The sequence below is a fragment of the Acinetobacter sp. YH16056_T genome (genome assembly GCF_024605895.1).
Taxonomy (GTDB): domain Bacteria; phylum Pseudomonadota; class Gammaproteobacteria; order Pseudomonadales; family Moraxellaceae; genus Acinetobacter; species Acinetobacter amyesii.
Genome location: NZ_CP094545.1, coordinates 3111992 through 3314638 on the forward strand (window position 1 = coordinate 3111992; position 202647 = coordinate 3314638).

At 42.3% G+C, this 202647-nt stretch carries 187 protein-coding genes, 2 tRNA genes, 3 rRNA genes, 3 pseudogenes and 1 riboswitch (1 of these 196 running past the window's edge); of the genes and pseudogenes, 85 read left to right on the forward strand and 110 right to left on the reverse strand.

Translation table 11 applies throughout. From position 1 onward, the window contains the following. Positions 1–768, reverse strand: partial view of a GGDEF domain-containing protein gene (locus MST17_RS15155; protein ID WP_180025904.1) — the beginning only. Its footprint begins 939 nt before the window's first position; only the first 768 of its 1707 coding nucleotides appear in the window; its start codon is at positions 766–768; its stop codon lies off the left edge, out of view. A 1100-nt stretch (positions 769–1868) separates the two neighbouring features. Between MST17_RS15155 and omp33-36 the strand changes: the two genes are divergently transcribed. Then, positions 1869–2744 (forward strand): porin Omp33-36, encoded by an 876-nt coding sequence (gene omp33-36, locus MST17_RS15160; protein ID WP_180025903.1) that lies wholly within the window; start codon positions 1869–1871, stop codon positions 2742–2744. A gap of 58 nt (positions 2745–2802) precedes the next feature. Here the strand turns inward: omp33-36 and MST17_RS15165 are convergent, their stop codons facing one another. Further along, positions 2803–3498: an ion channel gene (locus tag MST17_RS15165; protein WP_180025902.1), complete on the reverse strand. Its 696-nt coding sequence runs from the start codon at positions 3496–3498 to the stop codon at positions 2803–2805. Positions 3499–3752: 254 nt separating this feature from the next. Between MST17_RS15165 and MST17_RS15170 the strand changes: the two genes are divergently transcribed. Beyond that, complete coding sequence (locus tag MST17_RS15170) at positions 3753–4127, forward strand: hypothetical protein (protein ID WP_180008801.1); 375 nt, start codon at positions 3753–3755, stop codon at positions 4125–4127. A gap of 88 nt (positions 4128–4215) precedes the next feature. Here the strand turns inward: MST17_RS15170 and MST17_RS15175 are convergent, their stop codons facing one another. Both MST17_RS15175 and MST17_RS15180 read right to left on the reverse strand, forming a co-directional pair. Then, the gene (locus MST17_RS15175; protein WP_180025901.1) at positions 4216–5931 is read right to left on the reverse strand and encodes a cation acetate symporter; all 1716 of its coding nucleotides are present in this window, start codon (positions 5929–5931) and stop codon (positions 4216–4218) included. A gap of 1 nt (position 5932) precedes the next feature. Then, entirely contained in the window at positions 5933–6265 is a 333-nt protein-coding gene (locus MST17_RS15180; RefSeq protein ID WP_078190540.1) for a DUF485 domain-containing protein, read from the reverse strand. A gap of 181 nt (positions 6266–6446) precedes the next feature. Here MST17_RS15180 and MST17_RS15185 point away from each other — a divergent pair, with 181 nt between their 5' ends. Together MST17_RS15185 and MST17_RS15190 are read left to right on the forward strand one after the other, a co-directional pair. Next, complete coding sequence (locus tag MST17_RS15185) at positions 6447–9935, forward strand: PAS domain-containing hybrid sensor histidine kinase/response regulator (RefSeq protein WP_180022766.1); 3489 nt, start codon at positions 6447–6449, stop codon at positions 9933–9935. 447 nt (positions 9936–10382) lie between these two features. Continuing rightward, a complete protein-coding gene (locus MST17_RS15190; protein ID WP_171525947.1) occupies positions 10383–11132 on the forward strand; it encodes a hypothetical protein in 750 nt (249 codons plus the stop codon). Positions 11133–11557: 425 nt separating this feature from the next. Here MST17_RS15190 and MST17_RS15195 read toward each other — a convergent pair whose 3' ends face one another. Then, positions 11558–12208 (reverse strand): response regulator transcription factor, encoded by a 651-nt coding sequence (locus MST17_RS15195; protein ID WP_078190543.1) that lies wholly within the window; start codon positions 12206–12208, stop codon positions 11558–11560. A gap of 374 nt (positions 12209–12582) precedes the next feature. Here MST17_RS15195 and msuE point away from each other — a divergent pair, with 374 nt between their 5' ends. From msuE to MST17_RS15215, 4 genes are all read left to right on the forward strand, one after another. Continuing rightward, a complete protein-coding gene (gene msuE / locus MST17_RS15200) occupies positions 12583–13314 on the forward strand; it encodes an FMN reductase (RefSeq protein ID WP_078190544.1) in 732 nt (243 codons plus the stop codon). 39 nt (positions 13315–13353) lie between these two features. Continuing rightward, on the forward strand, positions 13354–14460 hold the full coding sequence (gene sfnG, locus MST17_RS15205; protein ID WP_180002713.1) for a dimethylsulfone monooxygenase SfnG: 1107 nt from the start codon (positions 13354–13356) through the stop codon (positions 14458–14460). A 495-nt stretch (positions 14461–14955) separates the two neighbouring features. Beyond that, entirely contained in the window at positions 14956–16374 is a 1419-nt protein-coding gene (locus tag MST17_RS15210; RefSeq protein WP_180025900.1) for a deoxyribodipyrimidine photo-lyase, read from the forward strand. A gap of 125 nt (positions 16375–16499) precedes the next feature. Further along, the gene (locus tag MST17_RS15215) at positions 16500–17114 is read left to right on the forward strand and encodes a riboflavin synthase subunit alpha (protein WP_180022763.1); all 615 of its coding nucleotides are present in this window, start codon (positions 16500–16502) and stop codon (positions 17112–17114) included. Between the two features lie 72 nt (positions 17115–17186). On the opposite strand, the gene MST17_RS15220 is transcribed toward MST17_RS15215, so the two are convergent. Both MST17_RS15220 and acs read right to left on the reverse strand, forming a co-directional pair. After that, positions 17187–18365 (reverse strand): acyl-CoA dehydrogenase family protein, encoded by a 1179-nt coding sequence (locus tag MST17_RS15220; protein ID WP_180025899.1) that lies wholly within the window; start codon positions 18363–18365, stop codon positions 17187–17189. A 305-nt stretch (positions 18366–18670) separates the two neighbouring features. Beyond that, complete coding sequence (gene acs / locus MST17_RS15225; RefSeq protein WP_180022761.1) at positions 18671–20614, reverse strand: acetate--CoA ligase; 1944 nt, start codon at positions 20612–20614, stop codon at positions 18671–18673. Between the two features lie 284 nt (positions 20615–20898). On the opposite strand from acs, the gene MST17_RS15230 reads away from it, so the two are divergent. Both MST17_RS15230 and MST17_RS15235 read left to right on the forward strand, forming a co-directional pair. After that, positions 20899–21477: a DUF805 domain-containing protein gene (locus MST17_RS15230; protein ID WP_180022760.1), complete on the forward strand. Its 579-nt coding sequence runs from the start codon at positions 20899–20901 to the stop codon at positions 21475–21477. 123 nt (positions 21478–21600) lie between these two features. Further along, on the forward strand, positions 21601–22572 hold the full coding sequence (locus tag MST17_RS15235; protein WP_078193200.1) for a mechanosensitive ion channel family protein: 972 nt from the start codon (positions 21601–21603) through the stop codon (positions 22570–22572). Here MST17_RS15235 and MST17_RS15240 read toward each other — a convergent pair. From MST17_RS15240 to prfB, 5 genes are all read right to left on the reverse strand, one after another. Continuing rightward, complete coding sequence (locus tag MST17_RS15240) at positions 22558–23268, reverse strand: 16S rRNA (uracil(1498)-N(3))-methyltransferase (protein WP_180022759.1); 711 nt, start codon at positions 23266–23268, stop codon at positions 22558–22560. The two genes, MST17_RS15235 and MST17_RS15240, sit on opposite strands and share 15 nt — an antisense overlap. Positions 23269–23495: 227 nt before the next feature. Next, positions 23496–24776 carry a 3-deoxy-D-manno-octulosonic acid transferase gene (locus MST17_RS15245; protein WP_180025898.1) on the reverse strand — a complete coding sequence of 427 codons (1281 nt, stop codon included), beginning with the start codon at positions 24774–24776 and terminating at the stop codon, positions 23496–23498. 87 nt (positions 24777–24863) lie between these two features. After that, positions 24864–25952 carry an alkene reductase gene (locus MST17_RS15250; RefSeq protein WP_111884475.1) on the reverse strand — a complete coding sequence of 363 codons (1089 nt, stop codon included), beginning with the start codon at positions 25950–25952 and terminating at the stop codon, positions 24864–24866. A 35-nt stretch (positions 25953–25987) separates the two neighbouring features. Further along, positions 25988–26287: a helix-turn-helix transcriptional regulator gene (locus MST17_RS15255; RefSeq protein ID WP_078190555.1), complete on the reverse strand. Its 300-nt coding sequence runs from the start codon at positions 26285–26287 to the stop codon at positions 25988–25990. Positions 26288–26441: 154 nt separating this feature from the next. After that, a protein-coding gene (gene prfB / locus MST17_RS15260) for a peptide chain release factor 2 (protein ID WP_111884474.1) occupies positions 26442–27537 on the reverse strand; the annotation gives its coding sequence in 2 pieces (ribosomal slippage) (positions 26442–27464 and positions 27466–27537; 1095 coding nt in all). 181 nt (positions 27538–27718) lie between these two features. Between prfB and MST17_RS15265 the strand changes: the two genes are divergently transcribed. Then, positions 27719–28570 carry a porin gene (locus MST17_RS15265; RefSeq protein ID WP_180002695.1) on the forward strand — a complete coding sequence of 284 codons (852 nt, stop codon included), beginning with the start codon at positions 27719–27721 and terminating at the stop codon, positions 28568–28570. Positions 28571–28896: 326 nt separating this feature from the next. Beyond that, the gene (locus MST17_RS15270) at positions 28897–29682 is read left to right on the forward strand and encodes a putative porin (protein WP_180025897.1); all 786 of its coding nucleotides are present in this window, start codon (positions 28897–28899) and stop codon (positions 29680–29682) included. A 70-nt stretch (positions 29683–29752) separates the two neighbouring features. Here the strand turns inward: MST17_RS15270 and recJ are convergent, their stop codons facing one another. The 7 genes from recJ to MST17_RS15305 form a co-directional block, all read right to left on the reverse strand. After that, the gene (gene recJ, locus MST17_RS15275; RefSeq protein WP_180008780.1) at positions 29753–31456 is read right to left on the reverse strand and encodes a single-stranded-DNA-specific exonuclease RecJ; all 1704 of its coding nucleotides are present in this window, start codon (positions 31454–31456) and stop codon (positions 29753–29755) included. After that, complete coding sequence (gene pdxH, locus MST17_RS15280; protein ID WP_180025896.1) at positions 31457–32113, reverse strand: pyridoxamine 5'-phosphate oxidase; 657 nt, start codon at positions 32111–32113, stop codon at positions 31457–31459. It abuts the gene before it with no gap. An 18-nt stretch (positions 32114–32131) separates the two neighbouring features. Continuing rightward, positions 32132–33463: a phosphoglucosamine mutase gene (gene glmM, locus MST17_RS15285; protein WP_111884469.1), complete on the reverse strand. Its 1332-nt coding sequence runs from the start codon at positions 33461–33463 to the stop codon at positions 32132–32134. A gap of 118 nt (positions 33464–33581) precedes the next feature. Then, complete coding sequence (gene guaB, locus MST17_RS15290; protein WP_078190562.1) at positions 33582–35048, reverse strand: IMP dehydrogenase; 1467 nt, start codon at positions 35046–35048, stop codon at positions 33582–33584. 219 nt (positions 35049–35267) lie between these two features. Continuing rightward, positions 35268–35633: a YkgJ family cysteine cluster protein gene (locus MST17_RS15295; protein WP_168379406.1), complete on the reverse strand. Its 366-nt coding sequence runs from the start codon at positions 35631–35633 to the stop codon at positions 35268–35270. 99 nt (positions 35634–35732) lie between these two features. After that, the gene (locus MST17_RS15300) at positions 35733–36530 is read right to left on the reverse strand and encodes an MBL fold metallo-hydrolase (RefSeq protein ID WP_078190564.1); all 798 of its coding nucleotides are present in this window, start codon (positions 36528–36530) and stop codon (positions 35733–35735) included. 316 nt (positions 36531–36846) lie between these two features. Then, on the reverse strand, positions 36847–38064 hold the full coding sequence (locus MST17_RS15305; RefSeq protein WP_152873594.1) for an RNA-guided endonuclease TnpB family protein: 1218 nt from the start codon (positions 38062–38064) through the stop codon (positions 36847–36849). 39 nt (positions 38065–38103) lie between these two features. Here MST17_RS15305 and tnpA point away from each other — a divergent pair, with 39 nt between their 5' ends. Beyond that, a complete protein-coding gene (gene tnpA, locus MST17_RS17250; RefSeq protein WP_180025895.1) occupies positions 38104–38502 on the forward strand; it encodes an IS200/IS605 family transposase in 399 nt (132 codons plus the stop codon). A 63-nt stretch (positions 38503–38565) separates the two neighbouring features. Here the strand turns inward: tnpA and MST17_RS15310 are convergent, their stop codons facing one another. After that, positions 38566–39144: a TMEM165/GDT1 family protein gene (locus MST17_RS15310; protein ID WP_078190565.1), complete on the reverse strand. Its 579-nt coding sequence runs from the start codon at positions 39142–39144 to the stop codon at positions 38566–38568. Between the two features lie 74 nt (positions 39145–39218). After that, a riboswitch (yybP-ykoY riboswitch) is annotated at positions 39219–39361 on the reverse strand. Positions 39362–39419: 58 nt separating this feature from the next. On the opposite strand from MST17_RS15310, the gene MST17_RS15315 reads away from it, so the two are divergent. Continuing rightward, the gene (locus MST17_RS15315) at positions 39420–40127 is read left to right on the forward strand and encodes a methyltransferase type 11 (protein WP_180025894.1); all 708 of its coding nucleotides are present in this window, start codon (positions 39420–39422) and stop codon (positions 40125–40127) included. A 48-nt stretch (positions 40128–40175) separates the two neighbouring features. On the opposite strand, the gene MST17_RS15320 is transcribed toward MST17_RS15315, so the two are convergent. From MST17_RS15320 to MST17_RS15330, 3 genes are all read right to left on the reverse strand, one after another. Beyond that, positions 40176–42158 (reverse strand): 2-oxo acid dehydrogenase subunit E2, encoded by a 1983-nt coding sequence (locus tag MST17_RS15320; protein WP_180025893.1) that lies wholly within the window; start codon positions 42156–42158, stop codon positions 40176–40178. 2 nt (positions 42159–42160) lie between these two features. After that, positions 42161–44863: a pyruvate dehydrogenase (acetyl-transferring), homodimeric type gene (aceE, locus tag MST17_RS15325; protein ID WP_078193212.1), complete on the reverse strand. Its 2703-nt coding sequence runs from the start codon at positions 44861–44863 to the stop codon at positions 42161–42163. 281 nt (positions 44864–45144) lie between these two features. Beyond that, on the reverse strand, positions 45145–45840 hold the full coding sequence (locus MST17_RS15330; RefSeq protein ID WP_180022341.1) for a M23 family metallopeptidase: 696 nt from the start codon (positions 45838–45840) through the stop codon (positions 45145–45147). Between the two features lie 106 nt (positions 45841–45946). On the opposite strand from MST17_RS15330, the gene MST17_RS15335 reads away from it, so the two are divergent. Beyond that, positions 45947–46387, forward strand: a complete 441-nt coding sequence (locus MST17_RS15335; protein ID WP_168379402.1) for a DciA family protein — start codon at positions 45947–45949, stop codon at positions 46385–46387. Positions 46388–46484: 97 nt separating this feature from the next. On the opposite strand, the gene lpxC is transcribed toward MST17_RS15335, so the two are convergent. The 8 genes from lpxC to gshB form a co-directional block, all read right to left on the reverse strand. Next, on the reverse strand, positions 46485–47387 hold the full coding sequence (gene lpxC, locus MST17_RS15340; protein ID WP_168379401.1) for a UDP-3-O-acyl-N-acetylglucosamine deacetylase: 903 nt from the start codon (positions 47385–47387) through the stop codon (positions 46485–46487). 125 nt (positions 47388–47512) lie between these two features. Further along, positions 47513–48703, reverse strand: coding sequence for a cell division protein FtsZ (gene ftsZ, locus MST17_RS15345; RefSeq protein ID WP_168379400.1), 1191 nt, complete (start codon positions 48701–48703; stop codon positions 47513–47515). A 159-nt stretch (positions 48704–48862) separates the two neighbouring features. Continuing rightward, positions 48863–50125, reverse strand: a complete 1263-nt coding sequence (ftsA, locus tag MST17_RS15350; protein WP_078190573.1) for a cell division protein FtsA — start codon at positions 50123–50125, stop codon at positions 48863–48865. A gap of 68 nt (positions 50126–50193) precedes the next feature. Continuing rightward, positions 50194–51048 carry a cell division protein FtsQ/DivIB gene (locus MST17_RS15355; RefSeq protein ID WP_078190574.1) on the reverse strand — a complete coding sequence of 285 codons (855 nt, stop codon included), beginning with the start codon at positions 51046–51048 and terminating at the stop codon, positions 50194–50196. A 3-nt stretch (positions 51049–51051) separates the two neighbouring features. After that, complete coding sequence (locus MST17_RS15360; protein ID WP_078193219.1) at positions 51052–51981, reverse strand: D-alanine--D-alanine ligase; 930 nt, start codon at positions 51979–51981, stop codon at positions 51052–51054. 59 nt (positions 51982–52040) lie between these two features. Next, positions 52041–53489 carry a UDP-N-acetylmuramate--L-alanine ligase gene (gene murC, locus MST17_RS15365; RefSeq protein ID WP_078190576.1) on the reverse strand — a complete coding sequence of 483 codons (1449 nt, stop codon included), beginning with the start codon at positions 53487–53489 and terminating at the stop codon, positions 52041–52043. 14 nt (positions 53490–53503) lie between these two features. Beyond that, positions 53504–54565, reverse strand: coding sequence for an undecaprenyldiphospho-muramoylpentapeptide beta-N-acetylglucosaminyltransferase (gene murG / locus MST17_RS15370; RefSeq protein WP_218949167.1), 1062 nt, complete (start codon positions 54563–54565; stop codon positions 53504–53506). A 338-nt stretch (positions 54566–54903) separates the two neighbouring features. After that, positions 54904–55848 (reverse strand): glutathione synthase, encoded by a 945-nt coding sequence (gene gshB, locus MST17_RS15375; protein ID WP_078190578.1) that lies wholly within the window; start codon positions 55846–55848, stop codon positions 54904–54906. Between the two features lie 327 nt (positions 55849–56175). Between gshB and MST17_RS15380 the strand changes: the two genes are divergently transcribed. The 5 genes from MST17_RS15380 (at position 56176) to MST17_RS15400 (ending at position 58671) form a co-directional block, all read left to right on the forward strand. After that, on the forward strand, positions 56176–57078 hold the full coding sequence (locus MST17_RS15380) for a sensor domain-containing diguanylate cyclase (protein ID WP_180025891.1): 903 nt from the start codon (positions 56176–56178) through the stop codon (positions 57076–57078). A gap of 125 nt (positions 57079–57203) precedes the next feature. Further along, a complete protein-coding gene (locus MST17_RS15385) occupies positions 57204–57401 on the forward strand; it encodes a DUF3565 domain-containing protein (RefSeq protein ID WP_180025890.1) in 198 nt (65 codons plus the stop codon). Between the two features lie 56 nt (positions 57402–57457). Further along, positions 57458–57985 (forward strand): plasmid pRiA4b ORF-3 family protein, encoded by a 528-nt coding sequence (locus tag MST17_RS15390; protein ID WP_000537572.1) that lies wholly within the window; start codon positions 57458–57460, stop codon positions 57983–57985. A gap of 105 nt (positions 57986–58090) precedes the next feature. Then, positions 58091–58339, forward strand: coding sequence for a type II toxin-antitoxin system HicA family toxin (locus MST17_RS15395; RefSeq protein ID WP_044425274.1), 249 nt, complete (start codon positions 58091–58093; stop codon positions 58337–58339). Further along, positions 58336–58671, forward strand: coding sequence for a type II toxin-antitoxin system HicB family antitoxin (locus MST17_RS15400; RefSeq protein ID WP_035270373.1), 336 nt, complete (start codon positions 58336–58338; stop codon positions 58669–58671). The genes MST17_RS15395 and MST17_RS15400 overlap by 4 nt, the downstream gene beginning before the upstream one ends. 504 nt (positions 58672–59175) lie before the next feature. Here the strand turns inward: MST17_RS15400 and nadS are convergent. Then, a complete protein-coding gene (gene nadS, locus MST17_RS15405; protein ID WP_004641921.1) occupies positions 59176–59448 on the reverse strand; it encodes a NadS family protein in 273 nt (90 codons plus the stop codon). Beyond that, a complete protein-coding gene (locus MST17_RS15410) occupies positions 59441–59761 on the reverse strand; it encodes a type II toxin-antitoxin system RelE/ParE family toxin (RefSeq protein ID WP_067765721.1) in 321 nt (106 codons plus the stop codon). Before MST17_RS15410 ends, nadS begins: the two co-directional genes overlap by 8 nt. A 250-nt stretch (positions 59762–60011) precedes the next feature. On the opposite strand from MST17_RS15410, the gene MST17_RS15415 reads away from it, so the two are divergent. Continuing rightward, positions 60012–60236 carry a hypothetical protein gene (locus MST17_RS15415; RefSeq protein WP_100329926.1) on the forward strand — a complete coding sequence of 75 codons (225 nt, stop codon included), beginning with the start codon at positions 60012–60014 and terminating at the stop codon, positions 60234–60236. Between the two features lie 290 nt (positions 60237–60526). On the opposite strand, the gene pyrE is transcribed toward MST17_RS15415, so the two are convergent. Beyond that, complete coding sequence (gene pyrE, locus MST17_RS15420) at positions 60527–61177, reverse strand: orotate phosphoribosyltransferase (protein ID WP_078190583.1); 651 nt, start codon at positions 61175–61177, stop codon at positions 60527–60529. A 40-nt stretch (positions 61178–61217) separates the two neighbouring features. Between pyrE and MST17_RS15425 the strand changes: the two genes are divergently transcribed. Both MST17_RS15425 and MST17_RS15430 read left to right on the forward strand, forming a co-directional pair. Further along, positions 61218–62036, forward strand: a complete 819-nt coding sequence (locus MST17_RS15425; protein ID WP_180025889.1) for an exodeoxyribonuclease III — start codon at positions 61218–61220, stop codon at positions 62034–62036. Between the two features lie 625 nt (positions 62037–62661). After that, positions 62662–63009, forward strand: coding sequence for a Spx/MgsR family RNA polymerase-binding regulatory protein (locus MST17_RS15430; protein WP_180025888.1), 348 nt, complete (start codon positions 62662–62664; stop codon positions 63007–63009). 104 nt (positions 63010–63113) lie between these two features. Here the strand turns inward: MST17_RS15430 and MST17_RS15435 are convergent, their stop codons facing one another. Beyond that, entirely contained in the window at positions 63114–63551 is a 438-nt protein-coding gene (locus MST17_RS15435; RefSeq protein WP_078190586.1) for a DUF2147 domain-containing protein, read from the reverse strand. 155 nt (positions 63552–63706) lie between these two features. Here MST17_RS15435 and MST17_RS15440 point away from each other — a divergent pair, with 155 nt between their 5' ends. Further along, positions 63707–64618, forward strand: coding sequence for an alpha/beta hydrolase (locus MST17_RS15440; RefSeq protein ID WP_180025887.1), 912 nt, complete (start codon positions 63707–63709; stop codon positions 64616–64618). Between the two features lie 87 nt (positions 64619–64705). Here the strand turns inward: MST17_RS15440 and MST17_RS15445 are convergent, their stop codons facing one another. Next, positions 64706–65275, reverse strand: a complete 570-nt coding sequence (locus tag MST17_RS15445; protein WP_078190588.1) for an FMN-dependent NADH-azoreductase — start codon at positions 65273–65275, stop codon at positions 64706–64708. Positions 65276–65556: 281 nt separating this feature from the next. Here MST17_RS15445 and MST17_RS15450 point away from each other — a divergent pair, with 281 nt between their 5' ends. Further along, positions 65557–66723 carry a GGDEF domain-containing protein gene (locus tag MST17_RS15450; RefSeq protein WP_257223968.1) on the forward strand — a complete coding sequence of 389 codons (1167 nt, stop codon included), beginning with the start codon at positions 65557–65559 and terminating at the stop codon, positions 66721–66723. A gap of 34 nt (positions 66724–66757) precedes the next feature. On the opposite strand, the gene MST17_RS15455 is transcribed toward MST17_RS15450, so the two are convergent. The 5 genes from MST17_RS15455 to MST17_RS15475 form a co-directional block, all read right to left on the reverse strand. Beyond that, positions 66758–67426, reverse strand: a complete 669-nt coding sequence (locus tag MST17_RS15455) for a glutathione S-transferase family protein (RefSeq protein ID WP_180025885.1) — start codon at positions 67424–67426, stop codon at positions 66758–66760. A gap of 2 nt (positions 67427–67428) precedes the next feature. Further along, positions 67429–69225, reverse strand: a complete 1797-nt coding sequence (gene dsbD, locus MST17_RS15460; RefSeq protein ID WP_180025884.1) for a protein-disulfide reductase DsbD — start codon at positions 69223–69225, stop codon at positions 67429–67431. Between the two features lie 53 nt (positions 69226–69278). Then, positions 69279–70049 carry a transporter gene (locus MST17_RS15465; protein WP_168379690.1) on the reverse strand — a complete coding sequence of 257 codons (771 nt, stop codon included), beginning with the start codon at positions 70047–70049 and terminating at the stop codon, positions 69279–69281. Between the two features lie 14 nt (positions 70050–70063). Further along, entirely contained in the window at positions 70064–70606 is a 543-nt protein-coding gene (locus MST17_RS15470; protein ID WP_180025883.1) for an ankyrin repeat domain-containing protein, read from the reverse strand. A gap of 128 nt (positions 70607–70734) precedes the next feature. Continuing rightward, the gene (locus MST17_RS15475; protein WP_111885127.1) at positions 70735–71100 is read right to left on the reverse strand and encodes an HPF/RaiA family ribosome-associated protein; all 366 of its coding nucleotides are present in this window, start codon (positions 71098–71100) and stop codon (positions 70735–70737) included. A 495-nt stretch (positions 71101–71595) separates the two neighbouring features. Between MST17_RS15475 and MST17_RS15480 the strand changes: the two genes are divergently transcribed. Both MST17_RS15480 and MST17_RS15485 read left to right on the forward strand, forming a co-directional pair. Next, entirely contained in the window at positions 71596–72357 is a 762-nt protein-coding gene (locus MST17_RS15480) for an outer membrane protein OmpK (protein ID WP_168379688.1), read from the forward strand. Between the two features lie 100 nt (positions 72358–72457). Continuing rightward, positions 72458–72958 (forward strand): GNAT family N-acetyltransferase, encoded by a 501-nt coding sequence (locus MST17_RS15485; protein WP_111885126.1) that lies wholly within the window; start codon positions 72458–72460, stop codon positions 72956–72958. Positions 72959–72975: 17 nt separating this feature from the next. Here the strand turns inward: MST17_RS15485 and MST17_RS15490 are convergent, their stop codons facing one another. The 8 genes from MST17_RS15490 to MST17_RS15525 form a co-directional block, all read right to left on the reverse strand. Next, complete coding sequence (locus MST17_RS15490; protein ID WP_180025882.1) at positions 72976–73458, reverse strand: DUF1877 family protein; 483 nt, start codon at positions 73456–73458, stop codon at positions 72976–72978. A 353-nt stretch (positions 73459–73811) separates the two neighbouring features. Next, positions 73812–74510, reverse strand: coding sequence for an urea ABC transporter ATP-binding subunit UrtE (gene urtE, locus MST17_RS15495; RefSeq protein WP_068532840.1), 699 nt, complete (start codon positions 74508–74510; stop codon positions 73812–73814). A gap of 10 nt (positions 74511–74520) precedes the next feature. Beyond that, positions 74521–75342: an urea ABC transporter ATP-binding protein UrtD gene (gene urtD / locus MST17_RS15500; protein ID WP_068532837.1), complete on the reverse strand. Its 822-nt coding sequence runs from the start codon at positions 75340–75342 to the stop codon at positions 74521–74523. After that, on the reverse strand, positions 75339–76412 hold the full coding sequence (urtC, locus tag MST17_RS15505; RefSeq protein WP_180025881.1) for an urea ABC transporter permease subunit UrtC: 1074 nt from the start codon (positions 76410–76412) through the stop codon (positions 75339–75341). The genes urtD and urtC overlap by 4 nt, the downstream gene beginning before the upstream one ends. Positions 76413–76416: 4 nt before the next feature. Next, complete coding sequence (urtB, locus tag MST17_RS15510) at positions 76417–78051, reverse strand: urea ABC transporter permease subunit UrtB (RefSeq protein WP_180025880.1); 1635 nt, start codon at positions 78049–78051, stop codon at positions 76417–76419. Positions 78052–78146: 95 nt separating this feature from the next. Beyond that, a complete protein-coding gene (gene urtA / locus MST17_RS15515) occupies positions 78147–79433 on the reverse strand; it encodes an urea ABC transporter substrate-binding protein (protein WP_180004371.1) in 1287 nt (428 codons plus the stop codon). A 374-nt stretch (positions 79434–79807) separates the two neighbouring features. Then, positions 79808–81688 carry a DNA topoisomerase IV subunit B gene (gene parE, locus MST17_RS15520; RefSeq protein ID WP_078190600.1) on the reverse strand — a complete coding sequence of 627 codons (1881 nt, stop codon included), beginning with the start codon at positions 81686–81688 and terminating at the stop codon, positions 79808–79810. Between the two features lie 188 nt (positions 81689–81876). Next, the gene (locus MST17_RS15525) at positions 81877–82476 is read right to left on the reverse strand and encodes a YqiA/YcfP family alpha/beta fold hydrolase (RefSeq protein ID WP_180025949.1); all 600 of its coding nucleotides are present in this window, start codon (positions 82474–82476) and stop codon (positions 81877–81879) included. Positions 82477–82719: 243 nt separating this feature from the next. On the opposite strand from MST17_RS15525, the gene MST17_RS15530 reads away from it, so the two are divergent. Further along, positions 82720–84051, forward strand: a complete 1332-nt coding sequence (locus MST17_RS15530; RefSeq protein ID WP_180025879.1) for an alpha/beta hydrolase — start codon at positions 82720–82722, stop codon at positions 84049–84051. Between the two features lie 69 nt (positions 84052–84120). Here MST17_RS15530 and MST17_RS15535 read toward each other — a convergent pair whose 3' ends face one another. Both MST17_RS15535 and gshA read right to left on the reverse strand, forming a co-directional pair. After that, positions 84121–84648: a disulfide bond formation protein B gene (locus MST17_RS15535; RefSeq protein WP_078190602.1), complete on the reverse strand. Its 528-nt coding sequence runs from the start codon at positions 84646–84648 to the stop codon at positions 84121–84123. Positions 84649–84669: 21 nt separating this feature from the next. After that, positions 84670–86247, reverse strand: a complete 1578-nt coding sequence (gshA, locus tag MST17_RS15540; protein ID WP_168379700.1) for a glutamate--cysteine ligase — start codon at positions 86245–86247, stop codon at positions 84670–84672. A gap of 210 nt (positions 86248–86457) precedes the next feature. Here gshA and MST17_RS15545 point away from each other — a divergent pair, with 210 nt between their 5' ends. From MST17_RS15545 to MST17_RS15560, 4 genes are all read left to right on the forward strand, one after another. Then, positions 86458–86997: a DUF924 family protein gene (locus tag MST17_RS15545; RefSeq protein WP_180025878.1), complete on the forward strand. Its 540-nt coding sequence runs from the start codon at positions 86458–86460 to the stop codon at positions 86995–86997. Positions 86998–87056: 59 nt separating this feature from the next. After that, positions 87057–87614, forward strand: coding sequence for a hypothetical protein (locus tag MST17_RS15550; protein WP_180025877.1), 558 nt, complete (start codon positions 87057–87059; stop codon positions 87612–87614). Positions 87615–87640: 26 nt separating this feature from the next. Beyond that, the gene (locus MST17_RS15555; RefSeq protein ID WP_180025876.1) at positions 87641–88951 is read left to right on the forward strand and encodes a DUF445 domain-containing protein; all 1311 of its coding nucleotides are present in this window, start codon (positions 87641–87643) and stop codon (positions 88949–88951) included. Between the two features lie 106 nt (positions 88952–89057). Further along, complete coding sequence (locus tag MST17_RS15560) at positions 89058–89651, forward strand: hypothetical protein (protein WP_180025875.1); 594 nt, start codon at positions 89058–89060, stop codon at positions 89649–89651. 59 nt (positions 89652–89710) lie between these two features. On the opposite strand, the gene MST17_RS15565 is transcribed toward MST17_RS15560, so the two are convergent. After that, positions 89711–89998 carry a DUF2798 domain-containing protein gene (locus tag MST17_RS15565; RefSeq protein ID WP_372491143.1) on the reverse strand — a complete coding sequence of 96 codons (288 nt, stop codon included), beginning with the start codon at positions 89996–89998 and terminating at the stop codon, positions 89711–89713. Between the two features lie 177 nt (positions 89999–90175). Here MST17_RS15565 and argS point away from each other — a divergent pair, with 177 nt between their 5' ends. Both argS and MST17_RS15575 read left to right on the forward strand, forming a co-directional pair. Next, entirely contained in the window at positions 90176–91966 is a 1791-nt protein-coding gene (gene argS / locus MST17_RS15570; protein ID WP_180025874.1) for an arginine--tRNA ligase, read from the forward strand. Positions 91967–92268: 302 nt separating this feature from the next. Beyond that, positions 92269–92868, forward strand: a complete 600-nt coding sequence (locus MST17_RS15575) for an SPOR domain-containing protein (RefSeq protein ID WP_180004357.1) — start codon at positions 92269–92271, stop codon at positions 92866–92868. Between the two features lie 146 nt (positions 92869–93014). On the opposite strand, the gene asd is transcribed toward MST17_RS15575, so the two are convergent. The 5 genes from asd to MST17_RS15600 all read right to left on the reverse strand — a co-directional run bounded on the left by asd (position 93015) and on the right by MST17_RS15600 (position 98422). Further along, on the reverse strand, positions 93015–93866 hold the full coding sequence (asd, locus tag MST17_RS15580; protein ID WP_078193251.1) for an archaetidylserine decarboxylase: 852 nt from the start codon (positions 93864–93866) through the stop codon (positions 93015–93017). Beyond that, a complete protein-coding gene (locus MST17_RS15585; protein WP_180008663.1) occupies positions 93863–94711 on the reverse strand; it encodes a sulfurtransferase in 849 nt (282 codons plus the stop codon). Before MST17_RS15585 ends, asd begins: the two co-directional genes overlap by 4 nt. Before the next feature lie 153 nt (positions 94712–94864). After that, positions 94865–96073 (reverse strand): nicotinate phosphoribosyltransferase, encoded by a 1209-nt coding sequence (gene pncB, locus MST17_RS15590; RefSeq protein WP_111885113.1) that lies wholly within the window; start codon positions 96071–96073, stop codon positions 94865–94867. A gap of 146 nt (positions 96074–96219) precedes the next feature. Beyond that, positions 96220–96720, reverse strand: a complete 501-nt coding sequence (locus MST17_RS15595; protein WP_180025873.1) for an ankyrin repeat domain-containing protein — start codon at positions 96718–96720, stop codon at positions 96220–96222. A 184-nt stretch (positions 96721–96904) separates the two neighbouring features. Next, a complete protein-coding gene (locus tag MST17_RS15600; protein WP_180025872.1) occupies positions 96905–98422 on the reverse strand; it encodes a catalase in 1518 nt (505 codons plus the stop codon). Between the two features lie 229 nt (positions 98423–98651). Here MST17_RS15600 and dtd point away from each other — a divergent pair, with 229 nt between their 5' ends. Next, positions 98652–99092, forward strand: a complete 441-nt coding sequence (gene dtd / locus MST17_RS15605; protein WP_168379709.1) for a D-aminoacyl-tRNA deacylase — start codon at positions 98652–98654, stop codon at positions 99090–99092. A gap of 80 nt (positions 99093–99172) precedes the next feature. Here dtd and MST17_RS15610 read toward each other — a convergent pair whose 3' ends face one another. The 3 genes from MST17_RS15610 to serB all read right to left on the reverse strand — a co-directional run bounded on the left by MST17_RS15610 (position 99173) and on the right by serB (position 101777). Beyond that, the gene (locus MST17_RS15610; protein ID WP_078190615.1) at positions 99173–99652 is read right to left on the reverse strand and encodes an SCP2 sterol-binding domain-containing protein; all 480 of its coding nucleotides are present in this window, start codon (positions 99650–99652) and stop codon (positions 99173–99175) included. A gap of 157 nt (positions 99653–99809) precedes the next feature. After that, entirely contained in the window at positions 99810–100142 is a 333-nt protein-coding gene (aciT, locus tag MST17_RS15615; protein WP_078190616.1) for an AciT family ciprofloxacin tolerance protein, read from the reverse strand. 414 nt (positions 100143–100556) lie between these two features. Then, entirely contained in the window at positions 100557–101777 is a 1221-nt protein-coding gene (gene serB, locus MST17_RS15620) for a phosphoserine phosphatase SerB (RefSeq protein WP_078193257.1), read from the reverse strand. A 77-nt stretch (positions 101778–101854) separates the two neighbouring features. On the opposite strand from serB, the gene MST17_RS15625 reads away from it, so the two are divergent. Beyond that, positions 101855–103111, forward strand: a complete 1257-nt coding sequence (locus tag MST17_RS15625; RefSeq protein ID WP_168379711.1) for a hypothetical protein — start codon at positions 101855–101857, stop codon at positions 103109–103111. Positions 103112–103160: 49 nt separating this feature from the next. Here the strand turns inward: MST17_RS15625 and ppk1 are convergent, their stop codons facing one another. The 5 genes from ppk1 to mhpT all read right to left on the reverse strand — a co-directional run bounded on the left by ppk1 (position 103161) and on the right by mhpT (position 108947). After that, positions 103161–105224, reverse strand: coding sequence for a polyphosphate kinase 1 (gene ppk1 / locus MST17_RS15630; protein ID WP_180025871.1), 2064 nt, complete (start codon positions 105222–105224; stop codon positions 103161–103163). Between the two features lie 206 nt (positions 105225–105430). Then, positions 105431–106399, reverse strand: a complete 969-nt coding sequence (locus tag MST17_RS15635) for a bile acid:sodium symporter family protein (protein WP_078190620.1) — start codon at positions 106397–106399, stop codon at positions 105431–105433. Between the two features lie 73 nt (positions 106400–106472). Further along, a complete protein-coding gene (pncA, locus tag MST17_RS15640; protein ID WP_180025948.1) occupies positions 106473–107123 on the reverse strand; it encodes a bifunctional nicotinamidase/pyrazinamidase in 651 nt (216 codons plus the stop codon). Positions 107124–107193: 70 nt separating this feature from the next. Then, on the reverse strand, positions 107194–107583 hold the full coding sequence (locus MST17_RS15645; protein WP_180025870.1) for a hypothetical protein: 390 nt from the start codon (positions 107581–107583) through the stop codon (positions 107194–107196). A gap of 152 nt (positions 107584–107735) precedes the next feature. Further along, on the reverse strand, positions 107736–108947 hold the full coding sequence (gene mhpT, locus MST17_RS15650) for a 3-(3-hydroxy-phenyl)propionate transporter MhpT (protein WP_180025869.1): 1212 nt from the start codon (positions 108945–108947) through the stop codon (positions 107736–107738). Between the two features lie 723 nt (positions 108948–109670). On the opposite strand from mhpT, the gene dapA reads away from it, so the two are divergent. Genes dapA through purC form a run of 3 tightly spaced genes read left to right on the forward strand, consistent with a single transcriptional unit; the run spans position 109671 to position 111947 of the window. Beyond that, positions 109671–110570, forward strand: a complete 900-nt coding sequence (gene dapA / locus MST17_RS15655) for a 4-hydroxy-tetrahydrodipicolinate synthase (protein ID WP_078193262.1) — start codon at positions 109671–109673, stop codon at positions 110568–110570. A 15-nt stretch (positions 110571–110585) separates the two neighbouring features. Next, positions 110586–111191, forward strand: coding sequence for a lipoprotein-34 precursor (NlpB) (locus tag MST17_RS15660; protein ID WP_078193263.1), 606 nt, complete (start codon positions 110586–110588; stop codon positions 111189–111191). A gap of 36 nt (positions 111192–111227) precedes the next feature. After that, complete coding sequence (purC, locus tag MST17_RS15665) at positions 111228–111947, forward strand: phosphoribosylaminoimidazolesuccinocarboxamide synthase (protein WP_078190626.1); 720 nt, start codon at positions 111228–111230, stop codon at positions 111945–111947. Positions 111948–112284: 337 nt separating this feature from the next. On the opposite strand, the gene MST17_RS15670 is transcribed toward purC, so the two are convergent. Next, the gene (locus MST17_RS15670) at positions 112285–113556 is read right to left on the reverse strand and encodes a replication-associated recombination protein A (RefSeq protein ID WP_111885104.1); all 1272 of its coding nucleotides are present in this window, start codon (positions 113554–113556) and stop codon (positions 112285–112287) included. Between the two features lie 252 nt (positions 113557–113808). Here MST17_RS15670 and MST17_RS15675 point away from each other — a divergent pair, with 252 nt between their 5' ends. Together MST17_RS15675 and MST17_RS15680 are read left to right on the forward strand one after the other, a co-directional pair. Then, positions 113809–115605, forward strand: coding sequence for an EAL domain-containing protein (locus MST17_RS15675; RefSeq protein WP_180025868.1), 1797 nt, complete (start codon positions 113809–113811; stop codon positions 115603–115605). Between the two features lie 20 nt (positions 115606–115625). Further along, positions 115626–116102, forward strand: coding sequence for a DUF523 domain-containing protein (locus MST17_RS15680; protein ID WP_168379720.1), 477 nt, complete (start codon positions 115626–115628; stop codon positions 116100–116102). Between the two features lie 27 nt (positions 116103–116129). Here the strand turns inward: MST17_RS15680 and MST17_RS15685 are convergent, their stop codons facing one another. Next, positions 116130–116582: a YcgN family cysteine cluster protein gene (locus MST17_RS15685; protein ID WP_180025947.1), complete on the reverse strand. Its 453-nt coding sequence runs from the start codon at positions 116580–116582 to the stop codon at positions 116130–116132. Between the two features lie 167 nt (positions 116583–116749). On the opposite strand from MST17_RS15685, the gene MST17_RS15690 reads away from it, so the two are divergent. Further along, positions 116750–116908, forward strand: a complete 159-nt coding sequence (locus MST17_RS15690) for a DUF1328 domain-containing protein (RefSeq protein ID WP_005006601.1) — start codon at positions 116750–116752, stop codon at positions 116906–116908. Between the two features lie 163 nt (positions 116909–117071). On the opposite strand, the gene murJ is transcribed toward MST17_RS15690, so the two are convergent. Together murJ and ampD are read right to left on the reverse strand one after the other, a co-directional pair. Beyond that, positions 117072–118613, reverse strand: coding sequence for a murein biosynthesis integral membrane protein MurJ (gene murJ, locus MST17_RS15695; protein WP_078193266.1), 1542 nt, complete (start codon positions 118611–118613; stop codon positions 117072–117074). A gap of 86 nt (positions 118614–118699) precedes the next feature. Further along, positions 118700–119272: a 1,6-anhydro-N-acetylmuramyl-L-alanine amidase AmpD gene (gene ampD / locus MST17_RS15700; RefSeq protein ID WP_180025867.1), complete on the reverse strand. Its 573-nt coding sequence runs from the start codon at positions 119270–119272 to the stop codon at positions 118700–118702. A gap of 199 nt (positions 119273–119471) precedes the next feature. Here ampD and nadC point away from each other — a divergent pair, with 199 nt between their 5' ends. Continuing rightward, positions 119472–120317 carry a carboxylating nicotinate-nucleotide diphosphorylase gene (nadC, locus tag MST17_RS15705; RefSeq protein ID WP_078190632.1) on the forward strand — a complete coding sequence of 282 codons (846 nt, stop codon included), beginning with the start codon at positions 119472–119474 and terminating at the stop codon, positions 120315–120317. Between the two features lie 95 nt (positions 120318–120412). On the opposite strand, the gene MST17_RS15710 is transcribed toward nadC, so the two are convergent. Continuing rightward, positions 120413–120559 (reverse strand): hypothetical protein, encoded by a 147-nt coding sequence (locus tag MST17_RS15710; protein ID WP_180025866.1) that lies wholly within the window; start codon positions 120557–120559, stop codon positions 120413–120415. A 214-nt stretch (positions 120560–120773) separates the two neighbouring features. Continuing rightward, positions 120774–121490 carry a ribonuclease PH gene (gene rph, locus MST17_RS15715; RefSeq protein ID WP_111885099.1) on the reverse strand — a complete coding sequence of 239 codons (717 nt, stop codon included), beginning with the start codon at positions 121488–121490 and terminating at the stop codon, positions 120774–120776. Positions 121491–121666: 176 nt separating this feature from the next. Between rph and MST17_RS15720 the strand changes: the two genes are divergently transcribed. Next, positions 121667–122344, forward strand: a complete 678-nt coding sequence (locus MST17_RS15720; RefSeq protein ID WP_180025865.1) for a TetR family transcriptional regulator — start codon at positions 121667–121669, stop codon at positions 122342–122344. A gap of 37 nt (positions 122345–122381) precedes the next feature. On the opposite strand, the gene MST17_RS15725 is transcribed toward MST17_RS15720, so the two are convergent. Continuing rightward, on the reverse strand, positions 122382–122999 hold the full coding sequence (locus tag MST17_RS15725; RefSeq protein WP_078193271.1) for a thiol:disulfide interchange protein DsbA/DsbL: 618 nt from the start codon (positions 122997–122999) through the stop codon (positions 122382–122384). Positions 123000–123181: 182 nt separating this feature from the next. On the opposite strand from MST17_RS15725, the gene ubiG reads away from it, so the two are divergent. The 15 genes from ubiG to MST17_RS15800 all read left to right on the forward strand — a co-directional run bounded on the left by ubiG (position 123182) and on the right by MST17_RS15800 (position 136517). Beyond that, positions 123182–123892: a bifunctional 2-polyprenyl-6-hydroxyphenol methylase/3-demethylubiquinol 3-O-methyltransferase UbiG gene (gene ubiG / locus MST17_RS15730; protein WP_078190637.1), complete on the forward strand. Its 711-nt coding sequence runs from the start codon at positions 123182–123184 to the stop codon at positions 123890–123892. Next, complete coding sequence (locus MST17_RS15735; protein WP_180025864.1) at positions 123892–124590, forward strand: HAD family hydrolase; 699 nt, start codon at positions 123892–123894, stop codon at positions 124588–124590. The genes ubiG and MST17_RS15735 overlap by 1 nt, the downstream gene beginning before the upstream one ends. A 36-nt stretch (positions 124591–124626) precedes the next feature. Then, the gene (locus tag MST17_RS15740; RefSeq protein WP_078190639.1) at positions 124627–125376 is read left to right on the forward strand and encodes a YciK family oxidoreductase; all 750 of its coding nucleotides are present in this window, start codon (positions 124627–124629) and stop codon (positions 125374–125376) included. Between the two features lie 169 nt (positions 125377–125545). Continuing rightward, positions 125546–125965, forward strand: a complete 420-nt coding sequence (locus tag MST17_RS15745; protein WP_078190640.1) for a hypothetical protein — start codon at positions 125546–125548, stop codon at positions 125963–125965. A 217-nt stretch (positions 125966–126182) separates the two neighbouring features. Next, the gene (locus tag MST17_RS15750) at positions 126183–126338 is read left to right on the forward strand and encodes a hypothetical protein (RefSeq protein WP_168379727.1); all 156 of its coding nucleotides are present in this window, start codon (positions 126183–126185) and stop codon (positions 126336–126338) included. 310 nt (positions 126339–126648) lie between these two features. Further along, the gene (locus MST17_RS15755; RefSeq protein ID WP_180022986.1) at positions 126649–127059 is read left to right on the forward strand and encodes an RcnB family protein; all 411 of its coding nucleotides are present in this window, start codon (positions 126649–126651) and stop codon (positions 127057–127059) included. Positions 127060–127301: 242 nt separating this feature from the next. Next, positions 127302–127712 carry an RcnB family protein gene (locus MST17_RS15760; RefSeq protein WP_180025863.1) on the forward strand — a complete coding sequence of 137 codons (411 nt, stop codon included), beginning with the start codon at positions 127302–127304 and terminating at the stop codon, positions 127710–127712. A gap of 178 nt (positions 127713–127890) precedes the next feature. Continuing rightward, positions 127891–128952, forward strand: a complete 1062-nt coding sequence (locus tag MST17_RS15765) for an RNA-guided endonuclease TnpB family protein (protein WP_180082742.1) — start codon at positions 127891–127893, stop codon at positions 128950–128952. Positions 128953–129038: 86 nt separating this feature from the next. Further along, on the forward strand, positions 129039–130391 hold the full coding sequence (gene argA / locus MST17_RS15770; protein ID WP_180027321.1) for an amino-acid N-acetyltransferase: 1353 nt from the start codon (positions 129039–129041) through the stop codon (positions 130389–130391). 338 nt (positions 130392–130729) lie between these two features. Beyond that, positions 130730–131692 carry a sulfonate ABC transporter substrate-binding protein gene (locus MST17_RS15775; RefSeq protein ID WP_180027320.1) on the forward strand — a complete coding sequence of 321 codons (963 nt, stop codon included), beginning with the start codon at positions 130730–130732 and terminating at the stop codon, positions 131690–131692. A gap of 26 nt (positions 131693–131718) precedes the next feature. Then, complete coding sequence (locus MST17_RS15780; protein WP_111886024.1) at positions 131719–132708, forward strand: aliphatic sulfonate ABC transporter substrate-binding protein; 990 nt, start codon at positions 131719–131721, stop codon at positions 132706–132708. Between the two features lie 33 nt (positions 132709–132741). Further along, a complete protein-coding gene (gene ssuD, locus MST17_RS15785; RefSeq protein ID WP_168379803.1) occupies positions 132742–133917 on the forward strand; it encodes an FMNH2-dependent alkanesulfonate monooxygenase in 1176 nt (391 codons plus the stop codon). After that, positions 133917–134732: an aliphatic sulfonate ABC transporter permease SsuC gene (gene ssuC, locus MST17_RS15790; protein WP_078190647.1), complete on the forward strand. Its 816-nt coding sequence runs from the start codon at positions 133917–133919 to the stop codon at positions 134730–134732. The genes ssuD and ssuC overlap by 1 nt, the downstream gene beginning before the upstream one ends. Positions 134733–134742: 10 nt before the next feature. Then, entirely contained in the window at positions 134743–135549 is an 807-nt protein-coding gene (locus tag MST17_RS15795) for an ABC transporter ATP-binding protein (RefSeq protein ID WP_180027319.1), read from the forward strand. 347 nt (positions 135550–135896) lie between these two features. Then, positions 135897–136517 (forward strand): TetR/AcrR family transcriptional regulator, encoded by a 621-nt coding sequence (locus MST17_RS15800; protein ID WP_078190649.1) that lies wholly within the window; start codon positions 135897–135899, stop codon positions 136515–136517. A gap of 69 nt (positions 136518–136586) precedes the next feature. Here the strand turns inward: MST17_RS15800 and MST17_RS15805 are convergent, their stop codons facing one another. The 3 genes from MST17_RS15805 to MST17_RS15815 all read right to left on the reverse strand — a co-directional run bounded on the left by MST17_RS15805 (position 136587) and on the right by MST17_RS15815 (position 139753). Further along, on the reverse strand, positions 136587–137153 hold the full coding sequence (locus MST17_RS15805; RefSeq protein ID WP_111886021.1) for a 5'-nucleosidase: 567 nt from the start codon (positions 137151–137153) through the stop codon (positions 136587–136589). Between the two features lie 118 nt (positions 137154–137271). Further along, on the reverse strand, positions 137272–138348 hold the full coding sequence (locus MST17_RS15810; RefSeq protein WP_180027318.1) for an aromatic ring-hydroxylating dioxygenase subunit alpha: 1077 nt from the start codon (positions 138346–138348) through the stop codon (positions 137272–137274). 256 nt (positions 138349–138604) lie between these two features. Then, entirely contained in the window at positions 138605–139753 is a 1149-nt protein-coding gene (locus MST17_RS15815; RefSeq protein ID WP_180027317.1) for a TDT family transporter, read from the reverse strand. Between the two features lie 208 nt (positions 139754–139961). Here MST17_RS15815 and ribF point away from each other — a divergent pair, with 208 nt between their 5' ends. The 5 genes and pseudogenes from ribF to MST17_RS15840 form a co-directional block, all read left to right on the forward strand. Continuing rightward, positions 139962–140963, forward strand: coding sequence for a riboflavin biosynthesis protein RibF (gene ribF / locus MST17_RS15820; RefSeq protein WP_168379800.1), 1002 nt, complete (start codon positions 139962–139964; stop codon positions 140961–140963). Between the two features lie 63 nt (positions 140964–141026). After that, complete coding sequence (ileS, locus tag MST17_RS15825) at positions 141027–143873, forward strand: isoleucine--tRNA ligase (RefSeq protein WP_180022897.1); 2847 nt, start codon at positions 141027–141029, stop codon at positions 143871–143873. Next, complete coding sequence (gene lspA / locus MST17_RS15830; protein ID WP_078190655.1) at positions 143866–144405, forward strand: signal peptidase II; 540 nt, start codon at positions 143866–143868, stop codon at positions 144403–144405. Before ileS ends, lspA begins: the two co-directional genes overlap by 8 nt. Further along, on the forward strand, positions 144398–144880 hold the full coding sequence (locus tag MST17_RS15835) for a peptidylprolyl isomerase (protein ID WP_078190656.1): 483 nt from the start codon (positions 144398–144400) through the stop codon (positions 144878–144880). Before lspA ends, MST17_RS15835 begins: the two co-directional genes overlap by 8 nt. A 146-nt stretch (positions 144881–145026) precedes the next feature. After that, positions 145027–145236 (forward strand): annotated as a pseudogene (locus tag MST17_RS15840) (NADPH-dependent FMN reductase); the annotation flags it as partial. A gap of 18 nt (positions 145237–145254) precedes the next feature. On the opposite strand, the gene MST17_RS15845 reads toward MST17_RS15840, so the two are convergent. Beyond that, positions 145255–146316: an RNA-guided endonuclease TnpB family protein gene (locus tag MST17_RS15845; protein ID WP_180082742.1), complete on the reverse strand. Its 1062-nt coding sequence runs from the start codon at positions 146314–146316 to the stop codon at positions 145255–145257. Positions 146317–146431: 115 nt separating this feature from the next. Here MST17_RS15845 and MST17_RS15850 point away from each other — a divergent pair. Beyond that, positions 146432–146764, forward strand: a pseudogene (locus MST17_RS15850) (NADPH-dependent FMN reductase); the annotation flags it as partial. Between the two features lie 325 nt (positions 146765–147089). Here MST17_RS15850 and MST17_RS15855 read toward each other — a convergent pair. Beyond that, the gene (locus tag MST17_RS15855) at positions 147090–148379 is read right to left on the reverse strand and encodes a glutamate carboxypeptidase (protein ID WP_180027330.1); all 1290 of its coding nucleotides are present in this window, start codon (positions 148377–148379) and stop codon (positions 147090–147092) included. A gap of 492 nt (positions 148380–148871) precedes the next feature. Next, the gene (locus MST17_RS15860; protein WP_180027329.1) at positions 148872–149267 is read right to left on the reverse strand and encodes a tautomerase family protein; all 396 of its coding nucleotides are present in this window, start codon (positions 149265–149267) and stop codon (positions 148872–148874) included. 471 nt (positions 149268–149738) lie between these two features. On the opposite strand from MST17_RS15860, the gene MST17_RS15865 reads away from it, so the two are divergent. After that, positions 149739–150779 (forward strand): TauD/TfdA family dioxygenase, encoded by a 1041-nt coding sequence (locus tag MST17_RS15865; protein WP_180027328.1) that lies wholly within the window; start codon positions 149739–149741, stop codon positions 150777–150779. Between the two features lie 92 nt (positions 150780–150871). On the opposite strand, the gene MST17_RS15870 is transcribed toward MST17_RS15865, so the two are convergent. The 3 genes from MST17_RS15870 to MST17_RS15880 form a co-directional block, all read right to left on the reverse strand. Beyond that, a complete protein-coding gene (locus tag MST17_RS15870; protein ID WP_373685454.1) occupies positions 150872–152047 on the reverse strand; it encodes a PQQ-dependent sugar dehydrogenase in 1176 nt (391 codons plus the stop codon). 381 nt (positions 152048–152428) lie between these two features. Further along, entirely contained in the window at positions 152429–152740 is a 312-nt protein-coding gene (locus tag MST17_RS15875) for an ankyrin repeat domain-containing protein (protein ID WP_180027327.1), read from the reverse strand. Between the two features lie 17 nt (positions 152741–152757). After that, positions 152758–153708 carry a hypothetical protein gene (locus tag MST17_RS15880; protein WP_180027326.1) on the reverse strand — a complete coding sequence of 317 codons (951 nt, stop codon included), beginning with the start codon at positions 153706–153708 and terminating at the stop codon, positions 152758–152760. A gap of 130 nt (positions 153709–153838) precedes the next feature. On the opposite strand from MST17_RS15880, the gene MST17_RS15885 reads away from it, so the two are divergent. Continuing rightward, entirely contained in the window at positions 153839–155143 is a 1305-nt protein-coding gene (locus tag MST17_RS15885) for an IS4 family transposase (protein WP_180027325.1), read from the forward strand. A 50-nt stretch (positions 155144–155193) separates the two neighbouring features. Here the strand turns inward: MST17_RS15885 and MST17_RS15890 are convergent, their stop codons facing one another. The 7 genes from MST17_RS15890 to MST17_RS15920 all read right to left on the reverse strand — a co-directional run bounded on the left by MST17_RS15890 (position 155194) and on the right by MST17_RS15920 (position 163180). Beyond that, positions 155194–156543, reverse strand: coding sequence for an MFS transporter (locus MST17_RS15890; RefSeq protein WP_180005638.1), 1350 nt, complete (start codon positions 156541–156543; stop codon positions 155194–155196). Positions 156544–156950: 407 nt separating this feature from the next. Continuing rightward, complete coding sequence (locus MST17_RS15895) at positions 156951–157502, reverse strand: DUF4256 domain-containing protein (RefSeq protein ID WP_180027324.1); 552 nt, start codon at positions 157500–157502, stop codon at positions 156951–156953. A 233-nt stretch (positions 157503–157735) separates the two neighbouring features. Beyond that, positions 157736–157850: ribosomal RNA gene (gene rrf, locus MST17_RS15900) — 5S ribosomal RNA — on the reverse strand. A 196-nt stretch (positions 157851–158046) separates the two neighbouring features. After that, a 23S ribosomal RNA gene (locus MST17_RS15905) occupies positions 158047–160940 on the reverse strand. A gap of 414 nt (positions 160941–161354) precedes the next feature. Beyond that, positions 161355–161430: transfer RNA gene (locus tag MST17_RS15910), tRNA-Ala, on the reverse strand. Between the two features lie 74 nt (positions 161431–161504). Beyond that, positions 161505–161581: transfer RNA gene (locus MST17_RS15915), tRNA-Ile, on the reverse strand. Positions 161582–161642: 61 nt separating this feature from the next. After that, a 16S ribosomal RNA gene (locus MST17_RS15920) occupies positions 161643–163180 on the reverse strand. The 16S, 23S and 5S rRNA genes sit together here with 2 tRNA genes alongside, the layout of an rRNA operon. A gap of 457 nt (positions 163181–163637) precedes the next feature. On the opposite strand from MST17_RS15920, the pseudogene MST17_RS15925 reads away from it, so the two are divergent. Next, a pseudogene (locus MST17_RS15925) lies at positions 163638–164728 on the forward strand (IS4-like element ISAba33 family transposase). Positions 164729–165148: 420 nt separating this feature from the next. On the opposite strand, the gene MST17_RS15930 reads toward MST17_RS15925, so the two are convergent. Beyond that, positions 165149–166768, reverse strand: a complete 1620-nt coding sequence (locus MST17_RS15930; RefSeq protein WP_180027353.1) for an oleate hydratase — start codon at positions 166766–166768, stop codon at positions 165149–165151. Positions 166769–167049: 281 nt separating this feature from the next. Here MST17_RS15930 and MST17_RS15935 point away from each other — a divergent pair, with 281 nt between their 5' ends. Beyond that, positions 167050–167808 carry an IS5 family transposase gene (locus MST17_RS15935; RefSeq protein ID WP_180027354.1) on the forward strand — a complete coding sequence of 253 codons (759 nt, stop codon included), beginning with the start codon at positions 167050–167052 and terminating at the stop codon, positions 167806–167808. 28 nt (positions 167809–167836) lie between these two features. Here MST17_RS15935 and MST17_RS15940 read toward each other — a convergent pair whose 3' ends face one another. Beyond that, positions 167837–168808, reverse strand: a complete 972-nt coding sequence (locus tag MST17_RS15940) for an IS30 family transposase (protein ID WP_180005633.1) — start codon at positions 168806–168808, stop codon at positions 167837–167839. 124 nt (positions 168809–168932) lie between these two features. Next, the gene (locus tag MST17_RS15945) at positions 168933–170921 is read right to left on the reverse strand and encodes an oleate hydratase (RefSeq protein WP_180005632.1); all 1989 of its coding nucleotides are present in this window, start codon (positions 170919–170921) and stop codon (positions 168933–168935) included. Positions 170922–171128: 207 nt separating this feature from the next. Here MST17_RS15945 and MST17_RS15950 point away from each other — a divergent pair. Both MST17_RS15950 and MST17_RS15955 read left to right on the forward strand, forming a co-directional pair. After that, positions 171129–171834 (forward strand): IS5 family transposase gene (locus tag MST17_RS15950; protein ID WP_180082630.1). Its coding sequence is split into 2 segments (ribosomal slippage): positions 171129–171338 and positions 171340–171834, totalling 705 coding nucleotides; the frame shifts between segments, so codons are not numbered across the junction. A 97-nt stretch (positions 171835–171931) separates the two neighbouring features. Then, a protein-coding gene (locus MST17_RS15955) for an IS4-like element ISAba33 family transposase (RefSeq protein ID WP_180082632.1) occupies positions 171932–173022 on the forward strand; the annotation gives its coding sequence in 2 pieces (ribosomal slippage) (positions 171932–172472 and positions 172472–173022; 1092 coding nt in all). Between the two features lie 244 nt (positions 173023–173266). Here the strand turns inward: MST17_RS15955 and MST17_RS15960 are convergent. Further along, complete coding sequence (locus MST17_RS15960; protein WP_111886092.1) at positions 173267–173539, reverse strand: hypothetical protein; 273 nt, start codon at positions 173537–173539, stop codon at positions 173267–173269. 225 nt (positions 173540–173764) lie between these two features. Between MST17_RS15960 and MST17_RS15965 the strand changes: the two genes are divergently transcribed. Beyond that, complete coding sequence (locus MST17_RS15965) at positions 173765–174406, forward strand: YitT family protein (protein ID WP_180027342.1); 642 nt, start codon at positions 173765–173767, stop codon at positions 174404–174406. A 497-nt stretch (positions 174407–174903) separates the two neighbouring features. On the opposite strand, the gene tyrS is transcribed toward MST17_RS15965, so the two are convergent. Continuing rightward, positions 174904–176136, reverse strand: a complete 1233-nt coding sequence (gene tyrS, locus MST17_RS15970; protein ID WP_171262600.1) for a tyrosine--tRNA ligase — start codon at positions 176134–176136, stop codon at positions 174904–174906. 63 nt (positions 176137–176199) lie between these two features. On the opposite strand from tyrS, the gene MST17_RS15975 reads away from it, so the two are divergent. Then, positions 176200–177327, forward strand: coding sequence for an anhydro-N-acetylmuramic acid kinase (locus tag MST17_RS15975; RefSeq protein WP_180027343.1), 1128 nt, complete (start codon positions 176200–176202; stop codon positions 177325–177327). A gap of 98 nt (positions 177328–177425) precedes the next feature. Here the strand turns inward: MST17_RS15975 and MST17_RS15980 are convergent, their stop codons facing one another. The 4 genes from MST17_RS15980 to MST17_RS15995 all read right to left on the reverse strand — a co-directional run bounded on the left by MST17_RS15980 (position 177426) and on the right by MST17_RS15995 (position 182269). Continuing rightward, positions 177426–178712: a lytic murein transglycosylase gene (locus MST17_RS15980; RefSeq protein WP_180027344.1), complete on the reverse strand. Its 1287-nt coding sequence runs from the start codon at positions 178710–178712 to the stop codon at positions 177426–177428. A 731-nt stretch (positions 178713–179443) separates the two neighbouring features. Next, the gene (locus MST17_RS15985; RefSeq protein ID WP_168379845.1) at positions 179444–180565 is read right to left on the reverse strand and encodes a 5-(carboxyamino)imidazole ribonucleotide synthase; all 1122 of its coding nucleotides are present in this window, start codon (positions 180563–180565) and stop codon (positions 179444–179446) included. A 16-nt stretch (positions 180566–180581) separates the two neighbouring features. Further along, on the reverse strand, positions 180582–181094 hold the full coding sequence (gene purE, locus MST17_RS15990; protein WP_180027345.1) for a 5-(carboxyamino)imidazole ribonucleotide mutase: 513 nt from the start codon (positions 181092–181094) through the stop codon (positions 180582–180584). Positions 181095–181207: 113 nt separating this feature from the next. Beyond that, positions 181208–182269: an RNA-guided endonuclease TnpB family protein gene (locus MST17_RS15995; RefSeq protein WP_194087874.1), complete on the reverse strand. Its 1062-nt coding sequence runs from the start codon at positions 182267–182269 to the stop codon at positions 181208–181210. 235 nt (positions 182270–182504) lie between these two features. Between MST17_RS15995 and MST17_RS16000 the strand changes: the two genes are divergently transcribed. After that, a complete protein-coding gene (locus MST17_RS16000) occupies positions 182505–182801 on the forward strand; it encodes a hypothetical protein (protein ID WP_227591842.1) in 297 nt (98 codons plus the stop codon). Beyond that, the gene (locus MST17_RS16005) at positions 182798–182938 is read left to right on the forward strand and encodes a hypothetical protein (RefSeq protein ID WP_227591843.1); all 141 of its coding nucleotides are present in this window, start codon (positions 182798–182800) and stop codon (positions 182936–182938) included. Before MST17_RS16000 ends, MST17_RS16005 begins: the two co-directional genes overlap by 4 nt. A 25-nt stretch (positions 182939–182963) precedes the next feature. Here the strand turns inward: MST17_RS16005 and MST17_RS16010 are convergent, their stop codons facing one another. Continuing rightward, positions 182964–183302, reverse strand: a complete 339-nt coding sequence (locus MST17_RS16010; protein WP_078189529.1) for a DMT family protein — start codon at positions 183300–183302, stop codon at positions 182964–182966. A gap of 274 nt (positions 183303–183576) precedes the next feature. Between MST17_RS16010 and mpl the strand changes: the two genes are divergently transcribed. Next, positions 183577–184941 carry a UDP-N-acetylmuramate:L-alanyl-gamma-D-glutamyl-meso-diaminopimelate ligase gene (mpl, locus tag MST17_RS16015; protein WP_180005549.1) on the forward strand — a complete coding sequence of 455 codons (1365 nt, stop codon included), beginning with the start codon at positions 183577–183579 and terminating at the stop codon, positions 184939–184941. A gap of 63 nt (positions 184942–185004) precedes the next feature. Here mpl and MST17_RS16020 read toward each other — a convergent pair whose 3' ends face one another. Next, a complete protein-coding gene (locus MST17_RS16020) occupies positions 185005–185475 on the reverse strand; it encodes a BLUF domain-containing protein (protein ID WP_180027153.1) in 471 nt (156 codons plus the stop codon). Positions 185476–185684: 209 nt separating this feature from the next. Here MST17_RS16020 and MST17_RS16025 point away from each other — a divergent pair, with 209 nt between their 5' ends. Then, positions 185685–186020: a hypothetical protein gene (locus tag MST17_RS16025; RefSeq protein WP_111885703.1), complete on the forward strand. Its 336-nt coding sequence runs from the start codon at positions 185685–185687 to the stop codon at positions 186018–186020. 56 nt (positions 186021–186076) lie between these two features. On the opposite strand, the gene MST17_RS16030 is transcribed toward MST17_RS16025, so the two are convergent. Together MST17_RS16030 and MST17_RS16035 are read right to left on the reverse strand one after the other, a co-directional pair. Beyond that, positions 186077–186361 (reverse strand): GNAT family N-acetyltransferase, encoded by a 285-nt coding sequence (locus tag MST17_RS16030; RefSeq protein ID WP_168379505.1) that lies wholly within the window; start codon positions 186359–186361, stop codon positions 186077–186079. A gap of 355 nt (positions 186362–186716) precedes the next feature. Next, complete coding sequence (locus MST17_RS16035; RefSeq protein ID WP_180027154.1) at positions 186717–186998, reverse strand: GNAT family N-acetyltransferase; 282 nt, start codon at positions 186996–186998, stop codon at positions 186717–186719. 156 nt (positions 186999–187154) lie between these two features. On the opposite strand from MST17_RS16035, the gene MST17_RS16040 reads away from it, so the two are divergent. Together MST17_RS16040 and MST17_RS16045 are read left to right on the forward strand one after the other, a co-directional pair. Further along, positions 187155–188348, forward strand: a complete 1194-nt coding sequence (locus tag MST17_RS16040; protein ID WP_180027155.1) for a sugar transporter — start codon at positions 187155–187157, stop codon at positions 188346–188348. 302 nt (positions 188349–188650) lie between these two features. Beyond that, positions 188651–189616, forward strand: coding sequence for a TerC family protein (locus MST17_RS16045; RefSeq protein ID WP_168379508.1), 966 nt, complete (start codon positions 188651–188653; stop codon positions 189614–189616). Positions 189617–189680: 64 nt separating this feature from the next. Here MST17_RS16045 and MST17_RS16050 read toward each other — a convergent pair whose 3' ends face one another. Further along, the gene (locus MST17_RS16050; protein ID WP_257222604.1) at positions 189681–189944 is read right to left on the reverse strand and encodes a nucleotidyltransferase family protein; all 264 of its coding nucleotides are present in this window, start codon (positions 189942–189944) and stop codon (positions 189681–189683) included. After that, on the reverse strand, positions 189910–190272 hold the full coding sequence (locus MST17_RS16055; RefSeq protein WP_257246875.1) for a nucleotidyltransferase family protein: 363 nt from the start codon (positions 190270–190272) through the stop codon (positions 189910–189912). Before MST17_RS16055 ends, MST17_RS16050 begins: the two co-directional genes overlap by 35 nt. A 255-nt stretch (positions 190273–190527) precedes the next feature. Between MST17_RS16055 and guaD the strand changes: the two genes are divergently transcribed. From guaD to MST17_RS16070, 3 genes are all read left to right on the forward strand, one after another. After that, on the forward strand, positions 190528–191844 hold the full coding sequence (guaD, locus tag MST17_RS16060; protein WP_180027156.1) for a guanine deaminase: 1317 nt from the start codon (positions 190528–190530) through the stop codon (positions 191842–191844). A 225-nt stretch (positions 191845–192069) separates the two neighbouring features. Next, positions 192070–192597 (forward strand): hypoxanthine phosphoribosyltransferase, encoded by a 528-nt coding sequence (hpt, locus tag MST17_RS16065; RefSeq protein ID WP_078194457.1) that lies wholly within the window; start codon positions 192070–192072, stop codon positions 192595–192597. A 180-nt stretch (positions 192598–192777) separates the two neighbouring features. Further along, on the forward strand, positions 192778–193035 hold the full coding sequence (locus MST17_RS16070) for a GlsB/YeaQ/YmgE family stress response membrane protein (RefSeq protein WP_180027157.1): 258 nt from the start codon (positions 192778–192780) through the stop codon (positions 193033–193035). 79 nt (positions 193036–193114) lie between these two features. On the opposite strand, the gene MST17_RS16075 is transcribed toward MST17_RS16070, so the two are convergent. Then, positions 193115–193813, reverse strand: a complete 699-nt coding sequence (locus MST17_RS16075) for a DsbC family protein (RefSeq protein ID WP_180027165.1) — start codon at positions 193811–193813, stop codon at positions 193115–193117. Positions 193814–193926: 113 nt separating this feature from the next. Beyond that, positions 193927–194871 (reverse strand): CDF family Co(II)/Ni(II) efflux transporter DmeF, encoded by a 945-nt coding sequence (gene dmeF / locus MST17_RS16080; RefSeq protein ID WP_180027158.1) that lies wholly within the window; start codon positions 194869–194871, stop codon positions 193927–193929. Positions 194872–194927: 56 nt separating this feature from the next. Between dmeF and MST17_RS16085 the strand changes: the two genes are divergently transcribed. The 3 genes from MST17_RS16085 (at position 194928) to MST17_RS16095 (ending at position 197792) form a co-directional block, all read left to right on the forward strand. Next, the gene (locus MST17_RS16085; protein ID WP_180009138.1) at positions 194928–195194 is read left to right on the forward strand and encodes a metal/formaldehyde-sensitive transcriptional repressor; all 267 of its coding nucleotides are present in this window, start codon (positions 194928–194930) and stop codon (positions 195192–195194) included. Positions 195195–195309: 115 nt separating this feature from the next. After that, positions 195310–196485, forward strand: a complete 1176-nt coding sequence (locus tag MST17_RS16090) for an MFS transporter (RefSeq protein ID WP_257224038.1) — start codon at positions 195310–195312, stop codon at positions 196483–196485. Between the two features lie 128 nt (positions 196486–196613). Further along, positions 196614–197792, forward strand: coding sequence for a hypothetical protein (locus MST17_RS16095; RefSeq protein WP_180027159.1), 1179 nt, complete (start codon positions 196614–196616; stop codon positions 197790–197792). A gap of 86 nt (positions 197793–197878) precedes the next feature. Here MST17_RS16095 and mnmE read toward each other — a convergent pair whose 3' ends face one another. The 5 genes from mnmE to rpmH form a co-directional block, all read right to left on the reverse strand. Continuing rightward, positions 197879–199234 (reverse strand): tRNA uridine-5-carboxymethylaminomethyl(34) synthesis GTPase MnmE, encoded by a 1356-nt coding sequence (mnmE, locus tag MST17_RS16100; RefSeq protein ID WP_078189512.1) that lies wholly within the window; start codon positions 199232–199234, stop codon positions 197879–197881. 92 nt (positions 199235–199326) lie between these two features. Beyond that, positions 199327–201093: a membrane protein insertase YidC gene (yidC, locus tag MST17_RS16105; protein WP_180027160.1), complete on the reverse strand. Its 1767-nt coding sequence runs from the start codon at positions 201091–201093 to the stop codon at positions 199327–199329. Between the two features lie 5 nt (positions 201094–201098). After that, positions 201099–201419, reverse strand: a complete 321-nt coding sequence (gene yidD / locus MST17_RS16110; RefSeq protein WP_111885710.1) for a membrane protein insertion efficiency factor YidD — start codon at positions 201417–201419, stop codon at positions 201099–201101. Positions 201420–201428: 9 nt separating this feature from the next. Next, the gene (rnpA, locus tag MST17_RS16115) at positions 201429–201821 is read right to left on the reverse strand and encodes a ribonuclease P protein component (RefSeq protein ID WP_078189509.1); all 393 of its coding nucleotides are present in this window, start codon (positions 201819–201821) and stop codon (positions 201429–201431) included. A gap of 31 nt (positions 201822–201852) precedes the next feature. Next, entirely contained in the window at positions 201853–201987 is a 135-nt protein-coding gene (gene rpmH / locus MST17_RS16120) for a 50S ribosomal protein L34 (protein ID WP_000831329.1), read from the reverse strand. Between the last annotated feature and the right edge of the window lie 660 nt (positions 201988–202647).

The window sequence follows — 202647 nt, forward strand, 5'->3', positions numbered from 1 at the left end:
TACCGCATGATGTAACTGTTTAAACTCGGGTGTTTTGTCATGTTCGGACTGCACGACATTGATCAATTCCCATAGATAGCGTGTTTGACGCTGGGTTTGTAAACTCCGCGCTAAATTTTGCTCTGGAATTTCCTGTTGAAATGATACCGCAGCCATAATATTTGATGCGACTCGTCCCGCCTGATCACGTAATTCTGCCAGTAATAAAATCAGCGTGTAATAATTCGATACACGGGTATCTTTACCATGTGAATGATTGACCAATTTCTGCATGGCAATATAGCTTTGATCCCAAGCTTGGAACATCGCCAAAATGGCATGATCCAATTTTTTAGCGTCACGCTGTTGTGTCGGCAGCGCAATATATTGATCGACCGTTTTGCGACCCTGCAACAAATATGGATATAAATTGGACTCTAACTGCTGGGCGATCGGTGCAAAGCCCGTTTCTTTTAAAACTTTCAGTGTATCTTGATATTGCCGATCAACGCCTTGACGATATTCAGCCAACTCAATAATTTTTTGCTCGCGCTGTTCACCTTGACTCGACATTGCACTGTTAGCTGGCGCACGTTCACGAGAAATTTGGTTGGTTAAATCTGCCACCATTTTTAGCATCTGAATTTCTTTCAGCGCTTGAGCATTTTTGAGGTAGTTTTGATAACTGCTCACAATCAGTGGAACACTAATAAATACGATAGACAAGACGATTACTAGCATCGCAAGTTGCAAGCGCTTACTAATATGCTCTGTTCGTAATGTTTCCATCTATTTTATGCCCCACACTTGTTGCATACCCCAACCCACTTATCAACTAAACGCGGGAATATTTAAATTAATGATCAATAATTTATTAATTTATAAAATGAACATTTATACAGCTAAATTCTATACAAATGTGTTGAATCTGTCACATTTTTATCATTTTAAAACGAGATAATTTGCTAAAAAACAGCAACATATTTGAAAGGAATAAATTTTTTTATGAACTTGCTTAAATAAATATTTACAATTGCAATAAATTGGTGCAGAATGCACCGTATTAGGGCACACTAAATTTCTTCCTCAGCAGAATATTTTAGTTTCCCGAAAATTTTGGCTAAAAAATCCTGATTTTCCATGAAAATCAGGATTTTTTTTGTCTGGACCTACTGAACTCGATGATAAATTCAATAATATATGCACCATAAAAGGGCATTTATTTTTATTCCATCTCCGTTTTATCTATAATCTTTGCGGTAAAGTTCCATTTTTAGACAAAAAAAAAAGCCCAACCTTGGGGAAAGCTGGGCGAATAAAAAACAAATGATGGAGAATCAGGGTCAAAGTCACACTTTTAAACTGTGTGACGACTCGATTGGCAAATTATGAATCAAATAAAACCTGATGTAAAGCCAAGTATTTCACAAGGATATTAAATTTATCACTAAGATATTCATTTAAGTGAAGTATACCTCAGATTTAAAACAAAAACGTCCATTTACTATGCAAATAAACAGTTTTTGCCCAACAATTCGGCAGTCAAAGCCGCAATTTATCGCTTCAAATGCGTGAAAAGCGTTAGAATTTACCCACTACAATAAATGTTATTTTGAATTAAAATAACAATAATAATTGTTATTTCAGATTGAAAAGTTGTGTATTTTTTCAAGTGTATTTTTTTAATTAAGAATTTAATCAAACTTACTTAATTGTTCTCAATGATTTTTTTTCAGTGACTTATTAGTTAGAGTAAAAACTGAATTTCTTATTATGAAATAAAGATCTGAGTCAGAGACTGAATAATAACCTTTAGGATCATTGACTTAATATATTGTTACAATACAATGCTCAATGTTTAATCCATTTGTAACAACTGGTAGAAAATCATGAAAAAACTCGGTTTAGCCACTGCTTTATTATTAGCCATGACCGGTGCTCAAGCTTACCAATTTGAAGTTCAAGGCCAAGCAGAATACATCGACACAACTACAAATGACAAAGATTTCATTGGTGGTGTTCAAGGTACTTACTACTTCAAAAATGTTGACTCTACAAAAGGTCCTTTAGCAGAAGCTGCATTCTTAAACCAAGCTTCTAACGTAGCTGTTGCTTACAACTACGGCGAAGTTGGTTCACAAGGTGTTGACGTAGTTGCTCATAACTTTGGTGCTAAAGCTGAAGCTTATGTTCCAACTAAAGTTGTTCCTGTATACGCTAGTGCTTCTTACAGCCACACTATCCTTGACAGCAAAAATGCAAACAACACTGATGACAACGGCGACCGTTATGCATTAGAAGTTGGTGCGCTTCCAACTCAAAACTTCTTAGTTGCTGTTGGTTACACTAGCGTTGCTGACCAAGCTGCTGTTGACGCGTTCAACGTTATGGGTAACGGTGTTGCTAAAGCTGTTGCTGAAGCTACAACTATTGGCCAAGACCAAGACGCAATCACTGCACGTGCTAAATATGTTGGCGCAATCGACGACACTAACATGGCAATTGGTTTCGAATCAGGCATCATCTACGGTGATGACACTGCTTACCAATTCAAAACTGATCTTTTCGTAACTCCTAAATTAAGCGTTGGTGCTTCTTACGCTGAATCTAGCTTTGCTGGTACTCCAGACTCAGCTTGGGGCGCGAACGTAAACTACTTCATCACTCCTGCTGTTGCAGTTGGTGCTAGCTATGTAAATGCTAATGCTGAAGAAATTGCGCTTGACACTCAAACTGTTGGCGTAAACGCTAAATTCCGTTTCTAATTCATATTAGATACTGAATACCAAAAAGGACGCATTTGCGTCCTTTTTTTTCCTGCCATTATTTGTCTTTGGGCTCATGGCGTTCCGGTAAATGGGCAATATATTGCAATGCAATTAAGCGTGAAACGATGAGAGCCAAATACATCACCCCACAGAACATTTGAAGCATAGCCAAGACCCGTGCAGGCGCACTCACAGGCATGAGATCCGACAAGCCCGTGGCAGACTGCAAACTAAAACTTAAAAATAATAAATCTAACCACGACTGCATGCCCGGCTCTGCAGAGTTCACAAAACTATCCGGATAAATCAGCTGACAAATACTATAGAGAAAAGCAAAACCCCATGCGATGAGGGTAAATACTGCCCCTGCTGCAAAAAGTTCATCTTTGGTTAAATAGCGATCGGCAAACATATAGCGTAATAAGCCATAGGCTGCACTAAAATACGCACAGGCTTCAAAACCATGCGCAATAATTTGAATATTCGGATGATTTACACCGAGCATAATCAAAGTAGAAAACAATACGGCGCAGCCAACAAAACTCAGTCCTAGAATCGTAAACATTGGAGTTTGGCGAATCACTTTGGCAATGATCAATAGTACCGACACCCCAAGTACCCAAATTAGCGCACGAAAAGACAGACTTTCTCGGGTAATCGCGGTTAAAACCAAGATCAGAAACTGCACCAGTAACAGCCATGCTGAGGGTAAAAGTCTAAAGCTTTTCCAAAAATCCACGAATCCTTGCATTATGTTCAATCTCTATATTTTTTTATCATGCGCTGAAATGATCAATCTGAAGCATCATCAACTGATTGATTTTAAATTAGCATGAAGCAAGTTTCTTCTACTGCAAAGATTTGTTGAGCGTGTCCTGAAAAACATCACATATGCCTACTGTTCTGCCTCAGTTTTTTTATCACCTATGAGCCTCAAAAAGCCTATTGTAAGTTTCAGCATTCAGGCGCACATTTAAAGAAATCTCCTGCGTGGTAGATTTCATTATGAAAAAACATCTCGTATTTGCTCCCCTCTGTCTGCTCATGCTCTCTGCCTGTACACAAAACAGTCCGCTCCTCAAAGGCCATGAAAATTATGTGGGGACTTGGCAAAACAACCACAGTGAATTAGTGATCAAATCGTCGGGCGAAGTGACGTATTACCATCAAGAACATACTGAAAAAAGTATTGCCAACCAAACCTTCAGTGGTGCTGAACAGTCGCGAATAAAAGCCCATTTGAGCAGTTTTGGTGATCAGAGCTTTAGCATCGGTCAGGATAATTTCTCTCAACAATTCACCATTCAGCGCTCGCCTTATCAAGATGATCAAGGCCATTGGAAAATGTCGATCAATGGAGAAAATTATACACGCAAATAGGACAGAGATTTGTCTACAAACCTCTGCGTCATATCATTCACTAAATATAAAAAAAGCCCCTTATTAGGGGCTTTTTAGGCGATTCAGATTAGTGATCTGAAGCACCAGAGATACCAATACCAGTTTGTGAACGTACATACTGTGCATCGAATGCTTTACGCTCAGCTTGTGCTTGTGCTGAATTATCAGTCACAGAGAACAACCAGCAGCAGATGAATGCCAATGGCATTGCAAAGATAGCAGGACCATTGAATGGGTTAATTGGTGTTTCAGAGATTGCGAATGTATCTACCCAAACTGCTTTAGATAAGATAATTAGAATCACGGCAGTTGCTAGACCAACCACACCACCAATCACCGCACCACGCGTCGTTAAACCTTTCCAGAACATCGACAATACAAGCACTGGGAAGTTTGCACATGCTGCTACAGAGAACGCCAAGCCAACCATGAATGCAACGTTTTGTTTCTCGAACAAGATACCTAAAATCATCGCGAAGATCGCAAGACCTAAAGTCGCGATTTTAGACATACGAAGTTCAGATTCTGGCGTTGTTTGACCTTTCTTGAATACGTTTGCATACAAGTCATGTGAAATAGCTGAAGCACCAGACAATGTTAGACCTGCAACAACTGCAAGAATCGTTGCGAATGCCACCGCTGAAATGAAGCCCATGAACAAGTCACCGCCCAATGCATCAGACAAGTGAACCGCTGCCATGTTGTTACCACCAACAAGTTCTAACTTGCCAGTTACCGCCATTTTCGCTACATCAAGAAATTGTGGGTTGTTCGATACATAAAGGATCGCACCAAAACCGATGATGAAAGTCAGTAGGTAGAAGTAACCAATAAAGCCTGTAGCAACAACTACTGATTTACGCGCTTCTTTGGCATCTTTTACTGTGAAGAAACGCATTAAGATGTGTGGTAGACCTGCTGTACCGAACATCAATGCAAGACCTAGAGAGATCGCATCAATTGGGTTTGCAGCCAATTTACCTGGACCCATAATGTTTGCAGCTTCAGCTAAAGATACGTCATGTACTTTAGAGAAAACTTGGATCGATTGAGTGAACATTTCAGAGAAGCTGAAGCCCACGCCCTTCATGACCATGAATGCCATGAACGTTGCGCCAGAAAGTAGCATCACTGCTTTAATGATCTGTACCCAAGTCGTTGCCAACATACCGCCGAAGATTACATAAGCCATCATCAGTAGACCAACGATCACAACCGCAATGTTGTAATTCAAACCGAATAGTAGTTTAATCAACTGACCTGCACCCACCATCTGTGCAATCAGGTAGAACGCTACAACCACAAGCGAGCTTACTGCTGCAAGGGTACGGACAGGTTTCTCAGCCAGACGGAACGATACAACGTCAGATAAGTTGAATTTACCTAAGTTACGCAGACGCTCTGCTACTAAGAACAATACAATTGGCCAACCCACCATAAAGCCCAATGAATACAGCAAGCCATCAAAGCCTGAACTGAATACCATTGCGGAAATACCGAGGAACGATGCTGCTGACATATAGTCACCGGCAATCGCTAGACCATTTTGGAAACCTGAAATACCACCACCAGCAGTATAGAAATCTGCAGTGTTCGTGGTTTGTTTTGCAGCCCATTTAGTAATTAGCAGCGTAAAACCTACAAAGATGGCAAACATGATAATTGCGTGCCAGTTGGTCGCTTGCTGCTGTGCTTCACCTAAATCTGGTCCTGCCATTGCCATGCTTGACATGAGCAGAGCGGGAGCCGCCAGTGCTGTTGCTTTCAATGAATTCCATTTCATCTTAGTGAAGTCCTTTTTCTTGAGTAATTGCTTCTACTTCACGCATTGCTTCTTCGTTTAATGCATCTAATTTATTATTTGCAATGTACGAATACACACCACAGAGCAGGAATGACAATACAATAATGCTCAAACCTAATGGCATACCAATCGTGGTTACACCACCACTCACGGATTGCATCAAGAACTCTTTGTTATAGCCCACAAGTAGCATGAAGCCGACATAGACCACCAACATGATGATCGTCAAAGTCCAGCTCAACTTACTTTTACGGCTAACCATTTCCTTAAATTTTGGATTCTGTAGAATTTGTTCTACCTGTCTCTCATCCATAATGTTCTCCTTACGCCGAACCTTGGCGCGCAATTTTCTAATTCGAATTATTTCGAAGCTAAACTTACCAATGTTCCTTATCTCTTGTAATTTAGACTTTGGTCGTTAAATTTTGAGCAATAACCTCCCTAAGCCTATGGATGCGTTATCATTAAGCGAGAATTAATATGCTGCAGGCTCTATGAATAGTTGGCTTATCGTCGGGGTATTGGCCCTTTACATCGCATTACTCTTTGTATGTGCATTCTTTGGTGAAAAGCATGCCAGCAGGCTCAGTACTCGCGGCAGAATGCTTCTCTTTAGTCTAACTTTAGGGGTTTACTGTTCATCTTGGACGTTTTATGGCGCAACAGGTGCCGCGGTTCGTGAGGGCATTATTTTCCTGCCGATCTATCTAGGACCGCTGCTATTTGTTGCGCTCGGCTATGATATTTGGCGACGTTTAGGCCGTGTCCGTCAGCATCATGCCATTTCATCGATTGCCGACTTTGTAGCAGCACGATATGGTAAAAGTGGCCCCTTAGCGTCATTAGTCACGATCCTTGCCGTGATTGCCATTATTCCCTATTTAGCCTTGCAACTACGTGCAATTGCCCTAAGTGCAACGGTCATTTTAGAACCGACCGCTGGTCTGACCAGCACCACCAATAGTGTGCTGTTTTTGACTGGTGTATTGGCGATTTTGGCGATGATGTTTGGGACACGACAGATTGCCAATACTGAACAGCACGGCGGCTTAATGTTGGCTGTGGCATTTGAGTCTTTCGTCAAGCTGTTTGCACTACTTGCAGTCGCATTTTTCTTTGTTTTTGAATCACCTGAAAACATGGCTCAAATCAGCCATGACATCAACACCACCTTTAAAGATGTTCAGCTCAAAGGTGTGCCAGAAAGCTTTTGGATTCAAACTTTATTGGCTGCATTAGCGATTATTTGTCTACCACGTCAGTTCCATGTCGCGGTGGTTGAACTGCGAGATGAAAAGCATATCCGTGGTGCTCGTCGTTGGTTTGCCATTTATCTGATTTTAACTATTATCGCGATCATCCCGATTGCCAGTTGGGCGCTGCATGCAGCACCTGCCTACTTGGCAATCCCCGATGTTGCTGTGCTCTCACTGCCTTTGAGTTATAACCAAGACTGGTTGACCTTACTTGCATTTCTCGGTGGTTTTTCAGCTTCGACAGGTATGCTGTTGGTGTCGTCAGTGGCCTTGTCGATTATGCTCAGTAATGACTTGATCATGCCTGCACTGTGGCGTACACGCTTATTGTCACGTCATGACAAACGCCTACCACTCGTACTGAAATTCACACGTCGTGTATGTATTTTAGCGGTCATGTTATTGGGCTTCTTGTTCTTCCATTTCTTCAATGACATTGACCAATTATCGGTATTTGGCCTATTGGCCTTCAGTGCTGTGGCACAGTTTGCACCGGCGTTAATTGGTGGTTTATATTGGCGCGGCGGAAGTAAGCAAGGCGTATATGCAGGTCTGTTGGTCGGCTTTGGCATGTGGGCTTATACCCTGTTATTACCAACCGTATTGCGTAGCCTGCCTGAACAATTTAAAACATTTACCGAAAATCTTTTAAGTCAGGGTCCGCTAGGCTTGAGTTGGTTACGTCCTGAAGCACTGTTAGGGTTTGAATCTTTCGATCCACTTACCCATGGCGTAGTTTGGGCACTGGGTTTAAATATCACCCTCTATATTTGGATTTCCCGCGTCTTCCGTCCAAGTGTTGCCGAGCAAATTCAGGCCGAAAGTTTCTTTTATTATGAAACCAAGCCCCTCCCGGCTCAAAGTACATCAAACGACATCAGCTATATTCACCATGATGTGGCACGCTTAAAAGTAGGTGATCTGATTACTTTGGCAAAACGCATTACCGGTGAAGGTCCAACTATGCGCGCCTTCAACCAGTTCTGCGCACAAAACAATGTCGTTTTGAATGAAAATAGCAGCGCCAACGGCATGTGGTGGCGTTTTACCGAACAGTATCTTGCCGGCACCATCGGTGCGGCATCTGCCCGTACCCTACTCACCACAGCCATGGTCAATAATGGTTTAGCACTCGGTCAGGTCGCCAATATTCTTGACCAAGCCTCACAGTGGCAGCGCTTTAACCAAAACCTGATCATGACCATGATCGACCATATGACTCAAGGTGTGTCCGTGGTTGATGAAAATATGTGTTTGGTGGCATGGAATAATCAATATCTCAAACTGTTTGATTATCCAAAAGACATTGTCTATGTCGGTTGTCCAATTTCAGACTTAATTCGTTATAACGCTGAACGCGGCGAATGTGGTCCCGGTTCAGTCGAAGAACATGTGCGTAAACGTATGCATTGGATGCAAGTCGGCAGCGCACACGAATTTGAACGGATCCGTAAAGATGGCCGTGTAATTCAGATGCGCGGGAACCCAATCGAAGGCGGCGGTTTCGTGACGACCTTTGCCGATATTACTGCATTCCGTGAAAATGAAGCCTTGCTTGAAGGACGTGTACAAGACCGTACGCAACAGTTGGCAGATGCCCTGTCTGAACAACAATTGGCACGTGAGCAAGCCGATAAAGCCAATATGTCGAAAAGCCGCTTTATTGCTGCCGCAAGCCATGACTTATTGCAACCGATGCATGCTGCTCGCCTGTTCAGTACCGCCCTCGAGCAAAGCGTACAAAATGACGATGATCGTAAAACGCTTCAGCAACTAGATCGTGCGCTGCATGGTGCGGAAAGTATGCTCTCTGCCCTCTTGGATATTGCACGACTCGAAGGCGGAACCATTCAACCGAAACGTCAACCTTATCCGCTGCATGACTTACTCAGCGATCTTGAACTGCAATTTAAATCGATTGCAGCACAGCGTAATATCAAACTGACCGTACATGATGCTCAGTTCTGGATTGACACCGACCCACAGTGGATTCGTCGTATTATTCAAAACTTCGTCAGCAATGCCCTACGCTATACGGCGCGTGGTCGTGTTGTGGTGGGTGTGCTACGTTCAGCACGTCCAGGACATATTCGTATTGGCGTTTGGGATACAGGTCCAGGGATCGCGGAAGAACAGCGCATTAAGTTGTTCCAAGAGTTCGAACGCTGTGGACATACCTCTCCTTGGGGCGAACAGGGTCTAGGTTTAGGTTTAGCCATCGTGCAACGCATGACCAGCCTACTCGACTACCCAGTGCATGTGTTCTCAGAACTTGGTCATGGTTCGTGTTTTATGATTGAAGTGCCTGTGGTCGCTGCGCCAAAAGTGGTCGCTGCACCGACTCAAGCGGTTCCGCTGAAGACCAAAGCCTATAAGATTCTGTGCTTAGACAATGATGAAACCATTTTGGAAGGGATGTCGACCTTACTGACCAAATGGGGCTATCAAGTCTTTAAAGCCACTGAACCTGAACAGGCCATGGAGTTGATTCAACAAGAAAATATTCAAGTTTGGTTGGTTGACCAACACTTGAATAACAACAAGATCGGTCTCGACTTTATTTTAGATAACCGTCAGGAAAATGTCCCTGTGGCGCTGATTACCGCAGATTCTGATCCTGAACTACCGCAACGTCTAAAAGAGTTAAACATCGTCTTACTGAAAAAACCATTGAAACCGGCTTCACTGCGTTCATGGTTATCTGGTTTAAAAATTTCAAATCAGTAGCGTTGTTACAGGACATCGCTCTGTGAAAAGTAGCCCATTTCATTCACATGAAATGGGCTTTTGTTTACCTTGCTTTTACTTAAACTTACCTAACTGGCAAAAAAATTTGTCTCAACGGCAAGACCATTCAAAATAGCCCCGATATTTCGTCTATTTATTAGCCATAAATATCAAATTAAGATTGCCTATGGCAAAAGATATCGAATGCGTGAGTGAACACTTGCACACTTAGTTACAATTAAAAATCTATTTGATTTAAATCATATTTTTATAACCAAAAATAAAAACTAAAACTTTAGTCGTATATTTAGCTGCGGCCGTTCGTTTTAAAAATATTCATAAGAAGTTGATCAGTTTCAAGCCAATTCAAGAAGCGTCATAACTCAACACTTGAGAAGCTGATCTCCCCCGCATATTAGGAGTGATCTTGTGAATATTTCAGAAACAATGCCGCATGGTTTTGATCAAAATCTACAGTTTCATCGTCAGTATGGTGCCAATGCTATTTTGCCAGAGATCGATTGGCGTCAGCTATTTAAGTTCAGCAAATTAAGTGATGTGCAAGTCGAAGCGCTGGAAACGCTCTATCGCAGTGCCGTTCCTCTCGCGTTACAAGTGTTTGATGAACTGAATTTTGATGTCTTTGCGCCGAATGCCTACAAACCTCAAGGCCTTGGCTTATTCGATCGACTGGCAGAGCAAGAAGACCTACTGCTGCAAAATTTAGAAGCAGAATCCAATGGCTTGGGTTTGGACACCCGTCATCAGATTTGGAGCATGCTACTGCGTGGTGGTGCGGTTTTGGTGTTTAAAGCGTGGCTCGGTAAAGTCAAAACCGACAAAAACCAGCTGGATAAAACACAGTTTGATGAATTATCTGATTTACTATTTATTAAAACAGCGCCATTTGAATTGGCACAACGTTTGAATGTCGATGCCAACTCCAAGCAAGACCATATCTTCCTGATGTATGACAATGATGTTTATCTGGATCGTTTTAACAGCTTAGAAACTGCAGCCCTATTTGTGGATTTGGGTGTTTATGATGCGGCTTTCCTGAGTTTACGTGATGACCGTGTCGCGGATTATCTCAAAGCGCGCGGCTATGTGTCCGATGAACAAATTGATGAATTACAATGTGCGCTCAACCCTTTGTACTGTACCGATCTGACGCCTAAGCAAGACTATATTGCTTAAGTTATTGTTGAAGTTGTTTATATAAGGTATTAACTGATGTTACGCAGTAACATCAGAAGCACAATTTGATTCAAATAAAAGAACGATACGCGGTAACGTCATCCGCAAGTGTTTGAGACAGGACGACTTCTAATCACAAATGTTTTTGCGATACTTTGAATAATTTGGCGCAAGTGAACGAGTTTTGCGGATGACAATGGTTTTGGGTACTTTTGCCGAAACAAAAGTACCTCCAGCCGAAGGCTGATCCCTTTATTTAATCCCTAGATGTAAGACTCCGTCGAACTGACTTAAAAATCATTTTAAAAATGCGAAATTACTTTTAGGTGCGTAATATCAGTTATTGGTTTAATTCGCATTGTTCTATCGCTTAAACAGCATAAAAAAAGACCTCCACGATGGAGGTCTTTTTTTTGAAAAAATCCTTAGATTTTCTTTTCTTCAATATTCAATGCATTAATTGCCAATACGGCTTGAGTTCGGTTTTGTACGCCCAACTTACGGAAAATCGCCGTCACATGTGCTTTGATGGTTGCTTCAGACACATCCAACTCATAGGCAATTTGTTTATTCAACAAACCTTCCGCCACCATCATCAACACGCGGAATTGTTGCGGTGTTAAAGACTGAATACGTTCTGCCAATGCCGTTTCATCTGCAGCACGTGGATCAAAGTTCATATTGGCAGGTAAATTTGGTGGCAACCAAATCTCGCCTTCTAAGACTTGACGAATCGCTTCACCAATGTGACTTGGATGCGCAGATTTTGGAATATAACCCATCGCGCCATGTGCAATCGCACGTTGGATAATCGACGCTTCTTCATGCGCAGAGACCACAATGATTGGAATCGATGGATATTGTGCGCGAATATGCACCAAGGCAGAAAAGCCTGAAGCACCTGGCAAGTTTAAATCCAATAACACAAGATCAGGCTCAGGGCCATTTTCAAGACGTTCATAGCATTCATTGACTGCTGCAGTCTCATGAATTTGCGCCTGAGGCAAACTATAACGAACCGCCTGAATTAAAGCATGACGAAACAGCGGGTGATCATCAACGATTAAAATATTCATAAGCAACGTGAGAGATCTTGTGCACAATGACCCTATTCTAACCACACATGCTATGTGAAGGATATGCAAGAACTTATTTTTTTGCATTTAAAATGTAGATTTTCACCTAAAATGCGTCTTTTTTCGCATTTTCTATAAATCTTTAAATCTAATCATATTTTCATATAAATTTTATCAACACAGTAAAAATGCGTATATCTAAGCATTATATGTTGAAATATCAACAGTTTAAAATTTGAAATTTCACAAATCTTCTGGTTTTTCCAACATATCTAAAAATCAGATAACTTTTCTGATTTTCGTTATTTTACAGTGATCCACCCATCGGGATTAATAAAAGGCATTCCGAGAAACCACACTTTTAGGTTTAAAAAATGTCTCAAGTTAATCTACAAAAACCCCTGAATATTGTTGCTGTGTCAGGTGGTCTAAACAATCCATCTAAAACCGAAGCTTTGGTACAAGCTATTGTTGATGAACTCGGTGATGCAACTCCAATCAATGTGCATTTTATTAAGTTTAGTGAAATTGGCAATTTATTAGGTGGCGCGATTTACCGTAACCAATTGCCACAACGTGTACAAGATGACCTTGCTGCTGTTGAAGCTGCTGATGCACTGATTGTTGGAACACCCGTTTACCGTGCTTCATTTACAGGTCTGTTTAAACACTTCTTTGACTTTGTCGAACAAACTGCATTGGTGGATGTACCTGTCTTGCTTGCAGCTTCGGGTGGTTCTGAACGCCATGCTTTAGTGCTTGAACATCAACTGCGTCCATTGTTCAGTTTCTTCCAAGCGCAAACATTGCCGATTGGGGTCTATGCAACAGATCGTGATTTCACCCCTGAATACACCATTCATAGTGAATTACTCCGTGACCGCATTACTTTAGCCGTAGCACGTGCGCTGCCGATTTTGGAATGGGCTCCAGCCAAAGGTCAGCGTGCTGAAGTGGTGAAAGCCAAGTCTCAACAAGCCAACCAAAACTTGGGCATTAATAAGCAAATCGAGCAAGAAGAAGTCCTTCCTTCTGCAGCTGTTCCAAGTTTGGATGCCGCTGAAGCTCGACTGCATAGTAAAAAGCCAAAAACGCAAGTGGCCTAAACACCACAGCATAACAATTCGATCCCGAGGGTTTGCAAAATGTCAGTACAAGAAAAAAACATTACATTTGCGTATTGGGTACCAAACGTCAGTGGTGGTTTGGTGGTCAGTAATATTGAACAGCGTACCGATTGGAGCTATGACTATAACGTGCGTTTGGCACAAGCTGCAGAAAAAAGTGGCTTTGATTATGCGCTGACTCAAATTCGTTTTACCGCAGGCTATAACGCGGAAAATCAACATGAATCGGTTAGTTTCAGTCATGGTATTTTGGCCAAAACCGAAAAGCTCAAAGTCATTGCAGCGATTTTACCCGGCCCTTGGAAACCAGCTCTGGCTGCGAAACAATTGGCGACCATCGATCATCTTACCAATGGCCGTATCGCGATTAATGTCGTGAGTGGTTGGTTCCGTGGTGAGTTTGATGCGATTGGTGAAGAATGGCCCGAGCATGATCAACGCTATGCGCGCTCTGAAGAATTCATTCGTAGCTTAAAAGGCGTGTGGACGCAGGATAACTTTAGTTTTGATGGTAAATACTATCAATTTAAAGACTACACCCTATCTCCAAAACCGGTGCAAAAACCGCATATCGAGATCTTTCAAGGTGGCAGTTCACGTGCAGCACGTGACATGGCATCCCGTGTTTCCGATTGGTACTTCACCAACGGCAATAGCCCTGCTGAGTTGAAAAAGCAAATCGATGATATTCGTGAAAAAGCCAAAGCCAACAACCATCAGGTCAAAATCGGGGTGAATGCCTTCATTATTGCCCGAGATACGGGGGAAGAAGCCCAAGCGGTGCTTCAAGCGATTATCGACAATGCCAATACCGAAGCGGTCAATGCCTTTGGCGATGCAACTCGTGAAGCAGGTGCATCCACCAAAGAAGGCGAAGGAAACTGGGCAAAATCTACTTTTGAAGATTTGGTTCAATATAACGACGGCTTTAAAACCAATCTGATTGGCACGCCACAACAAATTGCAGAACGCATTGTGGAACTCAAAAGTGTAGGCGTCGATTTGGTTCTCTCAGGTTTTCTCCACTTCATTGAAGAAGTGGAATACTTTGGCGAAAAAGTGTTGCCACTGGTTCGTGAACTGGAAGCTCAACAGCAGCAAGTTGTGCAGGCTAAATCAGCATAATTGTTGATGCAGTCACAGCTCATGTAATCAGCATAATAATCACAACCGGCTCACTTCACTTTCCTCCCCTAAGGCTCGGCTTAGGGGATTTTTTATCTCGAGTCCCATTTAAAGATATGCTTTGATTCTAGAAAATGAGCTAACCTATAGACAAAGAAAAAGCCCGACATCCTGTCGGGCTTTTTCTATATGGATACTTAAGCATGACTCCTGTCTTGCTTCACAGTCCTGATGGTGAACACTTTGTTATTGTTTTATGTTCCGGAACGTCCTGTTCCTGTATGAGTTCATCTTAGGTAAAATTTAAAAGTACGCCTAGCGTCAAAAACTTCGTTACTTGTACGCTTAAGCTGACAAAATTGTGCGCAATCGGTTAACTTAAACCATAGATATTATATGGTTTTTTATAAAAATCGATATTTTTTAAATGGTTTTATCACCAATAGACACCCCGTAATTCCTATGATATTTCCAACAAAACACGAGGCAATAAGCATGCAACTGGTTTGGTTTCGACAAGATTTAAGACGACATGACCATAGCGCACTGTGGCAGGCGACACAGTCTGGTCCAACTGTTGCCTTTATTGCGCTTTCTCCTGAACAATGGGCAAGGCATGATGATGCCCCCATCAAAATCCATCGCTATCTTGCCCAGTTGGAACTTTTGCGACAGCAATTGGCTGAACTAAATATTCCACTGATTATTCAGCATATTCCGGATTGGTCAGACATCGCCACTGAGCTTTTAAGCCTATGCACTCAACTCAATGTACACACGGTTCATGCACATATTGAACACGGTGTGAATGAACTCAAACGAGATCGCCAAGTACAACAGTTATTAGAACAGCAGCAGATCTCTGTCGAGTTGTACCATGACCGCACCCTGTTTCCTGTTGGCAGTATTCGCAATCAATCTGGACATCCTTATCAGGTTTTCGGTGCATTTAAGAAAAATTGCTACGAAAAATTGAGCATCAGTCTGCCTACTTGTTATCCCGCTATTGAAGCCCAAGCGGCTCTCGCCTCGCATCCGCTGTGGCAAAATCAATTTGATTTAAGTCCTTTTTATCCCACATCGCTGTTAGCTGCTCAAATCGAGCTTTGGCCGATTGGGGAAAATCATGCACAGCAGTGCTTAGATGAATTTATAGAACAACATCTGCATCGTTATGCTGATGATCGGGACTATCCAGCGCTCAATGGAACCAGTCGAATTGGCATGTATCTCAACTTGGGCATCTTGTCTATTCGCCAATGTCTGCAAGCCCTGTTTCGTGAACAAGGCGGCTATTTCCAGATCAACCACAGAGGACAACAAACGTGGCTCGATGAGCTGCTTTGGCGTGAATTTTACCAGCACATTTTATTTGACTACCCGCAAGTTTCTCAGCACCAGCCGTTTCAAACCAAAACCTTAAAAATAAAATGGCGCCATGCACCACAAGACTTTGCTGCGTGGCAATACGGCCAGACGGGCATTCCGATCGTCGATGCAGGGATGCGTCAACTATTGGCTACGGGTTGGATGCATAATCGGGTGCGGATGATTTGTGCCATGTTCCTCAGCAAAAATCTACTGATCGATTGGCGGTTGGGGGAGCAATGGTTTATGCAGCACCTTGTCGATGGTGACTTAGCAGCCAATAATGGCGGTTGGCAATGGTGCGCCTCGACGGGTACAGATGCTGTACCTTATTTTCGGATTTTTAACCCGATCAGCCAATCTCAGAAATTTGATCCGAACGGGGATTATTTACGTCAATGGCTACCTGAACTGGCAGATTTGGATGCAAAGCAAATTCACCAACCCTTTGCCAAAAATCCTCAACTAGAATTGAACTACCCTCAACCGATCGTCGATTTAAAGCAGTCTCGCTTAGCTGCAATTGAAACTTTCCGAGCATTGTAGGCCATTGCCAAGATCGAACTGCTAGGGATCAAAACGCTGTACTGAAATGGTCACTCTAAGGCATAGCCGATCGGTCGTTTTGTCCCTACAATACAGAAAACGCAAATCATTTTAGAGACGCTCACATGTATACAGGCATCGTGCAAGGTTTAGAAAAAGTCTTAGACATTCGTCAAGGCAATGGCTTCACAACCTTGGTGATTTCAAATCATCAGAATTTTTTTCATGATGTCTTTATCGGGGCAAGTGTGGCGATTAATGGCGTGTGTTTAACGGCCACACATATTGATTTGGCAGCCAACCAAGTGCATTTTGATGTCTCTGATTTGACCAATCAACTCACCACGTTAAAAGCACTCAAGGCCGGTGATGAGGTCAATGTCGAACGCTCAGCCAAAGTTGGAGCAGAAAATGGTGGTCACAATCTATATGGTCATATCGAAGGCACAGCCACGATCAAAAACTTAGAGCATCGCGGGGAAACCTTTCATCTCGATATTCACATTCCGGCAGGCAATATTAAATATTTCTTTCTCAAAGGTTTTATTGGACTCAATGGTTGCAGTTTGACTGTGAACCGTGTTGATCGTGCCAATAGTGAAATTTCAATCGATCTCATTCCTGAAACACTGCGTCTCACCACATGGAAAGATGTCCAAGTCGGTGATGCCGTGAATTATGAAATTGATCAAACAACGCGAACCTTAGTCGATACCTTAGAAAATATTCATCAGCGTTAAATCGACTGACAGCACATTGCAAAAAAGCGTCCAAAACGGAGGCTTTTTTATTGGCTCATGTGCAATATACGTTTAAGAATAAAAACTTGGATCTGGCACTTTGGCTGTGAGCACCCATTCACCGACCTCCTGATATTTATAATCAATCGGATCGTGTAAGGTCTGGGTACGTACATTGCGCCAGAAGCGATCTAAATTCAATTTGGCCGTCGTGGCACGTGCGCCCATCACTTGGAAAATATTTTGCGTAATGTACAGCGCACTATTGGTGGCCGCAATTTTGGCTGTTGCAATCGCAATAGAAACTTCTCCACGTTGTTCCGCCGTTAAAGCTTCACCAATCTCCCAAGCCCATTGCAAACGCTGAACCGCTTTATCTGCCAATAAACGTACACTTTCTAATTGCACATAAAACTCAGCAAAATGCTTTTGAATAAATGGGTCATTCACTGCATTTTCAGCTAAAGATTTTGACCATGCTTTTTGGCTTTGTACCGTTTCTTTTGCTGTTTCAAATGCCCCTTCGGCTACCCCCAAGAACATATGTACAAAGATCAACTGTGCAATCAAAGGGCGTAAACTCGAATAAGGTGTACTTAATGGGCCTGGGTTCAGTAGTAATTCATCTTTGGAAATTTTAACTTGTTCAAAATGGCTACTTCCACTGTCGGTTTGACGTTGTCCCATATTGTCCCAATCGCCGAGAAAACTGACGCCTTCACGTGCTGTAGGAATCACCCCGATCAATAATTTTCCGTCTTCATTGAAGCCAGAACACAGCAAAATGTCTGAATCCATGGAACCCGAACAAAAACTTTTATCGCCATGAAAGACGTATTCGTGTTCAGACAGTTGCGTCGCTGTAGTACGACGGTCTAAGGGGTTTAAGGTATTGCCCCAAAATAAATGCTCACGTGCAGTCTGTTCAAACCACGGGCCATATTGCTCGGGCTGCGCGAACAACTGTACGGTTGCAATCAATAAATGATGGAAACCATAAACATGCGCCAATGAGCTATCCACTTGAGCAATGGTTTGAATGGTTTTAAAAATCGTCTGCCAATCTGCACCCTGTCCACCGTATTGCTGTCCAATGGACAATGCAAGTAAACCACTTTGACGAATCAAATCACGTTCAGCTTTGGGATTTCCCCCCTGCTTATCACGCTGAGCAGCCGTCGTGGCAAATTCTGCCGCCAGTTTTTGGGCAATATCGATCGGATCTTGAGTCAATGGAGTTGAAGCATTCATATGTCTGTCTGATTATTCTGTTACAGTTTTAGCTTAACAAAGTAGAGGCATTCAGCTTATCTCAATGCCTGCAGTCTATATCTGTAAAATCTATATCTCATGAAATCTAAGTCACCAAGATTCAGGCGACTTATAATTTGATCATTTTATACGTCGTATTTAGGATGGATAAAATGCATCATGAACGTCCCTTCATCCTAATCAACTTTTATAGGAGAAAGGACGTTCATTATTGCTTTAATAATCCTTCATATAAGCCATAGTGAACTTTCATCAGAACGTGATCACTCACGCTCAAATTGTTCTTATGACTTCGGATAAACCGTAGCAATCAAATGTTCAACCACTTGAGGTTCTGCCAAGGTCGAGGTATCACCTAAAGAGTCCAACTCATTGGCCGCAATTTTTCTTAAAATACGGCGCATGATTTTACCAGAACGGGTTTTCGGTAAGGCCGGCGCCCAATGCAATGCATCTGGCGTTGCCACTGGTCCAAGGACTTTGCGTACCCAAGCCACCAGTTCCTGACGTAACTCATCCGTCTCTGCTGTCCCTGCTTGTAAGGTCACAAAGGCGCAAATCCCCTGTCCTTTAATATCATGCGGCATACCCACCACCGCAGACTCTGCCACAGCATCATGTGCAACCAGCGCACTTTCAATTTCAGCCGTTCCCAATCGGTGTCCTGAAACGTTCAAGACGTCATCCACACGACCAGTAATCCAATAGTAGCCAGACTCGTCACGACGTGCGCCATCACCTGTAAAATACGTCCCCGGATAAGTGGAGAAATAGGCTTCAATAAAGCGCTCAGGATCACCCCAAATGGTTCGCATTTGTCCCGGCCAAGAATCCTTAATCACCAAATTGCCTTCTACGGCGCCTTCAAGCTCATTGCCTTCAGCATCCACTATCGCAGGTTGTACACCAAAGAATGGACGCGTCGCTGAACCCGGTTTTAAATCAGTTGCTCCCGGCAATGGCGTAATCATGAAACCACCCGTTTCTGTTTGCCACCATGTATCCACCACTGGACAGCGGCTTTCACCTACCACGGTGTAGTACCAATTCCATGCCTCTGGGTTAATGGGTTCACCCACCGATCCCAATAAACGTAAACTACTGCGGTCACTTTCTCGGACAAAGGCATCGCCTTCTCGCATCATGGCGCGAATTGCAGTCGGTGCCGTATATAAAATGGTGACGTTATGTTTATCGACAATATGTCCCGTGCGTGCCCAACTTGGATATTGCGGCACCCCTTCAAACATCACGGTCGTAGTACCATTCGACAATGGGCCATACAATACATATGAATGCCCAGTGATCCATCCGACATCTGCGGTACACCAAAACACATCATCTTGTTTTAAGTCAAAAACTTCACGGAAAGTACAATTCACATAGGTTAAATAGCCTCCCGTGGTATGCAATACACCTTTCGGTTTTCCAGTTGAACCTGATGTATATAAAATAAACAGCGGGTCTTCGGCATTCATGGGTTCAGGTGGACAAATATCATTAACCGACATGATTTCCATGTGATACCACAAATCACGATCCGCTTTCATTTCGATCGGGTTACCTGTACGGTGCACCACAATGACATTTTGAACCGAAGATGTGCCTTCGATGTCGAGTGCAAGGTCGACATTTTCTTTGAGTGGGATGGGCTTACCACCACGCATCCCACAATCCGCAGTAATCACGACTTTCGCCTGACTATCATCAATACGACTTGCCAATGAGTCTGGTGAGAAACCGCCAAAAACTACGCAGTGTACAGCACCAATTCGGGTACAGGCCAACATCGCAATTGCCGCTTCTGGCACCATTGGCATATACAACACCACACGGTCGCCTTTGCCCACACCATGTTTTTTCAACACATTGGCAAAACGGCAAGTTTCATCATGCAGTTCTTCAAAAGAAATGATTTTATGCCGTGAAGGATGATCACCTTCCCAAATAATGGCCGGTTTATGTGGATGTTCTTTTAAATGTCGATCGAGGCAGTTGGCACTGACATTCAGTTCACCGTCAGCAAACCACTCGATCTTGAAATCATCTTGCTTAAAATTGGTATTTTTAACTTGGGTAAACGGTTTGATCCAATCGATCTTTTGCGCTTGCTCCGCCCAAAACTCATCTGGTTGTTCAATTGATTTTTGATAACGCTCAAAGTACTCCGACTCATTGATGCGCGCGGTTTTTTTAAAACTTTCAGGTACTGGATAGATCTCTTTCATATTGTATTTTCCTTGATCTGATTCATCTCATCACGAGATGCCATGCCACATTTCTACTTTTATAATTTCTGCATCACAGCAGTATGACGATTAATTTTTAATCGCAGCAATCATGCTTTGGTCGTATTATTCTTTCCCATTTAAAGCACATCTATAAGCAAAATTTCAACAAAAACATGTTTCAATTCAGTATCTGATCAGTTCATTTAAACCTATACTGCAAAGGTAATTTTACTCAGCATTCCGCTTTTTTATTCTTCCATACACGTTGAGTTGACCCAAGCATGAATACCAATGACTCTTCTTTCTTTTCCCGTCAGACGACCACTACATCGGATAATCCCCTGAAACCTGATGGACGTTTTGGTCGACTGAGCATGATTGGTTGGTACGGCTTTCTCAATATCATCAGCTTTTTTGCCTTGATCGCTTTAAGCCTTGCCGTTGGGATTTTCAATATCAATACTATGGCGTTAAATGAGCAATTTGTTGGCATATTTACTGGGGTATCTGGCCTCGCCTATTTGGCGATTATTATTCTCTACATTTATTTTTATTGTGTCTTTGTCGTGCGTCGGCTGCATGACCTCAATAAAGCCGGTTGGTTGCTACTATTATTATTTATCCCCGTGATCAATTTGTTCTTTATCCTGTATTTATTATTGGCCTCAGGCACACCGACCGTAAATCAATACGGCGCGCCACGCCCTGCTGCGGTTTGGGAAAAAATTCTGGCATGGTTGATGATTTTAATCAGTGTCTTGTCGCTCTTGGCTACAGGTAGCATCACGTCTTATATGATGGGTAGCGGAGAAATTGAATCGCCAACAGAAATCATTCAACAAGGTACTGAATATTTCTAAGCCACTAACCAAATTTGAGCCTGTCTGAATTTTGATACATCTGTTCGCAAGCCTGTAAATGAGGGTTATTTTCGCCACTAATTTCAGGCAAAATAGCGAAAAACCAGAACATTTGGAAAACTCGTGGCTGAAAAAGAAAATGCCTTGAGTGATGTCACTCAAGGCACGACTCAACTTTTGCAAGAGGCAACAGAAAAAACCGCACAAACCGTGCTGGAACATACCTCGAAATATAATGACGCATACTCAACGATCGATAAATTTGTCGATGGATTTTGGGAACGCCTGCCATATATTTGTATCGCATTAATTGTTTTTACGATCTTCTATCTACTGTCTAAACTCTTTAGATTCTTTGTTCGTAAAGCGCTCACTGACCGCTCTTACTCAAAACAAAATCTAGTTTTGGTCCTGAACCGTGTGGGTAGCTCAGCCATTATGTTCTTCGGTTTCCTAATTGCAATGGTCATTGCGATTCCTGGGTTCACACCGGGTCAGCTCATGAGTGCATTGGGGATTGGTTCGGTCGCAATCGGTTTCGCGTTTAAAGATATTTTCCAGAACTTACTGTCGGGTATTTTGATTCTCCTCGGTGAACCGTTTAAAATCGGTGACGACATTATTGTGTCAGGAATGGAAGGTACGGTTGAAGATATTCAGATCCGTGCAACCTTCCTACGTTCTCCCGATGGTCGTCGTATCGTGATTCCAAACGCGACGGTTTACACCAGTGCGGTAACGGTGAATACCGCTTATCAACGTCGTCGTTGTGAATTTGTGGTTGGTATTGGTTATGAAGATGATATTCAAAAAGCTAAAAATATTGTTTTGGCTATTTTGGACAAAGACCCAACCATTTTGAGCCAACCTGCGTTTACCGTAAACGTGAATGCTTTGGCTGATTTCTCGGTCAATCTGAATGTCCGTTGGTGGGTAGATACCACAGAGACCACCACTGCGAACTCGATCAGTGAAGTGCAAGAACACGTTATCCAAGCATTCAATCAAAATGGTATTTCAATTCCTTACCCTGTACAGGAAGTTAAAGTTTACCGTGGTGATCAAGCTGAGACAGAAGCGTCAACAGCTAAATAATCGCCCTAAAACGTACGGAATCACAGTTTCTGTCCGGATAATTCGGTTGCCTAAGCTGACTGCTTGGCAGCCGTTTTTTATGAGTAAATCGACCTCATAAGGGATATATCCACCTTCAGGTCCAATGATGATCGTACATCCATGTTGAATTCCTGTAGGCATCACATCTTCGACATAAGGATGCGCCACATAAGCGGGATAGTCTGACGAGATCATGCTCGGTAGAACATCCTCCACAAAGGGTTTAAAACGTTTATACAGTTCAATTTTGGGCGCAATGGTGTCACCTGCCTGCTCCAAACCTAAGGTCACATAGTGATCGAGCTGCTGTAAAAATGGGGTCTGCCAATAGCTTTTATCCACGCGATAACTGTGCAGCAAAATGATTTTTTCTACGCCTAAGGTGACGGCATCCATGATCAGACGGCGCAACACTTTCGGACGAGGCATTGCCACAATTAAAGTCACCGGATGCTTTGCAGGTACTTCTTCTTCTTGTAAGGGTTTAAGTTGAATGCGCTCATCACTGATACTGACGATTTGGGTTAAATAGCGTCTTCCTTCCCGAATACCGACTTTGAGTGTATCGCCCACCTGTATATTCACATGGTTTTTTAAATGCTCAATTTGACGTTTGGCGCTAATACTCCAAAGTTCAGATTCAGTTTGACGAGGATCAAGCAAGACGATGTTCATAAATAACCATATCAATTCACGCAAAGCATATGTCATTGAGGACAGGCGACATGGATGTCGCCTGTGCGCTGAGGTACAGGAAGTACCTTCAGCGTACAGAGGATTTTTGCTACTTTTAATCCTTTAAAAGTAGATTATGCCTACGAATAGGATGTTCAACGATCACCATAAAATAAGGCCGTGATAAAACTTGCCTAATAAAAATTAATGTATCGCAAAATTAAAACTTAAAGGTACTGATCAATCACTTGAATATGTTGAGCCAATGACCCTGTATTCTTTTGCATAATCTGCTGCGCTGCAGCATTCAAACACTGAGCTTGAAGCTTATCTTCGATTAACTCAAACAACACCTGAGCAGCCTGTTCTGCATCTTGCACTACTCTCACGCCTTGAGCAGCAACGAACTCATCCACAATGGTCTGAAAATTAAAATAATGCTGACCTAATACTGTCGGGACATGCAGCGCGATAGGCTCCAAAATATTATGTCCACCGCCCGGTTCATTTAAAGAACCACCGACAAAACACGCCTGACTCAGTGCCAGCCAAAGCCATAATTCGCCCATACTATCCGCCAAATATACTTGCGTTTCAGGCTGAATCGTTTGCTTTAAACTGCGGCGCTGTGTGCGTAAATTCAGTTTCTGCGCTTCTACAAAAACGTCATCAAAGCGTTCAGGATGCCGTGGTACGACGATACATAACAGCTCAGGCTGTTGTTGCAAAATCGGCTGCAGCGCTGCGAGTAGTTTTTGTTCCTCGGGCGCATGCGTACTGGCAATGGTGATGATTTTACGATCTTGCAAAGCCCAATCTTGACGCAACTGCGCTGCTTGTTGCACAAAGCTATCAGGCGCATGAATATCAAACTTGATACTACCGACGACCTGACTGGTATGCGGGTTTGCACCCAACCCAATAAATCGCGTTAAAGTTGCCTGATCTTGCGCTAATAATTGTTTTAAACTCTTTAGCATCGGCTGCGTCAAACTCGGGACTTTGCCATAACCCTTCGCCGATTTTTCAGATAATCTGGCATTAATTAATAAACTCGGAACGTTAGCCTGATCGGCTTCAATCATCAAATTTGGCCAGAGTTCAGTTTCGACTAGAGCCAACATTTTCGGTTGATATTTTTCGATAAAACGACGGACTAATTTTTTTTGATCTGCCGGCAAATACACGGCCTGAAACAGCGATTCATACGGTGCTTTTAAAAATAATTGTTTCGCACGCGCTTGTCCGGTTTTGGTGGTATTGGTAACTAAGACCGGATGACCTGCTTTGAGATAATGTTCAATCAGCGGCTGCGCAGCGTTAGTTTCTCCGACGGAAACCACATGAAACCAAATTGCATTACGGTTTTTAACTGGCTGAAATGGCCCAAAGCGCTCAATACACTCTTGCTGATATAGTTGGAAATCTTCAGCACGTTTTTTGATGCGCCATTGATATAGCGGCTTAATCAGCGCCAAAGCTGCGTTATACCAAAAAGGAGTAGTCAAATTATTACGCTCAAAAACGGTTTGAATCGGCAGAATATATCAGAGCATTATCCACATGTTAATGGATAATGCGTATTCAAGTGTCGATTAATAGGTTGAACGACCTGAACCAAATTTATTTTTCATGCTTGGATAATCAATATAGCCTTCGGCTACATCAGTTCCAATCATATTTTCCAACTGCAATTCATTCAGTGCAGCATTCGCCAGCAAACGTTCAAACAAATCTGGATTGGCAATATAGGCTTTACCAAAAGACACCGCATCGGCTTTACCTGAGGCCAATAAATCAACGGCATCTTCACGGCTTAAACGCATATTGGCAATGTACGGCACACCATTTGAGCGCTGTTTCAGATAGTCACTAATACTGTCATCCGCCAGATATTCACGGGTAAAGAAGAATGCAATCTTCCGTTGCCCCAACTGCTCTAAGGCATAGCCAAAGGTTTCACGTGGATCATGATCGCCCATGTCGTGTTCATCACCACGCGGCGCAAGATGCACACCTACACGACCTGCCCCCCACACTTCAATCAGCGCATCCACCACTTCAAGCAATAAACGTGCGCGGTTTTCGACAGAACCACCATACTCATCTTCACGTAGGTTGGTTTTGCTTTGTAGGAATTGATCGATCAAATAACCATTGGCCGCATGCAATTCCACACCATCAAACCCCGCTTCTTTGGCTTTGATCGCAGACTGTTTGTATTGTTCTACAATGCTTTTGATTTCTGCAATCTCTAATGGACGTGGCACGACATATTCGCGTTTTGGGCGAAGCAGACTGACATAACCCGCCTGTTGTACCGCACTGGCAGAAACTGGTGTATCACCATTCAAAAGATCGGGATGTGAGACACGTCCGACATGCCACAATTGTGCCACAATTAAACCTTGCTGTTCATGTACGGCTTGGGTCACCAATTTCCAGCCCTGAACTTGAGCATCGGTAAATAAACCCGGCGTCTGCAAATAGCCATTAGCTGCTTCTGAAATGACTGTTGCTTCTGAAATGATTAATCCAGCACTTGCGCGCTGTGCATAATATTCAGCCATCATCGGCGTTGGAACACGGTCAATGGTTGCACGACTACGGGTTAGTGGCGCCATTACAACGCGATTTTTGAGGTGTAAATCACCCAAAATGAGAGGAGTATTAAGTTCAGCCATATGTCTCGCCTGACACTTCAAATGCGAAAAATGATTTAAAGTGAGTTCTGCAGATAATCAATATATTGCTGAATGAGTTCTTCATTGCGTGAGAAATACGACCATTGACCATATTTCTCGGCTTGAATTAAGCCCGCCTGTTGTAACACAGACAAATGATTAGACATCGTAGACTGCGAAACATTACCGAGTTTTTCGATATTGCCAGCGCATACACCACGATTAAAGCCGCCACATTGTTCTTCTGACAAAAACTGTTCTGGTGTTTTCAACCATTCCAAGATTTGACGTCGAGTCGGATTGGCAAGTGCTTTAAAAATTAAATCAATATCCATAATTTAAACGGGTTTAATTAAATAAAAATTTGGACAACAAAGTTCTATTCAGCATCTTGAATACACTATATCGTATTTTTTCGATTTTTATATCGATTTTTTTAGATATATTGATCAAGAACAGATAGAACTTTGTTTTCTATATAAATTTAAATTACAAACCTTGTTTGAGGCTGGCTTCAATAAACTTATCTAAATCACCATCAAGTACTGCGCCGGTGTTTGAACTTTCCACACTGGTACGTAAGTCTTTAATACGCGAGTCATCTAAAACGTATGAGCGAATTTGGCTGCCCCAACCGATATCGGACTTGGTATCTTCCAACGCTTGTGCCGCATCATTACGTTTTTGCATTTCAAGTTCGTACAATTTTGCACGTAACTGTTTCCATGCATGGTCACGGTTGGCGTGCTGTGAACGTTGGTTCTGACATGCCACCACAATCCCTGTTGGAGCGTGAGTTAAACGTACCGCAGAGTCTGTTTTGTTAATGTGCTGACCACCCGCACCAGATGCACGATAGGTATCAGTACGTACATCAGCTGGATTGATTTCAATTTCAATATTGTCATCAATTTCAGGCGATACAAAAACCGCTGAGAATGAAGTATGGCGACGATTACCCGAGTCAAAAGGTGACTTACGGACTAAACGGTGTACGCCGGATTCTGTACGTAACCAACCATATGCATACTCACCTTCTACACGGATCGTTGCAGACTTAATCCCTGCCACATCACCATCAGACTCTTCCATCACTTCTGCTTTAAAGCCATGACGTTCAATCCAACGTAGATACATACGCAGTAACATGGATGCCCAATCCTGTGCTTCAGTACCACCAGAACCCGCTTGAATTTCGACATAGCATGGGTTCGGGTCCATCGGATTACTGAACATACGACGGAATTCTAATTTCGCAAGTTCTGCTTCCGCTGAAGTTAACTCTGCTTGCACATCCGCAAGTAAGCTTTCTTCCTCTGCTTCAACCGCAAGATCCAACATCGCTTGGGCATCTTCTAGTTGAGTTGAAAGCCCTTCGAGCACGTTAATGACGTTTTCGAGTTCACCTTTTTCTTTTGCCATTGCTTGCGCACGGCTTTGATCATTCCAAATTGCTGGGTCTTCCAGCTCACGTAGAACCTCTTCTAAACGCTCTTTTTTCAGATCGTAGTCAAAGATACCCCCGTAATGTTTGACCACGGTCGTTTAAGTCTTTTAGCTGTAATAGATACGGATTAATTTCCACGTGAATTACTCTCAATCAAAAAATTTGGCTTAAATAGCCGCCTATTATATCACAGAGCATTTGCACAGTTTCAGCCAGATTGATCATCCAAATCATTGACTTTAATGTACATAATATGAACAATACGCTCGCATTACTATTTATTACATTTTTTTTACAACAATAATGTTTCGAGGGTTTTATGAAAAAGACATTACTTGCACTAGGATTAGCTGTTATCACTTCATCAACTTTTGCTTATGACGGCCAAATTGACGCTGGCTATACTTATACGGATTGGGATGATGACTTTACAGATTCAGATCATGCATTTGATGTAAAAGGCACTTTGTACTTTGATTCAGTACAAACTGGTAAAGGCCCATTAAATGAAGCTGCTTTTCTTGGTCACAATAGCAATGTTTATGCTAGTTATGGCTACAATATTGTGAAAAGCAATGAATATGCAGCTTTACTTGATAATACAATATTAGGCACTGCAAAAGACGAAGACCAATACCATACGCTTAATGTGGGCGTAGAATATTTTGTTGAACAATTTTACTTAAATGGTTCGATCGGATATCAAAAATGGGAAGGCGAATCTGAATTTAAAGCCCCTGGAATTTCACTTCGTGCAGATGATGATGCTGACCGCACAACATATAAAGCTTTAGTAGGTTACCTACCTGTTTCTAACCTATTACTTGCTGCAGGTATTGATGGCTATACTGGCGATGGTGATGACGAAGACAACCGTTTTGCTGTAAAAGCAAAATATGTTGCACCTTTGAACAATGGCCAATACATCAACCTTGAAGCCGATGGCGCTTTTGGTGATGTAGATGCTGTTACGATTGGTGCAGACTACTATTTCGACCAAGCTTTTAGCGTAGGTGCAGCTTATAACATCGTTGATGATGGTGATGAAGACACGGATTACTTCGCTATTCGTTCAAAATACTTCCTAAACCCGAACCTAGCAATCGGTGGTCAAGTTGGTTTTGGTGATGACGTTCAAGCGTTCAACATCAATGCAACTTTACGTTTCTAATTTCGTTTGAATTAGGAATGTGCATTAAAAAAGCACCTCAAATTTGAGGTGCTTTTTTCTTTTCGATGTAATATTTACTTTAAAAAAAGTCCAATTGTTGACCAAATAATCTACAAATTCATAATATCTACACAGTTTTAATAAAACAAAACATTAATAATAATTATATATTTTTCAATATCTTAAATTAATAAAATTACATAAAATTACCGAATACACAGTTCTGCAACTTTGCAGCGATTGACCATCTTTAAAAATTCTCTAGACTAAAACTTGTAACAAAAAATGTATTAAATTTAGCCAAACAATTTAGAGGGGTAGTTTCCATGAAAAAACTCGCAATTGCTTCAGCACTTCTTTCTGCACTTGCTATTACAGGTACAGCTCATGCTTATCAAGCAGAAGTAGGCGCTTCAGCTGGTTACATCGACCCAGATAATGGAAGCTCTGGCAGTGAATTTGGTGTAAACGGTACTTATTACTTCAACCCTGTTCAAACTCGTAACGCTCCTCTTGCAGAAGCTGCATTCTTAAACCGTGCAAGTAACGTAAATGCACATGCAACTTTCGCTGACCGTGGCAATGTTGACGACAATACTTATGGCGTAGGTATCGAATATTTCGTACCAAACTCAGATTTCTATGTATCTGGTGATGTAAGCCGTAATAATGTCGAAGTTGACACTCCATTTGGCACAGTAGACAACGATACAACTTACTACGGTGCTGAAGTCGGTTATCTTCCTGCACCAGGCTTCTTAGTTGCAGTTGGTGTGAAAGGTTGGGATAACGATGATGATGATGGTGTAGATCCAACTTTACGTGCTAAATACGTAACAACTTTAAGCAATGGTAAAGACATTAACCTTGAAGCGGGTGCAGCATTCGGTGATCTAGATGAATTCAATCTAGCAGCGGATTACTTCATCGACAAAACATTCAGTGTTGGTGCTGACTACTACAACAACGATGTCACTGATCGTAACGAAGTAGGGATCAATGCACGTAAATTCTTCAACCAACAAGTAAGCCTTGAAGGTCGTGTTGGTTTCGGTGAAGTTAGCAACAATGACTACAATTCATTTGGTGTAGCAGCGAAATACCGCTTCTAATCCATTGAAGTCAAAACCATAAAAAAACCGCTCTTCTGAGCGGTTTTTTATTTGCCTGTAAAAATAGAATTTATTGAGCCAAGTGTAGAACTCTCAATTGAACACTGACATTTCCTCTAAATTCATTTTTATCGAGTTCGTAGACCAAGCGGATTTGATCTTGCATAGGATTAAATTCATATTTTTCTGCCGCATTAAATGCAATTGCGTCCACCATTAAGCCATTATCTAAAGCAAGTTTTAATTTCAGATGCACATCTTTCAACCAACGATAATCTAAAACTTTAAATAGGCCTTCATAGACCGGTGCAGGGAATTTTTGTCCCCATGGACTTAAATTTTGCAAAAGATCGACGGTTTCGACATTAATGGCCGAATCGGGCAATTCGCCATCTGTCCAAATAGTGGCCTGAAATAAACTTTCATCTTGCGCAGCGATGAGTGCTTCAAAAGCGGTTTTAAATTCAGAAAAATGCTGCTTTTGAATGGTTAGTCCTGCTGCGGCTGCATGCCCGCCAAAATGACTCACCAAATGCGGATGTAATTCAGCAATACGCTCAATACTGTCTCGAATATGAATACCTTCGATAGAACGCGCAGAGCCTTTAATATGTACGCCATCTTCATCTGCAGCAAAGACGATTGCAGGTCTATGGAATTGTTCTTTCAAACGCCCTGCAACAATCCCAATCACCCCTTGATGCCAATGCTGTTCAAACATGATCAAGGCTGCAGGTAAGTTATCCTGATCAAGCTGAATATGTTCTAACTCAGCCAGAGCTTCCTGTTTAATCTGCCCTTCGACTTGGCGTCTTTCAATATTGAGTTGATTCAACTGCTGCGCAATCGGATAAGCCGTACTTAAATCCGCCGCAATCAGACACTCAATCCCAATATCCATAGTCTCCATACGCCCAGCTGCATTGAGTCGTGGGCCGACCACAAAGCCCAAGTCTTGTGCTTTTAACTGTGCGGGATCACGACCAGCGATATCCAATAATGCACTGATCCCTGGACGACATAGTCCTTGCTGAATCCGCTTCAAACCAGCATCGATCAAGATCCGATTATTCAGATCTAGACTTGCAACATCGGCATAAGTGCCTAAAGCCACCAAATCCAAATATTGGCTGAGGTTGGCTGTGGATTTAGCATTTTTTTTACGCATACTGGCCAAATTGGCCAACACATAAAATGCAACACCTACGCCAGCCAAGGCTTTACTTGGAAATTCACATCCCAACTGATTCGGATTCACCACCGCTTCTGCTTGTGGTGTTTCCTTAGTGGTCAGGTGATGGTCGGTAATGATCACCTGCATACCATGCGCCTGTGCCTGTGCTACACCAGCATGGCTCGAAATACCATTATCGACTGTAATCAGCACATCTGGGGTAAAACTCACGAAGGCCAAATCGGCAATGGCGGGTGTCAGGCCATAACCATATTTGAACCGATCTGGAACCAGATATTCAACATCCGCGCCCATATCACGCAGTGCCAAGACCATCAATGCAGTACTGGTTGCACCATCGGCATCATAGTCGCCTACAATGACAATTTTTTTATGTGCATCAATGGCTTGGTCGATCAACTCTATAGCTTGCTGCATGCCTTTTAAGGTCGGGGCATGTAAATGCTTGAGCTTTAATTCCAGTTCTTGTGCGGAAGAAACCCCGCGACGTGCCAATAAGTCCGCAATAAACGGCGCAACGCCCTGAATATCTTCAGGGCGCGTCAAATAGGGTCTTTGTTGAATTAAAAGTTTAGACATTTATGGCATCAGTCGCTGTAGAACCCATTGACCATCCTGTTGTTCATAACTCAAGCGGTCATGTAAACGATTTGGACGGCCTTGCCAAAATTCATAATAATCCGGAACTAAACGATAGCCACCCCAAAACTCAGGTTTCGCCAATACGTCTTTGCTTTCCACTTGATCATGCAAATTTTGGAATCGCTGTTGTAATTCTTCACGACTGGCGATAACACCACTTTGTGGAGTGCTAATGTGTGCTGCGATTTGGCTGTCACGCGGTCGTTTATGGTAATAATCCGTCGATTCTTCGAGAGATATCTTTTCCACACGACCACTGACCCGAATTTGACGTTCCTGCTCTTGCCAATAAAACAATAATTCTGCATAAGGATTATCGAGCAGATCATTGCCTTTTTGACTGTCATAGTTGGTGTAGAAGTCATAACCTGCATGGGTCGCACCGCGCAACAAGACCGTCCGCACGTGCGGACGACCTTGGGCATTTGCCGTAGCCAAAGACATAGCATAGGGTTCATGCAATTGTGCTTCTAAGGCATGGTTAAACCATAATAAAAACTGCTCATGTGGATCACGGTTCACCTGATCTTCATGCAACTCACCTTTTTGATAAGTTAAACGCAGTTCACTTAAGTCCTTAATCACATCATTCATGCAATTTCCCCTCTTGATTTAAGCTGCATTGGCACGAACAGCATCGGCCAAATGATTTGCCAATGCGGTGACTTCTTCAAGGTCATTACCTTCAACCATGACACGAATGACCGGCTCTGTGCCTGATTTACGAATCAAGATGCGACCACGCCCTTTAAGCTGAGCTTCAGCTTTTTCAAATTCAGACACCAAAGCTGGTACAGCATACGGGTCAAACATCGCTGCAAGGCGTACATTCACTAATACGTTTGGCAATAATTCAAAACCTTCCACAAGTTCATGCAAGGCTTTGCCTTGTTCAACCATGACGGTCAACACTTGTAGTGAAGCAATGATCGCATCACCTGTGGTGCTCTTATCTAAAGTCAAGATATGACCTGATGGCTCACCACCCGTTACCCAACCCTTTTCTTCTAGGCCTTGTAAAACATAGCGGTCACCGACTTTGGCACGAAGCAACGGCACTTTGGCTTGATCTAAAGCAATTTCAAGTGCCATATTGCTCATCACGGTACCCACGATACCGGCAGGCTTTTGACTCGCTTGAGTGGCTAAAATATAGAGAATATGGTCACCAGTAATTTGCTGACCGTTTTTATCGACCATAATCACGCGGTCAGCATCACCATCAAAAGCGATCCCTAAATCTGCCTGATGTTCAACCACTGCTTTTTGTAAAAACTCAGGATGTGTCGAACCACAGTCTTTATTGATGTTTAAACCATCCGGTTCGTTAAACAGCGCAATCACTTTTGCACCGAGTTCACGATATACCGAAGGACCGACGCTATAGGCTGCACCATTGGCACAGTCCACCACAATTTTTAAGCCTGTCAGGTCAAAATGGTACGGGAAGGTTGATTTACAAAACTCGATATAACGACCATTGGCATCTTTTACACGCACACTTTTACCTAAGTTTGCAGGGTCTTCGATCACCAAGTCATTTTCAAGTTCTTTGTTAATGGCTTCTTGAATTTCATCCGGCAATTTTTTACCTTCGCTCGAGAAAAACTTAATGCCGTTGTCAAAATACGGATTATGCGACGCCGAGATCACGATGCCTAAGCTGGCATGTAATGCACGGGTTAAATGGGCAATTGCAGGTGTAGGTAATGGACCCAACAAATGAACATAAACACCTGCTGCGTTTAAACCGGCTTGTAATGCTGACTCTAAAATATAGCCCGATAATCGGGTATCTTTACCTAGTACAACGATGGGCTTTGCTTTTTTACTGTATTGTTTTAATACTTTACCTGCGGCAAATCCTAGTTTTAATGCAAATTCAGGGGTAATAGGCAATTCACCGAATTTGCCACGAATGCCATCTGTACCAAAATAACTCATGTTGTACTCACTTCTTAATGGTGATCTTAATCATCACTTTTTACTGCAAATACTTTACACCAAAAACAAAAAGGCCGTCATATTAATGACGGCCTTTTCGGCTAAAAGCTACTAAATATCAACCAACACGGTAGTTTGGTGCTTCTTTAGTAATAGTCACGTCATGTACGTGAGATTCAGACATACCTGCCGCAGTAATTTTGACAAACTGTGCATTTTTACGTAAGTCATCGATCACCGCAGAACCGGTATAACCCATAGATGAACGTAAACCACCCATCATTTGATGAACGATGTTACCCATTGGGCCTTTGTACGGTACGCGACCTTCAATACCTTCTGGTACAAGTTTTTCAGCACCGGCTTTTGAGTCTTGGAAATAACGGTCAGCAGAACCTGTTGCACCTGCCATCGCACCCAATGAACCCATACCACGATAAGCTTTGTAGTAACGACCTTGGAAGAATTCAACTTCGCCTGGTGCTTCTTCAGTACCCGCCATCAATGAACCTACCATGATGGTACTCGCACCTGCACCAATCGCTTTTGCCATATCACCAGAGAAACGGATACCACCGTCTGCGATCAATGGAATTTGGTCTTTCAGTGCATTGGCAACGCTGTCAATCGCAGAGATTTGCGGCATACCAATACCAGCAACGATACGTGTAGTACAGATTGAACCTGGGCCAATACCCACTTTCACTGCATCTGCGCCAGCATCTAATAATGCAAGAGCTGCATCACCAGTCGCGATGTTACCGCCAATCACTTGAACTTGTGGATAGTTGGCTTTAACCCAACGTACACGTTCAATTACACCTGCAGAGTGACCATGTGCTGTATCAACAACAATCGCATCAACACCCGCTTCTACCAATGCTTCTACACGGCTTGGTGTTTCTGCACCTGTACCAACTGCAGCACCAACGCGTAAACGACCTAAGTCATCTTTGCAGCTGTTTGGATAGTTTTCAGCTTTACGGAAATCAGTAACCGTGATTAAACCTTTCAGTTCGTTGTTGTCATTTACAACAAGGACTTTTTCAATACGGTGTTTTTGAAGTAATGCTTGGATATTTTCTTTTGATTCGTTTTCACGAACAGTCACCAAACGATCATGACCTGTCATGATGTTACTAACAGGTTGCTCAAGATTGGTTTCAAAACGAGTGTCACGACCAGTAACAATACCCACCACTTGACCGTCTTTCACCACTGGTACACCGCTGATATTATTTGCTTGAGTTAAAGCAATCAGCTCACGTACAGTCGTTTCTGGTGTAACGGTAATTGGGTCTTTCACCATACCTGCTTCAAATTTTTTCACGCGGCGAACTTCTGCAGCTTGTGCAGCAATATCCATGTTTTTATGCAGGATACCGATACCACCGTTTTGCGCCATTGCAATTGCCATACGTGATTCAGTCACAGTATCCATCGCAGCAGAAACAAGTGGAATATTCAAATTGATGCCACGTGTGAAACGTGTCTTAAGAGAGACATCTTTTGGGAGAACAGTAGAATAGGCAGGGAGTAATAAGACATCATCAAAGGTTAGGGCTTCTTGAACGATGGTCAACATAACAGTCTCGCTGGTAATTTCCGTGAGCCATTATATACAAATTTCCGTTCAATTTTCATTTTAATTGCGGCAATTCTTTACGGAGTTTTCAATATTAACCATCGAATATGCTGTTTTCAGCAAGAATACACTGAGGGTTAGTCAGCAACTTGTTCAATACAGGCAGAATCCGAAGACTCTACCGCTTAATTTCAATAAATTTATTCTGGAACTAAAGCCTTAACTGACTTGATCGAAATCTTCATCATTTTCAGCGTCATGCAGTGGAATACTGATCAATGGAATCATTTGATGCGCGATGCGTGCTTTATTACATTGCTCATCAGCTATCTGCACACTTTTACATGTGGAACTCCGAGCCTCGTACACCCTACAACTCACTGCTTGCCCAATTTTCCCACCCAAAGCGATACAACGAGACTGTGTTTGATTGGTGCCCGCCATACATGAATACACGGCATTAACCGGTTCAGTATAATGTTCGGGCATATTCAGCCCTTCTGCCCAATAAAAAGAAACGCGATAGTGGGCACAACATGCTCCACAGGTTAAACATGCATCCTGAGTCGGTATTTGAGACAACATTTTTATCTATTCTCGTCATCTAAAAGCTTATTTTATGGACGAAAAATACTAAAAAATGTTATCTGCAAACTCAATTATTTTTTCTGAATTTTCAAGTCATTATACTGGGCAAGTAAAGACTGTTTCATCCATTAAATCGACACCACACTGCAAGGTTTCGATCCAATCTAAGAATTGGTTGATCTGTTCTTTACCAATAAATGGCGTGCCGTGCTGCGGTACGATCATTTCCACATCCATCGTCCGTACCATGTTGACCCACAGACGGATCACTTTGTTCGAACACATGTAGCGCTGATGGAAGCCTTTCATTTTAGGAATATGAGCGGCAAAATTTTCTAAAGGTTTAGAGGCATCATCCACCATAGATGCGCCCATATCCCCTGAGAATAAAATTTTGGCAATCGGGTCATAAAATTGGAAGTTACCAACCGAATGTAGGAAATGTGCAGGAACAGCCACCAAATGACTATTGCCTAATGGAATCACCTGACCATGATCTGGCAGTTCGATCAGACGATCCAACCAGTTGCCTTTCATCCGGTCACTCATAAATGCAGAGTTTAAATGCGGTAAGAAACGCGCCCACAGCTTAGATGCCACCACTTTGGCGTCAGTATAAACCAACCAACGCGGCATCGAGGTAATAATGTCTGGGTCCTGATGCGAGGCCATCACATAGTCAAGATTGGTCAAACGGGTATATTTATTCAGTTCCATAGTCAGTGGGACATAGGTCAAGTCACCACCCGGATCGAGCACCGCTGCGCGCTCATTATCCAAAATCAGGAACTGGTTCGCCTGTACGCCCTCGCCTTTTACCAAGCTGGTAAAGCTAATACATTTATGCTTTCCATCATCATAAAGTACCTGTGATGTTGTGCGTTCGAAAGCCATTCCCATTCCCCAAATTTTTTATCAAAAAAAATATATTCTATAGGTTAATAACATATATTTATTTAGGGAAACTTACAATAAATATTCAGTCAATATTATCTGAAATATCAGTGAATTGGGTCTCATTTATTGGCAAAGAATCCTGAGTTTTTAACTCAGGATTTCATGTATTTTTAATATGGTGAGATCATTATTTGACATACTCCCACCACCAAGCTAAGAGCTATGGTGGGGGAATCTTTGCGACCCATGCAATCTTAGAGATTGCACCTTTCGATACCGCACTGCGCTGACAGTATGGCGGTACAGGAACTCTTTATACAGTACTATGTCCTAGTGCATCAGCTAAAGCGAAATTGCGTATATTCAAGCTTGCATTCAAATCACGATCATGCACTGTTTCACAGTCAGGACATTGCCATTCTCTTATGCTTAGTGGCAATTTTGTCATAGTATAACCACAACATGAACATGCTTTAGAACTTGGAACGAATCTTCCAATTTGTAGCACATTCTTACCGAACCATTTTGCCTTGTATTGCAATATCGTAAGAAATTGACCCCAAGCCACATCCGAAATGGACTTGGCTAATTTTCGATTTCTTACCATGTTTTTTATCCCTAAATCTTCTACAGCATACGTGGTCGCTTGGTTTTCACAGATCAAGTAATGCGTGAGTTTGTGATGTAGGTCTAAGCGTTGCAGGCGCACTTTTTCATGGATGAATGCAACACTTAATTTTTGACGTTGATAATTCTTTGATTCTTTCTTCTTTCGAGCAAATATCTTCTGCTGTATGGATAGTCGGTTTTGAGCCTGTCGCAAGTATTTTGGATTTTCAACCTTATTACCATCGGATTGAATGAGCATGTGATTCAAACCCATATCAATTCCGATGGTTTGATCAGCTTGAATTGTTGTTGATGCAACAAGTTCTAACTCTGACTCGACCAAAATCGAAGCATAATACTTACCTGTCGCTGTTTTGCTAATGGTGACAGTTTTGATTTTCCCATTAAATACCCGACTAAATACAGTTTTTATCCCTTTAATTTTAGGTAGATGAAGTAATCCGTTCTCAAAGCTCACTGTTGCGTGCTGAGGGCATTGATAAGACCGTTGCGGTATTTTCTTGGATTTGAACCGTGGGTAGCCGACAAGATGACTTAATGGGCGTTTTTCATCAGGATTTGGTTTATATCCTTTGATCTTTCTGAATTCAACCTTGCCTTTCTTTAATCGCTGAAAAAAGTTGTTGTAAGCAGTGTGTAGGTGAAGTAACCCACTAAGAAGTGATTGACTATTCACCTCGTTCAACCATTCGAATTCAGGTTGTTTTTTCATGGCAACTAATTGGTCTTGAATATCCTTTTTTGATAATAATTTTTGAGTTTCAGAATGAGCTTTAGTTTGAAGTGCTAAAGCCCAATTGAAAATAAAGCGAGTGCATCCGAAGTGCTTTTCAAATTGCACTTTCTGCTCAGAAGTAGGATAGATGCGATATTTATACGCTTTCAAAAAAGGTTGTTTCATGGTTATAATTTAGCAAATTAATTGCTTAGTGTAAATGTAATGAAGTCACATTATCACTGTGTTTATAAACTTACATATCATTTAGTGTTGGTAACAAAATATCGCAAGAAATGCCTTTCAAATGAGATGATCAATCGGCTTGAAGAAATTGTAAAAAAGAACTGTGCTGATTGGGAGATTGACTTGATTGAGTTCAATGGTGAAGCTGATCATATTCACTTATTGTTAGATATGCACCCGAACATCATGCCAAGTAAATTCATCAATAATCTAAAAACTGTATCAAGCAGACTGATACGCAAGGAGTTCGGTGAAGAACTAAAACCTTATTATTGGAAACCTGTGCTTTGGACGAGGGCATACTGTCTACTTACAATAGGTGGAGCGACAATTGATGTAATTCGAGAATACATCCAAAACCAAGAGAGACCCGACTGAAAAGGCGTGCTATCCATCTCCATCTAAATCACAGATTATAGATGGAGAATTCCGCACATTTAGTTAAAATAAATAGTGTTGTGCCAACGCAGCCAAACCAATCACCAAGAATACTAGGGCGCCAATTTTATGAATCAGTGAAATCGGTAGTTTTTCTGCTAGTTTGTTCCCAATAAATACCGCAGGCGCATTAACCAACATGATGCCTAGTGTCGTCCCCAAAGTCACCCAGCCAATACTGTCAAAGCGTGCAGCCAGTGCAACTGTGGCAATTTGGGTTTTATCTCCAATCTCAGCCAAGAAGAACAAAACGAAAGTGGCACCAAAAACCCCATATTTTTGCCATTTATTGATACTTTCAGATTCATCATCCAATTGATCGGGGATCAACATCCACACCGCCATGGCAATAAAGCCCAGAGAAACAATCCACAATAAAACGGTTGGGCTTAAAACGGTGGTAATCCATTGACCCAGCACAGCAGAAACCCCGTGGTTCACCACAGTCGCTAGGAAAATTGCAATTAAGATCGGAACGGGTTTACGAAAACGTGCAGCAAGCAGTAAGGCAAGTAATTGTGTTTTATCGCCCATTTCTGACAGGGCAACAACAGCAAGGGAAATGAAGAAAGCGGTTAACATGGTGCATTTCTCTGGCTAGCAATAACATATACCGATGACTTATCCCTCCTGCTAGCCAATGTGCAGAGTGATAAATCAAAGGTCTTGCCAACAAAAGAAAGCTACGAAGAGCTCATTTGGTTCTTTGCTATGATGACCATGCTCGTTTTAGAGCAAATATGTTGACCATCACCTTTTTACTTTGCGTAAAAAGCGGCTACTCCCCAATGAAGTAATGCTATTCTAGCGAGGAATGCATGTTTTCGCAATTTTAATTTTCGATGACTCAATATGATATGCAAAACAATAATCAAAAATTTCAAGAATTTATTCAACACTATATGCATGTGCAGGATGTATTAATCATTGCAGGTGGTCCATCTCAGCTCAATTTCGACTTAACCACCATTCAGCCCTCAAAAAAACTGCTGATCATTTGCTGTAATCAAAGTTTTCTTCAACTTCCTCAGGCTCAAATTGCTCATCATTCAGACTATGCATGGTGGTTACAGTATCAGCCCATGCTCAAAGCATCCTTTCGAGGTGACATCATTAGCGGATGTGGTTTAGGTCACAACCGTCCATATCCTGAACATGAAGTGATTAACTTTAAAACCGTGCGTATCGATACGCAAGCGGAGTTATTTCATTCACCGTACTTTGTTTATGGTAATAATTGCGGCCTTCAAGCCTATTCACTCGCACATCTCTTTCAACCGCAGCGTATTTGGCTGATGGGCTATGACTTTCAGCACCAACACGGTCAAACACATGCATATCAGCATCAACATGTGCAAGAACTTGAGCATTATGAAAAGTTTTGGGGCTTATTTTTAAAAGACTTTCAACGCTTTGAACATTTACGACATAAGCTTTGGTCGACGGCGCAGCCACATCGTACGCTTCCACTCACCTATAACCTCAACGCAAACTCGGCATTAAAGCTCTACCCTTCACCCATTGAACTTCCTGATTGGCTTTGTCAGTCCACCACCACGCCATAAAAAAACCCTGCCAAAGCAGGGTTCATTTTGAAACTTAAACAGGTCAGATTAGATCAATAAAGTTCGGATATCTTTGAGCAGCTTCGTCAGTTTATTGGCAAAACGTGCAGCGTCCGCTCCATTAATCACACGGTGATCGTATGACAATGACAGCGGCAGCATCAAACGTGGATCAAAGCTTTCACCATTCCATACTGGCTGCATGGTTGCAGGTGAAATACCCAAAATCGCCACCTGTGGCCAGTTGACCAACGGTGTAAATGCCGTGCCACCAATTGAACCCAAACTGGTAATGGTAAAATTCGCACCTTGTAGATCTTTTGGCGATAGTTTTTTGTCACGTGCTTTTTGACTCAGCTCACCCAGCTCAATTGCAATCTGCTTAATCGATTTTTGATCTGGATTACGCAGTACAGGCACGGTCAAACCATCAGGCGTGGCAACGGCAATCCCCATGTGGATTTCATTGCGTAGCAATACTGACTTGCCATCATCAGACAAATGACCTGCAAATTCACGCTCTTCTTTCAACAAATAAGCCACTGCTTTGATGATGAAAGCCATAATGGTTAAGCCAATACCTTCTTTCTTAAAGTTAGCTTTTAAATCATTACGCCAAGCTTCAAGATCGGTAATATCCGCAGCATCGAATTGCGTCACTTGCGGGATAAAATTGTTTAAAGACAATTGCGGAATCGACACTTGTTGTAAACGTGTCAAAACTTTCTCTTCCACACCACCAAAAGCATCAAAGCTTGGCAATTTCGGCAAGCCTGAAACCTGTGCCACAGCTTGAGCTGCAGGTGCAACTTGCGGAGTGGTCAAACGGGTTTTCACATAAGCGAATAAATCTTCTTTCATTAAACGCTCATGCGGGCCAGATGCTTTGACTTCTGCCAAAACCACACCCAATTCACGTGCAAGCTTACGAACGGCCGGTCCTGCATACACTTTGGCATTGGCAGCATTTTGCTCTTTGGTGAGTTTATCTGCGCCTTGTGATTGTGGAGCTGCTTCAACTTTGCTTTCAGCTTTAGGTGCAACTGTCGCAGGCTGTGCTACAGCTGGTGCAGGTTTCGCTGCTTGTGCGGGTGCTGCAACAGCTTGACCTTCGGCTTCTATCGTCACTAAAGCGACGCCTTCAGAGACACTTTGCCCTAACTGGACATGAATCGCGGTGATTTTACCAGCGGTAGAGCTTGGCACTTCTACCGTTGCTTTGTCTGATTCCACCACGATGATGCTTTGGTCTTTTTCAACCACATCACCCACAGCGACTAAAATTTCAGCCACTGCTGCTTTATCAACACCTAAGTCAGGCACTGCAATATCAACAGGTCCAGACGCCGCAGCCGTAGACGGCGCTGGTGTTGCTTCTGCAACAACAGGTGCAGCAACAGGCTGTGCAGTTTCTTGCACAGCAGCCGATTCAACCGCAGCAGATGAAGCCGCCGTTTTCACCGTTAAAATCACTACACCTTCTTTCACTACATCGCCAGCACTGATTGTGATCGATTCAACACGGCCTGATACAGTACTTGGGACTTCGACTGTCGCTTTGTCTGATTCCACCACGATAATACTTTGATCGACATCAATCTCATCACCAACAGAGACCAAAATCTCACTTACCGTAGCTTTTTCTACGCCAATATCAGGAACTTGCACATCGATGCTTTGCGACTGAGGAGCATTGGCTGCAACAGATGCTGCTGCAGTTTGTTCTGCTTCCACAACCGGAGTTGGTTCTGCTGCTTCGTCTTCACTTGCATTTTGTACTGGCTCAGCTGTAGCAGTACTTTGACCTTCTGCTTCCAACTCGATCAGCACAGCACCTTCAGCAACACTGTCACCCAGATTAACTGCAATGCTTTTCACCACGCCTGCCGAAGTGCTTGGTACTTCAACAGAGGCTTTATCAGACTCTAACAACACAATGCTGTCATCGACGCTAATGCTGTCGCCGACTTTCACTAAAATCTCAGCGACCGTTGCTTTATCTACACCAATATCAGGAGTCGTAATTTGCATGATTAGTTCTCCTCTTTGTAGTCAGCCACAGCATGCAGTTCCGGCGTTTCCTGCGGAGCCCATGCCACTGGACGGTCAGTATCTAGTTCAAAGCTTGAGATAGCATCTTTGACTAAACGCGCATCAACTTCGCCTTCATCCGCGAGTTTTTTCAATGTTGCTACCACAATATGTGCGGCATCGACACCAAAGTAGCTACGTAAGTTGCCACGTGTATCTGAACGACCATAACCATCTGTACCTAATGCAACGAACGGACGATTGTCTGGAAGATAAGCACGGATTTGTTCGCTATAAGCACGCATGTGATCGGTTGCCGATACCACAATACCGTCTTTTTCACGAAGTAATTGAGAGATCCAAGCTTCTTTCGTATCTTCAGCCAATGGATGTAGGCGGTTGTATTCTTCACACGCCATACCATCACGAGCTAATTCGTTAAAGCTAGTGACGCTCCACACGTTTGAATGAATTTGATATTCATCACGAAGGATTTTCGCCGCTTTAATCACTTCACGCAGAATCACACCTGAACCCATCAACTGAACCGTTGCTTTCTCATCTTCTTCGAAGAGATACATACCACGTTTAATGCCTTCTTCAGCACCTTCAGGAATAGCAGGGTGTTCGTAGTTTTCATTCATTACTGTTAAGTAATAGAACACGCGCTCTTGGTTCACGTACATGCGTTTTAAACCATCATGTACGATCACTGCCAACTCATAACCAAAACATGGGTCATAAGAAATACAGTTTGGAATCGTATTTGCCAAGATATGTGAATGACCATCTTGGTGCTGTAAACCTTCACCGTTCAGTGTTGTACGACCCGCAGTTGCACCGAGCAAGAAGCCTTGCGCCTGTGCATCACCTGCAGCCCATGCAATATCGCCAATACGCTGGAAACCGAACATCGAGTAGTACATATACATCGGAATCATTGGCAAGTTATTGGTTGAATAACTGGTTCCTAACGCAGCCCAAGCACTCATCGCACCCGCTTCGTTAATCCCTTCTTGTAGCATGTGACCATCTTTGGCTTCACGATAGTGCATCAACTGTTCTTGGTCTTCAGGGGTATATTTTTGACCATGCGCAGCATAGATCCCCAACTGACGGAACATACCTTCCAAACCGAAAGTACGCGCTTCATCTGGCACGATTGGTACGACACGATCTTTAATGGCTTTTTCTTTCAATAATGATGAAATCAAACGTACCATCAACATGGTCGTCGATTGCTCTTTACCGCCACTGCCTTTGAGTACCGCATCAAACACAGACAATTCAGGAATCGCCAGCTGTTCACTTTCTTTACGACGTGCAGGTAAATAACCACCCAATGCCTCACGACGCGCCTTCATGTATTTCAATTCAGGCGAGTTTTCACTCGGACGATAGAATGGCACTTCTTCAAGCTGTTCATCAGTAAATGGCAAGTTGAAACGGTTACGCACGTATTTCAACGACTCAAGCTGCATTTTCTTGATTTGATGCGTCTTATTGACTGCTTCAATCTCTTCCGACAAACCATAACCTTTGACTGTTTTTGCCAAGATAACTGTTGGCTGACCCGTTTCCTTCATCGCTTCGGCATAAGCCGCATACACTTTGAATGGGTCATGACCACCACGGTTCAGGTTATCAATATCTTCATCGCTTAAGTTGCGCACCAACTCTTCAGCTTCAGGATACTTACCAAAGAAATGTGCACGCGTATACGCACCACCTTTCACTTGATAACGCTGGAAGTCACCATCGACCGCTTCTTCCATCACCGCTTTTAAGGCACCTGAATCATCTTTTGCCAGTAACGGATCCCAATGACGACCCCAAACCACCTTAATTACGCGCCAGCCTGCACCACGGAACAATGATTCAAGTTCTTGAATAATTTTACCATTACCACGAACTGGGCCATCTAGACGCTGTAAGTTACAGTTCACGACCCAAATCAGGTTGTCGAGCTTTTCACGGCCTGCAAGTGAAATGGCACCTGTACTTTCAGGCTCATCCATCTCACCATCACCGAGGTAAGCCCAAACTTTACGGTTTTCTTCTTTGATCAGCCCACGGTTCATCAAGTACTTTTGGATGTGTGCTTGATAAATCGACATGATTGGGCCTAGACCCATCGATACGGTTGGGAACTGCCAATAATCTGGCATCAAGTACGGATGTGGGTATGAAGGCAAACCTTTACCGCCAACTTCACGACGGAAATTATTTAAGTGTTCTTCAGTCAAACGACCTTCTAAGAACGAACGTGCATAGATACCTGGCGCACAGTGACCTTGATAATAGATCATGTCACCGCCAAAGCTGTCGCTATTGGCACGGAAGAAGTGGTTAAAACCCACGTCATATAAAGTGGCAGATGATGCAAAACTTGCCAAGTGACCACCTAAGTCATCACCGGTTTTATTGGCACGCAGTACCATCGCTAAGGCATTCCAGCGGATCAGCGCACGAATACGGCGCTCCATATCCGAATCACCCGGCATAGGCGGTTGTTCTTCAACTGAAATGGTATTTAAGTAAGGAGTATTTAGTCGCTGAATGGGAACGTGCTTAGCAATCGCTTGTTGATAGAGTTTTTCAAGCAAAAATGCAGCGCGGTCAGTTCCCATGTGCTGTAAAACTGAATCAAATGCGTCCTGCCATTCTTGGGTTTCTTGCGCATCTGTATCGCCATAAAACGCCATACTTCACCTATCCTATGTGCTAAATATATGGCTCTATTAGTACCATATTTTGGCTAGGCTCAGTTATCGCCACAGATGAATACGAAATAGCTCTATTATTTATTTACTAAATACTTATTGATTAACAATTACACAAATTTACATTTTTGGGTCAATTTTCGCCATATTTCATACAGACAATATTTTTTAGAATGATAATTTTATAGTTATTAGCGATAAATAAAAAAGCCATTGTCTGTAGAGGTTCAGACAATGGCTTCGTATACAGATGTTGTATGCGCTTATGGCAACATCGCTAAATACGTCGATGGGTTTTTGCGTTGACCATCTTTCACTACTTCGTAATGTAAATGTGGGCCAGTACAACGACCAGTACAACCAACGTTAGCAATATGCTCACCCGCAGCAACACGGTCGCCTACACGTGCAATTAAGCGTGATGCATGTGCATAACGTGTCAGGTAACCATTACCATGGTTGATTTCAACATATTGGCCATAACCTGTGCCCCAGCCAGATTTGGTTACTATGCCAGGGCCTGTTGCATAAATAGGTGTGCCACTTGCCGCAGAAAGATCTAAACCTGAATGATTTTCTGCACGGCCACCCATGGTACGACCACCATAGTTTGAGCTCACGCGCTTCATGTCTGGAAGTGGGTGGGCAATTAACCATGAATATGGATTATTTGAACTTGCTGAATAGTTTTGAGAGGAATTGCTTGAACCGTATTTTTTTGCGATTGTCGCATTGTTGAGTTCAATTGATTTTTCACGAATTTGAACATTCAACTTGGTTTCCGCTGGAACATCAATATCATTGCTTTCAGAGTAAGCACCTTGAGACAAAGTGCGAGTTAACTGTTCAATACGATCTGATGATGAGTCTGCTTGATTTAATTCAACTAAATCTGCAAAAGCGACTGAAGCGGCCGAAGCTGCCAATGAAAACGCCAATAAAATACGTCGTAAATGCATAAAAAACCTCTATAAACTGTTCTCTTTTGTTCCTTGTGTGATTTCGTCCTTGATATCAGCCAAAAGGAGCGCATAAGATTAAGACATAAACATGTAGGAAATATGTATGTCAGAACCTGTCAACGTCTTTCAACCAACAAGAAAACACATAAAAACAGGAAACTTGTCGTTTCTCTCAACGCAAGTTGCTGTATGGCAGAAACTTACGAAAATTGTTCAACCGCTATTGCCCCAACCGGATCAATGGCAAGTTGTTTGTTATATAAATGGTGTACTTATATTAACTGGAGAAAATCAGGCACTGATTAGTCAGTTGGCCTATTTGCAAAAGCAATATATTGCACAATTATCACAAATATACGAATTCAAGGATTTGCACAAGATTCAAGTCCGTCTGAGAACTCCGTCTCCAACGCCCCATTCCCCTGAAAAAATTTCAAGAACCCTCAGTACAGAAACTCAGGATTTACTCCGTAATGCTGCTGACTTTGTGAGCGACCCTAAGCTTAGCCAAGCAATGCTGCGTTTGGCAAGCAATAAAAAGTAACCACCCAGTTGTAACAGACAAATTTGAATGCTCAGAATGTGACAGACTTAACACTTACAAATGATACAATATAACATCACTATTATAAGACAATGACTTATGTCACATTCACATAACTAATTGGGCAATCATTAATGTCATCAAATGTTACAATTTCATAGCTATCTGGATCACTTTTGACATTGCGTAATAACTGATTATTTAATGCATGACCTGACTTATAGGCATCATATTTCGCAATAATTTGATGACCAAGCAAATATAAATCACCCACAGCATCTAATATTTTGTGACGAACAAACTCATCCGAGAAGCGTAAACCCTCTTCATTGACCACACCATTTTCATCTACGCCAATGGCATTTTCGAGACTCGCCCCCAAAGCCAAATTATTGGCTTTGAGATAATCCAAATCTTTCATAAAGCCAAAAGTCCGCGCTTCACTGACTTCATAGACAAATGTTTCGGTTGAAAAGTCGATGGTTGCCGATTGAAATTCTTTCTTAAATGCAGGATGGTCAAAATCAATCGTAAAATTTAATTGGAAACCGTCATGCGGTTGAAAGGCAGCACGTTTATCATCAATCAGTGCTTCGACAGGTTTAAGTATTTTTATGAATTTTTTAGGTGCATTTTGTTCTTGTAGTTCACCTTGCATAAGCAAATAAATGAACGGGCCTGCACTCCCATCCATAATAGGCACTTCAGATGCCGACACTTCCACAATCAGGTTATCAATCCCTAAACCAGCAATCGCACTCATAATGTGCTCAATTGTGCCCACCTTGGCGTTTTCTTGCACCAAGTTAGAACACATGAATGCTTCTTGAATCAGCATAGCATCAGCTGGAATATCAATCGGTGGATTTAAGTCGATACGACGAAACACAATGCCCCCATCGGCATGATGTGGCACAAAGTTAATCATCACTTTTTGCCCACTATGCAGTCCGATGCCACTCGCTTTCACGATGCGTTTCAGGGTACGTTGTTTCAACATGTGTCTTCTATCATCAGTTCACAAAACCGCTATACGTTAGCATATTTAGCCATTGATAAAAAACAAAAAGGTAGCTGATCAGCTACCTTTTGTAATCAATAGACACTTAAGTCATTGAATTTGTTTTATTTACGTTGCTGGTTTTTCAAGTAGTCTTGAATACTCATTGGCGTAGGGCGTGAATTCGATGCTGACGCCGCCGCAGCCGCCGGAGCAGCTGCTTCATTGTGCTGACGTTGAATCGCTGGTACATCATCTTCATCTACAGGTGCTTGTGCAGAAGCGACTGTACGCGTTGCTTGTGCGACAGGGCGTTTCACTGGCTCAGCAGAATCGGCAGAATTACGAGTTAAACCCGTTGCGATCACAGTTACACTAATTTCATCACGTGCATCTGGATCAAATACCGTACCGTAGAACACTTGACCTTCATCAAGATCCACAATTTGGTTCACTACATCTGTGATTTCTTCAATTTCACCGAAGGTTACGTCATCGCCACCTGTTACGTTAATCAAAATGCCTTTTGCATTCATGATGGTCACGTTATCTAACAACGGGCTACGGATCGCTTGCTCAGCAGCTTGACGCGCACGGTTTTCACCACGACCAGAACCTGCACCCATCATGGCATAACCACGTGTACTCATCGCAGTTTTCAAATCGGCGAAGTCAAGGTTGATATGACCAGGACGCACCACAAGATCAAAGATACTACGTACAGCATTTAACAGTACGTCGTCTGCTTTTTTGTAAGCATCTTTCATCGAGATATCACGGAACACTTTTAGCAGGCGTTGGTTCGGAATAATAATTAGAGAATCAACATGTTGCTCAAGGGCTTCGATACCTTTCTCAGCAGATTGCTGACGACGTTTACCTTCAAAGTTAAACGGAGTCGTCACCACACCTACCGTTAAGATACCCATTTCTTTGGCAATTTCAGCAACAACTGGCGCAGCACCTGTACCAGTACCACCGCCCATACCTGCAGTCACGAACACCATGTCCGTACCTTCAAGGTGTTGGCGAATCAACTCACGGCTTTCTTCAGCAGCAGTTTGACCCACTTGTGGATTTGCACCTGCACCCAAACCACGCGTGCTTTGCTCGCCGAGTTGGATTTTAAATTGTGCATTCATGCGGTCGAGTGCTTGTTTGTCTGTATTGGCACAAACAAATTTTACACCCTCGATATCTGATTCCAACATGTGTTGCACAGCGTTACCGCCAGCACCACCCACACCGAATACTGTGAAACGGGCTTGACCGTTGCTGTCGCTTTGATCATCTTCTAAAAATTCAAATGAGGCCATGCCTAAAAAATTCCTAATCCATAATTGGCAGACACTTCAGCCCGTATACTGCCTTGATCTTAATAAAAATTGTTTTTTAGAATGCTGTCCAAGTTCCAGCTTGTCAAGTACAAGCAATAATCCGTACAACTTCCCAACAATATTCCCAAATATTTCAACTTAAAAGATCGACTTCAAGGTGTCATTGAAGCCCGACCATGCCCGTTTTACCCGATTCAATACTGAAAGTTTTTCCGTATCTTCTGGCTCAACGATCGTATCTTGTGTTTCGCTTTGACTGAAAATTAACAGACCTGCGGCAGTCGCGTATTGTGAACGACGTAAAGCAGCTTGCTGTTGATCATCGGCATATACTTGCATAGGTGGATTACCTAAATGTGCAGAGACACCTAAAATCCGACGTGCAAATGTCACCATCCCTTCAATTTGGCAGGCATCACCTGTGAGTACAACACCATGGTATAAACCATGAATCGCACCATGATCGACCAATTCATTACGCACTTGATTAAAGATTTCTTCATAGCGCGCAATAATAATTTCGGTCAGTTCAATTCGGCTAATGGTTTGTGGACCATCAATCCCTTGGAACTGAATCATACTTTCAGGTTTAACCACTTTCAGGTCAACACAACCATACAACAGTTTAATGCGTTCCGCTTCTTCTGTTGTGGTTTGCAATACAGCAGCAATATCACGTGTTACATGCTCGCCGCCACGTTGCAAGGTATGTGTCATCGCCAAGCGACCATCTAAATACACCGCGATATTGGTCGTACCTGCACCAATATCAACCAAGCACACACCATATTCTTTTTCATCTTTAAGCAAACTGGCTTCAGCTGTTGCTAATGATGAAATGACCATGCGTTCAACACCAATATTGGCGCCTTTTAATGCACGATCCAAATTCTGCATGGTGCTGATGGGCAACATCATCAAATGATAATGCCCTGTCATACTCCGTGCTGACATGCGAATCGGGTTTAATACCCACTCAGGTTCATCATCTAGTTCAAAACCTAAAGGTACAGCACTCACCAAATAGTGGTCAGACGTTAAATGACTGGCTTTGGCCAGTTCTAATGCACGCACCACTTCATTGGTGGTAATCGCATGGTCATTATTTTCAATTGGAGTGCGACCAGAGGCATAAAAACTTTTTAGTTCAGCACTTGGAATGGAAATCCACGCAGAATGTACACGACATTCCGCCATATCTTCCGCTTCCTGCACTGCATTTTTAATTGCGGTAACAACTTTATCGAGACTGACAATTTTCCCTTTATTCATGCCGCGGTTACGAGCGGTCGCCATCCCTACCACTTGGATATTGTCTGGCGCGTGTACCTTACCAATCAAAACTGAAACTTTGTGTGTCCCAATGTCAATCGCAACAACCGAGGGAACAGCTTCATTCATTATTTACTACTACCATTCACATGTTTGTTTAATTTATGGCTTAAAGCCTCTACTTATAAAGCCGATCATTATGGCTTTACCGGCGCTGCATTCGCAATGCCTATGTCATCACTGGTTACAACAAACTGACCATTTACCGACTTTGCTGGCACAGAGTTTTTCCATTGAATCGCTAAACCATTTCGGTAGCGCAAATCGATGGCAGAAATTCGTGGCCATACAGGTTTTAAGTCACTGTGTGCGAGATAACTTAAACGCTGCAACTTACTCATGGTCTGATCTTGATCGACAATCACGCGTAAGCCTGAATCAAACTGCATAAACCAAGTCATTCGTTCGGTTAAATATAATTCTTTTAAACGAATGCCAACAGGTATAAATAATTGATTAATTTCATTATAACGACGCATCATCATTTTGGACTGACTCGTCGGCCCATGCAATAACGGCAAATTCTGATGATTGGTCGGGGTTAATTCTGCAAATACATCACCACTGTCGCTCAACAGTCGCCCAGTTCCCCAACGTGCAATCGCCTGACGCGGCATCACCCGTACACGAATTGCATTTGGCCAAGCACGTGATACCACCACGCGATCAACCCAAGAGATCTCTAAAGTACGGTCACGAATGACACGTAAGTCAGAAGTAAAATAATTTTGAGTCATCATCGGTGAAACGTATGACATCACTTGTTGTTTTTCTTGGGCGCTCCGCACACCCACCACATCAAGTTCAGCCACACGTGCATCCGTCATGACTTTATATAGCCCCCAAATTCCGGCAATCAAGACCACACATGCAATAAACAACAACAGCCATCCACCCACATTGGTAAGCTTTTCCTTACGTGTCGGTGGTTTGTCATGTATCGATGTCGTTGCTGCACGTTTACGGCGCATAGACGCAGGAAGTTGAGCCATAATTTAGTGTGCCGCACCTGTTAGGGTTTGTTCCAAAATCGCGACACAAAGATCATCAAAACTATAACCTACGGCATTGGCCGCTTTTGGCACTAGAGAATGACTGGTCATACCCGGAACAGTATTTACCTCAAGTAACCAGAAGTTTCCTTCTGCATCCTGCATCGCGTCAATACGGCCCCAACCACTCGCACCTACCGCTTGGAAAGCGCGTAAAGATAAAGCTTGTAGACGCTTTTCTTCATCTTCAGTCAAGCCACATGGAATACCATATTGCACATCGTTACGGTTATATTTCGCTTCGTAATCGTAAAAAGCCACATCTGCAGGCGGTTCTAAACGAATCACCGGTAATGCCTGACCATTTAAAATCACAATGGTAAATTCACGTCCGGTAATCCATTTTTCAGCCATCACAACTGCATCATGCTGGGTCGCTTTGGCAATTGCGGTTGCAAAGTCTTCAATTTTTTCAACTTTGCTCATACCAATGCTTGAGCCTTCATGCACCGGCTTAATGATAAATGGCAAACCAATTGAATCTACAATTTCTTGTAAATCTGAATCTTTGCTGACAATACGATAAGGTGCTGTCGGTAGTTCTGAACCTTGCCAAACTTGTTTAGTTTTGACTTTATCCATACCAATCGCTGAGCCTTGAACGCCCGTTCCAGTGTACGGAATGTTTAACCATTCCAAAGTACCCTGAATTTGACCATCTTCACCACCACGGCCATGAAGGACGATAAATGCACGGTCATAAGCCACCAACTCAGTCACACTGCGTTGCTGCGGATCAAATGCTTCGGCATTTACACCCGAACGCACCAATGCTTCAAGTACAGCTTTACCACTATCGAGAGAAACCTCACGTTCGGCAGATTTCCCACCTAATAACACGGCAACTTTGCCGAATTTTGAAGCATTTGACACGTTTATATCCTTAAACTTTTATCTACGGTCTAAACAAACTTTGGATCACCAAGCGGTGATCATTTTACATAGAGATTGTTTTGAGCAAGTTCGATTGAGATTGCTCCAACATTACCTGCGCCCTGTGTTAATAACAAGTCATTTGCTTGTAACACTTTTTTCATTACTGCTTGTAAGTTGCCTTCTACTGGATCGATGAGAATCGGCTCAACTTCACCACGGAGACGAATACTTCGAGCCAACGCACGACTATCCGCACCCACAATTGGTTTTTCACCTGCAGGATAAACTTCTAATAACAACAGTTGATCGACTTGAGACAAGACATCGACGAAGTCATCAAAACAGTCACGCGTACGACTAAAACGGTGTGGCTGGAACATCATCACCAAACGACGATCTGGATGACTTGCACGTGCAGCTTTAATGGTCGCTTCCACTTCTTTTGGATGGTGACCATAGTCATCGACCAATTTCACCAAGCCATCTTCAACTTCAAATTCGCCTTGGACTTGGAAACGACGACCTACGCCACTGAAGCTTTCTAAGGCACGTGCAATCGCAGCATCAGAAACGCCTTCATCCGTTGCAATACCAATTGCTGCCAAGGCATTTAAGATATTATGCAGACCCGGCAAGTTAATGGTTAAACGTAACGGCTCACGGTCTTTACGCAAAACTGTAAAGTGTGATTGCATGCCTTCTTGAGCCACATCAACGGCACGAATGTCATTGTCTTCATTGAAACCATAAGTCACGACAGGACGACCAATACGCGGCATAATTTCACGGATGTTGGCATCATCACCACACATCACAGCTAAACCGTAAAATGGAAGGCGCTGTAAGAATTGTACGAAGGTATCTTTCAATACATCGAAACTACCGCCATAGGTATCCATATGGTCAGCATCGATATTGGTGACAATCGTTGCCATCGGCTGTAAATGCAGGAATGACGCATCTGATTCGTCTGCTTCAGCCACGATATAACGGCTTGCACCCAATGCAGCATTCACACCAGTACGATTTAATAAACCACCAATGACATAAGTTGGGTCCAGATTTTCTTCTGCCAACATGCAGGTCACCAGACTGGTTGTCGTGGTTTTACCATGCGTCCCCGCAACGGCAATACCATGACGGTAACGCATTAATTCACCCAACATTTCTGCACGACGCACGACAGGTGTACGGGTTTCAATCGCCGCTTTCACTTCTGGGTTTTCAGAATCAATAGCTGTTGATACCACGATTACATTGGCGCCTTGAATATTTTCAGCAGCATGACCGATGAAAACTTGAATGCCGTTTTCTTCAAGCTGAGCCGTGGTTTTCGACGCTTTAATATCTGAACCTGAAACTTTATAGCCTTGGTTTTTCAATACTTCGGCAATACCGCACATGCCCGCACCACCAATCCCAATAAAATGGATGTGTTTAATACGGCGCATTTCTGGCACTTTAATGAGCTTTTTCGCTTGATCGGCAGGCGTTGATGGAGACATAGATTACTCGAATTTTACAAATCTTGAATTAAACCAACCACGTGCTGTGTCGCATCGGGTTGTGCCTGTTGTCGAGCCTTAACCGCCATTTCCATAAGTCGTTGGCGATTCATCAGCGGCTTCAACAACGCTGTTAAACTTTCTGCGGTCATGTCCGCTTGTGGGCAAATTTTTGCAGCATTGATATTGGCCAAGAACCCTGCATTTGCAGTTTGATGGTCATCCACTGCACTTGGCAGAGGAACAAACACGGCTGCTACACCCGCTGTCGCAATTTCAGTGACGGTTAGTGCACCAGCACGACAGATAATCAAATCCGCTGCAGAATAGGCTGCTGCCATATCTTCAATAAACGGCTGAACTTCAACTTGTATATGTTCAGGTGCGTTTGCATAACGAGCCAATGTGCTTTCAGCATTATTTTGACCACACTGATGATATACACTGAGGGGCTGTTCTAATTGCTGCAAAGCAGCCGGCACACATTCATTTAAGGCACGTGCGCCCAGTGAGCCACCTACAATTAAAACCCGTAATGGCAACCCAGCTTTTTCACGCTCTTGGTAACGCCATGACGGATTTAAAATTTCTGTAATTTCCTTCCGTACAGGATTGCCTGTGGTCACGATTTTATCTTGAGCTGGAAAAGTATTTGGAAATGCCTGACACACCGTTTTCGCCACACGCGATAATTGCGTATTGGTAAACCCAGCCACAGCATTTTGTTCATGGATAATGACTGGTATGCCCAATGCACGAGCTGCCAAGCCACCTGGCCCAGCCACGTAACCCCCAAAGCCTGCAACTGCATTAACTTTGAGTTGTTTCATATAACGCATGGCACTCAAAGTAGCTTTGAGAATTTTAAACGGTGCCATCAGCTTACGCACGACTCCATTGCCGCGTACGCCTTGGATATCAATTTGATAAATTGGAATATTATGATTTTTAAGCAGGCGATTTTCCATGCCTGTTGGCGTTGCGAGCCAAGAAACTTTACAGCCTTGTTGTTGCAACTCTTTGGCAACAGCGAGCGCTGGAAAGACGTGACCACCGGTTCCGGCAGCCATCATCATGACATGTTTCGGCTTTACTTGCGTTACTTCGGTCACTGTCTAATTCTTCAATTCTAAAAAGAGGCTAATGATATTCGATTTTAAGCAAACAATTGTAATCACAAACGCATGACCGTGAAAGGTAATTTACTTTTTTTCAACAGGCGTATGATTGTTTTTTTCTACTATTTTAAAAGTTTAAACTAGTTTTATTATTAATCTATGAGAATTGAAAAAAATCAGACAATTTTTCACTTTAATTGCATTCACTTACAGTTTTTTTGCTTTTTAAGCTCCCCTCCCCTTAGCGCAGGCCAAAAAAAGAGCCCGTGAAGGACTCTTTTAAATCTAGTGCAAAATTAAGCTTTTAAACCTGCCTCAAGGACATCAAATAAATCATCGGCAATCGAGGTGCCAAATTGCGCATCAATTTCACGTACGCAGGTTGGACTGGTGACATTAATTTCAGTCACGTAATTACCAATCACATCCAGACCAACAAACACTAACCCTTTTTCACGAAGGAATGGCCCAACTTTGGCTGCAATGGCTTTATCATTTTCGGTCAATGGACGCGCCTCGCCCAAACCACCTGCCGCCAAGTTGCCACGCACTTCGCCATTTTGCGGAATACGCGCCAAACAATACGGTACGGGTTCGCCATTGATCATCAAGATGCGCTTGTCGCCATCCACAATTTCTGGGATGTAACGCTGCGCCATAATCGGCTGTGTGCCGTTATTGGTCAGGATTTCAATGGTTGAACCAATATTAACGCCATCTTGGTATAAACGGAAAATGCCCATACCGCCCATGCCGTCTAATGGCTTCACAATCACATCGCCGTGTTCTTGCAAAAATTCACGAATCAGGCTTTGCTGCGAGGTCACTAAGGTCGGTACTTGAAGTTCAGGGAATTGCGTCGCAAACAATTTTTCATTGCAGTCACGTAGGCTTTGTGGCTTGTTAATAATCCATGCGCCTTCGCGTTCAGCCTGTTCCAAAATATAGGTGGTGTAGACAAAGTTCATATCAAACGGCGGATCTTTACGCATCAAAACCACGTCATAAGCTGCAATTGATTCTTTTTGTTTTTCGCCGAGTTCGTAATAGTGGTTGTAGTCTTCAAAAACTTTTAGCGGTGAAATCAAACCAAAGGCTTTGCCTTGATCGATATATAAATCTTGCTGTAATGCATAGCCTAGCTCATGTCCACGGCGTGCTGCTGCCCATAGCATCGCCATTGAGGTATCTTTTTTTAGGTTTACATTTTCGATGGGATCCATCACAACAAGTACACGCATTATTCAGTGCTCTGTTCATTATTAATTTATGAATGAGTATAGCCGAGATTTTTCTTTTGTTTATTCTGATTTTGCATGTGTATGTATGGATTCGTGTGATGCAGGCGATAATTCAAAACATTTCTATCATCGGCTTTATCTTAATAATGGAAATAAGCCATGAAAGCATTATGGCGTTAGGCCTGTGTAAATCGACGCCAAGCAATTGAGACAGATATTCATCACATCTACATCTCGCCCATCATTATTTTTGGTGAAAAAACACGTGCTTTTTATTTTTTTTAGCTATTGTGTTAATTATTGTAAATAAAGAAATAGAATTAATTAATGATCAACATTGAGCAGATGGCTATCATTCTTGATGCTTTGCCAGACCCTGCTTTTGTCATATCGCGTAGTAGAAAATACGTTGCGGTTTTTGGTGGGCGCGATAATCGCTATTACCACGATGGTTCCGGTCTTGTTGGTACCTATATTTCAGATGTGATCAAGCCAGATAAAGCCAACTTGTTTATGCAACTGATCGACCAAGCTCTAGCGTCAGGAAATCTACTCATCGAAGAGTACGAATTGAGCAATAGGGATGTAAAAGGTCTGCCCGATTATGGTCCTGAAGAGCCCATTTGGTTTGAGGTGCGCATCCAAGCCCTCAGTTTTTCAGTAGATGAAGAAGACGTTGTGCTTTGGGTCGCAAGTAATATTTCAGCGCGTCACAACTTGGAAATTAAGCTGAAGGAACTCAGCCATACGGATCAGTTAACCGGTCTTTTCAATCGAAGAAAATTAGAGCATGACTTAGCATTACATTATGAGTCATACCTACGACATTCCATACAGACCTCGATTTTGATGTTCGATCTTGATAACCTCAAAAAAATCAACGACAGCAAAGGTCATCATGTCGGTGATGAGGCAATCCGAGCAGTCGCAGATATTCTTCGTTTAACGCTGCGCAAGACTGATTGCGCCTGCCGCTTAGGTGGAGATGAGTTTGTGGTCGCATTACCCAACACGGGCTGTGAACAAGCCATTCAATTTGCCAAACGGATTCATGAACATTCCAGAAAAGAATTAAGTCGGTTTTCAATAGATAACGCCCATGTCACCGTGAGCATAGGAGTAACAACCATCATGCCTGAAGATTGTACCTACGAAGATACAATTAAGCGTGCTGATCTAGCGCTGTATAAAGCCAAACATGGCGGGAAAAATAGAATTGTCGCGGCGTAAGCGTGCGGCAGAAATAAACCAAATTTCACAGTCTATTTAGCAATTTGATATTCAAGCCGTTGTGATTGCTCAGCATGAGCTCTCTCCCCTTTTCAACATAAGTTCAGTTTAGATAGGTGTCCGATATGCAGCAAGCCATTGTTGATTTTGCCTTGGATGATGAAAATCATTGGTATGCTATTTTAGCTTGTGGCCATACACAGCATGTCCGGCATGATCCGCCTTGGCAAAACCGTCCTTGGGTTATCACTGAGCAAGGACGGAACGAAAAGTTAGGGGTAATGTTGGAATGTAAGAAGTGTGATGAAAAGAATTTCGTATAACGTGTATTATGTTAATTTTAGATTTACTAAAACTATTTTTTGAGAACTAGGCTGTTATGGGAACTGTAAAGCTCAAATCTTCTGATGAAGTTTTTCAATTAAAAATTAGTCTGCTAGGTAGTGATCCTGAAATCTGGAGAACTATTCAAATTTCATCGGCAGCTACTTTATCTAGGCTCCATAAGGCAATTCAATCCGCTTTTGATTGGGAAGATAGCCATTTACATGAATTCACGACTATTAAGCATGAAAAGATCAATAAAAGACAAAAATTGAAAGAAGTTCTACGTGTAGGTAAAAAAATTATATATACATATGATTTTGGCGATTGTTGGGAACATTTGATTACTGTAGAAAGCAGACAATCTCCTGATTTAAATAAAAAATATCCATGTTGTATAGATGGTCAAAATCATGCTCCATTTGAAGATATTGGAGGAATTTTTGGATATCTTGATATTTTAGATGCATTACAAGACCCCAAACATCCAAGATATGACGATTACATGCAAATTATCGAGGATGAAATAGGAGAGATAGAGTTTGATCCGACCTACTTTAATTCACATGATATTAAGTTTTAAACCTGATTTAACATAAGGGCTGTTATACGAAATTGCAACTAAATATAGTTGCAATTATTATTTAAAAGTAACTATACTTAGTTGCAATAGCAGTAGGGCTGAAGTATGGGTAAAACGGAAAAGTTACTGGAAAAATTTGGAAATTCAAAAAATACATTTCCGTATAAAGATTTAGTCGTTTTACTGAATCAGCTCGGCTATGAAAAATTTGAAATGGCAGGCTCTCGTGTCCGTTTTTTTAATACGAAAACTGAACACATGATTTTACTGCACAGGCCACACCCTGAAAATGAAATCAAAGGTGGGGCTTTGAAATCTGTAAAACAGGCACTCAAGCAGGAGGGATTTTTATGAGCTATTTAAAATACAAAGGTTATCTAGGTACAATTGAACCTGATCTTGAAACAGGTGAGTTATTTGGAAAGCTTGCATTTATCCGTGATCTCATCACTTATGAAGCAGAAACATTAAAAACTCTTGAACAAGCTTTTCAGGAATCTGTCGATGGATATTTAGAGTCTTGTGCTGAATTAGGTAAAAAACCCGATCAGCCATTCAAAGGTACATTTAATGTCCGTATTAGTCCTGAGTTACACCGTAAAGCTGTTTTAGCATCAAGTGATAATTCTCTTAATGCTTTTGTAAGCGATGCGATTCAAGAGAAATTAATGCGTTTAGGTGCTTAATTTATTGAAGCCTAGATTGACATCTAAAAATTGAAAAAAATTAGTAAAAAAGGGAGCTTACAGCTCCCTTTTTTGTATATTAAGTTAAATATCAAGTACTTAAAAATTTAGCTCTAGCCAAAAAATGTACAAAAAGCCGATTTTGAAACAAGTCGGCTTTTTTATGAGCGGTTTTGATAGTTCTTGCCAATAAATTTGTTTAAAAAGTAATCAATTTTGGCATTTTCCCAATGTTCTCAGCTCTTCCAGGGCGAAAACTATCCCCAATTACTGTGGATGAAATTTAGGCTATTTTGTACGCTTTGGCTCACATAAAACTCGGCCCTTTGCGGCTATCCAGGATAGGTGAATTTTCCTATGATGAAGTCATAGAGAACAGGATGTTCCAAACAACAAGAATAAGAAAGATCGCACCAGGAGCGTGAGGTAAGACAGGAGTCATACCTAGCAACCCAATATGAGAAACCCCGGCAGGATGCTGGGGTTTTTTATTGTCTAAAATATTTAGATCAAAGTTGGATGGGCATCCAGAATGCGAATTAAAGTCGCTGCAGGACCAGTCGGATAGCGTCGGCCTTGTTCCCAGTTCTGTAGCGTTCTCGCGCTAATATGCAAACGTGCAGCAAACTCTGCTTGCGTTAATCCAGTTTTCTCACGTACTTCTTTAATATCTGGCAATTCAAGCTCTGTGACTCGACTGGCCTTTATCTCATTACGTTTGATGGCACCAGCTTCTTTGATTGAAGCAACCAGGTCATCAAATAAGTTGTTATCCATGAAATTGCTCCTTTACTAATTGACGCAGGATCGATGTTTCTTTGTCTGTCAGATTATCTTTCACAGACTTTGGATAAGCCACCAGGAAAAATATCTGATCATCTTCTGTGACCCAATAATAGATCACCCGGATGCCGCCGCTTTTACCTTTATTGCCTTGAGTACAGCGTACTTTACGAATTCCACCACCATTCTTGATTAAGTCACCTTTATCAGGTTGTACCAAAAGATCTTGCTGGAGCTGACGATACTCTTCATCACTTACAAGCTCTTTAATTTGCTTGGTAAAAACACTGGTTTCAATGAATAACATGAGCTCAAGTACGTCAATGGCGTATAAGAATTTTAGCAGTTTTAGAATAAAAAAACGAGAAAAGGTAGCTCTCATTTCTCATAACCGAAATTATCTTACGTGATTAGCTTCAATTTTGATTTTTAGGTAATAGAAATTACAACCAAAAGGTAAATAAATATTCAATTTTTTGATACAAAAAGTCATTTATAGTATATTTAATTAATTGATATAATTTACATTAAGTACATTATTAGAATAAATATATAGAATGCCTCGTTTAGTTCTAAAGGCTAAATCAATAAGATCTTTTGATCCTAAATTTTTGATGGCCTTAATTGATTGTCTACCTTTAAATCAGCGACCCTCTATTAAGGAATTATTAAATCTTTATCCAGAAGAAATTAAATTAGATCTAACCTCTGAAGTATTGGAGTCTACTATTGAAAAAATATCAGCTCGATTAGGTACGGTATTCGATATTCAACATTCATAATTTAAAATTAAATAATAGATGTTATATGAAAGGCACAATTCATGAGCCTTTTCATCACTCGTTTAACATAAAATCTCTTATACGAAACATCTTTAAATTTTCTATAAGCATCAATAGTTTAACTAAAGCCGTTTCAGTAAATAGCGCACTGAGACGGCTTTTTATTGATTCTTCACGTTTAACGCCTACTTTTTAAGCAATATTTCACGTTTTTTGTTAGTTAGATGCAACAATCATCATTTAAAGACGTAAAAAAGGCAGCTTCAGCTGCCTTTTGAAATCCCGAAAAATTAAATGCCGTATTTAACACGGTACGCTTCCATTTTCGCTAAAGCTTCAGTTTCACCTTTAGCCTCTAAGAAAGTCATCAAATCTTTCATGGTAATTAAGGCATGAACTGGGATTTCGAGTTCTTTTTGTACTTCTTGAATCGCAGACAAATCGCCCTGACCTTTTTCTTGACGGTCTAGCGCCACCAATACGCCCGCAATTTGTGCACCGGCATTTTTCAGAATAGTCACTACTTCACGAATCGCAGTACCTGCAGTGATCACATCATCAATGATCCAGACTTTTTTGCCTTCTACTGATGCACCCACAAGCACACCGCCTTCACCATGGTCTTTCGCTTCTTTACGGTTAAAGCCCCAAGGTACACTCACACCATGGTTTTGTGACAGTGCGACAGCCGTTGCTGCTACAAATGGAATACCTTTATAAGCTGGGCCAAAGACCACTTCCACATTATCGCATTCTGTTAATTTAGCTGCATAGCCAGAAGCCAATAACGACAATGCTTCACCGTCATTCAAAAGACCCGCATTAAAAAAATAAGGACTCACACGACCCGATTTTAAAGTAAACTCACCAAATTTAAGCACACCACGTGATAATGCCAGTTCGATAAAAGCTTGTGGATTAAATGCCGCTTGCGCTGTCATGAGGTGCTCCATTTTTTTAAGTTTGAGGTTAAACCTGAGCATGATACCAAAGAGTAGCTATCCAAGTGATCAAAAAATTTTACGTGTCGTTTCAATTAATGTGAATGGTCTGCGTTCCGCTGAAAAAAAAGGTATTTTTGACTGGATGGCAACTTCAGATGCCGATGTCATCTGCATGCAAGAAAGCCGCATTACCCATGAACAATGGACCGATAAATTTAAACCCGAAGGTTGGTTTACACACCTTTTCCCTGCAGAACGCCCAGGCTATGCCGGTACTGCGATTTATAGCCGCCTACCTTTTGTTTCAGTGACAGATGGTTTAGGTTTTGAATTGGCAGACACTCAAGGCCGCTTTATTTCTGCTGAGTTCGATTTAGGACTTGGACAAACTGCACATATTTGCTCGCTCTACCTGCCTTCAGGTTCATCGGGTGATGAAGCTCAGGCACGCAAAGATCTATTTTTGGGCGAATATCAACAAATTTTGAAGCAATGGCGTGCTGAAAATAAGTCAGTGATTGTTTGCGGTGACTACAACATCGTGCATAAACGTATCGATATTAAAAATTGGTCTGGGAACCAAAAGGCTTCGGGCTGCTTACCGCACGAGCGTGCATGGCTCGATCATATTTATGATGAACTTGGCTATGTTGACACTTTCCGTGAGGTACGCAAAGAAGCTGAGCTTTACTCTTGGTGGTCTAACCGCGGACAAGCCCGTGCCAAAAATGTGGGTTGGCGTATTGACTACCATGCATGTTCGCCAGACTGGAAAGAACGTACTGTGAATGCTTGGGTATTTAAAGATGAGTGGTTTAGCGACCATGCCCCAGTGATTATTGACTATAAAATTTAAGCTTTCAGCAATTAATTGAGTAAACAATTGTTTACTCAATTAGAGGTTATTTCTCACATTACATGACGAATTTGTGGATTTATCTCACAACTCGAACGTAGCATTATGGTCGCACGGCAAAGGGACATGTCAGGATGACACAAAAGGATTGGACGCCGAAGGAAGTATAAAAAACAAACTAAATGATTTAGCTTGTTTTCAAGGATGTGACAATGGACGTTGGACTGAGACCCGCATGATCAGGATGATTAAATGCGGGTTTTCTCTTATCTAGCTTTCGCATTTCTAGACTCACCCCCAAATAAAGCAGCTAAAAAATCGAACTGCACAGCTTTTTCTTATTCTCGCTTTATTTCTACTTTTGACTGTGCAAACTTAGGCTGAATTTTCTTGTTATCGCAGCGCTTTCTTTTCTGATTCGTTTTGTTCTGTAGGCTATTCTAAAACGCCAAAATGTCGTTTTGATGACAATACCTAATATTTACAGCATGCGACTTTTACAGCAAAACATTTATTTCTCAATCCACATCACGATCGGGCTTTGAGCATTGATGAATTAGCCTGTAGGATAATGCTGAATTGTATTTTTTATCTTATTGTTTTGAATAATTGAGGACACCTGTTCATGCTTAAAATTTATGGCATCAAAAACTGCAATACCATGAAAAAAGCTTTCGACTTGCTCAACGAATTAGGCCTGACCTACGAATTTCATGACTATAAAAAACAAGCGATTGATGCTGAAACCGTAAAAAAATGGCTCGATGCCAAAGGTGCTGATGTGATTCTCAACAAAAAAGGCGCCACATGGAAAAAACTCAGTGAAGAAGAGCAACAGGCAGCCTTAGCCAGTGAAGAAAATTTGATTCAGTGTTTAACAGCGCATAGCAGCATGATTAAACGCCCTGTACTGGATACGGGTAGCAACTTATTGGTTGGCTTTGATGAAAACGCTTACCGCGCATTGAAATAAATTTTTTCATCACACTCATGCACTGCCCTTGTTCAATTTTGACTGAGCAAGCAGTCATAAAAAAAGCCTGACATCGTCAGGCTTTTTGTTGGAATCACGTCAAATTAGTTGGCGCGGATCCATGTTTGGTTACGACCTAAAGCAGCAACACCAATAAAGCCGCGAAGCTCTAATTTTTTGCCGCCATCAGCCAATTGACCTTTTAACTTGTAAGTTTTACCTGATTGAGGATCCAAAATTGAACCGCTCTCATAGCTTGTACCACCAACATTTTTAAGACCGGTCACAATACGCAAGCCTTTTAATGATTTGTTGTGATATGGGCCTTCACATTTTTTACATGCATTCTCTTCACCTGGTGTCAAAACTGACTGAATGCTCGCTGAAAGCGTACCATTTTTTTGCTCAGTGAATTTTACAATCGCTTTTGGCTGCTTGGTTTTATCATCAATGGTTTTCCAAGTTGTACCATTTAGCGGGTCTGCAGCATTTGCAAATGCGGCTAAACTCATCAATCCTAATGCTAGTGCAATTTTTTTCATTTTTGTTTATTTCCCTGGTCTGATATAGACGACATTAGTATCCAAAAGTCACAACAATTTATCAATTTTTGTATGTGACCGTTTAGTGTAACCTTGTAATTTGTGTTGGTAAATATGCTCACACGATTCCTAAAATAGAAAAAGATGGAAAGACAATGAAGATATCGCCACTGACGAAACAACTGATTACAGAAAGCATTTTAAAAACCACAATTCGTGGGCCGAGCCAGTTCAATTTACCGCCCAATACTTTACGTTTTGCTTTGGAACAAATGTGTCGTGCATTTCCCCAAAACCCGGATGTACAAATTCGCCCGATTCGCTTAGCCGGCTTAAAAGCCGAAGAAATCAAACCGCAACAGGCATCGACCCAATTAATTTTTCATATTCATGGGGGCGCATTTTTCTTGGGTTCGATGAACACACATCGGGCGTTTCTGACTCAAGTTACCGCACGCACGCAAATGCAAGTGTTACATTTGGATTATCCTTTATCCCCAGAAGCACAGTTTCCTGAAGCACTCGATGCCCTTTTTGATGTGTATGCGGTGTTATTAGATCAAGGGATTCAAGCCAAAGATATTATTTTGTCAGGCGACTCTTGTGGTGCAAACTTAGCGCTTGCCTTAGCCCTTAAAATTCAACAGGAACAACTTCCACAAGTCAGTGGTTTGGTGTTGATGTCACCGTTTTTAGACCTGACGTTGAGCAGTGAGTCCCTACGCTATAACCGCAAGCATGATGCGCTGTTAAGCATAGAAGCCCTCGAAACCGGCATTGATTATTATGTACCACGCTCGGTCGATCGAGCTGATCCATTGGTCTCGCCTTTTTTTGCCGAGCTCAAAGGACTGCCTCCGATTCATATTCAAGTGGGTTCTAAAGAAATTTTATTGGATGATGCGCAGCGCTTTAAAGTCAAAGCAGAAGAAGCCGGCCTAGATGTCGAATTTAAGCTGTACACTGGCATGTGGCATAACTTCCAAATGTTTAGCCCATGGTTTGAAGAAGGACAGCGTGCGCTGAGTGATTTAGCTGATTTTGCACACCGACTGGATCAAGACTAATCCCTGGAAACTATTCCCTGAAAACTCTTCAAAGTCACCATAAAAAAAGGTCAGCAGATGCTGACCTAAGAGGGAAATGTCAATCTGTTAAATGGCTTGAATTTGAGCCTGAGCTGTCGCCATTGCCTGTGCTTTCATATCTGGTCCCATATTGACACCTTCGGCACGAATCACATCAATATCGCTGACACCCGTAAAATTAAACACGGCTTTTAATAAACCTTCTTGATAATCTACAGGGCTGTTATCGCCATACACGCCGCCACGACTGCTGGCAATATAGACTTTTTTATCACCTGCCAAGCCCACTGGACCTTGTTCTGTATATTTAAAGGTACGACCAGCAACACTGATACGGTCAATCCATGCTTTCAAAGTTGATGGCAAACCGAAGTTATACATAGCAGCACCAACCACAACCACATCGGCATCTAAATACTGTTGCAACAACTGCTCGCCTAAAGCCGATTGTTCTGCATTTTGACCCATCAAAATTTCACTGCTGAGATGTGGAATCTGCTGTACAGCTAAATCGAGATGTTGAACCTGTGCCGCATCACCATGTTTTTGCTGTAGCTGTTGTACAATTTCAGCGCTGAGTTGACGTGAAACTGAAGCGTCGCCCATGATGCTTGAATCAATATGCAGAATTTTCATGACTAAAACCTAAAGCTGTTGTTATTAACTTGAGCCTAGTGTAATCACTTTTCATAAATAGAATAATCCCGATCCTTATGACACTATGTTTTATTTTTAGAACAATCATTTTGAACTCGCAAAAAATTTAAAATTACTGAGCGGTTCTTGACCGTTATCAAGTGTAAATTTTCATGCTAATGTAAGCCTATAAAATGATATCTATATAAACTTTAAGAAAAAAACTGATAACTCGAACAGGGCAATGACACAGGATGACGGTGAAATCAAGCATACGTGACATGATCCTCCGCAATAGAATCGCCCAGTATTTACTGGAAGATGAAGTGGTGATGAATTGGAGTATCCTGAAAAAGTGTATGCTCATGCTGATGCTTGGCTCAGCCATTCATCTGCTTTGGATCATTTGGAAATTTTATGTTTATGTCACGCCAGAACTTTGGCAGTGGGTTAACCTTGAGCTCATCCACTCTCAATTGTGGACCAACATCGTCTTTTTTTGCTTAATGGTCCTGCTGATTTGGCCTTGCTATGCTGGAAAAGATAATCCCAAGATTCAGCTAATTTTACCTTATCTTTCGGTCGGCTTATTCGTCATTTCTTTATGTCGTGATGGTTATTTAATTGGCGTCATGAGTCCAGCCACTATGATCTCCTACGTGAGCCTTGTGACCGTTGGATTGGTACTATTTACACGAAAAATCGTCTATAGCATGCTGATTCCAGCCACGATTTTTTTATCCATTTGTATGTATTTAAGCATCCGCGGCATTATCCCCTATGCCCCGATTTTTCAACCTCATGCCTATGGCTATCAAAATAGTTTTTGGCTCTTCTCAATGATCTTTTTCATTGTTCCTATTTTATTAACCTGTTTGGCTTTATTTGAAATCTTACTCAGCCAATGGCGTCACCGAGAGCATCTGATTCAAAAACTTAGTCAAGTCGACCCACTGACCAATTTATTTAATCGACGCAGTATCAATCAGTGTTTGGAACAGCTCGATAGTGCTAAAACAGATACATATGCACTGGTCTTATTGGACTTAGACCATTTCAAACGCATCAATGATGAATATGGACACGATAAAGGCGATGAAACCTTGATTCTTGTCAGCCAAGTATTAAACCAACATTTACGCGGTAGTGATGTGGTTGGGCGGTTTGGAGGGGAAGAGTTTATTTTGGTGCTAAAAAATTCTAACTTAGAACAAGCGATATTCATTGCAGAGCGCTGTCGAAAAGCCATTGAGCAGCTTGAAATTTGGGGACATGATGGTCAGTCAATTCATGTGACAGCCAGTTTTGGTATTGCGATTTCTACGCCAGAATTGGTACCGCAACAATTGCTGCCCCATGCAGATCAAGCGCTATACGCAGCTAAAGCTGGCGGCCGCAACATGGTGATGGCCTACACCGAACAACAAAGCTTTAGCCATTTGGTTTAAAACTTTTATACAGATCAGACGTGGCGTTGAGCTTTTAACGTGGATACTGTTCCATACGACGGACTGGCTGTTCCAGTTGAGCAGCCGTGATCCATGCCACCACAGAAGGATGCTGCAAAATCTTTTGCATATAACGCTGTATGTTGTCACTCACAGGTAGCTGGAAGGTCTGTAAACGTGTCACCACGGGTGCAAAAAATGCATCGGCAATACTAAATTCACCGCATAGAAAGCCATCCACCGCAGGACGACTCGACCAAATCTGCTCGATTCGAGTCACTTCAGCACGCAATTCAGCATGTTCGGACCATAATATCTGACCATGACGACCATAATCCGCCTGCAGATTCATACTGCATAAGCTACGCAATTGCATAAAACTACTGTGCATTTCCGCGCAAATACTCCGTGCCCATGCACGTTGTGTAGCATCTTTTGGCCACAGTGGAAGCTCTTGAAACTGCTCTGCCAAATATTCACAAATCGCCAATGAGTCCCAAATCATCATACCGTCATGTTGCAGTAGGGGCACCTTGCCATTGGCATGTAGGGCTAACATTTGCTGCTTGAATGCTCCGCCATCTGCTTCTTCAGAAAAAGGAATCAAGATCTCTTGAAAGGGTAAATTAAACGCGTGTAACACCAACCACGGTCGCATAGACCACGTCGAATAGTTTTTATTGGCAATATATAATTGCATCATTTTTATTCTCCACGCGATTTAAATTTTTCCAATTGCGCTAGCAATTCTTTCTCGCTAAAAGCACCCGTCAAACGCAGTCCACGTATCTCTTGATGCGCTGTATCTAAAAATAAATAGGTCGGTGGCCCTAAAATATCCCATTGATTGAGCAGTACTTGATGGGTTGCATCATACTGACTCAAATCTAACTTAATTAAGTAATACGGTGCCAAAGCCTGTTGTACCGCAGCCGATTTTAAAACTTTATGTTCAATCGGCTGACAGGCCACACACCAATCGGCATAGACATCAATAATTGCGGATTGACCTTGGGGAATTTCACTTAATAACCGTTGAAACTCTTCCGCTGTATGTGCCACATGCCAAGCACTTTGTTGTTGATTTTCTTCGACTAAAAAACGTTGGCTGTGTTGATATTGACTGTACACAATATAAGGTACGGCTGCACAGAACACCAAGATATACAACCATTTGAGCTGAGTACTGCGCCATAAAATGCGCCAAAGCACATAAGCGCTAAACACCAGACCCAGAGCAAGGGATAACCACTGTAACCAAGCTTCACTGATCAAAGGTCGAATGAAATACAAAGCCAAGGCCAACATAATGAAAGCAAAGAGCACCTTGATTTGATTCATCCACAAACCCGCTTTAGGCAATACCCGTGAGCCAAGGACACTGGCCAACAATAGCGGTGTACCCATGCCAAAGCCGAGAGTGAATAACAATAATGCACCTTGCCACTGGCTTTGGGTTTGCGAAATAAATAATAATGCGCCTGCCAACGGTGCTGTCATGCAAGGACCGACCAGCAATGCAGAAATCATCCCCATGACCCCTGCGCCAACGAGACTACCACCTTTTTGCATCGACTGAGCTTGGTCTAAGCGATTGACCCAACTGCGTGGCAATTTCAGCTCAAATAAACCAAATAAATTCAGGGCAAAAACCACAAAGAGCACGCTAAAGGCAATTAAAGTCGAGGGTTGTTGCAACCAACGCTGGAAATTCAAACCTGCTGACGAGGCCACCAAGCCAAGAATGGCATACACCATCGCCATACTGGTGACAAAAGTCAGTGCAATCATCCACGCTTTTAAACCTCGGCTGTCGCGGACAATCAGTGAGGTTAAAATCGGCAGCATTGGCAATGAACAAGGGGTAAAGGCCAACAAAAAACCCAAGCCAAAAAACAGGAAAAGGCCATAAAATATTGAGCTTTGTGCTAATTTTTCAGACCACATTTGGTCACTTGCGGTATAGCGATCAGAAGCCAGTGCAGCATTATCTGCCCGCTGCTGATCTAAACGATTCGCCGTAGGCTGTTCGGCAGTATTTTCTGCTGCAAAATCGAGTAAGCGTTTATTTGGACTGGCAAGATTTTGCTGTGTGACCAAGCCAGAAGCATCCGTTTCAAAGCTGATGCTCTGTGGTGGATAACACACCCGATCCTTGGCACAGCCTTGCCAACTGACTTGATAGGTCTGCAGTTTTTGAGTCGGAATTTTAAAACTCAACTGTTGGTAATACACCTGCGTATGACCATAGTTATCGTCTTTTAAATCCTCAGCAGCAGGCAAATCCAAAGCTAAAACTTGATTGCCCTGCTTCACCTCTATTTTGTGCTGATACAGATAATAATGCGCTGGAATATCCCAACTCAGCTCCGCCTGATCTGCACGATCGGAGACGACCGAGAAAGGAAAAGCATCTTCAGCTGAAAGTAATGCATCCTGAGCAGAGACGCCCATACTGAACGACAGCACAGCCGCTGCCGCAACATAAGTCCATTGTTTCATTCAGCTGAATTCATCCTCAGTCTGTATTTTTACGTTTTAAAATTTAGGTTTTTTTAGAACAGGTAAGATACGCCCAAACCTGACTGATAATTTTTATGACCGCCAGTGAGTTCTAGACCGACGCTCGCATCCAACTGCATACGATCCGAAACGGCATACGTCAGACCTGAAGCCAAAGACACTTCCTGATCGGTACTCTCTGCTTTGCGATAAACCAGCTCAGAAAAGCCCGATAAATTACCCGCAATGTGATATTCCATTCCCGGAATTGCACTCACAGCCCAATCACCATCTTGAACCTCATAACGCATGGTCATTGAAGTCCCAATTGTATCGCTATAATCATAAGCCACGGCTGAAGTCAGACTATAAATGTCATCTTCAGCACTAAAGCCTTCATTACCTGTCGCAATAATAGCTTCAGCAAGAATAGCCATCGACAATTTCTCATCATTCAAATCAATAGCTTTTTTCAGGCCAATGCTGACATCACCCAAACCATCATCTTCAACTGAGCGACCCGCAACTTTGGTTTTAGACCATGCAGGACCTTGCCAACCCAATTGCAATTCCAAATCTTTTGCCAAACCAGTACGGAATAACATGTCTGCATTTAAAGTGGTGTTTTTTACTTTTTCACCATTTTCATCACGACTTTCACTATAGCTCGCTGCTGGCAAACTTTGTTCCCATGCCAAACGACCTACAGGGGTAATGCCTGTGCCCATACCCGCGCCCGGACGGTCAAATGAAAAATCCGCCGCAAATGCAGACAGGCTCAAACTGGATAATGTTGCAATGCTTAAAACTTTAAATACAGTCATGTTTTTACTCACAATTATGCTAATTCTTTGGTCATTTTTGCGCCATGGCTACGCAAAAGCTCCAAGGTTTGTTTTTCTTCTTCCAATGCTTCCGACCAATTTACCGCGTCAAAATCACAGTCAAAAAATAATTCACTAATCGACGACAAAATGGTTAAACCATCGCTATCAATCATATTTGGATTCACTTTTTCATCCAATAAACGCTGTACCGCAGGGACACATGCTGCACTCGCGGCATCCCATAATGGACCATAAATTTCTTCAGCATCCCATAAATGCACATTGGCTTTGGCTTGAATCAGCGCTTCCAAGATTTGCATATGTACGTCTAAATGTTGTGCTTTCTGTTCTGCTGTTAAGGGTTGACCTGCTTCATATGCTTCGCAAACCATTTCCCACCATTTAAACAAACCATCAGACCATACAGAAACCGTAGGTCCTTTTTCAAAGTCGATAAAATTTGGATTAAGACCATCTGCCAACAGGCGTTGCACCTGTGCAAGATCTTGTTCTTCTAACGCTTGCACAAAAAGCTGTTGTTGCGCTGTTAACATCGGGAAAGCTCACTTCAATTTATTTTGATCTATTATGCCGAATAAAGCTGCGTTTGTTTGAATTTCATGTAAAACAAAATACAAAACACACAAAAAAAGCCCCGCAGGGCTTTTTTAAATTTTGAGACTTATTCGTCATCTACGCTGTCATCTGCTTCAGCAAAAGCAGGTTGTGTACTGCGTGGGTTCTCTTTCTTTTCGAACACATGTTCAAGACTACGTTTAAGTCGATCAATTGCACCGTGAATAGCTGTATCTACATTATGACCACGATGGTTGACCACGACAGGCTTCAAACCAGCAGGACGCGCTTCAATCATACATTTAATGTCGTCGCTACCGCCCTTGTCCCCATTTTCATCACTTAAATGCACCGAAAAGTGAGTAATGCGTTCACTATGGCGCTGAAATTCTTCATTAAGTTCTGCACGAACGTATGTAATTAATCGATCACTATTAGGAATGTTTTTATCTGTACGGATTTCTATGTTCATAATATTATCCTCATATCTATCTGTATTAGCTATAAAAATTTGTGCAAAACTTATTATCTTGGCACGTTACATTTGCTGTAAATATTACAGCAATGACCATCTTCAACTTTGTATGGAACGTCGTCCTCCACATTGAATGATGAACACTTTAGAGTCTGCAGATCCGTGTCCTTATACTTCGAATATCGGTCTTAAGTTAGAATTTTGCAAGTGCTATTTTGATATTTTTTTAATATCCATAAAAAAAGTAAGACTTTATTGTAGATTTGCATTGTTTTAATTGATTTGGGTCATATTTTTGTGCATTTCCTCGACGTCCACCATCTATTTGCACAAGTCAATTCGAACTCAAAATCTCGCTTTTACCGTCATTGATCATTCACAGCGTATTTCCCCTTCAAATTACAAAACAATTTTGCCGTTGAGTAAAATTTGGCTTTATTTTTGCTTAATAATCTGTATGCTTTCAGTGCTTCTCGGGGGAGATATTTTTTAATGAAACTTACACAAATCGTTGCATCATGTGCATTAGCATCTGCTGCTGCTTTCACTCAAGCTTCACCTATCGTATGGCAAGATTTCAGCTTAACTGGCCTATATGGTGAAAATTATGTTGTGCCTTTTGATGGTGACAACAATGAACAGAAAACGATCACAGCTGAATATGCCGCTAAACTGAAATATTCAGATGTATTCTTCTTCGTTGACCAAGCTTGGGACAAAGATGATGAAGCATCGACTTACCTTGAGCTTGCACCACGCCTTAGCTTAGGTGAAGTTTCTGGTAAAGACCTTTCTATGGGTCCGATCAAAGACGTTCTTATTGCAACGACTTGGGAACATAATGCCGGCTACGACAAAAATTCTGAGTTTAATAACTTCTTGTATGGTATTGGCTTTGCTTTAGACATTCCATATACACAGTATGCAAACATCAACTTCTATAAAGCGGATAATGATTCTAAATCAGCCGGTACTAAAGATGATTATCAAATGACGATCACTTATGCTGTGCCATTTAAAATCGGCTCTGAAGATTTTCTAGTAGATGCCTTCCTTGATTGGTCAACAGCTGAAAAAGGGGCGCAAGCTAGTGAATTAAACTGGACAAGCCAATATAAATGGAATATCGGTAAGCATATCTCTCCTAAGACTAAGCTCTACGTAGGTGTTGAACACTCGGTTTGGAACAACAAATATGGTCTGAAAGGTCAGGACCAAAACGATGTCAGCGCGTTGGTGAAATACCATTTCTAAGTTCAACTCAGAACGCGATGAAGAAAAAGCAAGGTTCATCACCTTGCTTTTTTTATGCCTAAGTTTTTAAATTGACTTTATTTTTATCAGAAATTTGCGCATGTCTTTTCTCATTCGACCTGCAATTCCACAAGACTTAGCGGCCATTCTCGCAATCTATAATCATGAAGTTCTCAACGGCTTTGCGACATGGAATGATCAAGCCTACAGCCTCGACTCTTTTCAACAGAAATTGCTGGAATTCCAAAAGCAAAATTTTCCATTTGTGGTGATTGAAGATCAGGATCAACAGCAAATCGCCGGTTATGCTGACTATGGTTCTTTCCGTCATTTTGCTGGCTATCGACATACTGTTGAGCATTCTGTCTATATTGACCCAAACTATGCTCGACTGGGTCTTGGTCAGCAATTATTAGAGCACCTAATTCAGCATGCCAAAAGCCAAAATATGCATGTCATGATCGCTGGCATTGATCACGGCAATAGCGCCTCGATTGCCCTGCACAAAAAATTAGGCTTTAAGCAAACAGGTTATATGCCCGAAGTGGGACAAAAGTTTGGTGAATGGCGTGATCTGGTCCTGATGCAACTTCAGTTATAGCCCGTATTGAGCTGTGTTTATGGTAATTTATCCAAACGAATACCATCTTGTATCACACTCAGCACCGATAAATTATGACGCACCGCATCACGATAAAGATCTTGTAACTGTAAAAAAAGTAGTTTTAATTCGGCCAATTTAAGCTCTTGCTCAGGTGCGTTTTCTGCAATCGTGACCAAATAACGTTTTTTGATTTCATCCACGCTTAACTGTTGTAATGCCTGATGGATTTCTGCAACGCGAACTACAGTATTGTAATGCACTGCAAGGCTCAGTCCCGGTCGTCGCTCTGACAAAGGATGTTCTGCCTGAATGGCATAACTCAGTGCCGCAACTGAATCACTGTTCACGCTTAATAATGGATTCAACTCTTGCCATGCCTCCCCTAAAAAAAAGGAGTGTTGTACAAAAGGTGAATCCAAGACATCTTGAGGGGTTTCTGCTTCTAAAATCAGAGTTTCCAAATCATTCGGTGGGATCAAATATAATATCGCGTCCATATTCTTATCTTCTTGTTATGTCGTACATTTAGATTAATGTAATCCACACAAAAATAAAGCAGATATTTTGTATATTCGACTGCAGTTGATCGAATACTGATGGATGCCCATTCGCCCTTTACCAAAGTTTCAGTACTGCACTTAGCATCACTGAAGCACGACATGCTGAAGCTTCAAATGACGATACTGAGAACAACTTAAGCTTATGGTTTAAAACAAAAAAAATTTATGCCACTCGTTTTTTTGATGCCATTTCCATGACCAGCAACGATTTTTTGAGCGTAGTAAATTGAATGAAAAGAGTAACGAGCTTGATTGATACAAGCCCGCCACACATCGCAGTCAACTAAATATTAAATCGCCACCAATTCCCGAATGCCTTTTTCAGGCATTTCACTACCGACACCTTGTGCAATCACTTGCCCCCGCGCCATCACGGTATATTCATCTGCCAGTTCTTCTGCAAAATCATAAAACTGTTCAACCAAAACAATCGCCATTTCTCCGCCATCGGCTAACTGACGAATCACACGGCCAATGTCTTTAATAATCGACGGCTGAATGCCTTCGGTCGGTTCATCTAAAATCAATACCCGTGGTTCGGAAGCGAGCGCACGGGCAATCGCCAATTGTTGCTGCTGACCACCAGATAAATCTCCACCTCGACGATGTTTCATTTCATCCAATACGGGGAAAATCTCATAGAGATGTTCTGGCACTTTTCGGGTTTTAGCGCCTTTAAATTTTGCCATCCCAATCAAAATATTTTCTTCAACGGTCAAGGTTGAAAAAATGTCCCGTCCTTGCGGTACATAAGCCAAGCCTTCACGTACACGTTGCTCTGGACTCAGTTTAGAAATGTCTTTGCCATCCAGTAAGATCTGCCCAGACTTGATCGGTAAAATGCCCATTAAACATTTTAAGAGGGTGGTTTTACCCACACCATTTCGCCCGAGCACCACTGAACATGCCCCCACGGGAGCGGCAAATGTCACATCTCTTAAAATATGACTGCCACCATAAAACTGATTGACGTCTTTGACTTCTAACATGGTCTGCTCCTTAACGTCCGAGATATTTTTCAATGACATCTTCATTGGCTTGGACTTCGGCCAATGTACCCTCTGCCAAAATCGCACCTTGCGCCAACACGGTGACTTTTTCACTGATGGTGTCAATAAAGCTCATGTCATGTTCAACCACGATAAGGGTATGGTTCTTTTTCAACTCTAAACATAGCTCTGCGGTACGCTCTGTTTCAGCATCGGTCATTCCTGCTACAGGTTCATCCAGCAAAATCAATTTTGGACGCTGCATTAGTAGCATGCCTATTTCTAACCACTGCTTTTGACCATGTGACAACAGCCCTGCCGGTTTATGGATCAATTCTTCTAAGCGGATTTGTGCTAAAGATTCGTCCAAGGCGTTTTGCGCATCTGGATCGAGTTTGCTGAAAAAACTCTTTTTCACCCGTTTATCTTTAGGTGCAGCCAATAACAGATTTTCCATCACGGTAAAATTTTCAAATACGGTTGGCTTTTGAAACTTACGACCGATTCCGGCTTCTGCTATTTGCTCCGTGCTCATTTTTGCCAAATCATAGGTTTGCCCAAAAAAAGCCGAACCTTCTGTTGGGCGAGTTTTACCCGTAATCACATCCATCAGCGTGGTTTTGCCTGCACCATTGGGACCAATGATGCAGCGCAGCTCACCTTCTTTGATATATAACGACAAATCATTTAATGCGCGGAAAGAATCAAACCAAACGCTGACTTTTTCTAAATACAGGGCAATCCCGTGACTGAAGTCCGCACCCTGCTCTTTCGGTCGTCCATAACCTTCTGCGGCATGACCGCCATGCGGTTGAACCCATTGATCATTCATTCGCTGCGCTCCTTTTTAAACCGCTCTAATAGCCCAATCACGCCATTTGGCAGGAATATCGTTACCACAATAAACAGCGCACCTAAAATCAATAGCCATACCTCTGGATAAACCACCGTGAAATAGGTCTTCATCCCGTTGATCAAACCTGCACCCAGTATCGGGCCAATCAGCGTACCGCGACCACCTGCAGCCACCCACACCGCCATTTCAATCGAATTGACAGGGTTCATCTCACTCGGGTTAATAATACCGACTTGGGGTACATACAGAGCGCCTGCAATCCCTGCGATCACGGCAGACAAGACCCATGCAGAGAGCTTGTACCATAAGGTGCGGTAACCTAAATATTGCAAACGGTTTTCACTGTCACGAATTGCACCAAGTACGCGACCATAGGGTTTATTCATCAGGTGACGTAAACCGACAAAACAGATAAGCAAAGTCAGTGCCGTGAGGAAACACAAGGTTGCACGCATTGGTGCAGAGGTAATATCCATACCTAAGATGGTTTTAAAACCGGTAAAGCCGTTGTTACCGCCAAAGCCTGTTTCATTGCGGAAAAACAGTAGCGCCGCAGCAAAGGTCATGGCTTGGGTAATAATTGAAAAATACACGCCTTTAATTTTTGAGCGGAAGGCAAAGAACCCAAAAATGAAGGCAATCAGTCCTGGGACCAAAACCACCAAAGCCAATGCCCACACGATATGTTCAGTACCCATCCAGTACCACGGTAGCTCGGTCCAACTCAAAAAGCGCATAAAGTCGGGTAAGCCATCGCCTGCCGCTTCACGCATGAGATACATGCCGAAGGCATAGCCGCCCAAGGCAAAGTACAAACCATGCCCCAAGCTTAAAATGCCGGCATAGCCCCAAACCAAATCTAAGGCCAATGCCACCAATGCGAGACACATAATCTTGCCAATGAGCGTGACCCAATACGCTGATAAATGCAGTGCTGAATCGGCTGGCAATACATGTAGCCAAGGCAAAATCAGCAAAATGGCAAAGCACACGGCAATCGCCATACCGCTATAGGGTTTATCCGATAATAATGAAGTGATTTTCATGCGCTTACTCCACAAAACGGCCTTTGATGGCAAACAAACCTTGTGGACGTTTTTGAATAAACAAAATCACAAGAACCAGTAGAATAATTTTCGCTAAGACCGCACCCATGCCGATTTCCAGCACTGTGCCACTGACACCTAGACCTAAGGCCGCCAGTACTGCGCCCCATACTTGGCCAACACCGCCAACCACAACCACCAAGAACGCATCGATAATATAGTTTTGTCCTAGGTCAGGACCGACATTGCCGACTTGTGCTAAGGCACAGCCTGCAAGACCTGCAAGCCCTGAACCTAAACCAAAAGCCATCATGTCAATGCGGCTAGAACGTATACCAACGGCCTGTGCCATTTGACGGTTTTGCGTCACGGCACGAACAAATAAACCAAAGCGGGTTTTATTCAGCAAGTAAACCAGCAACAGGAGTACCGCAATGGTAAAGCCAATAATGGCAATACGGTTATAAGGCAGCATCAGGCTCGGTGTCACGGCAATGCCCCCAGACAGCCATGAAATATTCGACACCTCAACGTTCTGCGCTCCAAAAACCATACGCACCAATTGCATTAAAATTAAGCTCACACCAAAGGTGGCTAATAGCGTTTCCAATTGACGGCCATACAAGGGACGAATAACAGTACGTTCAATCAACATGCCGATCAAAGCACTTACAATAAATGCAGCAGGAATCGCGGCAATCAAGTACCAATCGACATAGCTACTGAGATAACTCTTAAACAGGCTTTGCACCACATAAGTGGTATAGGCCCCGATCATGATCAGTTCACCATGCGCCATGTTAATCACGCCTAGCAGACCATACGTAATGGCTAAGCCCAACGCCGCCAGTAGTAAAATACTGGCCGTGCTGAGACCTGAAAAGACATGTCCAGTCCATTCACTGGCCTGAATACGGGTTTTAATATTGCTCTTGGCTTCTGTCAGTGCGGCTTTTAACTCGGGATGCAAATTGGCTTGTTGTAATTCCTGCTCCACCATCGCCAACACATCGGGACGGTTAGAATCTTGCAGCACTTTGGCCGCCTGTATTTTTTGTAAAACATCAGGGTTTTGATAATCCAAGCGTGCTTTGAGCTGCGCTAAACGGGCTTTAACTTTGTTATTTTTTTCATTTAAATACAATTGATTAATATTTTTAACATCCAACTCAGCCAAGTTATTTTCTAAAATATCAATTGCATCCAAACGTTGGTTTAAATCATCCGATTGCAGCTTTTCTTTCGCTTGCGCAAACGTTAAGGCTTTACGAAGGGTATTCACCAAGGTGACTTGAGATAAATCGGCAGGCCAATCCGTCACGGTTTGCAAATCAGGATAGCTCAATAATTTTTCGTCAGTTTCTAAAATATAGGTTTGACCGCTTTGACCACTATATAACTGGTCTTTTTCGACCAATGCGGCCAACTGATCTAAGGATTCAATATCGCCCGGCCATTGATTCAGTAAACTGCGGCGCTCGGTAAAACTACCGCGAACAAATTGCTGAATGGCGTCACCTTGCTGCACAGATTGCACCGTAGGCACGACATTCGCTGCAGTTTCTGCATGCACGATTTGCAGACAGAATAATTGGCTCAGGAATAGAAAAAGGATCGGGAAATTGCGTAATTTTTTCATCTTATAAGCATCCCTATTGAGTAATAGAACAACCCCATCTAGGGATCACATCAAAACATGCCCACTACACAATGGCAGTAGGCATTTGGATTGAATTATTTCGGGATGTACGGGCTCCATGGCTCTGCAGCAATGGTTTTTGCGGTTTTGTGCACCACATCAAACTGACCATCGGCACGGATCTGACCAATCATGACTGGTTTATGCAAATGATGGTTCGACGCATCCATTTGCAAGGTATAGCCCGATGGCGCTTTAAATTCTTGGCCGGCCATAGCTTCACGCACTTTATCGACATCTGTGCTTCCTGCTTTTTCTACCGCTTGTTTCCACATATTGATGCCGACATAGGTAGCCTCCATCGGGTCATTGGTCACAAATTTATCGGCATTTGGCAGTTTGTATTCCACGGCATACTGCTTCATTTTATTGGTGAATTCAGTATTCACTGGATTTTTCACCGACATGAAGTAGTTCCACGACGCCAAGTGTCCTACCAGCGGCTTGGTATCGATACCGCGTAATTCCTCTTCACCCACAGAGAACGCCATCACTGGAATATCCGCAGCTTTGATGCCTTGGTTGCCCAATTCACGATAGAACGGCACATTTGAATCGCCGTTAATGGTCGAGATCACAGCAGTCTTTTTCCCTGCCGCAAACTTCTTCACATTGCCCACAATGGTTTGATAGTTGCTATGACCAAATGGGGTATATTCTTCCATGATGTCTGCATCGGCAATGCCTTTCGACTTCAAAAATGCACGTAAGATTTTGTTGGTGGTACGTGGGTAAACATAGTCTGTGCCCAATAGTACAAAGCGTTCTGCCTTACCACCCTCTTCACTCATCAGGTATTCAACAGCAGGAATCGCTTGCTGATTCGGTGCTGCACCTGTGTAGAAAATATTTTTAGACTGTTCCTGACCTTCATACTGAACAGGGTAGAACAATAAGCCATTTAATTCTTCAACCACGGGTAAAACCGACTTACGAGATACCGACGTCCAGCAACCAAAAATCACGGCTACTTTGTCTTGGGTAATCAACTGACGGGTTTTTTCCGCAAATAGTGGCCAGTCCGATGCCGGATCCACCACCACAGGTTCTAGTTTTTTGCCCAATACCCCGCCATTGGCATTAATTTCATTAATCGCCATCAAGGCCGTATCTTTTAGAGAAGTTTCTGAGATCGCCATCGTGCCTGACAGCGAATGTAAGATCCCGACTTTAATAGTATCGCCACTTGCTGCAGCGGCTTTTGGTTCTGATGTAGCGCTTTCTGTTTTTTCTTCTGCAGGTTTTGAACAGCCCGTTAAAGCAATCGCCCCAGTCATCGTTGCCGCTAAAATACTTTTAGCAAATACATTGCGTTGAAACATTATTCACACTCCCAACCTAAGCTTGTAATTCACATTTTTAAAATGCATTTGTTGTCTTTCATCACAACAGAGCAATTCAATAACTGTGCCAAGCCTTATTTTTTATTTTGATTGAGTGCCTTTATTTATTTTTAAATGTTATTTTTCAAATAGTTACAATCATAAAATTTGCTTTTAATTTTTTATGGGTCGATTCAAAAATCGTAAAATCACCGCAAAGATGCATACAAACTTGTATCCAACATTTGACCTATAATTGAACAATTTTGCGACGTTTTTCAAAAAACACGGTGTTTTGGCACACAAATCATGCAGCTTTTCCTAAATTTGAAGCAAAAAAAAACCACTTGCGTGGTTTTTTCCTTGTTGCAATTTTAAACCGCCAAATCGGCCAAATTACCCTTCTGTTCCAACCAATGCTTACGGTCTGAAGAGCGCTTCTTCGCTAATAATTTGTCGAGTAAACCTGAAGTAAACTGTACGTCATCCAAGTCTAGTTGCACTAAACGACGTGTATCGGGATCCATAGTCGTTTCACGCAGCTGACTCGCGTTCATCTCACCCAATCCTTTAAATCGGGTAATTTGAGGATTTTTGGTTTTACATTTCTTTAAGATGCTTTCTAGTTCATCTTCATCCAAGGCATAGTGCACATCTTTATTGTCATCTATACGGAACAGCGGTGGCATCGCCACAAACAGATGCCCTTCCTCAACCAAAGTATGGAAATGTTTGACGAACAGTGCGCAAAGTAAAGTTGCAATGTGCAAACCATCCGAGTCGGCATCGGCCAAGATGCAAATCTTGCCATAACGAAGTTCTGACAAGTCGTCACTACCCGGATCAACGCCAATCGCAATCGCAATATCATGTACTTCTTGCGATGCTAAGACTTCATCAGAAGACACTTCCCAAGTATTTAAGATCTTACCACGGATCGGCATGATCGCTTGGAAGTTCTTATCACGTGCTTGCTTGGCAGAACCACCTGCAGAATCCCCTTCCACAATAAACAGTTCTGATTCTTCGAGGGTATGACCCACACAGTCAGCCAATTTACCTGGTAAGGCTGGACCTGAAACGATCTTTTTACGTTCAACTTTTTTCGCAGCTTTTAAACGGCGACCAGCCTTAGCAATCACCATTTCAGCCAGTTGCATAGCAATATCGGAGTTTTGATTCAGCCACAGTGCAAAAGCATCTTTGGCAATATTTAACACCACACCAGAGGCTTCACGGCTTGAAAGTCGTTCTTTGGTTTGACCCGAAAATTGTGGCTCTTGGAATTTCAAAGAGAGAATAAAGTTGACGCCATCCCACACATCTTCGGCAGACAGCTTCATATTCCGTGGCAATAAATTCCGTAATTCACAGAATTCACGAATCGCATCCGTCACACCCGAACGTAAACCGTTGACATGGGTACCGCCCTGCGCAGTCGGGATGAGGTTGACATACGACTCTTGAATGGACTCACCGCCTTCCACATTCCAACAAATCGCAAACTCAGCGCTGGCACGCTCTGCTTCACCAGTCGCCACAAATGCAGGGGCAGGAACGATGTCACGGTCTTGAAGTTCATCCATCAAATAGTCAACCAGACCATTTTCAAACTGCCATTCAATTTTTTCGTTATTGATTTGATCGACATAAATGATTTGTAGACCGGCAGCCAATACTGCTTTAGCTTTTAAATTATGTTTAAGCGCTTTTAAGGCAAATTTAGGTGAGTCAAAATATTTCGCTTCAGGCCAAAAATGCACGGTCGTTCCTGTCGCACGTTTGGCACATTTACCTTCTAAAACTTCCAGTGGCGCAACTGGTTCACCGTGTTCAAAGGCCATTTTATACAGGTTGCCATGACGTTGAACTTCCACCTCAACACGGTTGGACAATGCGTTGACGACAGAAATCCCTACACCATGTAGACCACCTGAAAATTGATAATTGTCTGTGCTGAATTTACCGCCGGCATGTAGTTTGGTCAGAATAATTTCAATCCCGCTTTGACCATACTCAGGATGGATGTCAACTGGCATCCCACGACCATTATCTTCAACTGACAATGAGCCATCTTTATACACTGTCACGGTAATTTTATTGGCATGTCCTGCAAGCGCTTCATCGACGGCGTTATCTATCACTTCCTGCGCCAAATGGTTTGGTCGTGTAGTGTCTGTATACATCCCCGGACGACGACGTACCGGATCTAGGCCAGATAAAACTTCAAGTGATTGAGCCGTATATTGCGTCACGTTGCAAAATTCCCTGCTTTTTTGGTTAAAACATTTCTTCAAGCGCTACAGTATATGCTTTTTTATTAAAATGCATATCTCTTGCGATCAGCCGCCATTTTCTTAAACAATTTAAACGTCAAATGATGTCGTAACTGCCCATTTTTTGTATGTTGGATCTAGCTTTTCAGCATTTGGATTGGATCATTTTATTTAGGCATATTTTTGACAGCATCGGACAAAAACTGCAAGAGCATCGGTATTTTTTCTGCAAAATCATCCATGCCATGTGTTCCTCCAACCTCAGTGATCAACATAGCCATACCGGCTTGAGCCGCACTATAAAAATCAGCAGCATCTCGATAATCCAAGGTTTCATCGCCTTGTTGGAGCAAGACCAACAGTTGATCTGCGTTCTCAATCTTAGATACAGCCAAAGCCTGCATTTGATTGAGCTGTGCATCATCCAAGCACCACGTTTCAGTCACCTGATAAGGCAATGCCGTCTCGCCAAATAAATCACGAAATAATTGCCATGGATAGACCGCAGGATTGATGAGCACTGCAGGAATGTGATGGCATGCCATCAACTGCGTCGCATAAAAGCCACCTAAACTACTCCCCACCAAAACCACATCATCTAGACCGTCAATCAGCTCTGACATCTGCTGCATCACCTGTAGCGGTGGCATATTCAAATCTGGAAAATGCACGTGCAGACCATTTAAGTCTGCGCAATAGCGCCGCAATATCTGTCCTTTCACTGAATTTGAGTTACTTTGAAAACCATGCAAATACACAATATTCATCATTTTGATTCCAAATTGATCTTTAAATTGCTTTAAAAGTGGCATATAAGTGCTAACTGTGTCACATTTTCTAAATTTGAATTTTTAGTAAAATTGTCAGACAAAAGGCATTCACCGACAGGTCTGTTATCGGTATTGTAAAAGCTGTTCGTGAGAATTTTATAAAATAAACAATGAAACTTCAGGCTATTCCAGTAATAAATACAATTGAGGGATAGCATTGAATGTAAGGATAGGAACATTATGCCTAGCTTAACACCATTGCATGAAACCTATTGTAAATGGGACCGCACGCCACCCAGTCAAGCAGATGTGCTGGAAGGTTTGGCACAGCTCGTGACAATGCGTTTTAGTGATGTCGTGCATGACTTGATCAAAAACATTCAACGTGAAATTTTAATCAGTATTTTTGGAATGAGCGAACAAGGCTCGAAAGCCTTTCATAAGCAGCCGACCATTGCACGGATTTACGAATTTTCTTACAACACTTTTTTCAATTATGGCAATTATTTACTTGCACCAACGCTGCGTAGCATTATTGAAAAATTCCCACGCTTACACGACAAACCCCTCACCCCGTCTTTACATTTTTTAGTGGGCGCACTGAATGGGGTCTTGGGCGACTATTTACTGAAATATCACAACCCGATGGCCTTACCGATGGTGGTTTACGACCATTATGGTGCGGTACAAAAAGGCGAATTAACCGGTCGTATTACCCTGTTGATTCATGGGCTCTGCATGAATCATCTGTCATGGTCGACAGCCAAATATGGCGGCATCGGTGAAAAATTACTGTCACAACGTGACCACAACACCATGCTGTATTTAAATTACAACACAGGTCGTCGTATCTCGACCAATGGTCGCAGCCTTGCCAATACATTAGAAGATTTGGTCCGTCGCAACCCAGGTATTACCAGTATCGACTTAATTGGTCATAGTATGGGGGGCTTAGTGTCCCGTAGTGCCATTTTTTATGGCAAACAAAATATGTATCAATGGATTCATCAAGTTGAAAATCTAGTCTGCTTGGGCTCACCACATCATGGTGCGGTACTTGAACGTGTCGGATTTCATCTGCAAGATCAATTGGGGCGTTTCCCCTTGGTCAAAATCGTGGGCCACGTGGTGAATATCCGTAGTAACGGCATTTTAGATTTGCGCTATGGCAGCGTGCGTGATGATGATTGGGAACATAATGATGTCCGCATTGGACTCATGGACGACAACCGTAAACCTGCCCCGATTCCATCACATATCAATACCTACCTCGTGGCAGGAACCATCGAATATGAACATCGTCGCAATAAAACGCGACATGTGATTGGAGATTACTTGGTCAGTGTAAAAAGTGCACTGGGGGAACACCCAAATGCACGTTATCAACTGAAAGTGCCAGATTCACATAAAGCGATTTTTTATGGCCTGAACCATTTTGAAATTCAGCATCACCCGCAAGTGGCCGAGCAAATCGTGCATTGGTTCTATCCAAACAATGACGATAAAGCTTGTGATCATATCTATGAATTTATGATGGACTTGGAAAGTATGGAAGGTATTGCCCTAACCTAAGGTAAACTTCCCCCATGCAGACTCGTATAAAAAAACCCTCAGTTGAGGGCTTTTTTTTGCATCTTAGAATTAAAATTTATCACGTAAACGTGGCACTGGTTTGCTTGGGTATTTACGCAATAACTGCCAAAGACTGAGCAAGGTTAAAACTGCAAAAAACACCAATGACCAAACCGGTAATGATTGTCCCAAGAACGTCCAATCCACTTTGGCACATTCACCAGAGCCGGTTAGTACTTGTTCAAAGACTGATTTTAACGGCAGCGTTTCTACCCAATAATCCAGTCCTGGGCCACAGCTAGGCACTTTGTCTGGCGGTAAGTTTTGCAGCCAAATATGACGCGCAGCCACCCCAGCAGACCAAAGAATTGATAGTGTCCCCAACAATGCGTAAATGCGTTTACCCCAATTCGATGCTGGATTGTGAATCAACGCAATCAATGAAATGATGCCGAGTCCAATCAAACCAATACGTTGGAATACGCACAACGGACAAGGTTCTAAGCCTTGTACATGTTCTAAAAACAGCGCAAAAGACATACCGATCACGCTGGCTAAAAACAACAAACCACTCACGAAGCGGAAACTCCATTTCATGGTAAATCCTCTTAAAATTTTTTATCTAAAGTTTTTCAAATATTCTTCAAAACTCAAGGTGCAGTCTTGCTCAAGTTGAGCCTGTTTTTCTAAAGACTGCTCAGCAGCTTGTGCAAAATATGCAGCAGTTTCAGGGCTCAAGACATGCTGCTCATACACTTCAGCATGTTGTAAGGCCATAAAGCTACCAAAGCCCCAAGTTCCACCTTGTTCTAAAGTATCGCTAATCATACGTGCCGACAATGTTTCATCGACTTCATCGATGCGTGATTGCATCACAGCCATTGCCTGAGTGTAAATATCTGTATTGTAAGAATCATCTAGCAATTCAGCCAACGGTTGCATCGCAGCAACATGTGTACGACACCATGTTTCAATTGGAATCGCTTGGCCTTGCTGTAAAATCACTGCATTTGGCGCACGACCACGGTTCACTACTTCCGCCTGATTTTTCTCAATTTCATTTTGTTCGGCATCTAACAATGCTGGGCTGTCTTGCAATAAACAGTATAAAGCCACCACTTCGAGCAAGCCTGCCGTGTCTTCATTGATCCCAATCGGGCTATAAGGATTGACGTCTACTGCGCGTAATTCTACATAACCCACACCACGATTTTGCAGGGCTTCAGATGGTGTTTCACCATCCTGTGGCACTTGTTTCGGACGAACCAAACTGTAGTATTCATTTTCAATTTGCAACACATGGTCATTAATTTGAATCGGTTCACCCTGTTCATCATTTAAACCTAAATGACTAAATGCGGCATACGGGGTATGCACCGCTTTTTGCAAACCTTCCAAATACGCCTGAATGTCGTTGTAGTGAATCCCTAACTGTTTTTGTGCTGAATTTTGATAGCCAAAATTTCCCATACGCAGCGCCGTTGCATAGGGTAAAAATAGCGTGCCTTTTAAGAGCGGTAACAGCTGATGTTCACGTCCAGTCATAAAACATTTACACACCGACGGACTCGCCCCAACCAAAAACATCACCAATGGCGTTAAACGAATAAAATTACGGATTAGGCCAAAATAACGATGACTGCGATAATCCTGTAAGCTCAATGCCTTGAGGGCGTCGTCAGTTTCATGCTGTTGAAGTGCTTCAAAGAAATGATCTGGGAAGGATAAATTATAATGCACCCCTGAAATGGTCTGCATCCGGCGACCATAACGCACCCCTAAACCACGACGGTACAAGGTTTTAAAGCGCCCAATATTCGAGCTGCCATATTGCGCTAAACGAATACTGTCTTCGTCTTTATCCAACATGCATGGCATCGACAACGGCCAAAGTTTTTCACCATGTTCTAAATGCGTATGCGCAACAGCATGTATATCTTGCAGATAGTTCAACGCCTCTGTAATGGTTTCTTTTGGCGGCGTGATAAATTCCATTAAAGCTTCAGAATAGTCTGTCGTGATATGCGGATGAGTCAAAGCCGCACCCAAAGCTTGGGGATGGTCGGCCTGAGACAAGAAACCGTTGCTTTGCATACGCAAGCTTTCACGCTCAATACCGCGCAACATTCCTTTAATCAGCGAAGAATCTACCCAAGTCGGTAAAATGTCTTGAGAGGTCGATTCGGGTTGACTCATTGCTATCTCGCTTAAATGGAAGAAACTACTAAAATAAAATCATCAGTTTATATCAGTATAACGCGATTTGAAGTGGGCAAATGACCCACTGTATAGTTTTGAGACAAACCGTGATTTTATTTTGGCAATTTTTTATCACAAACTTACTCTATATGACATTTGAAATTTGTGATTTTATAAACAAATATATGCTAATAATGCTTAAAACTTATGAATTATCAAGATATTCTCGAATTTTGGTTTAACCCAGAAAATCAGCCCAATTGGTTCGCTAAAAGCAATAATTTTGATGTTTTAATCGAAAAAAAGTTTAAAGACATCCATCAAGCAGCCAGTCAAGCAGAACTATGGCAATGGCGTACTAATGCCGAAGGTCGCTTGGCTGAAATTATTGTTTTAGATCAATTTTCTCGAAATTTATTCCGTGATTCTGGCTTGGCTTTTGCCCAAGATGCGCTGGCTTTGGCACTTGCCCAAGAAGCCATCGCACAGGGTTTAGACCTACAATTAAGTCCTGAACAGCGCTCATTTTTATATATGCCCTTTATGCATAGCGAATCGACAAAAATCCATCAAAGCGCGTTAAAATTATTTGAGCAACTAGGCAATCCGATAAACTTAGAATTTGAAAAAAAGCATAAAGTGATTATCGATCGATTTGGACGTTACCCTCATCGCAATGTGGTATTGGGCAGAACATCCACAGCAGAGGAATTGGAATTTTTAACCCAGCCCAATTCTAGCTTTTAATTGACGGCTTTTGGCCAGTATCTCCCCTTGCCAAGAACCGACTGAACAGGAGTATGCGCATGAACAAACTCATTATCGCAGCAGCCATGACCGCAGCACTGGGCTTCACCGGCTGTGCAAGCACCCCATCGAAGCCTTTAACCTTCGAACAATTGGGTCGTTATACTGCAACGCCATTAAATGCTCAAAGCTATCGGATTAGCTTCCAAGCTAGATCCAATATGAGCTATGGCACTGCCGAAGAAATCACCTTGGTTAAAGCCGCTCAAACCACCCTACACAATGGCTTTCAATATTTTAAAGTCATGGATGACCCGAGTAACCGGAGTCAAAAACCGCCGCGCCAAGCAGTGATTTACCCAGACCCTATGCCTTATCCATATGGCTATTACCGTCGCCATCCCGGCTTTTGGCCAGGCCCGTTTTATGACGTTCCACAGGTGGTCACACTCGATCCAACTCAAGTTTCCTACAGTATTACTTGCTATAAAGATCGTGCCAAAGCCCCTCAGGATGCCTTTGATGCTCGCTTGATTTTGCAGTCACTCGGGGCTAAATATGGTCTAGACAGCGAAGGAAATCCTTTGCCTGTAGCCGCTGAGCCTGCCACCAAATAAGTCAACCCATAGAGACCCGATCATTGATGAACCCAACTGAACAGCCCGCTGTTTCACCCAGTCTGCAACGCAGTAAACGCTTTGCCACCATTGCTTTGGTGGTGGCTGTGCTGGCGTGGATTGCATTGATGATCGCAGCTAAATTGCTGCCCGAATATGTTTGGCTCATTCATATTTTGATGCTTTCAGCAGAAGCTGGCGTGGTTGGTGGTTTGGCAGACTGGTATGCGATAACCGTTTTATTTCGCAATCCCTTTGGTCGGATTCCGATTCCTAAATTTTTACGTGACCACACAGAAATTATTCCACGCAATAAAGCACGCATTGCCGAGTCAATGGGCCGCTTTGTTCAGGAGAATTTTCTTTCACCACAAGTGGTTGAAAAAAGCTTAGCGGAGACGGATCTCTCTCTTGCCGTCGGGAAATGGTTGGCCAATCCGCACAATAATGCGCAAGTGACCCAAGTCATTCAGCAAACGGTACCGAAAATTTTCGAATTTGTCGGTCAGGAACAAATTGGACAATTTATCCAAAATAACAGCGTGCAATGGGTACGCAATACGCAAGTCAACCATCTTGCCAGTGAAATGCTACGGGCAGTTTTAGAAAATGACTTCCATCAAGATGTGTTACAGCGCGGGCTCGATTTAGCCCATGATTGGGTCACACAGCATCCAGAACAAACCCGCGACCTTTCACGTCAATTGTTTAAAGAACTCGGGGTTTGGAAGCTCGCCAAAGGTGCGAGCTGGATTGGTATTGATGTACAGCAGCGCACCATTGATTCACTGGTCAGTCGTGTTGAGTCCATGCTTGCTGACCATGAACATCCGTGGCGCCGTAAAATCGAAGACATGGCACAGCAACTCATGCATGAGTTGGCAGACAATCAAAGTGTAGCCAGCCAACGTTTGAATAGCACCAAAGACGCTTTATTAGACAGCCCACAAATGCTTAACTTTTTAAGCGGCGCTGTTGTGATTTTATGTGATGCGATTAAATCTGATCTACAAAAGCCGGACTCAGGTATTGCACAAAATTTAAGAGTCGCCATTCAACAAGTGGGCGAAAATATTGTCTCTAACGTCGCTGTACGCCAATTGCTGAATGAAAAAATGAGTGATATTGCCATCAATCTCTCCGATCAATATAGCGAAAAAGTCATTCGGTTTATCAGTGAACGTATACATGAATGGGACTCACGTGAAATGATAGATAAGATCGAAAACGAAGTCGGTGGCGACTTGCATATGATTCGAGTCAATGGTGTCGTGGTCGGTGGTTTTATTGGCCTCGCACTAGGGATTATTCGTGCCTGTGTAGAATGGCTGCTTTAGCCGCCTGCAGCAGTCCTCCTCAAAGGAGATTGGCCGCAGGTTTGAGCTTTATGCGTAGAACCGTTAAACTTTGCCGATCCGAAAATTTAATAGAACAATAAAATCTATGCATTTACCTGCCATCTATACCCTACCTTTCATTCTGATTATCAGTAGCTTAAGCGCTTGCCAGACCATTTCCAAAACCAGCAGTACAGTCAGCAACAAAGTGATGGGCATGCTCGGTAAAGAAAAAGCCCCTGAAATCGATAAAAAAGGCACGGTCGATATCAGCAAAAGTACCCAACAACAGTTAGAAACTCTGCTGACCAATATGCCGAAAAATCAGTGGGTCTATATTGAAAATGATCAACAAGGCACATCTACCCTCAAAAATAAATCGGCAGACAATTTCACCTTGAGCCTCAAATTGAATTGCAAAATCAGCACTCAGCGCCCAACTTTCAGTATAAGCAACGCGGATGGCCAAGAGATCCTAAAAGCACATGATACAAATGTGGGGCAAATTCAAATTCTGCTCGACAATAAAAACTTTGGAAATCCGTTTGAGACAGCCCATCAGCAAAAGTTCCAAAGCTTTAAAACCGCTGTCGCTCAGGCCAAAGTCATTAAAGTGTTTAATTCCTCAAAACTCTATACCTTCCAAAACAACAAAGCCGAATTACTCTCTAAAGCAGTAAGTTGTCGCGATAGCCTATAAATATTTAAAGCGAAATGCAGTAAGTCACCGTTTTACTCAACTGTGACTTACATGCAGGCTTATTTTGCAGGTGGCTGTGGTCCTGACATATCAACCAGCAGGCCTGTAAATTTTCGAACAAACGGCAATAAAATCAGCACAATGGGAAAAGCAATTGCCCAAGAAATCATCCAATTATGCAGCCATAGGGTAAGAAAACCCTCAAACCAACCTAAATTTCTGAGCATATTAATAAACGAAATAATGCCGCTCATGAGACAAGACAAAATAAACGGCACGATAATCAGCGCCCAGCGTGCAGCTAACTTCGGCACATTGCCAAAAATTTTAGGGGTGGGTTGTGACATATCCATATACTCAAGCAGTGATCCTGAATCGCTAAACCACTTATATCGTTTTACTTCGATATAAGCAATGCTTCACTTTTATCGAATATTTTTTATTCGCAACAAATGGGTTCACCTAAAGAGCCTGAAATTTGCTATATTTACCGTTTTTCTGCGACATTTATTTTTCGACTGATTATGAATACGGCAATACAAGCAGCGCTCGATCATGCAGTGCAATCCCTTCAAGCTGAAGGTGTACTCCCAAATGACTGGAACAATACTAGCAATTTGACCCGAACCAAAGACCGAAGCCACGGTGACTTTGCGTCAAACATTGCCATGATTGCCTCTAAAGCTGCAGGTATGAAGCCGCGTGATTTAGCCGAAAAAATTCTGGCAAATCTTCCAGAAGTCGCAGATATCAGCAAAGCAGAAATTGCAGGTCCTGGCTTTATTAACTTCTTTTTAAACGCTGACCAACGATTTGCTGTCTTAGACCAAATTCAAGCTCAGAAAGATCAGTTCGGTCGTACACAGGCCAATGCTGAAAAACGTGTTCAAGTGGAATTCGTTTCAGCTAACCCAACGTCTAGCCTACACGTTGGTCATGGTCGTGGCGCAGCTTACGGTATGACCGTTGCCAATCTTCTTGAAGCAACAGGTGCCAAAGTTGACCGTGAATACTATGTCAACGATGCTGGCCGTCAAATGGATATCTTGGCGACATCGACTTACTTGCGTTATTTAGAATTGACCGGTCAACAACTGGTCTTCCCTAAAAATGCATATCAAGGCGACTACGTTAAAGAAATCGCACAAAGCATTATCGACAAAGATGGCGATGCTTATGTACGCCCTGTGGCCGACATCTACAAAGATGTTCCAGAAGATGTGCAATATGCCGCTGAACTCGATAGCGAAGGCAATAAAGTCGTTGTTTCAGGCGATAAAGAAAAACACATTGATGGCCTAATTCATAATTCACAAAACCATTTGGCTGCGGGTTACCGTGTGTTCCATCAAGCTGCGCTGAAAGCCATTCTCGATGACATTAAAGATGACCTCGGTGAATTTGGCGTGACTTTCAATCAATGGTTCAGCGAAGCAACCTTGACTGAAAAAATTGATGAAGCATTACAAATGCTCGATCAACGTGGTTTCTTATACGAAAAAGATGGCAACATCTGGTTCAAATCAACTGATTTTGGTGATGAAAAAGACCGTGTTGTGAAACGTCGTAATGGTCAAACTACATACTTCGCATCCGACATTGCTTATCACTTAAATAAACTACAACGCGGCTATACCGATATCATTGATATTTGGGGTTCAGACCACCACGGTTATATTGCACGTGTGAAAGCAGCGATTGATGCGCTTGGCTATGATTCTAAAAAATTGACCGTACTTTTGGTTCAATTTGTGAGCCTATGGCGTGGCGGCGAGATGGTTCAAATGTCATCTCGTTCAGGTCAATTCGTGACTTTACGTGACTTACGTAAAGAAGTGGGCAACGATGCTGCTCGTTTCTACTACGTCATGCGTAAATCAGAACAACACATTGACTTCGACTTAGACCTTGCTGTGTCTCAAAGCAAAGACAATGCGGTGTACTACATCCAATACGCACACGCACGTATCTGCCGTATGCTCGAAAAAGCTGCTGCGACAGACGTTCAATTCTCTGCTGAAGCTGCACGTCAATTTGCAGCTAAACTTGAGTTAGAAGCTGAAACTGAAGTTCTTGCTAAACTTGCGGCTTACCCTGAAATTGTGGTTCGTGCAGCAAACAGCTATGAACCACACCAAGTGGGTAACTACTTGAAAGAGTTGGCGGCGTTGTTCCATGGTTGGTACAACGAAAATAAAGTCTTGGGTGATGATGCAGAACTGACTCAAGCGCGCTTATTACTGTCTGTAAACGTACAGCAAGTTTTACGCAATGGTCTTGAATTATTGGGTGTGAGTGCGCCTGAAAGCATGTAAGCAACCCTTTATGTTGCGAGCACAATAGAAATTCATCGGCATCGCCCATGCACAAACACAGCGCATGGGTTTAAGCGTCATCAATTGCATTGTGCTAAAAAGAATCCTTTTCAATACAGGCTCGAAATGAGCCTGTATTTCGTTTATATTCAGCAATATGTCCGTGTCATCTTGGCTGTGCTGAAATTGTGAAAATTAAACAAATTCCTGATGACACTCATGTAATATATAACAATCAAGACTTGCTACTTTGGGCTGCCCCAAAGTGGTTCGTGACAATTAAAATTAAATGAGGTTTCCACGTGTTTGGAAAAACGCAGCGCGGTGTATCTGATCGGCCAAATAAGCCTAAAAAACCATTGATTCCAGCATGGCTAGGTACACTTGTCATCATTTTAATCGTGTTGAGTTTCTTAGTTGCGCTCATGCTTTGGAAACCTTGGGAGCCTGTGAAGCCAAAAGGTCAAATTACCTCTGAACACTACCAAGAAGAAACCAATAAAGACTATCGTTTCTACGACCTATTGCCTCAGCAACAAGTGACGCCAATTCCTGAACAAGCTGTTCCAGAAACCGAAAATAAAGAAACGGTGGTGATTGTTGATGCACCAGAACAAAAGCCAGTTGAAACCACAGAGCTTGGACTAGAAACCACAGAAACTGCGCCTGTTGCTGCAAGTTATATTCTGCAAGTGCGCAGTTATGATGATCCTGATCAAGCCGATGCACGACGTGCTGAAATTATTTTGAACGGTTTATCTGCCGATGTGATTCAAAGTAATGAAAACGGCAAAGTTTGGTATCGCGTTGTGTCTGGCCCCTATGATTCACAAGAAGCTGCTGTGATTGCACAGCAAACTTTACGTCATAGCAGTATCGACTCGATTGTCGTAAAACGCTAAATTTTGAAATTAAAAAAAAGCGCCTGATGGCGCTTTTTTTTATTCATTCCTTTAATAAAGGGAGGTTAGAAGGGATTCTTTTTTGAATACATCAGCTTAGCTCAAAAACCTCTCCCTAACCCTCTCCTAAAGGGACAGGGAATTCATTAAATGGTATGCCCTAAAGCTTCGCCCATCACCACAGTCGAGTTGGCTTTAAAGGTCGCATCCCATTGCATTTTGTTTTCTTCAAACAACACAACCGCTGTTGAACCTAAATAGAAACGGCCCAATTCTGCACCTTTTTCTAAGAATAAATCGTGTTGATTCAGTTCCAAACGCCCTGTCGGTTTAACTTTACCTGTAGCCACGGTTTCAATACCTGCCACGATCATTGCACCTACCAGTACGACCGCCATACGACCAACTTCTGTATCAAATAAGCAGACCATGCGTTCATTACGAGCGAATAAACCCGGAATATTTTCAGCAGTGGTTTGGTTTACAGAGAATAATTCACCCGGTACATACAAAGTTTCTGTCAATGTCCCTGCAAATGGCATATGTACACGGTGGTAGTCTTTTGGAGACAAATAGACCGTAGCAAACTGACCATTTTTAAACGGCTCAGCCAATTGTGGATCGGCAATCAGGTTTTCAACAGTGAACTTCTGCCCTTTGGCCTGAAATACATCACCATTTTCAATTTTACCCAGTTGTGAAATCGCACCATCTGCGGGTGAAACAACACTGTTGGCATTTGCATCAACTACACGTACGCCTTCTTTTAAAGAACGAGTGAAAAATTCATTGAATGATTTAAATTTCAGGGCATTACTTTGCTCAGCAATCGACATGTCGATGCCATACTGTGCTTTAAATGCGGTAATCACAGCATTTTTCACCACAGGGTTTTCACTCGCAGCCAATTTACCCACGATACGTGATAATTTGTGCTGCGGAACAACACGCTGAGCTTGAATAAAAATTTGTTTTTTTAACTGAGATGTAAGGCTCAAGACGGCAACTCTCCGGTGATCACAGGACTATCGAGTCGGTTGCCCCACTCGCTCCACGCACCATCATAAGCTCGAATATTCCAACCGAGTAAACGTCCCAGTATATAAGCTAGGCCCGACCGATGATGGGACTGACAATATACCACCACAGGTTCGTTTAAATTGAATCCCAATTGTTCTAAGCGTTGTTGTGTGCGTTCTAAAGGATGCAATTTTAAATGATTTTCCCGGTTAAGGGCAGTACTCCATTCGAAATGTCGTGCCCCCGGAATGTGACCGCCGCGTCGCGCAGCCAAACGTAGGCCTGTATATTCATCTTCGGTACGGCAGTCCCATACTTGGATTTGCTCCTGCTGCACACGAGCCAATAGCTCATCATAATCTGTTTGATACTGAGCACGCGCCTCTGCACTTACTTCAACCAATGGGCTCACGGGTTCAAATTGCTCAATTTCAGACGAGGTCGGTAAGCCTGCCCCAAGCCAAGCATGGATGCCACCATTGAGGAGACTGGTATTTTCAAAACCGAGGCAATGTAAGTTCCAAATCAGTCGACCAGCCCATGCCCCACCTTCATCGTCATACACTACTACATGATGTTCTGGACTGATATTCAGATAGCTGATGAGCTGTTCTAAACCGGCTTGGTCAGGTAAAAGCCCCATCGCTTGTTCTTCTTGGCGCACTAACAGTTTCGGCTGCACATGCAGTGCATGTGGAATATGCAATTGGTCATAAACCGAACGACGACTCAAATCGACGATCCGTAGTTTTTCATTACCAAGATGTGGAACCAATTCTTCCGCTTCAATCAGCAGACCAAAATTCAGTGTAGATGCTGTCATCGTTGTTCGTGTTGTATTTTGTGCGATTAAATTCGATCTTAGCATAAGTCATTTTCACTATTATTCTGAATTTTTGCATTCCTTTAGCAATATTTTAGATATAAAAAAACCGAATCATTGATTCGGCTTTTTTAGTTTTATCTAATGCTGTGTTTAAGCGCTAACTTCAGAGATGTCAAACACCTGACGTAGATACGCTAAGAAAGTATCATTATCTGTCATGGTTTTACCCGGACTATCTGAAATTTTTGCCACAGATTGACCATTACATTCAACCAGTTTCAGTACGATATTCAGCGCAGTTTGTCCCATATCATTGGTCAAGTTGGTGCCAATACCAAAACTCACTTGGAAACGGTCTTTGAAGTAATTATGCAAATCCCACGCTTTTTCGATATTTAGACCATCACTAAAGGTCAGCATTTTACTTTTGCTATCGACTTTAAGCTTTTTGTAATGTGCATAGGCTTTATCGCCCCATTCATACGGGTCGCCACTGTCATGACGTAAACCGTCGAATAGTTTGGCAAAGTACAAATCGAAGTCACGTAGGAACGCATCCATACCGACAACGTCTGTTAAGGCTATTCCTAAGTCACCGCGGTATTCCTGCACCCATGTTTCTAGCGCAGACTTCTGGAAGTTACGTAGACGAACATCAAGCGCTTGGAATGCTTGTAGGAACTCATGCGCCATCGTACCAATTGGAGTAATGTTCAAGTCTTTGGCAATCAGAACATTACTTGTACCGCGGAAAATATACGGTGAAGCCTGATTTAATTCTTCAATTACATGCTTTTGCCATGCATAACTATAACGACGACGCGTGCCAAAATCAGAGACCAAGAATGGTGGATCATTTGGATTTTGCCGTGCTTCATACTGCTTCAGCAAGGCAATCTTATGTTGCAAACGGCGCTCACCTTCGGCTAAAACTTCTGGTGTACGAATACGTTGGAAATATAATTCATTGACGATGGCTAAAACAAAGATTTCAAACATCATCGCTTGAACCATTGGGCCTTCTACCCAAATGTCCAGTCGACCTTCATCATCAATACCCGCTTTAATAAAACGGCGTTTAAGCTGAAATAATTCAAGATAATCAACAAAATCGCTTTTAATAAAACGTAAACTGCGTAAATACTGCAATTCATCTTCTTTAAACTTCAACTGACAAAGCATGTCGAGCTGCATGTTTAAATCATCCAAAATTTCAACCAGTGGATAGGCTGTATCATCCAAGTTACGGCAACGAAAGTGATACACACTATGGGTTTGCGGAAATTTGTGTAACACCACCTGAAGCATGGTGAATTTATACAGATCTGTGTCTAATAAGGATTGGATGATTGGAGACATAAAGACTTTCAGTTTTTATCAACTCTTTGCATTAAAGCATACTTTATTGATAAAAAGCCGATTGATTTAGTGGAATAACTTATAAATCACCGCGATTCATCGACTTTTTTCAATTTTTTTGCTGAAGCTGAGCGCGATCAAGCTCACTATTTTTTGAGTAACTGTCGATATTTTTCTTCTTGACCAAATTCACGCGCAAACTGTTCTGCAGTCTTTTGCCCCATTTTTTTGGCATTTGCATGGCAATCCACTTGGCGTAATTGCTTTGCAATCGCCCATTCTAATTTAAACATGGCACCCATCAATGCGGTGTTGCCTTTATTGTCACGTGCGCAGCGGTCTGCACCTTGTTCTAGCAAACGAGTCACAATATTTTGATGACCATAATAGGTCGCCATCATCAGTGGTGTAAAACCCGAAGCATTGCGCACATCGACCGGAAAACCGTGCTTAAGAAATTCATTGATGACTTCTTCATTGCCAGTTTTGGCTGCAGCAAAGAAAATTGCGATCAATTCCTGTTGTGAGGTCATCTGATCGCTTGCAGTTGCTTTAGCGGGGGAGATATCTTCCGCGATTGCCACGTTTGCGAATGCGGAACCAAACGCAAGAAGACTGGCTAAAGTCAAATGCTGCATAACTTTCATGATGAACTCCAACAGAAATCGAATGTAGAATTGAATTAGAAACAATTCATTTCATTAAAAAAATGAATATTTAAGGAGTGCCTATGAAACTCCCCCTAGGGTGCAGGAAAGGTATGGAGCTTCATAGGACTTTTTTGAGGTAACGTTCTAGACCCTAGTTACCAATCCTTCAGACTGATCGAAATTAGTCTTTCAGTTGTGCTGCTTTAGCTTTTACTGTTGCAAGGTTGCCGTTTACTGCTTTAGTCATACGCATACCGTAGTCTGCATCTGCTTTGTAGAAGTAAGACAACATGATGTGCTTGGTTTCAGAATCTTTTACGTTGCCAAGATCCGCAGCCAAGTTCATGATTAAATCGTCTTTTTCTTTAGCAGAGTATGAACGGTAAAGCTCACCCGCTTGCTTGAAGTTTTGCTCTTTGGTACCGATCTGTTGAACTGTGCCTGTCAGCGGAGTTTGAACAGCGCGTGCTTTCTCAGTGGCAGCTTTAGGCACTTTACGACTTGGCTCGTAGTTCACGTCAGAATCACGCTCGCTAACATTCATGTAGCCATCTTGGTTGTTGTTGTTAACAGCAACAAGCGGACGGTTGACTGGAATTTGCTGGTGGTTCGCGCCTAAACGGTACATTTGAGTATCTGAGTAAGAGAAGATACGACCTTGTAATAGACGGTCTTCTGAAGGCTCGATACCTGGAACTAAGTTACCTGGAGCCAATGCCACTTGTTCAGTTTCATTGAAGAAGTTTTTCGGCATACGGTTCAGCGTTAACGTACCGACTTTAGTTTCTGGAACTAGGTTCGTCGGCCAGATTTTTGTTGGATCAAGCGGGTCAAAATCAAAGCTGTTTAAATCTTTAGGATCTAACACTTGGATATAAAGATCCCATTTCGGGAATTTACCAGCGTTGATGTTGTTATAAAGATTGTTAGTCAAGTGATTGAAATCTTTACCTTGCTGCTCCATCGCTTCTTTAACGTTCAGACCTTTCACGCCTTGTTTAGAGCGGAAGTTGAATTTAACGTATTTGTATTCGCCTTTGTCGTTATAAAGCTTGTACGCATGTACACCAAAGCCGTCTTGTTCGCGGTAGCTGGTAGGCACACCTTGGTTACCATACACATAAGTCAACATGTTGGTTGCCCATGGCTGGCTAGACAAGAAGTCAAATACGCGGTTTGCGTCTTGAACATTGTTGATTGGGCTAGGCTTCATGGCATGGATGAAGTCTGGGAATTTGATCGCATCACGGATGAAGAATACTGGAGTTTGGTTACCCACTAAGTCCCAGTTGCCTTCTTGTGTATAGAACTTGATCGCAAAACCGTGCGGGTCACGTAAAGTTTCTGGAGAACCTTTACCATGAATTACAGTCGAGAAACGTAAGAAAACTGGAGTCTTAGTACCTGCTTTGAACAATGAAGCAATGGTGAGATCAGATAAATCTTTAGTTGCAACGAATTCACCATACGCACCTGTGCCACGGGCATGTACCACACGCTCAGGAATACGCTCACGACCAAAACGTTGTAATTTTTGAACCAATTGTACGTCTTGAAGTAGAACTGAACCATTTGGACCCGCAGTAATCGAGTTTTGGTTATCGCCTACTGGTGCACCATTGTCTTTGGTTAATGGCGCTGCTTGAGTCGCCGCTGTTGCTGTTGCTAACATCGCAACCAATAAAGAACGCTTAAACATCGTCTTAATCTCTCTGTTAAATACCTTTCCTGCTCCGCAAAGATACTGATATTTAATAAATAGATAAAACAGATTATTTTTATAAATTCAATCGTATTGTTAGATTTATAAAAAATATAAAGTTAATTTTCAAATGTTTGAGCCCAAAATTTTCTAAACATCGCCTCGAAAGAATGCTGTCTTTGCTACAATCCCTGCCCTATGTTCAATTTTCTACTCGGAAGAAGTTATGCGGGCCTTGTTACAACGTGTTTTAGAAGCCAAAGTGGTGGTCGATGGTGAGATCACGGGTGAAATTAATCACGGTATTTTGGTGTTTTTAGGCCTTGGCAAAGCTGACGATTTAGAAAAAGGCAAAAAGCTGATTGATAAGATCTTGAAATACCGCTTTTTTGATGATGAACAAGGCAAGATGGGCTGGAATGTCAGTCAAGCCGGCGGCGGTATCCTCTTGGTGTCTCAATTTACCCTGATGGCGCAAACGCAAAAAGGCCTGCGCCCCGATTTTGGCCCTGCCATGCCGCCAAACGATGCCAAAGCACTGTATGAACAGCTGGTCGATTACACCAAGAGCCAATATGACCATGTACAAACAGGCATCTTTGCCGCCGACATGAAAGTGCATTTGGTTAATGACGGTCCAGTGACCTTTAATTTAGAAGTTGAATAACCACTGAAGCATTAAAAAAAGCCCTCAAAAGAGGGCTTTTTTTAATGCTCCTCCTTTAGGAGGAGAACAAGGCGTAAATCTTACTTACCTGTTTTTTCTTTAATAAACGCACGTGCGATTTTGATTTTTTCTTTAACCGGTTTTGGAAGTTTAGGTGGAATTAACTTCGCCACTTGGTTAAACCAAACCAGTAAACCAAAATCACCTTCCATTTTAATACTGCCATTTTGCATACCCGTCATGAATGCAGTTGGGTCACCTTTCATTAGGGTTTTCACGCCCTGTTCACTGTCCGCAAATTGCAAAATAAAGTCTGCTTTTTCAGCATCGCCTGAAACAGTATCAATCTGTCCGTTATTTACAATAATTTGACGTGCAACACCTAAATCCGTGCCGATTTGAATGCGGAATTGACGTTCATGAACCAATTCAATGAATTTAGGGCTAGTACGTGCAAGCTGTTTCATACGAAGCGCTAAACCTGCCACGAGTAAATCAAGTGGATCCGTACTGACATCAACTAAAGGTAGTTTTACGACAGGAATTGATGATAGTTTCATGACTTAAAGCCTATTGTAATTGTTGGAAAATTGACTGGTTTCATCCTACCATAACTTGGCTTTTGAGAAGTAAGGCTTTGTATCTCAAATCGGACTAATGCGTTCATAAAAAAAATGCGCCCTCAGGCGCATTTTCATTGAAATTTTGTTCTGGCATTTATCGGCTCGAACATTGCTGCTCTTCATCATATACAGGCGTATGCTCTATACATTGACGCTTTGCCATCGCACGCTCTGCACGACGGTCTTCACGTAACAATACTAAAGTGAATACCACCATTGCGGCCATTAATGCCGTTAAATAACTATAGGTCACTGATAATTCAAACATGGTTTGTGTGCCAAATCGAATCACTTCAATGAGTCCCCACACCAGCATCCCCGCCAGCATAAAACTTAACCAGCGACGATAAGGCGAGAAGAAAACAGCAATCACAGCCGCCGATACCAAGCTCAGGCCAACGATTGTTGCTAAATTCGCTGTTAACATAAAAACCTCCGTCATTTGACAGCTGACATCTCTTGTCTTACAGGATGCTGAGCCGTCTCACTACTGTATCTTCAGTAAATAGATTTGGTCGATCTCAATCTCTTGCAAGCATTATGCTGAGTTTTTTGCATAAAAAAAGTCTCGTTTTTTGTCCATGCGACACACCTTGTCGCAACATTATTTTGTCATTACATTTTTTCTTTTTAAAGAATTTCTAGAACAATGATGGCATCTCGTTTCGAGTGTCATTACAAAAAAAACAGCTGGTTTTAGGCTAAAAAAATTAATTTTTCGAATGCTGTTAATCGTTGTTTTTATCGACAATTTTCTTCTACCGTTCATCGGATGAGCTGAATTCTTGGCATAAAAAAACGCAGCCTTTTGGCTACGTTTTTTATTATGACTTAAATGGTTTTAAGCACGATTCAAATCTTTATCATGCACACCAAGCAGGTAAAGAACACCATCTAGACCCACGCTTGAAATGGCTTGATTGGCATTTTGACGCACCAAAGGTTTCGCACGGAAGGCAACGCCTAAGCCGGCTAAAGACAACATTGGCAAGTCATTCGCACCATCACCGACCGCAATGGCTTGTTCTAATGAAATCCCCATTTCCTCAGCGATTTGAGTCAATAAGAAGGCTTTGCGAGCACCATCCACAATATGGCCTTTCACTTCACCTGTTACCGCGCCATCTTGTACGTCCAGTACATTGGCATGGACTTCATCGATACCCAGTTTTGCTTGTAGATATTCGGCAAAATACTGAAAACCACCTGACAAAATAGCCGTGCGATAACCCAATGATTTAAGCGTTGAAATCAGACGTTCCGCACCTTCTGTAACAGTCAGACGTTCTGCAATTTTAGGCAATACCGAAGCATCCATACCTTTGAGCAGTGCCACACGTGCACGGAAACTTTGTTGGAAATCGAGCTCGCCTTGCATAGCACGTTCAGTGATTTCAGCCACTTGAGCCCCGACACCCGCTTCAATCGCCAATTCGTCAATCACTTCTTGCTCAATCAGCGTCGAGTCCATATCAAAGCAGACCAAACGACGATTACGACGGTAAGCATTGTCCTCTTGAACGGCAACATCTACCCCTAGTTCGGTAGATAGACGTAAACATGCTGCACGCATCGCAGTGGCATCCAACATTTGGCCTTTTAAACCAAATTGAACGCAGGCACGGCGCGGACCTTCGCTCGATCCATCTAATTCTGGACGGCCAGATAAACGAGTCACCGTTTCGATATTGAAGCCTTGGCTCGACACAATATTTGTAACTGCCTGTAAATGAGACGCCTGTAATTCTGGCGCAAGTGCCGTAACGATATAGCGTGTGCGGCCTCCCTCATTTACCCATTGTTGATATTCTGTTGTAGAGATTGGTTTAAAGCGCACAGTTAAGCCAATATCATGTGCTAAAATCAACATCTCCTTCATGGCTAATGCTGTCGCAGTCTGGTCTTCCGACGAAACAACAATACCTAAAGTCAGCTGATTGTGGATGACTGCTTGTCCGACATCTAAAATCTGTAAGGAATGTGCGGACAAAACCTGCATTAATCGTGTAAATTGATTAGGTTGGTCAGGTCCTAAAAGTGATATAAGAATGATTTCTCGCATGAATTGACTCGGGTCTGAGCTACAACTAATGTAAGAATCATAATCTAAATTGAATAGAATTGCCTTGGAAGTTTACGTTGAATGCGCCTAGACAAGGGCTATTTGCTAGCCTATTAGTAGTTTGTTTTGCTTTGCATACCTTTTTATTGGTATTGGCAACAACCCACCAATTGAACGAAAACCGTGCCAGTCAGGGACAACTGATGACCAGTCAATTGGTTACAGACAGCCTATCTGAGCTTGAGCCGGCCAATACCGTATCATTAGCCTTACTTGCTGACCGCTATGCAACCAACCCGAGCGTGGCTTCCATCCGCATTTTAAATGCCAATAATCAAGTTTTGGCCACAGGCGGTTTGACCAAAACCCGTGACGGTGAAATCTTTGTTCGTGATGCGCTGCAAAACGAAAAGAAAGTCGGAACGGTTGAAATCACCTTAATTAAACCAAGTATTGGTGAAATCTTACGTACGCAGTGGGCTGCGATTCTATTTTCATTATTCTTACATGGCTTGTTATGGTTGGCGTATCGCGCTATTGCGCGTCCAAGTCGTACTGAATATTTAGCGCGAATCAACAATGAATCACGTCTAAAACATGAAATTCAAACGCTAGCGCAGGCTTTAGAACAAGAAAAACATAATGCCGCTCTGGCGATTGCTCAAGCGCAGCAAAATGCGCAAGCCAAAGCAAAACAGCATAAAGACATGAAACCAGTGGTTCTCGACAGCAACAGCTTGGCATTAAATATTCAATTTTATGATCCGAAACAGTTGCTCGATAGCGTCAACAAAACCGTGTCTGTGCCGTATTTTAATCTCTGCCAAATTTTCTTGAATAAAACCACAGAACTCTGTGTTCAACATTATAAATTGAACAGTTCTGACATCAGTACAGTGCATAAGTTTGATGAACATGGCGCAACCATCAGCATGACTGCTGACACTCCAGATGCGCTGCGTTGCCTCACCATGATCAGCTCAGTATTCCAATTGCTTTCAGATGTTTTATATAAACGCTACCGTGAAGAAAAACGATTCGTTTTACAAACCCGTAGTGCAATTTCAAGCTCTGTCGAAGCTATGCAATTGTCTTCTGTACAAGCGGCTGAACGTTTAGTCCAACAATTGGTTGCCAAAGAAAGTGCCATTCATGTGCCGACAACTTTGCTCAAAGAGATTTCAGATCATTTCCAATTGGTCAGCTTGCCAAATCCGACCAATGTGCTCACTCGTCATGCGTTTATGCTCAATGGAATGGACAGTGATGCCGCTGAATTGGCTCAAAACTTCAGAACTGAAATTTTAAAATCCAAACAATCAAAAGCCTCTTAAAGGTTTTAGCAAAATCAAAAATCCCGACTTGAATCGGGATTTTTTTGTCTTAAACGGTCGAAATTTTCTGTGCAATCAAATATTTTTGCGCGTTATGCAGCTCGTCACCTGCTTCAACCACGACTCTCTCCCATTGCCCATTCGACTGCATTTCCCATGCATTTTGATTATCGTCCAAATAGTTAAGTAAACCATCTTTCATAATGCGTTTTTTCAAACGGCTTTCTAAAATGGGAAAACAAGTTTCGACCCGTGAAAATAAGTTACGTCCCATCCAATCGGCACTGGCACAGTACAATCGTTTTTCGCCTGCATGCTCAAAATAATACACTCGAGTGTGCTCTAAGAAGCGCCCAACGATAGATCTCACATGAATATTCTCAGACATACCTTTGACCTGAGGAATCAAACAACAAATCGAACGGATAATTAAATCTACACGTACCCCTGCTTGCGATGCACGATACAAAGCAGCAATCAGTTGCGGTTCCGTAAGTGCATTGACCTTCACAATAATTCGTGCGTATTTTCCCGCTTGTGCAGCAACAATTTCCTGTTCAATTAGTTTCAATAATTCAGTATGCAGGGTAAATGGTGCATGCAATAAAGCTTTCAGCTTCGCCATCTTGCCCATACCGGTCAGTTCCTGAAACATACGATGCACATCCTCGCAAATATCGGGATGCGTCGTCATCAAGCCATAATCGGTATACATCCGCGCATTGCCTGCGTGATAATTACCTGTTCCCAAATGGGCGTAGCGTAGCAGCTGATTATTTTCACGGCGTACAATCAAAATCATCTTGGCATGGGTTTTATAGCCCACGATGCCATACACCACGACAGCCCCAGCTTCTTGCAATATATTGGCCACAGTAATATTGGATTCTTCATCAAACCGCGCCCGAAGTTCGATAACTGCGGTTACTTCCTTGCCGTTGCGAGCAGCCTCCGCCAAAACTTGTACGATGTCCGAATCTGGCCCACTGCGATAGAGCGTCTGCTTAATGGCTAAAACCTGAGGATCTTTTGCAGCTTCACGTAATAGGTTAATGACCGGTTGAAAGGAGTCAAACGGATGATGTAACAACACATCTTGTGTTTTTAATACATCAAAAATCGCGGTTTGTTTCCGAAAAACTTTAGGAATAATTGGTGTATAGACCGGATATTTCAGTTCTAGCCGATTAAAACTGGTACTGAGCCGCGATAAATTGATCGGGCCGTCAATGCGATAGAGCTCCTGCTCACTCAAATCAAATTCATCTAACAAATAATCAATAATGCTTTGCGGACAATCATCTTCAATTTCTAAACGAACTGCCCGACCAAAACGGCGTGAAGACAATTCATCTTTTAATGCCACCGCCAAGTCATCCACATCCTCAGCCAAAACCAAATCTGCATTGCGTGTCACTCGAAAGGCATAACAGCCCGTCGCTTTCATCCCCGGAAATAAATCATTGATGTGTTGCTGAATAATGGCGGTCAGGAAAATTTGTGTCTCTGCACTGCCTTCAACTTCGACGGGCATTTTGATTAAACGCGGCAACGAACGTGGCGCAGGCACAATCGCCATTTCAATGGCACGACCAAAGGCATCTTTGCCTTCTAGGCTCACAATAAAGTTGAGGCTTTTATTGACCAAGCGTGGAAACGGATGAGATGGATCTAAGCTAATCGGTGTTAAAACTGGTTGAACTTCTTTACTAAAATAATGGCTAATCCACGCCCGATGTTTTTCTAAAATATCTTTAAATTGAATAAAGCGAATGCCTTCACTTTGTAATGCAGGCAATACAGCATGATTGAGGGTCTGGTATTGCTCTGCAACCGTGTCATGAATCACTTGGGAAAGTTCATCTAAGACCACTTCAGTCGGAATGGCATCTGGCGTCCGTGCAATCGCATTCAAATCTCGTTGTTTCATCAGCCCCGCAATGCGAATTTCAAAGAATTCATCTAAATTGCGTGAAAAAATGATGAGAAAATTCAAGCGTTCAAGTAAAGGTAAACTTGAATCGAGTGCCTGAGCCAAGACCCGCCGATTGAAATCTAAAAGTGACAATTCACGATTATAATAGGTCTCTGATGAATGCTGAAAATGTTGCATACCCTCTCAATGCTGTTTGAAACAGTCTATATCTAAAGTGTTTGCCGGCATGTTAGGCAGCGGATATGACACTTATGTTACAAATAGCATTAATCAATTAAAAAAGCATGCAATTCCCTAAAGCCCTGTTCATCAAATCGTAAAATTTATTTTCGACATCAAAAAAGAGGGACATTGCCCTCTATTTTACTGCATTGTTTTTTTGTTTATTGCACAGGCTTGTCTTGTTCCGATGCTTTGGGCTCACTCGTCCGCGCTGCCCAATAGGTTGCCAGTGCAGGACCCGAAATATTGTGCCACAAACTAAAAATCGCACTCGGCACAGCGGTCAGAGGTGAAGCGGCAAAATGGGTCGCCGCCAATGCCACACCCAAACCTGAGTTTTGCATCCCGACTTCAATTGATACTGCTTTACAGTCTGCATAGGGCAATTTAAATAGTCGGCTGGCCCAAAAACCCAATAGATAGCCCAAGCCATTATGTAAGGCCACTACCCCAAGAATCAGTAAACCTGATTGCAAAATCTGTGTTCGACTACCCGCAATGATTGCTGCCACAATCGCTACAATTGCCACAACAGAAACCAATGGCATGACCTGTATATAGGCATCCACTCGGTGCTTAAAGACAGTTCGAATCATTAACCCCACAATGATCGGAAATAAAACCACTTGTAAAATTGAAACCAACATCGATGCCGCATTAATTTCAATCCATTGGCTTGCTAACAAATAGAAAATCGCAGGGGTTAAAACCGGTGCGAGTAATGTCGAAACAGAGGTACAGGCAACAGATAATGCGGTATTACCTTTTGCCATATAGGTGATGACATTAGAGGCCGTTCCACCCGGACAGCAACCGACAAGAATAACCCCGATCGCGATTTCTGTCGGCAGTTGTAATAATTTACATAAGAAAAAAGCCAATCCCGGCATCACAATAAACTGTGCCAAAACCCCGATCATCACAGCTTTAGGACTTTGCAATACACTTTTAAAATCTTGCAGTGTCATGGTCATGCCCATACCCAACATAATGATGCCTAGCATCCATGGGATATATGCTTTTAACCAAACAAATACATCGGGAAAAAACATGGCGAGCGCTGCAAACAGCACCACCCAAATCGCAAATGTTTTCTGCACAAATTGAGTGAATTTTAAGAAAGCCGACATAGGCATCTTCCATTTAAAAACAGGGACAAAAAAAGGCACACCCTTGTGCCTTTTCTCAACTGAGCCCACTGGGTCATGCCAAAGATAATGCCTGTGCATGCTGCTGCACAATATCTTTCAGGTAAATACGCTTCACCCCATTCGCCAACATGTCTTGCCATGCATGCTGTAAAGAACCCTGTAAATCGATCCCTTTGGTCAAATCAGCAATCACAAAAGTTTCAAAACCAAGCTTACGTGCATCCATTGCCGTCCATGCAACACAAAAATCCGTGGCGATCCCCACCACAAAGACTGTATCAATACCGCGTTCGCGCAAATAGCCCGCCAAACCTGTTGAGGTTTTCTGATCTGCTTCCATAAAAGCAGAGTAGCTGTCGATATGCTGATGAAAACCTTTACGGATAATTAGCTGCGCCGTTGGTAAATTTAAATCAGGATGCAATTCGGCATCCTGTGTGCCTTGTACACAATGCGTCGGCCACAATACTTGCGTTCCATAATTCAGCTCTATGCTGTCATAAGGTACATGCTCAGGATGATTTTCAGCAAAAGAGATATGGTCGGCTGGATGCCAATCTTGAGTCAGCACAATATTCGTAAAGTATTGCCCCAGTTGATTAATCCCTGGAATAATTTGATCGGCATTGGGAACAGCCAACTGACCTCCTGGGGTAAAACCATTTTGTACATCGACCACAATCAGCGCTGTATTTTTTTGCATATCTCTCCATCCGTTGTCATGCATTTTCGGCGACTCTACTGATTCGCTCATATTTTAAAAGCCTTAGTATTCAGTCCTGTGCATAAAAATAAAATGACTGTCCTTCCTGACAATACCGATACTTGGGCAAATGCTCAACCAGCCGCTGTGCAAATCGTGGGTAAATACGGGCTTTTCGCCGAGTCGAAGCATGAAAATAAAAATATCGCGGTTGATGTTGAAAGATATATTTTAATAAATGGCTGCGTGTCTGTTGCATGACCTCAAATGCATTAATATTTTCAGCAACATCTTCTAGGGTAGGTTCATCGGCAAAGGCCAACCACGCATTTTTTCTCGGATGTTGGCGATGTCTTTGAAATACAGGTTTGAGTTCCAAAATAAATTCGTGCTGATGTAGATACAAACTAAATTCACGTTGATCAACTTTAAAAATTGCGACCAGTTTTCTTGCTGACATAGCCCCTCTACGTTGATTTTTTGTTTTTTCTTTCTGCTGTATTTTTACATAAAATACATTTATTTATATTGGTTTAGAGCATTAGTGCGACTTCTATTGTCGCCATAAAAAAAGCCCGCATGATGCGGGCTTTTTTTGATATGGCATGTTCCTTATGATGGAATACGACGTACCAATAACAACATAAATATTGCAGAGATTGCGATACATGGAATTGCCGCGGTAATCACCCCTGCCGCACCAAAACCTGCTGCCAATAACTGACCCGCAATTGCAGGGCCTAACATTGCACCGACACGACCAACGGCTGAAGCTACACCAACACCCGTACCACGTAACTGTGTCGGATACACGATACCACCGAAGGCATACAGCACCCCTTGGCAACCAATCACGAATGCACCGACTAAAGCTGACGCCATGTACATTTGGGTCAATGAACCAGCACCATTGAGCGCAAATAGACCTGCCAAAATACCGCCGTACATCAAAATGATCACATAAGCTTTCTTCCAACGGTCAGTCAACATACCTAAAATGATCGTACCAATGGTTGCACTCACCATGAAGTAGAACTGCGCAGTTGCACCATCTTTACGTGTGAAACCGAGTTCGGTGAACAACGACGGTAACCAGCTCAACATGATGTACACCACCATCAGGGTGAAGAAGTAGCTCACCCAAATTGACAAGGTACGTAAACGGTTTTCTGTGTTGAAGAGGTTTTTGAAAGCACCTTGTTGCACTTCGCCATTGGCAGTCGCTTGAACCGCTTGATCTTTGGCTTTCAAGAATTCACGCGATTCAGGCAAGAACCAGATCATCAATGGAATGACAACAATCGGTAATAAACCGCCTAAATAGAAAATATTTTTCCAGTTTGCACCGAAGTCCGTCATTGCGACCAATGACAAGATTGCCGCACCCACAGGCATACCACAGTACATCAAACCGACTGCACGACCACGATTTTGTGGCGTTACCGCTTCAGATGCCAAGGTAATTAAAATTGGCATTGCTGCCCCTAAACCCGCACCGGCAAGAAAACGTACAGCGAGTAAGCTATGGAAGCTATTTACCCACACCGTACATAAGGTAAAGATGGCGAACATCCCCGTCGACCAAATTAATACTTTTTTACGGCCCACTCGGTCTGCAATACGACCACCCACCAAAGCACCAGGTAATAATCCTAAAATACCGGCACTAAAAAATACCCCTAGCTGCGAGCTATCCAGCCCGAAATATTCACGAATCCCTGCTGCTGCAATACCTGCAGCCTGAATATCCAGACCTTCGATTACGGCAATAAGGAAACAGATTGCTACCGTGATAATAGCATGCTTGTTATCTGACTTTTCCATTGGAGAATCCTTGTTGTCATCAGCGTTCAAATTAAGTTCGCATCATCGCTGAGCCGTATAGAGGATATAACTACCAATAAGTTGAAGCCTTTCGTCCGAAATTCGATTACGTGCATGGTGTAATAGTTTTTGTGCTTTAAGTCACAAAGTCGTAAAAACAATTAAAGATTTGAAATAAAAAAATATGAATCGTGCAATGAACAGTCAAATCAAGCAATTTTTTATACGCGCATAAAAACGTGTCTATTTCTATTAGATAAAAAAAAGATTATTACCCAAGTTTTTAACAATCATTTGTAATAAAACCCGAGCGAATTGATATAGTTTTTAAATCTTTAGTCATTGTTATTTAATCTTAAATTCTGATTAAAAAACACGGAATACAGATAGATCAACCCTTTGCTGATGATTTAATCAATCCCCATCAGCCATGCCACCCCTCTCGATTGAATAAAACATTTTCTAGATTCAGCCCTGCTGAACAATTTTCAGACTGCAAAAAAACCGCTATTTTACACTTGATTGTTTTAAGTTTGATTTGTATAAAGAATTTTATGGCTTTGACCAAAGCATATTGTTCTTATGCGTTTGATCAGTCATAATTTGCGTAAGCATTATTCAATTTGGGTATAGCCCAATGAACATGCTACAAATCAAAATTCGAAACCATCCAGAAATCTATATTTCATCTTGTCGGATGGACAAATAGGATAGCTTTTCAAAATGACTCAGCAAGCTCAGACCATTCAAGGTTCAATTGTCGCAATCGTCACCCCAATGTTTGAAGATGGCAGCGTAGATTGGAAGAGCCTCGAGAAGCTGGTTGAGTGGCATATAAAGCAGGGCACCAACAGTATTGTTGCTGTAGGGACTACAGGTGAAGCTTCTACCTTGAGCATGGCCGAACACACTCAGGTGATCAAAGAAATCATCCGTGTGGCGAACAAACGCATTCCAATTATTGCCGGCACAGGTGCAAACTCAACCCACGAAGCGATTGAACTCACCAAAGAAGCCAAAGAATTAGGTGCAGATGCGGCATTATTAGTAACACCATACTATAACAAACCGACCCAAGAAGGCCTGTATCAACACTACAAAGCAATTGCTGAAGCTGTTGATTTACCTCAAATTTTATACAACGTCCCTGGCCGTACCGGTGTAGACATGCACAACGACACCGTGATCCGTCTTGCTGATATTCCACAAATCGTAGGGATTAAAGACGCCACTGGCGATGTTCCTCGTGGTCAAGAACTCATTGAAGGCCTTAAAGGCAAAGATATGGTGGTGTACTCAGGTGATGATGCAACGGCTTATCAGTTAATGGGTTTAGGTGCTAAGGGCAACATTTCGGTTACTGCGAACGTGGCGCCAAAAGAAATGAGCGAAGTGTGTGCAAGCGCTTTGGCGGGTGACGCAGTCCAAGCCGAGCAACAAAACAATACTGTTGCAAATTTACATCAAATTTTATTTTGCGAATCGAACCCAATTCCTGTGAAATGGGCACTTCATGAGATGAACCTGATTGAAACAGGCATTCGCTTACCATTAACACCCCTTGCAGAACAATATCGCACTCCGCTTCGTGAAGCACTCATCACTGCGGGCGTTATCAAATAAAGAAGAGCAAACATCATGCAATTACGTTTAGGACTTAGCCTGGCACTTTCAGTGTTTACATTAGCCGGTTGTAGTTCACTTGCCTTTAATAATGGCACACTGGACTATAAACAAACCACAGATGTTGAACCACTGAAATACCCTGAAGGGTCGATGGTTCGTCCTGCAACGCCTTTGTATCCTGCTCCATCTGTTGACCCACTAGCAATTGAGCATGCACCAAAGCTTGAAAATAAGCGCGGCAATCGCTATGCCCTTCCGCGTCCAGCCGCGGAAAAAAATAATGTCGTTGCAGATTCCTCAACAGACAGTACAAATATTAGCCGCCCTCAACTATTGGTGGATGGAAATCAAAATCCACTGATCAAAGTTGAAGGAAATTCTGCTACAATTTGGCAATACACACTTGCTACCCTCAGCAGCCTTAACCATACCATTGTTGGTCAGAGCAAAAACCGTTACGAAGTAACCGTCAAGGTCGATCAGCAGACCTATGTCTTAAGACTTTCTTCTGTAGGTTCAAGCAATAACATCGCTGTGTTCAATGCCGATAACAGTTTTGCAGACAAAGAAAAAGCTGCAGATCTGTTAGCTCAGATTTACCAAAATTGGCCAGCCTAGTCGTACTAGGCATTTTTTCTCGAAAAAGGTTCCCTCATGTTAAAACAAACCTTGCTCTATACTGGTAAAGCGAAATCTGTTTATGAAACAGATAGTTCTGACCACCTCATCCTAGTTTTCCGTGACGATGCTTCTGCATTCAACGGTGAAAAAATTGAACAACTGGATCGCAAAGGTAAGGTGAACAACCGTTTTAACGCCTTTATCATGGAAAAATTGGCTGCGGCTGGTATCGAAACTCATTTCGAAAAACTTCTTTCTCCAACTGAAGTTTTAGTGAAAAAATTGACTATGGTTCCTGTAGAGTGCGTAATCCGTAACTATGCAGCAGGTTCACTTTGCCGTCGTTTAGGCGTTGAAGAAGGTAAAGAACTTACTCCGCCAACTTTCGAATTGTTCTTCAAAGACGATGCGTTAGGCGACCCAATGGTGAATGAATCACAAGCGATTGCATTAGGTTGGGCGACTGCAGAACAACTCGCTCAAATGAAAGAATTGACTTATAAAGTAAACGAAGTACTTAAAGGTCTATTCGATGCAGGCAACATGCTGCTTGTTGACTTTAAACTTGAATTTGGTGTGTTCCACGACCGTATCGTACTGGGTGACGAATTCTCTCCAGACGGCTGCCGTCTATGGGACAAAGACACTAAGAAAAAACTCGACAAAGACCGTTTCCGTCAAGGTTTAGGCGGTGTGGTTGAAGCTTATGAAGAAGTTGCTGCGCGTTTAGGTATCGACCTTTCTGATATCTAAGTCGTTCATCGATTTGAAAAACCGAGCTCTTTAGCTCGGTTTTTTAATGAAATATTACTCGATTAATCCATGATCGAAAAAACAAATGTTAACCATAAAAATCCTCTGTTTCACATTTACCCACGTTCACACTAAGATAGCTACATATCAGGCAGCATCAGGATCTATACTTCTCCAATGTGTATGCCGACCAGATTTTCCATCTACCCTCTAGGATGTATCTCCCCCAAAGACATCCTATTTTTTCAGCCCAGCTCGCCTTGAGTTGGGCTTTTTTTTTGCATGAAATAGACATAAAAAAGGGCGCCGAAGCGCCTTGCCATTATGATCATTCAAATCATTGTTGCTGTTGTTGCATCCAACGTCGTTGCTGCAAACGCTCACCTTCAACTTCACGTTTATTACGTGCAGACTCATACAGCTTAGTGCCTTTCAGTTCAGGCGGCATATAATCCTGCATGACAAAATGCTCAGGATAATTATGTGGATATAAATAGTCCACGCCATAGCCTTGCTCTTTCATCAATTTGGTTGGTGCATTTCTCAAATGTAGTGGCACAGGTAGATTCGAGGTTTTTTCTGCCAAATCTAAGGCTTTGTTGATGGCCAAATAAGTACTGTTACTTTTAGCACTGGTTGCCAAATACACCGCACATTGCCCCAAAATGATTCGACATTCAGGCATACCAATTGCCTGCACAGATCGGAAACATTCTCCAGCCAACAGTAAAGCATTTGGATTTGAGTTGCCAATATCTTCAGATGCCGCAATCAACATACGACGGGCAATAAAAACAGGATCTTCACCACCTTTGAGCATTCGAGCCATCCAATACAAAGCGGCATCTGGATCACTGCCTCGAATCGACTTAATAAAAGCCGAAACTAAATCATAATGCTGTTCGCCCGATTTGTCATAGCGTGCAATATTTTGCTGCGCAACTTTGACCACCACCGCATTGTTAATGATATTTTCTAAGTCTGGCTCAAACGTACTGGCGATTAAATCTAAAAGATTTAATGCTTTACGAGCATCACCTGCGGCAAATTGAAATAAAGCTTCATATTCTTCGATTTGAATATAACGCTCTTTTAAAAACGAATCTTGCTGAATCGCTTGATCCAATAAGCGCTGAATTGCGTCATTATCCAGAGCATTTAAGGTATAGACCTGACAACGCGACAATAAGGCATTATTAACTTCAAATGAAGGGTTTTCTGTGGTTGCACCAATCAGGGTAATTTTGCCCTTTTCAACTGCATTCAGTAAGGCATCTTGTTGTGACTTATTAAAACGATGAATTTCATCAATAAACACCACAGGTGTCAATAAATCTCCACCATCGGCGATGATTTCACGTAACTCTTTCACCCCAGTATTAAGCGCAGATAAACTAATAAATGGTCGGTCAACGGCCTGCGCCAACAACAACGCAATTGTGGTTTTACCTACACCCGGAGGTCCCCAAAAAATAATCGATGGCAAATGCCCTTGGTCAATCATCTGGCGTAACGGTGCATCTTCACCTAATAGGTGATCTTGTCCAATAATTTGCGATAAATCATGAGGACGCATGCGTTCAGGAAGAGGAATTTGGCTGTCTGACATCTTATTATTTCGTTTCCGGCAATTGGGGACGTTTTTTCTATTCTAACACTGCCTTGGCAGAATCTTTGCTTTATTCGGTATTCAATTTAGGAGGGTGGTTTAATGTCGTTATTTAAGTATCTTGCATGTAAAAAAGCTTAGGCGAATGTTAACTATAATGTAACAAGACATCCTAGCCCTTATTGATCAAATTAAAGTATCATCGGCAAGATATCCCATTTTAGACTTGCCTGACCCAATTGGACAGATTGTATGAAGCAATCAACAAAGCAAAAGCGAATCGTTCAAGTTCAACAAGGCATTGATCTACCTATAAATTTATTTCAAAAAATGCCCCAAGCCAAGAATATACAATTACAACATAATCAATGCGCTGAATTACGAGAAAAACTGAATAGTCGTAATCAAATGTTAGATGCTAGTGTCGACTGTATAAAATTATTAAGTCTAGACGGTCATGTTCTGCATATGAACCGCGCGGGATGTTTAGCTCTGGGCGTACCTCTAACTGAAACTGAGTTTGGTATGTCTTGGCATAAATTACTGCCTGAAGAAGTCCGTGACGCGTGTTTGAATGCTTTTGCCGAAGCCAAAGAAGGTAAAATATCTCGCTTTGTCGGCATGAGCCAAGTAGCAGATGAACCCTTGGCTTATTGGGATAATATGCTCAGCCCAGTATTCAACGAATATGGCCAAGTCAAAGAAATCCTCTGTGTATCACGTGATATTACGGTACAGCGACTGGCGGAAAATAAACTCCAACGGATCATTGAACAGGATGATTTAACAGGTTTATTAAACCGCCGTGCCTTTAGTCGAGTCTTTAAAAGTCACTTAAGAGTGGCACGAGAACATCAGCAACAACTGGGTTTGTTATTGATCGATCTGGATTATTTTAAGCATATTAATGACACCTTAGGGCATAGTGCCGGAGATCATTTACTGCATACCCTTGGGCAGCGTTTTCAGCACTGTTTTGATGCAAATATCGTGGTTTCACGCTTAGGTGGCGATGAATTTGCCATTTCTATTCCGAACTTAAAATCGCAACAACAATTAACAGATATTGCCAGCATCGCCTGTCAGCAAATGGATATGCCGATTTTCTATAATGGACAAAGCATCAATATAGGTATGAGTATTGGCTGTGCGATCTACCCACGCGATGCACAAAATTCCTCGAATTTACTTAAATGCGCAGATATTGCACTGAATGATTTAAAAGGCAGTGGTCGTGGTGGGGTGCGAATGTTCAACCACACCATGTTTAAAATTCTTGAAAACACCACTCGCCAATTAACGCTAGCCCGCAGCCTGATTAAGTCCAATCAAATTATTCCGTTTTATCAACCCAAAGTTCGCCTTTCTGACAGTCAAGTGGTCGGCTTTGAAGCTTTGCTGCGTTGGTACGATAAAGACCAACAATTACAATTACCTTCTCAAATTTTTGCTGCATTTCAAGATTATGAATTGGCTTCACGCATTAGTGAAACGATGCAAATTAAAATCTTTCAAGATATTCAAAAATGGATTGAACTCGGACTTCAACCGCTACCAATTTCAATAAATGCAGCCCCTGTCGAATTTTTACGTGATGATTATGCGGAAAAACTACTGAATCGCTTAAAGCAGTTTGGTATTTCACCTGACATTATTGAAGTCGAAATTACCGAGCAAAGCCTGTCAGAACGTGGCTCAAATTATGTGATTCGCGCCCTCAATTTATTGAAAGACCATGGCATCCACATTTCTTTAGATGATTTTGGTACAGGTCATTCATCATTAACACGTCTAAGTAACTACCCTGTCGACTGTATTAAAATCGACCGTAATTTTGTGGAACGCATGCACACCGACTGTTCAGCACTAGCCATTGTCAAAGCGATTACCCAAATTGGTGCGAGTGTTTCCCTGAATATACTGGTCGAAGGTATAGAGAAACCGGAACAGGTCGATACCTTAAAAGAATGTAATTGTCATACTGGACAAGGTTTTTACTTTTATCGCCCGCTCAGTTATGACCATGCGATGGAACTTTTAAGTCGCTAAAACTTGTGGAGCATGACACGATGACACTGAAGTATTTAGTCAGTGCCTGTCTTGCAGGCCAACCGGTTCGCTATGATGCCAAATCAAATACACAAGCTGCGATTTGCCAACTCATGCAGACCCACCAAGTCATTACCGCCTGCCCTGAAATGATGGGTGGCCTGAGCTGTCCACGTTTTCCTGCTGAAATTCAAAATGGTCAAGCCAGTGATGTGCTCAATGGCACAGCCCAAGTCAAAGATGTCTTGGGCACAGATGTCAGTGCTGAATTTATCGCGGGTGCCCATCGCATGTTGGAATTGGCCCAATTGCATAAGGTTGATGTGGTGGTATTGAAGGATCGTAGTCCGTCTTGCGGTAGTCATTATATTTATGACGGCAGCTTTACGCGTACAAAAATTGAGGGCTATGGAGTAACCACAGCACTCCTTAAACAGCATGGATTTCAGGTTCTGTCAGAACAAGACTTTCTGGCCATGATACAAGATCAACTCTAGACCCAAAATTGAGCGTATCTGTGTCCTTTAGCGTACCCAACGCACAATATAATCTTCAATATCATCAGGGTTGACGTCTTCTTCACTGATGCAACGCCCTGCGGCAGACTTTCGTGCCTTCAAAATACTGTCACGACTTCCCGTCACTAGATGATGCCAACGCGGTAAATCTTTCCCTTCAGAAATTCTACGATAAGCACAGCTCGGCGGTAGCCAATGAAATTGGTGAATTTGTTCAGGTGTCAGCTGTATGCAGTCTGCAACGTGTGATTTGCGATTTGGATAATCGGAACAACTGGCGGTTTCACAATCTAAAAGTTTGCATGCCACTTTGGTGTAAGCCACCTCTTGCGTATCTTCATCTTCAAGCTTGATTAAACAACAAAGCCCGCAACCATCACAGAGGGACTCCCACTCCAAATGGGTGAGTTCAGTCAAAGCATGCTTTTTCGAAAAATGTGGGCGTAGAGTATCGGTCATCTTCTCGCTCGCAACGAAGGTGGCAGGCATATTAACTGAACCCGCACATAAATTCCTCATTTAAGTTACCGAATATTGAACATTAAATAAACAAAAGAATACATAGCATGCTTTCTGTGACTCCTATACTGATGAGACAGAATAAAAAATCACATGGAGATAAAACTATGTTCCGCTGGGCTATTATTTTCGCTGTAATTGCTTTGATTGCGAGTCTGCTAGGTTTTGGTGGTGTGGCAGGCTTATCCAAAGACTTTGCTGTTATTCTTTTGGTTATTGCAGTCATTCTCGCAATTGTTGGTTTCCTCTCTCGAGGAAAAGTTTAGGCGACTGATTGAATGTCGTTTTAAACTACAAATTACTCCCCTCAGACTCATGATTCAGAAACGTATGTTTTTATCATCTTGAGTCTTAATCAAAAAAATAAGAGCCTATGGGCTCTTATTTTTTTACATCAACGTCAAACGCATTACGCTGTAGGTTTTAGCTTTAAGGTTTTAAGTGACGTGGTCTAAAGCCTGTTGCAATTAAGGCGATACCATAAGCAGCAACACCAATCACACATAAGATGATCACTTCCGCGACACGCATCCACGCAGATACATCACCGTTGTACCATGTTAAGCCATACCACAGTGCAGCAATCATCACAGCATTGGCTATCGCAAACTGAATCACCAACTTTTTCCAATGTGCGCCAAAGCGAAAAATATTGCGCTTATGTAAATAAAAATACAGCATCCCTGCATTCACTAATGCGGAACCAGAGGATGCCAATGCCAAGGCCATATGCTCAGCATGCCAATCAATCAGTTTAAAGAATCCAATAAACACCACGTTAAGAATGGCATTGGCTGCGACCGCCATTAAACCTACACGTACAGGAGTTTTGGTATCTTGTTGCGCATAAAACCCTGGTGCAAACACTTTAATGAGCATGAATGAAATCACACCGGCACTCATACATTGCAATGCCAATGCGGTCATCTGTGTATCTTCAAAGCTAAATTGACCACGTTCAAATAAGGCCTGAATAATAGGTGTAGAGAGCATGAAAAGCGCAATACTTGCAGGCACACCCACCAAGATAATGACCTTAGCTGCCCAATCAATCATACGACGGAATTTTTCTTGATCTTGTTCAGCATGACGCGCAGACAACGAAGGTAAAATTACGGTACCTATCGCGACACCAATTAAGCCCAATGGCAATTCGGTCATCCGTTCGGCACTGTATAACCATGACACCGAACCATCTTGCATGAAAGACGCCCAAATGGTGTTCAACAGTAGGTTGATCTGCGTCACTGAGACACCAAACAGTGCTGGCAGCATCAACTTCATGATGCGATCAACACCTTCGTGTTTGAAGTCAACTTTCGGTGGAATCAGTAATTTTTTACGCCACAGCTCTGGAATCTGAATCGCCAATTGCAAGAAGCCTGCCGCGACAACAGACCAACCCAAAGCCATAATTGGCTCAGCCATATAAGGGGTTAACCATAGCGCACCGGCAATCATCGCGACATTGAGTAACACTGGAGCGAACGCAGGTGTACTGAATGAGCCATAACTATTCAAAATACTGCTGGCAAATGCCGTTAAGGACATAAACAGTAAGTAAGGAATCGTTAGGCGAAACATATCGGTGGCTAACGCAAACTTGTCTGCATCACCATGGAAACCCGGTGCATAGATATAGATAATCGCGGGTGCGGCCACCATCGCGATGAACGTCAAGCTGGTCATCACCAGACCTAAACAGCCAAAAACACGGCTAATCAGAATCTGGACTTCGGCATGGGTTCGACTGGTTTTATATTCAGTCAATACAGGAATAAAGGCTTGTGAAAATGCCCCTTCTGCAAATAAACGCCTAAAAAAGTTAGGAATACGAAAGGCAACCACGAAGGTATCGAAGTCTTTACCTGCACCAAATACATTTAACAGGACAATATCCCGTACCAGTCCCAATACACGGGACAACATAGTCATTGCACTGACAATAACTGTCGAACGCCAAAGCGCCATCGGTATTTCTCACTTTTGAAAGTGCGCCTATTGTAATGAAACTCGTCAAGGAATTTCATTGGTTTATTAAACGCAGTGTGTATTGTTTATTTGTTTTTAAAATGATGCAGCTGCTGACGAAAAGCGTTCCACTCAAAAAATGGACCCGGATCAGTTTTACGTCCCGGTGCAATATCTGAATGCCCTGCAATATGTTGTTGAATTTTAGGATAAGCCTGTTGTAAACACGCCACGACCTCTGTCAGCACGTCATATTGTGCAGCTTCAAAAGGTAAATCATCACTTCCTTCGAGCTCAATACCTATCGAATAATCATTACATTCTTTTTGCGCTAAATAGGTTGAACGACCAGCATGCCAAGCCCGATCATTAAAATTGACAAACTGTAGGACTTCGCCTGTACGCAGGATCAATAAATGTGTCGATACCTGCATCCCTTCAATGGTTTGAAAATAAGGATGTTTCGACCAATCCAACTGATTTTGGAAAAATTGTTCGATATAACCACCGCCAAACTGAGAAGGTGGCAAACTAATATTATGAATGACGACAAGCTGAATTTCGGTATCTTCAGGACGCTGGTTAAAATTCGGTGATGGAATTTGACGCGCACCTAGCAATTGCCCATCCTGCACCTGAAATGTTGTTGCTTGTGACATAAAAGAATCCTGTGTCTAAGCCGGCCTGCAATGCTGCAGATCAAAACGCCGAGCCCTACTTGAAAGTTTTAATGCTAAAACTTTCACATTGAAATCTCAATTCAAGTCTGTGAAAGTAGTTAAAAATCGCTCATTTTTCAGGAACAATGCTAATATAACGCGCACATTTTCCTGGGTTAAAAAAGATACGGAACTTCTTATGAGCATATCGCAATCTTTGCTTGAACAATCAATCCAAATCAATATTCAACACGCACTACAAGAAGATATTGGCGAAGGCGATATTACAGCCCTGTTAACTCCAGAAGATGAACAAGCAACTGCAACGATTATCAGCCGTGAAGAGATGATCTTGGCGGGTCAGCCTTGGGTCAATGCACTCATTCAGGCTTATGATGCCACTGTCCAAGTCACTTGGTTGAAAAATGATGGTGACCGTGTGGCCGCAGGCGAAGCCTTTTTAAAACTCGCAGGTTCTGCGCGTAGCTTACTGACGGTTGAGCGTCCAGCCTTAAATTTTGTGCAAACCTTATCTGCGGTTGCGACCAAAACCGCTGCCTATGTCCAGCAGCTTGAAGGTTTGCATACTCGTCTACTCGATACCCGTAAAACCTTGCCAGGCCTACGTATTGCACAAAAATATGCGGTTGCTGTCGGAGGTGGTCAAAACCATCGCTTAGGTTTATTTGATGCGTTTTTAATTAAAGAAAATCACATCATGGCAGCAGGTGGCATCCAACAAGCGATTGCCAAAGCACACCAGATTGCACCGGGTAAACCTGTGGAAGTGGAAGTAGAAACTTGGGACGAACTCAACCAAGCGTTGGAAGCAGGTGCGGATATTGTGATGTTGGATAACTTTAGTCAGCAACAAATGATTGATGCCGTCAAACATGTGAATGGTCGCTGCAAACTTGAAGCCTCAGGCAATATCACTATTGCAAATTTACGTGAAGTGGCAACGACAGGGGTCGATTATATTTCGATGGGTGTACTCACCAAAGATGTCACAGCGATTGATTTATCAATGCGCTTTAATGCCTAAGCTTTAGACATACTCTAAACGTAAATAAAGGGTGCTGTTGCACCCTTTTTGATGCTTACTAGCATGACTTAATCATCATCTTGCTGTTGTTTAACTCATTCAGTTTCATGTTCAGAATCCTTTTCATGCGCCAAATCGTCTTCATGCTGCTCGCGCTCATCTTGATCATCGTCCTGATCTTTTGAGTTTTCACTTTGTTCAGAAAAACGACCACCTTCTCGCTCTTGAACCTGATTTCCCAAAAAAATCACAACCACTGATCAACAATACGCTGAACAAAGAAAAATACATCATCCAATTTTTCATTTTTAGTTCTTCAAAGCATCCTGATCCTATTAATTTGAGTCAAAGGCACGCTACTGAATAGCCGATTCTTGTTGGATTTTCTATATTCAGCGCATAAAAAAACGCATCCGAAGATGCGTTCTTTATTCAGTTTAAAATGAATCAAACAACTTACCAGCCTAAAGCTTCTTGTTGTTTTTTGATCAATTCTTGAATGCCTTTTTCAGCCAATTCAAGCATTTCATTACACTGTGCACGCGTAAATGGTTTGTCTTCAGCTGTGCCTTGAAGTTCAATGAACTCACCTGCTTGTGTCATGACCACATTTAAGTCAGTTTGGCAGTTCGAATCTTCTTCATAGCAAAGATCAAGTAATGCTTCATCTTGATACATACCTACAGAAACTGCTGCAACTAAGCCTTTAAGCGGATCTTGTTTGATTTTTTTATTTTCAAGCAAGACATTCATCGCATCGACCAAGGCAACTGCTGCACCTGTGATCGATGCTGTGCGTGTACCGCCATCTGCTTGAATCACATCACAGTCGATGCTGATGGTATTTTCACCCAATTTTTTCAAATCAACCATGGCACGTAAGCTACGACCAATCAGACGTTGGATTTCTTGTGTACGGCCACTTTGTTTACCACGTGCTGCTTCACGGTCACTACGGGTATGTGTAGAACGTGGAAGCATGCCGTATTCCGCAGTTACCCAGCCTTGACCTTTCCCTTTAAGGAAACGTGGCACTGAGTTGTCGACACTTGCAGTACAAAGAACTTTTGTATGACCAAATTCAACCAATACAGAACCTTCCGCATAACGTGTGTAGTTACGGGTAATTTTTACTTCACGTAATTGATCTAATGCTCGTTGGTCGATACGCATGATGAGTCCTTAATCTGACAAAATTGATTGCGGTACATTATAACAGAAGGTACAGCCAGATTCGGGACGCATTCGTGTGCATTTACAAAATCCATTCATCCAAGTTTTGATAGGCCCATCGTACGACATCAGGAAATTTGTTAGACTGAAGCCACGCAAAATTCAGGACGAATTGCATGTCGATACGGGAAGAACGTAAGCAACAAAGTCGTAAAGCCATCCTTGATGCAGCGCTTGCATTAAGTACTACGGGCCGTTCTTTCAGTAGTCTGAGCTTACGCGAAATTTCCCGTCATGTCGGCTTGGTTCCTGCTGCGTTTTATCGCCATTTTCAGGACATGGACGAGCTCGGCTTGGAGCTGGTCGACCAAATGGCCCTGCACCTTCGCAATGTCCTCAATCAACTGAGTCAGCAATGCTTTCAAGCGCCAGATGCACGCACACGACAGAGTCTGGATTATTTATTTCATGCCGTTGAGCAATTTCCTGAGGCATGGATGTTTCTCATTGCAGAGCGTTGGGGTGGTTCAGCTTCCTTAAGACAAGCCATTACACGTGAGTTTAATTTTCTCAGTACTGATTTGGCCCATGCACTGGCTCAAGTTGAAGCAACACAACACATTCAATCCGAACAAGACCTCAAAGTATTGGGACAAATTTTGTTTGAATTGGCCTTAAGTTGGGCAATGCAGTGGATTGACTTACATCGACATGTTGAGCTTCCACAACGTACGGATGCGCTGCAACAATTTCGCCGCCAAGCTCAGACCCAAGTTCAGCTCTTATTTCGTGGCATCTTGCACTGGGATCGATCTTTGGCTCAAATCTCTGATCCACAAAATTTATCGCCATAAAAAAGCCGCATCGAGTGCGGCTTTTTTATGACATCTGTTATTTTGCTTTGCGTTCTTTATCAACAAGGAATTTCACGATTTCAACGGTACGTGCATCTTCACCTTGTACGATGTATTTACCATTGACGGTAATCGCAGGCACGCCGCTCAATTGATATTGAGCCGCTAAGTTTTTCGCTTGAGCAATTTTTGAAGACACAGCAAATGATTTAAATGTGCTGTTAAATTTCGCTTCAGGAACACCATAACGGGTGTAGAACTTCGCAAATGCGCCTTGTTCTAAGATATTTTTTTGACCCACATGAATGTCATGGAACAATTGTAAATGTGCTTTTTGACGAACACCCAGTGCTTCCGATGCATAGTAAGCACGCGCGCCTTGTTCCCAAAGTGGATTCATTGCTGCAGGTGTACGGACAAAACGTACATCTTTAGGCAATTGCTTTAACCACGTTTGCATATGCGGTTCTAATGTAAAACAATGTGGGCAGCCATACCAAAAGAACTCACGGACTTCGATTTTACCCGGACGTTCGACTTTAATCGGTTTTGGAATAACTGTGTAATCAGTCCCCGCGACAAATTGCGCTGCCATCGCACTGCCGGAAAAAGCCAAAATAGCTGTTGTAATCGTGCCTAAAAGGAATTTTTTCATTGAACTTATCGTCCTCAAAATCATTATGATTAGTTTATGGCAACACTATAAATCAAATCTGTCGATTTCGTTTTCATTCTGTGAACTTTTTTAAGGCTTTTATCGCTTTTTTTTCAGGACGCGCTACACTAACTCCCATAAACTTTTTTCTAAAATATAAAGACTTGATTGAGGTGCAACCGATGTCGCAATTGAATGTTGATCCACAAGAAATTGCCAAATTTGAAGCTTTCGCAGCCATATGGTGGGATCAGCATTCTGAGTTCCGCCCTTTGCACATGATTAATCCCCTGCGTTTGAACTGGATTGATGAGCATTCAAATGGTATCACTGGCAAGAAAGTATTAGATGTGGGCTGTGGCGGCGGTATTTTAGCTGAAAGCATGGCACGTCGCGGTGCGCAAGTATTGGGTATCGACATGGGCGAAGCGCCGTTGAATGTTGCACGCTTACATGCCGAACAAGAAAATGTACAAAATATTGAATATCGCCAAGTACCTGTAGAGCAATTGGCAGAAGAGCAAGCAGGTCAATATGACGTCGTCACCTGTATGGAAATGCTGGAACACGTACCCGATCCAGCTTCGATCATTTTAGCCTGTCAAAAGCTGGTAAAACCGGGTGGTCATGTGTTCTTCTCGACCATTAACCGTAATCCTAAAGCCTATTTGTTTGCGATTATTGGTGCGGAATATGTTTTACGCATGTTGGCGAAAGGCACTCATGATTATTCCAAGTTTATTAAACCTTCAGAATTAGCTCATGATATTCGTCAAGCCGAGTTAAAACTCAAAGATATGACAGGTTTACATTATAACCCGATCACCAAACGCTATTGGCTCGCACCGAATGTGGATGTGAACTACATGGTTCATACGGTGAAAGAAGCCTAATGAAAGCTGTACTCTTTGATCTTGACGGTACACTGATTGATACCGCGGCTGATTTTATTCGTATTATTCAAGACATGTGCCGTGACAAAGGCATTGCGGTGGTCAGTGCTGACGACATTCGTGTACAAGTATCTGAAGGCGCGCGTGCGATGGTCAAACTGGTCTATCCAGAGTTAGACGTTGAAGATCCTGTCTTTCTGACACATCGTCAGCGTTTTTTAGCGCTTTATGGTGCGGATATAGCCGTCGATACAGACCTATTTGAAGGCATGTATCCGCTACTCGATGAACTGGAACAGTATCAAATTCCGTGGGGTATTGTCACCAATAAGCCGCGTTCACTCAGTGAAGCGTTGCTCAAAGCGTTGAATTTGACTGAGCGCTGCTCGGTATTGGTTTGCCCAGACGATGTCAGTAAAACCAAGCCAGACCCAGAGCCGATGTATTTAGCCGCCAAGCACATCCATCTTGATGCTCAAGACTGTATCTATGTCGGTGATCATCCACGTGATATCGATGCCGGTCGTAATGCGCAGATGTACACAATTCTTGCGGCTTATGGCTATTTACCTTTACAACACAAAGATGACTTAACAGCTTGGCATGCAGATTGTATAGTGAAGACTGTTGCTGAACTGCATGAAGTCATTCATGATTTGGTCATCAAACCGAAAACGCTCAACACAGCGACTTTATAACGATAGAACACAACACAATAAAACGAGGAGGTACGGATGAAATATTCAGAATATCAACCTCGCCCCGATCTGCTCAAAGATCGCATTATCCTGATTACAGGTGCGGGCGATGGTATTGGCCGTGCGGCTGCCCTCAGTTATGCCTTACATGGCGCAACCGTGGTCTTACATGGACGCACACTGAATAAACTAGAAGTGATTTACGATGAAATTGAAGGCTTGGGTGCCCCCCAACCGGCGATTTTACCGCTACAACTGTCTAGTGCCTCTCCTCGTGATTATGAGCTGTTGGTCGATACCTTAGAAAAGCAATTTGGTCGCCTTGACGGCATTTTGCATAATGCCGGGATTTTGGGTGAGCGGACTGAACTAGAACATTATCCTGTGGATGTATGGGATGATGTCATGGCGGTGAACCTTCGTGCGCCTTTTGTACTGACTCAAGAGCTGATGCCATTACTGCAAAAATCTGAGCATGCCTCAGTGGTCTTTGCCAGTTCGGGTGTGGGACGTGAAGCCCGTGAACGTTGGGGCGCGTACTCGGTTTCAAAAATTGCCATTGAAGCCGTAAGCACATTGTTCGCTAAAGAAAATGAACACCCCAATATTCGTTTTAACTGTATTAACCCTGGTGCGACACGTACTGCCATGCGTGCAAAAGCTTATCCAGACGAAGATCCAAAAACTTTGCCTACGCCTGAAAGCATCATGCCTGCATATTTATATTTAATGGGTGACGACAGCTTGCATTTAACCGGTGCCAGCATAGATGCCCAAGATGAATAGGGTGAAAACCCAATTTAAAAAGGAAGATCGCGCTTCCTTTTTTTATGTCTTGAATCTTTACAACGCATCATTAACCGAATGATTTTGCAGTGACCACGCGAAAGTCGACTTGAGTTTTTAGCAAATTTGCCGATACTTGGGGCATTCTTTAAAAACATTGGATTGATACATGTCTGACTTTAGCAATATTACAGTGACTCCAACTGAGGATGGCATGGTTAACCTACTGGTCGATGGTCAACCCATTTCAGCAAAATATGGCATGAAATTCGACCCGAGTATCGTGGACGATTTAAAAGGCTTAGAGGTTGGTCAAAATGCAAAATTATTTGAACAATTTATTTTTTCGCATACTGACTTAAACTTTGAGCATGCCTATTTCTATGTCACTTGCATTCAAAAGCAAGAAGCAGGCTATCAAGTGATCACTAACTTTGTTTATCGCATCATTGCGCAAGATCAAGCGCCGTTTGAGCATGTGATTACCAAACAAGGTGCAGCAATGACACCTGAAGATATTAATGAATTTATCCAAGCTCATATTCAAAAATCATTAACGGACTATACCGATCTGAAATATGCATACTAAGTGTGTTCCAAGTGACACATTCAGAACTAAAAAGGGCCATTTGATGCCCTTTTTTAACCTTGAAATTTTACAAACTTCGATCAACAGACAGCTGGATCACCCCACTTTCCAATAATCGTATTTTTAAATTATTTTTATAATAATATTCGGTTTTTCACATTAAGAATAAAAGCATAGACTGTTGGGCATGACATAGACCGACGGCAAGGAGACCCAAATGGCTGATCAAACACGTAAAATTGAAACCATTCGTTCAATTGAAAACTTACAACTGACTGAAAATTTGATCTCTGCAATGGACGATGCCGAGCAAGCTGAATCTGTGGCTCAAGCGATTTATTCACTCCAATGCCTCAATGAGCAGTGGTACTAAAACCCGGATTTACTCACCTTTTCCAGTCCAGTATCTCTACCCTATTTGCCCATCAAGACTTGATGGGCGTTTTTGATCGTGCTTACAATAGACCTCAAATTTAATCAAAGCTGAATTGCAAGGATAAAAAGCGCGCATTATCGGACCATCTCTTCCAAGATGGAAAGATTGTTCTCAGCACGAAGTTTATCGCATAATATCCGCAATCTCTTCGTTTTATTTAAAGAAATATTCATCTTTCTTCACAGTTTCTCTGCATTTAATGCGTACAGTAGTGATATTGAAGATAAATTACTCATGAGGGTTGAACATGAAAAAGATTTTGCCAATTTTGGCTATTTCTTTCAGTGCTTTAATAGCAAGCAGCATCACGTCTGCAGCGCCTCACTTCAAGAACGATGAACGTGGCTTTGATGGCCCACGCGGCAATGCATATGGTCAAATGAAAAAAGATCGTGATTACCGTGGTTATCAGGACGATGACGATCTTGAAGATCGACGCCGTATGCGTGAACAACGTGGAGTCAAACGTTTGCAACAACATAAATGGCAAACGGGCTATGTGATGCCACAGCATTATCGTGGTAATGGTTATAAAGTCGATTATAAAGACCATAACTTACCTAAACCATCGCGTAATCAGCAATGGTATAAAATCAATAATGACTACATATTGGTCAACTCAGATAGTAACAGTATTCTGAAAATTTTAGGTATGTAAGCCGTTTTGAATTTAATTTCGCCATTTTTTTAAAGCCCAGATCAACTCTGGGCTTTTTTTATGAGGTTTTTTTAATGTTTAACCGCAAAAGCTGATGCTGCCTAGCGTTCAGATCATTTACACACCTTCAAATTTCCTCCATACATTTCACAATTCAACTATATTGCCCCCACGCTTTCTCTGAACTTTCTCGCTAATTTTGAATCATCGAAAAACAGATTAGAAATGTATAGAGGTGTCCCATGAACAAAATCGTATCGAGTTTAGTTCTTTCCGTATCGGCTTTGATGGCAGCAACAGCAGCCATTGCTGCGCCAGACCATCGTCAAGATGACCGCCGTTACCATCCGTCATACCAACATCAAGACAACCGTTGGGACAAAGATCACCGTCCGAGCAATTGGAATAACAACAACCGTTATGACAATAATCGCTACGACCGTAATGACTTTCGTCGTGTAAATCCAAGCCGCGATTGGCGTGTTGGTCAAAGCTTTCCTCGTTATTTCGATTCAAGCCGCTACAAAGTGAGTGATCGTGAAGCGCGCCGCTTACCGAACACCGGTCGTTATCAACAATGGTACAAAATCAATGGTGACTACGTGCTAGTCAATGATCGTACCGATCGCATCATTCGCATTAAGAATGGCTAATCATTCGACGATCTCTTAAGTCCCTTTCCCAACACCTGAACACTGTTCAGGTGTTTTTTTATCAAATGGAGCGTAAAACTCTGTCCTTCAGGTCAGAGATATAAGCGACACGACCTGAAGTGTCGTTTGATTTAACTAAGGACTATTTTCCTTGAGTTTTGATTGTTAATATAAGTACATGAAAACCCTTAAATTACGTATAAAAGACAAACATTGCAAGGTGTTAGACCAACTAGCATCAGAAGTGAACTTCGTCTGGAATTATGTCAATGATTTAGGGTTTAGGCATTTGAAGCGGAAAGGTGAATTTCTCTCTGCTTTTGATATTGCCAAATATACGAAAGGCACATCCAAAGAATGTAATTTACATAGTCAAACCATTCAGGCTGTAACTGAAGAATTAGTCACCCGAAGAAAGCAATTTAAAAAGGCAAAGCTGAAATGGCGTGTCAGCAATAAAAAATCAGCAAGGCGCTCTTTGGGATGGGTTCCCTTTAAAAAGGTGGCTATCAAATATGCCAATGGATATGTCCAGTATGGAAAACACCAATTTAAGCTTTGGGATAGCTACGGTTTAAGCAAATACACGTTAAAAACAGGTTCATTTGTAGAGGATAGCCGTGGGCGTTGGTATGTATGTCTTGTTGTTGAATCGCCTAAGCAAGATAAATCGACAGCAACCAAAGCGATTGGTATTGATCTAGGCTTAAAAGATATTGCCACCTGTTCTGATGGCACAGTAATTTCAAATCCAAAATTCTATCGAAAATATGAGCAGAAATTAGGTATTGCTCAGAGAGCCAGGAATAAGAAGCGTGTTCGTGCATTACACGCCAAGATTGCAAATAGTCGAAAAGATCATTTGCATAAAGCAAGCACCAAGCTTGTGAATGAAAATGCATTGATTATTGTAGGTGACTTGAGTGCTAAAAAATTAGTAAAAACCAAAATGGCAAAATCTGTTTTGGATACAGGATTTTCTGCACTAAAAACAATGCTCAAGTATAAATGCGAGAACGCAGGCGTATTGTTTGAAGAAGTCCAAGAAGCCTATACCACCCAAATCTGTTCGTGCTGCGGTGAGATCACCTCAAGTAGTCCAAAAGGTAAGACAGATCTTGGAATAAGAGAATGGGAGTGCATGAGCTGTGGTACAGCTCATGATCGAGATATAAACTCAGCTCTAAACATTCTTGCGCTTGGGCATAAGCGTCTAGCTGTAGGAATCACCCTCTTTTAAGGGGGTGAGGATGTCAAATTTGCTTTCCGCTGTCATATGTTTTTGTTTAGAATCATCCATACCAAAGCGAATAAACAGGCATAGGCATGCAAACGAATATCACTGAACCATCTTCCAGCACAACCTTACAGTATGTGCATTGGTTCCGTCATTCTGCACCCTATATTAATGCGCATCGCAACAAAACCTTTGTCATCATGTTTGATGGTGAAGCGCTGCAACATGAAAATTTTCAACACATTATTCATGATATTGCCTTATTACACTCACTTGGTATTCGTCTAATTTTGGTGCATGGTGCTCGTCCGCAAATCAATCATAATTTACAAAGCAGCGGCATCAAGACACCATTTCATCATCACCGTCGCATCACCACTCGCGAATCCTTACCTGCGGTGATGAATGCCGTCGGTTCCATTCGTCTGCAAATTGAAGCCCTCCTGTCTATGGGTTTAGCCAACTCACCGATGTACGGCGCGCGTATTGATGTGGTCTCAGGCAATTTGGTCACGGCAAAACCGTATGGCATTCGTGACGGTATCGATTTTCAACTGTCTGGTGAAGTTCGTTCCGTCGATATCGATGCGATTCAACGTCATTTAGAGAGCCAAAATATTGTGGTGCTTGGGCCAACAGGTTATTCCACGACAGGTGAAGTGTTTAATTTATTGGCTGAAGAAGTTGCGACCAAAACCGCCATCAGCTTAAAAGCGGATAAGTTGATTTTCTTGGGCAAACAACATGGTTTGCACAATGAACATCGGCAGCTACAACGCGAAATTACGCCTCATCAACTTGATCAGCATATTTTGCAATATCAAGATTCTAACCCCGACATAGCCCTGCATTTAAGCGTTGCCAAAGATGCTTCCCTTCAAGGCGTACACCGTGTTCATCTCATTTCCTATGCCTATGATGGCGCATTGATCGAAGAATTGTTCACGCGTGACGGCTCTGGCACCATGATCACTGATGCGCATTATGAAGAAGTGCGTACTGCCGATATTCAAGATGTTGGCGGCTTAATCAATCTCTTACGCCCTCTCGAACAAGAAGGCATCTTGGTTTATCGCTCACGCGAACGTCTGGAAAATGAAATTGGACAATTTGCAGTGATTGAACGTGACGGTACGATTTTGGCCTGCGCTGCGTTATACCCGATTCCTGTCACAGGGAATGAAAAACGCTCTGCTGAAATCGCATGTGTGGCTGTGCATCCGGGGTATCGAAAATCGAATCGCGGTAGCCAAATTTTGCATTATTTAGAAGAAAAAGCGCGAGATTTAGGTATTGAACAATTGTTTATTTTGACCACACGGACAGCGCATTGGTTCCTTGAACAAGGTTTTGAACAAGTCAGTGTCGATGACTTACCGAATGCCCGTCAGGCCTTATATAACTACCAAAGAAACTCATTGGTTTGTAAAAAGTCACTTTAAAGTGGCTTTTTTTATGCGCTGAATAGCATTATTTTGCATAAGGTTATGCCGAATCCCTTGGCTATCCCCTCAAATCACTTTGCAAGCCATAGAATAACCATATCTACCATTTAAACAACCCAAATAAATAAAATAATTTCAATAACTTAAAATAATACTTCGACACATTATATGTTTTTCTAAAATCATAATTTCTCATAAGTTTTGCTGATTTTTATTTATCTTTTTTCCTGATTTTAAATTTAAGTTTTCTTATTTTTTTCGAAAAAGAAAACTCTTTAGCTTATGTGTTCATAAATCAACAGTTCTGCACATTTAGACTTTTATAGGAGCAACACATGCGTACTCACAAAGTAAAACTTTGGACAAAAACACTTGTACTGTCTACAGCGGTTGTGGGTGCCATGATGATGTCGGGCTGTGGCAAAAAAGAGGCTGATGAAAATGTCACCTTAAATATCGGCTTCCAAAAATATGGCTTATTGCCAATTTTAAAAGAACGCGGAACCTTAGAAACAGCCTTAAAAAGCCAAGGTGTAAATATCAAATGGGTGGAATTTCCTGCGGGTCCACAGCTGCTTGAAGGCCTCAATGTGGGCAGCGTGTCATTTGGTGAAGTCGGTGAAGCACCGCCTATCTTTGCTCAAGCCGCTCAAACCGATTTGGTTTACATTGCCAACCAACCTGCTGTTCCAAAAGCTGAAGCGTTAATTGTGCAAAAAGATTCGGCTATTCACAGTATTCAGGACTTAAAAGGTAAACGTGTGGCCTTAAACAAAGGCTCAAACGTGCATTACCTGTTGCTCAAGTTGTTGGAAGCCAATCAGCTTAAATTTAGCGACATCAATGTCGTGTATTTACCGCCTGCCGATGCACGAGCTGCCTTTGAAAAAGGTGCAGTCGATGCATGGGTAATTTGGGACCCGTTCCTTTCTGCCGCTGAGCATCAACTTAATGCTCGCACCATTGCCAATGGCGAAAACTTGGTGAAGAACTACCAGTTCTATTTGGCCGATCGCAAATTTGCTCAGGAAAATCCAAAAGTCCTGCAAGCTGTGGTGAATGAGTTGAATTTGACCACGCAATGGGTCTCAAAAAATCAAGATGAAGCGGCCAAGTTACTCGAAGGCAAAACCGGCTTAGGTCTAGATGTACTTAAAACATCAATTTCTCGCTTAGGCAATCAAGTGACGCCGATTACTGCACAAGTGGCGCAAGAGCAGCAGCAAGTCGCTGATGCGTTTTATAACGAAAAATTAATTCCAAATAAATTAAATATTGAGTCGGCCATTATCAAATAAGCCGACCACAGCATAAGGGCGATGCCATGCGTATTCTAAGAACATTTTCCATACTGACTTTAGCCACTTTGGGCCTTGGACTCAGTGCCTGCCAAAAACAAGAAACAGCACAGCAGGATGGTGAAAAACCAGCTGAAACAGCCGTAAAAACCTTGGTTATTGGTTTTCAAAAATCAGCCTTAAATTTGCTAGTTGCCCGTGAACAAAAGCTCTTTGAACAACAATTTCCCGGCGCTCACATTGAGTGGAAGGAATTCCCTGCTGGCCCACAAATGTTAGAAGCTCTTGCGGTTGGTGCGGTGGATTATGGCTATGTCGGCAACACCCCGCCTATTTTTGCCCAAGCTGCCAATAAAGACCTCAATTATATTGGCTATGAAGTGGTGCCTGAACAGTCGCTCGCTGTCGTGATTCCAGCTGATAGCTCAATCAAAACCATTCAAGAATTACGTGGCAAACGCGTTGCTGTACAAAAAGGCTCGAGTGCGCATGAGTTATTAGCCAAAACTTTAGAAAAAGCCGGTTTGACTTGGAATGACATTCAACCGATTTGGATTCCACCAGCAGATGCACGTGCCGCATTTGATAAAAAATCAATTGATGCATGGGCCATTTGGGACCCGTTTTTATCTGCTGCGGAGTTGGATGCTCAGGCTAAAGTGCTGATTCAATCCGGTGATTTTCCAAAGACCTATTCATTTTATGTGGCAAATCCAAAAGTCGTTCAAGCGCACCCTAATGCCCCAGCTAAATTTTTAAAGGCCCTAGATGCTTCCGATCAGTGGATTGTGAAGAACCAAAATGTGGCTTTAGAGATTTATCAAAACAGCACTGGGCTGCAAAAGAATATTGCTGCGCAAGCCTTTTCTCGCCGATCTAAACCATCTCCTGTGCGCCCGCTGACACCTGAGGTCATTCAAGCACAGCAAAATATTGCGGACTTATTTAAACAAGTCCAACTGATTCCAAACAACATTCAAGTCCAAAAGCAAGTTTGGACACCTTCATCACATTGATACCCGAGCCATCAAAAATACAAGGAACTGAACATGAAAATTTTCTGGTTTATCCCTACCCACGGTGACAGTCGCTACTTAGGAACAAGTAAAGGTGCACGCCAAGTCGATCACGCCTACATGAAGCAAATTGCAGTAGCGGTGGATAATCTTGGCTATGAAGGCGTTCTGATTCCGACAGGTCGTTCATGTGAAGATCCATGGCTTACAGCTGCAAGCTTGATTGATGCCACTAAAAATTTAAAATTTCTAGTGGCGCTACGTCCGGGGGTGACAACGCCTGCACTAACTGCACGTATGGCTGCAACTTTTGACCGTTTATCTGGCGGCCGTATCTTACTGAACTTAGTTACAGGCGGTGATGAGCAGGAACTCAAGGGTGATGGTGTCTATGAAGATCACGCAACGCGTTACCAAACAGCTGCTGAATACACCACGATTTGGCGTGAAATTTTAACCCGTTCACATACCGGTGAAAGCTATACCTTCCATGGCGAACGTCTGAGTGTGGACGACGCCAAATTACTTTATCCACCGGTACAAAAACCGTATCCACCACTATGGTTTGGCGGTTCTTCAGAGGCTGCTGTTGAACTGGCAACGGATCAAGTTGACACCTATTTAACTTGGGGTGAGCCACCTGCAGCGGTAAAAGAAAAAATTGCAGTGGTGCGTGAAAAAGCCAAAGCCAAAGGACGTGAACTGAATTATGGCATTCGTTTACATGTCATTGTGCGCGAAACCAATGAAGAGGCATGGAAAGCAGCAGAAGAGCTGATCCAATATGTCGACGATGCCACCATTGCAGCCGCGCAAGCCAAGTTCAAAACCATGGACTCTGTTGGTCAACGCCGTATGGCTGAACTGCACAATGGCGACCGTAGCAAATTAGAAGTATCGCCAAACTTATGGGCCGGTGTTGGTCTGGTTCGTGGTGGTGCAGGTACGGCACTCGTTGGTGATCCTGAAACTGTCGCCGCACGTATCCAAGAATATGCCGATCTCGGGATTAGCACCTTTATTTTCTCTGGTTACCCACACCTTGAAGAGTCTATCCGTTTTGCAGAATTAGTGTTCCCATTACTGCCATTGGAAACACGTCAGAAATTGGTTCAACCTAACTTAACCGGCCCATTTGGTGAGATTGTCGCGAACAATTACACACCAGATGAAAATAAAAAAGCTGAAAAGATTCAGGAGCCGGCCTAATGTCCAAAACTGTTTCTGTTGAAACCTTCAAAGCACCGAAGGTTTCACGTGGAACACAACTCGGGCAGCGTTTGCTGCCTTGGTTGTTTCCTATTGCATTAATTATTGTTTGGCAAATTGCCTCTGTTACAGGGCTGTTAGAAAGTCGTATTTTGCCTGCGCCAAGTGCGGTGGTGGTGGCCTTTTGGAACTTACTGATCAGTGGTGAACTGTGGAAGCATGTTCAAATCAGTGCAGGTCGTGCTTTGGTTGGACTTCTAGTCGGCGGTGGTTTAGGTCTTTTTTTAGGTCTGCTGAATGGTTCATCCAAAACAGCATCGACGCTACTCGATACCACGCTGCAAATGATCCGTAACATTCCTGCTCTTGCCCTGATTCCCTTGGTGATTTTATGGTTTGGGATCGATGAATCGGCCAAACTTTTTTTAGTCGCTATTGGCGTATTCTTTCCCATTTATATCAATACCTATCATGGTATTCGTTCTGTAGACCCTCAACTGATTGAAATGGGCAAAAGCTACGGTTTGAGTGGCTGGCAACTGTATAAAGAAATCATTCTACCGGGGGCGATGCCGTCTATTTTGGTTGGTCTGCGTTTTTCACTCGGGCTCGTTTGGGTTTTGTTGATTGTGGCAGAAACCATTTCTGCACAAGCCGGCATCGGTTATATGACCATGAATGCACGCGAATTTCTACAAACCGATATCGTCTTGGTCGGGATTTTATTGTATGCCCTACTCGGTAAATTAGCCGATGTACTGGCTGTTGCCTTAGAAAAATATTTACTCCGTTGGCACTCGGGTTACCAAAAATAAGGAGCATGTGATGACCGATTTAAGCATAAGCCGTCATGCAGACGACTCAACCCAACCTCAGCGTTCTTCAGTCGAGGATATCAACCCCCATGCGGTGTTGGGCGCAGAGATCCTGATTGAACAACTACACAAATTTTATGGCGATGTTAAAGTCCTTGAGGACCTTGACCTGCATATTCAACCCGGTGAATTCTTGGCAATTGTCGGTCGTAGTGGCTGTGGTAAAAGTACCCTGCTTCGCCTCATCGCCGACTTAGAAAAGCCCAGTTATGGCGAAATTAAATTTAAGTCTGCACGTCATATTCGTGAAGGCATCACCAGTGATGATATTCGTGTGATGTTCCAAGACCCTCGCCTTCTGCCTTGGCGTAGCATTGAGAAAAATGTACAACTTGGTTTAAGCAAAGACCAACATGCCAATGCCACAGCACTCCTCGAGAAAGTTGGTTTAAAAGACAAAGCGGGGCTTTGGCCAACACAGCTATCAGGGGGGCAACGTCAACGTACTGCACTGGCACGTGCTTTGTCACATAAACCACGCATTTTGCTGCTAGATGAACCACTGGGTGCGCTCGATGCCTTAACACGTTTAGATATGCAGAATTTGATTGAAAAACTCTGGACTGAACAAGGGTTTACCGCGATTTTGGTCACGCATGATGTGAGTGAAGCCGTACAGTTGGCAGACCGAATTATCTTGCTGGATAAAGGCCATATTGCCAAAGAATTTAGTGTCGATTTGACCCGTCCACGAAAAAAAGGCATTGAATTTACTGAACTTGAACAACAAGTCTTACAAGCGGTCTTGGCCACTTAAGCTGTACTTGTGCAGGAAATCATCACTTAAACCGTGTGACTTCCTGTCCTATTCAAGAACAATATCGCAACAAAACCATATTTAGCATTGAGGGGAGATTTATCGCCTGTTGACAAATACATCACAAAAATTACGATAAATCATATAAATCCATGATTAAAAATAATGATTTATTTAAATTTCACCCTAAAATGATTATTTGAAATATTATGGTATTCGTCGTATTTATTTGACCGTTGAACAGAATAAACTGCCAAAATTCATAAAATTAGAAACGATGATTGTGCACAAATCTGTTGATTTGCCGTACAATTCAATATTCCCTTTTCATTTTCTTAAAAGAGCTAATGGAACAAAAAAAGAGTACCCAGAAACGCCACCAGTTGCTTAATGCAGCACTGGATGTCTTTTCCCTGTATGGCTTCAATGGCGCCAGCTTGGATGAGATCGCACAGATTGCAGAAATGCATAAATCGAATATTTTCTATTACTATGAAAATAAAGAAGCGCTTTATGTTGAAGTTCTGACAACGGTTCTACAAAAGTGGCTTGCTCCGCTACAAATGTTGGAAGCAGACCTTGAGCCTGAAGAAGCGATCACCAATTATCTATTGCAGAAAATTGAAGTATCTCGTACGCAACCGAAAGCCTCACGTTTGTTCGCACTTGAAGTCATTCAGGGCGCACCACACATTCTTGAAATTTTAAAAGGCCCACTAAAAAAATTAGTTAAACGCAAAGCCAAAGTCATCAGCAACTGGCAAGAGCAAGGTAAAATTTCAAAAGATATTGATCCAGAACTTTTAATTCTGAACATTTGGGCAATTACGCAAAACTATGCTGACTTTGCAACCCAAATGGAAATGGTCACTGGAAAAACCTTACGTAATCGCAGTATGCAACAACGGATTATTCAACATACCGTTCATATGATGCTTTACGGTGTAATTCCACGCCCAGAAAAGTAAATTGAATTGGGTCGAATTGGCATACGACCATAGCATTCTATGGTCGCCGACCGAAATTAGCTAAATGCCTTATTTGACTGTTTGATATAATTTCAATAATTTCTTTGCGCCGAATAATAAATTTTCTTCCCAATCCAGATGCGCTGTGTCATTCGCACCATCGGTAATATATTTTACCGATACAAAGCGAACACCCAGTTTTTTACATACTTTAGCGATTGCGTAGCCTTCCATATCGACAAGATTACACGGTACTTTCGGCAGCCCAGTTTCAAAGCTGTCGCCTGTACCACAAATTCCTTTAGGCAAATGGCTAAACATGCTCTCTGGCTGAATTTCAGCAGGATGATCGGTATCCATCGGCGTCACCCCCACATCAAAACCCAAAGGCGATACATCCATATCCCGTTGTACAAATTGAGCTACTTCAACCAAAGCATGTGCATCAAAATGTGAACTTCCCGCAGTGCCCAAATTCAGCAAAGTATGACATCCGGTTTTTTGAATCACATCAAAGGCTTTAAATGCGGCATTGACTTTACCAATACCACTGTAATGCACTTCAATGCCTGCAGCTTCAAATAAGCCTTTAGATTCACTCGGCAGTGCCATAATTAAAGCGATTTGCTGACGCATAGCGGTCTCCTCAAATTGATGCCTTCATATAGCATACATTTGCACGTGCGCAGAAAAAATCATCTTCAAAAATCACATTGCTCAGAAAAATAAATTCCTCACGCAGATTTCAATGCTATCAAATTTGAAATTGCATCGGACGTTTGCCAATAAATGACGGTGCCAATTGTTGGTCATGACGTAAGGCATCTAAAATCTTCTCTAAGGCAATATGTGCCATATCCCCTCTCACACTATGCGAATGGGTCATCGGCATATGCTCGATGCCAGCTCTTCGCGCTGACAAAATTTTAATGTCTTGTTTGTTGACCACCCAAGTATAGGCATTCACAGCCGGCATCAATGCCTTAGACAACAATTTTGGAATGGGAAATTTATAGCTAACACAGGTATAAACCCTTGACTCAAATGGCCCCACAGGGCTAATCAGACTATTAAACACCATGCCCGACGGCTCTCCCCAATGGTACTCCACCAAGGTAATATTCGGTGCGATAAAACTGTCGCGGTGAACCTGTTCAGCACCATGCGGATTGGTCAGCCATGGCATCATGCCAACATCTGCATCATGGTCATGATAGTCAACGACTACTTTGCGCGGCCCGACATCTATGGTGGCATCCACGGCTTTTCCGGACTCTGAACGAAACCAGCCTTCATGCACAAATATGGTATGAGTCACATCCATAATATTCTGTGCAACAGCGCCCATCTCGCCATCATAACTGCCGACCATGTAATAGCTGACCCAACCGGCTTGATCATAAAATGGTAATTTAAATATTTCTGGGCGTTCTTGTTTTGGCTTTTCACCGAGATAAATCCATACCACCCCATCTTGCTCACACACATCAAAACTACGCTGTTTAAAGGGATGCGGTTTTTCTGGAAAAAATTGTCCATTGACACTAGGAATATGCGCCACATGCCCATCGCCCTGATACGACCAACCATGATATGGACATGTCACGCAGCCATCAGTCATTTTACCCTGAGACAAAGGCACGCCACGATGTACACATTGATCGAGCAATGCAGCAGCTGTTCCATCTTTTTGTCGGAACAGAACAATTTTTTTACCATACAGGGTGGCTGAAAAAGGCTGATCTTTTTTGAGTTCTTTAGAGGTACAAGCGACGTACCACTCTTCTAATAATCCTTTGGCATCATCCCAAAAACGGGTTTGATTACACATAATTCGATCCTTATTTTTATCTTTTTGTTTTAATCCATAAGCCTTGCTCTAACACCTAGTACAAGCAAGTTTATATCTCGAAGCCAGTTGATCTCTCGAAAATACGCGCAAATTTTATACATGAATGTTTTGCTTGGATAGCAAAATAACGTAACTGCATCACACGCTTGCAGAAGCTCTATATTTGTTTGTTGAAATCCGTCAAAGCCAACGCGCAATAGTTTTCTTCAACGGATTTACATTCACCCAACATCAATTAAGATGCGCGCTGAGCATCACAATACGCTTTTAAACACGGAGAAAAAAATAAGCTGCCACGATAAAACCCTTGTATGGTTTTCAGCATCACCAATAACCAAAGCGTACAGAGCAAAACCGCAAAAAAAGTGCCACACTGTTGGATAGCGTGTAATTGCGTTTGTTCCGCCAAATTGATGACCGCCAAACTAAAAACGCCGAATGGAAACGTCATCGCCCACCACCCGAGATTAAAGGGTAAATCTCGTAAATGTTTTAGCGTGATGAGTATAGCGATTCCAAACCACCATACACCAAATCCGAGCAGAACAAGGGCTGCAAACACACCGCCTTGAAGTAACACCTGTCCTAAATCAACCAAATTTACTGCTGTCAAAATACGAGGGGCTTGCTCTCCCAAAAGTAACAGCGCTAACGCCCCTGTCCCAATCGGTCCTAAGGCCAACCAACTGCTGATTGCCATCTCCTTGCTTGGCAATTGATGTAAAGCTAGACGCAGCAACAAGATGCTTAAGATGGCAAAGGCTGGAAATACTGAGATTCCCCAAAGCAGATAACTCCCCAGCAAAATATGGACAGCATGGGCCTGTGCAGGTAAATGCGCCAACAATAAACCACCTGAACTGGCAGCCACCTCGCAAGCCACTATCGGCAATAACCATACTGCGGTCATGCCTTGCAGCGCATGTTGCTGACGACTAAACATCAGAAAGGGAACACACCATGCAATCGCAATTGCCATCAACACATCGACATACCATAAATATTCAGCCCATGTGATGATGCTTACGCCCAAAAACTCAGTGTACAGCGTGGTGCCAAATTTCAATGCGCCATTGATCAGGGTTGCCAGTGCCATGGGGATTGCCCCAAGAAATAAACTCATCACCGGATGCTGGAAAATCTGCTTGGCTTCTTGTGGGTACAATATCCATCGGCTGAAATACATCCCACTAAACAATATGAACAACACGATGCTGATCTGCCACAACCCTGCTCCGATGGACCACATCCACTGCGGCGCCAACGGTATAGATGGTAAAATGAGGGCCACCACACCTGTACCCATCACCACCGTAAACCAGTTTGGGGTGAAATGACGAATCAAGTCTTGTTTATGCTGGAGTTGATAAAATGGCATTTTCATCGCATGATGCTCATCAAAATGGAATGTCTATAGTTTAAGCACACTAATTAATAAGAAAAATTGATTAATATTTATTTTTATAATTTATTTTATTGATAATAAATTCATCTCTGCATAAAAAAACTTGAGTAAAAACACAACAACAAGACGAACGCAGAAGATTATGGCAATATATAGCCCTCAAACATTTTCAACAATTGATTCGCCCATGAAGCTGCTCCGTCTGAATGCTTTAGCGCCCCACTTAGAACTCCCCAAAACTGCCGTGACCATTGGCAATTTTGATGGTGTACATTTGGGTCATCAAGCGATGGTCAGCCAGCTCAAAGACATAGCACAGCAACAAAACTTAAAAACAGCTGTGATGATTTTTGAGCCACAACCGCTTGAATTCTTTAAAGCTTATGATGCACCGCCTCGAATCAGTTCACTACGTGAAAAAGTCGAATATTTAACTGAACTGGGCGTCGACTATATTGTGGTGGCGAAATTTGACAATGCCTTTCGTAATCTCAGCGCCGAAGAATTTGCCGATATTTTAAAAAATAAACTCAATACACAAAGTTTAGTTTTGGGCGAAGATCATCACTTTGGCAAAAACCGCCAAGGCAATAGCGAATTTTTACGCCAATACGGCTTCCAAGTCACAGCCCTGCAAAATGTCGAAGTTGATGGCGAACGTGTCAGTTCGACACTGGTTCGTCAGACATTACAAGCAGGCGACCTTGCCCATGCCGCAAAACTTTTAGGTCGTCCTTATAGCATCACCGGTCGTGTGCAGTATGGCGATCAAATCGGTCGCACCATTAATTTTCCTACCATTAATGTGCGTTTAAACCGTCATAAACCTTGTTTAAATGGCATTTATGCAGTCGATGTCATTTGTGAAACCGAATCTTTAACAGATAAAGTAAAAAACGAAAATGCTGACAAATTAGGGGTTGCAGGTTATGCACCCTCTGCCCTGTTTGGTGCAGGGCATGTTGGTACGCGTCCCGCGATTAAACAGGAACATCCTGAATGGCGATTAGAAGTACATTTTCCTGATGTTTCTGCTAATCTGTATGGCCTGTTAATGCGGGTGACGTTCTTGAACTTTTTACATGGCGAAAAGGACTACCCTTCGCTTGAAGCATTGAAAGCCGGAATTGATGACGACGTCGAAAAACTCCTTGAGTTTCGAGGTCAGCACCCTCATTTCCCCTTTTAAACCCCGATTATTTATTGTAAAACGCGTCAGTCAACGGGCTGATAAATTTGGAAGACAACTTGCATGAGCGATAAGCAAACTCCTGAAAATGCAGTGGATTATAAAGCCACGCTAAACCTCCCAGGTACTGAATTTGCGATGAAAGCAAATCTCGCAGTACGTGAAGCGAAATGGTTAGAAGAGTGGTATGCCGACAACATTTATCAGCAGATTCGTGCATCGCGTATTGGCAAGAAAAAATATGTGCTTCATGACGGCCCTCCATACGCAAATGGCCAAATCCACTTAGGCCATGCGGTAAACAAAGTCCTGAAAGACATCATCATCAAAAGCCGTGTAATGGACGGTTTTGACGCGCCGTATGTGCCGGGCTGGGACTGTCACGGTCTTCCAATCGAACTGAAAGTTGAAGAAAAAGTCGGTAAAGTCGGCGTGAAAGTAGATGCCTCAACTTTCCGTAAAGCATGCCGTGAATATGCTTACACCCAAGTCGAATTACAAAAGAAAGACTTCGTGCGTATGGGCGTATTTGGTGATTGGGACAATCCGTACCTCACCATGAACTTCAAACAAGAAGCCGACATCGTTCGTTCGCTCGGTGAGATTGCCAAAGCAGGCCATATTGAGCCGGGTCTTAAACCTGTGAACTGGTGTTTGGACTGTGGTTCTGCCTTAGCTGAAGCTGAAGTGGAATACGAAGACAAAAAATCAGATGCGATTGACGTTGGTTTTAGCGTTGTTGATTTAGCTGATTTATCTGCACGCCTAGGTGTTACAGTTAGCGATTCTACAGATATCGTGATCTGGACAACTACGCCTTGGACCATGCCTGCCAACCAAGCGGTTGCTCTACACGCTGAGCTTGAATACCAATTGGTGAAAGCAACTGGCGAAGACAAAGCAGCGCAAAACTTCATCCTTGCAAAATCATTAGTTGAATCTGCAACTCAGCGTTATGGTTTTAACGCAGTAGAAGTGATTGCTGAATTTGCTGGTGCAAAACTTGAAAATCTAGTACTACAACATCCGTTAATTGCTGAACGCCAAGTGCCAGTGATTTTGGGTGAGCATGTCACAGACGGCAGTGGTACAGGTGCTGTGCATACCGCGCCAGGCCATGGTGTGGACGACTATAAAGTTGGCTTACAGTACAACTTGAAAGTCGACAATCCAGTTGGCGGCAACGGTGTATATTTACCGACTGCGCCAATTTTTGCAGGCGAACACATCTACAAAGCCAATCCAAAAATCATTGCTGCTTTAACCGAAGCAGGCAAACTTTGGGCACATGTGGTGATCAAACATAGCTACCCACATTGCTGGCGCCATAAAACACCGATTATCTTCCGTGCAACACCGCAATGGTTCATCAGCATGGATGCAAAAGGTTTACGCCAAGGTGCATTGAACGCGATTGAAAATGACATCAGCTTCGTACCGGATTGGGGTAAAAACCGTATCCAATCGATGATTGAAGGTCGTCCAGATTGGTGTATCTCACGTCAACGTACATGGGGCGTGCCAATTCCATTCTTCGTGCATAAAGATACCAACGAACTTCACCCGCGTACCCCTGAGCTAATCGAAGAAGTCGCGAAGCTGATTGAACAAGAAGGTATTGATGGTTGGTATAACCGTGATGCGTCTGAGTTTATCGGTGCAGATGCAGAGCAGTACAATGCTGTACGTGACACTTTAGACGTATGGTTCGACTCTGGAACAACACACTTTGCAGTACTTCGTGAACGTGAAGAATTGCAAGACCCTGCTGACTTGTACCTTGAAGGTTCTGACCAACATCGTGGCTGGTTCCAATCTTCATTGTTAACATCTATGGCGATTAATAACCGCGCACCGTACAAAGGCTTATTGACTCACGGCTTCGTTGTGGACGAAAAAGGCCGCAAAATGTCGAAGTCGATCGGTAACGTGATCACTCCGCAAGACATCATTAAAGACATGGGTGCAGATGGCCTACGTTTCTGGATTGCGTCTGCAGACTACCGTTATGAAATGACTGCAGGTAAAGAAATCTTTAGCCGTGCATCAGATGGTTACCGCCGTATCCGTAATACGTTGCGTTTCTTGTTGGCGAACTTGAATGGCTTCAAACCATCGACTGATGCTTTGCCTGTCGATCAATTGATCGCACTGGATCAATACATCTTGCAACGTGCTGCGGAAGTGCAAAAAACCATTCAGCAAGCCTATGAAGATATGAACTTCCATATCGTGACCAGCGCATTGACCAACTTCTGTATTAATGACTTGGGTGGTTTCTACCTCGACATCATCAAAGACCGTCAATACACCACCAAAGCAGACTCTGCAGCGCGTCATTCTGCACAAACTGCGTTGTATCACTTGGTTCAAGCCTTTGTCCGCTGGATGTCTCCAATCTTGAGTTTCACCGCACAAGAAGCTTGGCCACTGATTCCAGAGCAGTCTGAGAAATATGTATTTACTGCGGAGTGGTATGACATTCCTGTAGCTTCTACAGCGAATCTGGTGACTGAAGCTGAATGGCAAACCTTGATCACCGTTAAATCTGCGGTGAACAAGTTTATTGAAGCTGCACGTACTGCAAAAACTGTGGGTTCAAACTTGTCTGCCAAAGTTGAACTTTGGGCCAATGCTGAGCTGAAAGCTGTTTTAGACAAATTCGGTGAAGAACTGCGTTTTGTCCTCATCACTTCTCAAGTGATTGTCAATGCGTTTGATGCAGCGCAAGGTGAAGCCTCTGACCTTGACGGTTTAAATGTCAAAGTCTCTGCTGCTGATGGTGAAAAATGTGCACGCTGCTGGCATGTACTGCCAGATGTGAATACACATCACGAACATCCAGGTCTTTGTTCTCGTTGTATTATTAACCTTCCTACAGGTCAAGGCGAAGAGAGAAAATATGCCTAATCCACAAGAAAAAAAGGGCTTCTTTCAATTCTACCCACACAATTTAGTGTGGGTGGGCTTATCCATTGTTGCCATTATTTTGGATCAATGGACCAAATGGATTGCAAGTACACATCTGAACTACGCAGATCCTGTACCTGTCATGCCCTTTTTAAATTGGACATTACTACATAACTATGGCGCTGCCTTTAGTTTCTTGTCCGATGCCGGTGGATGGCAACGTTATTTCTTTACTTCACTCGCAGGACTTGTGTCTGTCATTTTTGTATTTTGGCTCATGCGTATGCCAAAAAACGTGAAAGTCCTTCCAATTGCCATTGCCCTAATTTTAGGCGGCGCAATAGGCAACTTAATTGACCGCGTATCTTTAGGTTATGTGGTGGATTTCATTCACGTGTATTACAACAACAGCCACTTTCCTGCATTTAATATTGCAGACAGTGCCATTACATTAGGCACGATTCTGCTTCTTATCGATACGTTTTTCTTAGAAAAACACCGAATTCAACGTGCGGAAGCGCAAAATGACTGATTTTATCAATCCTAACGAGGAAACTCGTATTGAAGAAGGTTCTAAAGTAGACCTTCACTTTTCTGTTGCTATTGAAAATGGCGTAGAAATTGACAATACCCGTAGCCGTGCTGAACCTGTCAGCCTTGTCATGGGTGATGGCAGCTTATTACCGGGTTTTGAGAAAGCTTTATTCGGTTTACGTGCAGGTGACCGCCGTACTGTGAGCCTTCCTCCTGAAGATGCTTTTGGTCCATGGAACCCGGAAAACGTACAAAAATTTGATACTGTCAAATTTGAGCAACGTCCTGTTGAAGGCCATATGATTGAGTTTGAAGATAAAGCCAAACAAAGTCTGTATGGGGTGATCAAAACTGTAGGTGAAGACATTACCGAAGTGGATTTCAACCACCCTCTAGCCGGTAAAAATATCACCTTTGAAGTTGAAATTTTCAAAGTGACCCCTGCCGGTCAACAAGGCGTGAAACTGATCTAAGTTTCAGCAAATAAAAAGCTCCTTCGGGAGCTTTTTTTTATCACTATTTTTATAACTATCAATCGACTCGATACATTTTCTGTATATGTAACGGACCGTTTTCATATTAATTTAATGCAAGACTTTAAAACAAGACGGGAAATACGATGAAACTTCATATTATTGTCGGCAGTGTCCGCGAAGGCCGTACGGCAATTAAGATTGCAAACTGGCTACTTTCAGAAATCGAAAGCTATGACTACAGTACCGTAGAAACTGAAATTGTCGATTTAAAAGAATGGGATCTGCCTATTTTTGCAGGCGCACATCCACCATTAACCGGGATTTATGACCAACCCAAACAACAAGCATGGGCAGTTGACATCCTCCCCCCCTTAAAAGAGGGTGATTCCTACAGCTAGACGCTTATGCCCAAGCGCAAGAATGTTTAGAGCTGAGTTTATATCTCGATCATGAGCTGTACCACAGCTCATGCACTCCCATTCTCTTATTCCAAGATCTGTCTTACCTTTTGGACTACTTGAGGTGATCTCACCGCAGCACGAACAGATTTGGGTGGTATAGGCTTCTTGGACTTCTTCAAACAATACGCCTGCGTTCTCGCATTTATACTTGAGCATTGTTTTTAGTGCAGAAAATCCTGTATCCAAAACAGATTTTGCCATTTTGGTTTTTACTAATTTTTTAGCACTCAAGTCACCTACAATAATCAATGCATTTTCATTCACAAGCTTGGTGCTTGCTTTATGCAAATGATCTTTTCGACTATTTGCAATCTTGGCGTGTAATGCACGAACACGCTTCTTATTCCTGGCTCTCTGAGCAATACCTAATTTCTGCTCATATTTTCGATAGAATTTTGGATTTGAAATTACTGTGCCATCAGAACAGGTGGCAATATCTTTTAAGCCTAGATCAATACCAATCGCTTTGGTTGCTGTCGATTTATCTTGCTTAGGCGATTCAACAACAAGACATACATACCAACGCCCACGGCTATCCTCTACAAATGAACCTGTTTTTAACGTGTATTTGCTTAAACCGTAGCTATCCCAAAGCTTAAATTGGTGTTTTCCATACTGGACATATCCATTGGCATATTTGATAGCCACCTTTTTAAAGGGAACCCATCCCAAAGAGCGCCTTGCTGATTTTTTATTGCTGACACGCCATTTCAGCTTTGCCTTTTTAAATTGCTTTCTTCGGGTGACTAATTCTTCAGTTACAGCCTGAATGGTTTGACTATGTAAATTACATTCTTTGGATGTGCCTTTCGTATATTTGGCAATATCAAAAGCAGAGAGAAATTCACCTTTCCGCTTCAAATGCCTAAACCCTAAATCATTGACATAATTCCAGACGAAGTTCACTTCTGATGCTAGTTGGTCTAACACCTTGCAATGTTTGTCTTTTATACGTAATTTAAGGGTTTTCATGTACTTATATTAACAATCAAAACTCAAGGAAAATAGTCCTTAGTTAAATCAAACGACACTTCATGTCGTGTCGCTTATATCTCTGACCTGAAGGAAAGAGTTTTACGCTCCATTTGATAAAATCGCGCAAGGCGACGCATTTATTTTCATTAGCCCTGAATATAACCACGGCTACAGCCCTGCGCTCAAAAATGCATTGGATTACCTCGGTAAAGAATGGGGAGGAAAACCTGCGGCATACGTTAGCTATGGTGGCACCAATGGTTCACGTTCAATTGATCAAATTCGCCAAGTGGCAACCCAATTGGGCTTAATTGAAAGTAATGCTGTGGTTGAAATTCGTGACATTTTCACGCGTAATCAAGCAGATAAATTTGAACCGAATGAATTTGACAACAAAGCGGTTAAAGCGATTTTCAAAAAATTACTGCAATATGTGAGTGCTTAATTCTTGCCGTTCGCGTGATAGATGCCGCCTTTTGTAAGTTCAGGCTTACATTATTTTCGGCAGATAGCAGCTATACGCCATGCATCATCCACGATAAAGTTAAAGCATACAGAGACAGGACGTCACTGAACATAAAACAACAATGATAAGACTAAGCAGGAAGCTTACGGTAGGACAGGAGTTATACCGCTAGAATGAATCTGAAAAAGCCTCGACAGGATGTCGGGGCTTTTTTCATTTCAAATGCTACATAAAAATAGCTCTAACATGAGCCACAACCAAACTCAGGGCAATGGCTCATTAGATCTCACCCAATCGGATGCGATTACTTTTTAGAACTTTCCACAATTAAACGCGTCACCAAGTACAAACGCGGTACGATAGAATCCGTCAAAATATATTCTGCTTTATCTGAATGTAATCCATCTCCAGACATGCCGATTCCTTCAATGATCGCGGCTTTCGAACTAACCCCAGCAAAAGCGGCATCGGTACCACCACCCCAAGCGGTCGTTTCAACTTTCATCGGCAGCTTTAATTCGTTTGTGTAAATCTGCTGGGCTGTTGCGGCTAATTTTTTGGCTTGTGGACTGGCTTCTAAAGGTGGACGACGCACTTCAAATTTGACTTCGACCTGACTTTCCGCCAATTTTTTGGTTTTGACTTTTTGCTTCAAGGTTTTTTCCAACTCAGCAAAATCTTGTGGTTTTAAAGAACGAGCATCTGCCTGTGCTGTCGCATGGTCAGGAATCACATTTCGGGTTTTTCCAGCCGTCGCAACAGTCCAATTCAGCTTTAAACCCGTTTTCGGATTGGATAGATTTTCCAGTTGTTGAATCTGAAAAGCCAGTTCTGTCAAGGCATTGACCCCTGCTTCAGGTTTTACCCCCGCATGCGAACCCCGCCCCTTAATATCTAAATAAGCCGCACCAATCCCACTGGTGGCTAACATCAAGCTTCCCTCTAAACCACCGGTTTCAAAGGAGAGGACAACATCCTGATTTTGAGCCGTATCCATAATCAATTGGCGCGAGCCGGGTGAACTGATTTCTTCATCTGAATTAATTAATACCGTAATGGTGCCGTAATCTTGGTACTTCAGCTGTTTCAGCATATCCAAGACATGAATCACTGCAGCAACACCTTGCTTGTCGTCCAAAATACCTAAACCATAGGCTTTATTACCATCTATACGAAACGGTTGACCTTGTAATTGGCCCTTTTGATACACCGTATCATTATGTGCCAACAACATAATGTTCGTTTTACCTTTGCCTTTCAGTACCGCCTTGACAATCGGCCCTGTCTGATCTGGCGCACCATCGAGTTTCATGATGTCTTTGGGCTGAATCACGTTCACCTCAGCCCCTGTGGCTTTTAATTGCTCTGTGACCACCTTGGCAATCTGATTCAATCCCTCAATATCTTTACTGCCAGATTCAATATTAACCAATGTTTTCAAGGTTTCTAAATAACTTTGCTTTTGACTTTCTGCAATTTTCTTAATCTCTTGTGGAGATGCTGCCCAACTTGCTGAAGCACTAAGCGCAATGACGCAGCCTAATGCGAGCTGAAGTTTTGATGTCGTCCGTTGTTGTGTAAGTGTTCTTTGCATCGATCTTATTCCCTGTATATTTTTCATTATGAATTTTTAATGTCTGATAAATTAGTTCACCATTCAACCAATTAATCGCAAAAATATGTAACACCACTGATAAGGCTTTTAGTCACTTCAAAACCAGCTTCCTGCTGTTTTAAAAGCGGTTTAGATCAATATGGATACATAGATCTAACGATCGAGAGCCTAGTTGCTATGCAATGCCTTGAAGAAACGGTCAGAATGAAAATTTAGGTGTTGTACATTTTGGCTTACATCAGATGCGGATAATAGACACTATTCACGTTATTGGATTACTTTTATATTAAGGTCATACAGCGACAGGATGTCACTGAACATAAAACAACAATGATAAGACAATGAGCAGGAAGCTTAACGGTAGGACAGGAGTTATACCGCTAGAATGAATCCGAAAAAGCCCCCGACAGGATGTCGGGGGCTTTTTTCGTTTAAGCTCCGTGAAAGCAACAATCCATGTATTTGCACAGACTAAACATCCACTTGAAAACCTAAATCAACATCACAAGCGGCTTGACCACCTCGTATCCCCCAATTTTCTAGAGGGCTTTCGCGTAAGGTAATGATGATATGGTCGGCCGGAATGCCAAATTCCACCAAATTATGCACCAGCATTTGATATAACTTACGCTTGGTTGCTAAGGTTCGTCCCGTAAAACAATCGATGGTGATATGTGTAAAATGCTCAGGCTGCGTCAAATGATCAAACACCTGAAACCGATGTGGCGCATGCACTTGCAAACGTATATTGCGGTCATATCGAGGCAACTGAAAACTCTGTTGTAAGGCGTCAAAAACAGCATTTATCAGCTGTTGTTCTTGTTCTATGCTGTATTGCATCCGTATATCGATTTGTGTTGCAGGCATGCGCGAAACTCATTGTTGTTATATCCATCACTACACTAACAGGATTTAGCGGCGTTCTGCTGTAGGCATTTACCTACAGCACTTGCAGTATTTACGCCTGTAGCCTCAACAGCAACGCGCCTATAGTAGGAACATACAAAGACAGGATGTCTTGCAATAAAAATAAATAATGCACATGCAGAAGGAACGCTGATCGGTATGACAGGAGTCATATCTTTAGAATGAATCTAAAAAGCCCTCGATAGGATGTCGAGGGCTTTTTTCATGTCGTCATTCATTCAGCGATCACACTCTATTCGTCGAAAAATCGCAATTTATCAACAATACTTACATCGCAACAGTAAAACTGTACTTATAATCGGCAGAGATTTTAGACAGAATAACGGCTGCGAGTTCAGCAGCTCGAACTGTCAGCGCTTAGGGATTAGGCGACAACAATAAAAATTGAATTAAAAAATTAGAGAATGACCTATGCAATTGCAACAGCAACAACTGAATAGTTTTACCCGCATTTTTCATGCCGCTCCAGAACACAATAGCCCGCAAGATCTTGCACAATATATTGGCGCGCATCGACAAGAGCTTTTACAACAAATCCATGAAAATGGCATCTTGCTGTTCCGTGGTTTTAACATCGAGCAACCCGAACAATTTAACCAACTGATTGAACAATATTTTCAGTTTACGCCATGGAATGCATTTAACCCCAACATGCCCAGCTGGGTTGCATCTTGGATGCGAAAATACAGCGAGAAATTGCTCGGCGCAGGCGACTACCGTCGTTATATCGATCGCAACACAGTGCAATTGGGTCCAGTCGAAAACTCGGTACAAGGCCCACATGTTGAAGGTGGCGTGCGCTCAGAACGCTCGCGTTATATCGCCTTATTTTGTCAGGAACCTTCGACGTATTTGGCAGAAACAGGATTTAATAACTTAGAGCAGATTTGGGAGAATTTTCCGAAACATCTACAGGAAAAATATCTTGGTGCATGGAACCATTTTTCTTATGTCTCGGCGCGCGAGGTGGGGCTATTTGACCGATTATTGCTGAAAAAGAGCCCGTTTAGTCTAGAGATTCGACAAGATAAAAAAGCCAAACTGACCTTGCAGCGTTCGCCACTGGTGATTCATCACCCCGATACGAAAAAGCAAGTGATTCAGCCGTGGGCTTTTGCTAATAATACCAATCCATTTGCCCATCAGGCGGCCAAAAATTGCTTTGAAAATCGCGGGGAGATTGAAATCGATTCGACAGCGGACGGCATGCAACTGACTTGGGAAATTTACACGCCAGAAGGTCAACAAATTGAATGGAACGATGCCGAAAAGCAGCAATTTTTTGATGCGATGTATAAAGATGCCCTGCTTTTACAGTGGCATAAAGGCGATGTTGCTATTGTCGATAATATTAAAATTGCGCATTGGCGGATGAATGGAGAACAAGGAAATCGTAAACTGATTCAAATTCAAGCCAATGCATTTAATGCCGATGAGCACTATGCGGCTTAGCTGACGTATTTAAAATTCGTGCAGGCCTGTATGTGAGAAGCCCCGTAGGGGCTTTTTTTTATTTTTTGAATTTTTTGTTTATTTTTTAGCCACTATTTCGGCTCAATTTTGAATAACCATGCTTTTTCACCGTCTTCAATCCCCCAAATGGCGCCATCTTTGGCCTCAATCAAGCCACGGACCCGCTGTTTCATGTCGATGCGCTGGATTTCTGTTACTGGTTGATGTGCTGTGTCTACAATCACGATTGCTTGAGACGACAATCCGCCAATCAGCGCTTTATTTTTCCACAGGGGGAACTTTTGCCCTTGGTAAAACATCAAACTTGACGGTGAAATCACCGGTGTCCAACTGATGGCAGGCGCTTCAAATTCAGGCCGTGTATGATGATCAGGAATCGGCTGATCATCATAATGATCGCCATTCGACACATGTGGATAGCCATAGTTTTTCGCACGCTGCACAAGATTTAACTCATCACCGCCTTTCGGGCCCATTTCGGCCACCCACAGCTGCTGTTTTGCATCAAATGCCATGCCTAAAGGGTTACGGTGCCCGAAGCTCCAGACTTGCTTTGCAACCTCGCCTTGAGTCTGAAATGGATTATCTGCTGCAGGTGTTCCATCACTATTTAAGCGCAGTACTTTACCCAAATTTGACTGCAGATCTTGTGCAGGATCAAACTTCTGACGTTCGCCCGAACTCACCCATAATTTTCCATCTGCACCAAACTGCATACGGTGTGAATAATGGCCTTGACCTTCTACTTTTGGAATTTGCCTCCAAATGATTTTTCGCTGTTTTAAACTTGGCACAGCTTCATTGAGGTTTAATGTGGCTTTTTCGATGACAGCGCCAAAACCGCCCTGTCCTGCTTCTGCATAGCTCAGATATATCTGATGATTTTTTTCAAACTGCGGATCGAGTGCAATATCACCTAATCCACCTTGTCCACCATAGGCAACTTTGGGAAGGTTTTTCACCTGTATTTTCTGCTGGTTTTGAGGATTAAAGATAATTAGCTGACCTTTTCTTTCAGTCAGCAATATACGGCCGTCTGAGAGCGGCTGGATGGCCCAAGGCTCATTAAATTGAGCGATTTTTTGTATTTTAAAGCGCTTTTCTTGCTGGATTTGTGCCGATTTTTGAGCTTGGCTTGGTGTTTGATCTTGTGCTGTAGTTGTGGTGTTTTCCGCATGGCATGCGGCTGTCATCAGGATGCCAACGATGAGGCTAGGCGTTCGAAAATATTGTAAGCATTGTTTCATTTACTGTTCCCTTCCCTTTTATAATCATTTGATTCTAATCAATTAATCAGATGATTTTTCTTTGGAAAGGTAACAGAATAATTTTGTACGTTTTGGCTTACATGACATGCAGAAAATTGCGGCTTTCCAAGTTTATGAAACAGGCCTAATCTACAGTTATCAGGAGACAGGAAGTTTCCGAAACATAAAACAATAACAATAAGTTTCTGCATCAGGACGTGAGATATGACAAGGAGTTGTATCTAGAACACGAAATACGAAGAAAACCCCGACAGGATGTCGGGGTTTTCTTTTTCTATCTATTGATTATTTACGACCCTTTAAAAAAATCCCCCAGATTCAGCTGGAGGATTTCACGATCATGATTTTCCGCGATCGAACTTAGAGACTTTTCAAATAAGCCACAACATCATCATGACCTGCCATTTCTGCAAGTTCTAAAGCGGTATATTGGGTTTTGTGCTTTACATCTGCACCTTTGACTACCAATAGCTTCACTACGTCTAAATAGCCGTTTTCTGCGGCTGCATGCAGTGCGCTGTAGCCTTCTTCATCGGCAGAGTTTACGTCTATGCCATTTGCCAAAGATTTATCGACTTCAGCCAGTTCACCTAAAGATGCCCAGTACACCAGTTCAGGCAGATGGAGTTCTTCATCGTCTTCAGGGATTGGGGAGAAAGAGTTGAGTTTCATTAATTATATACCTGCTTTTAATTAATTTTTCCTGATGATGCTATAGATTCTAATAAATCTAAATTAAGACTACAGTTAAAATTAGCAATTAAAAATTTCTCTAAAGCTATACATAAATCATAGTATTGTTTTGTTTGATAATCTTCAGTTATATGCATGGATGTTAATAAAAACATGGCAGCAATACGATTATGAATATCCACTAAATATGTTTCTGTAGTACATGAAATTGAACTTACTACCTTTTCAAATACCACATAGAAATAATACATAAGGTAAGGCAATCTACTATACATAAAGTCATATAAAGTTTTTTTAGCCTCAACTCCTGCAAAAATAAAATTTACATTCATATTTTCTGTTTTAATTGCTTTATGTTCAGTAAATAAATGCATAGCCTGATTACAACAACCAGCAAAACTATCCTCATTAGTCTTATCATATCTTAAAGATGCAATATAATTAGCATCTAAAATAGAATTTAAATCCCCTAGAATTTCGTAAATTTTTTTCTGATGGCCCTCCACACCACCAGCATTTTTCGGTCTAAGCCGTAAAGGATCACTCTCAAAAATTTTAATAAAATCAGATTTTAGTAATAACATTTCTTCAAATAAATATAAATTTTCTTGTATAGGTTTTCTAAGTAATAAGTATGCAACCGTTGTCTTCCCAGTTTCCATTGCTTTTAAAACTTCGTATATACAATGCAACATATCTGATAAAACTGCAGGTATAAGTGTCTTTTTAATAGCTATCTCATACTCATTATTTCTTTTCTTATTTTTTAACCAATCTAAAATATGTCCTTCAAAGTTACCTAAATCTTTTTTTTCTTCATCATCTAAATCAAAAACAGATGTAAAAATATTTTTTTCTTCACCACTTTTTAAGAATTCAACTATTACATCATGTATGAAAAAGCAAAGTCTATGTGATTCTAAATACTTACTATCTAAAGCATTCATACTTAATTATTAAACTTATTAAAATACCTAATATATAATAAAAAAGCCCCCTTTCGGTAATGCCAGTCAGTTAAGCAAATTTTAGTAAAATGTAGTAAAAATGAGTGTATGTAAATACGCTCATTTTTTTATGTCTTTATCTGAACATTTAGAATCCACTCTTGAACATTCTCTCCCATCACTCAACCATTTTTGTGAACTTATTGATTTAAATTGGATTGAAACAAGCCTGCATCAAACAGGTAAGGCATCAATCAGAAGGAGAAAATTACCTGCTGAGCATGTGGTTTGGCTTGTTATTGGGCTTGCCTTGTTTCGAAATCAACCCATCAGCTATGTTGTAGAGCAATTAAACCTCGTGTTTGGTACAACAGAATATTGTGTTCCTAGTGCAGCAGTCCAAGCACGACAACGTTTAGGACAAGAGCCTTTAAGTACCTTATTCTCTCTGCTCAGCCAAGCATGGTTTGATGAAACACAGCAACAATATTTAAGCTTTCAAGGACTTAGTATATGTGCTGTTGATGGGGTGGTTTGGTCTATGCCGCTGACCGAAGAGAACTTTAATCATTTTGGCTCATCTAAAGGTAAAACTGCTGTAGCACCTTACCCACAAGTGAGAGCCACGTGCCTAGTCAATACCAATACCCATGAAATCATAGATGCCCAAATAGGCAGTATGGATCAGGGTGAACTCACATTAGCAAATCAATTATCTCCACCAGCACAAAGTATTACATTATTTGATCGAGCTTATTTCTCTGCTGATTTTCTAATAGGGTGGCAAACACGTGCAGAATCAAGTCATTGGCTGATGCGAGCAAAAGATAATTTACGTTATGAAATTATTAAACGGAATTCCCCACATGATTTTCATATCAGGATGCCAATATCACCTAGAGCCAAGAAGCTTAACCCAACGTTAGGGGATTATTGGGAGGCACGTTTGATTGAAGTTGAGCAGGCAGGAAAAATCAGACGTTACATTACTTCATTATTAGATTCAAAGACATACCCACTTATAGCCTTGGCAAAGTTATATGCTCAGCGTTGGGAAATTGAAATGTGTTACCGAGAAATTAAAAGCAATTTGCAGAAAGGTAAGCTCTTAAGAAGCAAGCAACCAGACTTAATTTATCAAGAATTATGGGGTGTCTTGATTGCCTATAATGTTCTGAGACGACAAATGAAACATATGGCTCAACGAGCTAAAGTAAGTCCTTTGAGAATCAGTTTTCATATTGCATCTATTGCCCTTCTTAATTTACTCAGATTCGACTCTTTGGCTTCTGCAGGTAATCTCCCCAAACATCTGGAAAGTTTAATGGAGAAATCTAATCGGTATGTTATACCTGAGAGAAGAGTGAGGAGTTATCCAAGGGTTGTAAAAGGAAAACCTCAAAAATACCCAAGAAAAAGCCAGTCAATCTCTTAACTGACTGGCATTACCCCTTTCGGAGGCTTTTCTTTTTAAAGAATCACAACTTAAGCTTTGGCTGTAGATGCTTCTTTAACATCAATCTTATCACTGTCATTTTCATGCATAATCAACGCAACCGCGATTGCAGTGATCAGTACAGGTAAACCTACCGCCATAAAGTTGAAATGAGCAGGTAAGTTCATACCAAGCAAACCACCGATCAGAATCGGCCCTACAATCGCGCCCATACGACCAATCGCAGAAGACCAACCAATACCTGTCGAACGTACAGCAAGTGGGTAATACTGCGCCACATAGCTGTACAACAGCATTTGCGAACCAATAGATGCAGCACCTGCCAAGAACACCAAGATGTATAGCAAGAACTGATTTGACTGGAAGCCCATCAAGCTCATCACAATCGCCCCCATCATACCCAAAACCATCAGCACAGGTTTTAAATGGAAACGGTCAGCCAAAATACCACCGCCAACAATACCCACAACTGCGCCAACGTTCATGACCATCATGAACATCAAGCTGTTATCCATAGAATAACCGGCTGCCATCATCAGTTTTGGTAACCAGCTGCTTAGCGCATACATGGTCAATAGGCACGTAAAGAACGCCACCCAAAACAGCAATGTATTTACGGCACGACCACGGCGGAACAAACTCACCACGTTAGCAGCTTCAGGTACATTTTCTTGCGGTAAAGTGAACACTGTATTTTCAGTCACTTTCACTTCAGGCGCTAAGCGCTTCACGATACTGCGGGCTTTTTCCTGTTTGTTTTCTTTCACCATAAATGCCAAAGATTCAGGTAAGAATTTCCAAATCACAGGTAAAAGGAAAAGTGGAATACCTGCAATAAAGAACATGATTTGCCAACCAAAGTCAGGGGTGAACCATGAACCTAAAAGTGCCGCCATCACACCACCGACTGCATAACCACTAAACATCGTCGTTACCAGTGTGCTACGCATCTTCTGCGGCGCGTATTCAGACGTTAAAGCCACAAGGTTAGGCATGACACCGCCAATCCCTAAACCAGCCAAGAAACGCAAAATACCAAATTCTGTTGGATTCGACGCAAAACCACCGGCAAAGGTCAAACCACTAAATAAAACGATACAGATCATGATGACTTTTTTACGGCCAATCTTATCTGCTAAAGAACCAAAGAACATGGCACCAAACATCATGCCTGCGAGCGCAGTACTAGCAAGCATCCCCGCTTGCATTGCACTTAAGCCCCAGTCTTGCATCAATAATGGTAAAACCACGCCATTAATCGCTAAATCGTAGCCATCAAATAAAATAATCAATAAGCACCAAGCCACTACATTGAAGTGGAACGGGGTAAATTTAGCCTTATCGACTACAGAATTTATGTCTATTTTTTCCGTTGTCATCGTTCTCATCTCCCATGAGTACTTGTCCATAACATTCATTGAATTTTTAAGTAAAATTCAACAGCCACGGAATATACGGAACAGTGTTTTCTAGGGATATTAGACGTATGTTTAATAAATCTAGTCTCTTATAAGTACATGTTAATTGTGTTATTTTTCATGCTTTAGTTTAATTATTAAACATTATCAATATATGATTATTTAACTTCTTTTTTTAAATAATAATGTCCTTGTTTTTAGGTCTAATTCTTCTATTCTTTCATTCAACTTCAGAACGACACACCATCATTTATTTCTATCTTTAGTTTAGAAAAATTTTAAATGTCTAAAAAACAAACGAAAATATATCTTTAGAAAAGTTCGTTTGAACACTCTAGATTGTTTTAAATACCTTGATAGCACTGAGATTAAGCAATCACCAGCTTACAGCGAAATCCACGAGACGCATAATATGACTGTGCGCCATTATGGTAGCTAAATACATGATCATAACGTCGGTCACAAAACAGTGCCCCGCCCTTTTGCCGAATATCCGCTGGCGTTACGATCCAACTCGAAGTCTTTAAATCGAAATGAAAAACTTGCTGTATCGCTCGATAGTCTTCTTCCGTCAGTAGCTCAGCACCAATGTCTCGAACCATGTCTATAACATTATTTTTGGGAGGATGATCCTTCCGATTCTCCAAGGCATCACGGTCATAGCACAAGTTTCTTCTAAACTTTGGCGACTCTAAGCTGCAATCATAAAATATCAGGTCATTAGATTGCTGATTCAGCATCACAATATCTGGCTCACCGCCTGTTTTTTCCATTTCGATTAAAATTTGTAGTTTTGAGGGCTGTGCTATCAATTGTTTTTTAACATCATCCCAAAGTAATTCTGGATGACGCTGCATATTTTCCTCAAAGCGTTGCTGCAATATCTCTAAAATAGAGACTTCATCAAGATCTTGGAGCATATGTATATCCTATTGTTTTTATACCTTGGAGACTGAACTTCACTATAAAGAATATAGGCTCACCTTGATGTAAATTTTTAGCGTTGTTTAGCCTTATTCTTTTTAAATATCTCTCGTTTTCCTATTTTTGTGCTTTAGCTTTTTCTACTTTTATAACGTTCTTTTCCTTTTTTCTTTTTTCCGCATGCATAAAAAAACACCCCCTGACGTATCAGGGGGTGTTTCGAATAAAGAGCTGGCGATGACTTACTCTCACATGGGTAACCCCACACTACCATCAGCGCTAAGAGGTTTCACTTCTGAGTTCGGGAAGGGATCAGGTGGTTCACTCTTGCTATTGTCGCCAGCACAACTGTTATGGATACTTGCTTAGTCTAATCTCAGAGCAGTGCTCTTCGTGCTAAGTTTTCTACCAAATGAGTTATTAACAGAAGTACTTGAGTTAATTTAAGGTGTTCATTTTATCTAGCTTTTCAACTAAATCAAGTTTGATTGATTATATGTGAATCAATTGATGCTTTACATACAACTGTTTGGGTGTTGTATAGTCAAGCCTCACGAGCAATTAGTATTGGTCAGCTTCATGCGTCACCGCACTTCCACATCCAACCTATCAACGTCGTAGTCTTCAACGGCTCTTTAGTGGACATAAAGTCCAAGGGAAATCTTATCTTGAGGTAGGCTTCCCGCTTAGATGCTTTCAGCGGTTATCCCTTCCGAACATAGCTACCCGGCGATGCGACTGGCGTCACAACCGGTACACCAGAGGTTCGTCCACTCTGGTCCTCTCGTACTAGGAGCAGATCCTCTCAAATTTCCAGCGCCCACGGTAGATAGGGACCGAACTGTCTCACGACGTTCTAAACCCAGCTCGCGTACCTCTTTAAATGGCGAACAGCCATACCCTTGGGACCTGCTTCAGCCCCAGGATGAGATGAGCCGACATCGAGGTGCCAAACACCGCCGTCGATATGAACTCTTGGGCGGTATCAGCCTGTTATCCCCAGAGTACCTTTTATCCGTTGAGCGATGGCCCTTCCATACAGAACCACCGGATCACTAAGACCTACTTTCGTACCTGCTCGACTTGTGGGTCTCGCAGTTAAGCGCGCTTTTGCCTTTATACTCTACGCGTGATTTCCGACCACGCTGAGCGCACCTTCGTACTCCTCCGTTACTCTTTAGGAGGAGACCGCCCCAGTCAAACTACCCACCAGACATGGTCCTCGTCCCGGATAACGGGACAGAGTTAGAACCTCAATATTACCAGGGTGGTATTTCAAGATTGGCTCCACCGAAACTAGCGTCTCGGTTTCAAAGCCTCCCACCTATCCTACACAAGTAAGATCAAAGTTCAATGTCAAGCTGCAGTAAAGGTTCACGGGGTCTTTCCGTCTAGCCGCGGGTACACCGCATCTTCACGGCGAATTCGATTTCACTGAGCCTCTGCTGGAGACAGCGCCCCCATCATTATGCCATTCGTGCAGGTCGGAACTTACCCGACAAGGAATTTCGCTACCTTAGGACCGTTATAGTTACGGCCGCCGTTTACTGGGGCTTCGATCAAGAGCTTCGCTTACGCTAACCCCATCAATTAACCTTCCAGCACCGGGCAGGCATCACACCCTATACGTCCACTTTCGTGTTTGCAGAGTGCTATGTTTTTAATAAACAGTTGCAGGGGCCTGGTTTCTGTGGCTGCTCTCAGCTCAGGAAGCAAGTTCCATCACCAAAAGCAGCGTACCTTCTCCCGAAGTTACGGTACCATTTTGCCTAGTTCCTTCAGCAGAGTTCTCTCAAGCGCTTTGGTCTACTCGACCTGACCACCTGTGTCGGTTTCGGGTACGATTCCAGTGTAACTGAAGCTTAGAGACTTTTCCTGGAAGTATGGTATCAGCCACTTCACTGTACAAGTACAGCTTGCTGTCAGATCTCAGCATAGAGTACCCCGGATTTGCCTAAGATACATGCCTACTTCCTTTCACCTGGACAACCAACGCCAGGCTGACTTAACCTTCTCCGTCCTCTCATCGCATTACACTGAAGTATTGGAATATTAACCAATTTCCCATCGACTACGCCTCTCGGCCTCGCCTTAGGGGTCGACTCACCCAGCCCCGATTAACGTTGGACTGGAACCCTTGGTCTTTCAGCGAACGGGTTTTTCACCCGTTTTGTCGTTACTCACGTCAGCATTCGCACTTCTGATACCTCCAGCAGACTTCTCAATCCACCTTCATCGGCTTACAGAACGCTCCCCTACCACTTACACTAATGTGTAAATCCGCAGCTTCGGCATATAGTTTTAGCCCCGTTACATCTTCCGCGCAGGCCGACTCGACTAGTGAGCTATTACGCTTTCTTTAAAGGGTGGCTGCTTCTAAGCCAACCTCCTAGCTGTCTATGCCTTCCCACATCGTTTCCCACTTAACTATAATTTTGGGGCCTTAGCTGGCGGTCTGGATTGTTTTCCTCTTGACTACGGACGTTAGCACCCGCAGTCTGTCTCCCGGATAGTACTCATTGGTATTCGGAGTTTGCATCGGTTTGGTAAGTCGGGATGACCCCCTAGCCGAAACAGTGCTCTACCCCCAATGGTATTCGTCCGAGGCGCTACCTAAATAGCTTTCGGGGAGAACCAGCTATCACCGAGTTTGATTAGCCTTTCACCCCTATCCACAAGTCATCCCCTGGCTTTTCAACGACAGTGGGTTCGGTCCTCCAGTTAGTGTTACCCAACCTTCAACCTGCTCATGGATAGATCACCCGGTTTCGGGTCTACACCCAGCAACTAAACGCCCTATTAAGACTCGATTTCTCTACGGCTCCCCTAATCGGTTAACCTTGCTACTGAATGTAAGTCGCTGACCCATTATACAAAAGGTACGCAGTCACCAAACAAGTTGGCTCCCACTGCTTGTATGCATGCGGTTTCAGGATCTATTTCACTCCCCTCACAGGGGTTCTTTTCGCCTTTCCCTCACGGTACTGGTTCACTATCGGTCAGTCAGGAGTATTTAGCCTTGGAGGATGGTCCCCCCATATTCAGACAAGGTTTCACGTGCCTCGCCCTACTCGACATCATTATCTAAGCCCTTTCGCGTACAGGACTATCACCTACTATGGTCGCACTTCCCAGAGCGTTCCACTAAAGCTTAGATAACTTAATGGGCTTTTCCCCGTTCGCTCGCCGCTACTGAGGGAATCTCAATTGATTTCTTTTCCTAAGGGTACTGAGATGTTTCACTTCCCCTCGTTCGCCTCATAAACCTATGTATTCAGTTTATGATACCCGCCTTATAGCGGGTGGGTTTCCCCATTCAGAAATCTCCGGATCACAGGATATTTGCCGCCTCCCCGGAGCTTATCGCAGGCTATTACGTCTTTCATCGCCTCTGACTGCCAAGGCATCCACCACATGCACTTAATTACTTGACTATACAACCCCAAACAGTCGTTTGATCCTACAAGTAGATCAACCAACATTACAGTTTAGAGCTTCGTGAACTTAATCACTGTACAGCTTCAATTAGATTCATATACCAAAACGCTTGATTCAGTTAATTTCGCTAGTAACTCATTTCATTCAACTTTCACAATTGCTTGTTAGGTTAAATCAAACGAGTATGAACAAATTATTTCAACTCAAATATATTCTGTTAATGATTTTTCCAGCCTTCGTCAGGTCAGGAAACTGTGATAAATCACAGAGCTTAATAACAATGAAGCGAATCATACGCCACTTTGTTGCTAAGCTCTATAACCTAAGCACTTGATCGCTTAAAGACTAAACTAACAGCCAACTGACTGTTCATTTATTAACTTGTCTTTTATACATCGCTTTGCGATGTATGGTGGAGACTAGGAGAGTCGAACTCCTGACCTCCTGCGTGCAAAGCAGGCGCTCTACCAACTAAGCTAAGTCCCCAGCTTATCAATAAGTCAATGTTTCTGTTTTTCTGTTTGCTTCCGTATTTTATTCAAATACTTCGTTAGTCAGAATGGTGGGTCTGACAAGACTTGAACTTGTGACCCCACGCTTATCAAGCGTGTGCTCTAACCAACTGAGCTACAGACCCTCAGATACATCGTCATGAAGAACAACTTGTTGTGGATTCTTACCAATCGTCAATCTTTCGTTAAGGAGGTGATCCAGCCGCAGGTTCCCCTACGGCTACCTTGTTACGACTTCACCCCAGTCATCGGCCACACCGTGGTAAGCGTCCTCCTTACGGTTAGACTACCTACTTCTGGTGCAACAAACTCCCATGGTGTGACGGGCGGTGTGTACAAGGCCCGGGAACGTATTCACCGCGGCATTCTGATCCGCGATTACTAGCGATTCCGACTTCATGGAGTCGAGTTGCAGACTCCAATCCGGACTACGATCGGCTTTTTGAGATTAGCATCTCCTCGCGGAGTAGCAACCCTTTGTACCGACCATTGTAGCACGTGTGTAGCCCTGGTCGTAAGGGCCATGATGACTTGACGTCGTCCCCGCCTTCCTCCAGTTTGTCACTGGCAGTATCCTTAAAGTTCCCGGCTTAACCCGATGGCAAATAAGGAAAAGGGTTGCGCTCGTTGCGGGACTTAACCCAACATCTCACGACACGAGCTGACGACAGCCATGCAGCACCTGTATGTAAGTTCCCGAAGGCACCAATCCATCTCTGGAAAGTTCTTACTATGTCAAGACCAGGTAAGGTTCTTCGCGTTGCATCGAATTAAACCACATGCTCCACCGCTTGTGCGGGCCCCCGTCAATTCATTTGAGTTTTAGTCTTGCGACCGTACTCCCCAGGCGGTCTACTTATCGCGTTAGCTGCGCCACTAAAGCCTCAAAGGCCCCAACGGCTAGTAGACATCGTTTACGGCATGGACTACCAGGGTATCTAATCCTGTTTGCTCCCCATGCTTTCGTGCCTCAGCGTCAGTATTAGGCCAGATGGCTGCCTTCGCCATCGGTATTCCTCCAGATCTCTACGCATTTCACCGCTACACCTGGAATTCTACCATCCTCTCCCATACTCTAGCTTCCCAGTATCGAATGCAATTCCCAAGTTAAGCTCGGGGATTTCACATCCGACTTAAAAAGCCGCCTACGCACGCTTTACGCCCAGTAAATCCGATTAACGCTCGCACCCTCTGTATTACCGCGGCTGCTGGCACAGAGTTAGCCGGTGCTTATTCTGCGAGTAACGTCCACTATCCTTAGGTATTAACTAAGGTAGCCTCCTCCTCGCTTAAAGTGCTTTACAACCAAAAGGCCTTCTTCACACACGCGGCATGGCTGGATCAGGGTTCCCCCCATTGTCCAATATTCCCCACTGCTGCCTCCCGTAGGAGTCTGGGCCGTGTCTCAGTCCCAGTGTGGCGGATCATCCTCTCAGACCCGCTACAGATCGTCGCCTTGGTAGGCCTTTACCCCACCAACTAGCTAATCCGACTTAGGCTCATCTATTAGCGCAAGGTCCGAAGATCCCCTGCTTTCTCCCGTAGGACGTATGCGGTATTAGCATCCCTTTCGAAATGTTGTCCCCCACTAATAGGCAGATTCCTAAGCATTACTCACCCGTCCGCCGCTAGGTCCAGTAGCAAGCTACCTTCCCCCGCTCGACTTGCATGTGTTAAGCCTGCCGCCAGCGTTCAATCTGAGCCATGATCAAACTCTTCAGTTTAAAATCAATAGTACATATAGTGTACCAATCTTGGCTCATCAATTACTGACAAAAATTTGCTCAAATAAACTTCGAGTAATTTCTACCATTAATCAATGAAAATAATTTCGATCGATCAATCAGTAAAAATCCACACAAGTTGTTCTTCATAATCTCTTAATGATCTTTCTAACATCTCGTCAATGCTAGAAGCTGGACTTCGATAAACCTAACAACTCAACGCTTCGCGTTTCGTTCGTTTCCGTCTATCTCGTCGGTATGGGGTGCATTCTAGAGCATTTCAGAATCATTGCAACCCCCAATTCACTATATTTTTCACGTATGTATTTTTTATAAGCGTTTTTGCTAAAAAAATTGCACTTTTACCTATTTTTTAAGCATTTTTTCTTTGTACACGACAAAAAAAGATAACTCATTGAAATAATGGCATAGTACTTGTTTTCTGACGACGAATATGATGATACATTTCAATGAGTTACATCTCATCTTAAACAAATATCTAAAGTGGAACAAGTCACATGCAAAATGTTTTACACTGATTATGCTTGCATTAATTGTAAAACAGACATGTAATCTTTCTTCTGCATCTAAAGCCTTACCCATCAAGTGCTTACCACAATCATTTTATCGACGTATACAACGCTTCTTTGCAGATCAGTATTTCGATTATCGTCAAATTTCTCAGTTAATTTTCAATATATTTTCATTCGATAAAGTCCAATTAACTTTGGATAGAACTAATTGGAAATAGGGAAAACGAGATATTAATATCTTGATGTTAGCCATCGTCTATCGTGGAATAGCGATACCTATTGTTTGGACATTGCTCAATAAACGTGGAAATTCAGATACAAAAGAGCGTATTGCTTTGATTCAACGCTTTATCTCCATTTTTGGTAAAGATCGTATTGTGAATGTGTTTGCAGACAGAGAATTTATCGGTGAGAAATGGTTTACATAGTTAATTGAAAATGACATTAACTTCTGTATACGTGTTAAAAAAACTTTATTGTGACCAATCACTTAGCCAAGAATCATAAAATTAGTGATTTATTTCGTCATCTTCAAGTTGGTCAAACTGAATGTCGTAAACGACGTATTTGGGTTGGTCGAGTGAAACTGTATATTAGTGCGCTACGATTAGAAGATGGAGAACTTTTACTTGTTGTTTCTCCTATGTTTAATGCTTCTGCTATTCGTGATTATGCATTACGCTGGGAAATCGAAACGTTATTTAGTTGTCTCAAAGGACGTGGATTCAATCTTGAAAATACTCGTTTAACAGACCCTAGACGAGTCAAGAAATTGATAGCAGTGCTAGCTATCGGTTTCTGTTGGTGCTATTTAACAGGTGAATGGCAACATGATCGGAAAAAAGCGATAAAAATAAAGAAGCATGGACGACTTTCAGTAAGTTTATTTCGCTACGGTTTGGACTATGTTCAAATGGCTATTCTACGTTTGATTGGTTTTGGAAAAAAAGAAGAATTTAAGAAAGTGCTAGCAATTTTAAGAAAGAAAAAGCCTGATAGGACAAGGATCCTATGAAATTTGTCGTGTACAGAGGTAATTTTTATGAAATCTAAAATCATGAGAAAAAGATAGAAAAGCACTTAGTCAGTTTCGGAGTATTATTTAAAACGTGGAGATGTTTTTCCTATGTTGATTAGTCAATTTATTTACGAATGAGGTATAAAGTTTTATCTAATTTTTCTTTTTATCCAATTTAAAATTAGGTGCGTACACGGCCTCAACTTTCAATAAAGTATAAAAGGTGTTTGTGTAGGCAATACCCTTACTTTTGATAAGCCAAAAGAAAGCAAAAGCCTTTGTTACCCATACATAACATCCCTATTATGATGGATAACGTGTGGCATCCCTGCCACACTCGTGTATCCAAACGTTGCTTAAATTAAACTATGTAATAGTGGCGACATAAAGGTGCTCTTATCGCTATATATTAAAAACTTAGTGGAACACTGTTTCTAAAGCTTTTAAACCCACTTTGGGATCAAGTAGACCGTTGTAAATTTCAGGGATTTCACGTTCCACCCCAAAAAATTCATAAATGGCAAGCATCGCCCCACGAACTGAATATTCCACAGTAAAGACCACGTCATCTTCAATTTCCACAAACTGTCCAAGGAAAGCAAAGTTTTGTGAGCCTTGTGGAATTACCTGTGGACGATCCCCCGGTTTACGGCAGGCGAATAGGGCAGAGGCGTATGGCATCATGGCGGTAGTAACATCAGTCGTTGCCAAAACATGATCTAAAATGTCGTCAAAACCGAGCTGTTTAATCAGTTCTGTTAGGATTTCTTGCCCCGTGGCTTCGGACATTGGTTTTTTGATGTAATCGCCTATATGGTCAATTTGGAAACCGTAGCCCCATAAGGTATATAAACCTTCAGGTAAGTCGGCAAAGTGTGGCTGTGCAGGAACCACGATGGATAAATGCCAACCCGACTCATACCAAGTCATGAGTGCGCCTGTGCCTGGTTCATTGCCTGTATAGTCAATAATACGTTTAAGTAGCACGTCATCTTTCATGGTCAGAGTGAAAGACTCCCACTTATGTTCATCGACATTGCCATAAAAAGTCATTGGACGGCCAAAGTCTGGGGCTTTTTGTGCCAGCGTTTCCCAAAGCGTCCAGCCATGATCTTCTCGATGACGAATAAGGGCAGGCACGTCATGATTACCGCCATAACGTGAGTCTGCTGTAATAGAGCCTAAAGTGAAAATAGCTAAATCATTGGCTTTCAGATTAATTTGCTCTGAGCCTTCAGGCAATTGTACATATAGGCGTGAAGCGTAGCGTTCTTGAGTTTCAGCATTGGTAATGAAGTCTGCATCTGTGACATAGTGTCCAAAACGCACATCGACGCCTTGTGCGACTAACCAACGCTGTAGGGGCAGAATCATCGAGTCATATTGGTTGTACTTGGTACGTTTCACACCCGCTAAGGTATGAATGCGTGGCAATTCTTGAATAAAACGCAAGAAATAGCGTCTTAACTCTGCTGCACTGTGCCATTTTTGAAAAGCGAAAGTCGTGCGCCACATGCGCCAGAAATTGGTTTCAAAAAAGGTTTCATCAAAAAACTCATCAATGCGGCGACTGCCAATTTTTTCTTCTTTTGAAGCTAATAGGCGCAGCATCTGTGCACGATGTAGCGTATTCAGACCAAGCTTTGCTGCATCCGCAATGACATGTTCGGCATCAATCAACCGTGCATTGCCGTGGGTTTTCACTTTTTCATTAAACTCACGACATTCTTCACGCACCGAAATGTCTGGATTTTCCAAAGATGGAATACTGGAAAATAAGTCCCATAGGCACAAATAAGTTTCATCGGTCAGCATTCGCCCACCACGTGTTACCCAAGCTTGCGCGGCATGCGGTGTATGTCCACCATCCATCGAACCACCTGAAATATCGAGTTCTTCTAAAATATGGATATTTTTGGCAGGGACTTTGGCATCACGGATTGCAAATGCAGCAGCAGCCATACCTGCGATACCACCACCAATAATCCAAAGATGGGACTGTTGCGCGTCTAATGGGGTGCGCTTCTTATTTTGCATGGTTCACCTTTAATTATGATGTTAAAAATTATGAAGTAAAAAAATTGGTTTAGAAAAACCTTAAAAATAGTATGTCTTTTTATATATGAAAAATGTATGAAATGGGAAGCAATCCCCTCATTATATTTTGTAATCAAAAATAGACGTATGATGGCTATTTTTAATACACATTTGTCTTTTTATTAGAGGCTGTTGATCTTTGAGTGAAAATTAAACGGCATAGCAACAAGGTATAATGGTTTCGCCAAAAATCAAAAATACCACCGAGAACGGACGTTGCTATGCCAAGAACAATGTTAACAGATAAAGCCTGGAAAGCCCTAAAGCAAATCCTCAAAGAAACGGGGCGTGTTTATAATAAGTACGAACACAGGAACACGCTTGAAGGCATTCTGTATCGGATGCGCACTGGAATTCAATGGCGAGATCTGCCTGAAAAATTTGGCCGTTGGAACACTGTTTTTAGACGTTTTAACCTCTGGTCAAAGAAGGGGGTATTTCAAAAACTATTTCAAAGCATATCGTCTGAGAATGACCCTGAATGGCTATTTATTGATGGAAGTATCGTGAAGGCGCATCAGGATAGCAGCGGAGCAGCCAGTGGTGCAGACGAAGCTATAGGAAAAAGTCGGGGTGGCAATTCGACAAAAATTCATCTTGCTGTTGATAGCGGTGGTCTTCCCGTTTACTTCGAAATCTCGGGTGGGCAAGTACATGACATCGCCCATGCGCAGAGTTTGATAGCAGAAGCCCCAAAATCAAGCCATGTCACTGCCGATAAGGGCTACGATAGTGATAGTTTACGAGCATTTATTGAAGCTCAAGGTTGCGTGGTCAATATTCCGAGAAAAGAGAACAGCAAAACTGGGAATGGTCATATGGACTGGTGTCTTTATAAGTACCGGCACTTGGTAGAGAACGCCTTTTTAAAGATTAAAAAATATCGGGCTATAGCTACTCGCTACGACAAACTGGCAAGAAACTACGCCAGTAATGTCGCATTAGCCTTTGTCATGGTATGGCTGCCAATGCATTGCTGAATGATATTTGAGCAAAGATCAACAGCCTCTAATAACTGCAACACTCGCTCATAGCCTGTTGCAATTGCTCTTTAAAAATTATGTCTGGCTGAATAAACCCCAGAGTTTTCCTGGGCCGTAAATTCAAGCGTTGCTGATATTTAGTCATCAGCTCGTTAGTTACAGTGCGCAAATCAGTACCTTTTGGCACGTATTGACGCAATAACCCGTTCGCATTTTCGTTCGCACCGCGCTGATACGAAGCATACGGATCAGCAAAATAAACGTCTGTATCAAGCTCTTCTGCGATACGTTCGTGATCAGCGAATTCCAAACCATTATCGGCTGTAATGCTGTGCACCATAACTTTAAAGGGCTGCAGCATTTCTATAGTTGCGTTAGCAACGGCATCAGCATGTTTACTTGTGACTTTTTTCACAAGATAAAAACGGCTTTTACGCTCTAACAGCGTGACGATAGCACCGGTTCCACGTTTGCCGATAACGGTGTCGATTTCCCAGTCGCCGTAGCGTTCTCGGTCATCAATAATTGCTGGCCGGTCGTGTATCGAGCGACGGCCTAAAATCCGACCTCGTTGCTTATGCAGGCGCTTTTTATAGCGTCTTAACCGGTGGCGAAGGTGAGTAAATAAACCACCGCCGCCGTAAAAATCAGCCAGAACATAATTGTAAATCCACTCGTGACTGACTGGATAGCCTATTCGCGTGCAGATAGCCGATATCTGCTCCGGGCTCCAGTCCATCTCGAGCATAAGCTCTACAGCGTTGCGAGTATTCTCGCAAACCCGTTTGGGCTTTGGCTTTAAACGCCGTTTTAGTGTGCGCTCTTGAGCCAATTGAGGGTCATAAGACCCGCATAAATTGTTGTTTCGTCGCAACTCTCGATGGACGGTTGAGGGTGCAATGTTCAGCTTTCTTGCAATCTCTCGTTGTGAAAATTCTTCTGAGAGCAACGCAGAAATCTGGTATCGTTGCCCCTCGGTCAGCTGCCGATAACTCATGTTGGAACTCACTTTTTTTGGTCGAAAAGTAAGACTACCACATGTGGGTAGCTGACCTCCTTCCGACCTATCCCATTACATGAGTGTTGCGGTTATTATCTGAATTCAGGCAAAACCTAACCTACTATTTATCTTTGCTCGAAAAATTCTCCCTCAGCGAGTTAACCCAGCTTGAGAATTTATGTATTGAGTCACCGCCTTTACCAAGCAGTTCCCTTAGCTCTTCTTCGAAGTGCGTTTGCTTTTTCTCCTCCGGTTCGGGCAGCGGCGGCAGTATGTGGGCAAAGTAGGTTTTGTCGAGTAAGCGGTGCAGCATACGCTCGCCAATAAAAGGCTTATTGCTATTGAGCGCTCTGGCACCTTTTATGATGTTACGAATGTCGTATTGTGTCGGGCTTATATCAGGCACCTGTTTGGGAATATTCAGCAGTTTATACACACCAATACGGGCGGTGCGAATAGAGGCTTCCATGGTGAATATTATGTCATTGCGAGTTTCTACAAATTGTCCCACTAAGCCTAAATTCGTGCAGCCTTCAGGAACTACTCTGGGCCTGTCGCCTGCAGCTCTGGGCATAAACTGAGCTGTAATATAAGGCATAAGCGCAATGCGTATTTTGGTGTTGGCTATAACCTCATCTAACTGGTCTTCAATACCCAGATGATGGCAAAGCTCGGTCAGAATTTCTTTACCGGTGCATTCTGGCATGGTTTTGTTTACACGGTTGCCTTGCTTATCCATCAACAGGCCATAAACCCACAACACCAATGTGTCATCTGGCTGGTCGGGGAAGTGGGGTTGGCGATTACAGGTAACACTTAACAGCCAGTTGGAGTCAGTAAAAGTCACTATGCCGCCGGTTACGGTTCGACCGGAGTATGGGTCGTTTACTGATAAGGTTTTCAGTTTATCGACAAGGGGTGAGGGCTTGCAGGTAAGGGTGGCCGACTCCCATATAGACTTGTCTACGTCACCATAAAATTTTTCTGGCTTACCGAAAACGGGAGACTTCTTGGCGAGGTTCTTCCATAAGTTCCAGCCACTTTCGCTACCCGGGTCATGCCTTTCACAGTTAAGCTCCGGCGCATTATCCATACCGGCATAACCCGTCTGTTCAGTCATTGAGCCGGTGAGGGCGAACACTAAATCATTCTTGCCAACTTCAATATATTGCTCTTTACCTTTAATAACGGCCTGAATTCCGGTTACTGTCTTTTTGTCTCCGGTAAAGCTTATATCAAGGTCATCGACTCTGGCTTCAAAGGTAAATTTCACTCCTTTTTCACGCAAAAAGTCGGTCAGTGGCTTTATAAAGGTGTCGTACTGATTGTATTTAGGGAAAAGCAGAACAGACATGTCACCAAAGCCGTCAATTGAGTCCAGAAAACGATGCAAATAGAGCTTGGTTTCCAACAGGCTGTGGCAGTTTTTAAAAGCAAACATAGTACGGAATAAAAACCAGAAGTTGCTTTGTAAAAAGCCTTCACTGAAATATTCCTCAATGCTCGTGTCGTCTAACTCTTCCTTTCGTTTCAGCATTAAGCGGATAAGTTCCCATTGCTGAGATTTACTCAGTCCTAGGTCTTCTGAGTCAAGGATCTCGCCGGACTTGTTAATTAAACGGGCCTTAGAGTAATTTGGGTCGTTGTCGTTTATCATTCGGTATTCATCGAGAACAGAATACCCTTCGGGAAGTTCAAGGGCGGGAATGTCCTGGAATAGATCCCAGAGGGTGTCGTAGTTCCAGTTCATTTCACGACCACCGCGAATGATGTAACCGTCTTCAGGGTTACCCGCACCATCCATAGAGCCGCCTTCTACCCTCATTTCTTCTAAAATAGTGATATTTTCGGCGGGCATATGACCATCGCGAATTAAATAAAATGCAGCGGCAAGTCCTCCGACACCGCCACCAATTATCCAGGCTTTACGCTTTTCGATTCCCGGAGTTGGTAAGGTTTTATGACGCGAGTAGGGCGATATAAAATCACCCGGCGGCAAAGTGTTAAGCGGTTTATGGCACCAAAAACCACCTGTTGCGTCAGGCTCATGTTCAAAACCCTCTGGTGCGGTTGCCGAGATATCAAATTTCGCAATTGTCTTTTTAGCCATTACGGATTCCTTCCCTTACTGAATAGAAGTACTTGCTGTTCTAGCTGATACCCTTAATGGTATTGCGAACGGCACTTTCAGTATAGTCGGCACCAAGCCTAGATTCAACTAGAGGCTGTTGATCTTTGAGTGAAAATTAAACGGCATAGCAACAAGGTATAATGGTTTCGCCAAAAATCAAAAATACCACCGAGAACGGACGTTGCTATGCCAAGAACAATGTTAACAGATAAAGCCTGGAAAGCCCTAAAGCAAATCCTCAAAGAAACGGGGCGTGTTTATAATAAGTACGAACACAGGAACACGCTTGAAGGCATTCTGTATCGGATGCGCACTGGAATTCAATGGCGAGATCTGCCTGAAAAATTTGGCCGTTGGAACACTGTTTTTAGACGTTTTAACCTCTGGTCAAAGAAGGGGGGTATTTCAAAAACTATTTCAAAGCATATCGTCTGAGAATGACCCTGAATGGCTATTTATTGATGGAAGTATCGTGAAGGCGCATCAGGATAGCAGCGGAGCAGCCAGTGGTGCAGACGAAGCTATAGGAAAAAGTCGGGGTGGCAATTCGACAAAAATTCATCTTGCTGTTGATAGCGGTGGTCTTCCCGTTTACTTCGAAATCTCGGGTGGGCAAGTACATGACATCGCCCATGCGCAGAGTTTGATAGCAGAAGCCCCAAAATCAAGCCATGTCACTGCCGATAAGGGCTACGATAGTGATAGTTTACGAGCATTTATTGAAGCTCAAGGTTGCGTGGCCAATATTCCGAGAAAAGAGAACAGCAAAACTGGGAATGGTCATATGGACTGGTGCCTTTATAAGTACCGGCACTTGGTAGAGAACGCCTTTTTAAAGATTAAAAAATATCGGGCTATAGCTACTCGCTACGACAAACTGGCAAGAAACTAGGCTTTTTATTTATCATTAAAAAATATCTTTGTACACGACAAAAAAAGATAACTCATTGAAATAATGGCATAATACTTGTTTTCTGACGACGAATATGATGACACATTTCAATGAGTTACATCTCATCTTAAACAAATATCTAAAGTGGAACAAGTCACATGCAAAATGTTTTACACTGATTATGCCTGCATTAATTGTAAAACAGACATGTAATCTTTCTTCTGCATCTAAAGCCTTATCCATCAAGTGCTTACCACAATCATTTTATCGACGTATACAACGCTTCTTTGCAGATCAGTATTTCGATTATCGTCAAATTTCTCAGTTAATTTTCAATATATTTTCATTCGATAAAGTCCAATTAACTTTGGATAGAACTAATTGGAAATGGGGAAAACGAGATATTAATATCTTGATGTTAGCCATCGTCTATCGTGGAATAGCGATACCTATTGTTTGGACATTGCTCAATAAACGTGGAAATTCAGATACAAAAGAGCGTATTGCTTTGATTCAACGCTTTATCTCCATTTTTGGTAAAGATCGTATTGTGAATGTGTTTGCAGACAGAGAATTTATCGGTGAGAAATGGTTTACATGGTTAATTGAAAATGACATTAACTTCTGTATACGTGTTAAAAAAACTTTATTGTGACCAATCACTTAGCCAAGAATCATAAAATTAGTGATTTATTTCGTCATCTTCAAGTTAGTCAAACTGAATGTCGTAAACGACGTATTTGGGTTGGTCGAGTGAAACTTTATATTAGTGCGCTACGATTAGAAGATGGAGAGCTTTTACTTGTTGTTTCTCCTATGTTTAATGCTTCTGCTATTCGTGATTATGCATTACGCTGGGAAATCGAAACGTTATTTAGTTGTCTCAAAGGACGTGGATTCAATCTTGAAAATACTCGTTTAACAGACCCTAGACGAGTCAAGAAATTGATAGCAGTGCTAGCTATCAGTTTCTGTTGGTGCTATTTAACAGGTGAATGGCAACATGATCGGAAAAAAGCGATAAAAATAAAGAAGCATGGACGACTTTCAGTAAGTTTATTTCGCTACGGTTTGGACTATGTTCAAATGGCTATTCTACGTTTGATTGGTTTTGGAAAAAAAGAAGAATTTAAGAAAGTGCTAGCAATTTTAAGAAAGAAAAAGCCTGATAGGACAAGGATCCTATGAAATTTGTCGTGTACAGAGGCATTTTTTATAAATTTTTAGCAAATAGTCGATATTTAATTAAGTAAATTTCTTATATCTAGCAAATCTTTTTCAGCGCTTTTAAATCTAATAAAAGTAGCTTTGATTATTTATTGATCATTAGTCTACTTTTCTTCCTCAAAGCACATCATTTTTTTCTGTCATCACACCTATTCAAGCTTTATAGACATTTTTTTGCGTGCATTTTTATATTTCCAAGCATTTTTTAACGTTCAAATGCTAAATGTTGCATGACTTCCAAGATGACTTGTTGCTTTCCACGGAAATCCTCGGCAGAAAATAGCAGCTTGGCACGTCGAGGGAGTTGTTCTCGTACCAATGCAAATAGTTGGTACTGTGCTGCGATATCCAAATCATGTAATTGTTGCTGCGCCTCACAAAATAATGCTCGCTTATACTGTGTGGTTTGGTGATCAAATAAATATCTCAAGATTCGATCAATCTGTTCATCATGATTATCGGTATTGTAATACGCCATGTTGTTGCTCTTTTTTGATTTTTGACCATTGTTCCATAAGGCCTGTTTTTGCAAAAATCATTTTAATTACATGCTTAGTCATTTTTGCTGATAAAAATACAGCCTATTTTATTTGAATAATCACTATTAACGATCACAGTCATAAAAAGCCACTATTTTTGGGCTTTAGACGCATAGAGCGCAGGCTGCGTTTTACGTACACTCTTTTTATTTTTTAGGTGCAGGATGCCAACACAGTTTTTTCCACGCTTATTCTTACTATTAAGCGGATTAGGATTATTGGCTTTTGGTGTCGTACTCTCTATACATTCAAATTTAGGGACATCCCCTATTTCCTCGGTGCCCTACAGCTTTAGCTATATCTTTCCACTCACCGTCGGCACATTAACGGTATTAATGCACATCGTCATGATACTGTTGCAAATGCTGATCTTAAAATCACGCTTTCAGTGGATACAGTGGTTGCAATTACCTGTGGGAATCTTATTTGGTGCATTTATTGACGGTTTAATGTGGCTGACCCAAGGCTGGAGCATAGAAAGTTACCCACTTCAAATCTTGGCCTGCTTGGCAAGTTGCCTGATTACCGCTTTAGGTGTGAGCTTAGTGGTCAAAGCCAGTCTAGTCCTCTTGGCCGCAGAAGGCCTCTATCAAGCCATTGCTGTTCGTTATCGCCTTGATTTTGGCAACTGTAAAACCTATGGCGACATCCTCTTGGTCAGTATTGCAGTTATCAGTAGCGGGCTAGTCTTACATCAAGTCATCGGAGTCCGTGAAGGCACCATTATTACCGCACTTTTAGTCGGGACTTTAGTCAAGCGGATCTTACCTAAATTAAGCTTCATTCAATTTGGCTCTAAGCCCTAAAACAAAACTCCATGAACATCGGTCTTAGTAGAGAGACATTTTAAAGCTCGATTGAATCGGGCTTTTTTTCTGGCGCGATTAAAATCTTTAATACAGAAATGAGTGTGATTTTTGAAAGGAATAGCTCAATTTTACAAATAAAAAAGGGAAAGATCTCTCCCAAAATCTTTCCCTTAGAATTGAATCTTTAGTCGATCCATCGTGTAGTTATTATAGTTATTTGTTAACTCACTAAAAAAAGAGTCCCTTGGGGAAGAGACTTATAAAAAGTGGAGTTATCGTTATGTACCCTCTAGATGGTATATATATATCTCTAGATGAATAAATCTTATACATAAAATTCAAGAAATGCAACACATTTGGCAAAATTTAAGTGTTGTTTTTATAAGGTTTTTTTTGAATTTGCTTATTTATATTATTAATATATTAATTGGTAAAAAAAAGCAGACCTAAGCCTGCTTTTAATTCAATAACTTAACTAAAAATTCAAGAATTTATTAGTCGGTAAAAGTTACTTTTGCGATCGCTTTTTTGCTCGCTTGGATGATCAAAGTTTTGTTTTCTGACACAGCATAACCTGCATCAACCACTTCCCAATCCACTTTCACTGCACCACGACCAATCGCATCTTTTGCTTGAGCAGCATTTTTAGTCAAACCCGCTTCACGCAAAATAGAAGTAATGAAAATCTCACCACCAAATGCGCCACGAGAAATAGTCACTTCTGGTGTACCTTCTGGAAGTTCACCTTCAGTAATCAAGTTACCTGCGCCTTTGTGCGCATTTGCCGCAGCTTCTGCGCCATGGAAACGCTCAACCAATTCAAGTGCAAGAATTTTCTTCACTTCTTGTGGGTTACGACCTTCAGCCACTTCTTTGAGCAACTGTTGAATTTCTTCAATCGATTTAAAGCTCAATAAGTCAAAGTAACGTTCGATCAAATCATCTGGCATTGACAGCACTTTTTGGTACATCGCACCCGGTGCATCAAATACAGCAATATAGTTACCCAAAGATTTAGACATTTTATTTACGCCGTCTAAACCTTCAAGAATTGGCACAGTAATGCACACTTGAGACTCTTGGTCATAACGGCTTTGTAATGTACGACCCATCAGCAAGTTAAAGGTTTGGTCTGTACCACCCAACTCTACATCCGCTTCTAGCGCAACTGAGTCATAACCTTGCACCAATGGATATAAAAACTCGTGAATCGCAATCGGTTGATGGCTGTTATAACGTTTAGTGAAGTCATCACGTTCCAACATACGTGCCACAGTTTGCTGTGAAGCCAACTGAATCAAGTCAGCAGCAGTTTTTTGACCAAACCACTCTGAGTTGAACACAACTTTAGTTTTCGCAGGGTCAAGAATCTTAAACACTTGTTCTTGATAAGTTTTCGCATTTTCTAAAACTTTTTCACGTGACAACGGTGGACGTGTAGCGCTCTTACCCGTTGGGTCACCGATCATGGCTGTATAGTCACCAATCAGGAAGTAAACTTCATGACCTAAATCTTGGAAAACTTTTAATTTATTAATCAGAACCGTATGACCTAAATGTAAATCAGGTGCAGTCGGGTCAAAACCCGCTTTAATTTTTAATGGGCGATTCTGCTTTAATTTCTTAAGAAGATCTTCTTCAGAAATAATCTCATGTGTGCCTCGTTGGATGAGGGCAAGTTGTTCTTCAGCCGGCAGGAAATTTGACATCACAAAATCCAAATAGATCAGTTATACAATTTGTGCGATATACTAACACTTTTTCAGCACATTGCAGGCTTAAGAATCATCATGACAGCGATCTACATTGGGGTAATGACCGGCACAAGCATGGATGGTGTCGATATTGTTGCTGCTTCTTTTGATCCTTTAGAGATTCATGCGACGCTCACACTTCCCTTTGACCCAGACCTTCGTGATGAACTGATGGCCCTCACCTTGCCTGATGATAACGAAATTGATCGCATGGGTAAGGCAGACGTTGCTTTAGCTCAAATGATCGGTCAGGGCATCAATGAATTGATCGAGAAAAATAAGCTAGATCGTAGTCAAATCAAGGCGATTGGCTCACATGGACAAACCATCCGCCACCGTCCTGAACATGGTTTTACCCTGCAAATTGGCGACCCCAATATTATTACCGAACTCACTAAAATCCCTGTGATTTCAGACTTTCGCCGCCGCGATATGGCTGCGGGTGGTCAAGGCGCACCTTTAGTTCCTGCGTTCCATCAAGCGCTTTTCCAACATGACACCATTCACCGTGTGATTTTAAATTTGGGTGGCATTGCCAATGTCAGCATGTTACCTGCGGGTAAACCTGAAGATGTCTATGGCTTTGATACAGGCCCTGCCAACATTTTAATGGATGCTTGGTGCGAACGTTATACTGGTCAGCCGTATGATGAAAATGGCAACTGGGCGGCTTATGGTCAGCCTATTCGCAGCCTGCTCGACCGCTTACAAGCGCATGAGTTTTTCTCTAAGGAACCGCCAAAAAGTACAGGTCGTGAAGACTTCAATCTAGAATGGTTAGATGAACAGATTCTCGATTGGCGTGGAGATCTCGAATATGACGAACTCGAAGATACGCCAGAAAACATTCAAGCAACCTTAATGAAACTCACCACACGTGCCATTAAAAAAGCCATTTATCGTTCTGATATGGATACTGGTGAAGTCTATGTCTGTGGTGGTGGTGCATACAATTCGCACCTATTAGAGCAACTGCGTTGGCGTCTACGTAAACATGAATGGACGGTGCAAAGTACCGCAGATTTAGGCTTAAGCCCAACTTGGGTGGAAGCGACAGCCTTTGCATGGTTAGCGATGCGCTTTGTCAATCAGCTCAGTGCAAATTTACCAAGTGTGACGGGTGCTGCTGGCTATCGTATCTTAGGTACAATCACTGCGGTTTAAGAGTCAAAAACATATAAAAAAGGTCTGCAATTGCAGACCTTTTTTATATAGACAAGCTTTTATATAGATTGACTACTATATAAAAGCATAGCTCAAACTTAATTCATCATTGCCTTGGCATGTTCATTACGGAAAGCCCGTAAAATCTGCTGTCCTGCCCGACCTGTTGGGCTTAAACCCAGTCGATTTTGCTCTTGTCGTATGGCTTGACGGGTTTTATCTCCAATTAATCCATCCACTTTACCAATGTCATAGCCACGGTTGAGTAAAAATTGTTGAATCTCACGTCGTTCCGCACGTGAAGTGCCAGGATCATCGGTTGGCCATGTCGTACTAAAGCCGCCCTTGCCTTGCAAGCGATCGGATAAATGCGCAATCGCTAATGCATAACTCTCTGCCGCATTGTAGCTATAGATTGCATCGAAATTTTTAAACACCAAGAACACAGGCCCACTTGCCCCAGCCGGTGCCATTAAACCTGCTTGGCTCGATCCAGAAAGGTTGCCTTGAATTAACGGCGTGCCATCGGCACGCTGCAAACCACGATTCATCCAGCTATCTAATGACTTTTTATTACGGCGACTTTCACCACTGATCGACATACCTTCGGGAATTTTTACTTCAAAGCCCCACGGCTGACCAGTTTGCCAACCACGCTTTTTCAGGAAGTTGGCTGTAGACGCCAAAGCATCTGTGGTGCTCGACACCAAATCACGGCGGCCATCACCATCAAAATCCACGGCCAGTTCTTCATAAGTACTCGGCATAAATTGGGTATGACCAAATGCACCTGCCCACGAACCTTTCAATTGTGATTCATTTAAATCACCACGCTGCAAAATCCGCATGGCTGCAAAAAACTCACCACGGAAATAGCTTTGGCGGCGCCCTTCACAACTTAAAGTGCCCAATGACTGCAATAAAGGATAGCTGCCCGCAATATCACCAAAATTACTCTCCACACCCCAAACCGCAACCACGGTTTCAGCAGGCACACCATAAGCCGCCGTGACACGGTTTAAAACCTCACGATGCTGCGCCAATTTCTGCCGACCCAGTTGTACACGCTCTTCATCCACCAGTCCTGACAAATAGTCCCAAATCGGTGTTGAAAACTCAGGCTGATAGTTGAGCTTTTCAATCACAGAATAATCTGGTGTTAAATTTTGTGTATAGCGATCATAAGTGGACGCACTCACACCAGCATTCATTGCTTGCGAGCGCAAATTAGCTAAGCAGCCTTGAAAGTTATTTTGTGGTGAAATGCTGCTCGTTGCAGGCATGCTCGACGCATTGACAGACTGACCATTAATAATCAACTCGGCATTTGCCTGAGTTATTGCCAAAAAAGCAGTCCCGAAAACAAATCCTAAGTGATGCTTCATACCCTTGATCTTTTTTTGAATTTAAATTGTTGCTTTAACAATAGCAGCTCAAAGCAAAAGTTAAAGGTTCAAAACGTAAATTTAAATTCATAATTTCTACTTATTTAAATTCATTTTTGAAATTTGAATTCAAAAGCAGTTATCCACAACCCAGTTTTAAATTCACTACAAACCAAACAGCGGTTTAAATTTAAATTCAAAACTTTTAAATTTAAAAATAAACTGCATGTAGAAAAAGTTATCCACAAATTCAAAATAGCGTGATAATTCATTTTTATTTTTAATAATCAAAATATTATAGATTTTAAAAGCACTTTCTACAGATCCAATAAGTCTGATCAACTTTTAAATTCAAATTTTTTAAATTTAAACACAGCGAAATGAATTCATTTTTTGAAATTTAAATTCATAAACTTTGAATTCATTGTTTTTGGCATAGGATTTTTTGAATTCAAATTCATAGTTTAAATTTAAAAACACAGTTTGAATTCAAAACGCATTGGTTATTTTTGATTTTGATTCACATACATCGCAGGCCATTGATACAGAAAAAACCATACGAAGATTAGCGCAGAATATTTATAAACGAACGAACACTTTATGATCAATAGTTTCTTATCGTTTCACCGATAAACGGTGTGATTTTGCAAAGAGGCGCAATGATGCCCGAACTACAGCAATAAAAAAAGCGGCCATGTGCATGACCGCTTTTTTATCATTCAAACTCAGGTTTAAATGGTCATATCTTCGCTAAGTGCCAATGGATTCGGCAAAATTTTCGCCAAAGCACGACATAAAGCTGTTAATTCAGCGGTATCGTTCGGCATTAAAGTGATGTGACCAATTTTGCGACCTTCACGCTCTGTTTTGTTATACAGATGCAAATGCGCGCCATTCAGTGCCAATACATCTTCAGATTTCGGATGTTGACCAATGATGTTTACCATGACCGTTGGACGAACAACTTCAGTCGAACCCAAAGGTAGACCTGCTACAGCACGAATGTGGTTTTCAAACTGTGAACACACTGCGCCTTCAATCGACCAATGCCCAGAGTTATGCACACGTGGCGCCATCTCATTGGCATATAAGCCTTTATCTGTCACAAACAGCTCTAGCGTCAAAACACCGACATAATTCAAATGATTGAGCAGGCGAGTAATGTAGTCTTGCGCAACTGGTTGTAAGTCTGCGCTGTTTGGCGCAGGCACAATCGAATGCGACAAAATGCCGTTGTGGTGGTGGTTTTCCGCCAATGGCCATGTTTTCACATCACCGTCTTGACCACGCACCGCAATAATTGAGACTTCACGTGAGAAGGTTACAAAGCTTTCCGCAATCAATTCACCAGCAGGGCCCAGTTCAGCCCATGCTTGATCCATTTGCTCAGCGCTACGTAGCACGAATTGGCCTTTACCATCATAACCGCCACGCGATGTTTTCAGTACGATGGGTAAACCCAGCTCAGCAACAGCGGCTTCCAAACTCTCTAAAGACGTCACAGCCTTATAGGGTGCAACTGGAATAGCTAATTCATCAAACAAGGCTTTTTCAGACAAACGATGCTGTGCAATCGCTAAAGCTTGACGCGGCGGGTGCAGTGCTTTGTTCTTGGTCAACACATCAACATCTGCTAACGGGGTATTTTCAAACTCTAAGCTGAAAACATCTGCACTCTGAATGAAATCTTGCAAGCCATTTTCAGCTTGGGTCGAAATCACTGGACCTAGGGCTGCAGAAGGGCAGTCGGTACTCGCTTCAAAGAAGGTGCATTGAATGTTTAAAGGTAATGCCGCTTGCGCCATCATACGACCAAGCTGGCCACCACCAAAAATACCAATGGTTTTATCCATGAGAAATGCCCCTTAATTAAGCTTGACCCGGAATATTTTTACTCGCCACTTTATCGGTTTGCGCAGCGCGGAAATCTGCAACATTTTTTGCGATATCAGGACGCGTTAAACCTAAAATTTGTGCCGCCATGATCGCTGCATTGGTTGCACCCGCTGGGCCAATCGCCAAAGTACCAACTGCAATACCTGCTGGCATTTGCACGATAGACAGCAATGAATCCACGCCGTTTAAAATCGATGATTTTACCGGTACACCAAGTACAGGCAGGTCAGTCTTCGCTGCGCACATGCCTGGCAAATGTGCAGCACCGCCAGCACCGGCAATAATCACTTGAATACCACGATCACGTGCGGTTTCGGCATATTCGAATAATCGATCTGGAGTTCGGTGTGCAGATACTACTTCCGCTTCAAATGGGACGCCAAGCTGTTTGAGCATATTGGCAGTGTTTTCTAGCGTTGCCCAATCCGATTGAGAACCCATGATAATTCCAACGAGAGGAGTGTCTTGTGAAGCGGCCGCATTCATTGCAATGTTTCCAGAGATTAAAGTAAGAGAGAGTAAATCTCGACTAGAGCCAAGCTTTAATAAGAGCCCCGTATTATAGACTGAAAATTCATCTCATTGACATCCTCCGCCCCTTAAAAGAGGGTGATTCCTACAGCTAGACGCTTATGCCCAAGCGCAAGAATGTTTAGAGCTGAGTTTATATCTCGATCATGAGCTGTACCACAGCTCATGCACTCCCATTCTCTTATTCCAAGATCTGTCTTACCTTTTGGACTACTTGAGGTGATCTCACCGCAGCACGAACAGATTTGGGTGGTATAGGCTTCTTGGACTTCTTCAAACAATACGCCTGCGTTCTCGCATTTATACTTGAGCATTGTTTTTAGTGCAGAAAATCCTGTATCCAAAACAGATTTTGCCATTTTGGTTTTTACTAATTTTTTAGCACTCAAGTCACCTACAATAATCAATGCATTTTCATTCACAAGCTTGGTGCTTGCTTTATGCAAATGATCTTTTCGACTATTTGCAATCTTGGCGTGTAATGCACGAACACGCTTCTTATTCCTGGCTCTCTGAGCAATACCTAATTTCTGCTCATATTTTCGATAGAATTTTGGATTTGAAATTACTGTGCCATCAGAACAGGTGGCAATATCTTTTAAGCCTAGATCAATACCAATCGCTTTGGTTGCTGTCGATTTATCTTGCTTAGGCGATTCAACAACAAGACATACATACCAACGCCCACGGCTATCCTCTACAAATGAACCTGTTTTTAACGTGTATTTGCTTAAACCGTAGCTATCCCAAAGCTTAAATTGGTGTTTTCCATACTGGACATATCCATTGGCATATTTGATAGCCACCTTTTTAAAGGGAACCCATCCCAAAGAGCGCCTTGCTGATTTTTTATTGCTGACACGCCATTTCAGCTTTGCCTTTTTAAATTGCTTTCTTCGGGTGACTAATTCTTCAGTTACAGCCTGAATGGTTTGACTATGTAAATTACATTCTTTGGATGTGCCTTTCATATATTTGGCAATATCAAAAGCAGAGAGAAATTCACCTTTCCGCTTCAAATGCCTAAACCCTAAATCATTGACATAATTCCAGACGAAGTTCACTTCTGATGCTAGTTGGTCTAACACCTTGCAATGTTTGTCTTTTATACGTAATTTAAGGGTTTTCATGTACTTATATTAACAATCAAAACTCAAGGAAAATAGTCCTTAGTTAAATCAAACGACACTTCAGGTCGTGTCGCTTATATCTCTGACCTGAAGGACAGAGTTTTACGCTCCATTTGATAAAATTTAACGGTTGTCTTTAAAGAGAAAACTCCATAATATTTTTATAAAATTATTTTTATTTTTTTCAATTTTATAAAAACTTTTATTAAATCAATATTTATAAGACACTTTAAAGATGAAACAGATCTTCATCCTGCTCACTTTAGCCTTAAGCTCTCAGAGTTTTGCCCAACTGGTTCAACTCAATACCAGCCAATTTGAAATAGAATTTAACCTCTTACAGAAACAAAAAGGCTATAACAGCCAGATTAAGAGTAATGGCTACATCCACGAAAAATTTTTAGTCACTGGCAAATCGATCATTGATGAACGTGAGTCGGTCAAGATGACAGGCTATTACAAAGCAGATGATGGCCGTGATAAAATGTATTCAATTTCAGAATATCGTGTAGCTATGTTTTTGCACTCATGAACTTTGAAGCAGACGGTCAAATGACTGTACTGACCAGTGAGAGTGATTATGCCTTTGACTATGAAGATCCCACTCCAAGAGACCGTGAGTTTAGTAAAGTCCTCAAAAATGCCTGCAAACACGCCTCACTTAAATGATCGGACCCATGCGGCATCGGATCAGTTAAGCACTGCGAAACACGAAATAGACACACCCAAAAAGGCATAAACCTGCCCACAAATAGTCCAATTTAAAGGGCTGTTTAAAAAGGAAAATCATAAATGGAACGAAGACCAATAGCGTCACGACTTCTTGTGTGATTTTCATTTGACCCAAAGACCACCCATGTTTGGCCAACAATCGCGTTGCTGGGATCATAAAACTATATTCGAGTAACGCGATCGCCCATCCAAATAAAATCGCTTGCCAAAGCGGCGCATCATGTAAAAACTTCAAATGCCCATACCAGGCCAAAGTCATAAAACAGTTGGAAATAATCAATAAAAACAGGGCAAGTGACATAAGCAATCAAGATCGCAAAAAATTGCGCTTATTGTACGTTTTTCATCACAATTTCGCGCCTATTTTCCGTGTTTTTATCATTAAGAAAATCACACACATTTGATCAGTTACGAGCTCAATCTTTTTGTACGATCTCATACAAAAAAATCTATCTTTTCGCTAAGACCCTTGCTATGGTTGCTCTCAAATGAAATTAACTTTTTCAACCAAATCTATAATGACAACACCACAATAACAAAGTGATGTGTCGGTAAAAGCAGTGGAGTTAGAACGAATGCATCTGCATATCTTGGGTATTTGTGGCACCTTTATGGGTTCATTGGCGCTCTTGGCGCGCGATTTAGGACATAAGGTCACGGGTTCAGACCAAAACGTTTACCCACCAATGTCTACCCAATTGGAAAATGCAGGCATTACCTTAATGCAAGGCTATGACCGTAGCCATCTTCAACCACATCCAGATCTCGTGATTGTCGGCAATGCCATGAAACGTGGTATTGATGCTGTGGAATACATGTTGAACGAAGGCCTGCCTTATATTTCTGGCCCACAGTTCCTTGCAGACCACGTCCTACAAGGCAAACATGTCTTAGGTGTTGCAGGCACACATGGTAAAACCACAACCACAACCATGCTAGCATGGGTGCTCGATCAAGCAGGTTTAAATCCAGGCTTCTTGATTGGCGGCGTACCTTTAGGCTTTAGTGAAAGTGCACGTTTAGGCGGTGGTCAATATTTCTGTGTAGAAGCCGATGAATACGATTCCGCATTCTTCGATAAACGTTCTAAGTTTGTGCATTACCATCCTAAAACAGCAATTTTAAATAACCTTGAATTTGACCATGCCGATATCTTCGATGACTTGGCTGCGATTCAAAAGCAATTCCATCATCTAGTGCGTACTATTCCAAGTGAAGGCCGTATTATTGCGCCCATCACCGAAACAAAAATTGATGAAGTCTTGGAAATGGGCTGCTGGACACCTGTCGTGCGTACATCTTTAGATGCCAATGACAAATCTGAATTGTATGCAGAACAATTGTCTGCTGACGGTTCACATTTCAAAGTGCTACAGCATGGTGTTGTGAAAGGCGAAGTCAAATGGAATATGACTGGGCAACACAGTGTAGCCAATGCTTTGGCAACCATTGCTGCGGCTGAACATGTCGGTGTTTCGATTGAAATGGCGTGTGAAGCGCTTTCAAACTTTGGCGGTGTCAAACGTCGTATGGAGCTTTTGGGCACAGTCCGTGGCATTGAAGTGTATGACGACTTTGCACATCACCCAACGGCGATTGATACCACGTTAGAAGGTGCGCGTAAGCGTCTGGGTCAACGTAAGCTTTGGGCGGTGATCGAGCCACGTTCTAATACCATGCGCATGGGTAGCCATAAAGATGGCCTTGCACATTCTGCACGCTTAGCGGATGAAGTGATTTGGTATCAACCTGAAGGTTTGGATTGGGATCTACAACCCGTGATTGAAGCTGCTGCGAATAAAGCTGTCGTGGCACGTTCACTGGATGACATCATCCAAACCATCGTAAGCGAGGCAGGCGAGGGCGATGCTGTAGTGATTATGTCGAATGGCGGTTTTGGTGGTTTACATCAGAAGTTGATCAGTGCATTAAAAGCCTAAATCAACTGGATAAAATGAAAGAAGCCCGCGAAGCGGGCTTTTTTTATTTTATTCACACTCAGCTTAAAAATAATGCTGATAGCCTCGGTTTTTATAGCCTGAATCCAGCTTAACCGGCTGTTCAACATTTTCTAATCTTAACAATGTCGTTAAAAACGCCTGAATTTGTTCCGTATTAAGCAGGTTTGGTTGAAAGCTTGAATGTCCAAAGCGCTGGAATAAACTGGCAATTTCACTATGTCGATTTACATATTTCATCGACCATTTTGAAAAATCGATTTGATCAATAGTTTCATCAGGATAACGCACAATATCCCGATGCCGCGTATCTTGCATAATATGCTGAAAAAGCTGTTCGAGTGCCGCTTGCTCACCTTGCAGGCATTGGAAGAACCGGCCTTCTGCATAGTACAGCACGCCAAAAATATTTTTTTCAGTATTAAAGCTGCGGGCTCTCACCAAAATATCACTTAAATCTTGTATTAAATCAAATTGTTGTTCTACACGCGTACTGGCATAACAGAGTTGTATCATTGTGTTTATTCTTCAAGTATTTGCATGATTTTAACGTAGAAAGCGCTATAGGATGAGTAAATATTTGTATATTTTTTAATCAAATGTGCTTTTTAACTTACAACACAAAACCAAGATCACGTATACCGATATCACCTTCATTTTTTTAAACTCATACATATTAAAACAATGAAATTATTTCCATTTGAAGATGAATAAAGAGGTCTACCATGCTCAAAAATTTATTCATATTTTTATCGATCACTTGTGTATATTTTGCTGCCTTAATCATCCTGAATAATTTTGGCATTTCAGATTTTTTAAATGTCGTGATTTGCTCGCTTATCTTAGGAATAACACTGCGCACCGTGATTCCTCACTATCTTATTTATTTACTGATGATGATGACCATTGGCAGTATTTATTTTGTGCTGAATGATTTTGCTTTATTAAATATCATGTGTTTAAGCTTGGTTTTAGGAATATTGATCTGCTCAATTTTGTTCCAATTGTGGCCACATATCGTCAAAACACCATCAACGCTGTTGAAACTCAAGCTCAATTGAGCACAACGCAGTTTTTAAATTTTCATACTGATAAAACGCCCGCATCGCGGGCTTTTTTAGGCTTGAATATCGGCTAATGTCTTGTCTCGGCGAAACATCACCTCTACATAAGAACAGGTTGGGATAATTTTTAAGTGTTTGTCACGAGCAAATTCCACCAAATGATCCAATAACACACGAGCAACCCCTTGCCCGCGTAAGGAATCATCTACCCACGTGTGATTTGCCACAATGCTGTGTTCATCACGCCATAGATAACTCATTTCTGCGAGGCGTACACCCTCAGCATTTAACTGAAAAAATTCACCTTTTTGACCATTATCTTGATGTTGCATAGTCACTGTTTTTTCTTCCTTTTTATGAAAAAATACACCGTGTAACAAACGAGAAAGTGATTGGTACAGAACTTAAACGACCTATATTCAACTGTAGGTGATAATAAATCCGTACACCTTTCACATTAATTAAAAAACAATTAAATCACATTTGCCGGATATTTTTATTATGGACCTTTATATCATCGCCATCTTTGTATTACTGATTGCTGCAGCATGCTTGGTTGTATCGCTGTATAAATCACGATCTTAATTCAACTTCACAACTAGATTTCAAATAAAACAGCCTGATTGCAATACGATCAGGCTGTTTTTATTTATCCAAATGATTAATTCACATCACGCTATACAATTTAGCGTATTAGCGTAGAACATCACGAATCGATTCATCTTTATCAAATACAGATTTTGCAAAAGGGCAGAGCGGAATAATTTTCACGTTCTTTTCCCGAGCAAAATTCACTGCTGCATCGAGGAGATGTCGCCCAACACCTTGTCCTCGCAAGCTGTCACTGACATCGGTATGATCAATAATAAATTTATCATCGCCTGCCCATGAGTAAGTCATCTCTGCCAAACGGTCCCCATCTTGCTCAACAAAAAAAGCTCCTTTTTTTTGATCATCATCTTGTTGTACAAACATCTTAAATTTCCTCCATTTTTTTATAAATTGGCATGTAATGCAGGTCAACTCTGTTGTTTTTGTATTAATTTAAACCGCATGTACAGGGCTTAAATCGGTTCCTGCTTGTGTATACAGCATAGTAAAATATGCCACTTTTTTTATTTGAAGACACTCATGTCTGCCTCTCCCTCCGAAACGGCTTCTTCTGGCTCTTGGACGGCTGTGATTGCTTTGGCTTTCGCAGCATTTATTTTTAATACCACTGAATTTGTACCTGTCGCGTTGCTCAGCGATATTGGCAAAACCTTTAGCTTAGCCGCAACCGATGTCGGTATCATGATTACGCTGTATGCATGGGTGGTTGCGCCGATTTCTTTGCCGATCATGTTATTGACCAAAAATATTGAACGTCGCTCGCTCCTGATTTGTTTATTTATAGTGTTTATTATCAGCCATGTTCTGTCGTATTTCGCATGGAGCTTTAATACCTTATTGCTCAGTCGAATCGGCATTGCCTTCTCACATGCACTTTTTTGGTCAATTACTGCATCGCTGGCGGTTCGTGTTGCACCGAAAGGCAAAGAATTTCAAGCCTTGGGGCTTTTGGCCACAGGCACGGCTTTGGCGATGGTTCTCGGTATTCCGTTTGGGCGTATGGTTGGAGAAGTCTATGGTTGGCGAAATACCTTTGCTCTGATTGGCATTGGCGCCAGTATCGTTTGCCTGATTTTAGCCAAAACGCTGCCAATACTGCCGAGTTTGAACTCAGGTTCGCTGAGCAGCCTAAAACAGTTTATTCGCCGTCCAAGCTTAATGATGGTCTTTGCATTAACCATTATCGTAATTAGCGCGCAATTTACCGCATATAGCTATATCGAACCGTTCTCACTCAACATTGCTGCATTCAGTTCCATGCAAACTACCACGTTGTTATTAATCTTTGGTGCTGCAGGCTTTCTGGGATCTTATCTCTTTGGGAAATTTGGTGGGAAATATCCTAAAGTTGCGATTCCTTTGAGTACGGCCACACTGGCTTTATCCATGCTGCTGTTGCTTCCTGTTTCTTTAAGTTTTACAGGTGTGAGCGCGGTGTGCTTATTATGGGGCATGAGTATCATTGGATTTAGTCTCGCATTACAGTCAAAGACGCTGCATCTCGCATCCGACGCCACAGATGTCGCCATGGCTATTTATTCGGGACTTTATAATGTCGGGATTGGCGGTGGCGCACTCTTGGGCGGCATGGTCAGCGTACATTTCGGTTTGAGTTATATTGGTGTGATCGGAGGAATCATCGCGGTGATCGGCACACTTTTAGCCTTAGCGTTGGTACACCGTGGTGATTTTAATCCTCCCGTGACACATTAAATGAATTCGCAAATTGCCGATTGCACTTTGTACTAAAAACTGTCATGCTTTGCCGCATATTTGGACAGTGTCCAAAACAAAATTTGAACAAGGGGAGTAGCCTCCTCCAAACGTAAACCTTGTTTTACGTGTCAGAATATCGTCATTACACTTTGCAAAAAGTCGGTATCTGAGCATCGCTGCTGCAAATCATTACAGTACGATGTAGGCAAGACCTTGATCATGTTGTCTCAGGCGTTTTATTTCGTCTGGCAACTGGTCGAGGTTTTTTTATGGCTGGTTGTTAGATGTGGAGAATACACATGGAAACGATTGGCTCTTTATGGCTATATCTGGCATTTTTCGGTTTAGTCACCATCATGCTACTCATCGACTTTTTAGGCTTTAAAAATAACAAAGGCCAAGAAATCAAAGTCAAAACCGCTGCCTATTGGAGTATTGCATGGGTCTCTGTGGCTACCTTATTCGGTGGTGCATTGTGGCTCTACTTACAGCAAACCGCTGGTGTCGCTATTGCAAACACCAAAGTCATGGAATATTTCGCTGGTTATCTGCTCGAAAAATCGCTCGCAATTGATAACGTTTTTGTCTGGCTCATGATTTTTGCTGCTTTTGCCATTCCACCTGCTTTGCAGCGCAAACTGTTGCTCTACGGTGTCCTCGGTGCAATTGTACTGCGTACCATCTTTATTTTTATTGGGGCATGGTTCGTTCAAGAATTCTCTTGGGTGCTGTACTTCTTCGGTGCGTTCTTGGTGTATACCGGCTTTAAATTCCTTAAGGGTTCAGACGAAGACGACAAAGATATCGAAGATATGGCAATTTTGAAGTGGCTACGTAAACACATGCGTATTACCCCTCAAATGCATGAAGATAAATTCTTCGTTCGTCAAAATGGTGTCTTGTGGGCAACGCCGCTCTTTTTAGTGTTGATCTTGGTTGAAGCATCGGACGTGATTTTTGCGGTGGACTCAATCCCAGCAATCTTTGCGGTTACCTCTGACCCGTTTATTGTACTGACTGCAAACTTGATGGCGATTTTGGGTCTACGTGCCATGTTCTTCCTCTTGTCTGGTGCTGCATCGAAAATGCATTACTTACCATATGGTCTGGGCATTATCCTGGTATTTATTGGCGCTAAGATGCTGTTGCTTGATGTGTTCCACATGCCAATTTGGATTTCACTCGGCTTTATTGTGGTGACCTTAACCATCACCGCGTGGTTATCGATCCGACACAGCAAGAAGTACCATGAAACCACGCTTTAAAACACTTAGATGAATAAAAGCCTTCTTTCGAGAAGGCTTTTTTATTCTGCAACGAAAACTTGGACTAAGCTTCAGGCATCATCAAGAGTTTGAGTTTCGGCCAGCGTTGTAAAAATTGTTTTTGCTGCACACGCTGCAAAAATGTCGCCTGACTGACTAAACGTGGGTTCCAGCGGACATTTAATTCAAATAAATCATCTAAGCCCAAAGGAGCAATCAGCTGTATTTGCTGTTTATCATCCAATTTAACAGCGATGGCAGTAGCAGTTTCTGGCCACAACGATAGGGCATGCTCAATCGACTTGAGCGCCTGTATCGGCTCCGCCATTTTCCAAACGATACCACTGGTGTACTGTCGCTTGGTTGGTAACATCCCAATGAATGTGAGGAAAATCCAACTGCATCTGCTGTTGAATCCTTTGACCCTGTGTTCCATCATCATGTTCCGCATAATAAATCACATCCACTTCTGTGCCTTCCAGTGCATAGTGTTGTTGATGTCGCTGTGACCAAATCAAAATACGAACCACGCCTGCAGCTAAATAAGCTTGTGTATCTATGGCATACAGGGCATGTAAAATCTGCATGATGCCTTGATGCTGAAATAGGTCATGTTTTAATTGGTCTGAATAACGCATGTGCATTAAAGGGTTCATTGTCGTTTTTTAAAGGGCGCTCTTGAGGTCAATATAGCAAGCGCTGCACCTGTTAGTCTTTATACATACATCGTGCAATGTATACAGCTCAATGCTTTTGTATTATTCAAATTAAATACAATGAACAAAAAAAAACAGAACCACTTATAAACAACTGTTCTATTTTATAGAACACATTTTCACAATTACTCTAACGGTATTTTGAACCAAATTGGGCTACAATCAACCGAAAAAATTCTAAACTGCAGGTATGTCATGTCTTCTGTTATCGCATCTACAGCGATCCGTGGTCGCTTTCTAGATATTCAGAATACAGTTGCCCAAGCACGTGAAATTCACGACCAAGTGCGCTATTTCGAAGATGGTTTGCTGATTACGCAAGCCGGAAAAATTCAATGGTTCGGTCCATGGTCTGAGGGCCAACACCATCTCCCAGATCAGGTTGACGTACAGCATTATTCCGATCAATTGATTGTTCCGGGTTTCATCGATACCCACATTCATTATCCACAAACGGAAATGATGGGGGCTTATGGTGAACAACTGCTGGAATGGCTTGATACTTATACCTTCCCAACCGAAATCCAATTTGAAGATCCGGCTTATGCAGAGCAAATTGCACAGTTCTTCGTAAACGAGTTACTCAAAAACGGAACCACAACAGCCCTTGTTTTTTGTACCGTTCATTCACAATCGGTCGATGCTTTATTTAAGGCTGCAGAACAGCATCAGATGCGCTTAATTGCCGGTAAAGTGATGATGGATCGACATGCACCTGAAGCATTATGTGACACTGCAGAGAGTGGCTATAACGACTCCAAAGCACTCATCGAAAAGTGGCATGGCAAGGGCCGTAACCTTTATGCCATCACGCCTCGCTTTGCCCCAACCTCAACGCCTGAACAATTGGCACGGGCAGGGGAGCTAAAAGCCGAGTATCCTGATGTTTATGTACATACGCATTTGAGTGAAAATAAAAATGAAATTGCGTGGGTCAAATCATTATTCCCTGAGCAAAACGGCTATTTAGACGTTTATCATCATTATGGTCTGACCGGATCACGTTCCGTGTTTGCGCACTGCGTGCATTTGGAAGATACCGAATGGGACTGTATGCATCAGACCAACTCTGCCATTGCGTTTTGTCCAACCTCGAACTTGTTCTTAGGCAGTGGTTTATTTCCATTAAAGAAAACATGGGAAAAACAGGTGAAAGTCGGCTTAGGCACAGACATTGGCGCAGGCACCTCATTTAACCAACTGCAAACCATCAATGAAGCCTACAAAGTTCAACAACTTCAAGGCGATAAACTGTCCGCATTTGAAGCGCTGTACCATGCCACTTTAGGGGGGGCAAAAGCCTTAGATCTAGAGGACAAACTTGGAAACTTTGATTTAGGCAAAGAAGCAGATTTTGTGGTGCTCGATTTAAATGCCACGGCTTTACAAGCCTTACGTCAACAACGTGCCAAAAATCTGGAAGATGCTTTATTTGCCCTCATGCTGATGGGGGATGATCGTAATATCCATGCCACCTATGTGTATGGACAATGTGCTTATGTCAAAGCATAAAATGGCTCGACCGAGACGAAAAACAGTGTTGAAAATTGGACTGATTGCCGTCGCTTGTTTGTGCTTACTCAAGCGTGACAGCACTTCCAAGAAAAACTGATTACATTTTCAACGGCAAAAAAGATGCATCTGCGAGCCAGATGTATTAAAATTGGTTCATCTTTAGAGGTGTTGCAAGTCAACACCTTTTTTATTTTTTTGATTTGCTTTTTTAGGTATCTACCCATGTCTGTTCAAATGAGCGTACTGATTTCCACTGAAGAAATTCAAGCTAAAGTGAAAGAGCTTGGCGCAAAAATTGATGCACACTATGCTAACAGCGACAAAGAGTTGGTGTTAATCGGTCTTTTACGCGGTTCTGTTATTTTTATGGCTGACCTTTGCCGCGCAATTTCAAAACCGCATGAACTCGACTTCATGACCGTTTCAAGTTATGGCGGTGGGACCGTATCTACTCGTGATGTAAAAATCTTAAAAGATTTAGACGGTGACATTAAAGATAAAGATGTCTTGGTGGTTGAAGATATTATCGATTCAGGAAATACCTTAAGCAAAGTTTTAGAAATTTTACAGACGCGCAATCCAAATTCAATCGAGCTTTGTACTTTAGTTAGCAAGCCTTCACGTCGTGAGATTGAACTCGAAGTGAAATTTTTAGGTTTTGAAGTCGAAGATAAATTTATCGTAGGTTATGGTCTGGACTATGATCAAAAATATCGTCACATTCCATTTATTGGCGAAATTGGTCTCTAAGCAAGATCAGATACTTAAGAGTGGCCGAAGGCCACTTTTTTTTTACTTTTCTGGCTATTTCAGAACAAAAAAACAACAGTTTTTTGCATGTTTAGGCTATAGCTCAGCGCAGTTTTGATTAAAGATAAAGATTGAACATGTCGTAAAAAACAAATACATGATAACAAAAGGAGAGTTACTATGTGGTCACTCATTGTTGCGATTGTTGTTGGTTTTATTGCTGGTTTAATTGCACGTGCGATCCATCCTGGAGATGACAAAGCGGGTTTCATCATGACCACCCTTCTCGGGATAGCAGGTTCCTTACTTGCGACCTATGGCGGACGTTTATTAGGTCTATATGGAGAAAATTCTGCCGCTGGTTTTATCGCATCCGTTATTGGTGCGATTATCGTGTTGTTTATCTATAACCTTGTAACGAAAAAAACCCGCGTCTAGTTTTTTATAACGCCATTAAAATACCCGCCTATAGACGGGTATTTTTTTAATTGTACTTTATTCATCGTACAGCTTGAAATTATTTGATCTCTTTTAACATCGATTCTAATTCAGCAGCGGGGTAAGCACCGGTTAAGATCGAACCGTTGGCAAATACGATTCCCGGTGTACCACTTAGTTTTAAGCTTTTAGCTAATTTTAAATTTCGATCAATGGGGTTTGCACAGCTTTTCGCTGACTTCGGTTGAACTCCCTTATTGATTAAATTATCCCAGGCCATAGCAGGGTTTGAATCACAAAAAATTTGCTTCGATGGCGCCAACGACTGCGGTTTTATCGCTGTGACAAAAGTATAAATGGTCACATCATTGAGTTTTGCCAGTTCTACTTCAAGCTTCTTACAATATGGGCAATTTGGGTCAGAAAAGATCGCGATTTGGCGCTTCCCATTCCCCCTGACTGTTTTAATCGCATCTTGTAATGGAAGTTTATTCCACTCAGTTTTCTGCTGATCGAGGATCAATTGTTTGGTCAGATTTTTTTGATCTTTTAAACGGATCATAGATCCTGCAATCACATAATCCGCATTTTCACTCAAATACAAAACTTGATCTTCAACAAAACCGCTATATATGCCCGGCATTTCGGTACTTTGAATATTTTCAATTTTTAAACTGGGGTGCTTTTCTGCCAAGAGCTTTTGAACCTGTGCCGCATCTGCTAAAGCAAAAGTCGAAAGGGTGGTACTCAACGCCAACGCACATACTTTTTTCAACATAGACAGAACTTCAACATTTAATTGATTGAGCATTCTAAGCCCTAACGTGTGAAAGTTTTGGGCTTTTTTCAGTTCATTACGCAATAGCTACATGCCGTTTCACGTGGAACATATTAAGCTGCATCAGGTGAATTAATTTCAACAGACACATGTACAATTTCTTCATGAATCGACAGCGCTTGACGCACTTCATCTGCGCTCAATGCCTGACTGGTTTCTAAGGCCACAATACATGAAAACTGACCTTTACCCACTTTCCATACATGTAAATCAGTTACATCGACGTCGACAGGTAATTGCATTAAAATCTCTCGAATCTCATCAACGACAGGGTGATCCATTTCCGCATCCAGTAATGTTTGTCCAGTTTCTTTCATCAGCCCAATGGCCCACTTACCAACAAGTACCGCACCAACAATCCCCAATAGCGCATCTAAAAATCCCCAGCCCATCCATTTTCCGGCAAATAAGGCCACAATGGCCAACACCGAAGTCACCGCATCAGCAATCACATGCATGAAGGCTGCTTTCTGATTGAGATCGTGATGATGATCATGCTGCTCCTCATGGCTATGCTCATGATGGTGATGGTGATGGTGATGGTGATGGTCATCATGCAATAACCAAGCACAGATCAAGTTCACCACCAGACCTAAAATCGCAATAGGGATTGCTTCGTTATAATGAATTTGGACCGGGTTGAATAAGCGTTCCACCGAATGAAAAGCCATAAATGCAGCAACAACCATCAATAATATCGCGCTGCTATAGCCCGCTAAAATTTCAATTTTCCAAGTTCCAAAGCTAAAACGAGCGTCTTGAGCATAGTGGCGTGCCGCACGATAGGCAAAATAGGCCAAGCCTAATGCCAACATATGTGAACTCATATGCCAGCCATCTGCCAATAATGCCATCGAATTAAAAATCCAACCGCCAATGACTTCTAACAACATCATGACTGCCGTTAAAATAGTGGCAATTAAGATCCGTTTTTGTGCGAGTGGATTACCTTCATCAAATTGATGATGATGAATTCGGATGGATGGGGAAGTTTTCATTAGGTTCTATGCTTAAATATACTCCCCCATAGTATATTTATTTTCTGGAGAAAGTGTTGAGTCATTTACATCAGGACAAAAAGATTTTAAATCGGGTTAAACGTCTACAAGGTCAGGTCAATGCGGTTGAACTGGCTTTACAGCAACCCGAAGCAGGGTGTATTGAGGTATTACAACAGGTTGCGGCCATCAAAGGTGCTGTAAATGGATTAATGAATGAATTAATCGAAGCACATTTACGCCATCATGTATTGCCTCAAGATGTTGAAATCAATGAAGCAGAACTGGAAGAATTTGTAAAACTGCTTAAACGCTATGGATAACGTTACAACTGTGATTTGACCATGGAAAACAATCGGCATTAAACTGAGTCCATATATTCTTCTTTCTCATACAGCACAATATTGACCCTATTGGCTGTACCTCTGCGACTTTAAAATGACCACATCTCCCTCTTGGCGACCGTTTATCATGGTGAGCCTTGCACTCTGTATGGGCACTATTGGTACAGCGCTAGCTAGTCCTCTGTATCCCATTTATCAACAACTTTGGGGACTGCTGCCGAGTCATATCACCTATATCTTTGTTGCCTACATGTTTGGTTGCCTAGCGACCTTGCTGTTTTTAGGTCGTACCAGTAATAGTTTTGGTTTTTTAAGAACCCTGCAAATCGGTATGGCGTGCATCATCTTAGGTTTAAGCTTATCGGTGTTTGCCAGTAATGCGCTGTGGTTATCTATCGGTCGCTTTATTATCGGCATTGCCTCGGGTTTAATTAGTACCTCAGCTATGCTTGGCTTGGTCTATACCATTCCTGAACAGCATAAAAATAATGCACCGCAGCTGAGTTCAATCATTACCGTGATTGGTTTTGGTCTTGGCCCATTTATTGGTGGGGTGATTGCCCAATTTTCGGAACAGCCTTTAGTCACCCCTTATATCCCTGTGATCTTTGGGGGGTTGGCGTGTCTAATAGGGTTATTTTTTATTCGCACACCGAATTTTGAGCCGCAGCCTTTTTCAGTGGCACCACATTTGGAATTGCCTGAAAAACGTGATCATTCACGATTTTATATCGCCGGACTGACCGCCTTTTGTGCCTTTGGCTCCTTCAGCTTATTTGCATCACTCGCACCCTCTTTCGTCAAAGATGCAATCCCATGGCATGGCCCTTTGGTCAGTGGTAGTGCCATTGCGAGTATCTTGCTGGTTTCCGCTGTCGTGCAATTTATGGCGAAATCGATTCCTTCTGCAAAATGTGTCAATGCCGGCTTAATGGTGTTAATACTGAGCTATGCGCTCCTTGCCCTGTGTATGACCCAACATTGGAGCGCATTATTTTTTATTAGCGATGTTTTAGTGGGTGTCGGTCATGGTCTGGGGCTTTTAGGCGCATTTGGCTTAGTTCATCAAATGACCAACAATCAAAACCGTGCTGCGGTGATCTCGACCTATTTATTTATTGGATATCTAGGCACCATTATTCCAATTATTGCAGCCGGCTATTTATCTGATCATTTTGGCTTGATGGTCGGTGTTTTAGGTTTTTGTATTGGCGTAGGTTTATTGTGTATCGGCTTATTGTTTTGGCACCGTAGTCTGAACACCAATTAACCACTGAACTTATTCAAGAAGCATCTTGTATTGGGTGCTTCTTAAACCCAAAAGCAATTAAGAAACCCTATAAAAATCAATCAAATTAAATTAAGATCTTGTGTGATGTGATTCAAAAATTTAAAAAAATGCTAAAAATTCAATGTCAAATTAACACTGCGGAAAATCAAATCATCGCCAGCAGCGAATACGGGAATATTCACTATATTTTACCGTTTGAATCCTTACCGCAATTAGAAACCTATGATTTTATCGTTTGGGGCTTTTTACCCATTGCCATGCGCCTAGGCATCCCACTGCATGTAGAAGGACCTATTTCAATACAAACCCTCCACTCCGCACGTGAAGTTTCAACGGTCTGGGCCGCTTGGTTACCTGATTTATATCAACCAGTCATGCTCAGTGCTGCATCGATTATCCAAACACCACCAGCAAACCAACCCACTCAAAATTTAAGCTTTTTTAGCGGTGGGATTGACTCTACTTATAGTACATACAAAGCTTTTCTTGAAAATGGGCAAGACTCTGATTGTCTCACTGTGCATGGAATGGATTATAAATTTGATGACCATGAAAAATTTCAGGCCTTAATGGATCAGACCCATAGTTTTAGAAGCCAAGTTTTTAAGCAAAGTCGCGTGGTAAAAACTGATGCTTACGCGCTGTACAGTAAATATGGCTGTAACCCTAAAGGTTCGCATGTCACACATATCTTTTCGCTGTTTTCCTGCGCTTCGATTTTTGAACATTACCAGCAATATCGAATTTCAGCCGATTACCGTTTAGATCAACAATTATTCGTTCATCCCTATGGCTCAAATACGGCATCAAACCGATTGATGAAGAACCGATCTGGGGTCTTAATCACCCTCGACGATGATGTCACGCGATCACAAAAAACCGCATTTTTAAGCCAATCTGACTTAGATTTACAAACCCTGTCGATCTGTGTGGACTATAGGGCTCGACCAAAAAATTGTGGTCAATGCAGTAAATGTATGCGCACCAAAGCCATGTTTTATGCCACTAGCCCCGAAATTCCCGATATCTTTTTAGATCGTCGCTTTGAAAAACAGTGGTATCAATCCATTCCATTAAGTTCAAAAATTAATCGTGCATTTTTAATTGATATTTTGTCAGCGGTCGAAAAATCATCACAGCAGCAACAATTTCCAGACTATGCAACACTCAAAGTCAAAGTAGAAGCCGCATCGAAAAGAGCAGCGATTAATCCTTTTTATGGGATGAAAATAAAAGATGTGCTGAGAACGATCATTAAAATTATTTTTGGCTCAAACCCACGCTAAAGCGATGCAAAAAAAGCACGATGTTTTCGAACATCGTGCTTTGGATTGATCTATCCATAGGTGAAATGAGGAGCTCAATCGTTTTATTACTTGCCGATACAGAACGATCCAAAAATCTTTCCAAGCAAATCATCTGCACTGAAATCACCCGTAATTTCACCTAAGGCATTTTGCGCCAAACGTAGAGACTCGGCTACCAACTCACCCGCATGATAAACCACCAACTGCTCACGTGCTTCTGCAAGATAGCGCTGAGTGCGCTTCATTGCGTCTAAATGACGTGTTCGAGCAATAAAGGTATCTTCTTCTGGTTGAAAGCCTGCATGCGCTGTAATCGCATCAATAAGCGCTTGAACGCCAGTTTCTTGTTTAGCCGAAACACGAATATGTCGAAAACCGTTTAAATCGGTCATTTCCGCGGTAGATCCCGTCAAATCGCATTTATTACCAATCAGCATCAAACGCTTCGGTTCAATATGATCGGCAAAGTACGCTTGAGCCAATTGCAGTGGATCTTCGCCCTGACTTAAGTCATAGACCAAAAGTAACAAGTCAGCTTGCTCAATTTCTTTAATTGCGCGGCGAATCCCTTCTTTTTCGACGATATCACCTGTTTCACGTAAACCTGCGGTATCGGTCAAGGTAATCGGCAAACCATTGAGGCTGATTTTTTCATGTAAAACATCACGCGTCGTACCAGCAATATCCGTCACAATCGCACGTTCCACACCCGCCAAAGCATTGAGTAGAGATGACTTACCTGCATTGGGTTTACCGGCAATCACCACTTGTAAACCTTCACGTAGTAACTGACCTTGACGAGCAGACTGCTGTACAGCATGGACCGAGCTTGCCACTTCATCTAATAAACCCAAAATCTTACCATCCGCCAAAAAGTCGATTTCTTCTTCAGGAAAATCAATCGCTGCTTCCACATGCAAACGCAAATGGATAAGTTTTTCTAGCACCGTATTGACCTTGCTCGAAAAGGCACCTTGTAATGAACGTACCGCAGAACGTGCCGCAGCTTGTGAGGTGGCATCAATCAGGTCGGCAATCGCCTCGGCTTGCACCAAGTCCATTTTGCCATTTTCAAAGGCGCGCATTGAAAATTCGCCCGCTTTCGCAGCAATAGCACCCAATTCAAGTAACCGTGCCAATAATGCATTTTGAATAACAGGGCCGCCATGACCTTGAAGCTCCACCACATCTTCACCCGTAAAAGAGTGCGGATTTGGAAAGCAAATCACCAAACCTTCATCCATGATTTCATTCGATGCATCATAAAACTTACGGAAACCAGCAAAACGTGCTTGTGGTAAGGATTGCTGCGTTAATGCTTCTGCAATGGCATAAGATTTGGGACCAGACAGGCGAATCACGCCGACACCACCACGACCCGGCGGTGTGGCAATTGCTGCGATGGTGGTTCGGTTTAACATAAAATTCACCTAAAAATTTTCAAACGACAGATAAAGAAAAATCCGCCTAAGATTACCATCTTAAGCGGATTTATTCAGCCCATCAGCAATGCTTAGTTTGCTGAGTCAGCCGCTTCACGTTTTAAACGGTCTTTTTCAACAGATTTGTTAATCAAACCTTGTTGAAGAATAGTAATACTGTTGTTACAGATCCAGTAAAGCACAAGGCCTGCAGGGAAGAACAACATAAATACCGTAAAGATCACTGGCATGATTTTGAAGACTTTCGCCTGCATTGGATCAGCCGGTTGTGGGTTCAAACTTTGCTGAATGAACATGGTCAAGCCCATTAATAGCGGCAAAATAAACCATGGATCCATCGCAGATAAATCTTGAATCCAACCTAACCATGGCGCATGACGTAGTTCAACAGACTCCATCAATACCCAGTACAAAGCAAGGAAGATCGGCATTTGGAGCAATAACGGCAAGCAACCTGATAGTGGGTTCACTTGTTCACGTTTATACAATGCCATCATTTCTTGCGAGAAGCGCATACGGTCTTCACCGAACTCTTCTTTCATGCGTTGCATTTCAGGTGCAATCACACGCATTTTCGCCATAGAGCGGTAGCTCTTCGACGACAATGGCCACAAGATCAGTTTCACCAGAATCGTCAATAGAATAATTGACCAACCCCAGTTACCCACTAAACCGTGGAAAAACTCAAGACCGACGAATAATAATTTCGCAATAGGCCATAACCAACCGTAGTCTACAGTTTGGTTTAAACCAACCGCCAATTCTTTCAATTCAGATTGGATTTTTGGACCTGAATAGAACGTTGCATCTACTTCTGCCACAGTTCCTGCAGGAACATTGATTGCAGGCGATGTGAACTGAATAATGTTCATATCATCAGTAGATTTACGTGACTCAAGTTTCGCAGCATACGGTTGACCATTGGCTTGCGTTAATTTGATCTGTCCAGGAATCCACGCACTCACGAAGTAATGCTGAACCATTGCAACCCAACCGCCAGTTGCTTCAACATTCAATTTTTCTTCATTGAAGTTAGCAAATTTAAGCTTATTGTAATGTTCTTCAGGCGAACCCCACGCACCACCAAGGAATGTACCTAAAGTGAAAATACCTTGATCAGATTTACCTGGATCTTCAGAGTTGTCGCGTTTAAGCTGACCAAACATCTGACCTTGCCAGTTCTGAGCACTGCGGTTCACGATTTTATGATTCACGACAACAGGGTATTCACCTTCAGTGAAGTTAAAGGTTTTAATAACCTCTACTCCATCTGCTGTTTTATAAACCATTGGTACTGACAAAACTTTTGCTGTTAGGCCATCTTTACCCTTCACAGCTTTTGCGTCATTCAACGTATATGAAGATTTTTCAATCTCATAGGTTGGACGTCCTTTCGGATTGCTGTCAGGGCCATTAAGACCAATTAAGCCAGACTGAGCAACATAAGTACGTTTTGCATCGCTTTCAAGCATTACAAATGGTTCGTCGCTGTCTTTATTTTTGTCATGATTGAGTAATTCAATACGAACAATATCGCCACCCTTTGGATTAATCCAAAGATGGTAAAGGTCAGTTTGTACTGAAATTAACTGTTGACTAACAGGTGCAGTGGCATCTGTTGTTTGTTGTGTAGCAGCATTATTTGCTTGCGGCACATCAGTAGCAGCCGTAGCTGTCTGGCCATTTGGCAAATCGGCAGATACTTCATGCGTTACCACCGCAGCATTTTGCTGAGGTTTTTGTTCCGCATGTCCATAATCTTTCTGCCAAGCCAAAATGAGCAAATATGCGACAACAAACATGGCCCCTAGAATTGCAATCCTGGCCCATTGTTGCATAGGTATTACCCCAAGTGGTTAGAGTGATTTTGGTTCAATAAACGTTCACGAAAGGGTACAGCAACGTGACGCGTTTGAGAATCTATTTGCTGAAATGAAATAAAACGAATTGCTTTTGATGGAACAGGATCATAGCCTGAACCGCCCCAAGGATGACAACGGCAAATACGCTGAACAGCTAGACACACTCCACGTACAGCACCATGTTGATGGACTGCTTCCAAAGAATATTGAGAACATGTTGGAATATAACGACAGCGTGGTCCCAATAAAGGACTAATCGCAATCTGATAGAAACGAATGAGCCAATGCAGTAAACGAACCATTGGTCATCTCTACGCTTGTGGGGAGGTAGCTATTTTTTTATGCTTATTTGCAAGGCGCTGCAATTTTTGCCAAGCAAATTGTAATTGCTGATGCAACTCTGCATTCGGTACCGCCTCTATGCCCATTTTTGGCATAACGACAATATCTAATACATTAGACTGCTGTTGATGCAGGCGAAAACTTTCGCGTGCAAGTCGTTTTACTCGATTTCTTTCATGTGCGCGGCGCACTTTTTTCTTAGCAACAACAATACCCAAACGGCTATTCGGCTGTTCGGAGATTTTTGCTAGAAATAAGAAATGGGGTTGATGCACTTTAAAAAGCGCACCATCGAACACACTTTTATAATCGGCAGCACAGTGTATTCGCACATCTGTGCTAAAGCCGTAAAGTGTTGTCATAACACCCAAGTCTTGACAGTCTTAACTGAAATTAAACAGTTAAGCTGTGACGACCTTTTGCACGACGACGCGCTAATACTTGACGGCCAGCTTTAGTAGCCATGCGAGCACGGAAACCATGAACGCGTTTACGTTTCAACTCAGAAGGTTGGAAAGTACGTTTCATATCGAAACTCCAAAAATGATCTTTCAGTAAAGGTTCGCGATTTTAGTGCTCATTGCTTGAGCTGTCAATGAAAAACACGCTTTCTTTCAAAATCTAGGCTGTGATATATCAAGATAATATAAGGATTAGAAATCAGTCAGAAAGTTTTAAATTAAAATATTCACAAACTAAATCATTGTATATGTTAATTATTTAAGTTATCTTCAAGTTTACTCACAGATTTATCCACAATCTCGAATTTGTGAATTGGTTTTTATGAATTTAAATTTGAATTTAAACCAACCATCAAGTTATCCCCAGAATGGGTCGATCTTATAAATAAATTCAAATTTTAAAATTTAAATTTATTACTATTAGTGTTGATGTTTTCTGTGGAAAACGTATTTTTAGATTTAAAAAACAAATGGTTACATTGTGGATAATGATGTTTTTATAATTTTGATAGTTTGTGGATAACTTTGTGCTACAATTTATCCACAGCTTGCGGATAAACTTATCCACACGTGATTTAAATTTAAATTTAAACTCAATTTGCGTTTTTTTGATCGATTTCGACTGATTTGTTCATGACAGATGTGGATAAGATGGTTAGAATGGCTGCCCGCTTAGGCGGGGTTGAATTATTTTTTTACGTACAATGGACTGAAATAGGGGTTTCAC

Coding starts and splice junctions, on each gene's coding strand:
- omp33-36 (WP_180025903.1), top strand. CDS start 1,869: ATGAAAAAACTCGGTTTAGCCACTGCTTTATTATTAGCCATGACCGGT.
- MST17_RS15165 (WP_180025902.1), bottom strand. CDS start 3,498: ATGCAAGGATTCGTGGATTTTTGGAAAAGCTTTAGACTTTTACCCTCA.
- MST17_RS15170 (WP_180008801.1), top strand. CDS start 3,753: ATGAAAAAACATCTCGTATTTGCTCCCCTCTGTCTGCTCATGCTCTCT.
- MST17_RS15175 (WP_180025901.1), bottom strand. CDS start 5,931: ATGAAATGGAATTCATTGAAAGCAACAGCACTGGCGGCTCCCGCTCTG.
- MST17_RS15180 (WP_078190540.1), bottom strand. CDS start 6,265: ATGGATGAGAGACAGGTAGAACAAATTCTACAGAATCCAAAATTTAAG.
- MST17_RS15185 (WP_180022766.1), top strand. CDS start 6,447: ATGAATAGTTGGCTTATCGTCGGGGTATTGGCCCTTTACATCGCATTA.
- MST17_RS15190 (WP_171525947.1), top strand. CDS start 10,383: ATGCCGCATGGTTTTGATCAAAATCTACAGTTTCATCGTCAGTATGGT.
- MST17_RS15195 (WP_078190543.1), bottom strand. CDS start 12,208: ATGAATATTTTAATCGTTGATGATCACCCGCTGTTTCGTCATGCTTTA.
- msuE (WP_078190544.1), top strand. CDS start 12,583: ATGTCTCAAGTTAATCTACAAAAACCCCTGAATATTGTTGCTGTGTCA.
- sfnG (WP_180002713.1), top strand. CDS start 13,354: ATGTCAGTACAAGAAAAAAACATTACATTTGCGTATTGGGTACCAAAC.
- MST17_RS15210 (WP_180025900.1), top strand. CDS start 14,956: ATGCAACTGGTTTGGTTTCGACAAGATTTAAGACGACATGACCATAGC.
- MST17_RS15215 (WP_180022763.1), top strand. CDS start 16,500: ATGTATACAGGCATCGTGCAAGGTTTAGAAAAAGTCTTAGACATTCGT.
- MST17_RS15220 (WP_180025899.1), bottom strand. CDS start 18,365: ATGAATGCTTCAACTCCATTGACTCAAGATCCGATCGATATTGCCCAA.
- acs (WP_180022761.1), bottom strand. CDS start 20,614: ATGAAAGAGATCTATCCAGTACCTGAAAGTTTTAAAAAAACCGCGCGC.
- MST17_RS15230 (WP_180022760.1), top strand. CDS start 20,899: ATGAATACCAATGACTCTTCTTTCTTTTCCCGTCAGACGACCACTACA.
- MST17_RS15240 (WP_180022759.1), bottom strand. CDS start 23,268: ATGAACATCGTCTTGCTTGATCCTCGTCAAACTGAATCTGAACTTTGG.
- MST17_RS15250 (WP_111884475.1), bottom strand. CDS start 25,952: ATGGCTGAACTTAATACTCCTCTCATTTTGGGTGATTTACACCTCAAA.
- MST17_RS15255 (WP_078190555.1), bottom strand. CDS start 26,287: ATGGATATTGATTTAATTTTTAAAGCACTTGCCAATCCGACTCGACGT.
- MST17_RS15265 (WP_180002695.1), top strand. CDS start 27,719: ATGAAAAAGACATTACTTGCACTAGGATTAGCTGTTATCACTTCATCA.
- MST17_RS15270 (WP_180025897.1), top strand. CDS start 28,897: ATGAAAAAACTCGCAATTGCTTCAGCACTTCTTTCTGCACTTGCTATT.
- recJ (WP_180008780.1), bottom strand. CDS start 31,456: ATGTCTAAACTTTTAATTCAACAAAGACCCTATTTGACGCGCCCTGAA.
- pdxH (WP_180025896.1), bottom strand. CDS start 32,113: ATGAATGATGTGATTAAGGACTTAAGTGAACTGCGTTTAACTTATCAA.
- glmM (WP_111884469.1), bottom strand. CDS start 33,463: ATGAGTTATTTTGGTACAGATGGCATTCGTGGCAAATTCGGTGAATTG.
- guaB (WP_078190562.1), bottom strand. CDS start 35,048: ATGTTGACCATCGTTCAAGAAGCCCTAACCTTTGATGATGTCTTATTA.
- MST17_RS15295 (WP_168379406.1), bottom strand. CDS start 35,633: ATGTTGTCTCAAATACCGACTCAGGATGCATGTTTAACCTGTGGAGCA.
- MST17_RS15300 (WP_078190564.1), bottom strand. CDS start 36,530: ATGGCTTTCGAACGCACAACATCACAGGTACTTTATGATGATGGAAAG.
- MST17_RS15305 (WP_152873594.1), bottom strand. CDS start 38,064: ATGAAACAACCTTTTTTGAAAGCGTATAAATATCGCATCTATCCTACT.
- tnpA (WP_180025895.1), top strand. CDS start 38,104: ATGAAGTCACATTATCACTGTGTTTATAAACTTACATATCATTTAGTG.
- MST17_RS15310 (WP_078190565.1), bottom strand. CDS start 39,144: ATGTTAACCGCTTTCTTCATTTCCCTTGCTGTTGTTGCCCTGTCAGAA.
- MST17_RS15315 (WP_180025894.1), top strand. CDS start 39,420: ATGCAAAACAATAATCAAAAATTTCAAGAATTTATTCAACACTATATG.
- MST17_RS15320 (WP_180025893.1), bottom strand. CDS start 42,158: ATGCAAATTACGACTCCTGATATTGGTGTAGATAAAGCAACGGTCGCT.
- aceE (WP_078193212.1), bottom strand. CDS start 44,863: ATGGCGTTTTATGGCGATACAGATGCGCAAGAAACCCAAGAATGGCAG.
- MST17_RS15330 (WP_180022341.1), bottom strand. CDS start 45,840: ATGCATTTACGACGTATTTTATTGGCGTTTTCATTGGCAGCTTCGGCC.
- MST17_RS15335 (WP_168379402.1), top strand. CDS start 45,947: ATGTCAGAACCTGTCAACGTCTTTCAACCAACAAGAAAACACATAAAA.
- lpxC (WP_168379401.1), bottom strand. CDS start 47,387: ATGTTGAAACAACGTACCCTGAAACGCATCGTGAAAGCGAGTGGCATC.
- ftsZ (WP_168379400.1), bottom strand. CDS start 48,703: ATGGCCTCATTTGAATTTTTAGAAGATGATCAAAGCGACAGCAACGGT.
- ftsA (WP_078190573.1), bottom strand. CDS start 50,125: ATGAATGAAGCTGTTCCCTCGGTTGTTGCGATTGACATTGGGACACAC.
- MST17_RS15355 (WP_078190574.1), bottom strand. CDS start 51,048: ATGGCTCAACTTCCTGCGTCTATGCGCCGTAAACGTGCAGCAACGACA.
- murC (WP_078190576.1), bottom strand. CDS start 53,489: ATGTCTCCATCAACGCCTGCCGATCAAGCGAAAAAGCTCATTAAAGTG.
- murG (WP_218949167.1), bottom strand. CDS start 54,565: ATGATGATGGCTGCCGGAACCGGTGGTCACGTCTTTCCAGCGCTCGCT.
- gshB (WP_078190578.1), bottom strand. CDS start 55,848: ATGCGTGTACTTGTTGTGATGGATCCCATCGAAAATGTAAACCTAAAA.
- MST17_RS15380 (WP_180025891.1), top strand. CDS start 56,176: ATGATCAACATTGAGCAGATGGCTATCATTCTTGATGCTTTGCCAGAC.
- MST17_RS15385 (WP_180025890.1), top strand. CDS start 57,204: ATGCAGCAAGCCATTGTTGATTTTGCCTTGGATGATGAAAATCATTGG.
- MST17_RS15390 (WP_000537572.1), top strand. CDS start 57,458: ATGGGAACTGTAAAGCTCAAATCTTCTGATGAAGTTTTTCAATTAAAA.
- MST17_RS15395 (WP_044425274.1), top strand. CDS start 58,091: ATGGGTAAAACGGAAAAGTTACTGGAAAAATTTGGAAATTCAAAAAAT.
- MST17_RS15400 (WP_035270373.1), top strand. CDS start 58,336: ATGAGCTATTTAAAATACAAAGGTTATCTAGGTACAATTGAACCTGAT.
- nadS (WP_004641921.1), bottom strand. CDS start 59,448: ATGGATAACAACTTATTTGATGACCTGGTTGCTTCAATCAAAGAAGCT.
- MST17_RS15410 (WP_067765721.1), bottom strand. CDS start 59,761: ATGTTATTCATTGAAACCAGTGTTTTTACCAAGCAAATTAAAGAGCTT.
- MST17_RS15415 (WP_100329926.1), top strand. CDS start 60,012: ATGCCTCGTTTAGTTCTAAAGGCTAAATCAATAAGATCTTTTGATCCT.
- pyrE (WP_078190583.1), bottom strand. CDS start 61,177: ATGACAGCGCAAGCGGCATTTAATCCACAAGCTTTTATCGAACTGGCA.
- MST17_RS15425 (WP_180025889.1), top strand. CDS start 61,218: ATGATACCAAAGAGTAGCTATCCAAGTGATCAAAAAATTTTACGTGTC.
- MST17_RS15430 (WP_180025888.1), top strand. CDS start 62,662: ATGCTTAAAATTTATGGCATCAAAAACTGCAATACCATGAAAAAAGCT.
- MST17_RS15435 (WP_078190586.1), bottom strand. CDS start 63,551: ATGAAAAAAATTGCACTAGCATTAGGATTGATGAGTTTAGCCGCATTT.
- MST17_RS15440 (WP_180025887.1), top strand. CDS start 63,707: ATGAAGATATCGCCACTGACGAAACAACTGATTACAGAAAGCATTTTA.
- MST17_RS15445 (WP_078190588.1), bottom strand. CDS start 65,275: ATGAAAATTCTGCATATTGATTCAAGCATCATGGGCGACGCTTCAGTT.
- MST17_RS15450 (WP_257223968.1), top strand. CDS start 65,557: ATGATCCTCCGCAATAGAATCGCCCAGTATTTACTGGAAGATGAAGTG.
- MST17_RS15455 (WP_180025885.1), bottom strand. CDS start 67,426: ATGATGCAATTATATATTGCCAATAAAAACTATTCGACGTGGTCTATG.
- dsbD (WP_180025884.1), bottom strand. CDS start 69,225: ATGAAACAATGGACTTATGTTGCGGCAGCGGCTGTGCTGTCGTTCAGT.
- MST17_RS15465 (WP_168379690.1), bottom strand. CDS start 70,049: ATGACTGTATTTAAAGTTTTAAGCATTGCAACATTATCCAGTTTGAGC.
- MST17_RS15470 (WP_180025883.1), bottom strand. CDS start 70,606: ATGTTAACAGCGCAACAACAGCTTTTTGTGCAAGCGTTAGAAGAACAA.
- MST17_RS15475 (WP_111885127.1), bottom strand. CDS start 71,100: ATGAACATAGAAATCCGTACAGATAAAAACATTCCTAATAGTGATCGA.
- MST17_RS15480 (WP_168379688.1), top strand. CDS start 71,596: ATGAAACTTACACAAATCGTTGCATCATGTGCATTAGCATCTGCTGCT.
- MST17_RS15485 (WP_111885126.1), top strand. CDS start 72,458: ATGTCTTTTCTCATTCGACCTGCAATTCCACAAGACTTAGCGGCCATT.
- MST17_RS15490 (WP_180025882.1), bottom strand. CDS start 73,458: ATGGACGCGATATTATATTTGATCCCACCGAATGATTTGGAAACTCTG.
- urtE (WP_068532840.1), bottom strand. CDS start 74,510: ATGTTAGAAGTCAAAGACGTCAATCAGTTTTATGGTGGCAGTCATATT.
- urtD (WP_068532837.1), bottom strand. CDS start 75,342: ATGAATGATCAATGGGTTCAACCGCATGGCGGTCATGCCGCAGAAGGT.
- urtC (WP_180025881.1), bottom strand. CDS start 76,412: ATGAAAATCACTTCATTATTATCGGATAAACCCTATAGCGGTATGGCG.
- urtB (WP_180025880.1), bottom strand. CDS start 78,051: ATGAAAAAATTACGCAATTTCCCGATCCTTTTTCTATTCCTGAGCCAA.
- urtA (WP_180004371.1), bottom strand. CDS start 79,433: ATGTTTCAACGCAATGTATTTGCTAAAAGTATTTTAGCGGCAACGATG.
- MST17_RS15525 (WP_180025949.1), bottom strand. CDS start 82,476: ATGAATATTGTGTATTTGCATGGTTTTCAAAGTAACTCAAATTCAGTG.
- MST17_RS15530 (WP_180025879.1), top strand. CDS start 82,720: ATGCCTAGCTTAACACCATTGCATGAAACCTATTGTAAATGGGACCGC.
- MST17_RS15535 (WP_078190602.1), bottom strand. CDS start 84,648: ATGAAATGGAGTTTCCGCTTCGTGAGTGGTTTGTTGTTTTTAGCCAGC.
- gshA (WP_168379700.1), bottom strand. CDS start 86,247: ATGAGTCAACCCGAATCGACCTCTCAAGACATTTTACCGACTTGGGTA.
- MST17_RS15545 (WP_180025878.1), top strand. CDS start 86,458: ATGAATTATCAAGATATTCTCGAATTTTGGTTTAACCCAGAAAATCAG.
- MST17_RS15550 (WP_180025877.1), top strand. CDS start 87,057: ATGAACAAACTCATTATCGCAGCAGCCATGACCGCAGCACTGGGCTTC.
- MST17_RS15555 (WP_180025876.1), top strand. CDS start 87,641: ATGAACCCAACTGAACAGCCCGCTGTTTCACCCAGTCTGCAACGCAGT.
- MST17_RS15560 (WP_180025875.1), top strand. CDS start 89,058: ATGCATTTACCTGCCATCTATACCCTACCTTTCATTCTGATTATCAGT.
- MST17_RS15565 (WP_372491143.1), bottom strand. CDS start 89,998: ATGTCACAACCCACCCCTAAAATTTTTGGCAATGTGCCGAAGTTAGCT.
- argS (WP_180025874.1), top strand. CDS start 90,176: ATGAATACGGCAATACAAGCAGCGCTCGATCATGCAGTGCAATCCCTT.
- MST17_RS15585 (WP_180008663.1), bottom strand. CDS start 94,711: ATGACAGCATCTACACTGAATTTTGGTCTGCTGATTGAAGCGGAAGAA.
- pncB (WP_111885113.1), bottom strand. CDS start 96,073: ATGTCTCCAATCATCCAATCCTTATTAGACACAGATCTGTATAAATTC.
- MST17_RS15595 (WP_180025873.1), bottom strand. CDS start 96,720: ATGAAAGTTATGCAGCATTTGACTTTAGCCAGTCTTCTTGCGTTTGGT.
- MST17_RS15600 (WP_180025872.1), bottom strand. CDS start 98,422: ATGTTTAAGCGTTCTTTATTGGTTGCGATGTTAGCAACAGCAACAGCG.
- dtd (WP_168379709.1), top strand. CDS start 98,652: ATGCGGGCCTTGTTACAACGTGTTTTAGAAGCCAAAGTGGTGGTCGAT.
- MST17_RS15610 (WP_078190615.1), bottom strand. CDS start 99,652: ATGAAACTATCATCAATTCCTGTCGTAAAACTACCTTTAGTTGATGTC.
- aciT (WP_078190616.1), bottom strand. CDS start 100,142: ATGTTAACAGCGAATTTAGCAACAATCGTTGGCCTGAGCTTGGTATCG.
- serB (WP_078193257.1), bottom strand. CDS start 101,777: ATGCGAGAAATCATTCTTATATCACTTTTAGGACCTGACCAACCTAAT.
- ppk1 (WP_180025871.1), bottom strand. CDS start 105,224: ATGCAACATTTTCAGCATTCATCAGAGACCTATTATAATCGTGAATTG.
- MST17_RS15635 (WP_078190620.1), bottom strand. CDS start 106,399: ATGTCGGCTTTCTTAAAATTCACTCAATTTGTGCAGAAAACATTTGCG.
- pncA (WP_180025948.1), bottom strand. CDS start 107,123: ATGCAAAAAAATACAGCGCTGATTGTGGTCGATGTACAAAATGGTTTT.
- MST17_RS15645 (WP_180025870.1), bottom strand. CDS start 107,583: ATGTCAGCAAGAAAACTGGTCGCAATTTTTAAAGTTGATCAACGTGAA.
- mhpT (WP_180025869.1), bottom strand. CDS start 108,947: ATGGAAAAGTCAGATAACAAGCATGCTATTATCACGGTAGCAATCTGT.
- dapA (WP_078193262.1), top strand. CDS start 109,671: ATGACTCAGCAAGCTCAGACCATTCAAGGTTCAATTGTCGCAATCGTC.
- MST17_RS15660 (WP_078193263.1), top strand. CDS start 110,586: ATGCAATTACGTTTAGGACTTAGCCTGGCACTTTCAGTGTTTACATTA.
- purC (WP_078190626.1), top strand. CDS start 111,228: ATGTTAAAACAAACCTTGCTCTATACTGGTAAAGCGAAATCTGTTTAT.
- MST17_RS15670 (WP_111885104.1), bottom strand. CDS start 113,556: ATGTCAGACAGCCAAATTCCTCTTCCTGAACGCATGCGTCCTCATGAT.
- MST17_RS15675 (WP_180025868.1), top strand. CDS start 113,809: ATGAAGCAATCAACAAAGCAAAAGCGAATCGTTCAAGTTCAACAAGGC.
- MST17_RS15680 (WP_168379720.1), top strand. CDS start 115,626: ATGACACTGAAGTATTTAGTCAGTGCCTGTCTTGCAGGCCAACCGGTT.
- MST17_RS15685 (WP_180025947.1), bottom strand. CDS start 116,582: ATGACCGATACTCTACGCCCACATTTTTCGAAAAAGCATGCTTTGACT.
- MST17_RS15690 (WP_005006601.1), top strand. CDS start 116,750: ATGTTCCGCTGGGCTATTATTTTCGCTGTAATTGCTTTGATTGCGAGT.
- murJ (WP_078193266.1), bottom strand. CDS start 118,613: ATGGCGCTTTGGCGTTCGACAGTTATTGTCAGTGCAATGACTATGTTG.
- ampD (WP_180025867.1), bottom strand. CDS start 119,272: ATGTCACAAGCAACAACATTTCAGGTGCAGGATGGGCAATTGCTAGGT.
- nadC (WP_078190632.1), top strand. CDS start 119,472: ATGAGCATATCGCAATCTTTGCTTGAACAATCAATCCAAATCAATATT.
- rph (WP_111885099.1), bottom strand. CDS start 121,490: ATGCGTATCGACCAACGAGCATTAGATCAATTACGTGAAGTAAAAATT.
- MST17_RS15720 (WP_180025865.1), top strand. CDS start 121,667: ATGTCGATACGGGAAGAACGTAAGCAACAAAGTCGTAAAGCCATCCTT.
- MST17_RS15725 (WP_078193271.1), bottom strand. CDS start 122,999: ATGAAAAAATTCCTTTTAGGCACGATTACAACAGCTATTTTGGCTTTT.
- ubiG (WP_078190637.1), top strand. CDS start 123,182: ATGTCGCAATTGAATGTTGATCCACAAGAAATTGCCAAATTTGAAGCT.
- MST17_RS15735 (WP_180025864.1), top strand. CDS start 123,892: ATGAAAGCTGTACTCTTTGATCTTGACGGTACACTGATTGATACCGCG.
- MST17_RS15740 (WP_078190639.1), top strand. CDS start 124,627: ATGAAATATTCAGAATATCAACCTCGCCCCGATCTGCTCAAAGATCGC.
- MST17_RS15745 (WP_078190640.1), top strand. CDS start 125,546: ATGTCTGACTTTAGCAATATTACAGTGACTCCAACTGAGGATGGCATG.
- MST17_RS15750 (WP_168379727.1), top strand. CDS start 126,183: ATGGCTGATCAAACACGTAAAATTGAAACCATTCGTTCAATTGAAAAC.
- MST17_RS15755 (WP_180022986.1), top strand. CDS start 126,649: ATGAAAAAGATTTTGCCAATTTTGGCTATTTCTTTCAGTGCTTTAATA.
- MST17_RS15760 (WP_180025863.1), top strand. CDS start 127,302: ATGAACAAAATCGTATCGAGTTTAGTTCTTTCCGTATCGGCTTTGATG.
- MST17_RS15765 (WP_180082742.1), top strand. CDS start 127,891: ATGAAAACCCTTAAATTACGTATAAAAGACAAACATTGCAAGGTGTTA.
- argA (WP_180027321.1), top strand. CDS start 129,039: ATGCAAACGAATATCACTGAACCATCTTCCAGCACAACCTTACAGTAT.
- MST17_RS15775 (WP_180027320.1), top strand. CDS start 130,730: ATGCGTACTCACAAAGTAAAACTTTGGACAAAAACACTTGTACTGTCT.
- MST17_RS15780 (WP_111886024.1), top strand. CDS start 131,719: ATGCGTATTCTAAGAACATTTTCCATACTGACTTTAGCCACTTTGGGC.
- ssuD (WP_168379803.1), top strand. CDS start 132,742: ATGAAAATTTTCTGGTTTATCCCTACCCACGGTGACAGTCGCTACTTA.
- ssuC (WP_078190647.1), top strand. CDS start 133,917: ATGTCCAAAACTGTTTCTGTTGAAACCTTCAAAGCACCGAAGGTTTCA.
- MST17_RS15795 (WP_180027319.1), top strand. CDS start 134,743: ATGACCGATTTAAGCATAAGCCGTCATGCAGACGACTCAACCCAACCT.
- MST17_RS15800 (WP_078190649.1), top strand. CDS start 135,897: ATGGAACAAAAAAAGAGTACCCAGAAACGCCACCAGTTGCTTAATGCA.
- MST17_RS15805 (WP_111886021.1), bottom strand. CDS start 137,153: ATGCGTCAGCAAATCGCTTTAATTATGGCACTGCCGAGTGAATCTAAA.
- MST17_RS15810 (WP_180027318.1), bottom strand. CDS start 138,348: ATGTGTAATCAAACCCGTTTTTGGGATGATGCCAAAGGATTATTAGAA.
- MST17_RS15815 (WP_180027317.1), bottom strand. CDS start 139,753: ATGAAAATGCCATTTTATCAACTCCAGCATAAACAAGACTTGATTCGT.
- ribF (WP_168379800.1), top strand. CDS start 139,962: ATGAAGCTGCTCCGTCTGAATGCTTTAGCGCCCCACTTAGAACTCCCC.
- ileS (WP_180022897.1), top strand. CDS start 141,027: ATGAGCGATAAGCAAACTCCTGAAAATGCAGTGGATTATAAAGCCACG.
- lspA (WP_078190655.1), top strand. CDS start 143,866: ATGCCTAATCCACAAGAAAAAAAGGGCTTCTTTCAATTCTACCCACAC.
- MST17_RS15835 (WP_078190656.1), top strand. CDS start 144,398: ATGACTGATTTTATCAATCCTAACGAGGAAACTCGTATTGAAGAAGGT.
- MST17_RS15845 (WP_180082742.1), bottom strand. CDS start 146,316: ATGAAAACCCTTAAATTACGTATAAAAGACAAACATTGCAAGGTGTTA.
- MST17_RS15855 (WP_180027330.1), bottom strand. CDS start 148,379: ATGCAAAGAACACTTACACAACAACGGACGACATCAAAACTTCAGCTC.
- MST17_RS15860 (WP_180027329.1), bottom strand. CDS start 149,267: ATGCCTGCAACACAAATCGATATACGGATGCAATACAGCATAGAACAA.
- MST17_RS15865 (WP_180027328.1), top strand. CDS start 149,739: ATGCAATTGCAACAGCAACAACTGAATAGTTTTACCCGCATTTTTCAT.
- MST17_RS15870 (WP_373685454.1), bottom strand. CDS start 152,047: ATGAAACAATGCTTACAATATTTTCGAACGCCTAGCCTCATCGTTGGC.
- MST17_RS15875 (WP_180027327.1), bottom strand. CDS start 152,740: ATGAAACTCAACTCTTTCTCCCCAATCCCTGAAGACGATGAAGAACTC.
- MST17_RS15880 (WP_180027326.1), bottom strand. CDS start 153,708: ATGAATGCTTTAGATAGTAAGTATTTAGAATCACATAGACTTTGCTTT.
- MST17_RS15885 (WP_180027325.1), top strand. CDS start 153,839: ATGTCTTTATCTGAACATTTAGAATCCACTCTTGAACATTCTCTCCCA.
- MST17_RS15890 (WP_180005638.1), bottom strand. CDS start 156,543: ATGACAACGGAAAAAATAGACATAAATTCTGTAGTCGATAAGGCTAAA.
- MST17_RS15895 (WP_180027324.1), bottom strand. CDS start 157,502: ATGCTCCAAGATCTTGATGAAGTCTCTATTTTAGAGATATTGCAGCAA.
- MST17_RS15930 (WP_180027353.1), bottom strand. CDS start 166,768: ATGCAAAATAAGAAGCGCACCCCATTAGACGCGCAACAGTCCCATCTT.
- MST17_RS15935 (WP_180027354.1), top strand. CDS start 167,050: ATGCCAAGAACAATGTTAACAGATAAAGCCTGGAAAGCCCTAAAGCAA.
- MST17_RS15940 (WP_180005633.1), bottom strand. CDS start 168,808: ATGAGTTATCGGCAGCTGACCGAGGGGCAACGATACCAGATTTCTGCG.
- MST17_RS15945 (WP_180005632.1), bottom strand. CDS start 170,921: ATGGCTAAAAAGACAATTGCGAAATTTGATATCTCGGCAACCGCACCA.
- MST17_RS15960 (WP_111886092.1), bottom strand. CDS start 173,539: ATGGCGTATTACAATACCGATAATCATGATGAACAGATTGATCGAATC.
- MST17_RS15965 (WP_180027342.1), top strand. CDS start 173,765: ATGCCAACACAGTTTTTTCCACGCTTATTCTTACTATTAAGCGGATTA.
- MST17_RS15975 (WP_180027343.1), top strand. CDS start 176,200: ATGACAGCGATCTACATTGGGGTAATGACCGGCACAAGCATGGATGGT.
- MST17_RS15980 (WP_180027344.1), bottom strand. CDS start 178,712: ATGAAGCATCACTTAGGATTTGTTTTCGGGACTGCTTTTTTGGCAATA.
- MST17_RS15985 (WP_168379845.1), bottom strand. CDS start 180,565: ATGGATAAAACCATTGGTATTTTTGGTGGTGGCCAGCTTGGTCGTATG.
- purE (WP_180027345.1), bottom strand. CDS start 181,094: ATGAATGCGGCCGCTTCACAAGACACTCCTCTCGTTGGAATTATCATG.
- MST17_RS15995 (WP_194087874.1), bottom strand. CDS start 182,269: ATGAAAACCCTTAAATTACGTATAAAAGACAAACATTGCAAGGTGTTA.
- MST17_RS16000 (WP_227591842.1), top strand. CDS start 182,505: ATGAAACAGATCTTCATCCTGCTCACTTTAGCCTTAAGCTCTCAGAGT.
- MST17_RS16005 (WP_227591843.1), top strand. CDS start 182,798: ATGAACTTTGAAGCAGACGGTCAAATGACTGTACTGACCAGTGAGAGT.
- MST17_RS16010 (WP_078189529.1), bottom strand. CDS start 183,302: ATGTCACTTGCCCTGTTTTTATTGATTATTTCCAACTGTTTTATGACT.
- mpl (WP_180005549.1), top strand. CDS start 183,577: ATGCATCTGCATATCTTGGGTATTTGTGGCACCTTTATGGGTTCATTG.
- MST17_RS16020 (WP_180027153.1), bottom strand. CDS start 185,475: ATGATACAACTCTGTTATGCCAGTACGCGTGTAGAACAACAATTTGAT.
- MST17_RS16025 (WP_111885703.1), top strand. CDS start 185,685: ATGCTCAAAAATTTATTCATATTTTTATCGATCACTTGTGTATATTTT.
- MST17_RS16035 (WP_180027154.1), bottom strand. CDS start 186,998: ATGTTTGTACAACAAGATGATGATCAAAAAAAAGGAGCTTTTTTTGTT.
- MST17_RS16040 (WP_180027155.1), top strand. CDS start 187,155: ATGTCTGCCTCTCCCTCCGAAACGGCTTCTTCTGGCTCTTGGACGGCT.
- MST17_RS16045 (WP_168379508.1), top strand. CDS start 188,651: ATGGAAACGATTGGCTCTTTATGGCTATATCTGGCATTTTTCGGTTTA.
- MST17_RS16050 (WP_257222604.1), bottom strand. CDS start 189,944: ATGGCGGAGCCGATACAGGCGCTCAAGTCGATTGAGCATGCCCTATCG.
- MST17_RS16055 (WP_257246875.1), bottom strand. CDS start 190,272: ATGAACCCTTTAATGCACATGCGTTATTCAGACCAATTAAAACATGAC.
- guaD (WP_180027156.1), top strand. CDS start 190,528: ATGTCTTCTGTTATCGCATCTACAGCGATCCGTGGTCGCTTTCTAGAT.
- hpt (WP_078194457.1), top strand. CDS start 192,070: ATGTCTGTTCAAATGAGCGTACTGATTTCCACTGAAGAAATTCAAGCT.
- MST17_RS16070 (WP_180027157.1), top strand. CDS start 192,778: ATGTGGTCACTCATTGTTGCGATTGTTGTTGGTTTTATTGCTGGTTTA.
- MST17_RS16075 (WP_180027165.1), bottom strand. CDS start 193,813: ATGTTGAAAAAAGTATGTGCGTTGGCGTTGAGTACCACCCTTTCGACT.
- dmeF (WP_180027158.1), bottom strand. CDS start 194,871: ATGAAAACTTCCCCATCCATCCGAATTCATCATCATCAATTTGATGAA.
- MST17_RS16090 (WP_257224038.1), top strand. CDS start 195,310: ATGACCACATCTCCCTCTTGGCGACCGTTTATCATGGTGAGCCTTGCA.
- MST17_RS16095 (WP_180027159.1), top strand. CDS start 196,614: ATGCTAAAAATTCAATGTCAAATTAACACTGCGGAAAATCAAATCATC.
- mnmE (WP_078189512.1), bottom strand. CDS start 199,234: ATGTTAAACCGAACCACCATCGCAGCAATTGCCACACCGCCGGGTCGT.
- yidC (WP_180027160.1), bottom strand. CDS start 201,093: ATGCAACAATGGGCCAGGATTGCAATTCTAGGGGCCATGTTTGTTGTC.
- yidD (WP_111885710.1), bottom strand. CDS start 201,419: ATGGTTCGTTTACTGCATTGGCTCATTCGTTTCTATCAGATTGCGATT.
- rnpA (WP_078189509.1), bottom strand. CDS start 201,821: ATGACAACACTTTACGGCTTTAGCACAGATGTGCGAATACACTGTGCT.
- rpmH (WP_000831329.1), bottom strand. CDS start 201,987: ATGAAACGTACTTTCCAACCTTCTGAGTTGAAACGTAAACGCGTTCAT.